Origin of the sequence: Streptomyces sp. NBC_01591 (assembly GCF_035918155.1) — a bacterium.
GTDB lineage: Bacteria > Actinomycetota > Actinomycetes > Streptomycetales > Streptomycetaceae > Streptomyces.
This window is the reverse complement of the sequence record NZ_CP109327.1, coordinates 2643267-2870185: the sequence shown is the minus strand read 5'-3', so window position 1 is coordinate 2870185 and position 226919 is coordinate 2643267. Positions and strand designations below refer to the sequence as shown.

At 70.3% G+C, this 226919-nt stretch carries 219 protein-coding genes, 1 tRNA gene, 1 other RNA gene, 8 pseudogenes and 1 riboswitch (2 of these 230 cut by a window edge); of the genes and pseudogenes, 93 read left to right on the top strand and 136 right to left on the bottom strand.

The features are described from left to right. Together OG978_RS13425 and OG978_RS13420 are read right to left on the bottom strand one after the other, a co-directional pair. Nucleotides 1-561 carry the 5' portion of a GNAT family N-acetyltransferase gene (locus tag OG978_RS13425; RefSeq protein WP_326765453.1) on the bottom strand. 39 nt of this gene lie to the left of the window's left edge, so the window shows 561 of its 600 coding nt (coding positions 1-561); its start codon is at nt 559-561; its stop codon lies off the left edge, out of view. A gap of 239 nt (nt 562-800) precedes the next feature. Continuing rightward, nucleotides 801-992 carry a hypothetical protein gene (locus OG978_RS13420; protein WP_326765452.1) on the bottom strand — a complete coding sequence of 64 codons (192 nt, stop codon included), beginning with the start codon at nt 990-992 and terminating at the stop codon, nt 801-803. A gap of 36 nt (nt 993-1028) precedes the next feature. Here OG978_RS13420 and OG978_RS13415 point away from each other — a divergent pair, with 36 nt between their 5' ends. Next, nucleotides 1029-1229 (top strand): hypothetical protein, encoded by a 201-nt coding sequence (locus OG978_RS13415; protein ID WP_326765451.1) that lies wholly within the window; start codon nt 1029-1031, stop codon nt 1227-1229. Nucleotides 1230-1449: 220 nt separating this feature from the next. Here OG978_RS13415 and OG978_RS13410 read toward each other — a convergent pair whose 3' ends face one another. From OG978_RS13410 to OG978_RS13395, 4 genes are all read right to left on the bottom strand, one after another. Continuing rightward, complete coding sequence (locus OG978_RS13410; protein WP_326765450.1) at nt 1450-3492, bottom strand: SPFH domain-containing protein; 2043 nt, start codon at nt 3490-3492, stop codon at nt 1450-1452. Continuing rightward, nucleotides 3489-4925: a TIR domain-containing protein gene (locus OG978_RS13405; RefSeq protein WP_326770019.1), complete on the bottom strand. Its 1437-nt coding sequence runs from the start codon at nt 4923-4925 to the stop codon at nt 3489-3491. The genes OG978_RS13410 and OG978_RS13405 overlap by 4 nt, the downstream gene beginning before the upstream one ends. Next, nucleotides 4925-5476 carry a toll/interleukin-1 receptor domain-containing protein gene (locus OG978_RS13400; RefSeq protein WP_326765449.1) on the bottom strand — a complete coding sequence of 184 codons (552 nt, stop codon included), beginning with the start codon at nt 5474-5476 and terminating at the stop codon, nt 4925-4927. Before OG978_RS13400 ends, OG978_RS13405 begins: the two co-directional genes overlap by 1 nt. A gap of 565 nt (nt 5477-6041) precedes the next feature. Further along, a complete protein-coding gene (locus OG978_RS13395; RefSeq protein ID WP_326765448.1) occupies nt 6042-6863 on the bottom strand; it encodes a serine hydrolase domain-containing protein in 822 nt (273 codons plus the stop codon). A 117-nt stretch (nt 6864-6980) separates the two neighbouring features. On the opposite strand from OG978_RS13395, the gene OG978_RS13390 reads away from it, so the two are divergent. The 3 genes from OG978_RS13390 to OG978_RS13380 all read left to right on the top strand — a co-directional run bounded on the left by OG978_RS13390 (nt 6981) and on the right by OG978_RS13380 (nt 9136). Next, a complete protein-coding gene (locus OG978_RS13390) occupies nt 6981-7454 on the top strand; it encodes a MerR family transcriptional regulator (protein WP_326765447.1) in 474 nt (157 codons plus the stop codon). Beyond that, on the top strand, nt 7454-8470 hold the full coding sequence (locus tag OG978_RS13385; RefSeq protein ID WP_326765446.1) for an aldo/keto reductase: 1017 nt from the start codon (nt 7454-7456) through the stop codon (nt 8468-8470). Before OG978_RS13390 ends, OG978_RS13385 begins: the two co-directional genes overlap by 1 nt. Before the next feature lie 87 nt (nt 8471-8557). Further along, entirely contained in the window at nt 8558-9136 is a 579-nt protein-coding gene (locus OG978_RS13380; protein ID WP_326765445.1) for a hypothetical protein, read from the top strand. 97 nt (nt 9137-9233) lie between these two features. On the opposite strand, the gene OG978_RS13375 is transcribed toward OG978_RS13380, so the two are convergent. From OG978_RS13375 to OG978_RS13355, 5 genes are all read right to left on the bottom strand, one after another. Further along, nucleotides 9234-9917 (bottom strand): response regulator transcription factor, encoded by a 684-nt coding sequence (locus OG978_RS13375; protein WP_326765444.1) that lies wholly within the window; start codon nt 9915-9917, stop codon nt 9234-9236. Continuing rightward, nucleotides 9914-11260 carry a sensor histidine kinase gene (locus OG978_RS13370; protein WP_326765443.1) on the bottom strand — a complete coding sequence of 449 codons (1347 nt, stop codon included), beginning with the start codon at nt 11258-11260 and terminating at the stop codon, nt 9914-9916. The genes OG978_RS13375 and OG978_RS13370 overlap by 4 nt, the downstream gene beginning before the upstream one ends. A 111-nt stretch (nt 11261-11371) precedes the next feature. Continuing rightward, nucleotides 11372-12340, bottom strand: coding sequence for a DUF4429 domain-containing protein (locus tag OG978_RS13365; RefSeq protein ID WP_326765442.1), 969 nt, complete (start codon nt 12338-12340; stop codon nt 11372-11374). An 84-nt stretch (nt 12341-12424) separates the two neighbouring features. Beyond that, nucleotides 12425-13636 carry an alpha/beta hydrolase gene (locus OG978_RS13360; RefSeq protein WP_326765441.1) on the bottom strand — a complete coding sequence of 404 codons (1212 nt, stop codon included), beginning with the start codon at nt 13634-13636 and terminating at the stop codon, nt 12425-12427. A gap of 276 nt (nt 13637-13912) precedes the next feature. After that, the gene (locus OG978_RS13355) at nt 13913-14578 is read right to left on the bottom strand and encodes a TetR family transcriptional regulator (RefSeq protein ID WP_326765440.1); all 666 of its coding nucleotides are present in this window, start codon (nt 14576-14578) and stop codon (nt 13913-13915) included. A gap of 117 nt (nt 14579-14695) precedes the next feature. On the opposite strand from OG978_RS13355, the gene OG978_RS13350 reads away from it, so the two are divergent. Together OG978_RS13350 and OG978_RS13345 are read left to right on the top strand one after the other, a co-directional pair. Next, nucleotides 14696-16306: an MFS transporter gene (locus OG978_RS13350; protein ID WP_326765439.1), complete on the top strand. Its 1611-nt coding sequence runs from the start codon at nt 14696-14698 to the stop codon at nt 16304-16306. A gap of 188 nt (nt 16307-16494) precedes the next feature. Beyond that, the gene (locus OG978_RS13345) at nt 16495-16872 is read left to right on the top strand and encodes a peptidase inhibitor family I36 protein (protein WP_326765438.1); all 378 of its coding nucleotides are present in this window, start codon (nt 16495-16497) and stop codon (nt 16870-16872) included. 92 nt (nt 16873-16964) lie between these two features. Here the strand turns inward: OG978_RS13345 and aceE are convergent, their stop codons facing one another. Then, complete coding sequence (aceE, locus tag OG978_RS13340) at nt 16965-19706, bottom strand: pyruvate dehydrogenase (acetyl-transferring), homodimeric type (RefSeq protein ID WP_326765437.1); 2742 nt, start codon at nt 19704-19706, stop codon at nt 16965-16967. Between the two features lie 470 nt (nt 19707-20176). Here aceE and OG978_RS13335 point away from each other — a divergent pair, with 470 nt between their 5' ends. The 6 genes from OG978_RS13335 (at nt 20177) to OG978_RS13310 (ending at nt 24902) form a co-directional block, all read left to right on the top strand. Then, the gene (locus OG978_RS13335) at nt 20177-20614 is read left to right on the top strand and encodes a DUF3052 domain-containing protein (protein ID WP_326765436.1); all 438 of its coding nucleotides are present in this window, start codon (nt 20177-20179) and stop codon (nt 20612-20614) included. A 207-nt stretch (nt 20615-20821) separates the two neighbouring features. Beyond that, complete coding sequence (locus OG978_RS13330; RefSeq protein ID WP_326765435.1) at nt 20822-21280, top strand: peroxiredoxin; 459 nt, start codon at nt 20822-20824, stop codon at nt 21278-21280. Between the two features lie 146 nt (nt 21281-21426). Continuing rightward, nucleotides 21427-22002: a TerD family protein gene (locus OG978_RS13325; RefSeq protein WP_326770018.1), complete on the top strand. Its 576-nt coding sequence runs from the start codon at nt 21427-21429 to the stop codon at nt 22000-22002. A 200-nt stretch (nt 22003-22202) separates the two neighbouring features. After that, entirely contained in the window at nt 22203-22778 is a 576-nt protein-coding gene (locus tag OG978_RS13320; RefSeq protein ID WP_114244350.1) for a TerD family protein, read from the top strand. A 70-nt stretch (nt 22779-22848) separates the two neighbouring features. Beyond that, complete coding sequence (locus OG978_RS13315) at nt 22849-23991, top strand: DUF475 domain-containing protein (RefSeq protein WP_326765434.1); 1143 nt, start codon at nt 22849-22851, stop codon at nt 23989-23991. Nucleotides 23992-24167: 176 nt separating this feature from the next. Next, entirely contained in the window at nt 24168-24902 is a 735-nt protein-coding gene (locus OG978_RS13310; protein ID WP_326765433.1) for a TerD family protein, read from the top strand. 21 nt (nt 24903-24923) lie between these two features. On the opposite strand, the gene OG978_RS13305 is transcribed toward OG978_RS13310, so the two are convergent. Next, nucleotides 24924-25796 carry a TerD family protein gene (locus tag OG978_RS13305; protein WP_326765432.1) on the bottom strand — a complete coding sequence of 291 codons (873 nt, stop codon included), beginning with the start codon at nt 25794-25796 and terminating at the stop codon, nt 24924-24926. Nucleotides 25797-26016: 220 nt separating this feature from the next. Here OG978_RS13305 and OG978_RS13300 point away from each other — a divergent pair, with 220 nt between their 5' ends. The 4 genes from OG978_RS13300 (at nt 26017) to OG978_RS13285 (ending at nt 31388) form a co-directional block, all read left to right on the top strand. Next, nucleotides 26017-27180: an HpcH/HpaI aldolase/citrate lyase family protein gene (locus OG978_RS13300; RefSeq protein ID WP_326765431.1), complete on the top strand. Its 1164-nt coding sequence runs from the start codon at nt 26017-26019 to the stop codon at nt 27178-27180. Next, entirely contained in the window at nt 27177-29786 is a 2610-nt protein-coding gene (locus OG978_RS13295; protein ID WP_326765430.1) for a phosphoribosyltransferase, read from the top strand. Before OG978_RS13300 ends, OG978_RS13295 begins: the two co-directional genes overlap by 4 nt. A gap of 80 nt (nt 29787-29866) precedes the next feature. Next, on the top strand, nt 29867-30682 hold the full coding sequence (locus tag OG978_RS13290) for an HAD family hydrolase (RefSeq protein WP_326770017.1): 816 nt from the start codon (nt 29867-29869) through the stop codon (nt 30680-30682). Nucleotides 30683-30728: 46 nt separating this feature from the next. After that, nucleotides 30729-31388 carry an O-methyltransferase gene (locus tag OG978_RS13285; protein ID WP_326765429.1) on the top strand — a complete coding sequence of 220 codons (660 nt, stop codon included), beginning with the start codon at nt 30729-30731 and terminating at the stop codon, nt 31386-31388. Between the two features lie 31 nt (nt 31389-31419). On the opposite strand, the gene OG978_RS13280 is transcribed toward OG978_RS13285, so the two are convergent. The 4 genes from OG978_RS13280 to OG978_RS13265 all read right to left on the bottom strand — a co-directional run bounded on the left by OG978_RS13280 (nt 31420) and on the right by OG978_RS13265 (nt 34618). Continuing rightward, complete coding sequence (locus OG978_RS13280) at nt 31420-31644, bottom strand: FmdB family zinc ribbon protein (RefSeq protein ID WP_326765428.1); 225 nt, start codon at nt 31642-31644, stop codon at nt 31420-31422. A 75-nt stretch (nt 31645-31719) separates the two neighbouring features. After that, complete coding sequence (locus tag OG978_RS13275) at nt 31720-32310, bottom strand: DUF4383 domain-containing protein (RefSeq protein WP_326765427.1); 591 nt, start codon at nt 32308-32310, stop codon at nt 31720-31722. Nucleotides 32311-32408: 98 nt separating this feature from the next. Further along, nucleotides 32409-33782 carry a hypothetical protein gene (locus OG978_RS13270; RefSeq protein ID WP_326765426.1) on the bottom strand — a complete coding sequence of 458 codons (1374 nt, stop codon included), beginning with the start codon at nt 33780-33782 and terminating at the stop codon, nt 32409-32411. Nucleotides 33783-33853: 71 nt separating this feature from the next. Then, nucleotides 33854-34618, bottom strand: coding sequence for a DUF4097 family beta strand repeat-containing protein (locus OG978_RS13265; protein WP_442817681.1), 765 nt, complete (start codon nt 34616-34618; stop codon nt 33854-33856). Nucleotides 34619-34862: 244 nt separating this feature from the next. On the opposite strand from OG978_RS13265, the gene OG978_RS13260 reads away from it, so the two are divergent. Together OG978_RS13260 and OG978_RS13255 are read left to right on the top strand one after the other, a co-directional pair. Next, nucleotides 34863-34934: transfer RNA gene (locus OG978_RS13260), tRNA-Val, on the top strand. An 84-nt stretch (nt 34935-35018) separates the two neighbouring features. After that, the gene (locus tag OG978_RS13255) at nt 35019-35297 is read left to right on the top strand and encodes a helix-turn-helix domain-containing protein (protein ID WP_326765425.1); all 279 of its coding nucleotides are present in this window, start codon (nt 35019-35021) and stop codon (nt 35295-35297) included. Between the two features lie 672 nt (nt 35298-35969). Here the strand turns inward: OG978_RS13255 and OG978_RS13250 are convergent. Continuing rightward, nucleotides 35970-36185: a hypothetical protein gene (locus OG978_RS13250; protein WP_326765424.1), complete on the bottom strand. Its 216-nt coding sequence runs from the start codon at nt 36183-36185 to the stop codon at nt 35970-35972. A 216-nt stretch (nt 36186-36401) separates the two neighbouring features. Here OG978_RS13250 and OG978_RS13245 point away from each other — a divergent pair. Then, nucleotides 36402-36587 (top strand): annotated as a pseudogene (locus OG978_RS13245) (transcriptional regulator); the annotation flags it as partial. A gap of 621 nt (nt 36588-37208) precedes the next feature. Here OG978_RS13245 and OG978_RS13240 read toward each other — a convergent pair. The 3 genes from OG978_RS13240 to OG978_RS13235 form a co-directional block, all read right to left on the bottom strand. Further along, nucleotides 37209-37505, bottom strand: coding sequence for a GYD domain-containing protein (locus OG978_RS13240; protein ID WP_326765423.1), 297 nt, complete (start codon nt 37503-37505; stop codon nt 37209-37211). Between the two features lie 197 nt (nt 37506-37702). Next, nucleotides 37703-37777: a 50S ribosomal protein bL37 gene (locus OG978_RS48275; protein ID WP_015034725.1), complete on the bottom strand. Its 75-nt coding sequence runs from the start codon at nt 37775-37777 to the stop codon at nt 37703-37705. Nucleotides 37778-37819: 42 nt separating this feature from the next. Further along, nucleotides 37820-38734, bottom strand: coding sequence for a MerR family transcriptional regulator (locus tag OG978_RS13235; RefSeq protein WP_326765422.1), 915 nt, complete (start codon nt 38732-38734; stop codon nt 37820-37822). A 94-nt stretch (nt 38735-38828) separates the two neighbouring features. Here OG978_RS13235 and OG978_RS13230 point away from each other — a divergent pair, with 94 nt between their 5' ends. The 4 genes from OG978_RS13230 to OG978_RS13215 all read left to right on the top strand — a co-directional run bounded on the left by OG978_RS13230 (nt 38829) and on the right by OG978_RS13215 (nt 41735). Further along, nucleotides 38829-39470, top strand: a complete 642-nt coding sequence (locus tag OG978_RS13230) for a hypothetical protein (RefSeq protein ID WP_326765421.1) — start codon at nt 38829-38831, stop codon at nt 39468-39470. A 164-nt stretch (nt 39471-39634) separates the two neighbouring features. Continuing rightward, complete coding sequence (locus tag OG978_RS13225; RefSeq protein WP_326765420.1) at nt 39635-40069, top strand: DUF7144 family membrane protein; 435 nt, start codon at nt 39635-39637, stop codon at nt 40067-40069. A 29-nt stretch (nt 40070-40098) separates the two neighbouring features. Continuing rightward, on the top strand, nt 40099-41436 hold the full coding sequence (locus OG978_RS13220) for a DUF1254 domain-containing protein (RefSeq protein WP_326765419.1): 1338 nt from the start codon (nt 40099-40101) through the stop codon (nt 41434-41436). A gap of 74 nt (nt 41437-41510) precedes the next feature. Next, a complete protein-coding gene (locus OG978_RS13215) occupies nt 41511-41735 on the top strand; it encodes a DUF2277 domain-containing protein (RefSeq protein WP_072483455.1) in 225 nt (74 codons plus the stop codon). On the opposite strand, the gene OG978_RS13210 is transcribed toward OG978_RS13215, so the two are convergent. From OG978_RS13210 to OG978_RS13195, 3 genes are all read right to left on the bottom strand, one after another. Beyond that, on the bottom strand, nt 41722-42387 hold the full coding sequence (locus tag OG978_RS13210) for a DedA family protein (RefSeq protein WP_326765418.1): 666 nt from the start codon (nt 42385-42387) through the stop codon (nt 41722-41724). The genes OG978_RS13215 and OG978_RS13210 overlap by 14 nt on opposite strands. Nucleotides 42388-42647: 260 nt before the next feature. Then, nucleotides 42648-43103 carry a DoxX family protein gene (locus OG978_RS13205; RefSeq protein WP_326765417.1) on the bottom strand — a complete coding sequence of 152 codons (456 nt, stop codon included), beginning with the start codon at nt 43101-43103 and terminating at the stop codon, nt 42648-42650. A gap of 597 nt (nt 43104-43700) precedes the next feature. Then, nucleotides 43701-44345 (bottom strand): HNH endonuclease family protein, encoded by a 645-nt coding sequence (locus OG978_RS13195; protein WP_326765416.1) that lies wholly within the window; start codon nt 44343-44345, stop codon nt 43701-43703. A gap of 267 nt (nt 44346-44612) precedes the next feature. Between OG978_RS13195 and OG978_RS13190 the strand changes: the two genes are divergently transcribed. Continuing rightward, complete coding sequence (locus OG978_RS13190; protein WP_326765415.1) at nt 44613-45347, top strand: ABC transporter permease; 735 nt, start codon at nt 44613-44615, stop codon at nt 45345-45347. Between the two features lie 90 nt (nt 45348-45437). On the opposite strand, the gene OG978_RS13185 is transcribed toward OG978_RS13190, so the two are convergent. Together OG978_RS13185 and OG978_RS13180 are read right to left on the bottom strand one after the other, a co-directional pair. Next, nucleotides 45438-46100 (bottom strand): HAD-IA family hydrolase, encoded by a 663-nt coding sequence (locus OG978_RS13185; protein WP_326765414.1) that lies wholly within the window; start codon nt 46098-46100, stop codon nt 45438-45440. A gap of 199 nt (nt 46101-46299) precedes the next feature. Beyond that, the gene (locus OG978_RS13180) at nt 46300-46608 is read right to left on the bottom strand and encodes a hypothetical protein (RefSeq protein WP_326765413.1); all 309 of its coding nucleotides are present in this window, start codon (nt 46606-46608) and stop codon (nt 46300-46302) included. A 198-nt stretch (nt 46609-46806) separates the two neighbouring features. On the opposite strand from OG978_RS13180, the gene OG978_RS13175 reads away from it, so the two are divergent. Next, nucleotides 46807-48849, top strand: coding sequence for an MFS transporter (locus tag OG978_RS13175; protein ID WP_326765412.1), 2043 nt, complete (start codon nt 46807-46809; stop codon nt 48847-48849). 12 nt (nt 48850-48861) lie between these two features. On the opposite strand, the gene OG978_RS13170 is transcribed toward OG978_RS13175, so the two are convergent. Both OG978_RS13170 and OG978_RS13165 read right to left on the bottom strand, forming a co-directional pair. Next, nucleotides 48862-49386, bottom strand: a complete 525-nt coding sequence (locus tag OG978_RS13170) for a GNAT family N-acetyltransferase (RefSeq protein ID WP_326765411.1) — start codon at nt 49384-49386, stop codon at nt 48862-48864. A gap of 118 nt (nt 49387-49504) precedes the next feature. Then, the gene (locus tag OG978_RS13165; protein ID WP_326765410.1) at nt 49505-50626 is read right to left on the bottom strand and encodes a DUF2330 domain-containing protein; all 1122 of its coding nucleotides are present in this window, start codon (nt 50624-50626) and stop codon (nt 49505-49507) included. 354 nt (nt 50627-50980) lie between these two features. Between OG978_RS13165 and OG978_RS13160 the strand changes: the two genes are divergently transcribed. Beyond that, a complete protein-coding gene (locus OG978_RS13160) occupies nt 50981-52972 on the top strand; it encodes a bifunctional glycosyltransferase 87/phosphatase PAP2 family protein (RefSeq protein ID WP_326770015.1) in 1992 nt (663 codons plus the stop codon). A 116-nt stretch (nt 52973-53088) separates the two neighbouring features. Here OG978_RS13160 and OG978_RS13155 read toward each other — a convergent pair whose 3' ends face one another. After that, nucleotides 53089-54150: an AEC family transporter gene (locus OG978_RS13155; protein ID WP_326765409.1), complete on the bottom strand. Its 1062-nt coding sequence runs from the start codon at nt 54148-54150 to the stop codon at nt 53089-53091. 120 nt (nt 54151-54270) lie between these two features. Beyond that, nucleotides 54271-55551, bottom strand: a complete 1281-nt coding sequence (locus OG978_RS13150; protein WP_326765408.1) for a cytochrome P450 — start codon at nt 55549-55551, stop codon at nt 54271-54273. 282 nt (nt 55552-55833) lie between these two features. On the opposite strand from OG978_RS13150, the gene OG978_RS13145 reads away from it, so the two are divergent. Next, complete coding sequence (locus OG978_RS13145) at nt 55834-57003, top strand: steroid 3-ketoacyl-CoA thiolase (RefSeq protein ID WP_326765407.1); 1170 nt, start codon at nt 55834-55836, stop codon at nt 57001-57003. A gap of 136 nt (nt 57004-57139) precedes the next feature. Here OG978_RS13145 and OG978_RS13140 read toward each other — a convergent pair whose 3' ends face one another. From OG978_RS13140 to OG978_RS13115, 6 genes are all read right to left on the bottom strand, one after another. After that, nucleotides 57140-57880 carry a hypothetical protein gene (locus OG978_RS13140; protein WP_326765406.1) on the bottom strand — a complete coding sequence of 247 codons (741 nt, stop codon included), beginning with the start codon at nt 57878-57880 and terminating at the stop codon, nt 57140-57142. Nucleotides 57881-58147: 267 nt separating this feature from the next. After that, nucleotides 58148-59011, bottom strand: a complete 864-nt coding sequence (locus OG978_RS13135) for an ECF transporter S component (protein WP_442817680.1) — start codon at nt 59009-59011, stop codon at nt 58148-58150. Beyond that, the gene (locus tag OG978_RS13130; protein WP_326765404.1) at nt 58963-60678 is read right to left on the bottom strand and encodes an ABC transporter ATP-binding protein; all 1716 of its coding nucleotides are present in this window, start codon (nt 60676-60678) and stop codon (nt 58963-58965) included. Before OG978_RS13130 ends, OG978_RS13135 begins: the two co-directional genes overlap by 49 nt. Next, nucleotides 60675-61832 carry an energy-coupling factor transporter transmembrane component T gene (locus tag OG978_RS13125; RefSeq protein WP_326765403.1) on the bottom strand — a complete coding sequence of 386 codons (1158 nt, stop codon included), beginning with the start codon at nt 61830-61832 and terminating at the stop codon, nt 60675-60677. Before OG978_RS13125 ends, OG978_RS13130 begins: the two co-directional genes overlap by 4 nt. Then, complete coding sequence (locus OG978_RS13120; protein ID WP_326765402.1) at nt 61829-62506, bottom strand: SCO2322 family protein; 678 nt, start codon at nt 62504-62506, stop codon at nt 61829-61831. Before OG978_RS13120 ends, OG978_RS13125 begins: the two co-directional genes overlap by 4 nt. After that, the gene (locus OG978_RS13115) at nt 62503-63777 is read right to left on the bottom strand and encodes a prenyltransferase/squalene oxidase repeat-containing protein (protein WP_326765401.1); all 1275 of its coding nucleotides are present in this window, start codon (nt 63775-63777) and stop codon (nt 62503-62505) included. The genes OG978_RS13120 and OG978_RS13115 overlap by 4 nt, the downstream gene beginning before the upstream one ends. A 109-nt stretch (nt 63778-63886) precedes the next feature. Continuing rightward, nucleotides 63887-64021, bottom strand: a riboswitch (cobalamin riboswitch). Between the two features lie 81 nt (nt 64022-64102). Between OG978_RS13115 and OG978_RS13110 the strand changes: the two genes are divergently transcribed. Next, on the top strand, nt 64103-64672 hold the full coding sequence (locus OG978_RS13110) for a DinB family protein (RefSeq protein ID WP_326765400.1): 570 nt from the start codon (nt 64103-64105) through the stop codon (nt 64670-64672). Nucleotides 64673-64733: 61 nt separating this feature from the next. On the opposite strand, the gene OG978_RS13105 is transcribed toward OG978_RS13110, so the two are convergent. Beyond that, entirely contained in the window at nt 64734-65774 is a 1041-nt protein-coding gene (locus OG978_RS13105) for an MBL fold metallo-hydrolase (protein ID WP_326765399.1), read from the bottom strand. 225 nt (nt 65775-65999) lie between these two features. Between OG978_RS13105 and OG978_RS13100 the strand changes: the two genes are divergently transcribed. Together OG978_RS13100 and OG978_RS13095 are read left to right on the top strand one after the other, a co-directional pair. Beyond that, complete coding sequence (locus OG978_RS13100) at nt 66000-67460, top strand: aldehyde dehydrogenase (protein WP_326765398.1); 1461 nt, start codon at nt 66000-66002, stop codon at nt 67458-67460. Next, complete coding sequence (locus tag OG978_RS13095; protein ID WP_326765397.1) at nt 67460-67693, top strand: ferredoxin; 234 nt, start codon at nt 67460-67462, stop codon at nt 67691-67693. Before OG978_RS13100 ends, OG978_RS13095 begins: the two co-directional genes overlap by 1 nt. A gap of 30 nt (nt 67694-67723) precedes the next feature. Here OG978_RS13095 and OG978_RS13090 read toward each other — a convergent pair whose 3' ends face one another. Next, on the bottom strand, nt 67724-69190 hold the full coding sequence (locus tag OG978_RS13090; RefSeq protein ID WP_326765396.1) for an extracellular catalytic domain type 1 short-chain-length polyhydroxyalkanoate depolymerase: 1467 nt from the start codon (nt 69188-69190) through the stop codon (nt 67724-67726). A 355-nt stretch (nt 69191-69545) separates the two neighbouring features. On the opposite strand from OG978_RS13090, the pseudogene OG978_RS13085 reads away from it, so the two are divergent. The 3 genes and pseudogenes from OG978_RS13085 to OG978_RS13075 form a co-directional block, all read left to right on the top strand. Next, nucleotides 69546-69761: pseudogene (locus tag OG978_RS13085) on the top strand (aldo/keto reductase); the annotation flags it as partial. Between the two features lie 107 nt (nt 69762-69868). Beyond that, nucleotides 69869-70675 carry a 3-hydroxybutyrate dehydrogenase gene (locus tag OG978_RS13080; RefSeq protein ID WP_326765395.1) on the top strand — a complete coding sequence of 269 codons (807 nt, stop codon included), beginning with the start codon at nt 69869-69871 and terminating at the stop codon, nt 70673-70675. A gap of 29 nt (nt 70676-70704) precedes the next feature. Continuing rightward, nucleotides 70705-72681, top strand: a complete 1977-nt coding sequence (locus OG978_RS13075) for a helix-turn-helix domain-containing protein (protein ID WP_326765394.1) — start codon at nt 70705-70707, stop codon at nt 72679-72681. Between the two features lie 34 nt (nt 72682-72715). On the opposite strand, the gene OG978_RS13070 is transcribed toward OG978_RS13075, so the two are convergent. From OG978_RS13070 to OG978_RS13035, 8 genes are all read right to left on the bottom strand, one after another. Continuing rightward, entirely contained in the window at nt 72716-73600 is an 885-nt protein-coding gene (locus tag OG978_RS13070; protein ID WP_326765393.1) for an alpha/beta hydrolase, read from the bottom strand. Beyond that, nucleotides 73597-74751: a branched-chain amino acid ABC transporter permease gene (locus OG978_RS13065; protein WP_442817679.1), complete on the bottom strand. Its 1155-nt coding sequence runs from the start codon at nt 74749-74751 to the stop codon at nt 73597-73599. Before OG978_RS13065 ends, OG978_RS13070 begins: the two co-directional genes overlap by 4 nt. After that, nucleotides 74748-75635, bottom strand: a complete 888-nt coding sequence (locus tag OG978_RS13060; RefSeq protein ID WP_326765392.1) for a branched-chain amino acid ABC transporter permease — start codon at nt 75633-75635, stop codon at nt 74748-74750. Before OG978_RS13060 ends, OG978_RS13065 begins: the two co-directional genes overlap by 4 nt. After that, a complete protein-coding gene (locus tag OG978_RS13055; protein WP_326765391.1) occupies nt 75635-76381 on the bottom strand; it encodes an ABC transporter ATP-binding protein in 747 nt (248 codons plus the stop codon). Before OG978_RS13055 ends, OG978_RS13060 begins: the two co-directional genes overlap by 1 nt. Then, nucleotides 76378-77169, bottom strand: coding sequence for an ABC transporter ATP-binding protein (locus tag OG978_RS13050; protein WP_326765390.1), 792 nt, complete (start codon nt 77167-77169; stop codon nt 76378-76380). The genes OG978_RS13055 and OG978_RS13050 overlap by 4 nt, the downstream gene beginning before the upstream one ends. 3 nt (nt 77170-77172) lie before the next feature. Then, entirely contained in the window at nt 77173-78417 is a 1245-nt protein-coding gene (locus OG978_RS13045; RefSeq protein ID WP_326765389.1) for a substrate-binding domain-containing protein, read from the bottom strand. Nucleotides 78418-78627: 210 nt separating this feature from the next. Continuing rightward, nucleotides 78628-78978, bottom strand: coding sequence for a DUF4190 domain-containing protein (locus OG978_RS13040; RefSeq protein WP_326765388.1), 351 nt, complete (start codon nt 78976-78978; stop codon nt 78628-78630). Between the two features lie 131 nt (nt 78979-79109). Beyond that, nucleotides 79110-79721, bottom strand: a complete 612-nt coding sequence (locus OG978_RS13035; RefSeq protein WP_326765387.1) for a TetR family transcriptional regulator — start codon at nt 79719-79721, stop codon at nt 79110-79112. 231 nt (nt 79722-79952) lie between these two features. On the opposite strand from OG978_RS13035, the gene OG978_RS13030 reads away from it, so the two are divergent. The 7 genes from OG978_RS13030 to OG978_RS13000 all read left to right on the top strand — a co-directional run bounded on the left by OG978_RS13030 (nt 79953) and on the right by OG978_RS13000 (nt 86538). Then, a complete protein-coding gene (locus OG978_RS13030; protein ID WP_326765386.1) occupies nt 79953-81284 on the top strand; it encodes a glycosyltransferase family 4 protein in 1332 nt (443 codons plus the stop codon). A gap of 62 nt (nt 81285-81346) precedes the next feature. Further along, nucleotides 81347-82111 (top strand): class I SAM-dependent methyltransferase, encoded by a 765-nt coding sequence (locus tag OG978_RS13025; RefSeq protein ID WP_326765385.1) that lies wholly within the window; start codon nt 81347-81349, stop codon nt 82109-82111. After that, entirely contained in the window at nt 82108-83181 is a 1074-nt protein-coding gene (locus tag OG978_RS13020; protein ID WP_326765384.1) for a prenyltransferase/squalene oxidase repeat-containing protein, read from the top strand. The genes OG978_RS13025 and OG978_RS13020 overlap by 4 nt, the downstream gene beginning before the upstream one ends. Before the next feature lie 180 nt (nt 83182-83361). Further along, nucleotides 83362-83922 carry a hypothetical protein gene (locus OG978_RS13015; RefSeq protein WP_326765383.1) on the top strand — a complete coding sequence of 187 codons (561 nt, stop codon included), beginning with the start codon at nt 83362-83364 and terminating at the stop codon, nt 83920-83922. A 41-nt stretch (nt 83923-83963) separates the two neighbouring features. Continuing rightward, a complete protein-coding gene (locus tag OG978_RS13010; RefSeq protein WP_326765382.1) occupies nt 83964-84740 on the top strand; it encodes a maleylpyruvate isomerase family mycothiol-dependent enzyme in 777 nt (258 codons plus the stop codon). Nucleotides 84741-84866: 126 nt separating this feature from the next. Continuing rightward, the gene (locus OG978_RS13005; protein ID WP_326765381.1) at nt 84867-85943 is read left to right on the top strand and encodes a PHP domain-containing protein; all 1077 of its coding nucleotides are present in this window, start codon (nt 84867-84869) and stop codon (nt 85941-85943) included. Between the two features lie 4 nt (nt 85944-85947). Further along, a complete protein-coding gene (locus OG978_RS13000) occupies nt 85948-86538 on the top strand; it encodes a VOC family protein (protein WP_326765380.1) in 591 nt (196 codons plus the stop codon). Here OG978_RS13000 and OG978_RS12995 read toward each other — a convergent pair. The 6 genes from OG978_RS12995 to OG978_RS12970 all read right to left on the bottom strand — a co-directional run bounded on the left by OG978_RS12995 (nt 86531) and on the right by OG978_RS12970 (nt 91105). Then, nucleotides 86531-87538, bottom strand: coding sequence for an LLM class F420-dependent oxidoreductase (locus tag OG978_RS12995; protein ID WP_326765379.1), 1008 nt, complete (start codon nt 87536-87538; stop codon nt 86531-86533). The two genes, OG978_RS13000 and OG978_RS12995, sit on opposite strands and share 8 nt — an antisense overlap. A gap of 119 nt (nt 87539-87657) precedes the next feature. Further along, nucleotides 87658-88488: a DUF5336 domain-containing protein gene (locus OG978_RS12990; protein ID WP_326765378.1), complete on the bottom strand. Its 831-nt coding sequence runs from the start codon at nt 88486-88488 to the stop codon at nt 87658-87660. Nucleotides 88489-88680: 192 nt separating this feature from the next. Beyond that, nucleotides 88681-89613, bottom strand: a complete 933-nt coding sequence (locus OG978_RS12985) for an N-acetylmuramoyl-L-alanine amidase (RefSeq protein ID WP_326765377.1) — start codon at nt 89611-89613, stop codon at nt 88681-88683. 35 nt (nt 89614-89648) lie between these two features. Continuing rightward, complete coding sequence (locus tag OG978_RS12980; RefSeq protein ID WP_442817678.1) at nt 89649-90311, bottom strand: class I SAM-dependent methyltransferase; 663 nt, start codon at nt 90309-90311, stop codon at nt 89649-89651. A gap of 108 nt (nt 90312-90419) precedes the next feature. Beyond that, nucleotides 90420-90662 (bottom strand): hypothetical protein, encoded by a 243-nt coding sequence (locus OG978_RS12975; RefSeq protein WP_326765376.1) that lies wholly within the window; start codon nt 90660-90662, stop codon nt 90420-90422. Then, on the bottom strand, nt 90659-91105 hold the full coding sequence (locus OG978_RS12970; RefSeq protein WP_326765375.1) for a hypothetical protein: 447 nt from the start codon (nt 91103-91105) through the stop codon (nt 90659-90661). Before OG978_RS12970 ends, OG978_RS12975 begins: the two co-directional genes overlap by 4 nt. Before the next feature lie 272 nt (nt 91106-91377). Between OG978_RS12970 and OG978_RS12965 the strand changes: the two genes are divergently transcribed. The 3 genes from OG978_RS12965 (at nt 91378) to OG978_RS12955 (ending at nt 93065) form a co-directional block, all read left to right on the top strand. Then, nucleotides 91378-92250 carry a helix-turn-helix domain-containing protein gene (locus tag OG978_RS12965; protein ID WP_326770012.1) on the top strand — a complete coding sequence of 291 codons (873 nt, stop codon included), beginning with the start codon at nt 91378-91380 and terminating at the stop codon, nt 92248-92250. A 5-nt stretch (nt 92251-92255) separates the two neighbouring features. Continuing rightward, entirely contained in the window at nt 92256-92465 is a 210-nt protein-coding gene (locus tag OG978_RS12960; protein WP_326765374.1) for a DUF397 domain-containing protein, read from the top strand. A gap of 165 nt (nt 92466-92630) precedes the next feature. Further along, nucleotides 92631-93065, top strand: coding sequence for a VOC family protein (locus tag OG978_RS12955; protein WP_326765373.1), 435 nt, complete (start codon nt 92631-92633; stop codon nt 93063-93065). A gap of 119 nt (nt 93066-93184) precedes the next feature. Here the strand turns inward: OG978_RS12955 and OG978_RS12950 are convergent, their stop codons facing one another. From OG978_RS12950 to OG978_RS12940, 3 genes are read right to left on the bottom strand one after another with little or no spacing between them, the layout of a single operon-like run. Beyond that, nucleotides 93185-94513, bottom strand: coding sequence for a M20/M25/M40 family metallo-hydrolase (locus tag OG978_RS12950; protein ID WP_326765372.1), 1329 nt, complete (start codon nt 94511-94513; stop codon nt 93185-93187). Beyond that, the gene (locus OG978_RS12945; protein WP_326765371.1) at nt 94510-95895 is read right to left on the bottom strand and encodes a cytosine permease; all 1386 of its coding nucleotides are present in this window, start codon (nt 95893-95895) and stop codon (nt 94510-94512) included. Before OG978_RS12945 ends, OG978_RS12950 begins: the two co-directional genes overlap by 4 nt. Further along, nucleotides 95895-96848 carry a DUF1177 domain-containing protein gene (locus OG978_RS12940; RefSeq protein WP_326765370.1) on the bottom strand — a complete coding sequence of 318 codons (954 nt, stop codon included), beginning with the start codon at nt 96846-96848 and terminating at the stop codon, nt 95895-95897. The genes OG978_RS12945 and OG978_RS12940 overlap by 1 nt, the downstream gene beginning before the upstream one ends. A gap of 175 nt (nt 96849-97023) precedes the next feature. Here OG978_RS12940 and OG978_RS12935 point away from each other — a divergent pair, with 175 nt between their 5' ends. Together OG978_RS12935 and pepE are read left to right on the top strand one after the other, a co-directional pair. Beyond that, nucleotides 97024-97854, top strand: a complete 831-nt coding sequence (locus tag OG978_RS12935) for an IclR family transcriptional regulator (protein WP_326765369.1) — start codon at nt 97024-97026, stop codon at nt 97852-97854. Nucleotides 97855-97880: 26 nt separating this feature from the next. Beyond that, nucleotides 97881-98609: a dipeptidase PepE gene (gene pepE, locus OG978_RS12930; RefSeq protein WP_326765368.1), complete on the top strand. Its 729-nt coding sequence runs from the start codon at nt 97881-97883 to the stop codon at nt 98607-98609. On the opposite strand, the gene OG978_RS12925 is transcribed toward pepE, so the two are convergent. Continuing rightward, the gene (locus tag OG978_RS12925; protein ID WP_326765367.1) at nt 98572-100368 is read right to left on the bottom strand and encodes an MFS transporter; all 1797 of its coding nucleotides are present in this window, start codon (nt 100366-100368) and stop codon (nt 98572-98574) included. The genes pepE and OG978_RS12925 overlap by 38 nt on opposite strands. A gap of 261 nt (nt 100369-100629) precedes the next feature. Here OG978_RS12925 and OG978_RS12920 point away from each other — a divergent pair, with 261 nt between their 5' ends. The 3 genes from OG978_RS12920 (at nt 100630) to OG978_RS12910 (ending at nt 105606) form a co-directional block, all read left to right on the top strand. After that, nucleotides 100630-102810 (top strand): acyl-CoA dehydrogenase, encoded by a 2181-nt coding sequence (locus tag OG978_RS12920; protein WP_326765365.1) that lies wholly within the window; start codon nt 100630-100632, stop codon nt 102808-102810. Between the two features lie 98 nt (nt 102811-102908). Then, complete coding sequence (locus tag OG978_RS12915; protein WP_326770011.1) at nt 102909-104105, top strand: lipid-transfer protein; 1197 nt, start codon at nt 102909-102911, stop codon at nt 104103-104105. 70 nt (nt 104106-104175) lie between these two features. After that, nucleotides 104176-105606, top strand: coding sequence for an MFS transporter (locus OG978_RS12910; protein WP_326765364.1), 1431 nt, complete (start codon nt 104176-104178; stop codon nt 105604-105606). 19 nt (nt 105607-105625) lie between these two features. On the opposite strand, the pseudogene OG978_RS12905 reads toward OG978_RS12910, so the two are convergent. Further along, nucleotides 105626-105889: pseudogene (locus tag OG978_RS12905) on the bottom strand (response regulator transcription factor); the annotation flags it as partial. A 331-nt stretch (nt 105890-106220) separates the two neighbouring features. On the opposite strand from OG978_RS12905, the gene OG978_RS12900 reads away from it, so the two are divergent. The 3 genes from OG978_RS12900 (at nt 106221) to OG978_RS12890 (ending at nt 109235) form a co-directional block, all read left to right on the top strand. Then, nucleotides 106221-107093 (top strand): MaoC/PaaZ C-terminal domain-containing protein, encoded by an 873-nt coding sequence (locus OG978_RS12900; RefSeq protein ID WP_326765363.1) that lies wholly within the window; start codon nt 106221-106223, stop codon nt 107091-107093. Nucleotides 107094-107175: 82 nt separating this feature from the next. Beyond that, nucleotides 107176-108252, top strand: coding sequence for a Zn-dependent alcohol dehydrogenase (locus tag OG978_RS12895; RefSeq protein WP_326765362.1), 1077 nt, complete (start codon nt 107176-107178; stop codon nt 108250-108252). A gap of 41 nt (nt 108253-108293) precedes the next feature. Continuing rightward, the gene (locus OG978_RS12890; RefSeq protein WP_326765361.1) at nt 108294-109235 is read left to right on the top strand and encodes a 3-oxoacyl-ACP reductase; all 942 of its coding nucleotides are present in this window, start codon (nt 108294-108296) and stop codon (nt 109233-109235) included. Nucleotides 109236-109319: 84 nt separating this feature from the next. Here the strand turns inward: OG978_RS12890 and OG978_RS12885 are convergent, their stop codons facing one another. Both OG978_RS12885 and OG978_RS12880 read right to left on the bottom strand, forming a co-directional pair. Continuing rightward, on the bottom strand, nt 109320-109487 hold the full coding sequence (locus OG978_RS12885) for a hypothetical protein (protein ID WP_326765360.1): 168 nt from the start codon (nt 109485-109487) through the stop codon (nt 109320-109322). Between the two features lie 123 nt (nt 109488-109610). Beyond that, nucleotides 109611-110933, bottom strand: a complete 1323-nt coding sequence (locus OG978_RS12880; protein WP_326765359.1) for a hypothetical protein — start codon at nt 110931-110933, stop codon at nt 109611-109613. 201 nt (nt 110934-111134) lie between these two features. Between OG978_RS12880 and OG978_RS12875 the strand changes: the two genes are divergently transcribed. The 4 genes from OG978_RS12875 (at nt 111135) to OG978_RS12860 (ending at nt 115101) form a co-directional block, all read left to right on the top strand. Then, nucleotides 111135-112175 carry an ABC transporter substrate-binding protein gene (locus OG978_RS12875; RefSeq protein WP_326765358.1) on the top strand — a complete coding sequence of 347 codons (1041 nt, stop codon included), beginning with the start codon at nt 111135-111137 and terminating at the stop codon, nt 112173-112175. Nucleotides 112176-112259: 84 nt separating this feature from the next. Continuing rightward, nucleotides 112260-113102 carry a Nif3-like dinuclear metal center hexameric protein gene (locus OG978_RS12870; RefSeq protein WP_326765357.1) on the top strand — a complete coding sequence of 281 codons (843 nt, stop codon included), beginning with the start codon at nt 112260-112262 and terminating at the stop codon, nt 113100-113102. After that, a complete protein-coding gene (locus OG978_RS12865; RefSeq protein ID WP_326770010.1) occupies nt 113099-113842 on the top strand; it encodes a zinc ribbon domain-containing protein in 744 nt (247 codons plus the stop codon). The genes OG978_RS12870 and OG978_RS12865 overlap by 4 nt, the downstream gene beginning before the upstream one ends. Next, nucleotides 113842-115101, top strand: coding sequence for a bifunctional RNase H/acid phosphatase (locus OG978_RS12860; protein ID WP_326765356.1), 1260 nt, complete (start codon nt 113842-113844; stop codon nt 115099-115101). The genes OG978_RS12865 and OG978_RS12860 overlap by 1 nt, the downstream gene beginning before the upstream one ends. 77 nt (nt 115102-115178) lie before the next feature. Here the strand turns inward: OG978_RS12860 and eda are convergent, their stop codons facing one another. Further along, nucleotides 115179-115799, bottom strand: coding sequence for a bifunctional 4-hydroxy-2-oxoglutarate aldolase/2-dehydro-3-deoxy-phosphogluconate aldolase (gene eda, locus OG978_RS12855; RefSeq protein ID WP_326765355.1), 621 nt, complete (start codon nt 115797-115799; stop codon nt 115179-115181). A gap of 95 nt (nt 115800-115894) precedes the next feature. After that, nucleotides 115895-116695 (bottom strand): peroxide stress protein YaaA, encoded by an 801-nt coding sequence (gene yaaA / locus OG978_RS12850; RefSeq protein WP_326765354.1) that lies wholly within the window; start codon nt 116693-116695, stop codon nt 115895-115897. 128 nt (nt 116696-116823) lie between these two features. On the opposite strand from yaaA, the gene OG978_RS12845 reads away from it, so the two are divergent. Continuing rightward, on the top strand, nt 116824-118266 hold the full coding sequence (locus OG978_RS12845; RefSeq protein ID WP_326765353.1) for an RNB domain-containing ribonuclease: 1443 nt from the start codon (nt 116824-116826) through the stop codon (nt 118264-118266). Here the strand turns inward: OG978_RS12845 and OG978_RS12840 are convergent. Further along, nucleotides 118211-118834 carry a hypothetical protein gene (locus tag OG978_RS12840; RefSeq protein WP_326765352.1) on the bottom strand — a complete coding sequence of 208 codons (624 nt, stop codon included), beginning with the start codon at nt 118832-118834 and terminating at the stop codon, nt 118211-118213. The two genes, OG978_RS12845 and OG978_RS12840, sit on opposite strands and share 56 nt — an antisense overlap. Further along, complete coding sequence (locus OG978_RS12835; RefSeq protein WP_326765351.1) at nt 118831-119574, bottom strand: MerR family transcriptional regulator; 744 nt, start codon at nt 119572-119574, stop codon at nt 118831-118833. Before OG978_RS12835 ends, OG978_RS12840 begins: the two co-directional genes overlap by 4 nt. A gap of 180 nt (nt 119575-119754) precedes the next feature. Here OG978_RS12835 and OG978_RS12830 point away from each other — a divergent pair, with 180 nt between their 5' ends. After that, nucleotides 119755-120324 carry a Uma2 family endonuclease gene (locus tag OG978_RS12830; protein WP_326770009.1) on the top strand — a complete coding sequence of 190 codons (570 nt, stop codon included), beginning with the start codon at nt 119755-119757 and terminating at the stop codon, nt 120322-120324. A gap of 55 nt (nt 120325-120379) precedes the next feature. After that, nucleotides 120380-120781: RNase P RNA component class A (gene rnpB, locus OG978_RS12825), an RNA gene on the top strand. A gap of 415 nt (nt 120782-121196) precedes the next feature. Here rnpB and tyrS read toward each other — a convergent pair. The 9 genes from tyrS to OG978_RS12780 form a co-directional block, all read right to left on the bottom strand. After that, nucleotides 121197-122600, bottom strand: a complete 1404-nt coding sequence (gene tyrS / locus OG978_RS12820) for a tyrosine--tRNA ligase (RefSeq protein ID WP_326765350.1) — start codon at nt 122598-122600, stop codon at nt 121197-121199. A gap of 99 nt (nt 122601-122699) precedes the next feature. Next, on the bottom strand, nt 122700-123617 hold the full coding sequence (locus OG978_RS12815) for a glycosyltransferase family 2 protein (RefSeq protein WP_326765349.1): 918 nt from the start codon (nt 123615-123617) through the stop codon (nt 122700-122702). Next, nucleotides 123614-124675 (bottom strand): hypothetical protein, encoded by a 1062-nt coding sequence (locus OG978_RS12810; protein WP_326765348.1) that lies wholly within the window; start codon nt 124673-124675, stop codon nt 123614-123616. Before OG978_RS12810 ends, OG978_RS12815 begins: the two co-directional genes overlap by 4 nt. 23 nt (nt 124676-124698) lie before the next feature. Next, nucleotides 124699-125409 carry a methyltransferase domain-containing protein gene (locus OG978_RS12805; protein WP_326765347.1) on the bottom strand — a complete coding sequence of 237 codons (711 nt, stop codon included), beginning with the start codon at nt 125407-125409 and terminating at the stop codon, nt 124699-124701. A gap of 14 nt (nt 125410-125423) precedes the next feature. Continuing rightward, nucleotides 125424-126440, bottom strand: coding sequence for a hypothetical protein (locus tag OG978_RS12800; protein ID WP_326765346.1), 1017 nt, complete (start codon nt 126438-126440; stop codon nt 125424-125426). Then, on the bottom strand, nt 126437-127333 hold the full coding sequence (locus OG978_RS12795; RefSeq protein ID WP_326765345.1) for a radical SAM protein: 897 nt from the start codon (nt 127331-127333) through the stop codon (nt 126437-126439). Before OG978_RS12795 ends, OG978_RS12800 begins: the two co-directional genes overlap by 4 nt. Further along, complete coding sequence (locus tag OG978_RS12790; protein WP_326765344.1) at nt 127327-128478, bottom strand: hypothetical protein; 1152 nt, start codon at nt 128476-128478, stop codon at nt 127327-127329. The genes OG978_RS12795 and OG978_RS12790 overlap by 7 nt, the downstream gene beginning before the upstream one ends. A 17-nt stretch (nt 128479-128495) precedes the next feature. Next, a complete protein-coding gene (locus tag OG978_RS12785; protein WP_326765343.1) occupies nt 128496-129497 on the bottom strand; it encodes an alcohol dehydrogenase catalytic domain-containing protein in 1002 nt (333 codons plus the stop codon). Then, on the bottom strand, nt 129490-130170 hold the full coding sequence (locus tag OG978_RS12780) for an HAD family hydrolase (protein ID WP_326765342.1): 681 nt from the start codon (nt 130168-130170) through the stop codon (nt 129490-129492). The genes OG978_RS12785 and OG978_RS12780 overlap by 8 nt, the downstream gene beginning before the upstream one ends. Nucleotides 130171-130753: 583 nt before the next feature. Here OG978_RS12780 and OG978_RS12775 point away from each other — a divergent pair. From OG978_RS12775 to OG978_RS12760, 4 genes are all read left to right on the top strand, one after another. Then, on the top strand, nt 130754-131992 hold the full coding sequence (locus OG978_RS12775; RefSeq protein WP_326765341.1) for a helix-turn-helix domain-containing protein: 1239 nt from the start codon (nt 130754-130756) through the stop codon (nt 131990-131992). A gap of 548 nt (nt 131993-132540) precedes the next feature. Continuing rightward, complete coding sequence (locus OG978_RS12770) at nt 132541-132735, top strand: hypothetical protein (RefSeq protein WP_326765340.1); 195 nt, start codon at nt 132541-132543, stop codon at nt 132733-132735. Nucleotides 132736-133039: 304 nt separating this feature from the next. Continuing rightward, nucleotides 133040-133279, top strand: a complete 240-nt coding sequence (locus OG978_RS12765) for a hypothetical protein (protein ID WP_326765339.1) — start codon at nt 133040-133042, stop codon at nt 133277-133279. Nucleotides 133280-133348: 69 nt separating this feature from the next. Further along, the gene (locus OG978_RS12760; RefSeq protein ID WP_326765338.1) at nt 133349-134569 is read left to right on the top strand and encodes a damage-control phosphatase ARMT1 family protein; all 1221 of its coding nucleotides are present in this window, start codon (nt 133349-133351) and stop codon (nt 134567-134569) included. A 179-nt stretch (nt 134570-134748) separates the two neighbouring features. On the opposite strand, the gene OG978_RS12755 is transcribed toward OG978_RS12760, so the two are convergent. The 4 genes from OG978_RS12755 to OG978_RS12740 form a co-directional block, all read right to left on the bottom strand. Beyond that, entirely contained in the window at nt 134749-135366 is a 618-nt protein-coding gene (locus OG978_RS12755) for a hypothetical protein (protein WP_326765337.1), read from the bottom strand. Further along, on the bottom strand, nt 135363-136544 hold the full coding sequence (locus OG978_RS12750) for an MAB_1171c family putative transporter (protein WP_326765336.1): 1182 nt from the start codon (nt 136542-136544) through the stop codon (nt 135363-135365). Before OG978_RS12750 ends, OG978_RS12755 begins: the two co-directional genes overlap by 4 nt. A gap of 13 nt (nt 136545-136557) precedes the next feature. Continuing rightward, complete coding sequence (locus OG978_RS12745; RefSeq protein ID WP_326765335.1) at nt 136558-137067, bottom strand: hypothetical protein; 510 nt, start codon at nt 137065-137067, stop codon at nt 136558-136560. A gap of 164 nt (nt 137068-137231) precedes the next feature. After that, nucleotides 137232-137732: a helix-turn-helix domain-containing protein gene (locus OG978_RS12740; RefSeq protein WP_326765334.1), complete on the bottom strand. Its 501-nt coding sequence runs from the start codon at nt 137730-137732 to the stop codon at nt 137232-137234. 372 nt (nt 137733-138104) lie between these two features. On the opposite strand from OG978_RS12740, the gene OG978_RS12735 reads away from it, so the two are divergent. From OG978_RS12735 to OG978_RS12680, 12 genes are all read left to right on the top strand, one after another. Beyond that, complete coding sequence (locus tag OG978_RS12735; RefSeq protein ID WP_326765333.1) at nt 138105-139106, top strand: hypothetical protein; 1002 nt, start codon at nt 138105-138107, stop codon at nt 139104-139106. Further along, nucleotides 139106-139801, top strand: a complete 696-nt coding sequence (locus OG978_RS12730) for an ATP-binding protein (RefSeq protein WP_326765332.1) — start codon at nt 139106-139108, stop codon at nt 139799-139801. Before OG978_RS12735 ends, OG978_RS12730 begins: the two co-directional genes overlap by 1 nt. Nucleotides 139802-139919: 118 nt before the next feature. After that, a complete protein-coding gene (locus tag OG978_RS12725; protein ID WP_326765331.1) occupies nt 139920-140486 on the top strand; it encodes a WhiB family transcriptional regulator in 567 nt (188 codons plus the stop codon). Beyond that, entirely contained in the window at nt 140483-141460 is a 978-nt protein-coding gene (locus OG978_RS12720) for a DUF2637 domain-containing protein (protein ID WP_326765330.1), read from the top strand. Before OG978_RS12725 ends, OG978_RS12720 begins: the two co-directional genes overlap by 4 nt. Nucleotides 141461-141561: 101 nt before the next feature. Beyond that, a complete protein-coding gene (locus OG978_RS12715) occupies nt 141562-141786 on the top strand; it encodes a hypothetical protein (RefSeq protein WP_326765329.1) in 225 nt (74 codons plus the stop codon). Next, nucleotides 141783-142448: a plasmid mobilization protein gene (locus tag OG978_RS12710; protein ID WP_326765328.1), complete on the top strand. Its 666-nt coding sequence runs from the start codon at nt 141783-141785 to the stop codon at nt 142446-142448. Before OG978_RS12715 ends, OG978_RS12710 begins: the two co-directional genes overlap by 4 nt. Further along, nucleotides 142448-144217, top strand: a complete 1770-nt coding sequence (locus OG978_RS12705) for a relaxase/mobilization nuclease domain-containing protein (protein WP_326765327.1) — start codon at nt 142448-142450, stop codon at nt 144215-144217. Before OG978_RS12710 ends, OG978_RS12705 begins: the two co-directional genes overlap by 1 nt. A 107-nt stretch (nt 144218-144324) precedes the next feature. Further along, the gene (locus OG978_RS12700; RefSeq protein WP_326765326.1) at nt 144325-144729 is read left to right on the top strand and encodes a hypothetical protein; all 405 of its coding nucleotides are present in this window, start codon (nt 144325-144327) and stop codon (nt 144727-144729) included. 441 nt (nt 144730-145170) lie between these two features. After that, nucleotides 145171-145575, top strand: coding sequence for an SseB family protein (locus tag OG978_RS12695; protein WP_442817832.1), 405 nt, complete (start codon nt 145171-145173; stop codon nt 145573-145575). Next, on the top strand, nt 145565-146230 hold the full coding sequence (locus tag OG978_RS12690; protein ID WP_326765324.1) for a hypothetical protein: 666 nt from the start codon (nt 145565-145567) through the stop codon (nt 146228-146230). The genes OG978_RS12695 and OG978_RS12690 overlap by 11 nt, the downstream gene beginning before the upstream one ends. 2 nt (nt 146231-146232) lie before the next feature. Next, entirely contained in the window at nt 146233-151020 is a 4788-nt protein-coding gene (locus OG978_RS12685) for a putative T7SS-secreted protein (protein WP_326765323.1), read from the top strand. Then, nucleotides 151011-151493, top strand: a complete 483-nt coding sequence (locus tag OG978_RS12680) for a hypothetical protein (RefSeq protein ID WP_326765322.1) — start codon at nt 151011-151013, stop codon at nt 151491-151493. Before OG978_RS12685 ends, OG978_RS12680 begins: the two co-directional genes overlap by 10 nt. Nucleotides 151494-151927: 434 nt before the next feature. Here the strand turns inward: OG978_RS12680 and OG978_RS12675 are convergent, their stop codons facing one another. The 4 genes from OG978_RS12675 to OG978_RS12660 all read right to left on the bottom strand — a co-directional run bounded on the left by OG978_RS12675 (nt 151928) and on the right by OG978_RS12660 (nt 153647). Next, on the bottom strand, nt 151928-152179 hold the full coding sequence (locus tag OG978_RS12675) for a MarR family transcriptional regulator (RefSeq protein ID WP_326765321.1): 252 nt from the start codon (nt 152177-152179) through the stop codon (nt 151928-151930). Nucleotides 152180-152245: 66 nt separating this feature from the next. Then, nucleotides 152246-152575 (bottom strand): esterase, encoded by a 330-nt coding sequence (locus tag OG978_RS12670; RefSeq protein WP_326765320.1) that lies wholly within the window; start codon nt 152573-152575, stop codon nt 152246-152248. A gap of 92 nt (nt 152576-152667) precedes the next feature. Then, nucleotides 152668-153021, bottom strand: a complete 354-nt coding sequence (locus OG978_RS48270; protein ID WP_442817677.1) for a hypothetical protein — start codon at nt 153019-153021, stop codon at nt 152668-152670. Between the two features lie 278 nt (nt 153022-153299). Next, the gene (locus OG978_RS12660) at nt 153300-153647 is read right to left on the bottom strand and encodes a DUF317 domain-containing protein (RefSeq protein ID WP_326765319.1); all 348 of its coding nucleotides are present in this window, start codon (nt 153645-153647) and stop codon (nt 153300-153302) included. Between the two features lie 218 nt (nt 153648-153865). Between OG978_RS12660 and OG978_RS12655 the strand changes: the two genes are divergently transcribed. After that, nucleotides 153866-154132, top strand: coding sequence for a hypothetical protein (locus OG978_RS12655; RefSeq protein ID WP_326765318.1), 267 nt, complete (start codon nt 153866-153868; stop codon nt 154130-154132). Between the two features lie 125 nt (nt 154133-154257). On the opposite strand, the gene OG978_RS12650 is transcribed toward OG978_RS12655, so the two are convergent. The 26 genes and pseudogenes from OG978_RS12650 to OG978_RS12525 all read right to left on the bottom strand — a co-directional run bounded on the left by OG978_RS12650 (nt 154258) and on the right by OG978_RS12525 (nt 175952). Further along, a complete protein-coding gene (locus tag OG978_RS12650; RefSeq protein WP_326765317.1) occupies nt 154258-155205 on the bottom strand; it encodes a DUF317 domain-containing protein in 948 nt (315 codons plus the stop codon). 116 nt (nt 155206-155321) lie between these two features. Then, nucleotides 155322-156164, bottom strand: coding sequence for a winged helix-turn-helix transcriptional regulator (locus OG978_RS12645; RefSeq protein ID WP_326765316.1), 843 nt, complete (start codon nt 156162-156164; stop codon nt 155322-155324). Nucleotides 156165-156188: 24 nt separating this feature from the next. Beyond that, on the bottom strand, nt 156189-157022 hold the full coding sequence (locus OG978_RS12640; protein WP_326765315.1) for a large ATP-binding protein: 834 nt from the start codon (nt 157020-157022) through the stop codon (nt 156189-156191). Then, on the bottom strand, nt 157019-157675 hold the full coding sequence (locus OG978_RS12635) for a hypothetical protein (protein ID WP_326765314.1): 657 nt from the start codon (nt 157673-157675) through the stop codon (nt 157019-157021). Before OG978_RS12635 ends, OG978_RS12640 begins: the two co-directional genes overlap by 4 nt. Beyond that, nucleotides 157672-158148, bottom strand: a complete 477-nt coding sequence (locus OG978_RS12630; protein ID WP_326765313.1) for a hypothetical protein — start codon at nt 158146-158148, stop codon at nt 157672-157674. The genes OG978_RS12635 and OG978_RS12630 overlap by 4 nt, the downstream gene beginning before the upstream one ends. Further along, nucleotides 158145-158942, bottom strand: coding sequence for a glycosyl hydrolase (locus OG978_RS12625; protein WP_326765312.1), 798 nt, complete (start codon nt 158940-158942; stop codon nt 158145-158147). The genes OG978_RS12630 and OG978_RS12625 overlap by 4 nt, the downstream gene beginning before the upstream one ends. After that, a complete protein-coding gene (locus tag OG978_RS12620) occupies nt 158939-159550 on the bottom strand; it encodes a DUF4913 domain-containing protein (protein ID WP_326765311.1) in 612 nt (203 codons plus the stop codon). Before OG978_RS12620 ends, OG978_RS12625 begins: the two co-directional genes overlap by 4 nt. Nucleotides 159551-160251: 701 nt before the next feature. Continuing rightward, nucleotides 160252-160617 (bottom strand): annotated as a pseudogene (locus OG978_RS12615) (DNA cytosine methyltransferase); the annotation flags it as partial. A 49-nt stretch (nt 160618-160666) separates the two neighbouring features. Then, a pseudogene (locus tag OG978_RS12610) lies at nt 160667-160768 on the bottom strand (DNA cytosine methyltransferase); the annotation flags it as partial. A gap of 169 nt (nt 160769-160937) precedes the next feature. Further along, the gene (locus tag OG978_RS12605) at nt 160938-162110 is read right to left on the bottom strand and encodes a DnaB-like helicase N-terminal domain-containing protein (protein WP_326765310.1); all 1173 of its coding nucleotides are present in this window, start codon (nt 162108-162110) and stop codon (nt 160938-160940) included. Further along, entirely contained in the window at nt 162107-162337 is a 231-nt protein-coding gene (locus tag OG978_RS12600) for a hypothetical protein (RefSeq protein ID WP_326765309.1), read from the bottom strand. The genes OG978_RS12605 and OG978_RS12600 overlap by 4 nt, the downstream gene beginning before the upstream one ends. Beyond that, nucleotides 162334-164119, bottom strand: a pseudogene (locus tag OG978_RS12595) (type IV secretory system conjugative DNA transfer family protein). Before OG978_RS12595 ends, OG978_RS12600 begins: the two are co-directional and overlap by 4 nt. A gap of 95 nt (nt 164120-164214) precedes the next feature. Next, nucleotides 164215-164754, bottom strand: coding sequence for a hypothetical protein (locus tag OG978_RS12590; protein ID WP_326765308.1), 540 nt, complete (start codon nt 164752-164754; stop codon nt 164215-164217). Then, nucleotides 164751-164909, bottom strand: a complete 159-nt coding sequence (locus OG978_RS12585; protein WP_326765307.1) for a hypothetical protein — start codon at nt 164907-164909, stop codon at nt 164751-164753. The genes OG978_RS12590 and OG978_RS12585 overlap by 4 nt, the downstream gene beginning before the upstream one ends. 57 nt (nt 164910-164966) lie before the next feature. Beyond that, entirely contained in the window at nt 164967-165707 is a 741-nt protein-coding gene (locus tag OG978_RS12580; RefSeq protein ID WP_326765306.1) for a hypothetical protein, read from the bottom strand. 172 nt (nt 165708-165879) lie between these two features. Beyond that, the gene (locus tag OG978_RS12575) at nt 165880-166377 is read right to left on the bottom strand and encodes a hypothetical protein (protein ID WP_326765305.1); all 498 of its coding nucleotides are present in this window, start codon (nt 166375-166377) and stop codon (nt 165880-165882) included. A gap of 26 nt (nt 166378-166403) precedes the next feature. Next, nucleotides 166404-167168 (bottom strand): hypothetical protein, encoded by a 765-nt coding sequence (locus tag OG978_RS12570; RefSeq protein WP_326765304.1) that lies wholly within the window; start codon nt 167166-167168, stop codon nt 166404-166406. Between the two features lie 96 nt (nt 167169-167264). Continuing rightward, on the bottom strand, nt 167265-167873 hold the full coding sequence (locus OG978_RS12565) for a hypothetical protein (protein WP_326765303.1): 609 nt from the start codon (nt 167871-167873) through the stop codon (nt 167265-167267). Between the two features lie 133 nt (nt 167874-168006). Then, a complete protein-coding gene (locus OG978_RS12560) occupies nt 168007-168687 on the bottom strand; it encodes a hypothetical protein (RefSeq protein ID WP_326765302.1) in 681 nt (226 codons plus the stop codon). Between the two features lie 34 nt (nt 168688-168721). After that, nucleotides 168722-170227 carry an ATP-binding protein gene (locus OG978_RS12555; RefSeq protein WP_326765301.1) on the bottom strand — a complete coding sequence of 502 codons (1506 nt, stop codon included), beginning with the start codon at nt 170225-170227 and terminating at the stop codon, nt 168722-168724. Between the two features lie 23 nt (nt 170228-170250). Further along, nucleotides 170251-170703 (bottom strand): DUF6238 family protein, encoded by a 453-nt coding sequence (locus OG978_RS12550; protein WP_326765300.1) that lies wholly within the window; start codon nt 170701-170703, stop codon nt 170251-170253. Nucleotides 170704-170739: 36 nt separating this feature from the next. Then, a complete protein-coding gene (locus tag OG978_RS12545; protein WP_326765299.1) occupies nt 170740-172206 on the bottom strand; it encodes an SCO6880 family protein in 1467 nt (488 codons plus the stop codon). 137 nt (nt 172207-172343) lie between these two features. Beyond that, on the bottom strand, nt 172344-173708 hold the full coding sequence (locus OG978_RS12540; protein WP_326765298.1) for an SCO6881 family protein: 1365 nt from the start codon (nt 173706-173708) through the stop codon (nt 172344-172346). Nucleotides 173709-173735: 27 nt separating this feature from the next. Beyond that, nucleotides 173736-174416 (bottom strand): hypothetical protein, encoded by a 681-nt coding sequence (locus OG978_RS12535; RefSeq protein ID WP_326765297.1) that lies wholly within the window; start codon nt 174414-174416, stop codon nt 173736-173738. Continuing rightward, nucleotides 174416-174724: a DUF6112 family protein gene (locus OG978_RS12530; protein WP_326765296.1), complete on the bottom strand. Its 309-nt coding sequence runs from the start codon at nt 174722-174724 to the stop codon at nt 174416-174418. The genes OG978_RS12535 and OG978_RS12530 overlap by 1 nt, the downstream gene beginning before the upstream one ends. 82 nt (nt 174725-174806) lie before the next feature. Further along, nucleotides 174807-175952 (bottom strand): C40 family peptidase, encoded by a 1146-nt coding sequence (locus OG978_RS12525; RefSeq protein ID WP_326765295.1) that lies wholly within the window; start codon nt 175950-175952, stop codon nt 174807-174809. 578 nt (nt 175953-176530) lie between these two features. Here OG978_RS12525 and OG978_RS12520 point away from each other — a divergent pair. Beyond that, nucleotides 176531-177277: a DNA-methyltransferase gene (locus OG978_RS12520; protein ID WP_326765294.1), complete on the top strand. Its 747-nt coding sequence runs from the start codon at nt 176531-176533 to the stop codon at nt 177275-177277. Between the two features lie 97 nt (nt 177278-177374). Here OG978_RS12520 and OG978_RS12515 read toward each other — a convergent pair whose 3' ends face one another. Together OG978_RS12515 and OG978_RS12510 are read right to left on the bottom strand one after the other, a co-directional pair. Continuing rightward, nucleotides 177375-178310, bottom strand: coding sequence for a DUF5655 domain-containing protein (locus OG978_RS12515; protein WP_326765293.1), 936 nt, complete (start codon nt 178308-178310; stop codon nt 177375-177377). 394 nt (nt 178311-178704) lie between these two features. Beyond that, a complete protein-coding gene (locus OG978_RS12510) occupies nt 178705-181155 on the bottom strand; it encodes a WD40 repeat domain-containing protein (protein ID WP_326765292.1) in 2451 nt (816 codons plus the stop codon). A gap of 201 nt (nt 181156-181356) precedes the next feature. Here OG978_RS12510 and OG978_RS12505 point away from each other — a divergent pair, with 201 nt between their 5' ends. From OG978_RS12505 to OG978_RS12495, 3 genes are all read left to right on the top strand, one after another. Beyond that, a complete protein-coding gene (locus tag OG978_RS12505) occupies nt 181357-181590 on the top strand; it encodes a hypothetical protein (RefSeq protein WP_326765291.1) in 234 nt (77 codons plus the stop codon). A 404-nt stretch (nt 181591-181994) separates the two neighbouring features. Next, nucleotides 181995-183320 (top strand): DNA cytosine methyltransferase, encoded by a 1326-nt coding sequence (locus tag OG978_RS12500; protein WP_326765290.1) that lies wholly within the window; start codon nt 181995-181997, stop codon nt 183318-183320. Between the two features lie 161 nt (nt 183321-183481). Then, nucleotides 183482-184093: a very short patch repair endonuclease gene (locus OG978_RS12495; protein ID WP_326765289.1), complete on the top strand. Its 612-nt coding sequence runs from the start codon at nt 183482-183484 to the stop codon at nt 184091-184093. Nucleotides 184094-184099: 6 nt separating this feature from the next. On the opposite strand, the gene OG978_RS12490 is transcribed toward OG978_RS12495, so the two are convergent. Then, complete coding sequence (locus OG978_RS12490) at nt 184100-184288, bottom strand: AbrB/MazE/SpoVT family DNA-binding domain-containing protein (protein ID WP_326765288.1); 189 nt, start codon at nt 184286-184288, stop codon at nt 184100-184102. A 234-nt stretch (nt 184289-184522) separates the two neighbouring features. On the opposite strand from OG978_RS12490, the gene OG978_RS12485 reads away from it, so the two are divergent. The 5 genes from OG978_RS12485 to OG978_RS12465 all read left to right on the top strand — a co-directional run bounded on the left by OG978_RS12485 (nt 184523) and on the right by OG978_RS12465 (nt 191476). Then, entirely contained in the window at nt 184523-186871 is a 2349-nt protein-coding gene (locus OG978_RS12485; protein WP_326765287.1) for an ATP-binding protein, read from the top strand. Nucleotides 186872-186881: 10 nt separating this feature from the next. Continuing rightward, nucleotides 186882-188540, top strand: coding sequence for a DEAD/DEAH box helicase family protein (locus tag OG978_RS12480; RefSeq protein WP_326765286.1), 1659 nt, complete (start codon nt 186882-186884; stop codon nt 188538-188540). 5 nt (nt 188541-188545) lie between these two features. Next, nucleotides 188546-189202 carry a hypothetical protein gene (locus tag OG978_RS12475; protein ID WP_326765285.1) on the top strand — a complete coding sequence of 219 codons (657 nt, stop codon included), beginning with the start codon at nt 188546-188548 and terminating at the stop codon, nt 189200-189202. 614 nt (nt 189203-189816) lie between these two features. Next, the gene (locus OG978_RS12470; protein WP_326765284.1) at nt 189817-190095 is read left to right on the top strand and encodes a helix-turn-helix domain-containing protein; all 279 of its coding nucleotides are present in this window, start codon (nt 189817-189819) and stop codon (nt 190093-190095) included. Between the two features lie 127 nt (nt 190096-190222). After that, nucleotides 190223-191476 carry a tyrosine-type recombinase/integrase gene (locus OG978_RS12465; RefSeq protein ID WP_326765283.1) on the top strand — a complete coding sequence of 418 codons (1254 nt, stop codon included), beginning with the start codon at nt 190223-190225 and terminating at the stop codon, nt 191474-191476. 185 nt (nt 191477-191661) lie between these two features. Here the strand turns inward: OG978_RS12465 and OG978_RS12460 are convergent, their stop codons facing one another. The 8 genes from OG978_RS12460 to OG978_RS12425 all read right to left on the bottom strand — a co-directional run bounded on the left by OG978_RS12460 (nt 191662) and on the right by OG978_RS12425 (nt 197346). Next, nucleotides 191662-192024 carry an ArsR/SmtB family transcription factor gene (locus OG978_RS12460; RefSeq protein WP_326770007.1) on the bottom strand — a complete coding sequence of 121 codons (363 nt, stop codon included), beginning with the start codon at nt 192022-192024 and terminating at the stop codon, nt 191662-191664. Between the two features lie 200 nt (nt 192025-192224). After that, the gene (locus OG978_RS12455) at nt 192225-192578 is read right to left on the bottom strand and encodes a zinc ribbon domain-containing protein YjdM (protein ID WP_326770006.1); all 354 of its coding nucleotides are present in this window, start codon (nt 192576-192578) and stop codon (nt 192225-192227) included. Between the two features lie 99 nt (nt 192579-192677). Further along, the gene (locus tag OG978_RS12450; protein WP_442817831.1) at nt 192678-193064 is read right to left on the bottom strand and encodes an ATP-binding protein; all 387 of its coding nucleotides are present in this window, start codon (nt 193062-193064) and stop codon (nt 192678-192680) included. 50 nt (nt 193065-193114) lie between these two features. After that, the gene (locus tag OG978_RS12445) at nt 193115-194830 is read right to left on the bottom strand and encodes a SulP family inorganic anion transporter (RefSeq protein WP_326765281.1); all 1716 of its coding nucleotides are present in this window, start codon (nt 194828-194830) and stop codon (nt 193115-193117) included. Then, on the bottom strand, nt 194827-195168 hold the full coding sequence (locus tag OG978_RS12440; protein WP_326765280.1) for an ArsR/SmtB family transcription factor: 342 nt from the start codon (nt 195166-195168) through the stop codon (nt 194827-194829). The genes OG978_RS12445 and OG978_RS12440 overlap by 4 nt, the downstream gene beginning before the upstream one ends. Nucleotides 195169-195325: 157 nt before the next feature. Then, nucleotides 195326-195688, bottom strand: coding sequence for a DUF6256 family protein (locus tag OG978_RS12435; RefSeq protein WP_326765279.1), 363 nt, complete (start codon nt 195686-195688; stop codon nt 195326-195328). Nucleotides 195689-195708: 20 nt separating this feature from the next. Beyond that, nucleotides 195709-195945, bottom strand: a complete 237-nt coding sequence (locus tag OG978_RS12430) for a DUF6186 family protein (RefSeq protein ID WP_326765278.1) — start codon at nt 195943-195945, stop codon at nt 195709-195711. Nucleotides 195946-196419: 474 nt separating this feature from the next. Then, entirely contained in the window at nt 196420-197346 is a 927-nt protein-coding gene (locus OG978_RS12425; RefSeq protein ID WP_326765277.1) for an NADP-dependent oxidoreductase, read from the bottom strand. Between the two features lie 216 nt (nt 197347-197562). Between OG978_RS12425 and OG978_RS12420 the strand changes: the two genes are divergently transcribed. Then, a complete protein-coding gene (locus OG978_RS12420) occupies nt 197563-199017 on the top strand; it encodes an MFS transporter (RefSeq protein ID WP_326765276.1) in 1455 nt (484 codons plus the stop codon). A 130-nt stretch (nt 199018-199147) separates the two neighbouring features. Here OG978_RS12420 and OG978_RS12415 read toward each other — a convergent pair whose 3' ends face one another. Beyond that, a complete protein-coding gene (locus tag OG978_RS12415; protein WP_326765275.1) occupies nt 199148-199993 on the bottom strand; it encodes a class I SAM-dependent methyltransferase in 846 nt (281 codons plus the stop codon). 117 nt (nt 199994-200110) lie between these two features. Between OG978_RS12415 and OG978_RS12410 the strand changes: the two genes are divergently transcribed. Beyond that, on the top strand, nt 200111-200725 hold the full coding sequence (locus OG978_RS12410) for a TetR/AcrR family transcriptional regulator (protein WP_326765274.1): 615 nt from the start codon (nt 200111-200113) through the stop codon (nt 200723-200725). 59 nt (nt 200726-200784) lie between these two features. Here OG978_RS12410 and OG978_RS12405 read toward each other — a convergent pair whose 3' ends face one another. The 4 genes and pseudogenes from OG978_RS12405 to OG978_RS12390 all read right to left on the bottom strand — a co-directional run bounded on the left by OG978_RS12405 (nt 200785) and on the right by OG978_RS12390 (nt 207269). Then, a complete protein-coding gene (locus OG978_RS12405; protein WP_326765273.1) occupies nt 200785-201546 on the bottom strand; it encodes a MerR family transcriptional regulator in 762 nt (253 codons plus the stop codon). Nucleotides 201547-201709: 163 nt separating this feature from the next. Beyond that, nucleotides 201710-204160 carry a polysaccharide lyase 8 family protein gene (locus OG978_RS12400; RefSeq protein ID WP_326765272.1) on the bottom strand — a complete coding sequence of 817 codons (2451 nt, stop codon included), beginning with the start codon at nt 204158-204160 and terminating at the stop codon, nt 201710-201712. Between the two features lie 162 nt (nt 204161-204322). After that, nucleotides 204323-204683, bottom strand: a pseudogene (locus OG978_RS12395) (nuclear transport factor 2 family protein). 126 nt (nt 204684-204809) lie between these two features. Further along, nucleotides 204810-207269 carry a SpoIIE family protein phosphatase gene (locus tag OG978_RS12390; RefSeq protein ID WP_326765271.1) on the bottom strand — a complete coding sequence of 820 codons (2460 nt, stop codon included), beginning with the start codon at nt 207267-207269 and terminating at the stop codon, nt 204810-204812. Nucleotides 207270-207463: 194 nt separating this feature from the next. Between OG978_RS12390 and OG978_RS12385 the strand changes: the two genes are divergently transcribed. Then, a complete protein-coding gene (locus OG978_RS12385) occupies nt 207464-208387 on the top strand; it encodes a metallophosphoesterase family protein (protein WP_326765270.1) in 924 nt (307 codons plus the stop codon). Here OG978_RS12385 and OG978_RS12380 read toward each other — a convergent pair. From OG978_RS12380 to OG978_RS12365, 4 genes are all read right to left on the bottom strand, one after another. After that, nucleotides 208365-208745: a VOC family protein gene (locus tag OG978_RS12380; RefSeq protein WP_326765269.1), complete on the bottom strand. Its 381-nt coding sequence runs from the start codon at nt 208743-208745 to the stop codon at nt 208365-208367. The genes OG978_RS12385 and OG978_RS12380 overlap by 23 nt on opposite strands. 60 nt (nt 208746-208805) lie before the next feature. Then, on the bottom strand, nt 208806-209708 hold the full coding sequence (locus tag OG978_RS12375) for a glycosyltransferase family 2 protein (RefSeq protein ID WP_326765268.1): 903 nt from the start codon (nt 209706-209708) through the stop codon (nt 208806-208808). Between the two features lie 65 nt (nt 209709-209773). Further along, the gene (locus OG978_RS12370; RefSeq protein ID WP_326765267.1) at nt 209774-210202 is read right to left on the bottom strand and encodes a MazG-like family protein; all 429 of its coding nucleotides are present in this window, start codon (nt 210200-210202) and stop codon (nt 209774-209776) included. Between the two features lie 114 nt (nt 210203-210316). Further along, nucleotides 210317-211090 (bottom strand): SDR family oxidoreductase, encoded by a 774-nt coding sequence (locus tag OG978_RS12365; protein WP_326765266.1) that lies wholly within the window; start codon nt 211088-211090, stop codon nt 210317-210319. A gap of 264 nt (nt 211091-211354) precedes the next feature. Between OG978_RS12365 and OG978_RS12360 the strand changes: the two genes are divergently transcribed. After that, a complete protein-coding gene (locus OG978_RS12360; protein WP_326765265.1) occupies nt 211355-212983 on the top strand; it encodes an alkaline phosphatase D family protein in 1629 nt (542 codons plus the stop codon). Nucleotides 212984-213013: 30 nt separating this feature from the next. Here OG978_RS12360 and OG978_RS12355 read toward each other — a convergent pair whose 3' ends face one another. After that, nucleotides 213014-214051 carry a Gfo/Idh/MocA family protein gene (locus tag OG978_RS12355; RefSeq protein ID WP_326770005.1) on the bottom strand — a complete coding sequence of 346 codons (1038 nt, stop codon included), beginning with the start codon at nt 214049-214051 and terminating at the stop codon, nt 213014-213016. 86 nt (nt 214052-214137) lie between these two features. On the opposite strand from OG978_RS12355, the gene OG978_RS12350 reads away from it, so the two are divergent. Continuing rightward, a complete protein-coding gene (locus tag OG978_RS12350; RefSeq protein WP_326765264.1) occupies nt 214138-215460 on the top strand; it encodes a multidrug effflux MFS transporter in 1323 nt (440 codons plus the stop codon). A gap of 26 nt (nt 215461-215486) precedes the next feature. Here OG978_RS12350 and OG978_RS12345 read toward each other — a convergent pair whose 3' ends face one another. Further along, nucleotides 215487-215609, bottom strand: a complete 123-nt coding sequence (locus OG978_RS12345) for a hypothetical protein (RefSeq protein WP_326765263.1) — start codon at nt 215607-215609, stop codon at nt 215487-215489. A 144-nt stretch (nt 215610-215753) separates the two neighbouring features. Further along, nucleotides 215754-217061, bottom strand: coding sequence for a hypothetical protein (locus OG978_RS12340; protein ID WP_326765262.1), 1308 nt, complete (start codon nt 217059-217061; stop codon nt 215754-215756). A 141-nt stretch (nt 217062-217202) separates the two neighbouring features. On the opposite strand from OG978_RS12340, the gene OG978_RS12335 reads away from it, so the two are divergent. Then, a complete protein-coding gene (locus OG978_RS12335; protein ID WP_326765261.1) occupies nt 217203-218198 on the top strand; it encodes a small ribosomal subunit Rsm22 family protein in 996 nt (331 codons plus the stop codon). Between the two features lie 25 nt (nt 218199-218223). Here OG978_RS12335 and ddaH read toward each other — a convergent pair whose 3' ends face one another. Then, complete coding sequence (ddaH, locus tag OG978_RS12330) at nt 218224-219108, bottom strand: dimethylargininase (RefSeq protein ID WP_442817676.1); 885 nt, start codon at nt 219106-219108, stop codon at nt 218224-218226. Nucleotides 219109-219209: 101 nt separating this feature from the next. Between ddaH and OG978_RS12325 the strand changes: the two genes are divergently transcribed. Both OG978_RS12325 and OG978_RS12320 read left to right on the top strand, forming a co-directional pair. Further along, nucleotides 219210-219824, top strand: coding sequence for a TetR/AcrR family transcriptional regulator (locus tag OG978_RS12325; RefSeq protein WP_326770004.1), 615 nt, complete (start codon nt 219210-219212; stop codon nt 219822-219824). Between the two features lie 143 nt (nt 219825-219967). Then, nucleotides 219968-220714, top strand: coding sequence for a bifunctional DNA primase/polymerase (locus tag OG978_RS12320; protein WP_326765259.1), 747 nt, complete (start codon nt 219968-219970; stop codon nt 220712-220714). 63 nt (nt 220715-220777) lie between these two features. Here the strand turns inward: OG978_RS12320 and OG978_RS12315 are convergent, their stop codons facing one another. From OG978_RS12315 to OG978_RS12295, 5 genes and pseudogenes are all read right to left on the bottom strand, one after another. After that, the gene (locus OG978_RS12315; RefSeq protein ID WP_326765258.1) at nt 220778-221716 is read right to left on the bottom strand and encodes a hypothetical protein; all 939 of its coding nucleotides are present in this window, start codon (nt 221714-221716) and stop codon (nt 220778-220780) included. Next, the gene (gene efeU / locus OG978_RS12310) at nt 221649-222620 is read right to left on the bottom strand and encodes an iron uptake transporter permease EfeU (protein ID WP_326765257.1); all 972 of its coding nucleotides are present in this window, start codon (nt 222618-222620) and stop codon (nt 221649-221651) included. The genes OG978_RS12315 and efeU overlap by 68 nt, the downstream gene beginning before the upstream one ends. Nucleotides 222621-222649: 29 nt before the next feature. Continuing rightward, the gene (efeB, locus tag OG978_RS12305) at nt 222650-223924 is read right to left on the bottom strand and encodes an iron uptake transporter deferrochelatase/peroxidase subunit (protein ID WP_326765256.1); all 1275 of its coding nucleotides are present in this window, start codon (nt 223922-223924) and stop codon (nt 222650-222652) included. 20 nt (nt 223925-223944) lie between these two features. After that, nucleotides 223945-225081 (bottom strand): iron uptake system protein EfeO, encoded by a 1137-nt coding sequence (gene efeO / locus OG978_RS12300; RefSeq protein WP_326765255.1) that lies wholly within the window; start codon nt 225079-225081, stop codon nt 223945-223947. A 191-nt stretch (nt 225082-225272) separates the two neighbouring features. Continuing rightward, nucleotides 225273-225531 (bottom strand): annotated as a pseudogene (locus OG978_RS12295) (hemin ABC transporter ATP-binding protein); the annotation flags it as partial. Nucleotides 225532-225661: 130 nt separating this feature from the next. Between OG978_RS12295 and OG978_RS12290 the strand changes: the two are divergent. Continuing rightward, complete coding sequence (locus OG978_RS12290) at nt 225662-226348, top strand: PhzF family phenazine biosynthesis protein (RefSeq protein WP_326765254.1); 687 nt, start codon at nt 225662-225664, stop codon at nt 226346-226348. 53 nt (nt 226349-226401) lie between these two features. On the opposite strand, the gene OG978_RS12285 is transcribed toward OG978_RS12290, so the two are convergent. Next, nucleotides 226402-226919, bottom strand: the 3' portion of a protein-coding gene (locus tag OG978_RS12285) for a biliverdin-producing heme oxygenase (RefSeq protein ID WP_326765253.1). The gene runs 148 nt beyond the window's last position; only the last 518 of its 666 coding nucleotides appear in the window; its start codon lies off the right edge, out of view; the stop codon is at nt 226402-226404.

The following is a 226919-nucleotide window of genomic DNA, read 5'->3' as shown; positions in this document are numbered from 1 at the left end:
CCACATCGGCGGCCCGGCACGGAACGTCATCTCCTCGTGCACGGCGAATCCGTGCCGCCGGTAGAAGGTGAGGTTGCGGCGGTTGCTGGACTCCAGGAACACCGGCCGCCCGTCCGCGTCCGCCCGCTCCAGCAGCCCACCCAGCACCCGCGCCCCGCGCCCCGTGCCGCGCGCGTCCGCGTGGGTGCCGATGTACTCGACGTACCAGTGCTCGGGACCGGCCGGGTGGCGGTGCTCCATGGTGAACAACCGGCCAGCGGTACGCGGGAGTTGAGCCCTTGTCGCGCGTACGAGCGGCCCCGCGTTGCGCAGCAGGTACGTCACCGGCAGCTTCCACTTCCCGGGCTCCGCCCACACCGCCGCGACGGTGCGCTCCGGATCTGTCCACACCCGGCCGGCCGGGACCTGCTGGGCCAGATGCGCGGTGAACAGCAGCCGCAGCCGCCGGTCCCGGTCGCGCGGCATCAGCCAGCTCCAGACGGGATCCTCGGCGTAGGCACTGGCGAGCACGGAGGCGAGCGCGGGGACGTCGGCGGCGGTAGCGCGGACTATGTCGGCCATGGCCGAGGAGAGTAGCGGGTGTCGAGTCGGCCATGCCTCTCTGTCCGGCAGGCCGGCCGATTCTGCCCTCGTGTACCTGGCCCGCACCGGCATGGTCCGCGTAGTGATGGAGGGGCCACCACCCCGTGCACCCTTCCGGAAGGCTTCAGACGCGCGCACGAGACTCCGAACGCGCCCATGGTTCCGGGGACGACGGTCGGTCGTCCCCGGGCCCCTTCGTCGTTCAGTCGGATCCGGGCTCAGCTCACCTGTAGCACCGTCTTGCCACGCAGCCCCGTCACCCCGAACCCCGCGTCGCGGCGCTGCCTGCGGACCACGCCCTCGCGCCCGCCTCCCGGGTCCTGTTCGCCGACCTCGGTGTCACCCCCGAGGAAGTCGACGAACGGGCAGAGCGGGACATCGACGAGCACGGCGTACACGATCTCGCGCAACTGCTCGCCTTCGTCGGCCTCGGCACGACGACGACCGTGCTCCCGAAGTCCGTCGCCGCCCGATATCCCCGGCCGGGGGTGACCTACGTCCTCATCGAGGACTGCCCTTCCGCAGCACTGGTCATCGCCTGGCCGGAGCGCTCCCGCAGCCGCGGTGTGGCCGCGCTGGTGCGCGCGGCGGCGGCCGTCGCCGAGTCACGGGGCATGAGCACGGCTCCGTCGGAGGGTCGCGCATGACCGCCGACGTGGGTGTGCTTTTACGACGTGACAGGTGAGGAGGTAAGTGTCACGTTGAACGGAGAGGGCACGCGGCCAAGCGTGCACAAGCCGAAACTCAGGCCCTGACTCCGCTCGTGGCGGCCCCGGGTCGGTGCGCAGGGGCTCGGCTGCATGGGGATGAGCGAGTTCTGCTGCGCCACGGACGAGCAGGGGCCGCCCGCGAGCGGCACCGCACGCCCTACCCGGCGTCCTCCGGGACATCCCGGACGTCGGCCTGGGCCGGGAGGTCTGCCTGGATGTCCCCCTTGGTCAGCGAAGGCCGGGCGTCACCGGCGATAGCGGCCTCCCCATGCAGGCTCTGCATCTTGTCCAGCAGTTCTTCCAGCCGCGCGATCGGCTGCGTCTCCAGGTAGGCGGAGAGGTCACCGCCTCCGATGAACTGCGGAACGGGCGCCTTGGTGATCTCCGCGAGCATCTCCAGCACCATGACGTTGTTCAGTCCCAGTACGTCGATGCGGGCCTTGAGATCCAGGGCCATGCGTCGGTTCTCGGCCTGTACCCGCACCACGTCGATGGCGTCTTCGCGTTCCGCGTTGGCCAGCTCCAGGTCGAGCAGTTCACTGCGCATCTGCTCGTGGGCCGGCCTCTTGAGGATCTCGTTGAGCATCGGGTCCTCGGCCCTGAACTCACCGAGGGTGGTGTTCCGGACCTCCACGCCCCACGCCTGCAGCGAGGTGTGTACCTGCGAGGCCAGTTCGGTCCGGGTTTCGGCGTACGCCTCCAGGAACTCCTTGACGGTGGCCGCGGCGGCGATCTCGTTGAAGTACGAGGCGACGATGGCGCCCAGCACCCGTTCCACGAATCGCTGGACGGGGAGCGGGTCCGGGTCGAGGCCGCCGAGGCCCGTCGTCTGGCTTCCGCCGTTCTTGCTGACCAGAATGGGCGCGGATTCCGGCGGAATCTGCAGTGTCTGGCTCATTTCCACGAGTAGCCGGTGGCCCTGGACCGTGACCGCGATCCGGCCCAGATGCGCGTCGTAGTTCCGGGACTCCGCCGGGGTCTTGTCGTTCCATTCCAGAATGAGCAGACGCGTCGGGATCAGCACGACACGGACGAAGTACGGATTGAGCGCACAGACCGTGCCCTCGCGGAGGGTTTCCTCCTGCACGCCCCGGTGCCCACCGTTCTGCAGGAACACCCACGGCAGTTGAAAGCCCTGATGTCCGGGAATACGCGGCCCGAGCTGATCGGACGACCCCGGCTCCGCGCCGTCGAGCGTGATCACCACTCCGGTGTAGCCGATGGGAATGGAGATCTCCTGCAGGTGCTGGGCCGTCAGTTCTCCCCCCTTCTTTCGGACATTGTCGACGGTGACAACGTCGAACAGCGCCGGATTGATGTTGTAGTAGGCGCCTCCTTGCAGAATGGCCAACTGCCTGCCCTGTTCACCGCCACCGGCGAGGAACCGGCCGCCGTTCTGGAAGTTGTCGCACTCCACGTGCGGACTGAAGAGACTGCCGGGCGGCCGGATCTCGCCCGCCTTCGCATTCACCAGACCGATCGTGCCCGGGGGGACGTGGACACGGTCCACCTGCTTGACCTTGAAGAGTTTCGTGTTGATGTCGTAGGTCTGGCCGTGGGCCAGGGTGTCGACCTGTTTGCCCTGCTCCCCTCCGTTCAGCAGAAAGGCCTGGCCGTCCTGGAAGTTGTTGCATTCCACGGACAGGGCCACGGAGCGGTTCGTCGGCCGCATCTTCCCCGCCTTGGCCGTGACCAGACCGATCTTGTCCTCGGCCACCCGCGTCCGGGGTACGAACTCGACGTCGTAGAGCGTGGGCATGAGCCAACTGGAACGGTCCGGCAGCAGCGTACGCGCCAGGATTCCCCGGGTGTTGTGCGGTGTGATGTGCCGGAATTCCGGATGACTGGAACCCCGGACCCGGCGCACGATACCGACATGGTCGGCGGGGACGGCGCGGTAGCCGCCCCACGCGACGAGAGCGGCGATCAGCAGCACAATAACCAGGACAACCAGGAAAATGACCAAGGAATCCACCTCCGACAGCTTCTCGCCAGTCAATGAAATCAAGGCCATGATGAGGCCCGCTTCTGCGCATCCGTTGTTTCTCCAGTTCTCACCCTGCTCTTCGCGTCTGCGGTGCTGACGTACGGCACGGCGGGCAAGAACGACGATGCCAAATATGCCCAAAAGTACGTAACCCTCGGGTTTCCCGAAATGCGCGGCGACAAAGAACCCGATCACGAAGACAGTCAGATTCACCTGCTGTTCCTTCCGCTCCGAGGGTGCATTTGGACGGCCAGGACCGTGGCGGTCCACTGGTCGTACCAATTGAGGAAGATTTCGTTCTGCGGATTGCGCAGGGTGGGATAGAACCCGCTGCGGGGACCGGGTCCTGCCAGGTCGGTGAACTCGCGGTAGCGCCGCAGCACGGCGGTCTCCGCGGAACTCCGCCAGCCGCAGGCCACCGACAGTGCGAGGAAGTCCGCGTGCCGCGCACGGCGCACCGGGGCCAGCGCCGCCTGGGCGCGGAATCCTTGCCTCCCGTGCGAATGGTCCGCCCACACCGCGTCGATACCGGCCAGCACCGAGGAGGGAATCGTGCGTAAGTGCCGCGCGCCCACCCACCCCTCGTCGAGCCGGTCCGCCGCCTCCAGGACGACGGCAGTGGTCTGGAGGTCGGCGTGCGCGAACTCCCCATCGCGCAGGTAGGTGTTCAGGCGTTCGAGGGAAACGGCCGGCGGGACCCGTACCGTCCCCACCGCCGGGCGGGCGAGCGGGGCCGGGAACACCGGCGAGGGGGCGCCCGGCTGACCGGCGTCCGGCGCGGCGTCCAGGTCCCGCAGCAGGTCGAGTTCGGCCGGGCTCAGCAGCCGGCCGTCGCGTGCGTCGGCGTACCAGGTGTGCGCCAGGTGGTAATTGCGTTGCCCTTCCAGCAGGACGGGGAAGAAGGGACGCTGGTGCAGCATTCCTTCGAGGATCATGCTGGTGATGTCGTCGGAATCCTGTGAGTGCGGCGACATCAGCACGACAACGGCTGCGGCAAAGGCCAGTTGTCGCCGGATCGTCCAGAACTGGGAATCCCCGGGCCGGAGATCGGCGGCCGACCACACGGGCAGCCCGGCGGATCTCAACTGGCCGGCGAGCGCCAGGCCGTAGGCCGCGTCGGCCGCGGCGTAACAGAGCACGAAAGCGCGCTGGTCCGGCGAGGTGAGAGGGCGGGGCGGCGACGGCAATGCCGCCGCCATGTTCTCCTCCCGCAGCGGTGTACCGGAGTCACCCGGGGCCTCTCGCTCCGTCTCGCCCAGAATGACTGCGAAGAGTTCCTCGATCTTGCCCTCGTATTCCTGTTCGTCCACGTTCCTGAAGTCGCGCCAGACCCGGTTGGCGGCGAAAGGCGGGAGGGCGGTGTCGCCGATCAGTACGGGAATGAACCGCAGGTTCCGCGTCGCTCCGGCCGTGGCCAGGGCCGCGTATTCCTCAAGCGCCCGCGGTGACGTCGTCGAAGCCGGACTGATGACCATGATGGCGCACGCCGTGTCGCTGATCGCCGCGTCGGTTCGGCGCACGACCACATCTCCGGGGAGCACATCCCACTCGTCGAAGAAAACCTTCAGCCCACGCCGGGAGAGGCCGCCGGCCAGCTTTCTCACCCAGGCGGCGTCCTCGGGGGAGTAGGAGAGGAATACGTCGATCAGGTGGCATCGCTCCGGGGCTGCATGGCTCGCACCAGCATGGCGAGGCTGTCGTCGAATGGGGCACTGCCCGGGTCTCGTAGATCCACCGGCCTGCGAATACGGGCGAAGGGTGGCAGCTCCACGTCCTCCACCAGCACGGGGATGAACCGACGGCCGCCTGTGTGCGCACGGTCGAGCAGGGCGGCGTACTCGTCGCGGATCGCGGAGTCGTTCATGGTCGCGGTGCTGAAGACGAGGATTCCGTTGGCCGAGGAACTCAGAGCCGCTTCCTTTTCCAGACTTTCCACAAGACCAGGTCCGATCCACTTGGCCAGAAAAATACGCAGCCCTTCGGCGGAAAGTCGACCGGCGAGTGTCTCCGCCGCTTCGCTGTCCGCTTCGGCGTAGGAAATGAATACGTCATATCTTCCGCCCCGGTTCATGGGAGGAGAGGCAGGGGCGGCAGACCGTCTGCGGGACATTCGGCCACGTACCTCGATACCGGTTGAGACGACCGCAGCAACCGTGCCAACCACGCCCACCACCAGCCCCCACTCCTCAAGACCCATGCCGGAAAGGCTAGTGGCGGACCCGTGCGGTCCGCAGCCCGTTGGCCAGTCAACCGCAAATTCTTGGCGCGTTGCGTGTGGGTGGTCTTCCCCGGCGATGGCCAATGAGACGGTGGCCTGGCCTCGTTGTTCAGGAGTATGGCCGGGTTGATCGTGCGTTCGTGACGTCGTGTCGGTTCCTGCCAGTGGGTGTTTCCGGTCGGGCCAGGCATTGGCTGACGTGCCGGAGTGCGCAGGTTTCCACGGCCCCGAAGTGCCCTCGGCGAGCAACCCGGCGGTGGTCGTGACACAGGTGGGGGGAGTGCCGACGGATACTCCGAAAATTGGCCGAGACGCGAGCGAGGGCGTCGTGCCTGCGCGGGTGCTTCAGGGTGACCAGCGCGTGCTGATGCGGAGGCGGTTCGCACCGCGGGTCACCCTCGCGAGTGACGACGAGCGTGCCGGTCGCCTTGACCAAGGCGTGGGGCGGGGCGAGTGCGGTGGGACCGGGATCACCGGGGCTCTCCTGCGCAGGCCCCGACTCGCCGGTCCGAGTCGGGACGCCGGGTGGCGGCGGCGCCCCGCGTCAGCGGGCGGAGCGGAGCTCCGCGAGCACCGCGTCCGTGAACGGCGGCCATGCCTCCACGGCCCACGGGCCGAAGGGCCGGTCGGTCAGCGCGACGCACGCCGCGCCCGCGACCGGGTCGATCCACAGGAACGTCCCCGACTGCCCGAAGTGGCCGAAGGTCGCGGGCGACGAGGAACTGCCCGTCCAGTGCGGGGACTTGGAGTCGCGGATCTCGAAGCCGAGCCCCCAGTCGTTGGGGTTCTGGTGACCGTAGCCCGGCAGCACGCCCTTCAGGCCGGGGTGTACGACGGTTTGCGCGGCCAGCACGGTGTGCGGGTCGAGCAGTTGGGGCACCTGCACCTCCGCCGCGAACCGTACGAGATCGTCGACGGTCGAGATGCCGTCCTTGGCGGGCGAGCCGTCCACCGTGGTCGCCGTCATGCCCAGCGGTTCCAGCACCGCCTGGCGCACGTACTCCGGGAACGGGATGTCGGTGGCCTTGGCGATGTGGTCGCCGAGCACCTCGAAGCCCGCGTTGGAGTAGAGCCGGCGGGTGCCGGGCGCGGCCGTCGTACGGTGCTCGTCGAAGGCGAGCCCGCTGGTGTGCGCGAGCAGGTGCCGGATGGTGGACCCCTGCGGCCCCGCCGGCTCGTCGAGCTCGATCGCGCCCTCCTCGTATGCCACCAGCGCCGCGTAGGCCGCGATCGGCTTGGTGACGGAGGCGAGCGGGAAGCGGTGCGCGGTCGGGCCGTGCGTACCGAGAACGGTGCCGTCCGCTCGTACGACGGCAGCCGCCGCGGTGGGGACGGGCCAGTTGTCGATCATCGCCAGGCTCTGCATGCGTACGAGCCTAAGGGGCGCCGTGGAGCGGCGAGGAGGCGGTGGCCGGTGGTCTGCCGGAGCCCGTCCCCGATTGCGCTTGCTTCGAGTGCACTCCAAGGTTCTAGCGTGGAGGGCATGACGGTGATGGAGAGCGCTTCAGCGAACACTTCCGTGAAGGTGGACGCCTGCGCCACGGCCCCGCAGGCGCATCCGCGTCCCGAGGGTCAGGACCGGTACACCATCAGTGAGGTCGCGGCCTTCACCGGGCTCACCGCGCACACCCTGCGCTGGTACGAGCGGATCGGGCTGATGCCGCACGTCGACCGGTCCCACACCGGCCAGCGCCGCTTCACCAACCGAGACCTGGACTGGCTGGCCTTCGTCGGCAAGCTGCGGCTGACCGGGATGCCGGTCGCCGACATGGTCCGGTACGCGGAGCTGCTGCGCGAGGGCGAGCACACCTTCGAGGAACGGCAGGAGCTGCTGGAGGCGACCCGCCGCGATGTGATCACGCGGATCGCGGAGCTCCAGGACACCCTCGCCGTGCTCGACTACAAGATCGACTTCTATGCGGGCGCCCGACGGGCGCCGGAGAGGCCCAGTGCCTGATGAATGGCGACAAGATCACCACCGTGGAGCTCGGCAACGGCGGCCCGCAGGTCGGCGTGCAGGGACTCGGCTGCATGGGCATGAGCGAGTTCTACGGCGACACCGACGAGTCCGCAGCCCGCGAGACGCTGGAGACGGCGCGGGCGGCCGGCGTCACCCTCTTCGACACCGCGGACATCTACGGCAGCGGCGCCAACGAGACCTTCCTCGCCCCGTTCGTCGGGGCGCACCGGGACGAGATCACGCTGGCCACGAAGTTCGCCATCGAGCGCAAGGACGACGACCCGCACTACCGGGGGGTGCGCAACGACCCCGCGTACATCCGCCGGGCCGTCGAGGACAGCCTGCGACGGCTGAACACCGAGGTCATCGACCTCTACTACATGCACCGCCGCGACCCGGCCGTCCCGCTGGCCGAGTCCGTCGGCGCGATGGCCGAGCTGGTCCAGCAGGGCAAGGTCAAGCAGCTCGGGCTGAGCGAGGTGACCGGCGCGGAGCTGCGCGAGGCGCACGCGGTGCACCCGATCGCGGCCCTGCAGTCCGAGTGGTCGCTCTTCAGCCGGGACGTCGAGCGCAGCGCCGTACCGGCCGCCGTCGAGCTCGGGGTGACCCTCGTGCCGTACTCGCCGCTCGGCCGGGGCTTCCTGACCGGGGCGTTCACGGACGCGGCAAAGGACCTGTCGGAGGGCGACTTCCGCAAGTACCAGCCCCGCTTCACCGGCGAGAACGCGAAGACGAACGCAGCCCTGCTGGAGCCCGTCCACAAGATCGCGGCGGCGCACGGGGCGTCGGCCGCGCAGGTGGCGCTCGCCTGGGTGCAGCAGCGGGCCCAGGTGCACGGGCTGACCGTGGTGCCGATCCCGGGCACCCGCAAGAGCAGCCGGCTGCTGGAGAACGTGGCCGCCACCCGGCTCACGCTGACGGCCGAGGAGCTGGCACAGCTGGAGCCGATCGCGGGGCTGGTGGCGGGGGACCGTTACCCGGACATGAGCTCGACGTCCGCGGCGCGCGAGTAACCGGCCGCTCGGGGCTCACCGCGCCTTCCCCTCGGTGATCGTGGCGAAGGCGCGGAGCCAGTCCGTGCCTGGGGCGAAGCTGGGGCAATGGGGTACGGCGCGTCGCCGGTACCGGTCTGCGAACGGGGTGTGGAAAGAATGTGGGTCGAGCGAATCGCTGAGGCCACGAACTGGGAGCCCCTGCGGCTGGAACTCCCCTGGAACAGCATTGAGGAAGATCTCGGTACGGCGCTGCCCGAGGATTACAAGAAACTTGCCGAAACGTTCGGCAAGGGAGAATTCTCGCAGTTCATGCATGTTCTGTGCGTCGACGCCACGAGACAGTTCGACCTGACCCGCATCTGGCGCACGTACCTCGACAGCAGCCCCGAGGATGGGCCCGATCCCGTCTTCAAGCCGTACCAGATCTACCGGCCCGGTCGCCGAGGCATCATTCCGTGGGCCTTCGGAGAGATGGAGTGCAGCTACTTCTGGCTGGCAACCGCGGAGGAGGACCCGGCTACCTGGCCAATCGTCACGCAGGGCGACCCCTACCCCTGGCACGAGGTGAACATGTCCACCTCTGAGTTCGTCCACCGTGTTCTGACGGACCCGGATTTCGAGCCCTTCTCCATCGCGCGGCTGTTCCCGCAACCGGACTTCTACCCGATGGGTCCGGTGGCGTGACAGGCTTCGTCAAGAACCCGGAGGACCAGGGTCCGAAGCAATGCCGTCTCTACGCCGTGAGCCTCGCGGATCTGAAATGAGATCGGACCCTCGCCCCTCACCCCTCGCCCGGCACCACCACCCCCGCCTCGTACGCGAAGATCACCGCCTGCGCCCGGTCCCGCAGGTCCAGCTTGGCCAGTACCCGCCCGATGTGCGTCTTCACCGTCTGCTCGGCCAGCACCAGCTTCCCCGCGATCTCCTGGTTGGACAGGCCCCGCGCGATCAGTTCGAGTACCTCCGTCTCGCGCGGAGTCAGCCCGTTCAGCCGCAGTGACTGGCCGCTCCGGGTGGCCCCGGTCGGACCCTGCCGGGCGAAGTCCGCGATCAGGCGGCGCGTCACGGACGGCGCGAGCAGCGCCTCGCCCGCCGCGACCACCCGCACCGCCGCGATCAGGTCCGCGGGCGGCGCGTCCTTCAGCAGGAAGCCGGAGGCCCCGGCGCGCAGCGCCTCGTACACGTAGTCGTCCACGTCGAACGTGGTGAGCATCAGCACCTTTGGCCGGTGCACCACCCCCGGCGGCGGGTTCAGCAGCTCGCGGGCCGCCGCCAGGCCGTCCATCTCGGGCATCCGGACATCCATCAGGACCACGTCCGGGTGGACGTTCCGGCTGACGTCGATGCCCTGGCGCCCGTCCGGCGCCTCACCGACCACGTCGATGTCGCTCTGTGCCGAGAGCAGCGCCGCGAACCCCGCCCGCACCATGGCCTGGTCGTCGACGATGATCACGCGGATGGTCAAGAGTCCTCCGAGGCCGTGGGTGTGACAGGGGTCAGGGGCAGTCGGGCGGCCACCCGGAAGCCGCCGTCGGGCAGCGGTCCGGTGTCCAGCGTGCCGCCGGTCAACCGTACGCGTTCGCGCATACCGACCAGGCCGTGCCCGGTCCCGGCCGTCTCCAACGGCGAATCGGGCTGCTCCGCCCGGTCGTTGACCACCAGGACGGTCAGATGCGCGCCGTCGGACGTGATCGATATCCGGGTCCGCGCACCGGGGGCGTGGCGGAGCACGTTGGCCAGGGCCTCCTGCACGATCCGGTACGCCGACAGGTCCACCGCCTGCGGTACGTCGGGCAGTTGGGCGGACAGCGACAGTTCGGCCGGCAGCCCCGCCCGCACCGTCGCCTCCACCAGCTGCTGCACCCGGTCGAGCCCCGGCTGCGGCGCCCGCTCGCCCTGCGTGCCGTCGCTGCGCAGCACCGCCAGCAGCCGCCGCATCTCCGTCAGCGACTCCCGGGCGCTCGCCGCGATCGCCGCGAACTCCTCGTGCGCCTCCTCGGGCAGCCCGCTGATCCGGTAGGGCGCGGAGTCGGCCTGGACCGTGATCACGGACATGTGGTGCGCGACCACGTCGTGCAGCTCGCGGGCGATCCTGGTGCGCTCCTCCAGCAGTGTCCGCTGCGCCCGCTCGGCCTCGCTGATGGTCTCCTGCTCGGCGAGCCGGCGCTGCGCGTCGCCCCGTTCCCGGATCACCGCACCGATCACCATGAACACCACGCCGAGCGCCGGAAGCAGTCCCGCGGTGCCGTTGCTGCGGTCCGTGCCGCCCAGGTGCAGGACCAGGCTCGCCACGGAGGTCAGCGCCCAGACGGAGACCACGGTCCGGCGGGTCTCGCGCAGGGCCACCGCCAGCATCACGAAGAGGTAGCCGATCAGTATCGGCGGCGGCCACGGCCAGATGCCCATCTGCGGTTCCGGGTACTGCAGCAGTACCAGCGCCCCCACGATGTCGGCGGGGAAGATGATCCACCACGCCTGCAACGGGCGGTGCGCCAGCATCAGCAGCGGCGCCGTCTGGGCGACGGTCAGCAGGCCCGCCAGCCCCTCGGCCATGCCGTATTCGTTGGTCAGCACATTGAGCGTGACCGGAACGAAGATCGCCGCGAGGATGAGGACGGCCATGTACGGCAGCAGCCTCCGCCCCCGTTTGGACGCGTTCGCGAGCGGCGGGACCGGGGGATGGGACGGGTGGGCGAGACCGTGGGTGATCTCGCGCAGATTGCGGCGGGCGGCGCTCACCAGCCCGTCGGCGGCGGGCTGCGGGCGCGGCGGCGCCTCGGGCGCAGCTTGGGGCGGGGAAGTGGTCATTGCGGCATCAGCGTAGGCAGCGGACCTGCCCGGTGGCGTCATACCGGGGTTTCGGTTCGCCGCCGGGCTTCTCGTACGGGAGTACTACCGGCACGATCCGCCGGACAGGCCCTACAACTCGGCGAGCAGCTGGGCCTTCTTGGCGCTGAACTCGTCGTCCGTCACCAGACCGGCCTGGTGCAGCTCCCCGAGGTGCCGGATTCGCTCCGCGATGTCCGCGGGGTCGCGCCGTCCGGCGCCCGCCAGGACGGCGGCGGGCGTGGCGGCAGAGGAATGGTTCCTGCGCACCGATTCCAGCACGGCCGCGGCGAACGGCAGCGACTCGTGCACCGGGCCGTAACCGAGGCCGAACACCACCGCGGCCGGGTCCTGGTCGGCCCGGGTGGGGCGGGGCACCATCGGCTGCGGGCCGTGCACCGTACCCGGATCCGCGACCAGGCCCGAACCACTGTTCCGGTCGGGGCCCGCGCCCGGGCCCGGACCCGGGACCGCGGTCTCCAGGCCCCTCGGCAGCAGCCGCAGGTAGCCCTCGAACGCCTCCGGCGAGCGCCACTCGACACCGCTCAGTTCCGTCACCGGGAACGTCTGGTCGCCGGCCTTCCACTTCGCCGTGGAGGCGCCCGTCCAGAACCAGCGGAAGGAGACCCGTTGCCCGTCGAAGCCGGCCCGGCCGTCGTACGCCTTGAACTGCATCGGTGCCTCGGGCGCCGCGACCAGGAACCGGTCGGCGGGCTCCGCCGCGTCGGGGCCGAGCCGGGCGCGCAGTTCGTCCGCGTAGTACTCGGCCAGCGTCTCGCGCTCGGCGGGGAGCACCAGCCGGTACGGATCGCAGCCGTCCTTCAGCTGCCCGGCCGCAGCCTCGACCAACGGGTCGGCACCCCGTCTCGGCACGGCACGCAGGACCACCGTGCCCCGCTTGCCCGGGGTCAGCGTCACCGACGACAGCGCCGCGTGCGGTACGCGTCGTTCACGCAGGCTCTGGAAGAGCTTCGGCGTGCGGATCCCCCGTTCGAAGCGGATGAGCACGGAGTCGGTGTCGAACTCCCAGGTGGCATGAATTCCGGCCAGCACATCACCCATGTACCTCATCGTATGCGGCACTTGCCCCACACGTCCCCCCTGCGCAAGCTGCGATTCGATGGCCTGCCAAGGCCCCTGCGCCCGTCAGATGGCCCGGCTTCCGGTGATTCGTTCGCGGCAGGCGCTGTCGGAGACTGCGCAGCTCACCGATTCGTAGGCGCCCACGCCGATGGCGGCGAAGTTGCCGAGGCTCTCGGTCCCCGGCTCGAAATAGCCGCTGTGGCCGACCGCGTCGCCCGCCGAGACGATACGCGCGCCGAAGCCCGGGTCGACCGGGTCGGCCCCGTGGCCCAGGCCGCCGAGCTCCAGGTTCGGTACGTCCTCGATCCAGTCGTCGCGATCGCGCATCGCCCACACCCTGGCCCCGGTGCGCAGCTGCGCGGCGTTCTCCACCCGCATGCCGGGGCTGCCGGCCACCGCGATGTCACCGACCCTGGAGGGCAGTTCATGTGCGGCGACCCCGCAGAGCACCGAGCCGTAGCTGTGGCAGAACAGCGAGACCGGGGCGTCCCCGGGCAGCGCTTCCACCAGCGCGTTCAGCCGCACCGCCCCGCGCTCGGCGAGGTTGCCCAGGGCCGCGTCCATGCCGATACCGGCGGGCGTGGTGTAGTCGGCCCAGGCGATGACGGCGGTACGGGTGGCGGGGCGCGCGGCGCGCTCCGCCGCGTACAGCGACTTCGCCATCCCCACCGGGGCGGCGTTCACCTTGGGCTCGGACCGCTCCAGCGTCAGCAGACTGGTGTCGACGCCGGGGACGATCACGGAGACCCGATCGGCCCGGTCGAGACTGCCGAACACCTCCGCGGCGCGGCCCTTCCCGGACGGGTCGAAGGCGAGGAAGTGGCGGCCGCGGGCGAGCATCGATTCGAAGCGGCGCATCCGGCGGACGGCCTCGGCGCGGCCGTCGGGGGAGAGCCGCACATCGTGCATGCGTTGCTGCTCGACCTTCCGCGCCTGCACCACGGCCCGCCGATTGGCGCGGTAGCGCAGGGTGACCGGCGCACCGTTCAGGTTGCCCACGACCAAGGGGTACTTGTCGGCCAGTCCGGTGCGCTGCGCGGCCGTGAGCGTGGCGAAGAAATGGGCCAGCCGGTGCGGCGGCGCGTCGGTGTTCGGCAGCGTATGACCCGCCACCCGGCCCCGCGCCCAGGCGGCCAGTGCGAGGCTGCGTGGCTCGTCGGAGTGCTGGTGACGTACGGCGGTCCAACCAGTGGTCGCCAGCATCACGAACACGACCGCGACGGCGAGCAGCGCGCGCCATGCGGTGAGTGTGGGGGAGGAGTCGAAGGAAGTCACTTCGGCCCACATTAGGAGACGCGGGACGGCAGCCGTGAAGAGGGTGACGCACATCACTCGGCTGCGGGGAATTCGGCGTCATGCTTTTCACGCTGTGTGGTTGTCGTACGTACGCTCAGGCGCGCGGAGTGCCTCCCGGATGCCACATGTGGGCGCCTGGGTACGGCTGTTGTGAAGTCGGTCATGCCGCGGAAGTGAGGCGTGCGGCACACCGGGCGGGGAGTCCTGTCGTCACGCCGGGCGGGGCCTGTCGTCACACCGGAGAGGTCCCTGCCGTCACGCCGGTCCGGCGTCCGCCCGCCAGTTGTCGGCCAGTGCCGGCCCGAGCTGGTCCAGGTATGCCTCGGTCAGGGCGCGCAGCGAATCCACGCCGCCGTCCCGGCCCCGCCCCCAGAGCTGGCCGGTCACCCGCATCACCCCGCAGAACGCGGCCACGGCGACCCTCGGCCGTGGGTCCTTGTCCACGTCGAGCCCCTCGCGCCCGGCGATCAGCAGCGCGATCTGGTTCTCCATGACCGCGCACCGGCGCAGATGGGCGGCGAGCAGCGAGGGTGTCGACTCGATCATCCGGTACGTACGCATGTGGAGTTCGACCGTGATGATCTCCTCGATCACCTCGCCGAGGCTGTTCCAGGCACAGAGGACCGCGTTGCGCAGTGCCTCGAACGGGGCCTCGGCAGCGGGGCGTCGGCGCAGCTGCGAGAGGAAGTGCGACTCCACCATCTCCTGGATGGCGAAGGCGGCCTCCTCCTTGGAGGCGAAGTAACGGAAGAAGGTGCGCTGGGAGACCTCCACGGCGTCGACGATCTCGTCGACGGTGGTCTCGTCGTACCCCTGGGTGGTGAAAAGATCGAGGGCGGCGTGCAGCAGGGCGTCCCGGGTGCGTCGCTTCTTCCGTTCGCGCAGTCCGGTCGGATACGCGGCCCGCTGCCCATCGGTCACTTAACTGGCCTTCTTTCTCCTGCTTTGTCCAGCTCAGCGTACCTGTGAGCTACGTGACAGTTACCGACTTGTGAAATGGTTTGTCAACTGTCAGAGGCTGACACTAATCTCCCGAGCATGACTAGTCAGACCACCGTCGACAAGGCGTCGCGGGAGCCGCAGGAAGCCGCCGCTCCCGCACCTGCCAAGGGGCTGCGCGGCCACCCCTGGCTGACGCTCTTCTCCGTGGCCATCGGCGTGATGATGGTCGCGCTCGACGGCACGATCGTCGCGATCGCCAACCCCGCCATCCAGCAGGACCTGAACGCCTCGCTCGCAGACGTCCAGTGGATCACCAACGGCTACATGCTCGCCCTCGCGGTCTCCCTGATCACCGCGGGCAAGCTCGGTGACCGGTTCGGTCACCGCCAGACCTTCCTCATAGGTGTCGTGGGCTTCGCCGCGGCATCCGGGGCCATCGGCCTCTCCGACAGCGTTGCCCTGGTGATCGTGTTCCGGGTGCTCCAGGGCCTCTTCGGCGCCCTGCTGATGCCCGCCGCGCTCGGCCTGCTGCGCGCCACCTTCCCGGCCGAGAAGCTGAACATGGCGATCGGCATCTGGGGCATGGTGATCGGCGCCTCGACCGCTGGTGGTCCGATCCTCGGCGGCGTGCTCGTCGAGCACGTCAGCTGGCAGTCCGTCTTCTTCATCAATGTGCCGGTCGGCGTGATCGCGCTGGTGCTGGGCCTGGTGATCCTCAAGGACCACCGCGCCGAGAACGCGCCGCGCTCCTTCGACATCGGCGGCATCGTGCTGCTGTCGCAGGCGATGTTCTGTCTGATCTGGGCGCTCATCAAGGGCGCCGAGTGGGGCTGGGGCGACTACAAGACGCTCGGCTTCCTGGGCGCCGCCGTGGCCCTGTTCGTGGTCTTCGCCCTCTCCCAGAAGAACGTCAGGGAACCGCTGATCCCGCTCGCGATGTTCCGGTCGGTGCCGCTGTCCGCGGGCACGGTCCTGATGGTGCTGATGGCCTTCGCCTTCATGGGCGGGCTGTTCTTCGTGACCTTCTATCTCCAGAACGTGCACGGTCTGAGCCCCGTCGACAGCGGACTGCACCTGCTGCCGCTGACCGGCATGATGATCGTCGCCTCGCCGCTCGCGGGCGTCATGATCACCAAGTTCGGCCCGCGGGTCCCGCTGGTCGGCGGCATGGTGTGCACGGCGGTCGCCATGTTCGGCATGTCCCAGCTGGACATCGGCACCGGCACCCTGACCATGTCGATCTGGTTCGGTCTGCTCGGCCTCGGCCTCGCCCCGGTGATGGTCGGCGCCACCGAGGTCATCGTCGGCAACGCCCCGATGGAGCTCTCCGGCGTCGCGGGCGGTCTGCAGCAGGCCGCCATGCAGGTCGGCGGCAGCCTCGGTACGGCGGTGCTCGGCGCCGTCATGGCGTCCCAGGTCGACTCCAAGCTGGGCGACAACTGGAAGGCGGCGGAGCTTCCGCCGCTGAGCCCGCAGCAGCTGGACCAGGCGTCCTCGGCCGTCGAGGTCGGCATCCCGCCGGTGGGCGGGAACGTCCCGCCGGAGGTCGCGGGCAAGATCGCGGGCGTCGCCCATGACACCTTCGTGTCAGGGATGAGCACGGCGTTCATGGTCGCCGGCGTCGTCGCGGTGGTCGCCGCGCTGGTCGCCACGCTCACCAAGCGCGGTGCGAATGCCGAGGCGGGCGCGGGCGCCGGTCACATCTGACCGGTCGCCACGACGACGCCCCGGGCTCGCGCCCTCGCGTCAACACAGTGCGTACAACAGCCCCGCCGGACCGTTCCGGCGGGGCTGTCGCCTATCAGGGTGGTGTGGCCCGCGATCCCTTCCCCGGGCCTTGCTCCGCAGGTCAGGGTGCGTGCAACTGATTCGCACCACCACGGGGGTCGATTTCCATGCGTACGACCGTTCTTGCCACCGCCCTGGCCGCCACTTCGCTGGCCGCCACCGCCCTGATCCCGCAGACCGAGGCCCACTCCGCGCCCGTCCGGCTCGGATCCTGCGCCGCCGGCCAGCTCTGCCTCTGGGACGCGCCGGACTTCACCGGCACCCGCCGGACCCATGAGCTGTCCACGACCGACATCGAGAGCTGCGTCCCGCTGCCGAAGGGCAGCAAGGTCCAGGCGCTCGCCAACCGCACCGGCCGCCCCGTCACCACGTACCAGTCGGCGGAATGCGCCGAGACCGGTGAGTTCGAGACCTATCCGGGCGGCGGTACCTGGGTGCCCCGGTCCCCGTACCAGGTCAGGGCCTTCAAGATCTGGGAGAACTGACCGGAGGACGGAGAACCGGCCGCGGACGCCGAAGGGCGGCGGGACCACGAGGTCCCGCCGCCCTTCGTACGTACTCCGTCGAGCCTGCGGCCCTACGCGTCGCCGCCGGCCGCGCCCGGGTCGGCCGCGGTCACGTCCAGCAGCTCGTACCGGTCGATGGCCTGCTTCAGCAGCGAACGGTCGATCCGGTTCTCCTTCGCGAGCTCGGTGAGCACCGCGAGGACGATCGACTGCGCGTCGATGTGGAAGAACCGGCGGGCCGCGCCACGGGTGTCGGCGAAGCCGAAGCCGTCCGCACCCAGCGACTGGTACGCACCGGGCACCCAGCGCGCGATCTGGTCCGGCACGGAACGCATCCAGTCCGAGACCGCCACGAACGGGCCCTCGGAGCCGGAGAGCTTCCGCGTGACGTACGGGACGCGCTGCTCCTCCTCCGGGTGCAGCAGGTTGTACTGCTCCACGTCCACGGCCTCACGGCGCAGCTCGTTCCAGGAGGTCGCCGACCAGACGTCCGCCCGGACGTTCCACTCCTCGGCGAGGATCCGCTGCGCCTCGACCGCCCACGGGACCGCCACACCGGACGCCATGATCTGGGCCGGGATCTCGCCCCGCTCGGCGGCCTTGAAGCGGTACACGCCCTTGAGGATGCCCTCGACGTCCACGTTCTCGGGCTCGGCCGGGTGCTGGATCGGCTCGTTGTAGACGGTGAGGTAGTAGAAGACGTCCTCGTTCTCTTCGGGGGTCCCGCCGTACATCCGGCGCAGACCGTCCTTGACGATGTGCGCGATCTCGTACCCGAACGCCGGGTCGTACGCGACACAGCCCGGGTTGGTCGAGGCGAGCAGCTGAGAGTGGCCGTCCGCGTGCTGGAGACCCTCACCGGTCAGCGTCGTACGGCCGGCGGTCGCACCCAGCACGAAGCCGCGCGCGAGCTGGTCGGCCATCTGCCAGAACTGGTCACCGGTGCGCTGGAAACCGAACATCGAGTAGAAGACGTACACCGGGATCAGCGGCTCGCCGTGCGTGGCGTACGCCGAACCGGCGGCGATCAGCGATGCCGTGCAGCCGGCCTCCGAGATGCCGTCGTGCAGCATCTGACCGGTCGGCGACTCCTTGTACGCGAGCAGAAGATCGCGGTCCACCGCCTCGTACTGCTGGCCCAGCGGGTTGTAGATCTTCGCGCTCGGGAAGAAGGCATCCATACCGAAGGTGCGGTACTCGTCGGGCGCGATCAGCACGAAACGCTTGCCGATCTCCTTGTCCCGCATGAGGTCCTTCAGGATGCGGACGAACGCCATGGTGGTGGCGATCGACTGCTGACCGGAACCCTTCTTCGCGGTCGCGTACGTCTTGTCCTCGGGCAGGACCAGCGGCTTCGCACGCACCACACGGGTCGGGACGTAACCGCCCAGACCCTTGCGGCGGTCGTGCATGTACTGGATCTCCTCCGAGTCGCGGCCCGGGTGGTAGTAGGGCGGGTAGCCCTCGTCCAGCTGCTTGTCCGTGATCGGGATGTGCAGCCGGTCGCGGAACCGCTTGAGGTCCTCGACCGTGAGCTTCTTCATCTGGTGGGTCGCGTTGCGGCCCTCGAAGTTCGGCCCCAGGGTCCAGCCCTTGACCGTCTGCGCCAGGATCACCGTCGGCTGGCCCTTGTGGGCCTTGGCCGCCGCGTAGGCCGCGTAGACCTTCTTGTGGTCGTGACCGCCGCGGCCCAGGTGCAGGATCTGGTCGTCGGTCATGTCCTTGACCATGTCGCGCAGCCGCGGGTCGTCCCCGAAGAAGTGGTCACGGATGTATGCGCCCGACTCGGTGGCGTACGTCTGGAACTGGCCGTCCGGCGTGGTGTTCAGCTTGTTGACCAGGATGCCCGTGCGGTCCTGCGCGAGCAGCGGGTCCCAGGAGCGGTCCCAGACCAGCTTGATGACGTTCCATCCGGCGCCGCGGAACTGCGACTCCAGCTCCTGGATGATCTTGCCGTTGCCACGCACCGGGCCGTCGAGCCGCTGCAGGTTGCAGTTGACCACGAAGGTGAGGTTGTCCAGGCCCTCACGGGCGGCGATGGAGAGCTGGCCGAGCGACTCGGGCTCGTCCATCTCGCCGTCGCCCAGGTACGCCCAGACATGGGACCTGGAGGTGTCGGCGATGCCGCGCGCCTCCATGTAGCGGTTCATCCGGGCCTGGTAGATCGCGCCGAGGGGGCCGAGGCCCATCGAGACGGTCGGGAACTCCCAGAAGTCCGGCATCAGCCGCGGGTGCGGGTAGCTGGACAGGCCGTTGGGCGCCTTCGACTTCTCCTGGCGGAAGGCGTCGAGCTGCGCCTCGCTCAGCCGGTCGAGCAGGAAGGCGCGGGCGTAGATGCCCGGGGACGCGTGCCCCTGGAAGAAGATCTGGTCGCCGCCCAGACCGTCGTCCTTGCCCCGGAAGAAGTGGTTGAAGCCCACGTCGTACAGCGAGGCCGAGGAGGCGAAGGTGGCGATGTGGCCGCCGACACCGATGCCCGGACGCTGGGCGCGCGACACCATCACGGCCGCGTTCCAGCGGGTCGCGTTGAGGACCTTGCGCTCGATCTCCTCGTCGCCGGGGAAGAACGGCTCGTCCTTCGTGGCGATCGTGTTCACGTAGTCCGTACTGCGCATTTCCGGCACGGCGACGCGCTTCTCGCGCGCACGCTCGATGAGCCGGAGCATCAGATAACGGGCCCGCTCACGACCTCGCTCGTCGACCGCGGCGTCGAGCGAGTCGAGCCATTCCTGGGTCTCTTCGGGATCGAAGTCCGGGACCTGGCTCGGCAGGCCGCCAATGATGATCGGGTTGCGATCGGATCCGGAAGCCACGCTGTTCCTTCGCTGTTCGGTGGTGCTCTACGGGGCCTGAAAGAGGGAGGACATGCCCCCGGGATGTATGCAGGTACGCCAACACCATCGTGTACCGCGAGGGCGCAAACGTCATCTCTACCGAGGGGTAACCGCCGTGTTGTGAGACATCGCGTCCGGTGCGCGGGGATGGGTCGGGCCAAACCGCAACCATACGCCCAACCCGTCCAAGCGTTCCCAAAGGATGTTCGACTCCGAATGGCGGACCGAAACGGCATAAGCTGTGGAAGGACGTAAAGGGTGTGGACGGTAGCGCCGGGCCCCGGAGGGGGTCTGCCGACAGTGCGGCGACGTGGCAGGGAACGTCACCGTTTAGGCGGTCTCGCACGCTGGGTACTTGCGCGATCCGCCGCTCCCGTGTGGACTACGGCCAACGCCCCGCGCACGCGCGTGGCTGAAGCATTTTCCGAAACATGATCAGGAGGCAACCCGTGAGCGCGACCGCGGACCACGCGGAGGAGCGGACCAACCCGGCAGCACGCCTGGGGTTCGAGCCCGGACAGGTGGTCCAGGAGATCGGCTACGACGACGACGTCGAGCAGGAGCTCCGTGAGGGCATTGAGGCCACAATCGGCCAGGATCTCGTCGATGAGGACTACGACGACGTCGCAGACGTCGTCCTGCTGTGGTTCCGCGACGAGGACGGCGACCTTACGGACGCGCTGGTGGATGCCATTGGTCTGATCGAGGACGGCGGTACGGTCTGGCTGATGACGCCGAAGACCGGCCGTGATGGGTACGTCGAACCGAGCGACATCAACGAGGCCGCACAGACGGCCGGTCTCTCCCAGACCAAGAGCATCAACGCCGGCAAGGACTGGACGGGCAGCCGTCTGGTCACGCCGAAGGCGGCCAAGGCCAAGCGCTGAACCACGCTCGCCACGCATGCGACCTGAAGGCCCCCGACGGCATCGAGCCGGCGGGGGCCTTCGTACAGCCGCTTCCGTGGGGCCGTGGGGCGGCCCGGGTGCCCGGTTGCCCCCGTGCGGGCGCTGCGTGGCCCGCTGCGGGCTCTGCGTAGGGTGGGAGTCACCCGGACGGTCCAGCCCGGTTTACGTAGCGAAGGGACGCTTCTCATGGCGATCGAGGTCGGCACCAAGGCCCCGGATTTCGAGCTGAAGGACAACCACGGCCGGACCGTGAAGCTCTCCGACTTCCGCGGCGAGAAGAACGTCGTGCTGCTGTTCTACCCGTTCGCCTTCACGGGCGTCTGCACGGGTGAGCTCTGCGCGCTCCGCGACGAGCTGCCGAAGTTCGAGAACGACGACACCCAGCTGCTCGCCGTCTCCAACGACTCCATCCACACCCTGCGCGTCTTCGCCGAGCAGGAGGGCCTCGAATACCCGCTGGTCTCGGACTTCTGGCCGCACGGCGAGACCTCGCGGGCCTACGGCGTCTTCGACGAGGAGAAGGGCTGCGCGGTGCGCGGCACCTTCATCATCGACAAGGAGGGCGTGGTGCGCTGGACCGTCGTCAACGGTCTGCCCGACGCACGCGACCTCAACGACTACATCAAGGCGCTCGACACGCTCTGATCCGGCACCGGCTGATCCGTGGACGACCTGGCGAAAAGCCTGCTTCGCCGGGAACCGGTCACTAGGATCCAGTCGTTGATTCTGATGCCAACGCAAGTGGAGGCGCCGGCGCCTGCCGGCCCCCAAGGAAACCAATGGGAGGACTCGTGGGAGTCAGCCTCAGCAAGGGCGGCAACGTCTCGCTGACCAAGGCCGCGCCCAACCTGACCGCGGTCGTCGTCGGTCTCGGCTGGGACGCTCGCACCACCACCGGTGGTGACTTCGACCTCGACGCCAGCGCCCTGCTGACGAATGCCGAGGGCAAGGTCGGCAGCGACGGAAACTTCGTCTTCTTCAACAACCTCAAGAGCCCCGACGGCTCCGTCGAGCACACCGGTGACAACCTCACCGGTGAGGGCGAGGGCGACGACGAGGTCATCAAGGTGAACCTGGCCGGCGTCCCGGCCGATGTCGACAAGATCGTCTTCCCGGTCTCGATCTACGAGGCCGAGAGCCGGCAGCAGAGCTTCGGTCAGGTGCGCAACGCGTACATCCGCGTGGTCAACCAGGCCGACAACAGCGAGCTGGCCCGCTACGACCTGAGCGAGGACGCCTCGACGGAGACCGCCATGGTCTTCGGCGAGCTGTACCGCAACGGGGCGGAGTGGAAGTTCCGTGCCATCGGTCAGGGGTACGCCTCGGGGCTGCGCGGCATCGCGCAGGACTTCGGCGTCAACGTCTGAGAGAGCGCGACCGGGCCGGGCGGATGAGGCGCGGCCCGGTTCACGCCAGTAAGACCGACCGGCAATTGCCGGTCGGTCTAAGTACCCCGTCCGGCGCCGCACCCTTGTGCGGCGCCGGACGCGCTCAACAAGACGGCTCGGGGGCTCTGCGGCTCAACGGGCCCAGCAGACGGTTCAACGACTCGGGGAGGACACACACCATGGGCGTCACGCTCGCCAAGGGAGGCAATGTCTCCCTCTCCAAGGCCGCACCCAACCTCACCCAGGTGCTGGTCGGGCTCGGCTGGGACGCACGATCCACCACGGGCGCCGACTTCGACCTCGACGCCAGCGCGCTGCTGTGCCAGTCGGGCCGGGTGCTCGGCGACGAATGGTTCGTGTTCTACAACAACCTCACGAGCCCCGACGGCTCCGTGGAGCACACCGGCGACAACCTCACGGGTGAGGGCGAGGGCGACGACGAATCGGTCATCGTGAATCTCACCCAGGTGCCGGCCCACTGCGACAAGATCATTTTCCCGGTCTCGATCCATGAGGCCGACAACAGGGGACAGACCTTCGGCCAGGTCAGCAATGCGTTCATCCGCGTGGTGAACCAGGCGGACGGTCAGGAACTCGCGCGTTACGACCTCAGCGAAGACGCCTCGACGGAAACCGCGATGATCTTCGGCGAGCTCTACCGGTACAACGGCGAGTGGAAGTTCCGTGCAGTGGGACAGGGGTACGCGTCCGGTCTGCGCGGCATCGCTCTAGACTTCGGGGTCAACGTTTCGTAAAGCCGCGCACGGCGCGGGGGAGCCCCGTACACCTCGGGGGAGACCCGTTACATACACGATGGGGTAGCCAGTGCTTCTGAAAACCTTCGGCTGGTCGTTCGCGGTTACCGCGCTCGGCCTGGTCGCAGCTGTGATCTACGGGGGGTGGCAAGCCTTCGGGATCGTAGCGATTCTTTCCGTCCTGGAGATTTCGCTGTCCTTCGACAATGCGGTGGTCAACGCCGGAATCCTGAAGAAGATGAATGCCTTCTGGCAGAAGATCTTCCTCACGATCGGTGTGCTCATCGCGGTCTTCGGTATGCGGCTGGTGTTCCCCGTCGTGATCGTGGCCATCACCGCCAAGATCGGTCCGATCGAGGCGGTCGATCTCTCCTTCAACCAGCCCGATCGCTATCAGGAACTCGTCACCGACGCCCACCCGGCGATTGCCGCCTTCGGTGGCATGTTCCTGCTGATGATCTTCCTCGATTTCATTTTCGAGGACCGTGACATCCAGTGGCTGCGCTGGATCGAGCGTCCGCTCGCCAAGCTCGGCAAGGTCGACATGCTGTCGGTCTGCATCGCGCTGATCGTGCTGCTGGTCGCGGCCATGACCGTCGCGACCAACGCGCACCAGCACGGCGGCGGTCACGCGGACAAGGCGGAAACGGTCCTGCTCTCAGGTGTCGCCGGTCTGATCACGTATCTCATCGTCGGCGGCCTCTCCGGCTTCTTCGAGAACAAGCTGGAGGAGGAGGAAGAGCGCGAGCACGAGGAGGAGGAAGAGGCCAAGCGGACCGGCAAGAAGATCTCCGCCGTCGCGCTCTCCGGCAAGGCCGCGTTCTTCATGTTCCTCTACCTGGAAGTGCTCGACGCGTCCTTCTCGTTCGACGGTGTCATCGGCGCCTTCGCCGTCACCAACGAGATCGTGCTGATGGCCCTCGGCCTCGGTATCGGCGCCATGTACGTCCGTTCACTCACGGTCTACCTGGTCCGCCAGGGCACGCTCGACGACTACGTCTACCTGGAGCACGGCGCCCACTACGCGATCGGTGCGCTGGCCGTGCTCCTGCTCGTCACCATCCAGTACCAGATCAACGAGCTCATCACCGGCCTGACCGGCGTCGTGCTGATCGGCTGGTCCTTCTGGTCCTCGGTCCGGCGCAACAAGGCGCTGGAAGCCGAAGGCGGCGACGGCGAGGGTTCCAAGGCGGAAGTCCCGTCCGGGGTGTGACCCGGTAGGGATTGAGGAACGCTCTCAAGCGGGGCGGTCCGTGAGGCAACGGTTCTCCGGAGACATCCGGAACCGGCCCCGCGGCCGCCCCGCAGTCATGCGGGCGTCCCCGGCGAGGGACGCCGGGCGGCCGCGGGGCCGGGGCACTTTTCTTCCGATACGTGTGGGGGTTGGGGATGGCGTTCTGGGACAGCCTGTGGCCGGGGCGGGAGGCACAATTCGAGTCGGGCAGCGCGGCGACCAGCTCCATCGTGCTATCCCGGCGCAACGCCACGGTCTCGCTCACCAAACAGGGGGCGCTGACCGGCAATCTGCGGGTCAATCTCTCCTGGCAGATGCGTACGTCGGACATCATGGGCCGGTCGCGGCAGAGCGGCCGGCTGCTGCGGCCGATGAAGCTCTTCCAGCCCGACGTGGTCCAGGCCCACACCCAGGGCATGGTCAACGTCGACCTGGACCTGGGCTGCATGTACGAGCTGAAGGACGGCACCAAGGGCGTCGTCCAGCCGCTGGGCAACCTCATCGGCGACCTGAACGGGCCGCCGTACATCCGGCTCAGCGGGGACGACCGCTTCGGGGCGCCGTCGGGTGAGACGGTCTACGTCAATCTCGACCAGCGCGACCAGATCAAACGGCTGCTGTTCTTCGTCTACATCTACGACCAGACGCCGGCCTTCGACCGTACGCACGCCAAGGTGACGCTCTACCCGGGCAACGGCCCGCGGATCGAGATCGAACTCGACGAGCGGGCCCCGCAGGCCCGCTCCTGTGCCGTGTTCACTGTGGAGAACATCAAGGACGAGCTGATCGTGCGGCGCGAGGTGAAGTTCGTCTACGGATTCCAGTCGGAACTGGACCGGCTGTACGGCTTCGGCATGCAGTGGGGGCGCGGCTACAAGTCCCGGACCTGAGCGACGCCCCGGACCCGTCCCTCAGGACCGTACGAACTGCGGCCCCTGCGGCGGCAGCACGAAATTCGGGTCCGGGGCGGGCGCCGCGGCCGCGGCGGGCTGCGGGTAGCCGTAGGCCGGCTGAGCGGCTGCGGGCTGCGGGTACCCGTACGCGGGCTGGGGAGCGTGCTGGGCCGCCGCCGCGGGCTGCGGATAGCCGTACGCGGGCTGCTGGTGCTGGACCGTGGCCTGCGAGTCGGGGCCGGGCGCGGCGGCCGGAGGGAAGTCGGGCGCGGGCGGGAACCCGGGCGCCGTCACCGGTACGGGCGAGGGAGCTGCGACGGGTGACGGGGCCGACTCGGGCTCGGCCGCGGTCTCGTCGACCGAGATGCCGAAGGCGGTCGCCAGACCGACCAGCCCGGTCGGATAGCCCTGCCCCACGGCTCGGAATTTCCAGCCATCGCCGCGCCGGTAGAGCTCGCCGCAGATGATCGCCGTCTCCTCGCCGGTCTCCGGGCGCACGTCGAAGACCGCGAGCGGCTCCCCGTCGGCCGAGGCCGAGTCGTACAGCAGGATGCGCAGATCGCGCACCTGAGCGAATGCGGCGCCGTCGGAGGACGCGGCGACGACCACCTGCTCGACCGAGGCGTCCAGCCCGCCCAGGTCGGCCTCGATGGTGTCCGTGAGTCCCTCGGGGACACTGCGCTTCGGTAGCCGTCGTACCAGGCCGGAGGGGTGGCGGGGCTGGTTGTAGAAGACGAAGTCCTCGTCCGAGCGCACGCGGCCACCGGCTCCGAGCAGCAGGGCCGAGGCGTCCACATCCGGAATTCCGGCGCCCGGGGTCCAGCGCAGCACGGCCCGTACGGCCATGGCATCCAGAGGGACGTTCGAGCCTTTCACCATCGCGTGCGTCATGCCCGTCATCCTGCCTGCTGGCAGCCTGCGCGGACAACGTGGGGGTCGTGCCAGGTGTCCCGGCGGTAGTCCGGAAGCACACCGTCCACGGCGCTCCGACCCGTCGGGAAATGGACGAGTTACCCGGAATTCATGCACGTGGGGAACTGTTGACACCCGTCCGTACGTACTATTACCGGCCATGCATTGTCCGGCCGGTCCGGCAGTTCGGGGGAGTTACATGCGTCATTTCGGGCATATTGCGCCCGCTTCGAGGGAGGGCCTGTTCTTCCAGGAGCCGTGCGAGTTCGGTCCGGACTCGTCGGCCCGCGTGCTTTCGGCGGCCCTGGGAGCGACCCTGTACAGCCCCGCCACCCGGCCGAGACTTGCTGACGACGTCATCAAGCAGGTCGGCCGCGGCGTTGTCTCGATGGTGCTGTGCCTGGAGGATTCGATCGACGACTCCGAGGTCGCCGGTGCCGAGGAGAACCTGGTCAGGCAGTTCGCCGACCTCGGCGCGCGCGGCGCCGAGCTGCCGCTGCTCTTCATCCGGGTCCGGGAGCCGGGCCAGATAGCCGACCTGGTGCACCGGCTCGGCGATACCGTCCGAATGTTGTCTGGTTTTGTACTTCCGAAGTTCACCGAAGAGTGTGGCGTGCCCTTCATGGAAGCGCTCACCAGCGCCGAGAAGGAGTGCGGGCGGCGCCTGTTCGCGATGCCCGTTCTCGAATCGCCCGAGCTGCTGCACCTGGAGACCCGCGGTGAAACGCTCAAGGGAATAGCCTGCACCGTCGACAAGTACCGCGAGCGGGTGCTCGCCCTGCGGCTCGGCGTCACCGACTTCTGCTCGGCGTACGGACTGCGCAGGGCGCCCGACATGACGGCGTACGACGTGCAGATCGTCGGCGCAGTGATCGCCGACGTGGTCAATGTGCTGGGCCGCGCGGACGGCACCGGCTTCACGATCACCGGACCGGTGTGGGAGTACTTCCGGCTCCAGGAACGCATGTTCAAGCCCCAGCTGCGCCGCAGCCCCTTCCTGGAGGGCCGGGCCGAGGAGCTGCGCACGGCACTGATCGAGCACGATCTGGACGGCCTGCTGCGCGAGATCGAGCTCGACCGGGCCAACGGCCTGCTCGGCAAGACCTGCATCCACCCGTCGCACGTCGCACCCGTGCACGCGCTGTCCGTGGTCAGCCACGAGGAGTTCAGCGACGCGCAGGACATCCTGCGGCCGGAGCGCGGCGGCGGTGGCGTCATGCGCTCCGCGTACACGAACAAGATGAACGAAGTGAAGCCGCACCGCGCCTGGGCCGAGCGGACCCTGCTGCGGGCCGAGGTCTTCGGTGTGGCGAGGCAGGACATCGGCTTCGTGGAGCTGCTGGCCGCGGGCCTCGCCGAATGAGCGAGTACTCGGCAAGGACAGAGAAGGAGACGGCGAACGTGGTGTGGTCGGGCAGCTGGGTGGCGGAGCGGCTGGGCGTCGAGCTCGTCGGCGACGGGAGGCCCGACGGTGACAGGGAGCTGAGAGACCTGCTGGGCCTCGCCCTGCGCCGCAACCCCAAGCGGGCCCATCTCCTCGTGTCGAACGTGCTCGGCAAGCACGTGCCGCAGAAGCCCTCCGTGGTGTACGGCACCGGATTCGAGCTCGGCCGGCGGGTGCGCGAACTCCTCGGTGACGCCGAGGCGCGCCGGGCCGTCGTACTCGGTTACGCGGAGACGGCCACCGGCCTCGGCCACGCGGTCGCCGACGGGCTGGGCGTGGCACCGTACCTCCACTCGACACGCCGCCCCGTCGAGGGCGTGGCGCGGGCGGGCGGCTTCGAGGAGTCCCACTCGCACGCGACCTCGCACCTGCTGCTCCCGGAGGACCCGGATCTGCTGGCGGGCGAGTGCGTCCTGACGGACGCGGGCGCGGACATGGACATGGGTGCGCGCACAGGCGCGCCGCTGGTGCTGGTGGACGACGAGTTCTCCACGGGCAACACCGTGCTCAACACCATCCGCGCACTGCACGAGCGGTACCCGCGGAGCCGTTACGTCATCGTCGCCCTGGTGGACATGAGGTCGCCGGCCGACCGGGGAAGGCTGACCGAGTTCGCCGAGGAGATCGGCGCACGCGTCGACCTGGTGACGAGGAGCTCGGGCACGGTCACCCTCCCGGAGGGCGTCCTGGAGAAGGGCCAGGCACTGGTCGCCGCGCATGACGGGGCCGGTTCCGCCGTTCCCCGAGCGGCCACCGCCACCGCCACCGCCTCCGGCCCCGGCCCCGCCGCCACCGCTGCTGCCACTGCCCCCGGCCCCCGGCCCTGCACCCGAGTGGATCTCCGGTGGCCCGCCGGTGTGCCCGACGGCGGACGGCACGGCTTCACCCCTGTCCACCGGGCAGCCCTGGAACCCGCACTCCCCGCCATGGCCGCCCGCATCGCCGGAGCCCTGGGCGACGCCCGCCGCGTACTGGTCCTCGGCTTCGAGGAGCTGATGTACGCCCCCCTGCGTCTGGGCACGGCCCTGGAGGACCACACCGACGCCGAGGTGCGCTACTCCACCACCACGCGTTCCCCCGTCCTCGCCGTGGACGACCCGGGCTACGCGATACGGACCCGGCTGGTCTTCCCGGCCCACGACAACCCGGCCGACGGGCCCGGTGACCGGTACGCGTACAACGTCGCGGGCGCCGGATTCGACGCCGTGGTGCTCGCCGTCGACTCCGCCGCCGACACTCCCGAACTCCACGCCCCCGACGGCCTGTTGGCGCAGCTCGCCGCACACACCGACCACGTCCTGCTCGCGGTCGTCCCCTCGTACATCCCTGCGTACGCCCCGTCGGGCCCCGACACGTACGTCTCCGAACGGCAGGAACCCCCCATGCTGCCCGAGCCCCTCCGCGGCCCCGCCTTCTCCTCCTACGCGCCGGACGAGGTCGGCTGGCTGCTCCAGGACCTCTCGGACACCGAGCTGGAGGCGCCCACCGAGGAGCGCGAGGAGGCGATACAGAGCGGTGGCGCGCACTACGCCGAGTCGCTGCCCGTCGAGTACCAGCCGTCCGCCCAGTACCAGGACCTGTTCAAGGCGGCCCTGGAGCTGTCGGCCGCCCGCGTCGCCCGCGCCGTCGGCACCGTCACCGAGACGGTCCTCGCCGAGCGCACCCCCCGCCCGGTGCTGGTCTCGCTCGCCAGGGCCGGCACGCCCGTCGGCGTACTGATGCGCCGCTGGGCCCGGCACCGGCACGGCATCGACCTGCCGCACTACGCCGTCTCCATCGTGCGGGGCCGCGGCATCGACGCCAACGCCCTGCGCTGGCTGGCCGCCCACCACGACCCGGCGGATGTCGTCTTCGTCGACGGCTGGACCGGCAAGGGCGCGATCACCCGTGAACTGTCCGCGGCGCTCGCCGAGTTCGAGGTCTTCGACCCCGAGATCGCGGTACTGGCCGACCCGGGCGGCTGCGTCCGTACGTATGGCACCCGCGAGGACTTCCTCATCCCGTCCGCCTGCCTCAACTCCACCGTTTCCGGGCTGATCTCGCGGACCGTCCTCCGTTCCGACCTGGTGGGGCCCGAGGACTTCCACGGGGCGAAGTTCTACCGGGAGCTCGCGGAGACCGATGTGTCCGGCCATTTCCTCGACACCGTCGCCGCGCAGTTCGACGAGGTCGTCGACGCCGTGGACGCCGAGGTCAAGGAGCTGCTCGCGGCCGACCGCGCACCCACCTGGGAGGGCTGGGCCGCCGTGGAGCGCATCAGCGAGGAGTACGGCATCCACGATGTGAACCTCGTCAAGCCGGGCGTCGGCGAGACGACCCGGGTACTGCTGCGCCGCGTCCCGTGGAAGATTCTCGCCAAGCGCGGCGCGGGCGCGGATCTCGAACACATCCGCCTGCTCGCCGAGCAGCGGGGCGTACCGGTGGAGGAGGTCGACGGACTCCCGTACACCTGCGTCGGTTTGATCCACCCGAAGTACACCAGGGGTGCGACGGGCGCGGACGGCAAGGCGGTGGAGTCGAAGTGACCACCCCGACGACCCCGACGACCCCGGCCACCTCGAACACCCCGGCTGCCGCGTCCGCCCCGACGGCCGTCGCCGCCCCCGTGACGCTCGTGGCCAGCGACCTCGACCGCACCCTGATCTACTCCGCGGCAGCGCTCCAGCTCGCCATGCCGGACGCCGAGGCCCCCCGGCTGCTCTGCGTGGAGGTGTACGACCACAAGCCGCTCTCCTACCTGACGGAGACGGCCGCGGCGCTGCTCGACGAACTGGCCCGCACCACGGTCTTCGTCCCGACGACCACCCGCACCCGCGAACAGTACGGACGCATTCACCTGCCCGGCCCCGCACCACGGTTCGCGATCTGCGCCAACGGCGGACACCTCCTCGTGGACGGAGAGTCCGACCCCGACTGGCAGCGGCAGGTGGCCCGCAGGCTCGCCGAGGAATGCGCCTCCCTCGCCGAGGTCCGCGCCCACCTCCTGGCCGCGGCCGACCCCGCCTGGCTGCTCAAGGAACGGGTCGCCGAGGACCTCTTCGCCTACCTCGTCGTGGAGCGCCCGCTACTGCCCGAGGGCTGGGTCAAGGAACTGGGGGAGTGGGCACGGACGCGTGGCTGGACGGTCTCCCTCCAGGGCCGCAAGATCTACGCAGTCCCGGGCCCGCTCACCAAGAGCGCCGCCGTGGACGAGGTGGCCCGACGCACCGGCGCCACGCTGACCCTCGCCGCCGGTGACAGCCTCCTGGACGCCGATCTGCTCCTCGCCGCCGACCGCGCCTGGCGCCCGGCCCACGGTGAACTGGCCGATACCGGCTGGAGCGCCCCGCACGCCGAGGTGACGGCCGTGCACGGTGTGGCGGCGGGTGAGGAGATCCTTCGGCACTTCCTCCGGGCCGCGGGCGAGGGAAGATCGTCCTGACGCCGGGCGCAGGCGTACCGGCCGATCGACGCACCAGGAGCGCACGATGACCAAGGGCAACGAAACCAAGATCACGGACGAGCTGTACGCGTACATGCTGGCGCACAATCCACCGCTCGACGCGGTGCAGCGCGAGCTCGTCGAGACCACGTACGCCCGCCTGCCCGAGCAGGCCGGCATGCAGTCGGCCGAGGAACAGGGACCGCTGCTCGCCTTTCTCGTCCGGCTGACCGGGGCCCGGCACATCGTGGAGGTCGGGACGTTCACCGGGTTCTCCGCCCTGTCGATGGCGCAGGCACTGCCCGCCGACGGGCGGCTGATCGCCTGCGACATCTCGGAGGAGTGGACCGCCTACGGCCGGGAGGCCTGGGAGAAGGCGGGCGTCGCGGACCGGATCGAGCTCCGGATCGCCCCCGCGCTCGACACACTGCGGGCGATGCCGGCCGAGCCGCACATCGATCTCGCCTACCTGGACGCGGACAAGGGCAACTACATCCCGTACTGGGAGCAACTGGTGCCCCGGATGCGGCAGGGCGGCCTGATCGTCACGGACAACGTGCTCTTCCACGGCGGGGTGACCGACCCGCAGGCGACCGGCGGAGCGGCGGCGATCAAGGAGTTCAACAACCATGTGGCCGCCGATCCGCGAATGGACAGCGTGCTGCTGACCGTGTCCGACGGCCTGACGCTCTCCCGCAAGCGGTAACGGCCCCGGGACGCCCGGGGCCCGCCCGCTCTCAGCCGCAGCAACCCCCACCGCAGCAACCGCTCCCGCCGCCACCGGCCGCCGGGGCGGCGGGCGCGGACTTGGCGGACGACCCGCCGACGGCCACGGTGGAGAGCAGCTTCACGGTGTCGGCGTGCCCGGCGGGGCAGGAGGCCGGGTCGGAGGACTGAGCCATCGGGCGGCTGAGTTCGAACGTGTCTCCGCAGGAGCGGCAGCGGAATTCGTAACGAGGCATGGCCCCAGGCTAACCGTCACCGGTTCGTCGGTGAGGGTGGTGAGGGTGGTGAGGGTGGTGCCCCGGGGCGCGGGCTCAGGGATTGCGCCGGACGACCGGCATCGGCGATGTGGTCGCCTTCCGGCTGAGCCGCATTTCCCGCTCCGCTTCCTCGGGGTGGCGGGCCCGCCAGTACGGGTTGTCGTGCGGAAGGCCGCCGCTGACCCGTCCGTACATCCCGAAGACCATCAGCATCAGGCCGACCACAAAGCTGAACAGCACGTTCTGGATACGGAAGGCGAGGAAGTTGTAGTCGGTCTCCAGCAGTGCGAGATTGACGAAGCCGCTGAGGATGAAGGCGACGCCCAGAATCATGTTGAGAGTCGAGGCGAAGTTGCCGCCGATCACCATCCCGATGAACAGGAGCAGGCCGACGCAGATGGACAGGACGCTCAGTGCCCCGTTGGTGTTGAGGCCCGCGACGGTGGCTCCGCCGGTGCTGAAGAATCCGATCCTGTCGATCAGCCCCAGGACACCGAAGGCGAGCAGCACCAGCCCCATCAGCCCTGCCCCGACCCGGTAGACGCGGCTGAGCCGGTGATCGACCGGCAGATGCTTGTCGAGCTGGGTGGCCTTGCGGCGGCGGGGGGCCCGTCGCCCCGTGGTGTGCAGCACATGGGTGGCCATGTCGGTCGTCTCCTTCGGGCGTACTACCAGGATCCGCCCAAGGTGTTGTCACCGCACACCAGACAACCCGAGAGGCCGTGGCGCGCAGCCGGCACCGCTCAGGCGCCCGCCCCACGCTCCTCACGGATCTCGGAGACCACCCGCGCAGCCGTCCGCCGCACCGCTTCGGTCTCGGTCAGAAAATGCCAGTAGTCGGGGTGACGTCCGTCGAGTCCGACGACGGCGCGATCCAGCCGGGCCACGGCATCGTCCAGCGGACGGGCATGGCGCGGATCGGGCGTACTGCGACCGTCCATGGCCAGGCGCTGGGCGTCCCGGACCGCGAACCGCGTCCGCTGGATCTCCTGCTGCGGATCCTTGGCCACTCCATCCAACTGGTGCAGCCGGTCGCCGGCCGCGGACACCGCCTCGTCCGTGGCGTTCAGCAAGGCGCGGACCGTGCTCAGCCGGGACGTCGCATCGGCCCACCGCTGCTCGTCCCGCGCCTGGGCGGCCTCCTTCAGCTTCTCCTCGGCCTGCCGCACATTGACGGCCGCCTGCTCGGGCACGGGCTGGAGATCCTGCCAGCACGCCGCAGAGAAGCGCCGCCGCAACTCGCTCAGCACCGGCTCCACCGAGCCCGCCCGGGTCGTCAACGCCTGGGCGCGCGTACGCAACGACACCAGCCGGTGGTCGATCTCGGCGGCGCGCTCGGGCAGCTGGGCCGCCTCGGCCCGCACCGCCTCGGCGTCGCGCAGCACCCGGTCGGCGCGCTGCAAGGTCTCCGGAACGCCGTGCCGGCCGGCGCCCTGGTTGAGCTTGGTCAGCTCGGGAGCGAGGGCCGCCAGCCGGGCGGCGAGATCATCCGCCCGCAGCCCGGACGCGCGCACCGTATCGAGAGCGTTGCTCGCACCGAGCAACGCCTGCCGGGCCCGCTCCACGGCGGGTGCGAGCCGCGCGAGCTGCGTCTCCGCGCTGCCCAGCAGCGGACCGAGCCCCTGCGCGAACCGGTCGAGCTCGGCCTTGACCCGTACCAGCTCGTCCTTGGCCGTGGTCAGCTCGCTCCGCGCGCGGGCGGCGACCGCCGGTTCCAGATCGTCCCGGTCCAGGTCGTGGGCATCGACCGCGGTGATGTACGCATGACTGGCCTCGTCGATCCGCCGCCCCAGGGCCGCGAAGTCATCCACGGCCTTGCGCGCGGCGGGTGAGCTGTCCACCGCGGTGATCGTCTCGATCGAGATCCGCAGATCGCGCTGAGCCGTGTCCAGCTCGTAGAAGGCCGACGCGGCGGCATCCTTCGCGGCCTGCGCCTCGGCACGCTGGCTTTCCCCGCGCCCGCCGAACCAGCGCCTCGTACCACCACCGGCGAAGGCGGCCGGCAACGCGGCGGCGAACAACGGCACCGGCAACAGCATCAGCATCAGCACGAAGACATCCCTGACGGCGGAACTCCCACCCGCTCTCGTCCGCGGCTGCGCGTGTGTCGCCGTCACATCCCTCTCCCGTGCCGTTTCGCCCTGCCCGGTACATTCTCCCACCAGGTAAGGACGAACACACGGGCCGGTTAGTTCACGCTTCGGACCGTGACTTCCCCGTTGTCGCTCCGGGCCTTCACCACATGACTGCTGCCGTCGCTGCGCGGCGCGTCCACAGAGGTGCGCCCGTTGTCGGCGACGGCGTCCACCGCGTACTTCACGGAGCCGCCCGGCAAATCGATGGTGATCGCCCCGTTGTCGCTCACGGTGTCCACGAGATCCGGCACGGCCGCGAACCCCAGCCGGATGCTGCCGTTGTCGGACCGCGCCGACACGGACTTGGCCGAGATCCCCTCGGCGACGATGCCACCGTTGTCGCTCCCCAGCTCAAGCGGTCCGGTGGAGTCCCGGACGGTCACCTCGCCGTTGTCGGCGTGGAGCGTGAGGGCAGTACGGAAGCCGGAAGCGACGACCTCCCCGCTGTCCCCCTCGACGACCACCGCCACCCCGCGCGGCACCTTCACCTGATGCTGCGCGGCACAGTCACTGATCAACGCCTCGCACTTCACCTGAAGCGTGAGCGTGTCGTCCCGCATCTCCCACCGCGGATCGGGCCCGTTCCCGAACGCCACCCACCCATCGACCCGACGGGTCACCTCGACCTTCTGCACATCGGCCGGTACGAGCTCCAGCGACGAATGCCCGGCACGGATGGTCAGCGTCTTCCCGCTCAGCGCGAACGACTTGTGCTCGGCAGGCGCGCCGCTGACGTCCGTACCGCCACAACCGGTGAGAGCAAGAGCCATGAGCACGGCGCCACCGGACGTGATGAGAGTGCGGGTACGGATTGCCACGATGATCTTTCCCCCAGGTCGTACGACGGATGCCCCGACGGTGCGGCCTTCACCGTACGTACCTGACCGTCCCCGACAGAATCCGGACGGCTACCGTATGCGGGGTGGGGATATCCCCCGTACGACCCCTGCCGAGCCGGCGCCGCCGCTCTCCGCCATCTCGCCGACGGCCGTCCCATCCGCTGCCGCCGGGGATCGTTTGTGACCACGGGCCGTAGTCCATGTACGCTGTTGCCTCATCCACGGGTGCGTAGCTCAGGGGTAGAGCGCTGCTCTTACAAAGCAGATGTCGGCGGTTCGAAACCGTCCGCGCCCACAGTAGGAAACCGCAGGTGAGAGCCTGTTTCGGCCTCCCGGCCATGATCGGTCGGGGGGCGTTTCCATGATCGATGCCACATGGATGCCACATCCCCACGAAGGCGAGCACCTCTCATCACTCCGTAGCACTGATCCGCTGCCCGACTGGGTATCCGCCCGCCGCCGGGCCATCGGGGACCGCATCCGCGCCGCCCGCACCCACCGAAACCTCACCCAAGAGGGGCTTGCGGAACTGGCCGGGCTCGACAGGAAGACAGTCAACAGGGTCGAGGAGGGAGCACACTCACCCCTCCTCGATCACCTGCTTCTCATCGCCGACGCGCTCGGTGTGCCGCTCGCCGACCTCGTCCGCGAGGAGTAGACCCGCCCGCGGCCGGCCGGGGCGATGCAGCAGCGGCCCGCCCACCTGCCACGGGGCGACAGATGGGCGGGCGGGCAGAGGGGTGATCAGCTGCCGGTGCCGTTACATGCCGGGCAGACGATGTCCCCGATCCATCCGGTCCCGTTGCAGGGCCCGCAATTCCCCCCGGCTTCGGAGATACGGCCCCTCAGACGGCCGACGAGTACGAGTAGCGTCTGCCGTCTGATCCTGATCCGGCTCGACATTGCTGGGCCCTTCCAGATCGGTGTGGGCGGAGGTGCACCGCCCGCAGTGGTCGCACATTCGGCTACGCATCGACCGGTACGTGAACGGGGCCACGCTGTCGAGAAGCCAGGTCTTGCGAGACCCGCACTCGACGCAGTTCTGCCGGTTCACGACGGCCATGGTCAGCAAAACGGGAATGCCAGAGACGTTGAACAACTGATCCACGGTCGTCCTTTCCTGGAAGCCGGGGCGGGGGCTATTGGGCGTCGGCGCAGCAGGGCCCGGCCCATACCTCGATGTCGAGCACGTGGGCTCCCTGTCGGTCGTGGACGATGCCTACGCTGACCGCGCCTGTGGTAAGGGGCTTCTTGCACCAGACGCAGGCGCGGCCCTGCGCCTGTGCCCACGTCAACGTCCCAGGGCCGGGCAGCGGTTGGGTGGGGGTGGTCACGGCTGCTGCGCCTCGCGCTTGGGGCACTGGCAGGGCGGGTACACGAAGTTCTCTTCTTCGACCTCAACCGGGGCGATTTCCGTCGTCGGGCGGCGGATGCGCGTCCGGCCGTACCGGTCCACCTCATGCACCTTGATTGTCATCGTCACGGGTTTCCCCCCGCCGTTGGTCGGTGAATTACCGCTGACCGTAGGGATGATCCGTGCATGCACGCCAGCAGTGTGCACGGGTGTGCACATATAACCCCCCGCAGGGGTAGCCGGTTGAGGCGCCGTATTGACCGAAGGAGCCGCGTCCGTCAGGTTGGTGCACATCAGCGCACCAACCTCACTCCGGAGGCAGCAGTGATCTCAGAGTTCATCGGGATCGACCCCGGAAACAGGGCAAAGCGGCTCTCCCGCCGTGTGGGTAAAACCTGAAACGCGAGACAGGAGATGTTCCACATTTACGACGACACCCTTGTTTCCGTGGAACTCCTGTCCGCACAGGTGAACATCACGCAGTCCAGTGAGATCGGGCTCTACCTCACCGCATTTGAGAAGCTGCGAAGCATGGCCGTTTACGGGGCCGACGCGCGCGCCCTGATCAGTAAGGCCATTGACGCACTTGACTGACCCAGAGGCACAAAACCGCCCCTGTACCGGCCGTAGCCGGGCAGGGGGCGTGGTTCGTGACCGGCGACGATCCGGCGGGGATCCGCCCCCTTCCCCGAGAAGGGAGCGGAGTAAGGGGCGGAGTGCCGCCCAGCTGCGCTGAGCTGGTCACCTGGGTGCAAACCAGGCGGCAGTAGCAGCTAACCAGGTCACACAGCTCCGCCCAAGCGGCCCGGCAAGGCTGATCGATTCTGCTTCGTCTGCACGGGTGACAGCGGGCCTGTGGCGCGTCGACCAGGCCCACCGATACGCAGCAGCATGACGAGAACCCCTGCCAAGCCGAAGCCGGACAGGGGGCGTAGCCGGTCAGGAGCGGCGGCGGTCGGGCGGCAGCCCGAAGACGGTCGGGGACGGCGAGGAGCCAGGGTTGCTCGGTGAGCTGTCGCGGCGGCACACCAGCGCGTCCGGATCGTCCGGCGGCGGCTGGAGCGAGTAGCCGGCGGGGCAGGTCTGGCCGTCCCGACCGTCTTGCCCGGCCGCGCCGTCCTTCCCCGCCGCGCCGTCCGCTCCTGCTGGACCAGGTGGACCCGCAGGCCCGGCCGGTCCGGGCACCGCGCCGGGTGCTCTGGGCGACGTGGGTCGTCAGCCGGCCGCCTTGGCGATGATGCGCTCCATCTCCTCTGGGTCGAAGGACCGCAGAGTCGTGGAGCGGACGTTGCCCACCCCACCGAGCTGCAGGAGTGCTGCCGTGGCAGTTTCGTCGTCGGGCGCCTCGACGATGGCCACCAGGTCGTACGGACCGACGGTCCAGTAGACGTTCAGGAGCTTCGCCCCGAGTTTCTGTACCGCTGACCCGAAGGCCTCGGCGCGCTTTGCGGTGTCCTTGTAGTTTCGGACCCCTTGATCGGTCCAGCTCAGCAAGCTGACGTACGTCGGCATGTTCTTTCACCTTCACGAGGAGACATCGTGAGGCCAAGCCTGGACATCTGGGCCAGAACCTGCACGAGATACGCACCCGTACGAGCAATACGACCGACCACAGGCATCGAGGACCGCGCACTGCTGGTGCCCCGGAAGGCACGTGCTCTTCCCGGGGCACTGCGGCGCAGGGTTCTGGGCTGCCCGTTGGGTTCGGATCAGGCGTTGGGGCGCTTGCCGTGGTTGGCGTTCTTCTTCTTGCGGGCGCGGCGCTTGTTTCCTCGCTTGGCCATGACCTGCCTCCCTCACCTGGTGTTTTCTGGGCCTCCGCCAGTTTAAGTTCGGCCCGTCCCGGCCGCATCAGCGCTGTTGGTGAGGGCCTCGATGAGCCAGGTGAAGGCCGGTGTCGAGTCTTCCGGGGGTGGCCAGGAGTTGATTACGGCGAGCAGTTGGAGGTAGCGCCGGCGGCGGGGGTCGTTCGCACTTTTCAGGAAGGTCAGCAGGTCATGGCCCGTGGTGGGGTGGGCGTATCCGGTCGTGACTGCCTTGATGATCGGGTCGGCCTGCGGTGACGTCGGGGCGATGCCCGCTCGCAGGGCCGGGGTGACGTGGGCGTGGATCGTTGCGGTGAGGTCGGGGCGGGTGAGGTCGGCTGATACGTGGGCGGCCAGGCGGCGTATGAGGGTGGCGAAGTCCGGGGTCTGGGTCAGCTCGGCCAACTCGATCCAGGCACCGACCTGTTCGGAGTCGGGGTTCTCGGGCAGCTCCGGGGTCATCGAGCGCATGATTCCGGCGAATCCGGGGGCGGCGTCCGGGCCGCCGAACGCGGTGGCGAGGAAGTCGTCGATCAGGCGGCGGCGTTCGTTCTCGGACAGCCTGGTCAGTTCGTGCATGGCTTTCAGCTCCTCGGGTGTGGAACCGCGCCCGGCCGCTGCCGTCAGCACCGCGCGCCGCATCCGCAGCGTACGGATCTGCACTGTCAGCGCCTGGGCGTGCGTTGCGGCGACCTCGGGGAGGGAGAGTTCGCGGTCGGCGACCTTGCGGGTCGTGGAAAGGTCGAGTCCCAGCTCGCGCAGGGTCCGGACCAGGCGGAGACGTGCCACGGCGTCGGGGTCGTAGAGGCGGTAGCCGGCGGGACTGCGGGCGGCAGGGGACACGATCCCGCGGTCGGAGTAGAAGCGGACGGTCTTCACCGTCAGCCCGGTCTGCCTGGCCAGATCCCCGATCGGGAGGAGCGCGTCGCCGTTCATGCCCGTAACCCTCAGGCCTCCCCCTGCGGGAGAGTCAAGATCGGGCTCGCCGTAACGTGTCCTGGTCACGTCAGCACCGTCCCAGGGGGGATACATGTCGTACGGCTATCCGCCGCCCCAGCCCGGTCAGGAGCCCCAGCCGGGTCAGCAGCCGCCGTCCTCGTCGCCGTACGAGCATTGGCCGCACCCCGCGCCCACGGCGTACGGCTATCCGCAGCCGCCCAAGAAGTCCCGTACCGGGCTGATCGTCACGCTCTCCGTGGTCGGTGGGGTGGCCGTGCTGCTGGCGCTCGGTGTGCTGATCGCCGTGACCAGCGGTGGCGACTCGTCGTCGGCCAAGTCGAAGCCGTCGGCGGTGGAGGCCACGGAGGGCGGGTCACCTGCTGCGAGTGGTGCGCCCGAGCCTGGTGAGGCCTCCGATGCGCCCACGGAGCTGCCTGCCCTGGAGGGCACGGACGCCGAGGGCGATGTGCGGATCACCCGGTGCCAGGTGGACTCGTTGACCGAGTGGCCGGATGCGGATGTGGAGATCGTGAACCACTCCGATACCCAGGCGTCCTACATCGTGTCCGTGGAGTTCGTGGACGGAGACGGTACCCGCCGGGCCTCGGGGCTGGCGACGGCGACCGATCTGGCGGCGGGGCAGAAGTCGGTGCAGAAGGCCCAGGGGCTGGGGAAGGTCCCGGGCAAGATGACGTGCAAGGTCTCGAAGGTGACGCGGCTTCCTTCGTCGTAGCGATGGCCGGGGAGGCGCGGGGGCGCGGGGCGGCTTCTCGGCTCCGCGCCCCCCGCACCGCGATCCGGGCCGTCACCCGTATGGGTGCGTCGGAGTGGTTGCGCGGGAAGGTGCCGCGCAAGGTCGGTTCTGTCCCGTAGTCCCGATCCGGCCAAGGAGTTTCGATGGCACACTCAGCGCCTACGTCAGGTCCGGTCGGTTCCGCCGGCCAGGGGGAACTCAACCCCTGGGCAGCCAGCGGAATCATTTTTGCCGGTGTTCTGCTGCTTGTCGACGGTGTCCTCGGAGTGATCAAGGGCATCAGTGGTATCGCCACCGACGATGTCTACGCGCACGTCAGGAACTACACGTTCAAGTTCGATGTGAGCTCCTGGGGATGGATCCACCTCGTCCTCGGCATCGTGCTCGGAGTCGTCGGCTGGGGCATCCTCAAGGGCGCCGCCTGGGCCCGTGTCACGGGTGTGGTGCTCGCCGCCATCAGCCTGATCATCAACTTCATCTGGCTGCCGTACCAGCCGCTCTGGGCAATCGTCTCCATCGGCATCGACGTGTTCGTGATCTGGGCCCTGTGCACGGAGCGCTCGAAGGCGGTCATCTGAGGGGAGCGCGGTGCCGGGAGGAGGCAGAGGTGGAACTCGCCGCTCTTGCCGCCGAGGCGTACGTCTACGGGTACCCGCTGGTCCGTGACCTGTCGGTGGTCGAGGGCTTCATGCAGACGGGCTTCGGTTCGCTGCCGCCCGCGCCCTTCAACCACTTCGCGCACGCGGGCCGGTCGGCGTCGCCGGACATGCCCTTCATGTCCGGCGACACGATCGTCGACGACGGCACCGTCCGCTCCGTTGCCCAGCTCGATCTCTCCGGTGGACCGGTGCTGCTGCACCTTCCCGGTGCGGACGGCGCGTACGGCGTGCTGCAGTTCGTCGATGCCTGGACCAACAACTTCGCGTACGTCGGCCGCCGCGCCACCGGCACCCGGGCCGGGGACTGGCTCGTCGTTCCCCCTGGCTGGGCGGGCAGCGTGCCCGACGACGTGCTCGGGGTCATCGACGCACCCACCTCCGTCGTCTCCGTCATCGGGCGCAAGGCCTGCGACGGCTCCGACGACCCTGAGCGGGTTCGCGTGCTCCAGGAGCAGTTGAGCGTCACGTACGCCGAACCGGGTACGCACCGCACGGGGCTGCCCGCGCCCGACCCCGACGTACCGGAGCCGCTGCGGTTCTTCGAGCAGCTCAGGGTGTGGATGGCCGACTTCCCGCCGTCCGCGCCCGACCAGGCGCATCAGGACCGGTTCCAGCCGCTGGGGCTGCTGGAGGAGGGTCCCTCGCCCTACACCTGCGCCGATACCGCCCTCGTACGCGCACTGACCGAGGGCCTGGCCCGGGGCAGGGCGTGGGTGGAGGAGGCGAGCCGGGCCGCGGCGGCGCGCGGGGGATGGGTGATGGATCCGCATCTCTTCGACTACAACCTCGACCACTACGGTGTCGGAACCATCGACTCCCCGGAGTGGCGGATCGCCGACCGGGAGGCGTCCTACCGGACCAGGGCGGTGGCGGCACGGAGCGCGCTGTGGGGCGTCCACGGCTACGAGGCGGTGTGCGCCCACACCCTGAGTGACGACGGGGGCGAACAGCTGAACGGGGCCCACTCCTACGTGCTGCGCTTCGAGGGCCGGCCGTCGGCCGGGGCGTCCTGGTCCCTGGCTGTGTACGAAGTGCCCGGTCATCGCCTCGCCGGGACCCCGGCGGGCCGCCGCTCGGTCGGTCCCCGTACCCCTGGCCTGGTGTACGGGGAGGACGGTTCGCTGACGATCCGCGTGCAGCGGGAGCGGCCGGACGACCCGGTCGCGGCGGCGAACTGGCTGCCCGCGCCCGACGGGGACTTCCGGTCCGTGCTCAGGCTCTGCGCGCCGGGGCCCGGGATCCTCGACGGTACGTACGAGATCCCCGCCGTCGAACGGATCCGGTGAAAGGCAGGGGAACTGGTGAGGGGGACGGCGGCCGGGGCGGGGCGGTTGTCAGTGGTCCGGTTCACACTGGAGACATGTGCCGCAGCATCAAGACCCTTCGCCCGCCCGCCATCCCCGAAGAGGCCACCGAGGAGGAGATCCGGGCCGCCGCCCTGCAGTTCGTACGCAAGGTGTCCGGCTTCCGCGCTCCGGCCGCGCACAACCAGGAGGTGTTCGACCGGGCCGTCGACGAGATCACCGAGGCGACCGTCAGACTGCTGGACGGGCTGGAGATCCGGGGTGCGGTCAGGACGCCGTAGTGGCCGTGGCGGTCGCCGCTGCCGCGGCGGCTGCTTCCGCCGCCGGGCGGCGCATGAAGTAGGCGGCCAGGGCGCCCGCCACGAACAGGGCGAGAACCGAGACGGCCGTGCCCACCCACGTCGCGCCGAGCCACTGGCCGCCGAAATAGCCGAGGCCCACGCTGTAGACGGCCCATGCCACGCCCGCCAGGGCCGACCAGGGCAGGAATTCCTTGACCTTGCGATGCGCGGCGCCCGCGCCCAGGGAGACCACCGACCGTCCGGCCGGGGCGAAGCGGGCGATGATGACGAGGATGCCGCCGCCCCGGGCGAGGGCGGCGCCGAGGCGCTCCTGCGCTGAGGTGAGGCGGCGGGAGCGGGCGATGGCCCGGTCCAGGCGCTCCCCGCCGCGCCAGGCCAGCCGGTACGCGACGAGGTCGCCGAGCACCGAGGCGGTGGCGGCACAGAGGATCAGGGCGAGGAGCGAGGGGACCTCGGGCACCTGCTCGGCGGCGCCCGCGACGGTCGTCGAACCGGCGGCGGCGGCCGTGGCGGCGGTGATCACCAGGACCCCACTGGGCAGCAGGGGCAGAAAGACGTCCAGGAGCACTGAAAGGGCGACCACGACGTAGATCCATGGGCTGCCCATCAGTGCGCCGACACTCTCAAGCACCTACTACTCCCCGATTCGGAACAACGCCGCGACGTCGCAGGGGAGCGGCAGGAGCGGCAGGGTCAGCTGTACAGCGTACGCCTGGCGTTAATCCGTTGATCGACAAATGCCTGCGATGTTGGGAACCTCACGTACACCCGGAAATGGGAAGCCCCGGTTCCGGGTGCACACCCGGATGTACGTGAGGAACGGCCCGCGACGGAACGGGGAGCGGGTGCGGGGAACGGCCCGCGTGGGCGCGAGGACCGGTCCCGCGCGGATCAGACCGTGACGGGCGGGGCCTGCTCGGATGCGCGGTCCTTCTCGCGCTCCGTGCCGCCCCGGCTGAACAGCCGGTCCAGGGCCAGTGCGCCGGGGCCGGTGAAGACCAGCAGCAGGAACGCCCAGCAGAAGACGGCCGAGGGCTCGCCGCCGTTCTGCAGCGGGAACAGGGCCTCGGGCTGGTGGACCTTGAAGTACGCGTACGCCATGGAGCCGGAGCAGATCAGGGCGGCGATACGGGTGCCGAGTCCGAGCGTCACGAGGATGCCGCCGACGAGCTGGATGACCGCCGCGTACCAGCCGGGCCAGGTGCCGGTGGGTATGGAGTTGCCGTTCATGGCGCCGCCGAGGACGCCGAAGAGCGAGGCGGCGCCGTGGCAGGCGAAGAGCAGGCCTATGACGATCCGGAAGAGGCCGAGTGCGTAGGGCTGAGCCTGGTTCAAGCGTGTGTGCATGGGAGGGGAGGGCTCCTTCGGTCTGGTGGGGACGTGAACCGATTGAGTGCCTCAGATTAGGGAAACCTCACCAATGCTTGCAAGTTCAACATTCTGTCGACTGGCCGAAAGCTGCCCCGTGATTCTTGGTCAGGCTCCGGTTCGGCACCGCCTTCGCCTGCGAACCTCCCCTCCGCCGCCTTGGCCTGAACCAATGGCAGCGCAGCTTTCCGGCCATGCGGGGTCAGGGGTATGAGCTGGTTGCCGAACCATGGTCCGCTGGTCCTGTGCCGCTGGACCGGCGATACACCGGTTCGTTCGTGCCGCACGGGGCGCAGTGCTGGTGCGGCTGTTCGTCGGGCTCGCGGGCCGCGTGGGTGTCGGCCAGGAGTGGCCGTACTCGGCCGAAAATACGCCGATGGCCCCAGCGCGTGCGGGCGCGTTCGGGGCCGGATCGGCGGCGAAGTGTGTCCTCCTCGCGTCGTCCCGTGCACACGGATACGGAGCCGTGCGGCATGCACGGCTCCGTACGGTGCGGAACTACGCGAGGAGGGGGGACGGTTCCGATCGGGCCCCTCGATCGGGCCCCTCACCAGGGGCTCGAGTCCGGTGTGGGGATCAGCAGTTGTTCAGGATGGACTGCAGGGTGCTCTTCTCGGCCGAGTCGACGGTCAGGTCGTAGTAGTGCTTCACGTGCACCCAGGCGCGCGCGTACGTGCACGTGTACGCGGTGCGCGAGGGCAGCCACTCGGCCGGGTCCTTGTCGCCCTTGGCCTGGTTGACGTTGTCCGTGACCGCGATGAGCTGCGGACGCGTCAGGTCGTTGGCGTACGCCTGGCGTTCGGCGGTGGTCCAGCTGCTGGCGCCCGACCGCCAGGCCTCGGCGAGCGGGACCATGTGGTCGATGTCCAGATCGGACGCGGCGGTCCAGGTGGCACCGTCGTACTCCGAGTACCAACTGCCGCTGACGGCAGCGCAGGTGGAGCTCTGCTCCACGTTCGTGCCGTCGCGTTCGAGCACGACCTCGCGGGTGTTGCAGGCGCCCGACTGGGTGATCCAGTGCGGGAACTTGTCGCGGCTGTAGCCGGTCGACGAGCCCTCCGCGGAGACGGTCAGCTCGCCCAGGTAGGTGCGGGCGGTCGAAGCGGAGACCGGGGTGGGCATGGCCGCCTGGGCGGTGGGGGCGGTGAGCAGACCGGTGGTTGCAGCGAAGGCGGCGGATGCGGCGACGACGGCGATGCGACGCGCGTAGACACCAGACATGCGAACTCCCTTGATGTGGGGGGACCTTGGACGGGTGACCCGTGGGGCCCGGCCATCGTGGCGGCGCCAGGTTTCCGTGGGGTGGGCACCAGGTAACAGAGTGGCGACATGGGCACGTCACATCAAGAGTTCTGACGAACGGGTCTGGAGCATGGGGGCGTACGTCCGCATCTGCGCGGGCGCAAAGGCTGACGTGGCGACAATTCGACGACGCCTGCGGCCGATTCGCGCGAGGGGCTCGAACCGGCCCGGCCGTAGGGTTGCGGCGTGCTGCTACCGGTCAACATCACGCTCGGGGTCGTCCTCGCCCTGCTGCTCGCGGCGGCGGCCGCGGTCGCCGCGCTGGCCTCGCTCGGCCGGTCGCGCGAGATTCTGGTGGCCGGGCTGCGGGCCGCGGTCCAACTCGCCGCGGTTTCCCTGCTCATCGGCTGGGTGGTGCGTTCGCTGCCGCCGCTGCTCGCGTTCGTGGCGCTGATGTACGCCGTGGCGGTGCGGACCGCGGGCCGCCGTATCACCCGCAATCGCACCTGGTGGTGGGCGGCGCTGCCGATCGGGGCGGGGGTCGCGCCGGTGGTCGCCCTGTTGCTGCTCACCGGGCTCGTCCCGGTCCGGGGCATCGCGCTGATCCCGGTGACCGGCATCCTCATCGGCGGTGCGCTGACCGCGACCGTGCTCGGCGGGAGGCGGGCGCTGGACGAGCTGACGACCCGGCGCGGGGAGGTGGAGGCGGGTATGGCGCTCGGGCTGCTCGACCGTGACGCGCGGCTGGAGATCGCCCGGCCCGCGGCATCGGACGCGCTGCTGCCGGGGCTCGATCAGACCCGGACGGTGGGGCTCGTGACCTTGCCGGGCGCCTTTGTGGGCATGCTGCTGGGCGGCGCCTCACCGGTGCAGGCGGGTGCCGTGCAGTTGTTCGTACTGGTAGCCCTGATGGCCGTGCAGGCGGTGGCCGTCACGACGGTGCTCGAACTGGTGGCGCGGGGGCGGCTGCATCGGGCGTGAGGTCCGCCGCACCGGGCGTGGGGTCGGCCCGGCCGGCGATGTGGGGGTGGGCGCGATGGAGGGAGCGGAGAGCCGGGGGTCGTCGCAGGGCTATCGCGCGCTGATGTGCAGTCGGATCGAGCCGTCCGCTGCCGCTTCCACCCGGACCTGCGTCAGGTCCTCGACGTGCGCGTCGGGGGAGAGCGCTCCGGCGCGCGGGCCGACGCCCACGACGCGCATGCCCGCCGCCCGGCCCGCCGCGATGCCCGCCTCCGAGTCCTCGAAGACGATGCAGTCCGCCGGGGCGAAGCCCAGCTCGGCCGCGCCCTTGAGGAAGCCCTCGGGGTCCGGCTTGCTGGCGCCGACGTTCTCGGCGGTGACGCGGACGGCCGGAATCCGCAGGTCCGACGCGGTCATCCGGGTCCGGGCCAGCGCCTCGTCGGCGGAGGTGACCAGGGCGTGCGGCAGTTCGGCGATCGCGTCCATGAAGGCGGGCGCGCCGCCGATCGGGACGACGCCGTCGATGTCGGCGGTCTCCTCCGCGAGCATGACCCGGTTGTCCGCGTAGTTCTGCTCCATCGGGCGGTCCGGGAGGAGTGCCGCCATGGTGGCGTACCCCTGCCGTCCGTGGACGACCTTGAGCGCGGCCTCCGGGTCAAGCCCCTCGCGCAGCGCCCAGCGCCGCCAGCAGCGCTCCACGACGGCATCGGAGTTCACCAGGGTGCCGTCCATGTCCAGGAGGAGGGCGCGGGCGGTGAGGACGGTGGCCGGCATGGGCGGGCTCCAGAACGCGGGGAAGCGAAGACGCGGGAAAGAGAACAAGCAGCCCCCGCCCGCCGGTCAGGGGGTGGCGGGCGGAGGCTACTTTGTTCCATCACGATACAAAAACCTGTCCGAGAATGCCAATTCCCTCTGTTCCGGGTGGCCGTTCCGGATGGCTGCTCCGGGTGGCCGGCGTGGCGCGTCCCAGGTGTCAGTAGGGCCCCCGGCCCGTGGTGGGTGAGGGTGTGGTGGAGGCCGACTGCGAGGCGGCGGCGGATGCGGAGGGGGACGGCGAGGGCGAGGCCGAGGCCGATGCGGACGGTGACACGGAAGCCGACGCGGTGGGCGAGGGCGAGTCGGAGGCCGGTGTCGACTCCGTTGCGGGGACGCTCGGCTCCGGCACGTCGACCGTCGCGCCGGGCAGGGCCTGTCGCCGGCCCGTGTCCCCGTTGCCGCCCCCGCCGAGCAGCCCGCTCGCGAATGCCGCCGCGCCCACCACAGTGACCAGGGCCGCTCCCACGGCAACGGCCGCGAAGGGGCGGCGACGTCGTGGCCCGCCGGGTTCCTCGGCGGGACCGAAAGCAACGGTGGGATCGCCGGACCCGAAAACATCGGCAGCATCGGCAGGGCCGTCGGCGTCCGGCCCGTTCCTGCTCAGCAGGCCATAACCGTATGAAAAGGCCAGGATGGGGATGTAGCGGACCCGAGGAGATGTTCCATGGCCCAGCACCTGAGCCCCCCGGCCCCGGCCCCCGGCGAATTGCGCTCGACGCGGTCGGTCCTCGTGGCCATCGGGGCGCTGCTCCTCGGCATGCTTCTGGCCGCACTCGATCAGACCATCGTCTCCACCGCACTGCCCACCATCGTCAGCGACCTCGGCGGACTGGAACATCTCTCCTGGGTGGTCACGGCCTATCTGCTGGCGGCGACCGCCGCGACCCCGCTCTGGGGCAAGCTCGGTGACCAGTACGGCCGCAAGAAGCTCTTCCAGGTCGCCATCGTCATCTTCCTCATCGGTTCGGCGCTCTGCGGCATCGCCCAGAACATGCCGCAGCTCATCGGCTTCAGGGCCCTTCAGGGCCTCGGTGGCGGCGGCCTCATGGTGCTCTCGATGGCGATCGTCGGCGATATCGTCGCGCCGCGCGAACGAGGCAAGTACCAGGGCCTGTTCGGGGCGGTCTTCGGTGCGACGAGCGTCCTCGGACCGCTCCTCGGCGGTCTGTTCACCGAACACCTCAGCTGGCGGTGGGTCTTCTACATCAACCTGCCGATCGGTGTCGTGGCACTCCTCGTGATCGCTGCCGCGCTGCACATCCCGGTCCGCCGCACGAAACACACCATCGACTACCTCGGCACCTTCCTCATCGCCTCCGTCGCCACCTGCATGGTCCTCGTCGCCTCGCTCGGCGGCACCACCTGGGCCTGGGACTCGGCGCAGATCATCGGTCTCGCCGTGCTGAGCGTGCTGCTGCTGATCGCCTTCGTGTACGCGGAGCGCCGGGCCGCCGAACCCGTCATCCCGCTGAAGCTCTTCCGGATCAGGACCTTCAGCCTCGTCGCCGTCATCAGCTTCGTCGTCGGCTTCGCGATGTTCGGCGCGATGACCTACCTGCCGACCTTCCTGCAGGTGGTGCACTCCATCTCACCGACGATGTCCGGTGTGCACATGCTCCCGATGGTGCTGGGCATGCTCCTCACCTCGACCGCGTCCGGACAGATCGTCAGCCGCACCGGCCGCTGGAAGGTCTTCCCGATCGCGGGCACCGGCCTCACCGCCATCGGACTCCTGCTGCTGCACCGGCTCACGGAGACCAGCAGTACCTGGGAGATGAGCAGTTACTTCTTCGTCTTCGGCGCCGGGCTCGGCCTGGTGATGCAGGTCCTGGTACTGATCGTGCAGAACGCCGTCACGTACGAGGATCTCGGCGTCGCCACCTCCGGAGCCACCTTCTTCCGCTCCATCGGCGCCTCGTTCGGCGTCGCCGTCTTCGGCACGATCTTCACCAACCGGCTCACCGACAAACTGTCCGCGGCACTCGCCGGCCAGCCGCTGCCCCCCGGGGCCGGTGTGGACGGGCTGGCCTCCGATCCGCGCGCCATCGGGCAACTGCCGCCCGCGCTGCGGCCCGTGGTGCTCCACGCGTACTCGACATCGATCACCGACGTGTTCCTGTACGCGGCACCGGTCGTGCTGATCGCCTTCGTCTTCGCCTGGTTCCTCAAGGAGGACAAGCTGCGCGGCTCGGTGACCGCTCCGGAGGCCAGCGAGACCCTGGCGTCGAACCCGGTCGAGCGGTCCTCGTACGACGAATGCGCCCGCGCGCTCTCGGTGCTCGCCACGCGAGAGGGGCGCCGCGAGGTCTATGTGAAGATCACCAAGAGGGCGGGCTACGACCTGCTGCCCGCGGCCAGCTGGATGCTGCTGCGGATCAGACGGCACGGCACGGTCGAACCGGCCATGCTCGCCGACATCGCCCCGGTGCCGCTGCGGGTGATCAGCGACGCGGCCCGTCAGCTGGAGGAACGCGGACTGGTGCGGCGCGAAGGCGTGCAACTGGTGCTCACCGAGTCCGGCTCGGAAGTGGTGGTGAAGCTCGCGGAGGCCCGTGAGGCGTCCATGGCCGAGCTGCTGGGCGACTGGTGGGGGCCGGACCGCCCGACCGATCTGGTCAGACTCGTGGAGGAACTGACCGCCGAGACGAGCGGGTCGAGCAAGGAACGGCCGCACAGCCCCGAACCGAAACGGGACCATGCGGCCTGAACCCGGTACGCCCTACGAGCCGTATGACGTCGCGGAGGTAGCGGACGTCGCGGAGGTAGCGGACAGCTCCTTCGCGAACCAGTGCTCCGCGTACTGCCGCCGGTGGAACGCCGGGACCTCCCGGTAGCCGTGTTTGGCGTACAGCCCCCGTGCCTCGACCAGGTCATTGCGGGTGTCGAGCCGGAGCGTGCGTATGCCGAAGAGGCGCGCCGCCTCCTCCACGGCCGCCAGGAGCAGTCCGCCGCCGCCCGTGCCCCGGTGTTCGGGGCGTACGAACACCCGGGTCAGCTCCGCGGTGTCCGCGTCCACCACCAGCAGCCCGGCGCAGGCCGCCGGCTTCCCGTCGAACCGGCCGACGACGAACTGGCCGGTGGGCGGGACGAGCCGGTCGGCCCCGTCGTCGGTGAGCCCCTCGTCGATCTCCTCGGCGGTGGCCGGCCGCCCCCAGTAGCGGCTGGCGACCTCGTCGTAGTAGTCGCGGCGCAGCAGCGAGGAGTCGGGGGAGTCGAACGGTTCGGGGGCCGATGTCCAGGTCATGCCGGTCATTCTGACTTGAGCCCGATCAGGGGAGCCAACGATTTGGCGGGCACGGAGCCTCACCCCGTACGCAAGTGTTCGGATCCCCCGGCGCGGTCGACCTCCGCCGGCCCGGCGCTCACCCCAGCGGCGGCGGCACCGTGACCGTCGCCGGAGGCGGCACCGGACGCCACCGCCGGGCCCGCCGCACCAGCAGCACCGCGGCGGCGGCCGCCAGCACCGCCCCGAGCAGCGACAGCACCCAGGCGGGGATGCCGCCCACCGTCAGCAGCCGGTTCCGGTACACCTTGGTCCGGTACGGGGTGTCGGCGTCGGTCGCGCGCAGCTGATGGTCGCCGTCGATCCGCTCCGGGTGCGGGAACGACTGCTCGATCGCGGTGAGGAACACCGGATCCGCTCCCGTCAGCCCCTCGAGCGCGTCCGTGTCGTCCGCCGCCGACCGGGGATCGATCCTGCCCGCGTACGTCACCTCCGGCGCATCGCCGCCGATCGGGCCGCTCGGCTCCATCCGGTGCTCGGCGAGGACGTACAGGCCGAGCTGCTGCGGCGTCGAGGCGAGCTTCGACAACCGCATCGGGTAGACCAGCCGGTCGCTGGCGAAGCGCAACCGCAGCGGTTCGAGAGTGCCGCTGAGCGGATTGCCGCTGCCCCGGGGAGCGAGGCGGATCGCGACGTACTCCCACTTCTGCTCGACATAGGGCTTCAGCGCCGTCGCCAGCCGGTCGGGCAGGTCGAAGCCGTTGTCCTCCAGCCATTTCTGCAGCGCCTCCGGGTCGGTCGCGGCCAGCCGCGCCACATCGAAGGGGCCGAGCCGCTCCCGGCCGACCACCTCGACCGCTGGGGCCCCGGCCGAAGGAGCTCCGGCCCCGTCCCCGACATTGCCGGAGTCGGCGAACGGCCAGTCGTCGGAGCGGGGCCAGAAGTAGTGCCTGGTCACCGGTTCCGGCGCGGTGAGGACGGAGAGCTCGGAGAAGAGACCGGGATCACCGAGCTCCACGCTCGCGCGGTGCGGCACCGGCATGATCCACGCCGCCTCGGGGGCGTTCCCGCGGACCGTGAGCCGCATGACGATCTGCTCGGTCCGGCCGTCCCAGTCGACCACCGACGTCTCCCGGTCGACCGAGACCTGGGACTCCTTGCTCGGGACCATCGCCCCGCAGCCGCAGGCGTACGCCGGGCTGATCAGCGACCCCAGCTGCAGTGACACCAGCATCAGCAGCAGTGCCAGCGCACGCACCATCCACGCGCGCCGCTCATCCCGCACGCCCCGTGCGCCGCGCACACTCCGCTTCACCCCTGTGCACTGCATGTAGCGCCCGCCTCCCCCGTGATCGACAACACGGGGGAGGACGTACGGGCCATGGATCCGGTTCCGGACGAGGTTCCGGTTCCGGTTCGGACGGAAGCGGGATGACAGTCAGGAGGAAAGCGGGTCGATTGGGTCTATCTCGTAGCGTAATGCGAAGGTTTTACGGCACGCCCGACCGAGGGGCGGGCACCGGAACGGCGGGAGGGTCGGCGCAGCGTGGCGAACGCGGAGCAGAGTGTGAGCGCAGACGCGGCGACGGGGGCGAGGACCGGGACTGCCCGGGCTCTGCTCTGGCTGGTCGTGGCCGCACTGGCTGTACGGCAGATGGCGGCGGTGCTGCGGCAGCCGCCGGGCGAGCAGCTCACCGATCCGACGACCTGGATAGGCGAGAACGGCGTCCTGCGTGTGACGGGCTCGCTGTACGACAGCGACCGGTTCACCGGCACCCCGTTCGCCGGGCTGGTGCTGAAACCGCTGACTCGCACCGCGGAACAGAACCTGGGCGTCGTCTGGACCTTCGGCTCGCTGCTGCTCGTCGCCGCGCTGGGTATCGTCGCCGCCCGCGCGCTGCCGGGGCAGATGTCCCGCCGCACCGCGCTGCCGGCAGCGCCTGTCGCGATCAGCCTGCTGATGGTCTCGCTGCCGGTCCGCAGCGCGCTGCACCTGGGGCAGACCAGCATCCTGCCGGTCCTGCTGGTGCTGCTGGGCTGTCTCGCGGTCCGCGGGGAACGCGCCTCGGGCATCCTGATCGGGCTGGCGGCCGCGCTCCAGCCGACCGTGCTGCTCTTCGCCGCACTGCTCTGGCTGACCGGGCGCCGGCAGGCGGCGGTGACCGGCGGCGCGGCCTTCGCCGCCGGTACGGCGCTCGCCTGGGCCGCGATGCCGGGCGACTCGTGGACGTACTGGGTCCACCATGTCGCGGGCACCGGGCTCGGCGGAAAGGCGGACAGCCTCGCCAACCAGTCCCTGCACGGCGCCCTGCTCCGATTCGGCCTCGCGGGCCCGCTGGAGATCGCGCTGTTCGCGGTGCTGGCGGCCGCCGTCTGCTTCTTCGGGCTGCGTCGCGCCGTCCGGTACGCGAGCGACGGGCAGCTGCTTCTCGCCGTCGCCGTGACCGGCTGCGTCGCCGTCGCCGTCTCGCCGACCGCCTGGCAGCACCAGCTGCTGTGGGTGCTGCTCGCCGTGGTCGGCCGGGTCGGGAAGCGGGCCTCCGACCGGCTGGTCTGGCCCGCGGTCGTGGTCCTCGTGCTCACGCTGCCGGGGAAGATGCTGCTGCCGAACATCGAGGCGCTCTTCCCCGTACGCGACAACGTGCTGCTGATCGTCGCGCTCGCCGCGGCCTGCGCCGTGCCGTTCCTGCCACGCACCTCGGAGTACTGGCAGCATCCGATTCCCACGGACTACGCCGCCCCGGCCCCGGCCCGCTGGAGCCGCATCCCGCTGCTGCCGTTCTGGCGGCGGGTGCTGAGCCGGCCCAACCTGTTGCTGGAACTGCTCCTGATCAGGGTGGTCTACTCCGCGTACGCACATGTCAGGCTCGCGGCGACGGCCGGTCGCGCCACCGCCGAACACCACGGACACCAGATCCACTCCATCGAGCAGTGGCTGCACATCGACATCGAGCACCGGGTAAACCACGCGGTCGCCGAGGTCGGCCGGCTGAGGGGCTTCTTCGACTACTACTACTCCACCTTCCACTTCATCGTGCCGCTGGCGATCCTCGGTGTGCTCTACGTACGGCGCCCGGCCGACTACCGCTGGGCCCGCAGCACCATCGGCTTCGCCACGCTGCTCGCGCTGGCCGGCTTCTGGCTCTACCCGCTGGCCCCGCCGCGCCTGATGCCGGGGCTCGGCTTCATCGACACGGTCCACGGCGTCCAGGACTTCGCGAAGCCGGACTACGGGAGCCTGACCGCGATGACCAATCAGTACGCGGCGATGCCTTCGCTGCACTTCGGCTGGTCGCTCTGGTGCGGCGTGGTCATCGTCACGCTGGCCCCGAAGATGTGGATGAAGGCGCTGGGGCTGCTGCATCCGCTGTTCACGGTCTCCGCGATCGTCGCCACGGCCAACCACTGGGTGCTGGACGCGGTCGGCGGAGCGGCCGTGGTCACGCTCGGCTTCGGGCTCACCCACGTGCTGGCGGGGCCGCGGACGCTGCGGCCGGTGGCCGTACCGGAGGCGGCGAAGCCGCAGGGCGACCTGGAGCCGTCGGTGCCGGTACCGGTCCCTGTTCCGAGGGCGACGGGCGAAGCGGTGGACAGCAAGCGGCTCTGAGGGTGCGAAAGGGCCGAAGGGGTGCCGGGACGAACACATCGTCCTGGCACCCCTTCGGCGTGGATCGCCGCCTGACCAGCATCCGCCCTTCGGCCCCGGTTCGCCACTCGAACGGCTCAGGGGCCGGTCGTGCCCAGGGCCCAGGTGGCGAGGGAGAGCGTGGCCATGGAGACCACCGTCGAGGTCACCACGGCATTGCGGGCCACCCGGGTGTCCAGGCCGTACTGCTGGGCGTAGATGAAGGCGTTCTGAGCGGTCGGCAGCGCCGAGCAGAGCACCACGGCGAGAAGTTGGTGCTCCGGCAGATGCAGCAGCGGGCCGCCGACGGCGAAGGCGATCAGGGGCTGGACCAGCGCCTTGAGCGCCACCGCCACGCCCACCTCGGCACGCGCCGTGCGCGCCGTGCTCTTCGTACGCGCCCTGCCCTCCGCGCTCTCCGCACCCGCCACGCGCACCGGATGTGCCGCGTTCCGCGCGGGTTCCGTCGAATCGTCGGCTGCCGGGCGGGCGTTCAGGGACAGGCCCAGCGTGATCAGGGCCGTCGGTACGGCGGCGGCGCCGAGCAGATCGCAGGAGTGGGCGAGGGCGTGCGGCAGCCGCAGTCCGAGCGCGGACACCGCCACCCCGAGCATCGAGGCCATGATGATGGGGTTGCGGACCGGCATGGTCAGCATCCGCCGGAACACGACGGCCCTCCCCGGGCCCGGCTTCGTGCCTGCCCCCGCCCCCGTCCCCGTGTCCAGCAGCGTCAGGATCACCGGGGAGACCAACAGGACCTGGAACAGGATGATCTGGGCGACGAACGACGCGTCACCGAGCACCTGGACGGCCACCGGGATGCCGAGATTGGCGGAGTTGACGTACCCCGACGCCATGCTGCCGATCGCCCGGTCGGCCGTGCCCCGGCCGAAGAGCCGGCCGGCCGCCAGGAACCCGAGGCCGCAGACCAGCGCGGTACCCGCGGCGAAGGCCACCATCGAGGAGTTGGCGAAGGTGCTCAGCCGCGCCCCGGAGACCATGGTGAACAGGGCGGCGGGCATGGCCACATGGAAGACGAACCGGCCGAGCACGGCCTCCGCCCGCTCACCGAGCAGACCGCTGCGGCCGACCGCGTAACCGATCGCGGTGAGCATCCAGATGGGCGCGAAGGCGGAGAGCAGGGCGTGCATGCCCGTCATGATCCTCGCGCAGTTGTGCGCATCCCGCGCGGGGGTTCAGCAGGGGCGCGGTCCGGTACGGACGGCGGGGGCCGGGGCGTGAGGGATGGAACCCCCGCCGTCCGGAACCGACGGCAGCTGTCAGCTCCCGGCGGCGGTACCGGCACCGGCGGCGCTCGGGCCGGTGCTGACCTGAAGCTGCTTGATCCCGTTGAGCCACGCCGAGCGCAGCCGCCGCGGATCGCCGACCGGCCGCAGGTCGGGCAGGACGTCCGCGATCGCGTTGAAGATCAGGTTGATCTCCATCACGGCCAGGGACTTGCCGAGGCAGAAGTGCGGACCGCCGCCGCCGAAGCCGAGATGGGGGTTGGGGTCGCGGGTGATGTCGAAGGTCTCCGGGTTCTCGAAGACCTCGGGGTCGTTGTTGGCCGACGAGTAGAACAGCCCGACCCGGTCGCCCTTCTTGATCCGCTGTCCGCCCAGTTCGGTGTCCTGGGTGGCGGTCCGCTGGAAGGAGACCACGGGGGTGGCCCAGCGGACGATCTCCTCGGCGGTCGTCTCCGGGCGCTCGCGCTTGTAGAGCTCCCACTGGTCGGGGTGGGTGAGGAAGGCGTGCATGCCGTGGCTGATGGCGTTACGGGTGGTCTCGTTCCCGGCGACGGCGAGCAGGATCACGAAGAAGCCGAACTCGTCGGAGGAGAGGTTCCCTTCGCCCTCCGCGGCTACCAGCTGGGAGACGATGTCCTTGGCCGGGCACTCCTTGCGGGCGGCCGCCAGATTCATCGAGTACGAGACGATCTCCATGGCCGCCTCGGTGCCGACCTCCTCGGTGATCGCGTACTCCGGATCGTCGTACGCGGCCATCTTGTTGGACCAGTCGAAGAGCTTGGACCGGTCCTCCTGCGGTACGCCGATGAGTTCCGCGATGGCCTGGAGCGGCAGCTCGACGGCGATGTTGGTGACGAAGTCGAACGATCCGGCCTCGTCGGCGGAGGCGAGCGCGGTCTCGACGATCGAGCGGGCGCGGCTGCGCAGCGCCTGCTCCAGGGAGCGCACCGCCCGGGGCGTGAAGCCCCGCTGGACGATCTGACGGACCCGGGTGTGCTCGGGCGGGTCCATGTTCAGCATGATCAGCTTCTGGACCTCGATCTGGTCCCGGCTGATCGATTCGTTGAAGCGGATGACCGCGGTGTTGGTGTTCGAGGAGAACAGTTCGGGGTGGGTGGAGACGTACTTGACGTCCGCGTGCCGGGTGACGACCCAGTAGCCCTCGTCGTCGAAACCGGAGATGCCGGCCGGCTGGGTGCACCACCAGACCGGTGCGGTCTGCCGCATCTGTGCGAACTCCGGGTGCGGAATGCGGGCTTGGAGCAGATCGGGATCGGTGAAGTCGAACCCTTCGGGCAGATGGGGGCAGGACATCGGCAACTCCAGGTCGGTCCGAGGCCGCCCGGGACATTGCCTGACGACCCATCAGAAGTTGACCGCAAGGTAGTAACGGGTTCTACAACTGGCAAGAGAGGCGGCCCGATCTGTTGCGTGAAGACTGGGTGAGGCCGGTATGAAGTGGGCGGCAAGGTGCGTGCACGACCCTTGCGTACCGGGGGTAAGCCTCATAAGACTGCTTGCATAACTAGAACGCGTACTAGTTCCTTCCGTGGGCGCCGGGACGCCCCTGCGGAAGTGCGAGGAGAGGACGAGCTCATGGCCGCGGAACCCGTCATCGTCGAAGCCGTACGCACCCCCATCGGCAAGCGTGGAGGCGCGCTCGCCAATCTGCATCCCGGCTATCTGCTGGGCGAGACCTACCGAGAACTCCTCGGTCGCACCGGCATCCACGCCGACTGCGTCGAACAGATCGTCGGCGGTACCGTCACCCACGCCGGCGAACAGTCCATGAACCCGGCCCGCAACGCCTGGCTCGCCGTGGGCCTTCCGTACGAGACCGCCGCCACCACCGTGGACTGCCAGTGCGGTTCCTCGCAGCAGGCCTCCCACATGGTGGCCAACATGGTCGCGGCCGGAGTCATCGACGTCGGCATCAGCTGCGGCGTCGAGGCCATGTCGCGCGTGCCGCTGGGCAGCGGCTCCAAGCACGGACCGGGCAAGCCCTGGCCCGACGAGTGGAACGTCGACCTGCCCAACCAGTTCGAGGCCGCCGAACGCATCGCCCGCAAGCGCGGACTGACCCGGGAGAACGTCGACTCGCTCGGGCTGATCTCGCAGGAGCGGGCAGCGGTGGCCTGGGCGGAGGAGCGGTTCAAGCGGGAGACCTACGCCGTCCAGGTGCCGACCACCGAGGAGGAGCAGGCGGCCGGACAGGGCATGTGGCGCCTGGTCGACCGGGACGAAGGGCTGCGCGACACCACCATGGAGGGGCTCGGCCGGCTCAAACCGGTCATGCCCACCGCCATCCACACCGCGGGCAACTCCTCGCAGATATCCGACGGCGCCTGCGCGATCATGTGGGCCTCCAAGCGGATGGCGCGCGCGCTCAAGCTCAAACCGCGCGCCCGGATCGTCGCCCAGGCCCTGGTCGGTTCGGACCCGCACTTCCACCTCGACGGGCCGATCGACGCGACCCGTGCGGTGCTCGGCAAGGCAGGGATGTCGCTCAAGGACATCGACATCGTGGAGATCAACGAGGCGTTCGCGTCCGTGGTGCTGAGCTGGACCCAGGTCTTCGGACAGGACCTCGAAAAGGTCAACGTCAACGGCGGGGCCATCGCGCTCGGCCACCCGGTGGGCGCCACCGGGGCCCGGCTGATCACCACGGCGCTGCATGAACTGGAGCGCCGTGACAAGGAGTTCGCGCTCATCACGATGTGCGCGGGCGGCGCGCTGGCGACGGGGACGATCATCCAGCGGCTCTGACGCGGGCATCGCCCCGCGGCTCCGCGGAGGGTGGCCGCGCGGCGCTGAGCGGCGGGCCCGTGGGGCGGGACGGTGGGGGAGCCCCGGCCGGTCGTCCGGCCGGGGCCGCGTCGCCGGTGCGACGGGGGGCGCGTGCTCAGTACGGCACATGGGTGGGGAAGGTGGCGGTGGGGCTGAACAGCGCCGCGTATCCCTCTTCGTGGTGGCGGCGGTGCCGCCCGGACCGGCTCACGTCCGCGACCGGGGTCGCGAGCGTGAGCAGCCCGTCGTTGGCGAGTTCCTGTACGCGCATCAGCAGTGCCCGTACCTCCAGGCCGAGTTCGGCGGCAACCGTCTGCAGATCGAGGCCGGATTCCCAGCTCCACAGGAGTACGGAGTCCATGCTCGGCGACCAGACGACGGTGTTCTCCACCTCGGCCGGCGGAGCCGGTGACGGGATCACGACGGGGGCCGGAGTCAGGACCGGAGCCGTACCGCGCCCGGCCGAAGTCGCTGCCGGGGCGGGCCGCGGTGCCTGCGGTGGTGGTGCGGGGATCTCGTCGGCCGGCCGCGGTGCGGGGTTCTCCGGTGCGACGGAGGGGGCGGCCGCCGGCTCGCTCGCCACTGGCGGGGCTTGCTTCAGAAGTTCTTCGGCGAGAGTCCGTGCGTCACTGCGGCCGACGGTGCGTCGCGCTAATCGCACTTCGCGTTCGTTGAGGCCCATCATGTCCGCGATCGATCCGTCGTCACCGACCGTGACGGCGAAGGCGGCCAGCGTTCTGCTCCGCTCCGCCTGCGTCTCGTCCAGCAACGCCTGTGCCCGGCGCATGCGTTCGTCGCTGGCGCAGAAAGCTTCCGCCAGGACGGTGTTCCGCTCCCAGAATTTTCGTGGTTCCACGAGAGTGACAACGCGCCGGTGGCCACTGGGAATGGATGAGCAAGCCAAATGCGCCTAGATGGACTAACAGGTAATTAAGTTGGCCAAGTGATATCAAGTGTCCTATTCGCTCGGGCGGGTGACCAGGGTGATTCGAGTGGACCGGGGTGACCGAATTGGGGCCGGTGCCGGGGCCAGGACCAGGTCGGAGGGGGTGCCGAGTGGGCCGTACGATTCACGGCCGACTACTGCCCCCGACAGTGGTGGACCAAGGTCCTGTGGGAGCCCTCACTCGCGGGGGACGTCAAATGTGACCTGGGCCTCGAAGTTGGCGCGGCGGGTGGCCCGGCGCAGCGCCTTCAGCAGCGCCCCGCCGACGGCCAGGGTGAGTACCGCGGTGAGCACCGCCCGGCCCAGGTCCCAACCGAGCGAGGTGGCCGCGCAGTACGCGAGGAAGCGGACCAGATTGTCGGCCAGCGGATCGCCCGCGTGGAACGAGACCCCCGAGCCGGCCGGGGGCACCATTGTCCAGCCGTACAGGTTCATCACCGTGCCGTACGCGAACGACGCCACGAACCCGTACGCCGACAGCATCAGCAGCTCGGCCCGCCCGCGCAGCCGGTCCGGGCCCGGCAGCAGGCCCGCGCCCATCGCGAACCAGCCCATCGACAGCATCTGGAACGGCATCCACGGCCCCACCCCGCCGGTGAGCAGCGCGGACGCGAACATGGTCACCGAGCCGAGCACGAAGCCGAAGCCGGGCCCGAGCACCCGGCCGCTCAGCACCATCAGGAAGAACATCGGCTCCAGCCCCGCCGTGCCCGCCCCCAGCGGGCGCAGCGCCGCGCCGACCGCGGCCAGCACCCCCAGCATCGCCACCGCCTTCGCGTCGAGACCGGAGTCCGCGATCATCGCGACGACCACCCCGACCAGCAGCGGCAGCAGCGCGGCGAACAGCCACGGCGCGTCCTGGGAGTGCGCCAGCCCGGCGCCGGGGTCGGCCAGCAGCGGCCAGCCGAACGAGCCCACCCCGATCGCGCTGACGAGGACGAGCGCGGCGATCGCGCGCGGCCCGAGCCGTACCGGCCGCGCCCGGCGCCCGCTCACGACGGCTCTCCCAGCGCGGCGCGCACCTGTGACACGGTCAGCCATTCCTGCGGGGCGAGGATCTTCGCGGTCTGCGGGGCGAACGCCGGTGACGACACCACCACCTGCCGGGTCTCCCCGTCCGCGACGGTCTCCCCGTCGGCGAGGATCACCACCCGGTGCGCCAGCTCGGCGGCGAGCTCCACATCGTGCGTGGCCAGGACGATCGCGTGGCCGTCGGCCGCGAGGCCCCGGAGCACCCCGACCAGCCGGGCCTTCGCCGCGTAGTCCAGGCCGCGGGTCGGCTCGTCCAGGAGCAGCAGCGGGGGCCGCGCGGTGAGCACGACGGCCAGGGCGAGCGCGAGGCGCTGGCCCTCGGAGAGATCGCGGGGGTGGGTGTCGTCCGGTACGCCCGGCAGCAGCTCGGAGACCAGGGCCCGGCAGCTGCCGGGGGCGGCGCCCGCGTCGCTGTCGGCCGCGGCGCACTCGGCGGCGACGGTGTCCGCGTACAGCAGATCGCGTGGTTCCTGCGGTACGAGCCCGACCCGGCGCACCATTTCGCGCGGCTGCGTGCGGTGCGGGGTCCGGCCGCCGACGAGGACGGTGCCGGTGGTGGGTTCGACCATCCCGACGAGTGTGGCCAGCAGGGTCGACTTGCCCGCACCGTTGCGGCCCATCAGGGCGACGGTCTCGCCGGGGGCGACGGTGAGCGTCACCCGGCGCAGCGCCTCGACGCGCCCGCGCCGTACACCGAGCCGCTCGACCCGGGCCGTGGCGTCGGCGACGGGCTCCGGGGCGGCGGGTGCGGCCTGCGCACCGCGGCCCAGCAGCCGGGCCAGGGCGCCGCGCCGTACGGGGGAGGGGGCGAGGGGCGACAGGGCGGGAGCGGCCACCGGCTCCGGAGCGGGCGGCCGCACCGACGCGAGCCGTTCGCGCAGGCCGGCCGCCCGGCGCCGGGCATCGCGGACCGAGAGCGGCAGGGGCTCCCACCCCGCGAGCCGGCCCAGCGCGACAACCGGCGGGTGGACCGGGGAGACCGCCATGACGTCCGCCGGCGCGCCCATGACCGGGGCGGCGCCCGGCGACGGCAGCAGGACGACCTGGTCCGCGTACTGCACCACCCGCTCCAGCCGGTGCTCCGCCATCAGGACCGTCGTACCCAGGTCGTGCACCAGTCGTTGCAGCACGGCGAGGACCTCCTCGGCCGCTGCCGGGTCCAGCGCGGACGTCGGCTCGTCCAGGACCAGGACCTTCGGGTGCGGGGTGAGGACGGAACCGATCGCGACCCGCTGCTGCTGGCCGCCGGAGAGCGTGGCGATCGGCCGGTCGCGCAGCCCGGCGAGACCCAGCAGGTCCAGGGTCTCCTCGACCCGCCGCCGCATCACGTCGGGGGCCAGGCCCAGCGATTCCATGCCGTACGCCAGCTCGTCCTCGACCGTGTCGGTGACGAAGTGGGAGAGCGGGTCCTGGCCCACCGTGCCGACCAGATCGGCGAGTTCACGCGGTTTGTGGGTACGGGTGTCGCGCCCGTCGACCGTGACCCGGCCGCTCAGCGTGCCGCCGGTGAAGTGCGGCACCAGACCGGAAACGGCACCCAGCAGCGTCGACTTGCCGACCCCGGACGGACCGACGAGCAGCACCAACTCGCCCTCGGGGACGGTCAGATCGACCCCGGAGAGGGTGGCGCGCTCCGCCCCCTCGTACCGCACCGAGACCTGCTCGAACCGGATCACTGGATCTCCTTGGAATTCGGGGCGCCCGCCGACGGCGGCATGGGCGCCACCACCGCGGGCAGCAGCCCGATCAGCACCGCGGCCGCGGGCCACAGCGGAAGCACCGGGGCGACCAGCGGCACGACCCCGGGGTGCAGCGCCGCCCCGTCGACACCGCCCGCCCAGATCATCGCCACCGCCACCGCGACACCCGAGCCGGCCACCAGCCAGGCCCGCGCACCCCACCGGTCGGGCCGGTAGCGGGTACGGACCGAACGGGCGCCGCCGAGCCGCAGCCCGGCCATCGCGGCGACGAGCCCGGCGATCAGCAGCGGCAGCCCGTACACCCCGCCCTGCGCGGCCAGCAGACCGTACGTACCGGCGCACACCCCGAGCAGCCCGCCGAGCGTGAGGACGTTCGTGGTGTGCCGGACGGCGGGCGGGACCTGGGCGGTACGCCCGTAGCCGCGCGCGTCCATCGACGCCGCCACCGCGACCGACCGCTCCAACGCGCCCTCCAGGACCGGCAGTCCGATCTGGAGGACCGCTTTGATGCCGCCGGTCGGACGGCCCCGCAGCCGTCGTGCGGTGCGCAGCCGCATCACATCGGCGACCATGTTCGGCGCGAACGTCATCGCGACGACGACGGCGACCCCCGCCTCGTACAGCGCACCCGGCAGCGACTTCAGCAGCCGGGCCGGGTTGGCGAGCGAGTTCGCCGCACCGACGCAGATCAGCAGGGTGGCCAGCTTCGCCCCGTCGTACAGCGCGAAGAGCAGTTGCTCGGCGGTGACCCGGCCACCGATCCTGACCCCCTTCGCCCAGTCGGGCAGCGGCACTTCCGGGAGCGTGAACACCAGGTGTGTACCGGGGATCGGCGAACCGAGAAAGACGGAGAAGACCAGCCGCACACCGATGACGAACAGCCCGATCCTGATGAACGCCCCGTACGAACGGGCCCACGGCGCGTCCGTGCGGCGCGCCGCCACGACGTAACCGGCCACCCCCACCAGCAGTCCGAGCAGCAGTGGGTTGGTGGTCCGGGACGCGGCGGTGGCGAGGCCGAGCGCCCACAGCCACCAGGCCCCGGCGGGCAGGGCGTTGCTCCGGGTCGCCTCGGGGGCGCGCAGCGGACGGCGGCGCGCCAGGACCGTGGAGCTGGTCGGGGCGGTCATCCGCGGCGGCGGCGGGCCTGCACGACTGCGGCGATGCCGAGGAGGAGAACGGCGCCGACACCGACGAGCACCCCGGCGGAGGGGCCGCCGGAGCCGGAGGAGGCGGCGGACTCGGCGGGTGCCGCGGAGGCGGACTCGGACGCGGCAGGTGTGCCGTGTCCGTCGCCGGAGACCTGTTCGCCGCAGCCCGAGTCCGGGTAGCCGGTGATCGCGCAGAGCATTGCGTCGCTGCTGTACCGCAAGGGTTTGGCCACCGCGGCGAGCGCCTCCGCGGCGCTCGCGTCGGGGCCGACCTGCGCGCACGCGGTGCGCAGGGCGGGCGGAGTCTCACCCACGGGGGCGTCCGAGGCCGTGCCCGGGTCGATGACGAGCGCGATCCGCTTGGTGCCGTCCTTGGCCGGGGTGTCCGCGCAGATCTTCGTGAATTCGGGGGCGCGGCGGGGCTTCGCCGAGTCCTGGGAGTCCTCGCTCACCGAGAACCGGAAGCCCTGCACCGCCCCGTCGTCCGGCCGGACCAGGGACGGGCCCTGGGTGGCGTACGTCCAGTCGGAGCCCGAGCTCTCCCAGAACGACCAGTACCGGTACCCGGCCGCCTGGGCCGGTCCCGCGCCGAGCACGGCCAGGACGGCGCCCAGGACCACCAGCAGCGCGGTGGCCCTTCCCGCGCGCCTCACGGCTGCCTGTTCTTCCGGCGGCCGCTGATCAGGAAGAACGCGATCGCAGCTAGGACGAGGCCGATGCCTATGTACCACCACACGCCCCCGATCACGTCGTCGCCGCTGTGGACCTGGTCCTTCTCCGTGGCCTCGTACCCGGTGTCGGCGGACGGGTCGGGCGTCACGACGGCGGCGGGCGCGGGGCCGGCCGCGTTCAGCCGGGCGACCAGGTCGTCGCCGCCGAAGTCCCGGGCGTTGTTGCCGGTGGCGTGGGCGGCCAGGATCAGCTGGGCGTAGGCGGCGGGACCGCTCTGGGCGGCCCACTCCGCGGAGTTCTTCTTCAGCCAGTCGATCGCCCCGGCCGCCTTGTCCTGGTGGCCGGCCGCGGACAGCGCGACGACCGCGTCCGCGGTGTTGCCGAAGTCGGGCTGCGGGCTCGTGTCGGTGGCACCCGGCATCGGCGCCAGGTTCAGGTGGCCGCTCCCCGCGAGGGCGCCGGTGAGGTAGTGGGCGCCGTTCTGGGCGGCCTGCTCGGGCGTGAGACCGGAGCCGGTCCGGCAGCGGGGCGCCTTGCCCGCGGCGTTGTTCCCGACGGCGATCGCCTTGCCCATCGTGCCGAGCACGGCGGCCGCGGTGGCGTCCCCGTTCGCGGCGAGCTTCCCCTTCTTGTCCGGCTGGTAGGCGAAGGCGCCGCCGTCCTTGCCGCCGCACGGGATCGCGAGCGCGAGCAGCGGGTCGTACGGGGTCTTGCCGCCGGGGGTCGTGATGTCCGCGAGCCGCTGCCCCTGCCGGGCGAGGGCGCCGATCACCAGGGAGGTGGAGTTGGCATCGCTGGGCGCGCCCGCGGTGTAGCCCCAGCCGCCGTCCTCGTTCTGCACGGACTTCAGCCAGCGCACCGAGTTGTTCACGATCTCCCGGTGCCCGCCGACCTCGACCAGCGCCTGGGTGGCGGCCGCGGTGGCATTGGTGTCCAGCACCGTCTTCGCGTCGCACGGCTTGGAGGCATCGGCCCGGAACGCGGCGTAGGCGCCGTTGGCGCACTGCTGGGAGATCAGCCAGTCCACCGACTTCGTGGCCGGTGTGACCCCTTCGAGCCGCTGGGCGAGGAAGGACAGCGACTGCCGCCACACCCCGTCGTAGGTGGGGTCCTTCGTGCCGTACAGCCCGGCAGGCAGTGCGACGGACGGCGAGGGCGAGGGGGACGGCGCTGCGACCGCGACCGGCGCAGCGGTCGCGCAGAGCACGGCGGCGGTGGCGGCGAGCGTTGCTGCGCTGCGACGTACGGTCATGGCTGGCGGGGCCTCTCCTGCGGGGTGAACCGGGCACAGGCACGCTCAGGCACCAGGCTCCGGCTCCGTATACCTCGACGGTGCCGACCACCGGGGGTCCGGTGGTCCGAGCCGGTCACGACCGCGGACAGGGCATTCCGACTCACCGTCTGCGACGACGGCTCACGGCTGCGTGGTCAGTGCCGGATTCGCACCGGCTTCCCCCTGAACGGGCATGATGACGACCCGCACACTCTACCGGGCGGGCCCGGCCGGGCCCTGGGCGGCTTCGGCTCGCCGACAACTCGGGAAACCCACTGGCGAGTCCGGCCCCGAACGGGCGACCATGTCCCGCATGAGTGATCAACCCGCACGCTGGAGCCAGGCGACCGTCTACCCCGACATGTGGGCGGACCCGGACGACGACCCCCGCAACAAGGACGGTGACAGTCCGGACGGTGAGCTCCCGACGCTCCAGGACTTCCTGACCGACTACCGGCTGACCCTGCGGATGAAGTGCGACGGCCTGGACGCGGAGCAGCTGGCCCGCCGGTCGGTCCCGCCGTCGACGATGTCGCTGCTCGGCCTCCTCCGCCACCTCGCCGAGGTGGAACGGGACTGGCGCAACTGGATCACCGACGGTGAACCGCTGCCGAAGCTGTACGGCAAGCGTGACGGGGACTTCGACGGAGCCGTCGCCGATCAGGCCGTGGTCGACGCCGCGTACGCCGATCTGGAGCGCGAGCAGGCCGCGACCGACGCCGCGCTGGCCGGGCACCTGGACCTGGGCGAGCGGCTGGGGAAGGACAAGATCTCCGTCCGGGAGCTGCTGGTGCACAGGATCGAGGAGTACGCCCGTCACTGCGGGCAGGCCGACCTGCTGCGCGAGTGCATCGACGGACGGGTGGGCCAGTGAGGCCCGGCCGGTGAGGTGAACAGTGCGAGGTGGGGCGGCCCGCCCCACCTCGTACTCGCACTCACACCGCGATGTACGTCACCGGCTCGCTTCCCGTCACCGCCTCCGCGCGCCCGAGCTTCACCAGCCGCCGCAGATGCGCCTCCGCCTCCGAGACGGCGATGTTCCGGGAACCGTGCGGGATCTGTTCCCAGGGCCGGTTCCACTCCATCCGCTCGGCCAGCTCCCACGGCGTCAGCGGCTGGGCCAGCAGCCCCAGCAGCCCGGTCAGCCGCTCCTCGTGATGGCCGAGGAGTTCCCGTACGCGTCCCGCCGCATCGGTGAAGGCGTACTGATGGGCGGGCAGCACCTCGGCGGCCCCGAGCCGGCCGATGCGCTCCAGCGAGTCGAGGTAGTCGCCGAGCGGATCGGTGACCGTCGCATCGTCCGGGCCCTCGTACAGCCCGATGTGCGGACTGATCCCCGGCAGCAGGTGATCCCCCGAGAAGAGCCGGCCCCGGCCCGGCAGATTCCCCGGATGCTCCTCCTCCAGGTGCAGGCACACATGCCCCGGCGTGTGCCCCGGCGTCCAGATCGCACGCAGCCTGCGCCCCGCCAGACCGAGCAGCTCACCGGGCACGATCTCCCGGTCCGGAAGCGCGGCCCGCAACCCCGGCAGGGTCCGCGTCCGCCCCCCGCCGGCCGCGGCGGCCCGCAACGGCGCGAGGTGCTCCTCGGGCGCGCCGACCGCGGTGAGCTTGGCCGCGAGATACGTCAGCCAGGTGCCGGGCCGGGACTCCCGGGTACGTCGCACGATCGCGGTGTCCGCCGCATGCATGGCGATCCAGGCCCCCGAGGCCTCGCGTACCTGCCCGGAGAGCCCGTGGTGGTCGGGGTGGTGGTGGGTGATGACCACCCCGTGGATGTCGGCCATCTCCGTACCGACAGCGGCGAGCCCGGACCCGAGCGTGTCCCACGCCTCGGGATCGTCCCACCCGGTGTCGATCAGGACCGGCCCCCGGTCGGTGTCCAGGACGTGCACGAGGGTATGGCCGAGCGGATTGTCCGGGATGGGCACCTTGATGCTGTGCACGCCCCCGCCGTGGTCGGTCACCTGCGTCATGAGGTCCCCATCTCTCTCGGCGACGTGCGGCTGCGATCCGTCGCGCCCGCTGTGGGTGCATCGCGCCCACTGTAACGAGAACTTGTTCCAGTAGTAGCCCTGGTCGACCATCTCGTCAGGGGTGCCGTCGTGGCCGTGGACTCCTGGAACTGGAACTGGTATCAGTTCTGACACAGAGTCAGATACCGAGTCGGGTAACGCACCGGGCCGCGGGAGGCAGCAGCCATGACCGAGCTTGTCGAACACGGAAAACTGTTCATCGGCGGGGAGTTGGTCGATCCGCTGGGCCGGGACACGATCGAGGTCGTCTCGCCGCACACCGAACAGGTCATCGGCCGGGTGCCGCACGCCTGCGAGGCGGATGTGGACCGGGCCGTCGCCGCCGGGCGGCGGGCGTTCGACGAGGGGCCCTGGGCGCGGACGAGCCTGGACGAGCGGATCGCGGTGGTCACCCGGATCAAGGACGGGTTCGCCGTGCGGTACGAGGAGATCGCCCGGGTCATCAGCTCGGAGAACGGCACCCCGTACACATCGAGCGTCATGGTGCAGGCGCTCGCCGCGATGATGGTGTGGGACGCGGCGATCACCGTCGCCCGCGAATTCCCGTACGAGGAACGGCGGGCCGGGGCGCTCGGGCCATTGCTGGTGCGCCGGGAGCCGGTCGGGGTGGTCGCGGCCGTGGTGCCGTGGAACGTTCCGCAGTTCACCGCCGCCGCCAAGCTCGCGCCCGCGCTGCTGGCCGGCTGCTCCGCCGTGCTCAAGGTCTCGCCCGAATCCCCGCTGGACGCCTACATCCTGGCCGAGATCGCCGCCGAGGCCGGACTGCCGGAGGGAGTGCTGTCGATCCTTCCGGCCGACCGCGAGGTCAGCGAGTACCTGGTCGGGCATCCCGGCGTCGACAAGGTCTCTTTCACCGGGTCCGTGGCCGCCGGGCGCCGGGTGATGGAGGTCGCATCCCGCAACCTCACCCGCGTCACCCTGGAGTTGGGCGGAAAGTCCGCCGCCGTGATCCTGCCCGACGCCGATCTGGACGCCGCCGTCGCGGGCATCGTCCCCTTCGCCTGGATGATCAACGGCCAGGCATGCGTGGCCCAGACCCGCATCCTCGTCCCGCGCTCCCGCTACGACGAGACGGCCGAGGCGTTCGCCGCCGCGGCGGGTGCGCTGAAGGTCGGCGACCCGCTCGACCCCGCCACCGAACTCGGTCCCCTCGTCGCGCAGCGCCAGCAGCGGCGCTCGCTCGACTACATCCGGATCGGGCAGGACGAAGGCGCCAAGATCCTCACCGGCGGCGGCCGTCCGGCGTCCCAGGAACGGGGCTGGTACGTCGAGCCGACCCTCTTCGGGGACGTCGACAACTCCATGCGCATCGCCCGCGAGGAGATCTTCGGCCCCGTCATCTGCCTTCTGCCGTACGGCGACGAGGACGAGGCCGTACGGATCGCCAACGACTCGGACTACGGGCTCAGCGGCAGCGTCTGGACCGCCGACACCGAACGCGGCATCGACATCGCCCGCCGGGTCAGGACCGGCACGTACAGCGTGAACACCTTCAGCCTCGACATGCTCGGCCCGTTCGGCGGGTACAAGAACTCCGGCCTGGGCCGGGAGTTCGGGCCCGAGGGGTACGGCGAGTACTTCGAGCACAAGATGATCCACCTGCCGGCCGGATACGAGGGGGCGTGATGGGGGACCGCTGGGCCGTCGAGGTCGACCGGCGCATCTGCATCGGCTCCGGGATGTGCCTGAACCACGCGCCGGGACGATTCGCGCTGGACTCCGCCCGGCAGTCCCGCCCGTCGGCCCCGGAGACCGACGCCGACGAGAAGGTCCTCGCGGCCGCTGAGGGGTGCCCGGTCGAGGCGATCACGATCACGCTGACCGACTCGGGGGAGGTCGTCTTCCCGCCCGAGGAGTAGGCGGGAAGACCCGACCGCGCCGGACACTGCTCAGGCCGTGCAGCCGCTGTCCGCGATCACGAAGTACCCCGCAGGTGACTCCTTCAGGGTGTGGGTGACGAAGACGTTGTACAGGCCCATGTTCTCGTTCGAGCCGTTGGCGTACACGGAACCGCCCGCGGTGCGGGCCCGGCCCGCCGTCACGTGCGCGTAGTTGGTCGCGGTGAAGCACTGCGCCGGTGTGCCGCCGGTCGTGGTCGCCGTCACCTGGGGCGAGGCGGTGCCGGGCGTGCCCGATCCGTCGATCGCCGCCACCGTGTAGCGGTACGCCGTGCCGGCGGTGAGACCCGGGTCCGTGTACGTCGTGGAGGCGGTGGCGGCGACCTTCGTACCGTTGCGGTGCACCGCGTACGAGGCCGCGCCCGGGACCGCGTCCCAGGACAGCGAGGCACTGTCCGCCGTGACGCCCGTGACGTGCAGGCCGGAAGGGGCGGGGAGTTGGTCGCCGCCGGGAACGTCCCGGTCCAGGCCCCAGAAGACGCCCGTGTAGTACGTCGAGCAGATCGCGTTCAGGAAGTACGCGGCCGTGCTCCCGCACTGCTCGGTGCCCGAGCCGGGGCTCACGGCGAGGCCGTGGCCCATGCCGGCGACGGAGTACGTGGCCACCGCGGGATTTCCCGAGGTGTCGTCGTACACGCTGCGGGTCGTGTTGCCGGGGAGGGTGTCCGTGGCCGACGGGGTCTGGCCGATGCCCCAGACGTCCGTCCACTGGTCGCGCAGGGCCGTGGCGTTGGCGGGGTACACGGTGTAGTCGGAGGTGCCCTGCCAGATCGCCACCCGGGGCCAGGGCCCCGAGTACCCGGGATGGGCGCCGCGCACCTTGTCGCCCCACTGCGCGGGCGTCAGCTTCTGCGGGCCCGTCTGGCAGCCGGACGCGCCCGCCTGGCTCGTCGCGCACTGGGCGGGCAGGCCCGAGGCCACGGAGCCGCCCGCGAACACGTCCGGGTACGCGGCCAGCAGGTCGGCCGTCATGCCGCCGCCCGCCGAGAGGCCGGTGACGTACACCCGGCGGCCGTCCGAGCCGTACTGCTGCTTCGCGTACTCCACCATCTGCACGATCGAGGCGGCCTCGCCCCTGCCCCTGGTGTCCTCGGCCGGGTCGAACCAGCCGAAGCAGGACAGGGCGTTGTTGGCTGACGTGGTCTGCGGGAAGACCACGGCGAAGCCCCACAGATCGGCGTACTTCGGCCAGCCCGAGGCCGTGTAGTAGTCGTTCGCGGTCTGCGTACAGCCGTGCAGGGCGATGACCAGCGGCGCGTTCGCGGGCAGGGCGGCGGGGGCGTACTCGTACATCTGCAGGTTGCCGGGGTTCGAGCCGAAGCCGGTGACCTGTTGCAGACCACCGGCAGCGGCGGCCGGCTGTACGGCTCCGGTCGTGCTGAGCGTCGCCGCGACGAGGGCGAGAGCGGCCGTGGAGGCGACGCGCCGCAGCAGTCGTCGCAGGATCGATGGGCGCACGGGTGCCTCCTGGGTGGGGGGTGGGGCCGTTCCGGCTCTTCGGGCAGTGCGGGCATGAGCTGTGGGGCGGACCCTAGGAGGCGGGGGCGGTCGCGCCCATGGGCCCGGCGGACACTCCCCGTTCCCGGCTGTGTGCGGCGCCGCCGTTGCGCGTCCGAAGGCCCTTGCCCCGGAGCGCACTCCAACATGCAGACTCCCGGTCAACGCCCGCACGGAGACGGGCTGCTGGGAAAGGACCCGCCATGCGCTACCGCACCATCGGCACGGACCCCGCCACCCGCCGGGAGGTGAGTGTGCTCAGCCTCGGCGCCATGTTGATGGGCACGCTCACCGACGAGGCGACCTCGTTCGCGACCCGGGCACCCGCGCCCGGCAGGCCGCGCTGCGGGCGGTGGCCGAGGAGACCGGGGCGACCGTCAACCAGGTGGTCCTGGCCTGGCTCATCGGCGGCGAGATCCCCTTCGTCCCGCTGGTCGGCGCCTCCTCGGTGGCACAGCTGGACGAGAGCCTGGCCGCGGTGGACCTGGAGCTGACCGCGGAGCAGCGGGCGGCACTCGACGCGGCGCACTGACGGCCCGCCGCCGGACCGTCCCATGTACGCCGCCACCATGCCGGCGTACGACGGTGTGTGCACCGACCCCGTGTGACATGGGCCCCGGCCTCCTTACGGTGACGGCCATGGAGACTCCTCAGCGCCCGGACCCCGGGCCCGCCCCGCTCACCGTCCCGCCGCCCGCGGACCCACCGCTCGCCGGCCGCACCGCGCTGGTGACCGGTGCCGCCAGCGGGATCGGGCGGGCCTGCGCCCAGGCCCTGGCGGCCGCCGGCGCCCGTGTGCACGTGGTGGACAAGGCCGCCGACGCCGCGAAGAGCCTGGCGGAAGCGATCGGCGGGACGGCGTGGGTGGTCGACCTCTCCGTCCCCGACACGGTGGACACCCTGCCCGCCGACGCGGACATCGTGGTCAACAACGCCGGGCTCCAACACGTCGCGCCCGTGCACGAATTCCCGCCGGACCGCTTCGCGCTGATCCAGCGCGTCATGGTGGAGACCCCGTTCCGCATCTTGCGCCGGACCCTGCCGGGCATGTACGAACGCGGCTGGGGGCGCGTGGTCAACATCTCGTCCGTGCACGGCCTGCGGGCCAGCCCCTACAAATCGGCCTATGTGACGGCCAAACACGCACTGGAGGGACTCAGCAAGGTGGTCGCGCTCGAAGCGGCGGAGCACGGGGTGACGAGCAACTGCGTCTGCCCCGGGTACGTACGCACCCCTCTGGTCGAGAACCAGATCGCGGACCAGGCCCGTACCCACGGCATCTCCGAGGAGGAAGTGGTGGGCCGGGTCATGCTGGAACGCAGCGCGATCAAGCGGCTGATCGAACCCGACGACGTCGCCGAGGCCGTGCTGTGGCTCTGCGGGCCGCGTACCGGGCACATCACCGGAACCTCGCTCTCCATGGACGGCGGCTGGACCGCCAACTGACCCCCGCCCCCTACGAATGCCGGCCGCCCATGTCTGAACCGTCCACCTCCGCCGCGCCCCATCTGCGACGCCTGCTCGACCTGCTGGCCGACGACGCCCCCGCCGAGGCGCTGGGCGCCGTCTCCTCGCAGGCGCGTGCCGCCGGGATACCCGCCGGCGATCTGGCGGAGGTGGAGCGGGCCACCGCCACCGCCCTGCGGATCAGGGACGCCCTGCGCCAGCACCGTCGCCGAGAGCTCCAGCTCACCGCGCTCTTCGACACCGCGGGCGACCTGGCCGCCTCCCGCGACCTGGACGAGGTGCTGAACGCGATCGTCCGCCGGGCCAGGATGCTGCTCGGCACGGACACCGCGTATCTCACCCTCCCCGACGAGGAGGCGGGGGACACCTACATGCGGGTCACCGACGGGTCGGTGTCGGTGCCCTTCCAGCGTCTCCGGCTGGAGCTGGGCGAAGGGCTCGGCGGGCTGGTGGCGCAGACCGCGAGCCCGTACGCCACCCACGACTACCGCACCGACGACCGCTTCCACCACACCCGCAACATCGACTCCGCGGTGCTGGACGACGGGCTCGTCGCCATCCTGGGCGTGCCGCTGCTCCTCGGCTCCAGCCGCGGCGGGACCGGAAAGGTCATCGGCGTCCTCTTCGCCGCCGACCGGGCGCCCCGCGTCTTCAGCCCCGACGAGGTCGCCCTGCTCTGCTCGCTCGCCGCGCATGCCGCGATCGCCATCGACACCGCCCGCGCCCTCGCCGACACCCGGTCCGCGCTGGACGAACTGGCCGGTGCGAACGCAGAGTTGGCGGAGGCCAACGCGGCGGTACGGGCGCACTCGGCGGCCATGCGGCGGGCCGAGGAGTCCCACGACCGGCTGACCGACCTGGTGCTGCGCGGCCGGGACGTCAAGGATGTCGCGGCGGCGGTCGCGGGGCTGCTGGACTCCCGGCTGACCATCCACGACCCGGGCGGGCGGCCCCTGGCGGCCGTCCGGCCCGACGGCGCGGACTTCGCCGCCGACGGCATGGACGCCGGATGGCTGGCCGAGACCGCCGAGGAATCCCGTACCGGTGCCCGCGCCGTGCACCGCGACGGCCGGTGGATCTGCGCGGTCCTCGCCGGGCGGGAACTCCTGGCCGGACTGGTCCTGCACCGGCGCGGGCAGCTCGACGACTCCGACCGGCGGCTGTTCGAGCGGGCCGCGGTGGTCACCGGACTGCTTCTGCTGCTGCGGCGCACCGTCGCCGAGACCGAGAACCGGATACGCGGTGAGCTGATCACCGACCTGCTGACCGACACGGACCGCGACCCGGCCGGACTCACCGAACGCGGCCGGCGCCTGGGCATCGACCTCGACCGTCCGCATCTGCTGCTGGTGGCCGAGGGCGGGGCCCGGGAGAGGCTGGCCCCCGCCGCGATGCGCTATCTGTTCGGCGGCGGCATCCACGGGGTGAGCGCGGAACACGCCGGGGCCGTGGTGCTGCTGGTGGAGGCCGATGGCCCCGGACCGGCCGCGGGCGCCGCGGCACGCGCGGCGGCCGCCCAGCTCGGTCAGCTCGCCCAGACCCCCGTCACCGTCGCCGCCACCGGCCCGGCGCGCGGCGCCAGGGAGCTGGCCGCCGCGTACGGGGAGGCCGCCCGCTGCCTGCGCGCGATGCGGGTCCTCGGGCGCACGGGGGAAGGGGCCTGCGTCGAGGAACTCGGCTTCCTGGGCGTGGTGCTGGGCAACGCGCAGGACGTCGACGGCTTCGTATCGGCGACGCTCGGGCCACTGCTGGAGTACGACGCGCAGCGCGGCACGCACCTGGTGCGCACCCTCGACGCCTACTTCGGATCCGGGGGCAGTCTCGTCCGCGCCAAGGACGAACTCCACGTGCACGTCAACACGGTGGTGCAGCGGCTGGACCGGGTGCAGGTGCTGCTGGGGCGCGACTGGAACGAGCCGGGGCGAGCCCTGGAGCTCCAACTCGCCCTGCGGCTGCATCTGTTGACGGGCGGCCGGGAGCGGTAGGCGCTGCCCCGGCCGCCCTGGGCGGTGGGTGTCCTCAGGCGCCGGACAGGTCCAACAGGCGGCGTGCGATCTCCTTGCCGCCCGCGTCCCCCGTCAGCACCGTGTAGTGGTTGACGTCCCGGACCGGCACCGGCGTCACCCGCGTACCCCCGAGGTCCGCCGCCGCCAGCCGGGTCTCGTCGTACAGGCCCTGCTCCTCGTCCATCAGGCCGCGCTGCGCCCACAGCAGCGTCGCCGGAACGGGCAGCTTCCGTACCGCCGTCAGCACCTCCTCGTCGAAGAGGCCGATGCCGTCGGTGCGCACCGCCTCGATCCGGCAGGTGGAGCGCATGGCGGGTTCGTCCCCGCTCAGATCGCGCTGGATGTACGCGTCCACCTCGTCCGACCAGGCATCCGCGAACGCGGGGTGCGCCTGCCAGAACGAGCGGTACGCGGCCCGGTCGGGGAAGGTCATCGACAGCCGGTCCATGGCCGGGCCGATCACGGCGGTCATCAGCTCGTCCGGGGAGAGGTGCGTGGGGGCGGGGAAACCGATGCCGCCGTCGACCAGCAGCAGTGGCCCGAACCGCTCGGGGTGCCGTACGGCGGCCAGCGCCGCCACGAACGCGCCCATCGAATGGCCCGCCAGCACCACCCGGCCCGTGCCCAGCGCCGCGGCCACGGCGGCCGCGTCGTCGGCGTGCGCGGCGATCCCGTACGGACCCGGCAGCGCCGAACTCCCGGCCCGGCCGCGCAGATCCGGCGCGACCAGGGTGACGCGTCCGTCCAGCAGCCTCGCCACCGGACCCCAGGACAGCGCGTTGGCCGTGATGCCGTGCAGGGCGACGACGACCGGCGCGCCGGGCTTCCGGGCCGGCCACCGCAGTACCGCCAACTCACCCCCGGCCACGGGTACTCGTACCTCTTCGTAAGCGATCACGGGCGCACGTTCTCCTTCCGGGACTTCCTGTCCGTGGGTGTTTCGGTGCCGGCGGGCCCGCGGCGTACCGCGGCCAGCCGGGACGGCAGCCGGGCCAGGCCGCCGGGCAGCAGGTGTACCACGGCCACGAACAGCACACCGAGCAGGAACAGTGGCTGGGAGAGCGGCACCCGCAGCACTGCGGGCAGATCGGCGACCGCGCCCGATCCGGCCAGGTCGCCGAGCCGGTGATCGGCCCAGGTGTAGAGGATGCCGCCGGCCATCGGGCCCCACCGGGTGCCGGATCCGCCCAGCACCACCATCACGAGCAGGGACAGGGTGAAGTCGGAGGTGGTCGTCTGAGGGGTCGAGCCGCCGGTGAGCAGCAGGTGCACCAGACCGCCGAGCGCGGCCAGGGCGCCCGCCAGGACGAAGGCCGTGAGCTTGAACCCGTACGGCTTCAACCCCAGCACCTCCACCCGGCGTTCGTTCTCCTTGATGCCCTCCCAGACGCGCCCGGTGGGGGAGTTGACCGCCCGGTGGACGACGGCGAGCGTCAGGACGAGGTAGGCGAGGGCCAGCCAGTAGAGGTTCGCGGTGTTCTCGATGCCGACCAGCCCGGACGGCAGCAGGTCGGCGGGGGCGGCCCGGCCCTCCTCGCCGCCGGTCAGACCGCCGGGGTTGCGGGAGACCAGGATCGATCCGGCCTGGGCGAACGCCAGCGTCACCATGGAGAAGCCGATGCCGGTGACCCGCAGGCTCACCGACCCCAGGACCAGTGCGAGCACGATCCCGCAGCAGACGCCGAGGAGGGCGGACACGGCGAACGGGAGGCCCGCCTCCAGCAGGAACATGTTCGTGGCGTAGCTGCCCGCCGCGAAGTAGAGCGCATGCCCGAAGGAGAGCAGCCCGGTACGGCCGAGCAGCAGGTCGTATCCGGTCGCCAGCGCGCCGAACAGCAGGCAGGTGGCGAGGAGTTGGAGACTTCCCGGGCTGCCCAGCGGACCGTCCAGGAGCCCCGGCAGCGGCAGCGCGCTGAAGGGGGCGAGGGCCAGGGCCAGCAGTGCGGCGGCGGGCCACCAGCGGCGCAGCAGCCGGGCGGTGTTCCCGGGGGCCTGCGCGGCCGGGTGTTCCTCGCCGGCGCGGTGGTGTGTCTCGGTGGCGGTGCTCACGCGAGCCTCCCGGTCAGTCCGCGCGGCCGTACGAGCAGCAGCGCGGCGAGCAGGACGACGACGGCCAGGTCGCCGAGGCCCGCTGCGGTGTAGTAGTTGGCGAACTGCTGGACCAGGCCGATGACGACGGACGCCACGGCGGCGCCGCTCACCGACCCCATGCCCCCGGTGACCACCACGACGAACGCGAAGATCAGCAGCGAGGTGCCCTGACGCGGGTCGACCGAGCCGAAGTACAGGCCGCCGAGCGCCCCGCCGAGTGCGGCCACGCAGCCGCCGATCGCGAAGACGAGGGTGAACGCCTTCCGCACATCGATGCCGAGTGCGGTGACCATCGCCCGGTCCTCGACCCCGGCCCGTACGACCAGACCGTGCCGGGTGCGGCCGAGGAAGAGCCGCAGCGCCACGAGCACGACGACCGCGGCCGCGACCAGCACCAGCCGGTTGACCGGCACCTGGGCGCCGAACAGTCCGAAGGTGCCGGACAGCGCCTTCGGACCCGGGAAGGTACGGGCGTCCGAACCCCAGATGCCCGACAGCAGGGCCGGGACGGCGAGCCCCACCCCGACCGTGGCGAGCACCTGCTCGCGCGGCCGGGTGTACAGCGGCCGGACGACGGCGAGTTCCAGCAGCACGGCGGCCGCGGTGCCCACCGCCGTACCGAACAGGACCGCGAGGGCGAAGCCCGCCCCGCCCGGACCGGCGCCGGGCAGATTGCCGGAGGCCGCCCACCAGGTGCCGTACGCGCCGATGGACAGCAGCGCCCCGTGCGCGAAGTTGAGCACGTCCATCAGGCCGAAGATCAGTGAGAGTCCCGATGCGATCAGGAAGTAAAGGGCTCCCAGACCGAGTCCGGTCATGGTGAGCAGAACGACGGTGGACATCAGGAATCCGCCTCCACGGAAGGTGCTTCGGTGGCCGGGCCGTGTCCGACGCCCAGCAGCCGGCGTGCCGTCTCCGCGTCGCCCAGCAGTTCGGCGGCCGGCCCCTGGTGGGCCGTCCGGCCGTCGGCGAGCACCGCACAGTGCCGGGCCAGGCGCCGCACGACGGCGAGGTTCTGCTCCACGAGCAGCACCGGCACCGCCTCGGCGGCCCGCTCCAGCACCTGGGCGACCTCGGTGACCACCTTGGGCGCCAGGCCCTTGGTGGGTTCGTCGGCGATGATCAGCCGGTTGCCGTTGAGCAGGGTGCGGCCGATCGCCACCATCTGCTGCTGCCCGCCGGACAGCGTTCCGGCCAACTGCCGCTCCCGGCGCTTCAGTTCGGGGAACAGCTCATGGACGAGTCCGTACGCGGGCTCGCCCGCGCCGCGCCGCTCGGCCAGCCGCAGGTTCTCCGCGACGGTCAGCCCGGCGAAGATGCCGCGGTCCTCGGGCGCGTACCCGATGCCCAGCCGCACCACGGTGTGGGTGGGCATCGACACGGTCTCCTCGCCGTCCAGCCGTACGCTGCCGGTGCGCGGGACGAGGCCGAGCACGCCGCGTACGGTCGTGGTCTTCCCGGCACCGTTGCGGCCGAGGAGCGCGGTCACTCCGTGCCGGGCGACGTCCAGGTCGACGCCGTGCAGGATGTGCCGCCCGCCGATCAGGACCCGCAGGTCCCGTACGGCGAGCAGGGTCCCGGTGGTCACAGCCCCTCCCCGAGATAGGCCTGCTGGACGGTCGGGTCGGCGGTCACTGCCTCGGGGGTGTCCAGCGCCAGCAGCCTTCCGTGGTGCATCACGGCGAGCCGGTCGGCCAGCCCCAGCAGGACGTCCATGTGGTGCTCGACCATCAGCACGGTGCGGCCCTCGTCCCGGTGCAGGGTGCGGATCAGTTCGGTCAGCGCGGGGACCTCCTCCGCACTCACCCCGGCCATCGGCTCGTCGAGCAGCATGAGGCGCGGCTCGCCCACCAGCAGCACCGCGAGCTCCAGCTTCCGCTTCTCGCCGTGCGACAGTTCGGCCGCCGTCGCCCGTGCCCGGTGGCCGAGACCGGTGCGTTCCAGTACGCCGTCCACCTCGGCGGTGTACCGGGGCGCCCGCCGCCACAGCCGGTAGGAGCCGCCCCGGGCCGCCTGGGCGGCCAGCCGGACGTGGTCGGCCACGCTCATGGCCGGCCAGAGGCTGGACGTCTGGAAGGTGCGGCCGATGCCGCGCCGTGCCCGCGCGTGCGCGGGGCTGGCCGTCATGTCCGTGCCGTCCAGTGCGATGGTGCCGGACGTGGCCGTGGTCAGCCCGCTGATCAGGTTGAACAGGGAGGTCTTGCCCGCCCCGTTGGGGCCGATGAAGGCCAGGAACTCGCCCTCGTGGACGCTCAGTGTGACGTCCTCGACGATCGTCGCCCCGCCGACGCCCCAGCCGAGCCCGGTCAGTCGGAGCACCGGGGTGGTGCTCCGCGCCCCGGCCGCGCGCCCCGCGGTGATGTCCGGTACGGCCATCGGTCAGCCCGCCGAGGGCTTCGCGGGCGGCGCCACCTCGTCCATCGGCGCGGTGCTCACCAGCTCCGGCCGGGCACTGGCGCCCTTCCCCTTGAGCTTCGCGACGAACATCGGCTGCACCAGGGCGTGGTCCTCGGCCCGGACCTGCTCCTTGCCCTTCACCCCGTCGAAGCTCCAGCCCTCCAGGGCCTTCACCATGGCGGTGGTGTCGGTGGCGCCGCCCTTCTCGATCGCGCGCACCACCATCTGCGCGGCGGTGAAGCCGTCGGGGGTGAACAGGTCCGGGGTACCGCCTGCCTTGGTGACCGAGTCGAGCATGGACTTCTCCACGGTGTTGCCGCCGCCCGCGCCGGGGAAGTAGTGCGCCAGGAACGACACCTTGGAACCGGCGTCGCCGAAGACCGGGTACGAGGCCGTTCCGGCGAGGCCCGTGACGACCTTGCCCGCCTCCAGCACGCCTTGCTGGTCCAGCGCGGTCCACAGCGCCGGTGCGGTCGAACCGGCCCAGGCGACGAAGACCAGATCGGGCCCGCCCGCCTTCACCTGCCGGGCGAACGGGGTCAGGTCCGTGGCGCTGGGCGGAGCCAGTACGGAGCCGACCTTTGCGCCCTTGGAGCCGAGGACGGCCTTCACGGCGGTGACATTGGCCTGGCCGAACGTGGAGTCCTGGGCCAGCACCGTGACCTTCTTGCCCTTGGCCTCGCCGAGCATCGTCCCGGCGGTGAGGATGTCCTGGTAGGACTGCCGGCCCGAACGGAAGGTGTAGTCGTTGATGCCGGTCACGGCGTCGGTGGCGGCCGGGCCGCTGATGTACAGCACCTTGTTCTGGGCGGCGAGCGGTGCCATCTGGAGGGCCACGCCGGAATCGGTGGTGCCGGCCAGCACCTTGTAGCCCTTGCCGATCAGGTTCTTGGCCGCGGAGACCGCCTTGCCCGGATCGCCCGCGTCGTCCTGCTCGGTGACCTCGATGCGGTGCCCGGCGACCTTCCCGGTGCCCTTCGTGGCGTGGTCCAGGCCCGCCATGAACCCGTCGCGGTACTGCTTCCCGTAGTCCGCGAGGAGCCCGGTCCGGGAGTACACCAGGCCCACCTTGACGGTCCCGTCCTTCGCGCCCCCGCCGGAAGAGCCGCTCTCGCCCGCCTTTCCGGCGGCGGTGCAGCCGGCCAGCACGAGACCGGCGGAGGTCAGCGCGACGACGGTGGAGAGGGATCTGCGGTGACGGACGGTGCCTATGGCTCTGCGACGCATGGTGACCGGCTCCTCGGCGTGTTCATGTGATGTCGCCGAACCGTATGAACACCCTGCCGCCGTCGACATGGTGCAGGGCCCCCCACCTGACGCGGTGCGCATGTGGGGGCCGCACATGCGCCGAAACCGCGGGCCGCGCCGGGGAACCGGATCGTACGGTTCCTCCGGCGCGGCCCGGTACTCGGTGTGCGCGTCGCGGGCGGTGGCCCGTCACATCGCGCTGATGCCCTGGATCGTGGCCACGGTCACGCCGAGCAGGGCGAAGGCGATGCCGACGCTGCCCATCACGATGCCGGCGACCGCCTGGCCGCGGCCGCCGCCCTCGCCCCGGTCCGCCATGCGCCTGGCCGAGATGCCGAGGCACAGCGCGATGATCGGCAGGATGATCGGGATGAGCACCAGGCCGAGGATGCCGAGCACCATCGAGGCAGTCGCCTTGCCGCTGGGCAGCGTGGCACCGCCGGGGTACCCGTAGCCGGCCGGGGGCTGGGCGCCGTATCCCGGTCCGCCCGGGGCCTGCGTCCCCGTCGCTCCGCCTGCAATGCCTGACTGGTCAGCCATGTCTTCCTCTCCGTCGGTGCTGGTCATGACCATGATCTGGTCATGACCATGGTAAGGAGCGGCTTGTGGCCCTTTCGGTCAGAACGGTGAGGGGAGTGTGATGAAAACGCCGCGAAACGGGGCCCTGTGTGCTATGGGGCTTCCGTGGGTTTCGTCACGTCGATCAGCCGGCACACGGTATCGATGTCTATCTTCACCTGGGCGATCGACGCCCGCCCCGACAGCCAGGTGATCAGCGCCGAGTGCCAGGTGTGTTCGATGACCCGGACCGCGGACAGCTGTTCCGGCGTCGGATGCTCCAGGCCCATCGCGTCCAGGATGATCGCCGTCGTGATCCGCGAGACGGTGTCCACCTCCGGGCTGACGCTGCGGTCCGCGAAGGTCAGCGCCCGCACCATCGCGTCCGCCAGATGCGGCTCGCGCTGGAGTGCGCGGAAGGCCCGCATCAGGGTGTCGGCGACCCGCTGCGCCGGGTCCTGGCCGGCCGGGGGGCGTTTGTGCAGGGTCGCGTGCATGTGCTGGAGCTGGTCCTGCATGGTGGCGACCAGCAGATGGATCTTGGACGGGAAGTAGCGGTACAGCGTGCCCAGGGCGACCCCGGCCTCCTCCGCGACCTCACGCATCTGCACCGCCTCGAAGCCGCCCCGGCCGGCGAGCTGGGCGCTGGCGTGCAGGATGCGGCGGCGGCGGGCCTCCTGCCGTTCGGTCAGGGGCGGCGATGCCGGCTTGGCTTCCGCTGTCATGTGTCCCCATCCATGGCTTCTGTCCGCGACCGGAGGGAGGCGCTCGGTCTCCCGGGGGCGCACAGCATGCCAGCGTGCCCGGTGGTGGCGCGAATCACCTGATCCGGCACGTTGCACCGACGCTACCTGCCGGTAGATTCGTAGCTCATTGAACGATCCAGTCTGAAACTTGTTCTAGATTAGCGTGAGCGGTTACGCTCCGGCGAACACGCAGTGAGAAGGGGGCCGAGTGTGACCGCTGAGGCCATAGAGTCGGGCCCCCGCACGGGCAGCGACACGTCCGGCACCGCCGACGAACGTCCGTTGCGCATCGCACTCCTCACCTACAAGGGCAACCCCTTCTGCGGCGGCCAGGGTGTCTACGTACGCCACCTCGCCCGCGAGCTCGCCCGCCTCGGCCACAGCGTCGAGGTGATCGGCGCCCAGCCCTATCCGGTGCTCGACGAGGGCGTCCCGCTCACCGAGCTGCCGAGCCTGGACCTCTACCGCCAGCCCGACCCGTTCCGCACCCCCAAGCGCGGCGAGTACCGGGACTGGATCGACGCCGCCGAGGTCGCCACCATGTGGACCGGCGGCTTCCCGGAACCGCTCACCTTCAGCCTGCGCGCCCGACGCCATCTCGCCGCCCGCCGCGGCGAGTTCGACGTCATCCACGACAACCAGACCCTCGGCTACGGGCTGCTCGCGGACCTCGGCGCCCCGCTCGTCACCACGATCCACCACCCCATCACCGTCGACCGGCAGCTGGACCTGGACGCCGCCGAGAGCCGCCGCCGGCGCGCCTCCGTACGCCGCTGGTACGGCTTCACCCGCATGCAGAAGCGGGTCGCGCGCCGGCTGCCGTCGGTGCTCACCGTCTCCGGCTCCTCCAAGCAGGAGATAGTCGACCACCTCGGGGTGCGCCAGGACCGCATCCACGTCGTGCACATCGGCGCGGACACCGATCTCTGGTCGCCCGACCCCTCGGTCGCCGAGGTGCCCGGCAGGATCGTCACCACCTCCAGCGCCGACGTTCCGCTGAAGGGCCTCGTCCACCTCGTCGAGGCGCTCGCCAAGCTCCGTACCGGGAACCCGAAGGCGCACCTCGTGGTCGTCGGCAAGCGGGCCGAGGACGGACCGGTCGCCCAGGCCATCGAGCGGCACGGACTCCAGGACGCCGTCGAGTTCGTCAAGGGCATCAGCGACGCCGAACTCGTCGACCTGGTGCGCGGCGCCCAGATCGCCTGCGTCCCCTCGCTGTACGAAGGCTTCTCGCTGCCCGCCGCCGAGGCCATGGCCACCGGCACCCCCCTGGTCGCCACCACCGGTGGCGCGATCCCCGAGGTCGCGGGCCCGGACGGCGAGACCTGCCTGGCCGTCCCGCCCGCCGACGCCGGGGCACTGGCCGACGCGCTCGCCCGGCTGCTCGCCGACCCGGAGCTGCGGGCCCGGCTCGGTGCCGCGGGCCGTGACCGGGTGCTCTCCCGCTTCACCTGGAAGCAGGCCGCCATCGGCACCGCCGCGCTCTACCGCGAGGCGATCGCCGCCCGGTCCGGCGCCACGCGCCCCGGCGGCCGTCGTTGACACCGCCGCCCTTTGCCGTCGTACCCGCCCCCTGACCCCCTCGACCGCGAAAGCAGGCATTCGTGCTGACCGTGGACTTCACCCGCTTCCCGCTCGCCGCAGGTGACCGAGTGCTCGACCTGGGCTGCGGCGCCGGACGCCACGCCTTCGAGTGCTACCGGCGCGGCGCCCAGGTCGTGGCCCTCGACCAGAACGGCGAGGAGATCCGCGAGGTCGCGAAGTGGTTCGCCGCGATGAAGGAGGCCGGTGAGGCCCCGGAGGGCGCCACGGCCACCGCGATGGAGGGCGACGCGCTCAACCTGCCGTTCCCCGACGAGTCCTTCGACGTCGTGATCATCTCCGAGGTCATGGAGCACATCCCCGACGACAAGGGCGTCCTCGCCGAGATGGTCCGGGTCCTCAGGCCCGGCGGCCGGATCGCGATCACCGTGCCGCGGTACGGCCCCGAGAAGGTCTGCTGGACGCTCTCCGACGCCTACCACGAGGTCGAGGGCGGCCACATCCGCATCTACAAGGCCGACGAACTGCTCGGCAAGATCCGCGGCGCCGGCCTCAAGCCGTACGGCACCCACCACGCCCACGCCCTGCACTCGCCGTACTGGTGGCTCAAGTGCGCATTCGGAGTGGGCCGCGACGGCAAGGACGCAGCGCTGCCGGTCCGCGCGTACCACAAGCTGCTGGTCTGGGACATCATGAAGAAGCCGATGGCGACCCGGGTCGCCGAGCAGCTGCTCAACCCGGTCGTCGGCAAGAGCTTCGTGGCGTACGCGACCAAGCCGCACCTGCCCGTGGCCGCCGCCGAGGACCTCACCGAGGCCGAGGCGTGACCGTTCCCGAGCAGACCGAGCACCTCGTACTGCCCGGAGTCCTCACCGCCGAGCAGGCCGCCGAGACCGTCGCCGCACTCCTCGCCGTGCAGCGCGAGGACGGCGCCCTGCCCTGGTTCCGCGGCCACCACCTCGACCCCTGGGACCACACCGAGGCCGCCATGGCCCTCGACGCGGCGGGCGAGCACGCCGCCGCGGAGCGCGCGTACGACTGGCTGGCCCGGCATCAGAACGAGGACGGCTCCTGGTACGCCGCGTACCACGACGGGGACCCGGACCGGCCGACCGACCGCTCGCTGGAGACCAACTTCTGCGCGTACGTGGCCGTCGGCGTCTGGCACCACTACCTCGCCACCGGCGACGACGCCTTCGTCGACCGGATGTGGCCGACCGTCTTCGCCGCCGTCGAATTCGTCCTGCGGCTCCAGCAGCCCGGCGGTCAGATCGGCTGGAAGCGCGAAGCCGACGGAACCCCCGTCGACGACGCGCTGCTGACCGGCTGCTCCTCCATCCACCAGGCGCTGCGCTGCGCGCTCGCCATCGCCGAACGGCGCGAAGAGCCGCAGCCCGACTGGGAGTTGGCGACGGGTGCGCTGAGCCATGCGATCCGCAACCACCCGGAACGCTTCCTGGACAAGAGCCGCTACTCGATGGACTGGTACTACCCGGTCCTCGGTGGCGCGCTGACCGGAGCGGCCGCCAAGGAGCGGATGGAGGAGAGCTGGGACCGCTTCGTGGTCCCCGGCCTCGGGGTGCGCTGCGTGCTGCCCAACCCGTGGGTGACCGGCGGCGAGAGCTGCGAACTCGCCCTGGCGCTCTGGGTGATGGGCGAGTCCGACCGGGCGCTGGAGATCCTCCAGTCCATCCAGCATCTGCGCGCCGAGGGCGGCATGTACTGGACGGGGTACGTCTTCGAGGGCGACCGGGCCTTCTGGCCCCAGGAGCTCACCACCTGGACGGCCGGATCGCTGCTGCTCGCCGTGGCCGCGCTCGGCGGCGACGAGGCGACCACGGCGGTCTTCGGCGGCGAACACCTGCCGCGCGGACTGGAGCCGGACTGCTGTAGCTAGTGCCGTGACGGGGCAAAGCCTGCCGGGAGGGGCACCAGGACTGACCGGGGGGCGGGGGAGACCCGGACGGCGTTTCCCGGGTGGCACACCGTTCCGGGCCGGGCGAACCTTACCGAGAGTGGCCGAAGTCGTCACTCACCGTAGAGATCGCCCTGATGCGCCCGGCCAGGGAGGCCCGCTGTGCCCAGTTCCGCCGCGACCGGCTCCGTACCGCTCCGCCGTCTGCTCGTCTCGTTGCTGCTGTCCTGCGCCCTGGTCGTGGGCGCCACCGCGTGCGGCGACGGCGACAGCGCGAGCAGCTCCGTGTCCCCGAGCGGTACGTCATCGGCCGAGGCGCAGAAGTTCGCCAAGACGCGGTTCGTCGCCAACGCGGGGCTCGCGGCCGGTGCGACGTACCAGTGGATCGTGAAGCCGTACCGGGCGGGCAAGTTCAAGAAGGGCGCCGACGGGCGGACGTTCGCTCTGGTCAAGGCCGGGCTCGCGGGCGGCTTCGCCTACAACCGGCTGAAGGCGGCGGTGGTCAACGCCAAGGGGGATCCGCTGCTGTCCAAGGCGGTCGCGCCGCTGACGGCGGGCATCGAATCGCTCAAGGGGCTCGGCGACAAGCTCCGCAAGGGCGAGGCGGGCGCGGGCGACATCGGCGCCTTCGAGAGCGTGATCAACAACATCAAGGCCGCGGGCAGCAGCGCGGGCGCCGAGGTGAAGGACAAGGTGCCCAGCGCCTCGCAACTCGGCGGGTGACTCGGTTGGGTTCGACATGTGATCGAACTAGGGTGCGCGGCATGAGCCGACTTCCGCATGACCTCTACTGTGACGAAATCATCGCCCGCACCGACGCGTTGAGGAACACGATCCGCGGCGCCGACCTCGGCGCGACCGTCCCGACCTGCCCCGACTGGACCCTGCGCGAGCTCGCCGTCCACATCGGCGGAGCCCATCGCTGGGTCGGCGAGATCGTACGCACCCGGGCCACCGAGGAGGTCCCGGACGAGCGGGTACCGGAGTTCACTCCCGGGAGCGACGACCCCGCCGTGCTCGACGCCTGGCTGGCGGAGGGCGCGGCCCGGACCGTCGAGGCGCTGCGGGCCGAGGGCCCGGACGAGAAGGTGTGGTCCTGGGCCTGGGAGCGGAGCACGGGCTTCTGGGCGCGCCGGATGGCGCACGAGACGATCGTCCACCACGCCGACGCGGCGCTCACCGCGCGGACCGGGTACGAGGTGGCGCCGGAGCTGGCCGCCGACACGATCGAGGAGTGGCTGGAGATCGTCGCCTTCGTGCGGGCCGCGGGCGACAAGGAGGCCGCCGGGCTGACCGGGGCCGGGCGCTCCATCCATCTGCACGCCACGGACGTGCCCGGCGCCGAATGGCTGATCGAGTTCGGCGAGGACGGCTTCGCCTGGCGACGCGCCCACGAGAAGGCCACCGTCGCACTGCGCGGCCCGCTCACCGACGTCATGCTGGTCTTCAACCGGCGCCTGGCGGCGGACAGCGACCGGGTCGAGGTGCTCGGTGACGCGGAGCTGCTGGACTTCTGGCTGGAGCGCGCCGCGTTCGGCTGATGCGCCCACCCGGTGGCGCCCGGCCGCGGCCCGCCGCGGCCTCCGTGCCCGTTGTGCGGGCCGGCCCGGGCTGAGCGAAGCTGGATGGGACAGTACGTAGTGTCCGGCGGCCCCGTGGAGGTGCCGATGGAGCCAGTCCGCGCCCTGAAACGGATCGCCTTCCTGCTGGAACGCGGCAGGGCCGACACCTACCGCGTGCGGGCCTTCCGTGCTGCCGCCGACGCGGTGGCCGCGATGGCGGACGGTGAGGCCGGGCGGCGGGCGGCGGCCGGTTCGCTGGAGTCGGTCCAGGGCATCGGGCCGAAGACCGCGCAGGTGATCCGGGAGGCGCTGGCCGGGGAGGTGCCCGGCTATCTGGAACGGCTGGAGGAGGAGGCCGCGGCCCGGCCCGCCGAGGGCGGCGAGGAGCTCCTCGCGCTCCAGCGCGGCGACTGCCATCTGCACTCCGACTGGTCGGACGGCGGCAGCCCGATCGAGGAGATGGGCCGCACCGCGGCGGAGCTCGGCCACGAATGGGCGGCCCTCACCGACCACTCGCCCCGGCTGACCGTCGCGAACGGGCTCTCCCCGGACCGGCTGCGCCGGCAGCTGGCGGAGGTCGCCGAGCTCAACGCCCGGTGGGCGCCGTTCCGGCTGCTCACCGGCATCGAGTGCGACATCCTCCCCGACGGCTCCCTCGACCAGGAGGAGGAGCTGCTGGAACAGCTGGACGTCGTGGTGGTCTCCGCCCATTCCGAGCTGCGGATGGACCCGGCCCCGATGACCAGACGCCTGATCGCGGCCGTCCGCCATCCCCGGGCGAACATCCTCGGGCACTGCACGGGGCGGCTGCTCGCGGACCGGAATCGTCCGGAGTCCCGGTTCGACGCGGACGAGGTCTTCGCCGCGTGCGCGGAGGCCGGTACCGCGGTGGAGATCAACAGCCGGCCGGAACGGCTCGACCCGCCCCGCCGGCTGCTGAGCCGCGCCGTCGCGGCGGGCACCCTCTTCGCCATCGACACCGACGCCCACGCGCCCGGACAGCTGGACTGGCAGATCAACGGCTGCGCCCGCGCCGAGGAGTGCCGGGTCCCGGCGGAACGCGTCGTCACCACGTGGCCGGCCGAGGATCTCCTGGCCTGGTCGCGCGAGGGCACGACCCCGGAGCGGGCCCGCTTCGGGGTGGACGGGGCCGTCGGCGCAGCCCCGGGACAGGAGCGGTGAAGCCATGACGGCGACAAGCGTGCGAGGCATCGACCACATCGGGGTCACGGTCCCCGATCTGGAGACCGCGACCTTCTTCCTCGTGAGGGCCTTCGGCGCCGAGGTGCTCTACGACGCCCTGCGCCGCCAGGACGGGCCGAACGGCGGACGGGACGTCGAGCGGCGGCTCGGCGTTCCGGCGGGCACCCAGCAGCTGGCGATCAGGATGCTGGCGCTCCCCGGCGGCGGTCCGGGCATCGAGCTGTGCGAGTTCGAGGGCCCCCGCCGTGAACCCCCGGCGCTGCCCTGCGACTTCGGCTGGCAGCATGTGGCGCTGTACGCCGACGACCTGGACGCGGCCGTACGGGACTGCGTGGCCGCGGGCGCCTCGCTGCTCGCCGAGCCGCAGCCGTTGCCGGGCCCGGAGGCGGGGGAGCACAACCGGTTCGCGTATCTGCGCACCCCATGGGGCAGCACCCTGCAACTCCTGACCTACCCCGACCCCCAGCCCTGGCAGCGCACCACGCCACGACGGAGCGCCCGCCCCGCGCAGGGCGGCACCGATACCTGGCCGACCGACCCGGCCCGGCCAGGGACCCGGCCAGGCCCTAGTTGAGCTCCGCGAGCACCCGCAGGGTGTGCGGGTCCGGTGCCGTCACCAGCAGATCGGTGACCGGTCCCTTGCGCCACAACTCCAGCCGCTCCGCGATGCGTTCGCGCGGACCGACGAGCGAGATCTCGTCCGCGAACGCGTCCGGCACCGCCAGCACCGCCTCCTCCTTGCGCCCTTCGAGGAACAGCCGCTGGATCCGCCGCGCCTCCTCCTCGAAACCCATCCGCGCCATCAGATCGGCGTGGAAGTTACGGGCCGCGTGGCCCATCCCCCCGATGTAGAAGCCGAGCATCGCCTTCACCGGCAGCAGCCCCTCGGCGACATCGTCACAGACCCGCGCACGGGCCATCGGCGCGATCATGAATCCGCCGGGGAGGCCGGTGAGCGAGGCCTCGTACACATCGGTGCGCATCGGCGACCAGTACAGCGGCAGCCAGCCGTCGGCGATCCGTGTCGTCTGCGCGATGTTCTTCGGCCCCTCCGCCCCGAGCAGCACGGGCAGCCGCGACCGCAGCGGATGGGTGATCGGCTTCAGCGGCTTGCCCAGACCGGTGGCGTCCGGACCGTTGTACGGGTGGGAGTGGAACCGGCCGTCCAGCTCGACAGGCGCCTCGCGGCGGAGCACTTGGCGGATGACGTCGACGTACTCCCGGGTCGCGGTCAGCGGGCTCCGCGGGAACGGCCGCCCGTACCAGCCCTCCACCACCTGCGGCCCGGAGAGCCCGAGGCCGAGCATCATCCGGCCGCCGGAGAGATGGTCGAGGGTGAGGGCGTGCATGGCGGTCGCGGTCGGGGTGCGCGCCGCCATCTGCGCGATGCCGGTGCCCAGCCGGATCCGGGAGGTGTGCGCGGCGATCCAGGTCAGCGGGGTGAACGCGTCCGACCCCCAGGCCTCCGCCGTCCACACCGACGCGTACCCCAGCGCCTCGGCCTCCCCGGCCAGCTCCAGATGGGCGGGATTCGGGCCGCGGCCCCAGTATCCGAGCGCGAGTCCGAGCCGCATCTCCGCCGCCTCCCAGTAGTTCTGACATGGCGTCAGATGAATGAGTACGGACGGAGGGTACGGCAGCGGCCCCCCGCCCGGAAGGGGCGGAGGGCCGCTGTCGTACTGCCGATGTGGGCTCAGCCGCGCTGGATGCCCGTGGTGTCCTGGAGCACACCGCGACGGCCGTCCTGGGTCTGGGCGACCAGGCTTGGACCGCGCTGCTCCACCGCGAGGTACCAGGTGCCGGGCGCCAGTTCGGCGATCGGCGACGGCGAACCGTCCTCCCCGTACAGCGGGCGGGCCACCGGCACCGCGAACCAGAACGGCGTGAAGTCACCGGCCGGCGCACCTGCGGCGGGAGCCTGCTGGGTCTGCGCCTGGGGCTGCGGCTCCGGCTGACCGGGCTGCGGCTGTGCACCGTACGGCTGCTGCTGACCCGGCTGGCCGCCGTACGACGGCTGCTGGGCGCCCGGGTAGCCGTATCCCTGGCCGGGCTGCGGCTGACCGCCGTACGGCGGCTGCACGGCCTGCGGACGCGGGGCGCTCACCAGCGGGGCCTTGAGTGCGGGGACCAGCGGGGTGGCGACCGCGCCGCCCGCGAGCACGATCGAGGCGAGCAGGCCGAGGATCATTCCGGCGCCCGTGTCGTTGGCGTCGATGGTCGTCCAGAAGGCCGCCCACAGTGCGAAGACGCAGAAGGCGGCTCCGAATTGACCGAGGTCGAAACCGACGACCTTGCGGGCCGGCATGGCGCGGCCGACAACGACCAGCGCCGCACCGATGATTCCGGCGAGGAAGATGCTCATCAGAACACCGAGCGCGTCCCAGGCGTTCGGGGCGTCGTAGTTGGAGCAGTTGATGCCCGCGGGGCAGTCGAAGCCGAAGAGGTCGAGGAAAGAGGCGATGAACAGCACGACCGCTGCTCCGATCACCACGCCGTCGCCTCGAGTGAGGGAGCGGATATTCACGTGAAGGTCCTTAGTCGGTCGTCTCGTCGGGGCGGTCGTCGCTGCCGCCTGCACGGGTACGGCGGGCACGGCAAGAAGCTCGGGGGGCGGCCCCCATAGTACGGATGAATCTATCGTCTGCCCGGGCGGGTTGTGTCCCTGCCCGGACAGCGGACGCACATCCCCCCAATTTCGCCTCAGAACTACCTCTTGCTACCCGTTGAGGAAGCTGCTGATGCCATCGGCAATGCCCTGCGCCGCCTTCTGGCGCCAGCCCGCGCTGGTGAGCAGGGCGGCGTCCTTCGGATCACGCATATTGCCGCATTCGATGAACACTTTGGGCACGGTCGACAAATTCAGTCCGCCCAGGTCCTTGCGGATGTCCAATCCGGTATTGCCACCGACGTAATTGGAAGGCGCACTTCCGGTAGCGCGGACGAAAAGCCCCGCGATCCGGGTGCCGAGGTCGCGCGACGGCTCGACGATCTTCGAGGTGTCCGCCGCCCCGCCCCGTACCGGCCCGGGGAGGATCACATGGAAACCGCGGTTGCCGACCGCGGAGCCGTCCGCGTGCACCGAAACCACCGCGTCGGCCCGCGCCTCGTTGCCGATCCGGGCCCGCTCGTCCACGCACGGCCCGAACGGGCGGTCGTTGTCGTACGTCAGCACGACCTTCGCGCCCTGTGCCTGGAGGAGCGTGCGCAGCCGGTGCGACACATCGAGGGTGAACCGGGCCTCGGCGTATCCGGCATTGGTCGAGGTCCCGGTGGTGTCGCACTCCTTGTGCGTGGTGCCGATGTCCACCTGGCGGTTGATCTCGCGGGTGTGCAGGTGGTTGTTCGGGTTGTGCCCGGGGTCGATGACGACGGTCTTCCCGGACAGTGGGCCGGAGTTGCCGCCCGCGGGCTTGGAGCGGGAGGCGGACGGGGTGGGGGAGGCGGACGGCTTCTTCGGCGCCGGAGCGCTCTTCGAAGGCGACGGTGACGTGGCGGCGGCACTGCCGCTCGGGCCGGGCCGGGCCGGTGCGCCGGCACTGTCGTCGCCGGCGCCGCAGCCCGCGGCGGTCAGGCACACGGCGACGAACACGGTGGCGGCGAGCAGGGACCGGCGGCGCCGGGTGGGGGGAACACTCTCGTCGTACGGCACCACGCGATGCTATCCGGGCACCCGGACGGCCCGCCTCAGATCTCCGTCCCCGCCCCCGTCCGCCGCAGCACCCGCAGCGAATCCGTCACCGAGACCTCGGTGAACGCACCGGACTCCAACGCCCGCAGACAGACGCGGTACGGGGCCTGGCCGCCGTGCGCGGGGTCCGGGAACACATCGTGGATCACCAGCAGCCCGCCCTCGGCGACATGCGGCGCCCAGCCCTCGTAGTCACCGTTCGCGTGCTCGTCGGTGTGACCGCCGTCGATGAAGACGAAGCCGAGCTGCCCGCCCCAGACCGCCGCGACCTGCGGCGACCGTCCGACCAGCGCCACGACGTGGTCCTCCAGGCCCGCCGCGTGCAGGGTCCTGCGGAAGGTCGGCAGCGTGTCCATCCGGCCGACCTCCGGGTCCACCACGGTCGGGTCGTGGTACTCCCAGCCCGGCTGCTGCTCCTCGCTGCCCCGGTGGTGGTCGACGGTGAGGGCCGTCACGCCGGCCGCCCGCGCCACGTCGGCGAGCAGGATCGTGGACCGCCCGCAGTAAGTGCCGACCTCCAGGATCGGCAGCCCCAGCGCGGCGGCCTCGGCGGCGGCCGCGTACAGCGCGAGTCCTTCGCCCACCGGCATGAAGCCCTTGGCGGCCTGGAAGGCGGCGAGAATCTCGGGCGACGGCTCGACGGCGGACTCGGCGGGCACGGGTTCCTCCTGGTGGGGACGGTGGTCGGGGGTGCGCGTTTCGACGGCGCCCCATCGTGCCGTACGCCCCCGCCGAAGGTGTCGGCGGGGGCGCGGCGGGTCAGCCTGTCATCGGCGGGGCCGTCTTCTGAGCCCCTGCGGGTTCTCGCAGTCGACGTGCCGGTAGAACGTGACCGGGCTTCCGGGCGTGCGCTCGATCTCACCGCGCCGGCAGCGCTCAAGGGGCTCGATCGGCTTCAGGCACGCGGGACAGGTTTCCCCCGAGGGAGCGAACGTCGTGTACTCCCACCGTCGCGCGTCCGTGCGGGAGGTCTTGCCCGGCTCGGGCACGGGTGGAGGGATCTCGGTCATGTCCCGTTCCCGTTCCCGCTCGTCGCCGACATGGTCAGGTGCTCCGGTGCGGAGCCGACGAGGGCTGTTTCCGTCCGCGCTTGGTGCTCGGCGACCAGCCGGCGCAGCATCCGGGCGAGGTCGCAGAGGTGCTGGTAGGAGCTGAAGACGAGGACGTCGTCCTTCGGCGCGGAGGCGAGCAGGTGGTCAACGTCCCAGCGGGCGGTACGTGTTGCGGTGGTCTGCGGGAGGTCGAGCACCTCTTCGGCGAAGAGGCTGATACGTCCTCGCAGTTCGGCCGTCCACGTGTCGATCTCTCGGCGGGTGGTGGTGCCGAGCCGGAGCCGCAGGGCGTCGTCGGCGGCTTGTGCCGCGGCTTCGACGTCCAGGGGGAGGTCGGCGGTGCGGGGGATGTCGGCTTTCGCGGCCGGTTCCGATGGCCGGGTCGGCGTGGGGTCTGTCATGGGGGACTCCTGGCCCTGGGGTGCAGGCGGAAGGGCTGTGTCTCGGTGTTGGACTGCACACCGTTTTGGCAACCTTGGGTAATCGTGTCAGCGCGGGCGGTAGCGTGGAACTGTCGCAGCGGTTTTCTGCGAGCGGGTTTCCGCGCGAGGATCTGCGTCACGGCAGTGCGCTCATGCCTGCGGATGGAACCTTCTGCTGCGACGCAGAATGTGCCTTGCGGCAGCGGGACATTCTCAGTCACACTGGGTAACAGGCCCTGGGAGGCATGAAGATGATCACGGATGTGGAGTCGGCGACGCCCGCACTCTGCCGTCTTCAGTTAGGTCGCGAACTCCGACAGCTCCGGCAGGCAGCCGGGCTCACTTCGACCCAGGTCGTCCGCACCTTGATCTGTAGCCCGTCGAAGCTGACGCGGCTGGAGACAGGCGAGAACGCGGTGGTGGAGACCGCAGACGTGATGGCGCTCTGCGAGATCTACGGGGCGGCTCCTGAGAAGCGTGCCCTGCTGCTCGGGTACGCCGCTGTCACCAAGACCAAGAAGGACTGGTGGCAGTCGCCCGAGCACAGGCCGGCCATCGCGCCCACGTTCAAGGCGTACTTGGGGCTGGAGGCCACGGCTGCGGCTCTGCACAACTACGAGGGCGAGTTCGTCCCCGGTCTTCTCCAGACCGATGACTACGTGCGCACCATCCACCGGCGCGCACACGAGAGACTTTCCGCCGACGAGATCGATCGACTCGTCGCGGTCCGGATGACGCGACAGGAGGCGCTCCGCCGCGAGCTGGCGCCGCTCAGGTTTGCGGCAGTCATCAACGAGGCGGTTCTCCACCGCCGGGTCGGTGGTCCGGCCGTCATGCGTGCGCAGATAGAGCATCTGGCGGAGGTGGCCGAGCTGCCCTCGGTGCGGGTGCAGATCATCCCCTTCAAGGCGGGCGCACACCCTGGAATGAATGGCGCCTTCACGTTGCTCCGGTTCGACGATGCGCAGTCCATCGCCTACCTGGAGAATCTCGGCGGGGCGTCGGTCACGCGGAGGCGCGCTGATGTGGCCCTGTACGAAGAGGCGTTCAACGACCTCCAGATTCTTGCCGTGGGGCCAGAGGAATCTTTCGGCATGATCAGAGAAGCGATCAAGGAGCATTGATTCACATGACCACTCACGAGCCCGCCGGTGCCCGCTGGTTCAGGTCCAGTTACAGCAACGACCAGGGCGGTCAATGCGTCGAGGGCGCCCGGCTCGACGGGCACCGGATGGCCGTTCGCGACTCCAAGGACCCAGGACAGGGCGCTTGTGTCTTTCCTGCCGTTGCCTGGTCGGCGTTCGTCGATGAGGTCAAGTCCGGCGACACCGTTGCCTGATGTTTCCTGAACGGAGGCCCCTGCCACGTGCGGCAGGGGCCTCCGCGACGATCAGGGTGCCCACATGCAGCGGGTCGGCGACCTGCTCGACGACTGAGGCGCCGGCTTCAGGTCTCTTCGTACGGCCATGACCCGACTGTCAGAGGTGCGCAGTACGGTCGCCCCATGGCAGCCGTGATCGACCTGACGCTTGACTGTGCGGACGCACAACTCCTCGCCGTTTTCTGGAAGACGGCCCTCGGCTACGTCGACGAGCCGCCGCCGGCCCCTTTCAGAACACGCGCGGAGTGGTTCGCGTCCTTCGACCTGCCGGAGGACGACTCCGTGGACGACGGAGCGTGGCTCCGCGATCCCGACGGCGTCGGCCCCCGCCTGTGCATCCTCAAGGTCCCCGAGCCCAAGACGGCGAAGAACCGTCTCCACATCGACGTCCGGGTGCCGGGGCACGGCGGTCCCGACGAGCGATGGGCACGGATCGAGGCCGAGTCCGAACGCCTGGTGCGGGCCGGCGGGACCGTCCTGGAGAAGTTCGACGGGCACCACGTGGTGATGGCGGACCCGGAGGGCAACGAGTTCTGCGTCGGCGCGGCCGCTGCGTGACGGGCCGGTGGCGCCGGGCCCGGCCGCAAGGCCGTACGCCCCCGCCGGGCACAGTGTGTGCTCGGCAGGGGCGTACGAGGGGTGAGCCCGGGTCGGGGCTGGTCGGTGGGGCCGGGACGTCAGCAGCTCTGCCAGAGTCGGGTCATGACACGGACGCCGAAGCGCAGGCCCTCCAGCGGGACGCGCTCGTCCACGCCGTGGAAGAGCCGGCCGTAGTCCAGGTCGTGCGGGAGCTTGAGGCCCTTGAAGCCGAAGCAGCGGATGCCGAGGTGGGTGAAGGCCTTGGCGTCGGTGCCGCCCGGGTTGCAGTACGGGACGGGGTGGCCGTCCGGGTCCTCGGCGCGCACGGCCTCGCACATGGCGTCGACCAGCGGGCCGTCGAAGGTCGTCTCCAGCGCGATGTCGTGGTTGACCCACTCCCGGCTGACCGAGGGGAGCAGCAGCTTGTCGATGGTGTCGATCAGCTCCTGCTCGTGGCCGGGCAGGAAGCGGCCGTCCACCCGGGCGGTCGCCTTTCCGGGGATGACGTTGGTCTGGTAGCCGGCATTGAACATGGTGGGGTTCGCGGAGTTGCGGAGCACCACCTGCATGAAGTCGGAGACCGGGCCCAGCTTCGCGAGGCTGCCCTCGATGTCGTTCTCGTCGAACTCGACACCGTAGAGGCGGGCCGCCTCCTCCAGCAGGGCGCGGACCGGCTCGATCAGCCGGATCGGGAAGGTCTCGCGGCCGATGCGGGTCAACGACTCGGCGAGGTCGGTGACCGCGTTCTCGTCGTTCGGGGACGAGCCGTGGCCGGCCCGGCCGGTCGCGGTGAGCTCCATCCAGGCCATGCCGCGCTGGGCGTTCTCGATCGGGTAGAGGCGGCGGGTGTCGTCGATGGCGAAGGAGAAGCCGCCGCCCTCGCCGATCGCCTCGGTGGCCCCGGCGAACAGCTCCGGGCGGTGCTCGACCAGCCAGTGCGCGCCGAACTTGCCGCCCGCCTCCTCGTCGGCGAGGAAGGCCAGGACCAGATCGCGGGACGGCCTGGTGCCGGTGCGGGCGAAGTGGCGGGCGGTGGCCAGCATGACCGCCACCGTGTCCTTCATGTCGATCGCGCCGCGGCCCCACAGATAGCCGTCGCGGATCTCGCCGGAGAACGGCGGGACCTGCCACTCGGAGGCGTCGGCGGGGACCACGTCCAGATGGCCGTGGACCAGGAGGGCGCCGCGCTCAGGGTCGGCGCCCGCGATCCGGGCGATGACATTGGCGCGGCCCGGTGCGGACTCGACCAGCTCGGACTCGATGCCCACCTCGGCGAGGCGGCCCACCACCCAGTCGGCGCTCGCGCGCTCGTTGCTGGTGGGGTTGGAGGTGTCGAACCTGATCAGCTCGGCGCAGAGTTCGATGACCTCGTCCTGGGCCTCGGCCGAGGCCGGGACGAGCGGGGCGGTGGGGTCGGGGGTGGTCATGCTGCTCCCACAGGGGTTGTCGCGCGGGCGGCGGGGGCGGCGGTGTCGTCCTCGTCGTCCAGGGTGGAGGTGCCGTACGGCTTCACCCAGCCCAGCAGGCCGAGGGCGCTGTACAGGATGAAGGCGGTGGCCAGCGAGTTCAGGGCCGGGATGCCGCCTTCGTAGAACTTGCCGACGCAGAACGCCGCGATCCAGATGGCGATGGACATCGGCACCCAGGTCGGCGAGGTCTTCGGCAGGGTCTCGGACTCGCGGGTCTCGTCCAGCGGCTTGCGCATCTTCTTCACGACCCAGTACTCGGCCACGATGATGCCGCCGATCGGCGGGATCGCGACGCCGAGGATGGAGAGGAACTCGGTGAAGTGGGTCATGATCCCGACCGCGGACAGCACCGTGCCCGCGATGCCGAGGACGATCGTGACCGCGCCGCGGTGGATCCGCTTGCCGAAGACGACCTGGAAGAAGTTGACGACGCCGAGCGAGGAGCCGTACAGGTTCCAGTCGTTGATCTTGGCGGTAGACATCAGGACCACGATGACGCCGAAGGCACCGGAGGTGGAGAGCACGATGTGCGAGACCTCGTTGCTCTTCACCAGGTGGCCGAGGAGCACACCGGTCATGCCGACGATGTACTCGGAGAGGATCATCGACGAGGCGCTCTGCAGGAAGACGTGCGAGCCCTTCCGGTTGTACCGGGTCATCTCCGGGGAAACGATCGCACCGGTCATGTAGCCACCCGCGATGGCGGTGGCGGCGACGGCGAGCGGGATCGTCTGGCCGGGGGGCGGCGAGTGGATCAGCTCGCTGAGCGAGTGGTCCTTCAGCGTCGAGACGATCGACCAGGCGACCATCGCGAAGAACAGCGGCGTCACGATCTTGGCGAAGACGGCCATGTACTTGAAGCCGAAGATCACCAGCGCGGTGATGGCGATACCGGCCAGCACGCACCACATCCAGGACGGGCCGCCGACCAGCGCCGAGACGCTGTTGCCGAAGATCGTGTTCTGGACGCCGAACCAGCCGACCAGGCTGACCGCGATGACGAAGCTGACCAGCGCCGAGCCGTTGCGGCCGAAGCCGACCCAGCGGGTCAGCATCGGCGTCGCCAGGCCCTCGCGCATACCGGCCAGGCCGATCGCGAAGATCACGACCTCCAGGATCACCGCGCCGAGCGTGAAGGCGAGGAAGGCGTCCCCGAAGGTCATGCCGACACCGATGGTGGCGCCGAGGGTGAACTGCGATATCGAGCCGGACTGGGCCAGCCACTGGAGCAGCATCGACCAGAAGCCGAACCGCTTGTCGCGCGGGACGCGGGAGAGCGAGTAGTCGTCGCTGCCGATGCTCTTGGTCTCGTGGGCCTCGGCCTGCGGGGCGGCTGCCATCAGGACTCCTGGGGGGTGCGGCCGGAGGTCTGCAGGTGTGCCAGCGACCCGTAGCGGTTGACGAGGTTGTCGAACTCCACCGCGTCGTGGAAGTCCAGTTGGCCGCCGCCGAAGGCCTTGGCGACCTCCACGGCGTAGCGGGCGGCGGACGCGATGTCCGTCTCGTGGCTCGCGCCCGTACCGCAGCCCGGCACCGCGGCGGCCGAGGTGATGGCCAGACCGACGACCGGGGCGGCCGTCGCGGTGGAGGGCTGCAGGATCGAATTGATGTGGTGTGCCCCATTACCGTACGGGGTGATGTCCTGCGTGGTCACGGGGTACGTGACCAACGGCTCACCGGTCACCACGGCCAGCAGCTCGCCGAGCTGCTCGCTGACCCGGAGCACCCAGCCCTCCTTGACGGTGGGCGAGAGGGCGAGGCCCTTGTGGTTGATGATCCGGTTGCCCTTGGTGGTGTCGATGGAGAGCACGGCCTCCATCTCGCCGGTCACCTCGTGGCGGTTCATGGTGGCGATGTCCACGGGCGAGCCCATGAACGGCACCGGGTCGTGCGGCTCGGTCGGCGCGTTCGGGCAGATGTGGGTGGCGACGATGACATCGCCGGGCAGCACGTCGCCGCGGCGGCGCATGTCGAGCAGCTTGGCGGCGGTGGCGATCGCCGAGACCGCGCCGTCGGCGTCGGAGACCAGACCGGTCACCTCGGGCCGGGCGCCGATGCCGCCGAGCCGGCCCACCACGCCCAGCGTGCGGGCGCTGCCCCCGGACGTACGCCCTCGGGCGCCCGGGATGCGGACCATCACGAAGTCCGTCGAGCCCTGCTCGCCGGCGACCGTGGTGACCTGTGAGGACGAGCCCTCGGCCCCGCTCACCGAGTCGAGGTACTCGACGACCGTCTTGCCATTGACCTGGGGATCGTCCAGAAGATCGACGATGTCCAGCACGTACTTCAACATGGGGGGCCTTTCTCGCTCATCCAGGCACCCGGGCCGGCGCTGGGGCCTGTCCGGCGGATCAGGGCCTCGACGAGGAAGCGCGGGGCGGGGTGCTGAGGCCACATTCGGGATCGGATAGCGTTGAACGCAACTGTTTCCCGTTATTTGCAATTCAGGTCTGAATGGTGAGATGACGATGGCGGAGTTCGATCTGGACCGGCGCACCCCCGCCGGAGCCCTGCAAACCGTCGACCGGGCGCTCCTCGTGCTGCTCGCCTTCGAGCGGACCAGACCCGACTGGGGCGTCACCGAGGTCGCCGAGGAGTTCGGCTGGGACACCTCGGTGGCCCAGCGGCTGCTCGCCACCCTCGCCGGGCGCGGCTTCCTGGTCTCCGACCCGGTCACCCGCCGTTACCGCATCGGCCCGGCCGTGCTGCGCCTGGGCAGGCTCTGGGAGCGCTCCGGATCGCTGGAACTGCTGGCAGGGCCGGTCCTGGAGGAGCTGCGCAGGGTCACCGGCGACACCGTCCTGTTCTGCCTGCCGGACAGCTTCCACATGCGGTGCGTCGCCGCGGAGGAGGGAGAGGCCGGGCCGCTGCGCTACTACCCGCTGGTCGGCGAGCTCTACCCGGCGCACGCCGGGGCGACCAGCAAGTCGTACTACGCGTATCTGCCCGACGAGCAGCGCCACCGGCTCTTCCGGGGCCGCCCGATGGCCCGCTTCACCGACCGGACGGTCACCGACCCGGACCGGCTGGAGGAGGAGTTCCTCAAGATCCGCGCCCAGGGGTACGCCTGGACGGTCGGCGAGTACGACACCGGCATCGCGACCGTCGCCGTACCGGTCTTCCTCGGGCGCGAACCGTACGGCAGCCTCAGCCTCGGCGGCGCCGAGGAGCTTTTCCGGGAGGCGCCGGACGACCGGCTCGACGCGCTGCGCCACGCGGCCCAGCTGCTGGAACGGCGCCTCACCCACCCTCCGCAGCGCCCGAAGCCCCGCACCCGCCGTCCCCGTACCGACCGATGACCCGGAAGAGAACCAAGAGGAACCCCATGAATCTGCTGCTGCTCTCCAACTCCACCCAGTACGGCCGGGGTTATCTGGAACACGCCCTCGACACCGTCACCGCGTTCCTGCCCGCCGGTGCCCGGCTGGCCTTCGTCCCGTACGCGCTCGCCGACTACACCGCCTACACCGCACGCGTCCGCGAGGCCCTCGCGCCGTCCGGCATCAGCGTCCGCGGGGTCCACGAGAACGCCGATCCGGTAGCCGAACTCGCCGCGTCCGACGCCGTGTTCATCGGCGGCGGCAACTCCTTCCGGCTGCTGAGCGCCCTGTACCGGACCGGCCTGCGGGGCGCCGTGACCCAGGCGGTACGGGACGGGCTGCCGTACATGGGGGCCAGCGCGGGGACGAACATGGCGGCGCCCACCCTGCGCACCACCAACGACATGCCCATCGTGCAGCCGCCGTCCTTCGAGACGCTCGGCCTCGTCCCGTTCCAGATCAACCCGCACTATCTGGACCCGGACCCGGCCAGCACCCACAAGGGCGAGACCCGCGAGGAGCGGCTCAGCGAATTCCTGGAGGAGAACGACGTGCCGGTGCTCGGCCTGCGCGAGGGTTCATGGCTGCGGGTCGACGGACGCCAGGCCCGGGTGCAGGGCGCCCGCCCCGCCCGGCTGTTCACCCGCGGCGCGCAGCCGCAGGAGCTTCCGGTGGGGTCGGACGTCTCTCATCTGCTCACGACGACACCGCGGTTCGACGCTCCGGTGCGCTGACGCCCAGCACCAGATCGGCATCGACCGGCAGGCCGTCGCCCGGGTACGCGGCCGGGCGGGCGCTCGGCGCGTACCCGGTGGCCGACCCGGCCAGCACGAAGTTCCCGCCGTGCGGGGCGGCCAGCGTGTAGTGGCCGTCCTCGTCCGCCACGGCGAGACCGGCCTGCCGGCCCCGGTGGTCGATCAGCGTGACATTGGCGCGGGCCACCGGGGCGCCGTCCGCGTCCAGCACCCGGCCGCGGAAGCCGCCCGAACCGGCCACCGGGCGGGAGGCGTTGAGCACCGGGGCCGGGGCGTCCTCGTCGCTGCTCGCCAGCAGCGCCGGGCGCATCGCCTCGCGCTGCGACGGCAGGAACGAGGCCAGCACCAGCCCGATCAGCACCGCACCCGTCGCGATCAGGAACGAGATGCGGAACCCCTCCATCGAGGGCAGCGGCACCCCGCCCGTGCGCACCGAGGTGTTCGCCAGCACCATGCCGATCATGGCGCTCGACACCGACGTGCCGATCGACCGCATCAGGGTGTTCAGGCCGTTGGCCGCACCGGTCTCGGACGGGTCGACGGCCCCGATGATCAGCGCGGGCAGCGAGGAGTACGCGAGCCCGATGCCGGCCCCGAGCACCACCGCGATCACCACGGTCTGCCAGGCGGCGCTCATCAGGCCCAGCCCCGCCCCGTAGCCGATCGCGATGATCAGCATGCCGAGCATCAGGGAGACCTTGGGGCCCCGGCGGGCGGACAGCCGGGCGTACAGCGGGGCGACGAACATCATCGTCAGGCCGAGCGGCGCCACGCACAGCCCCGCGACCACCATCGACTGCCCGAGGCCGTACCCCGTCGACGTCGGCAGCTGGAGCAGCTGCGGCAGGACCAGCGAGACGGCGTAGAAGGCGACCCCGACCATGATCGAGGAGAGGTTGGTGAGCAGCACCTCGCGCCGGGCCGTGGTCCGCAGATCGACCAGCGGGGCCGGGCTGCGCAGCTCGAACAGGCCCCACAGGACGAGGATCACCAGCGCGGCGGCGATCAGTCCGAGCGTGCTGCCCGAGGTCCAGCCCCAGTCGCTGCCCTTGGTGATGGGAAGCAGCAGGCAGACCAGTCCGAGCGAGAGTCCCAGCGCGCCGACGAGGTCGAACCGGCCGGGGGCGCGCAGCGTGGTCTCCGGTACGACCAGGACGGTGAGCGCCATCGACAGCACACCGAGACCGGCCGCGCCGAAGAACAGGGTGTGCCAGTCGGAGTGCTGGGCGATCAGCGCGGCGGCGGGCAGTGCCAGGCCGCCGCCGACCCCGATCGAGGAGCTCATGAGCGCCATCGCCGAGCCGAGCTTCTCGCGCGGCAGCTCGTCGCGCATGATGCCGATGCCCAGCGGGATGGCGCCCATGGCGAAGCCCTGGAGCGCGCGTCCCACGATCATGACCACGAGGTCGTCGGTGAAGGCGCATATCAGTGAGCCGATCACCATCACGGCGAGGCTGGCGAGCAGCATCTTCCGCTTGCCGTAGAGGTCACCGAGCCGCCCCATGATCGGGGTGGCGACGGCGCCCGCGAGCAGCGTCGCGGTCATCACCCAGGTGGCGTTCGACGGGTCGGTGTGCAGAAGGGCGGGCAGGTCCTTGATGACGGGGACGAGCAAGGTCTGCATCACCGCGACGGTGATGCCCGCGAAGGCGAGCACGGGGACGACACCGCCGCCCGCCTTGCGCGGCCTCGGATCGGGGAGTTCCCCGGTGTGCTGTCCGTTCGTCGTCTCTGGCATACGTGCGGCCTCCGGGCGGCGTGATCGAGGTTCTGAAGAGGCGTGCGGGCGGTGCGGGCGGGAAGCGCCCGCACCGCCAAGTGCGTGCAGGGTGAAACCTTCCCGGTGCCCGAGGTATTCCGGTGAACGCGGTGCGAACGGGGCACGACGGCGCGCTCGGCCCGAAGCGTGCGGAGATCCGGCCGTCATCTGACCTTCCGTCAGAATGGAACGTGTTCTACTCTTGCGCCGTTCCAGTGGCTGCGACCGGCGAGGATCCGCATGGGCATCGGAATCACCGAAGAACACAGGGAGTTGGCGCAGGCCGTACGGGGCTGGCTGGCGCGCGCCGTGCCGCCGCAGGAGATCCGCAGGCTGCTCGACGCGGATGCTCCCGGTACCCCCGGCGTGCGCCCCGGGTACTGGGACGGGCTCGCGGAACAGGGCCTGCTCGCCATCCATCTGCCCGAGGAGTACGGGGGCGGGGGCGGCCGGCTCCTCGACCTGGCCGTGGTCCTCGAAGAAGCGGGCCGGGCCGCGCTCCCCGGCCCGTACCTGTCGAGCTCCCTCGCCTCCGCCGTACTGCACACGGCGGGGCCGCACGACCTGGTGCGCGAGCTCGCGGCCGGTACCCGCATCGGCGCCGTCGCCCTCGGCCCCGGCACCCTCACCGCCGTCGAGCACGAGGACGGCCATCTGCTCGACGGCACGGCACCGCCCGTCCTCTCCGGGGCCGACGCCGACCTGCTCCTCCTCCCCGCCGAATCGGCCACCGGCACCCTCTGGTTCGCCGTCGACTCCGCCACCGCGGGCCTGACCGCACGCCCGCACCGCGGCGCCGACCCGACCCGGCCCACCGCCGAGATCCGCGCCGAGGGCGTACTGGTCCCGGCGGAACGCGTCGTACGGACCTCCGCCGCACACGTCCGCGACCTCGCCGCAGCCCTCCTTGCCGCGGAAGCCTGTGGAACCGCGGCCAGAGCGCTGCACACCGCCGCCGAATACGCCAAGGTCCGCGAACAGTTCGGCCGCCCCATCGGGCAGTTCCAGGGCGTCAAGCACCTCTGCGCCGACATGCTCGTACGGGTCGAGCGGGCCCGCGCGCTGGTGTGGGACGCGGCCCGCGCCGCCGACGAGGAGACGGACCCGGACGTACGGTCCATGGTCGCCGCCCTCGCCGCGTCGGACGCCCTCGACGCCGCGTACGGCTGCGCCAAGGACTGCGTCCAGATCCTCGGCGGGATCGGCTTCACCTGGGAGCACGACGCCCATCTGTATCTGCGCCGGGCCCTGGTGGCCCGGCAACTGCTGGGGTCCGGTGACGCCCACCGGCTGCGGGCCGTCCGGCTGGCCGAGGGCGGGGCGCGCCGCGAACTCGCCCTCGAACTCCCCGCCGAGGCGGCCGCTCACCGGGCCGGGGCGCGCGAGGCCGTCGCCGCCGCCCGCGGCCTGGACCCGAAGGCCGCCCGCCGTGCCCTCGCCCCGACCGGCTACGCGGCCCCGTACCTCCCCGCTCCCTACGGCCTGGGCGCCGGTCCCGTACAACAACTGGCCATACAGCAGGAGTTGGTGGAACAGGGGGTGAAGCTGAGCGATCTCGGGATCGCCACCTGGGTGGTGCCCTCGCTCATCGCCCATGGGACGGCCGAGCAGCAGGACCGCTATCTGCTGCCCACCCTGCGCGGCGAACTCCTGTGGTGCCAGCTGTTCTCGGAGCCCGGTGCGGGATCCGACCTCGCCTCGCTCCGTACGAAGGCGGAGCGGACCGACGAGGGCTGGCGGATCAACGGGCAGAAGGTGTGGACGAGCGCCGCCCAATGGGCCGACCACGGGATCCTGCTCGCCAGGACCGACCCGGACGCTCCCAAGCACCAGGGGATCGGCTACTTCCTGGTCGACATGAAGAACACCCCGGGCATCGACATCCGGCCGCTGAAGGAGATCACCGGCGACTCCCTCTTCAACGAGGTGTACTTCGACGACGTGCTGCTGCCCGCCGACGCCGTCGTGGGCGAGGCCGACGGCGGCTGGCGGGTCGCCCGCAACACCCTGGGCAACGAGCGCGTCCACATGGCCGACCAGATGGCCTTCGACACCGGCCTGGAGGCGCTGATCGCCCGCTCCGGCGAACTCGACGGCGCCTGCCGGGCCCGCATCGGAGCGCTCGCCGCCGAGGCCCACGCGCTCGGCTGCATCGGACTGCGGACCACGATGCAGCAGGTCTCCGGGCTCGAACCCGGCGCGGGAGCCTCCATCCGCAAGCTCGTCCAGACCACCCACCAGCAGAAGGTCGCCGAACTCGCCCTCGAACTCCTCGGCCCGGCGGGCGCGGCCGGCGAGGGGCCGGGGGAGCGGGCCCTGCACGGCTTCCTGATGTCCCGCTGCCTGACCATCGCGGGCGGCACCACCCAGGTCCAGCTCAATGTCGTCGCCGAGCGCATCCTCGGCCTCCCGCGCGATTGAAATCGAAGGGACTTGCCATGAAGCCCGCGAAGCCCACGAACCACGCGAAGCCCACGAACCACGCGAAGCCCATGAAGCTCATGAAGCCCATGAAGCTCATGAAGGCGTACGTCGTCGGCGTCGGCATGACGAAGTTCGAGAAACCCGAGACGCGCGACTGGCAGTACTGGGACATGGCGAAGGAGGCCGGGACGGCGGCGCTCGCCGATGCCTCCCTCGCGTACGAGCAGATCCAGCAGGCCGTCGTCGGCTACTGCTTCCAGCCCTCCACCGCCGGTCAGCGCGCGGTGTACGGACTCGGTCTGACCGGAGTCCCCGTCTACAACGTCAACAACAACTGCGCCACCGGCTCCACCGCCCTGATGATGGCCCGGCAGTTCGTCGAGGGCGGCGGCAGCGACTGCGTCCTCGCGCTCGGCTTCGAGAAGATGACGCGCGGCGCACTCGGCGGCGGTGGCGCGGACGGGGGTGCGGACGGCTTCAGGACATCGCCCGTCGCCCGGCACTACGGGATCATGGCCGCTGCCCACGGCTTCGAGATGAGCCCGCCCACCGCCCAGATATTCGGCAACGCGGCCCGCGAGCACATGAAGCGGTACGGGACGACCGAGGCGCAACTCGCCGCCGTGGGCGCCAAGAACCACCGGCACTCGGTGAACAATCCGTACGCCCAGTTCCAGGACCCGTACACGGTCGAGGAGATACTCGCCGCGAAGACCATCCACAGCCCGCTGACCAAGCTCCAGTGCTCACCCACCTCCGACGGCGCGGCCGCCGCCGTCGTCGTGTCGGAACGCTTCGTCGAGAGCCACGGTCTGGGTGACCGGGCGGTGGAGATCGTCGCCCAGGCGATGACCACCGACACCGGCGACTCCTTCGCCTCGGGGACCTGCATCGACGCGGTGGGCCTGCCGATGTCGCGGGCCGCCGCCCGGCAGGTCTACGAGGCCTCGGGGCTCTCGGCCGCCGACCTGGACGTCATCGAACTGCACGACTGCTTCTCCATCAACGAACTCCTCACCTACGAGGCGCTCGGGCTGTGCGGCGAGGGCGAGTCCGGAAAGCTCGTCGAGTCCGGCGCCACCACGTACGGCGGCCGCTGGGTGGTCAACCCGTCCGGCGGGCTGATCTCCAAGGGACACCCGCTCGGCGCCACCGGAATCGCCCAGACCGCCGAACTGACCTGGCAGCTCAGGGGCGAGGCCCAGGGCAGGCAGGTGAAGGACGCCCGGGTCGGCCTGGCCCACAACATCGGGCTCGGCGGGGCGGCGGTGGTGACGCTGCTGCGGCGTTAGCGCCTGTCCGGCGGATCACCGCCCGGGTCGGCCCGAATACCGATGTACGGGGCGATGCGCGGGTGCGAGTATGACGGGCATGGCTGATGTCACGACGCCCGCGCCGCCGCGAGAGCGGACCCGTACCCACAACTGGGCGCCGGTACTCGCCGCCTGCGTCGGCCAGTTCCTCGTCGTGCTCGACGTGTCCGTCGTCAACGTCGCCCTGCCGTCCATGCGTTCCGACCTCGGGATGAGTACGGCCGGACTCCAGTGGGTGCTCAACGCCTACTCGATCGCGTTCGCCGGATTCATGCTCCTCGGCGGACGCGCCGCGGACATCTACGGCCGCAAGCGGATGTTCCTCATAGGCCTCGGCCTGTTCACCGCCGCCTCTCTGGCCGGTGGGCTCGCCCAGGAGGGCTGGCAACTGCTCGCCGCCCGCGCGGCGCAGGGGCTCGGTGCCGCCGTGCTCGCCCCCGCCACCCTGACCCTGCTCACCACCACCGTCCCCGAGGGCCCGGCCCGGACGAAGGCGATCGGCACCTGGATGGCCGTCGGTGCGGGCGGCGGTGCGGCCGGCGGGCTGATCGGCGGGGTGCTCACCGATCTGCTCTCCTGGCGCTGGGTCCTGCTGATCAATGTGCCGGTCGGGGTGCTCGTCCTGGCCGGCGCCGCCGTCCGGCTCGCGGAGGGCAGGGCCGGGGACCGGCGGCGGATCGACCTCCTGGGCGCGGTACTCGTCACGGTGGGCCTCGCCTGCGTCGCGTACGGCATTGTGCAGACCGAGGAGTCGGGGTGGACCGCGACGGCGACCCTGGCGCCGCTGCTCGGCGGAGTGGTCCTGCTGGGCGTCTTCGTGGTGGTGGAGGCCCGGACGGCGGAGCCGCTGATGCCGCTCCGGGTGCTCGGGGCGCGGGCGGTGACGTCGGCCAACGCGGCGACGTTCGTGATCGGTTCGGCGACGTTCTCGATGTGGTACTTCATGACCGTGTACGCCCAGGCCGTGCTGGGCTACACCCCGCTGGAGGCCGGACTCGCCCTGATGCCCACGTCGTTGGCCGTAGTCCTCGGCTCGAAGTGCGCGCCCCGGGTGATGGCCGTGACCGGTGCGAAGAACCTGGCGCTCATCGGCACGGCGATCGCCGCGGCCGGCTTCGGCTGGCAGTCCACGATGGGCGCCGACGGTTCGTACCTCACCTCGGTCTGCCTGCCCGGGGTCCTGATGATGGCAGGTACGGGCCTGGCGGCCACTCCGCTCGCCTCGCTGGCCATCACCGGCGCGGCCCCCGGCGAAGCCGGTCTGGTCTCCGGCCTCGTCGGCACCTCCCGCACGATGGGCGGTGCGCTCGGTCTCGCCGTGCTCTCCACCGTCGCGGCGGCCCGCACCGCGGGCGGCACCGGACCGGAGGAGCTCACGGCCGGGTACGCACTCGCCTTCCGGACGGCCGGAACGGTACTGCTGGGCGGACTGCTGCTCATGGCGCTCTGGCTGCCCCGCCACCGGTCGGACCGGCGCTGAGGCGCAGGGCCCGTAGGCCTTACAACCACCCCTGCTGCCGCGCCGCCCGCACCGCCTCCATCCGGTTGCGGGTACCTGTCTTGCCGATCGCTGCGGACAGATAGTTGCGCACCGTCGACTCGGACAGATGCAGCTTCGCCGCGATGTCGGCGACCGTCGCCCCGTCCACCGAGGCGTTCAGCGCGTCCCGCTCGCTCAGCACCCGGCGGATCGCGGCGGCGAGCTCCTCGACCGGGCCGTCCTTCCCGTCCACGGCCCGCACGCCGCGCCCCGCCCGGCCGAAGGCCTTGACCGCCCCGGTGAGGACCACCGCGGCTCCGCTCCCCGTTGTCTGCGTCATGAATACGACGCTACGGAGGCGGCCCGGGCCCCGGCAGATGTCTGTGTACGGACTTCGCCATGACATATGTCATCGCCGGACGCCGGCCCACGGAGGAATCTGACGCTTCATCAGCAGTGGTCTTCCCAACGGCTGGGCGCTGCGTTATACATGGGTTCATCGGCTAGAACGCGTTCTAGAACAGGCGTGGCGGCCGGTCCCGCGCGACCTCGGTGCGGCCGACGGTGCGGACGGCCGCGCCGAGGTCTTCCCACCATCAAGGAGCAGCTCTCCCATGCCCATTGATGCCGAAAAGGCTCTCGCCGCCGAACCCCGCTCCACCCGGATCAGCTGGGGCCACAAGGACGTCCAGCTCTACCACCTCGGAATCGGTGCCGGCGCCGACCCCGACCGTGCCGACGCCGCGATCGACCCCCACGAGCTGCGCTACACGCTGGAGTCCCGGCTCCATGTGCTGCCCTCCTTCGCCACCGTCGCGGGCGCGGGCATGGGCGTCGTCGGCGGACTCTCCTCGCCCGGCATCGACATCGACCTCGCCGCCGTCCTGCACGGCGGGCAGAGCGTACGGGTGCACCGGCCGATCCCGGTGAGCGGCAGCGCCGTACAGACCTCGAAGGTCGCCGCGGTGTACGACAAGGGCAAGGCCGCCGTGCTGGTGCTGCGCACCGAGGCCGCCGACGACGAGGGCCCGCTGTGGACCAACGACGCCCAGATCTACGTCCGGGGCGAGGGCGGCTTCGGCGGTGAACGCGGCCCGTCCGAGCGGGTCGCCTACCCCGCCATCGCCCCGAACCACATCGTGCGGCGACCCGTCCGGCCGGACCAGGCGCTGCTGTACCGCCTCTCCGGGGACTGGAACCCGCTGCACGCCGACCCCGAATTCGCCGCGCGGGCCGGCTTCGACCGGCCGATCCTGCACGGACTGTGCACCTACGGCATGACGCTCAAGGCCGTCACCGACACGGTCCTCGGCGGCGATGTGACCCGGATCCGCTCCTGCCGCACCCGTTTCGTCGGTGTCGTCTTCCCCGGTGAGACCCTCCGCATCGAGATGTGGACGTCCGGGAACCAGGTGCGGGTCGAGGTGAGGGTCGTGGAGCGGGACAACACCATGGTCCTCGGCGACACCTTCGTCGAACACTCCTGAACCCGAAGCCCAACCCGAGCCCGAACCGACTCCAAGAGGACCACCGGCCCACGTTCCACAGGCCCATGAGGGGAGCCGCACCATGCGCGCAGCCGTACTGCACGAGATAGGCCAGGACAAACTGGAAGTCCTCGACGACATCGAGGCGGTGGGCTTCGGCCCCGGCAAGGTCAGGCTCCGTATCAGGGCCACCGGACTGTGCCACTCCGACGTCTCCGCGATGAGCGGGGTGCTGCCGCAGCCCGCCCCGTTCATCCCGGGCCACGAGGGCGCCGGCGAGGTCATGGACGTCGGTGACGGCGTCACCGGACTGAGTGCGGGGGACCGGGTGCTGGTCTGCTGGCTGCCCGCCTGCGGGGCGTGCCCGTCCTGCAAGCGTGGCCAGACCCAGCTCTGCCTGGCCGGTTTCATGAACGCGGGCACCCCCAACTTCAAGCGCCCCGGCGGCGATGTGTTCGGCTTCGCGGGCACCGGCACCTTCACCGAGGAGGTCGTCGTCGGCGCGGGCTGCGCGGTGCCGATCCCCGACGACGTACCGTTCGAGATCGCCGCGCTGATCGGCTGCGGGGTGACCACCGGGCTCGGCGCGGCCATCAACACCGCACAGGTGGAGGCGGGTTCGTCGGTCGCCGTGATCGGCTGCGGCGGCGTCGGCATCTCCACGATCCAGGGCGCCAGGGTGCAGGGTGCCGCCCAGATCGTGGCCGTGGACCCGGTCGCGTCGCGGCGCGAGGCGGCGCTGCGGTTCGGCGCGACCGAGGCGGTGTCGCCCGACGAGTTCGCCGATGCCAAGCAGCGGATCACCGCGGGCGAGGGCTTCGACTACGTCTTCGAGGTCGTCGGCAAGTCGGCCACCGCACGCACCGCGTACGACCACACCCGGCGCGGCGGCACCCTGTGCATCGTTGGCGCGGGCGCGATGGACGACAACTTCCAGGTCAACATGTTCGAGCTGTTCTTCGACGAGAAGCGGATCCTGCCCTCCATGTACGGGGGAGGCGATGTGCTCCGCTCGTACGAACGGGCCATCGCGCTCTGGCGGGCCGGCCGGATCGACCTCGAATCGATGATCACCCACCGGGTGCGGCTCGACGGGATCAACGACGCACTCGACCAGATGCGGACCGGCGATTCGCTGCGCACCTGCATCGAACTCTGACCCCTGCCCCGCCCCCTCCCGAGAGGACTGGAGAGATTCCGATGTCACTTCCCCTGGACGGCATGTCCGCGATCGTCACGGGCGCGGGCCGCGGCCTCGGGCGCGCCGAAGCGCTGGAACTGGCGGGGCTCGGCGCGTCCGTGATCGTCAACGACTACGGGCAGCCGGGCCGCGACGGCTCCGGCGAGGCGTCCGCGACGCCCGCCGAGGAGGTCGCCGAGGAGATCCGGGCCGCGGGCGGCCGGGCGGTCGCGCACCTCGGCGACGTCTCCGACCACGAGCAGGCCCGCGCCCTGGTGGAGCTGGCCGTCGACACCTACGGAAAGCTCGACATCCTGGTCAACAACGCGGGCATCCTGCGCGACCGGATGATCTTCTCGATGACCGAGGACGAGTGGGACTCGGTCATCAGGGTCCATCTCAAGGGCCACTTCAACACCACGCACTTCGCCGCCGCGCACTGGCGCACCCGCTCCAAGGAGTCCGGCGGCCCGGTCCACGGCCGGATCGTCAACACCTCGTCGGAGGCGTTCCTGGCCGGTTCGGCGGGCCAGCCGAACTACGCGGCGGCCAAGGGCGGCATCGTCGGCCTCACCACCTCCACGGCCCTGGCCCTGGCCAGGTACGGCGTCACCGCCAACGCCATCTGCCCGCGGGCCCGCACCCGGATGACCGAGGACGTCTTCGCGGGCTTCCAGGAACCGACGGACGGCCGGCTCGACGCGCTCGCCCCCGAGCACGTCGCGCCGCTGGTCGGCTATCTGGCCTCCCCGGCCGCCGCCAAGGTCAACGGGCAACTGCTCGTGGTGCACGGCGGGATGGTCGCGATCGTCGAACGCCCCAGGGTGGCGGCGAAGTTCGACTCCTCGAAGGAGACATTCTCCTTCGACGAACTGGACGAGTTGATCTCGCCGTACTACGAGGACCGCCCGCCGAACGAGACCTTCGCCGCGGCGGAGGTGCTCGGTCTGAAACGGGGCTGACAACGACGCCCGGGGGAACGGGTGGGCCCCGGCAGCCGTCCGGCTGCCGGGGCCCACCCGTCCCTCGTTGATGTCTCCGCGCGGTCAGGCCGCCCGGCTGTCCCCTTCGGAGGGGCGGCGGTGGCGGCCGTGCGGCTGTGCAGACGTGTCGTCCATCGACTCACCCCCTCGGTGCTTTCCGTAGCCGTCGGCTTCGGCCCGGTCCGCGTCCGCCGGACGCGTCTGGGGCGTGTCGGTTCGGGCTTCAGACATGTGGGAAGTCACCCCGTTGTGATCGCTTACGTGTGTGTCACCAGGGCCGATCACGCCAACCGCAACACGACGCGGCCACCGTCGGCGACCGGCAGATACGGCTGCGTAGCCCAGGCCCAGATTTTAACCAGGCACCGTGCGCCCCGTGAGAGGCGCCTGCCCCAGCGGAATCGGCTTGCACACGGGTAGAGGCGCGGCGGTGGCGGACGGTTGCATACCGCTTTCCGCACCGGGTTCCGCCGACGGCCGCGCGCCGCGCTCGTCGTCCACCGGTGCCTCCAGCAGGGCCACACCGCACGCCACGTTCCCGTCGGCGTACGGAAGTCTGAGTACGCCGTCCCGGGTCCACACCCCGCGACCGGCCTGCCACCCCTGGGGGGCGGCGAGTTGATGCAGCCGGCGCCCGGCCGGGCGCCACACCCCGACCCAGCTGCCCGCCGCGCCGTCGATCCGCAGCGCCACCGCGCAGCTCTCCGGCATCAGCATCTGGCCCGGCTGCACGGCGAACGGCGTCACCGCGACATCGGCCGGGCGCAGGGACTCCGGGAAGCGCACCGGCAGACAGCTGCCGAGCACGCCCCACCCCAGCCGGTCGTGTCCCGGCGCGTCCGAGCGGATCAGCAGCAGTCCGCTGTCCGGATCGGCGAGCAGCAGCCGGTCATTGCTGTTCGGGGCGATCTGCAGCAGCGGCGTCACCTCGCCGCCCCGCTCCAGGTCCACGGCGACCGCCTTGACCGGGCCGCCGCCCGGCATCTCCCGGTCCAGGGCCAGCATCCGGCCCGCCCGGTCCAGCCAGACACCGCCGGAGCAGTGCCCCGGAACCTCCGCGACCACCTCGGGACCGAAGGCGCCGCCCGCCACCAGCCAGACGGAGGTGGAGTGCGCACCGGACGACAGCGCGTACGCGCTCACGCCGTCCGGCGTGGGCGGCAGCAGGGTCAGATCCGGGCATTCGACGGCGCCGAGCGGGAGTTCACCGGTCCCGGGGCCGGTCGGATAGAGCAGCGACACCGCGTGCCGGTCCGCGACCCGGCGCCGGATCAGCACCCGCCCGTCGGCCAGCGGCAGCACCTCGGAGTCCGGCTCCTCCGGCTGGTCGAGGGGGAGCGGCACGGCGTACGGCTCGGGCCCGTCGAGCGTCCAGCGCTCCACGAACCACGCCCCGCCGGCCTCACCGGACGCCTCCGTCGCCGCTTCCGCCACTTCCGCGAGGGCGAGCCGGGCCGCGTACGAACCGTCCGCGGCGATCGTGAGCGCGGGCGGGGCAGGGACTGCCCCGAGGGGCACCCCCGCTCCACCTGCTCCACCCGCCCCACCCGCTTCGTCCGGCGGGTCGTCCGGCGCACCGGGCGCCTCCGGCTCGCTGTCCTCCAGGACCGCATCCCCGTGGTCCTTGGCGGCCCCGGTCGCGCCTACGGTCTTCTTCTCGATGGCACAGACAGTCATGGATTGGTCACCTCCGGCAATCGAAGCTAGTTTTCGCACTTCCTGCCGAACAACACGAGACCCGCCACTTCACACATAAGGGTGGCGATGCCCGGATTCGCCTGAGAAGGAGGGGGTGGGTGTGCTGGAGGTGAGGCGCGTGAGTAAGGTTAGGCGGCCCTAAGTGATACCTGTGTGACCCTGTTGCAACTGGAGCAAGTGATGTCCCTTCGTCGTCGCGGTACCGCCGCAGTCGGCCTGGCGGTGGCTGCCGCCCTTTCCCTCTCGGCCTGCGGGAGCGACGACGGAGGATCGGGCGGCGCGGCCAAGTCCGAGGGCGGCGACAAGAAGGCGGCCGTCGCGACGGGCGGCAAGGACTTCGGTGACGCCGCGAAGAAGACGGCGGAGTACGGCACGGACGCCAAGGCCGGCCAGTTCCCCCGGACCCTCACCCACGCCATGGGCAAGACCGAGATCAAGTCCGCCCCCAAGCGCGTCGTCGTGCTGGACGTCGGCGAGTTCGACAACGTCGTCTCGCTGGGTGTGAAGCCGGTCGGCTACGCCCCCTCCGAGGGTGACGCGGCCATCCCCTCGTACCTGAAGAAGGACGCGGGCAACCCGAAGAACGTCGGCACGATCAACAACCTCAACCTTGAGGCGATCGCCGGCCTGAAGCCCGACCTGATCCTCGGCAGCCAGCTGCGCGCCGCCGACAAGTACGACGCGCTCTCCAAGATCGCGCCGACCGTGTTCTCCATCCGTCCGGGCTTCACCTGGAAGGAGAACTACCTCCTCAACGCCGCGGCGCTGGACAGGACGGCCAAGGCGGAGAGCGAACTCGGCGCCTACGAGGCGAAGGCCGAGAAGCTCGGCGAGGACATCGGCCCGAACAAGCCGACCATCTCCATGGTCCGCTACCTGCCGGACCGCATCCGCCTCTACGCCAAGGCGTCCTTCATCGGCACCATCCTCGACGACACCGGTCTGCCGCGGCCCAAGAACCAGCAGATCAACGACCTCGCCGCGGAGATCAGCCCGGAGAAGATCGACGAGGCCGACGCCGACTGGATCTTCACCGGCGTCTACGGCGACGTGAAGGCCACCAAGCGCGACACCACCCAGGCCAACCCGCTGTGGAAGAACCTGAAGGCCGTCAAGGAGGGCCGGGCCAAGAACGTCTCCGACGAGACCTGGTACCTCGGCCTCGGTGTCACGGCCGCGAACCTGGTCCTCGACGACCTCCGCGCCGACCTCGTGAAGTAACGACTCCCGAGCAGGCTGTGGCCGGTCCGCACGGACCGCCACAGCCATGGGCGACGGGGCACGGAGGGCAGGTAGCCTTTGCTTGTGCCCCGTCTGTCTGATGTCCTCGCCGAGCTCGACGCTCTCTGGCCGCCCGAGCGAGCCGAAAGCTGGGACGCGGTCGGCACCGTCTGCGGAGACCCCGACGCCGTCGTCGACCGTGTGCTCTTCGCCGTCGACCCCGTACACGAGATCGCCGACGAGGCGATCCGGCTCGGCGCCCAGCTGATCGTCACCCACCACCCGCTCTATCTGCGGGGTACGACGACGGTCGCGGCCGACACCTTCAAGGGCCGGGTCGTGCACACCCTCATCAAGCACGACATCGCGCTGCACGTCGCCCACACCAACGCCGACACCGCCGACCCGGGCGTCTCGGACGCCCTCGCCGGTGCCCTCGACCTGCGCGTCGAGCGGCCGCTCGTACCGGACCCGGCCGACCCCAGGGGCCGACGCGGCCTCGGCCGGATCTGCCTGCTCGACCACCCCGAGACCCTGGCCGAATTCGCCGCCCGCGCGGCCGCCCGGCTGCCCGCCACCGCGCAGGGCATCCGGCTCGCGGGCGACCCGTCGGCGACGGTGCGCACCGTCGCCGTCAGCGGTGGCTCCGGCGACAGCCTCTTCGACGCGGTGCGCGCCGCGGGCGTCGACGCCTTCCTCACCGCCGACCTGCGCCACCACCCGGCCTCCGAGGCCATCCAGCACTCCCCGCTCGGCCTGATCGACGCCGCGCACTGGGCCACCGAGTGGCCCTGGTGCGAGCAGGCCGCGGCGGAGCTCGACGCGATTTCCGACCGCCACGGATGGGACCTGCGGGTCCATGTCTCGAAGCAGGTCACCGACCCCTGGACCACCACCACCCACCACTCTTCTGGAGCCCCCAACTGAACGCCGCGCCCGCCGATCAGATCCGACTTCTCGACGTCCAGGCCCTCGACGTACGCCTGTCGCAGCTCGCGCACCGGCGCAAGTCGCTGCCCGAGCACGCCGAGATCGAGTCGCTCACCAGCGACCTCGCGCAACTGCGTGACCTGCTGGTCGCCTCGCAGACCGAGGAGAGCGACACCGCCCGCGAGCAGACCAAGGCGGAGCAGGACGTCGACCAGGTGCGTCAGCGCGCCGCCCGCGACCAGCAGCGCCTCGACTCCGGCGCGGTCACCTCGCCGAAGGACCTGGAGAGCCTCCAGCGCGAGATCACCTCGCTGGCCAAGCGCCAGGGCGACCTGGAGGACGTCGTCCTCGAAGTGATGGAGCGCCGCGAGTCCGCCCAGGAGCGCGTCACCGAGCTGTCCGACCGGGTCTCCGCCGTCCAGGCCAAGGCCGACGACGCGACCGCCCGCCGCGACGCCGCGACCAAGGAGCTCGACGAGGAGGCCGCGACCGTCACCAAGGAGCGCGAGCTCGTCGCCGGTTCCGTCCCCGCGGACCTGCTGAAGCTGTACGACAAGCTCCGCGCCCAGCAGGGCGGGGTCGGCGCCGCCCGCCTCTACCAGCGCCGCTGCGAGGGCTGCCGCCTCGAACTGAACATCACCGAGGTCAACGACGTGAAGGCGGCCTCCCCGGACACCGTCCTGCGCTGCGAGAACTGCCACCGCATCCTGGTCCGTACGGCGGAGTCGGGCCTGTAATGACCCAGCCGCGCCAGTTCGTCATCGAGGCCGACGGCGGATCCAGGGGCAACCCGGGGCCCGCCGGTTACGGAGCCGTCGTCATCGACCCGGTGACGGGGGAGACCCTCGCCGAGGCCGCCGAGTACATCGGCGTCGCGACGAACAACGTCGCCGAGTACAAGGGCCTCATCGCGGGCCTGAAGGCGGCGAAGGCGCTGGTACCGGACGCCTCGGCGGACGGCGCGGTCCAGGTGCGGGTCCGGATGGACTCCAAGCTGGTCGTGGAACAGATGTCGGGCCGCTGGAAGATCAAGCACCCCGACATGAAGCCGCTCGCGGCGGAGGCCGCCAGGATCCTGCCGGCCTCCGCCGTCACGTACGAGTGGATCCCGCGCGAGAAGAACAAGCACGCCGACCGGCTCGCCAACGAGGCGATGGACGCGGGCAAGCGCGGCAAGCAGTGGGAGCCGTCCGCGTCGACGGCCGCCCTCGACACCCCCCGGCCCTCGACCACCGCGGACCTGCCCCCCGTGTCCGGTCCGCCCGGTGACGCGGCGGCGGGCGCGGCGAAGGCCCGCGCGGCCCTGGCCTCCAGGCCGACCGCGGTCGCCCCGGCGGCCCCCCAGGTCGGCTGGGGCGCGGCACCCGACCTCGGGGCGCCTGCCACCTTCGTACTGCTCCGGCACGGCGAGACGGCCCTCACCCCCGAGAAGCGGTTCTCGGGCAGCGGCGGCGGCGACCCCGAACTCTCGGCGGCCGGCCGCCACCAGGCCGAACGCATCGCCCAGTCGCTGGCCGCCCGCGGCACGATCGAGGAGATCGTCAGCTCACCGCTGCGCCGCTGCCGCGAGACGGCGGCCGCGGTGGCGGCCCGGCTCGGCCTGGAGGTCCGGATCGAGGACGGCCTGCGCGAGACGGACTTCGGCGCCTGGGAGGGCCTGACCTTCACCGAGGTACGTGAGCGTTACGGCCCCGACCTGGACGCATGGCTCGCCTCCGCGAAGGCGGCCCCCACGGGCGGCGGCGAGAGCTTCGCCGAGGTCGCCCGCCGCGTAGCGGCCACGCGCGACCGCCTCACCACCCGCTACGCGGGCCGCACGGTCCTCCTGGTCACCCATGTGACGCCGATCAAGACCCTGGTCCGACTGGCACTCGGCGCCCCGCCGGAAGCCATGTTCCGGATGGAACTCTCGGCGGCCTCGGTCTCGGCGGTGGCGTACTACGCGGACGGGAACGTGTCGGTTCGACTGCTCAATGACACGTCGCATCTGAGGTGAGCCGGTGAGCCGGGGGAGCCAGTGCTCCCGGGTGGGTGCGGGGGTGCTCCTGGTGGGAAGGGGCGGGTAGAGGAAAGTCAGCCGCGCAGTCCCGCCGCCTCGCTCGCCAGCCGCTCCACCCGCGCCCAGTCCTTCGCCGCGACCGCGTCCGCCGGAACCATCCAACTGCCGCCCACACAGCCGACGTTGGGCAGCGCAAGATAGGACGGCGCGGAGCCGAGCGAGATGCCGCCGGTCGGGCAGAACCGAGCCTGCGGCAGCGGTGCGGAGAGCGCCTTCAGGTACGCCGTGCCGCCGGCCGCCTCGGCCGGGAAGAACTTCATCTCCGTGACCCCGCGCTCCAGCAGCGCGACCACCTCGGACGTCGTGGAGACACCCGGCAGGAACGGCACCCCCGACGCCTTCATCGCGTCCAGCAACTGGTCCGTCCAGCCGGGGCTGACCAGGAACCGGGCCCCCGCAGCGACGGTGTCGGCGACGTTCTGCCCGGAGATCACCGTGCCGGCACCGACCACCGCGTCCGGCACCTCGGCCGCGATCGCCCTGATCGCGTCCAGCGCCGCGGCGGTGCGCAGCGTCACCTCGATGGCCGGGAGCCCGCCCGCGACCAGGGCCCGGGCGAGCGGCACCGCGTCGGCGGCGTCCTCCAGGACGACTACGGGCACGACGGGGGCAAGGTCCAGCACAGAGGAGGTCATGGGCTCATCTTGCGCGACAGCCACACCGTACGCAACGAGCGTTGCGCATGATGCAACGTGCAACGCTCGGCGACGTCACCTGGCCGACCGTGGGCTCAGTGAATCTCCGTCACCACGACATCGATCGACCACGCCCGCCCGGCCCGCGCCGGAGCCTCGGCCTCCACCACGTACCCGAGCCCGCGCAAGGTCTCCACCAGCTCCGCGGGCCCCTTCGGCCGCGCACCGGAGACCAGCAGATCGCGGACCATCCGCCCCTTCGTCGCCTTGTTGAAGTGGCTGACCACCGACCGCTTCTCGACCCCGTCCACCAGCTGGGAGTGCAGCACCCGCACGCTCGCCGTGCGCTCAGCCACCTCGCCCTTCGGCTTCCAGGCCGCGGTGTAGGCGGAGGACCGAAGGTCCAGGACGAGCCCGTCCCCGGCCGCTTCCGGCATCACCTGGGCCATCGGGTCGCGCCAGTACGCCCCGAGCGCACCCAGACCCGGCAGCTTCACACCCATCGAGCAGCGGTACGACGGAATCCGGTCGCCCACCCGCACGGCGCCCCACAGCCCGGAGAAGACCAGCAGCGACTTCCCGGCCCGCCGTTTGGCCGCCGCGTCCAGGGAGGCCAGGTCCAGTGCGTCGTACAGCACGCCCGTGTAGATCTCCCCGGCCGGACGCGTCCCGGCCGCCCGCAGCTCCACGTTCTTCGCGATCTCGCCGCGCAGCCCCTCGCTCAGCCCGAGCACCTCACGGGCCTTCTCCTCGTCCGCCGTACACAGCTCGACCAGCTCGTCGAGCACCGCCGCCCGCGCCTCGGCCAGGCCCGGCAGCGACAGCGACTCCGGCTTCAGGGGAGCACCGCGCCCCGAGGCGGCCTTTCCTTCGGAGGGCGGCAACAGCACGAGCACGGCGGTTCTCCTTCGTACGCACGGTCAGGGGGCGGGACCGATTCCCCGCGCCAGCGTACGGGGACGGCGGGGCCGTCCGGGCCGCCGTCCGGGATGCCGCCCGCCCCGCCCCGGCCTACGCTCGGTCCATGCCCCGCCGCCATCTCCGCATGACCGGGCCGGCCGACACCCCGCTGGGGGCGTCCCTGCGCAAACTGCGCACCGAGCTCGACCTCCCCGACGACTTCCCGGCCGAGGTCCTCGCCGAAGCGGCACAGGCGGCGAAGGACCCGGCGGTATCGGCCCACGAGGACGCGACGGACCTGCCGTTCCTCACCATCGACCCGCCCACCTCGACCGACCTGGACCAGGCCATGTACCTCGAACGCCGCCGACGCGGCTACCGGGTGCACTACGCCATCGCCGATGTCGCCGCCTTCGTACGCCCCGGCGGCGCACTCGACACCGAGGCCCACCGCCGGGCGACGACCCTCTACTTCCCCGACGGCAAGGTGCCGCTCCACCCCACCCTGCTCTCCGAAGGTGCCGCGAGCCTCCTGCCGGGACGGACCCGCCCCGCCGCGCTCTGGCGGATCGACCTCGACACCGAGGGCGGGGTCGTCGCCACCTCGGTGCGCCGGGCCCTCGTCCGCAGCCGCGCCAAGCTCGACTACGCGGGCGTCCAGCGGCAGATCGACACCGGCACCGCCGAAGAACCCCTGGCCCTGCTCCGAGACATCGGACGGCTCCGCGAGGAGCAGGAGGTCGCCCGCGGCGGCATCTCCCTCAACGTGCCCGAGCAGGAGATCGTCGAGCGCGACGGCGGCTACAGCCTCGAATACCGCGCCCCGCTGCCCGCCGACGGCTGGAACGCCCAGATCTCCCTGCTGACCGGCATGGCCGCCGCCCACCTCATGGCCGAGACCGGCACCGGCATCCTGCGCACCCTGCCGGTCGCCCCGGACGGCGCCGTGGCCCGGCTCCGCCGCTCCGCCGAGGCGCTGCACATCGACTGGCCGCACCATGTCCCGTACGCCGAGGTCGTCCGCTCCCTGGACCCGCGGAAGTCCAGCCATGCCGCGTTCCTCCAGGAGTGCACCACTCTCCTGCGAGGCGCCGGCTACTCCGTCTTCGACCACGGCGAACTCCCCACCCCCGCCGTCCACGCCGCCGTCGCCGACCTCTACACGCACTGCACCGCCCCGCTGCGCCGCCTCGTCGACCGGTACGCGGCCGAGCTGTGCCTCGCCGCCGTCGCGGAACAGGACCCGCCCGAGTGGGTCCGTGCCGCGCAGCCCGGTCTGCCGAAGGAGATGGCGGACGGAACCAGGCGCGCCAACACCGTCGAGCGCGAGTGCGTCGACCTGGTCGAGGCCGCGCTGCTCAAGGACCGGGTCGGCGAGATCTTCGACGCGTACGTGGTCGACGTGTCGGAGCAGGAACCCACCACCGGCACCGTCCACATCGACGACCCGGCCGTCGTCGCCCGGATCGAGAGCGGCGACGCGAAGCTCCCGCTGGGGGAGCGGCTGCGGGTCAGGCTGGCCCGGGCGGATCCTGGTTCGGCGAAGGTGCTCTTCGCCCCCGCGTGAGCGCGGCCACGGCGGCCCCCGGTTCATCCGCGTGGAACCGGACCGCCCGCGCCCACCCCCGCTTCCCCATCGGCCGCACGAACTCCACCGGACCGGCCAGCTCCACCGTTACCGTCGTCTGACCGCCCACGACCAGGTCGAGCACCCCGTCCGCGCCCAGCAGCACCGGCCCGCCCTCGGGAAAGCGTCGCTCGACCCGCGCCCCGACGACCGCATCGGCGGGAATCCGCAGGTCGAACCGCCCGCCGTAGCGAATCCGCAGCGCGCCGTCGGCGTCCACCACATGCGGCCGGGTCACGCAGGAGGCATGCAGCGCCAGGACGAACACCACCCCGTACACATCGAGCACGAGCAGAATCCCGTGCACGACCGGCCACGGGACCAGCAGAGCCAGCATCACCGTCTCGACCACGGAGACGAAGAGCAGGCCGTACATCATCGCCGTCTGCGGCCCGGTGTACGGGACGGCGAGAGCGCCCCCGGGAACGGCGTGGCGCCGTCGCAGCACCCACAGCCCGAGACTGCGCAGGGCGCGCATCTCGTGCCCGACGAGCCGGCGCACGCTCATCCCGCCGCCCTCCCCGCCACGCGCGCCGTCAGGGCCGCCATCATCCGGCGCACCACCTCGGCCTGCGCGGGCGCGTAGTCGTCGAGCAGCGCCTCACCGAACCCCGTCATGACCGGCCCGTCGGAGGGGATCGCCGCCAGCACCCCGTCCGGCACGACGGCCGCCAGATCGGCGGCGAGCGGAGGGATCCGCGGATCATCCACGGGCGCCCCGTCCAGCGCGTCCAGCCGCTCGTACAGCGCGTGCACGGCCGGGTCCTCGGCCAGCGGCGCCAGCGCGGCGTAGAGCTCACTGCCGCCGCCCGTGGTGTCCAGCAGTACGAGATGCTCGCGGTCCTTGGCGGCCGTGGGGGAGCCGGTCGCCGGGACCGTACCGAGCAATTCGGCAAGGGCCGGCGACACGGGCTCCTCGGCGGAGACCGGCCCGTCCAGCAGCCGGGCCAGCCGACGCCGCCGCTCCCGGATCCCGCTCTCCTGCCGGGCCAGATCCGCGTCCAGCTCGGCGAGCACTTCCATGAGCTCGCGCCCCTCCGCGTCGGCGAGCACGTCCCGCACCTCGTCCAGCCCGAGCCCGATCTCGGTGAGCCGCCGGATCCGGGCCAGCACCACGGCGTCCCGCACGCCGTAGACGCGGTAGCCGTTGGCCCGGCGTCCGGGCTCGGGAAGCAGCCCGATGTGGTGGTAGTGCCGGATCGCCCGCGAGGTGACCCCGACGAGTTCGGCTATCTCTCCGATGCGCATGGAGCCAGTAGAAACCTTGACGCTGCGGCAGGGTCAAGCGCTCACTGCACCCTCTCCGTATCCGACAACTCCGGGCCCGCCTGTGCCACGATCGGAGGACGTACTCCCATCTCACGGACGGCGGGCCCATCGATGTCCCAATCTGGCGAGCGACCGAGGAAGGGGCGTGACATGACTGCCATGCCGCATGAACTGCTCACGCAGGCCGACGTCCTGCTGGAGGGCTTCCTGGCGCTGAATACGCCGGAAGGCTTCCGGGCCGAGCTGATCGAGGGGGAAATCGTCGTGACACCGCCGCCGGACGGGGACCACGAGGACTACATCAGCCTGATCATGAAGCAGGTGATCAGGCTGGCTCAGACCGATATGGATTTTTCCGGGAACAAAGGACTGAAGCTGACGAGCGGCGGACGCTGTCCCAAGAACCACGTCATTCCCGACGGCACCTTCGCCCCCACCGAACTGCGTCTGTACCGGGGAGCCGACCCTTGGATGCCGTGCGAGGGAGTAGCCCTCGTCGTCGAGGTCACCTCGACCAAGCCCCGGGCGGACCGCACGGACAAGCGTCACTGTTACGCCCGCGGACCCATCCCGCTCTACCTCCTGGTCGACCGGGAGCAGTCCTCGCTGACGCTGTTCAGCGACCCGGAGGGCGACGACTACCGCCAGCACTGCACGATCCCGTTCGGCAAGCGGCTCACTCTCCCGGCGCCGTTCGCCTTCGATCTGGAGACCGAGGAACTCATCTGAACCCGGCCCCGGTCGGCGGCTCTCGCCGGACGGGTAGCATGGTCGGCACGGCAGACGAGCCGGGCGGACGGCCGCGTGGGGATCTTCGGATCTCCCCGAGGAACGTCCGGGCTCCACAGGGCAGGGTGATGGCTAACGGCCACCCGGGGTGACCCGCGGGACAGTGCCACAGAAAACAGACCGCCGGGGACTTCGGTCCTCGGTAAGGGTGAAACGGTGGTGTAAGAGACCACCAGCGCCTGAGGTGACTCAGGCGGCTAGGTAAACCCCACCCGGAGCAAGGTCAAGAGGGGCCGCCGCAAGGCAGCCCTGCGCGAATGATCGAGGGCGGCCCGCCCGAGTTCGCGGGTAGACCGCACGAGACCGGCAGCAATGCCGGTCCTAGATGGATGGCCGTCTCCCCGGCCGCCGCGAGGCGACCGGGCGACAGAACCCGGCGTACAGCCCGACTCGTCTGCCGCCATCTGCGGTTTTGCCTGAGAAAGGGCCTCTGACCTGCGTCGGAGGCCCTTTCCGGTCTTTCGGGGGCTTGCCGCGTTACGCGGCGGAAAGTCCCTCGGAAGTCCCTCAGACAGTGTTGAAAGTCCCTGAAAAGTCCCAGGAGTGTGGGGTCGACGGACGCCGCCGAGCTGGGTCGGAGCGATCAGACATAGTGCTGTTGGCGTTCGCGTGCCGTTCTGCAACTGCCGTGAGGCAAGGGCGTGCCCAGCGGTCGGGTCGGGCATCCAGAACTGGTTGCGTCAGAGGCCAGGCGGCAGAAACTCGACCCATGTATGCGTCAGCTTCCAACTACGCCATGTGATCCCTCGATCGTCGGAGGAGGCAACAGAACGGCGCCGACTCACGCAGGTGAGTCGGCGCCGCACATGACCTCAGAGGTTGATGCGGGCGACCTTGCGGCCCACCTTGAGGTACAGCTCGGCACCATCGAGTGCCCCGACCTCGCTCACGACCGCGCTGAGCACCTGCTGGACAGAAGCCTCCGTGAGCTGCGTGGTCTGCTGCTCTCCGTCCGACTCGAGGATGAGGCGGAGGCCGTTCTGCTGGGCCACGCGGCGCACGGCGGAGATGCTGGGAGCGAAGTCCAGCGTGTGACGGATCAGTGCCCCGAGCGTGTCCTCGGAGTGGTCCTTCAGGGAGATGACGGGGAGGTTCTGAGTGTCGCCGAAGGAGCGCTTGGAGAAGCGCGCCGTGAACTCCGCGCGTGCGGCGGCAGCGGCGTCCAGGCCGTGGAGAGCTGCCACCACTTCCCCGGCGAGGATCCGCTTGATCGCCATCGGGTGCGCGGTTCCCTCCTCCAGGCGCTTGGTGAGCACGCGGATCTCGTCGTCCGTCCACTCGGTGAGCAGCTGGAGGTACGGCTCGGTGAGGTGGTCGGGGATGGACATCAGCCGGCCGTAGACGTCATCAGGCGATGCCGTCAGGCCCACGTAGTTGCCCTTGCTCTTGCTCATCTTGGCGCCCGTACCGTCGGTACCCTCGATGAGCGAGGTGGTGATGACGACCTCGGGGGTCTGGTCCGAGATCTCCATGACCTTGCGGCACATCTGGAGGTTCAGCAGCTGGTCCATGCCGCCGAGTTCGACATCGGCGTCGATAGCCACCGAGTCCCAGGCCATGACGACGGAGTAGACGAGCTCGGCGATGGACAGCCCGTGGCCCTCGGCGAGCCGGGTGCGGAAGTCCTCGCGCTGGAGCGACATGGAGACCGGGACCCGGGCCAGGACCCCGACGAGCTCCGGCAGGGTGACCTTGTTCAGCCACTCGCCGTTGAAGCGCAGGTCGGCCCGCTCGAAGTCGATGAACGGTGTGACCTGCTGCTGGTAGCCACTCAGGTTGCGAGCGATGTCCTCGTCGGTGAGGGGCGGTCGCTCCGAGGAGCGTCCCGACGGATCGCCGATCTTGGCCGTGACGTCGCCGATGATGAAGACGACGTGGTGGCCCATCCGCTGGAACCGGCTGGCGATGATGATCGGCACCGCGTGGCCGAGGTGGACATCGGGCGAGGTCGGGTCGATGCCGTACTTGACGACGAACGGTCGTCCCGCCGCCTGCGCGGCCTCGATCTTCTCGGCGAGTGCCGCGGCCGAGGGGATCAGGTGGTTCGCGCGCCCCTCGACCAGGGCCGCCTGCTCGCGGGGGGAGAGGTCGGAGAGGTCGAGGGAGCGCCGTGCTGTTGTCTCGCCGAGCAGCTGCGCGGCCGTATAGTCCGCGCCCAGGTCCGCTCCATCGAGGATGTGCATGACACGGGTGACGGACTCGCTCAAACGGCTCATGGCGCCTATACGCTCCTGCGTCGGACAACTGGCCTGACCAGTAGTGGGATTGGAAGCGGCAATTTTATCATCGCCAACTTCATTACATCGTCGGATTGATCATGAATGACCCGGTTGTCCCGGGCCTGCAGTCAGCCGCACCAGCGGCCGTCCCGCGACCGTACTGGAAAGCGACCGGAGCCACGGCTTTATCGGGTCACGGGAACGGAGCGTGCCCATGAGCATTCCTGGAATCAGGAGCACCGCGGACAGGCGCTTCTCCCGCTGCATGGCGGATTCCACCCGGTGGCCGAAGGCCAGCGTGCGGAAATGCCAGGAGCTCCTTCGTAGCCGGCGACTGTCCGCCCACGCGGGAGGATTCCCGTCCATCGCACGGAGACGGTCCGAGAGCGTGACGCAGACCTCGGCCCGGTAGTCCTGTGAGACGCCGGGCGTACCGCGGTCGGTCATGCTGCGGGGGTGGACCCGGTAGAAGGTCAACGGATCCCGGAGGGCGATGCCTCGGCCGGCCTCGCGCAACGCGTGGAAGAAGATCTCGTTGCTCACCGGAAGGAGGCTCAGGGCGGCATCGCGGTGGACCACCAGCGTGCTCGTGTTCCCGCCCGGGTGCGGCTCCTTCAACATCGGGTTCCCGTCGGAGTCGACCACGTGCTCCCAGTGCTCGATGAACAGCGTCCCACCTGTCATCGCCTCGGCGCAGGTACGCAGCTTCGACGGGTGGAACCAGTCGTCGGCGTCGAGCGGAGCCACCCAGTCACCGGTGCTGACGAGAAAGGCGTCGGTCAGGGTCTGTCCGAAACCCTGCTGGTTCCTCCGAAGGATCTTGACCTTGTCGTTTCCCGCGTGGCGCAGGCACACGTCTTCGGTCTCGTCGATGGAACCGTCGTCGATGACGATCACCTCGTGCAGGACGAAGTCTCCGGGTTCCTGTTCCAGGCAGCTCGTTATGGCCCGGTCGAGATACCGGCCGTAGTTGTGGCACAGGATCACGCACGAAATACGAGGCGGGCCGTTCATCGGTCACCTCCGTACACGCGGGCGTACTGCCGCAGAATCGCTTGATGTTCCTGAGCCCTGTGGTCGAGGAACTCACGATCCAGACGGCGTGGCCTGGAGTCGAGCCGAGCCGCCGCGTTCTCCAGGGCGGTCAGGAACCTCTCTCCGAAGAGATTGGGGTGCCCCTGCGACCAGTCGAACCACTCAGGCTCCTCGACCAGCCCCTTGTGCTGCTCGTACTGCTCGGTCAGGTGTCCCGTGAGGGAGCAGACCGGGAGCAGGTTCAGGTCGAAGGCCAGCTCCAGCTGGCCGGAGTGGCTGCCCCAGAGGTAGGGGAGCAGCAGCGCGTCCGATGCCAGGCCGGCTTCGACCACTTCCTCGTCCGTGGGATACGGGCGCATGGTCAGACGGATACGGGGATCGCGCCGGGCCGTCTCCAGTAGCAGCGGAGCGCGGCCTCCGTCGGCGAAGTCGGCAGGACTGAAGGCGCGCAGAAGGACGTGGAGGGTGCTGTCGGGGTTCGTGATCCCCAGACTCCAGTTGGCCAGGGTGGATAACTGGTCCCGGCTGGCCCGTGAGGCCCCGAACATGAGGTACCGGGGCGAGGCGCTGGGCTCGCGCTCCAGGCCGGCCAGTTCCTCCGGGGCCGCGACGTACCCGTGGGGGACGACGGCCGCGTCGGGACGCTTGCTGAGGACCTCGGTCAGTTTGGTGACAGAGCCTTCGGTGAGGCAGACCCAGCTCACCTCGGCCGAGTGGAGCAACCGCAGCCGTGTGGTGAAGTCCTCGGCGCTGCCGACCATGGGCCGAGTGTCGTGGGCGGTGAAGACCACCTTCACTCCGTCGCCCACGCACGCGTCGAGCAGGCGCTCCAGAGTGGCGGGGTCCTCGAAGTCGATGTGGTGCAGGTGCAGGACATCGAGCCAGGTGAGAGGGGCATGTTCGAGGAGCCAGGTGGCGTTGACCGCCGTCGGCACCGTGTCGCCGCCGGGGATCTCGGTTCCGTTCAGGATGTGGAAGTCGTGGCTCCGTAGTTTCCACGCGTACGGTGTACGAGCCGGGAGGTGAACGACACGCATGCCCTCGGACCGGGGAACCGCTGTCACCGCTGTTCTACCTCCGCCTCTTCCGCGCCGACGAGGAGCAGCTGGGTGGAGAGGCCGTTGGAGGCGTCGTCGCTTCGCGTGAGCTCGGCGTGGTGGATCGCGAAGCCCGAAGCCTTCAGCAGCGCCTGGAATTCGTCGCTCGCCCACTCCCGCACATGACTGGGATTGCGGGGCGGTCCGGGAGTGTCGTAACCGCTGCGGCACTCGCGGGCAGGCGTGGAAAGTACGGCGGCGGCGCTTCCCTCCAGGAGGAGGCCACGGATCAGGGACAGGGCCGGAACCGGATTCACCAGGTGCTCGATCACGTCGGAGCAGACCACGATGGACCGGCGTACCAGGGCGGGGTCGATGGGCAGACGCTCGGCCGATTCGAGATCGACCTCGATCCACTCGCCGAAGGGGTGGTTGTCGCGGCACCACACGAGGTTGTCCCCGAAGTCCACGCCGATGAAGGACCAGGCCGGGTACTCGTAGGCCAGCGACGCCAGTTTGCCCGCCCGGCCGCAGCCGATGTCGATCACGACATCGCGGCCGAGCTCCCTGGCCCGAGCGGCGGCGTAGGGATAGACGTCGGGCTGCCAAGTCACGGCCTCGTCCGTCTCGTCGAGGAAGTACTCCACCCGGTCCCGGCTGCGGTAGCCGCTCCTGATGAAGTAGGACTCGGCGTCGCCGAGGGGTCGGCGGGCGGTCGTGGTGTCTGTGTGCACGAGATGCTCCTTGCTTACTTCGGCCAGTGGGAGAACAGCGAGAGCATCCGCTCGACCAACTGTTTGCGAACGGTGTGCCATTCGGTGCCGCCGGCACGGCGCGCGGTCGAGGCCCGGGCGTACTCCCGGCCGTCGACCTCGGGCAGGCACGCGTACATCTGAAGGAGTGCCGAGCCGTCGTCGGTGGGGGAGGTGTCGGTGTCCGCCCTGAGCAGGGCCCGGATGTCCTCGGCGCACATGGAGGCGTCGATGCCGGAGCCGGGGATGCTCTTGCTCATCTTGGGGAGGCCACCGAAGCCCGGGATCATCTTGGTGTAGATGCCGGACAGCCGTTCCGCGGGCAGGCCCCAGCGCTTCGCCCCGCGCCGGGCGAGGGCGACGTACTTGTGCTCGTCGACCCCGAGGGAGACCAGGACGTGACGCCCTTCGCCGAGGAGATGGACGAAGTCCGCGGCCATGAGCAGGGTTGCCTGCTTCATCCCGTAGTTGAGGTGGTCGAAGACCCCGTGGTTGCGGTAGAGACCGGCGAGGTCCTCCTCCGCCCACTGGAAGTCGTCGTCGTCCAGGTGGCGTGACAGCAGGAACGCGGTGGCCAGGACCTCGGTCTCGCCCTCCTGCCTGCGCAGCACACCCCGCACGGCGTCGAACCCGAGACGCAGGACGAACTCCTCGTACTGGTCGGCGAGTCTCCGTACCGAGTCCAGGGGCGTGCGGCGGGCGTTGTAGGAGTCGAGATCGCCCAGCACGATCTGCACGTCGAGCCCGCACTGCTGCAGCTTGACGGCGCGCAGCAGCTGAAAGAGGGTGCCGGCGTGGGGCGGCCCCCCGAGCCCGACCCCGGTGGTGACGATCGTGGGCTGACCGTCCGCGACCGCCTCCGCGAACTGGCGCGCTCCGGTATGGCACACCCATTTCGTGTGCAGGTCGTCGGGGCTCATCCCCGCGAGGCCGAAGTCGATGGCGCCGAGCCCCAGACGTTCGTAACTGTGCTGGTCGATGACGCTCTCGTAGTACGCGGTGTCGAACTTCATGCGATTCCTTCCAGCTGAGTCTGATCACGGAGGGCGAAGGCCCGACGGACCAGCGGTTCGAAGCCGTCGGTCAGGAGATCGCCGAGCTCCGTGTTGCGAGGCGCCGCGACGCTGCCGAGGTCCGCTGTGACTGTTCCGTCGGCGAGGACCCAGACGCGGAACGGGTACGGGTCCTCCGGCGCGCGCGTCGGCTGGGCGTAGACCGTCACGCCATTGACGTCGCCGCGCACGTTGTCCACGGCCCGTACGAAGTCGTCCCGCTCGAAGCCGTAGATCTCCGCCTTACGCGTGCTGGCGCGGCCGATGGGGCGGTACTGGGAGATCAGCCAGTACTCGACGTCCGTCCGCTGGGTCACTCCGGAGATGAGCCGCGCGAGGCTCGGCAGCTCCTTCACGGAGCCGGCCGTGGTGAACGTATTGAAGGCGAGCCGCCGCTGGTCGGAGGCGAGGAACTCGACGTTGGAGAGGAAGCGTGCGAAGTACCCCTGCCCGCGGAACCAGTCAGCCGACTCGGAGTTCGGTCCGTCGACCGCCAAGGAGTACACGGTCACGTGGTCGCGGACGCCGGCATAGCGATCGCTGAGGAGCAGCCCGTTGGTGTGGAGGTTCGTCTCGAAGCCGACCTCGGTGGCGTGCTGGAGGGCGACCTCCAGGTGGTTGTCGTACGGCATCACGGGGTCGCCGCCGGTGAAGACGCACCGATGGGCCTCGGATTCGGAACGGACCCGGTCGATGACACGGCGGACCGTGTCCGCGTCGGTCCGGACCCGGTTGCGCTCGCGATAGCAGAAGCGGCACACGCCTGGTGAGGCGCTGGTCGGAGCCAGATCCCAGGCATTGCAGTCGGTGTTGAGCACCAGGTGGACGATCCCGAGCTCGTCGTGCGTCAGCATGATGCCTTCTCCCTACTCCCGGAGCTGACCAGGAGGGCCGTCGAGGAGGCGGGACGCAGGAGCGAGCGAAGCTTGTCCGGGGCACCGCCCGTGAGACGTACGAACTGCTGGAGTGTGTCCAGACCCGCGCCCGCGTCGATGATCGTGAGTGCCCGGTCAATACCGGACTGAATGGTGGGAACCACCTCGGAGGTCAGCATGAGCAGGCCCGCGTTGAGGGCGACCGCGTTCCGCGCCCGACTGACGTCCTGCCCTGCCAGCACGCGTATCGCGGCGGCGACGTTCTCCCGCGGGTCCTCGTACTGGGTGACGGACATCAGGTCCTGCGGCATCGAGGCTGCGCCTTTGCGCACCTCGTTGTTGAACGCCAGATCCTCGTGGCCGGCGTTGATCCGGCAGGCCCGCACCGTGCTTCCGGGGATCAGTTCGTCGACCTGGACCGCCTGGCCGAGGCTGGAGTTGATGACCGTCACATCTGGCAGGCCGAGCCTGGAGAGCAGCCGAGCGGAAGCGCCGACTGCGGGGTGCGAGAGGCCGTACACGTAGGCGGGGCAGGCGACCGGGCTGAGGAGGGCGGGAAACGCCAGACTGAGGGCGTGTACGGCCTGGAACCTGCCTCCGTAGCGACGGTCGAACTCGGGCACCCGGTTCTCGATGGAGAAGAATCCGAAGCCGGTCTCCGCCGTGATGTCGACCATCTCCTGATGCGGCACCGTGTCGCTCGTCGCGCCCACCTGGTCGATGAAGTCGCGGGACCCGGTCTTTGACGACGCGCTGCGCGATCCGAGTTTCGCGACGTGTGCTCCCCCTGTGGCCGCCACCAGCGCGGCGGCGGTACTGAGGTTGATCGTCTTGAAGGTCTTCTTCCCGCTGCCCGTGTAGCCGACGAACCGCATGCCCTCTGGTGGATGGTGGAAGTCCCAGCCGTTTCGGTCCAGGGCCGTCGCGGCCCGGACTGCGGCCTCGACCTCCTCCAGTCTCGGCCCCCGCAGGAGCAGGCCCGTCAGGACGCTTCCCAGCATCACGTCGCGCGTGTGGCCTTCGGGTAACCCGAGGATGCTTGTGATTCCTTCGTGCACGTCGTGGGGTGCGATATCGGCCGACGCGTTGATCTTGTGGGCCAGCAATGGCGTTGTGACCGCCACAGCGGGGGCTCCTTCCCTCATGTGTCGCATGTGAGCAGGACCTTGAACGGACGATGACGGGCTTGGCTGCCGAGGGCCGCCAGCCCTTGTGGCAGCTCGATGAGGGGGAATCGGTCCCGAGTCATCAGGGCAGCCCAGTCGCCGCCCCTGGCGATGACGTCGATGGCGTCTCGGAAGTCGTCGTGACCATCGGCGCGGCAGTACGAGAAGGAGCCGCGCAGGGTGATCGAGCGACGGAAGATGTCCCGCAAGGGGATGGAGAGCGTGACGCGGGGCGCGTAGGCGTTCTGCACGAGCACCGTTCCGCCATCACGAACAGCCTTCAGCGCCTGGCGTATCGGGGCGTCACTGAGACCGGACGCGGCGTCCACGACGACATCGCACGGTGGCATGTCGGCGGAGTGGAGGGTGATGTGCGAGTCGAGGACGTATCTCAGTTGATGCGACCGCGAAGGTTCCCTGACCATCATGTGGACGTCCCACCCCGCCTCTGCCGCGCAGATGGCCGTGCAAACTCCGAGGACGCCGCCCCCGATGATGCCGAGCCGCCCAAGAGGCGTCCGGAGTCCGCAACGGACTCCGTGCAAGGCCACCGCTACAGGGTCGGCGAGGACCCCGTGCGCGGGATCGTGCAGATGAGGCAGCGGGACGACGTTGTCGCGGGGCACCCTCACGGCGTCGGCGAGGCCACCGGGGAGATCCCATCCGATCCGTCGGAGCCTCGGGCAGAGGTGAACATGGCCGCGGTCGCAGTAGTGGCACGAGAAACAGGGGACCAGCGGGTCGACTGCGGCCCAGTCCCCCGTCTCTGCGTCAACCCCGACGATTTCGTGCCCGGGGTGCCACGGTTCCGGTAATCGCCCCTGCCAGGGATGATTGAGCTTCGCGACATCGCTTCCGCACAATCCCGTGTAGCGGGTCTCGATGATCATCGTCTCGCGCTCGGAGGACACGTCGAGCGGAGCCGGAAGCTGACAGAGGATGCCGCCCTCAACGGCCCAGGCAAGCGGGTTAGTCATTGATTCCCCACCTGTCCAGCAGGGAGGGGAGGGCCTCCACGTCGGGTATGGCAGTGCCATGCCAGACGATCTCGCCGAACGCCAGGCCGGTCATCCCGCCCCGGCGGGCCACGCGCAGAGCACGTATCCCGGCTCGTTCCGCGCCGGCCAGCTCGTCACCGCCACCATCGCCGCAGTAGAGGGTCTGAATCGGCGCGACACGGAGCTCTCCGAGGGCCGCGACAAAGAGCTGACGGTCGGGCTTCACCGCACCCGCCCGGCAGCTGAACACGACGGCGTCGAAGTGCGGTGCGAGTTCACTGCGGCGCCACACCTCGGCGATGTCAGGGGAAGCGTCACTGAGGAGGCCCAACCTGACTCCGCGGTCGCGGAGTTCATCCAGTGCGTGCAACAGGGTCTCATCGGTCCGCAACCGATTGTGGGCGAGCCGTGCCAGGAGCGCTTCGAGCTCGTCCGTGCAGGCGGTGGAAGCGTTGCAGCGGGCGGCAAGGCGAATCGCGACTTCGGTCGTGGACCTCAGCTGCCCGTCGTGCCGCGCCCGCCAACTGCCGGACAGAGCCGACTCGACGACCTCCGCGGATACGCGCATGACCTCGGCGAACTCGGCGGCTGCGGCGCTCCGTTCGACTGCGCTCGGGGCCGGGACGAGCGTGCCGAAGAGATCGAGTATCACCGCTGTCGGGCGTGGAGTCGGAGCCACGGAACTCCGCTGGAGGGAAGTGCCAAGCGGTACGTCACCTATTGGGTGTGTGCTGATCGCGAGCGGGCTCGTCGACGGGTGGGTACTCGTCGGCGGATAGCGCATGTTGGGGCTCCATCAGTAGATCGGTGGTCGTGTGCAGAACCGAACTCTCCGGCCGGCTGGGTATCTACGGCCCGACGACGTCTTGGTCGCTGGGGCGAAGGAAGGGGAATGCTCTCTGGGGAACCGGGCCCTGGCGGTGTGCGTTGTGTACAGAACGATTCCACCGGGGAAGGCGCGCGAGCGGACAGATTGTCCGCGCCTTCTTCGCCTGTATCTATTGACTGATCCACCAACTATCGATATGGAGCCGATCGCTTTTGGCATCGCATTCACAGGGGCGAATCGCGCAATTTGTGCCGTTTTCTTCACTCTTGTGCGCGAGGCGTGCTTGATGATCGAGCCTGCACCTGCGGGCGACCATGCTGTTAACACTTGGCGAGCACATCTGTGAGGGCTGGACATTGTCCGTACGCTGAGCGCAGTGCTCCGTCGCGAAGGGAACGATCCACCGATGAGTGAAAACCTGACGCTGGGAGACCGTCTCCGTATAGCCCGCCGAACACGGAAGCTGTCTGCCGCTCAACTGGCACAGAAGGTCGCGATATCGCCCAGCTACGTCCAGAAGCTCGAATCCGGCGCGCGCAAGGCTTCGCCGTCTCTGGTCCTGGCGCTCGCCAAGGCGCTCCACTTCGGTCCCGAGGTTCTGACCGGCCAGCCGTACTACGGTGAGCCGGAGGCTGAGGACGGAGTACACGCAGTGGTCCCCGAGCTCCGGAGGATCATGTTGTGCTACGACACCCCGGACGAACTCGAGATCGCGCCAAGAGCACTGCCGGTTCTCGCGTCCGAGGTCGACCAGGTGGCGGCTCTGCGACGGGATGCGCGCTACGCCCCCATGGGGCCGCTCCTGCCGCCCATTCTCACGGAGCTGACGCATCTCGCTCTCGACGGTCGCAACGGTGACCAGGCCAGGGCGTTCTGGCACCTCGCCCGCGCCTACCGGGCAGTGAACTCCCTCGCGCACAAGATGGGGCATCACGACCTGTCCAACACGGCGCTGGAACGGGTGCGGTGGGCGGCGGACCGGTCCGGCGATCCGCTGATGAAGTTCACCGCTGGTTACCTGGTCGCTGGGGCAATGCTTCGCCAGGGGGCTTACTCATCGGCTCGTCGCAAGCTCCAGGCGCTGCGCCAGGAACTGGAGCGCCTGCAGCCGGAGCGTTCATTCACCGACGACGCGCTCGCGGTGGACGGGGCCCTGCTGCTGAAGTTGGCCGTGCTGGAAGCCAGGGAGAACAACCCGGACCGCGCAGACGACTACCTGCGCGAAGCCGAGACCGTGGCCAGGATGGCCGGCAACCGTGACTCCCTCGCCTACGAGATGTCCTTCGGGCCGACGAACATCCGAATTCACGAAGTGCACGCCATGATCGACCTGGGCGACACGGAGCAAGCCCTGGCGCGACTCACGGAGTGGTCCGACATGCCGGGTGAGGAGTGGGCGCCTCCAACGTCAACGGTGGGTGAGCGGTCAAGCCACCACTTCATCGACGTGGCTTCAGCGAAGCTGGCCGCGGGGGACAGGGCGGGCGCATTTGTGGACCTTCGACGTGCGCGGAAGGTCGCTCCGAACCACACGCGATTCCACCCTTCAGCTCGCGAGACGACCGCGGCGCTTCTGCGGATGGACGCACACCCCTCCAACGAACTTTCTGCGTTTGGTAGTTGGTCGGGAGTTATCACAACCTGAGGAGCAGTCAAAGGACTTCGCGAAGGAAGTCCACGGACAATCTGTCCGCGCACGGAGCCAGCAGGGTGGAATGGTCTTCTCATAGATGGTTGTGAGGAGGCCGTTTCCGTGTCCGATGTCAGTCCACGTGTTCCCGCTCTGCCGCCCCGGTGGATGCCGATAGGCGACGATCCCGAACTGTGCTCAGCGGGCCAATGGTGGGACGCCATCCGCGCAGTAGAGATCACTGGCCGGCGGGCGATAGAGCTCCTCCGGGAGGGCGGCACAGAGGTCGGCCCGGTCATTCTTGACCCCGGGGGGCCGGAGCCTCGTCTGTACTTCCTCGTGCCACCCGGCACTGCCACTGACTGGGAAGAGCCGGGAACGGTGCCCCTCGGACAGAAGTGCCACGTCGTCGTGCCGCCCGCCGGAACCACGGAGCCGCCCGGACTGCACTGGCATGTCCTCCCGCATGGCCCGAGGTCGCTGACGCAGCCCGGCCCGCTGCGCAGAGCACTCCGCCGGGCGCGCAAGGAGCGGCGCGGGCCAGCGGAAGCCGCAGATTCCTGATGACCCTGAACATCTCCCTCGTTCTGCTACTCGGCATCGTCCTGGTCGTGCTGATCCGAGGCGGCACTTTGAAGGCTGGGCCCGCGATCGTGAGCGTGCTCTTCGGATTCTTTCTGGCCAGCACATCGATGGCGCCGGATATCAATCGGTTCGTATCTGGTGTTACGGACATGATCGGCCAGATTCAGTTCTAGCCGACTGCCCGGTCACGCCGTCGCTCCTGCCTGCTGCGGATCAGTCGACCCAGAGGTGTCAATCGCTCTCGATTGACACGAGGACCTTCCGTGATGTCTTTCCCTCATGCTCCGGGCGCACCCGCGTCAACTCTGTGTTTGCTCTCCTGCGGGCCACTGACAGCGGCTCATCGCTTGCTGCGGGATCCAGAGCCACGTTGCCGCTCACGCAGTCGCGGACCGTGCCTGACCGGTTCTCGTCGATGCGTCCCTGAGTGAGACCCAGCTCCCGCCAGGCGTGGGCTGGGTGCGCTCACTCGCCAGGATGAGCGGCGGCACCGTGATCGCTGGATGCGAGGACGGCGCCGTTCGCGTCTGGACCTTGAGGGAGAGCAGGCTCAGGACTCTGGCCAGCGGCTCGAACACCGTGTGGTCCACACAGTTCGCGGCCGGTGGACGCACTGCCGTGGTCGGCGACGGCGCTGGCGGCGTCGGCGTCATCGACACCACGACCGCGACAGTCAGCTGCGCGGCCTTCGAACCCGCGACGGCGAGGTGCTCGTAGGCAGTGCGGCCGACGTTGTGGCCCTGGGGATCATGGACTCGTGAGCGAGAACCGAAGGATTTGGACACCATGACAGAGAAGACTTCCCGAACCTCGGGCGGCGAGGCCGTTCGCGCCGCCGGCCCCATGGGTGCTCCGGTCATCCTGAGCAACGAACCTGGCTCGTTCGCCTGGGATGTGCTGGCCAAGCGCCACCCTGCCCTCATCCAGCAGGTGCGAGACGCCTTCCCGTACTGTCGCCGGCAGCACGAGGCCCTTGACGCCCTGCTGGACGAGATCACCAACGGCGTCATCGAAACGCTTGCCCCCGCGGAACACGACCACGTCCGCTGGGCGTACTGGGGGCAGGAGCACTTCGGGCACTCGTGGTACGACGCTCCGTTCCTGTGGGCGGAGAGCTACTTCTACCGCAGGCTCCTCGCCGCCATCGAGTACTTCGGCACCGGCCCATGGCAGGGAGTTGATCCGTTCGCGCCATTCAAGCAGGCCGAACTGCGCGGCGAGGCGGTGGAGGAGGAGCTGCGAGCCCTTGACGCGCTCGCGGACGCGCCGACCGACGAGCGGTCCACGGCCCTGCTCCACGCCTCACTCTGGGGCAACCGCGCGGACCTTGGCTTCCGCATTGCAGCGGGGGAGCCGGCGGTCGGTGACGCCGCTACCTCCACGCTGGTCGCCGACGACAGCGCCTTGCTGTGGCAGCTTCTGCCCGCCGGAGCGTCCTCCACCGTCGCCGTGGTGGCGGACAACGCGGGACGAGAGCTCATCCCGGACCTGATCCTCATCGACCACCTCCTCGAACAGCAGCATGTCGAACAGGTCCTGCTTCACGTCAAGCCCCACCCCTACTACGTCTCCGACGCGATGACGACTGACGTCGTCGACTGCCTCCGCCGCCTCACCGAGGCTCCCAGCGAAGCCAGCCGGATCGGCAGCCGACTGTGGAAGGCCATGGCGGCAGGAAGCCTGGAGGTCCACACCCACCCGTTCTTCTGCGCTCCGCTGCCGTACGAGGAAATGCCCGAGGACCTTCGAGACGAGTTCGAGAGCGCCACGCTCACCATCCTGAAGGGCGACCTCAACTACCGTCGCCTGGTGGGCGACCAGCTGTGGGACGCCACGGCGCCCTTCGCAGATCTCACCGCCTACTTCCCGGGGGCCGTCGCGGCGCTCCGGACCCTGAAGTCCGATGTCATCGTCGGCCTGGAGCAGGGGACGCTGGACGCTCTCGAACGGTCCGGGGCTGCCTGGCGTACGAGTGGAACTCACGCGCTGATTCAGGTGCGACAGTAGAACCCGGGCGGAGTGACCTCCCGCGCATCAGGTCTCATACCTGGAATGGTGCCCGATGTCTGCGACCCCAGCTCGTGCCAAGGTGATCCGGACGACGGCGCCAAGCGACACTGTCCAACCGCTGCCTGACCCGGCGGACATTTCTCGGTCCGCTGATGCGGCGAACCTGTGCGGACGGGTCAGCGCAGCCCCACGAACACCACAGCTGCCGCCGTGCCGCCCAGGATGGCGCCAGCGATCACCTGTGCCGTCGTGTGGTCGCGCAGCGAGACCCGGGACCAGCCGACGGCGGCGACGCCGAGGAAGAGGAGGGCGGCCCACCAGCCGTAGGCGACGGTGATGACGACGGCGACGCCGGAGGCGACGGCGGTGTGGACGCTGACCTTCCACCAGACGGTGACTGCCATGGTCAGCAGCAGGCCAGCGATCATGGCGGCGACCAGGGCGACGACCTCGCGCGGCGCGTCGAGAGCCAGGAGCAGGCCCGTGCCGACGAGGACGGAACTCAGGGTGACGAAGAGCGGTATCCACCGCTGGGAGCGGACCTTGAGGTGCTTGTCGCTCCAGCGGCCCCGGCGGACTCCGGCGACGATGTAGGCGATCGGCAGGCCGCCGCAGAAGGCGCCGGCCAGCAGGCCCCAGCCCGCACCCGCAGGGGAGTTGGTGGAGTGCCAGCCGATGACCAGCAGGACGCCGATGACCAGGTTGGCGGGCGCCAGGACCTCGGTGATGAGGCGGGCGGAGCGCCGCTCGGGAGGAGCGGCAGCAGTGGGTGGAAGCTGCGTGGTGGTGGTCATGCCGGTGTCTCCTCAAGGTGGGCGCGGAGGAAGTCCTGCGTGGCGCGGGAGCGGTAGGCGGTGTTGAGGGTGGTAAGGGCGCGGATCTCGGTGGCGAGGTCGCGGCCTCCGCTGGCAGGAGGCATGGGCTCGCCGGAGCCGGTGACCGCGCCGCGGAGCCGTTCCTCGCGGGCGACGGCGAGCCAGCAGGCCTCGGCGGTGATGTCGGCGTGGGCGCCGATGAAGCCGAGGGAGGTGGCGTGGTCGTAGGCGCGTCCGCGCAGTTCCGCCGGTGCGTGGTCGGCGAGAGTGAGGATCGAGTCGCGGATCTCGATGGTGCGCCGGTACAGCCGGTCATGCGTACGCAGTGGGTTGGTGGCGTCGACGGCGCGGCTTGGCGGGGTGTCGAGCCGGGTCTCCGGGACGGCGTCGGTGAGGGCGCGCCACAGGGGGTAGAGGCTGACAAGCTGCCAGTGGGACCGGACGCGGGCGAGGGCGCGTGGGGCGGCGGGGAGGGTGCTGCCCAGCACGATCAGTAGGAGGGCCAGGAAGAGCAGGCCCGTGCTGAGCGCGTGGTTGACGTGTTCGCCGAGGGGACTGCTGCCGACGTAGTCGATGAACAGCACGGCGACGCGGTGGAGGGCGTATATGAGACCGACGGCGGTGCCGGTGCCGGTGAGGATCAGCCCTCGGCCGACGAGTCCGCTGTCGGGGCGGCGCCCCCAGCGGAAGCAGAGCAGCGTGGCGCTCAGCAGGGCGGCGCCGAGGTAGGAGGTCCATACGACGCCGTACGCGAGGATCGTGGCGTGGTCGGCGTAGTCCGCCAGGAGATCCTCCGCCTCGTGAGGTTGGGGCGTGGCGAAGAAGCAGGCAGCCAGAAGGACGACCGTGACGGTAGGCACGGCCTTGTGCAGCCTGGATACACGCATCCCGGTCTTCGACTCGGCCATGTCGGCGACGAAGGTGAGGACCGATGCCGCCGCGACGGTCCCGCAGATGTGCTTGATCAGGAACGACAGGTTGGTGACGTGCAGGTGATCGTCGACCGCCGCCGCGATAGCGACCGGCCGAACCGTCATGGCCAGAGCGAGTGCCGCGAAGGCCAGCCAGAGACTGAGTCGTTCGGGTCTCCGGAAGGCGGAGCGGGCACGCCAGAGGGTGACGGCCCAGAGCAGGACGGCGGGTATTGCGTCAATCATCTGTCAGGGAGTCTCAGGAGTCGCTGAGCGCGGCATTGAGCCGGCGCAAGGTGCTGGGGGTAGTCCGGTCGCGGTTTCCACGCAGAGCGGCACGGGTCGCGATGAGGCCGGCCAGCGTCTCCGCGCTCCGCTCCTCTTCGGTCTCGTAGCTTGTGCGGCCAAGGACACCCGTCACGAGATCGGTGTCGAGGTGGTGGAAGGCGCGGCCGAGGGTTTGGCGAGGCGTGTGTCCGAGGAGCATGTGGCTGATCTCGTGCAGCACGATGTGGTCCCGGTGGAGAGGGCTGGTGGCGTCCTCCACGAGGATGTGGTCCGCCTTCTCCGTGGCGAGCCAGGCTCCGCAGGGCAGTTCGTCACCGGTGATTGCTGGGAACGTGTGCAGGTGGATAGGCCGGCCGCGCTTCTTGGACACGCGGGCGAGTAGTTCCTCGATCTTGAAGGGGTCGGGAAGGTCGAGATCGTCCAGGACGGATTTGAGTTGGATTTCCTGATCTTGGGAGGGCCCCGAACGACCGGACTTCATCTGCCCTCCGACTCCGATACTTCTCGAACGTGCGGCTTACTGCCGCGATGCCGTGGCGAGTATATGAATCATTTCCGGTCGCACATCTGGAGGGTTGTCGATTGCGCCGGGAAAATGCGGACAATCAGGTGTAAGTAGGGTGGTGAATCCTTACCGATGGGGCGTTACTTCATGTCGTCGTGATGTTTGCCACTGGAATTCATATTGATGGTCGAATCGTCGTCGGGGGCCCCGAGGCCTTCGAGTTCGCGGGCGCGTTCGATGAATTCGGTAATGATCTTGAGGCTCTTGTCAGAGAGTCCGGATGCACGTAGAGCCACTGATCTCACGCCCGCATCGCGCATGGCGGCGAGCGCGTCGAGTTCGGCGGCGATCTTCTCCGATTCGTCGTCGTCGAAGAAGTAGGCGGGCTTCACGCCGAAGAAGGCGGAGAGGGCCTCGAGGTGGCGCTTGGTCGGATTGTCCTTGGCGCCGGTCCTCAGTTGCCAGATGTAGCTCGCGGAGATGGTCGGGCCGCCCTGCCGGCGGATGCCTGACGCCGCTTCCTCGTAGCTGTACGGGCCGCGACCCTTCGGGTGGACGGTGGTGAACAGTCGGTCCAGGCGGCCGGCAAGCGTGGCCCCGTCACCCGCCTGTGTCGCAGGTGGGTTGTTCTGGTGGTCCATCGTGGCCGTCCTCCGGTCGCGTTGCCTTCACAGGGGTGGATGGTGGCCCTGTCTTCATTTTCGCCAGTTGACATCGGCGCCCCATCTCAGTCTAGTGTGATCATCGTGCCATCCACCCATGAAAACGGTCCATGCCGGGGTGGGGCTAAACGACGATGCCCGGGAGCGGTAACTCCCGGGCATCCGTCGGCTGCCCTCGCCGAGGGCACCCAATGATCCGGGGCCGCGTGGCCAGCTTGCAGGCGACAACCGCGCAGCCCCGTCCACGAGGACGGAGTATCACATGCACCCACCCAGCAAGGGAATCCCGGCAGCCTCGACGCGGGGCCGGTGCCAACGGCTCCAGCGTCGTCGAGCTCGTCGGGAGGGCTGATGGCCCGCATCCGGACAGTCAAGCCCGACCTGTTCGTCAACGAAAGGGTCGCGGCCTGCTCGGTCTCCGCTGTCGTCACCTACATCGGCCTGTTCACCCAGTCCGACGACCACGGGAGGCACCGGGACAACCCGGCGATCATCGCTGGCCTCCTGTGGCCGCTGCGCGCCGAGCACACTCCCGTACATGTGGAGGAGGACCTCCAGCAGCTCGCCGACGCCGGATTGATCTGCCGGTACACCGGCTGCGACGGCAAGCGCTATCTCCACATCACCGGCTGGTACGAGCACCAGAAGATCGACCGGCCCAGCCAGTCCCGTCACCCGGTCTGCGTCGCCCACAGCAGCGACAAGAGGTGCGGCCCGTGCAAGGGAGTCTGCGTCGAGGCCGAGGCGAACACCCGGGGAGCACTCGACGAGCCATCGACGAATCCCCACCGAGCCGTCGACCCGCACCCCGAACAGCTCGCGCGTCCGCACGGCGACCGCACCACGGCGCCGGGCACCAGCGACAACACCCATCCCGACACCGGCGGGACGGTCTCCCCAACGGGAGGGGAACCCGCAGGTCAAGGCCGGTTCGCGGAGGCTTCGACGAACCCTCCGCGAACCCTCGCCGGAGCCTCGACGTCCGGATCCAGGATCATGGATCCTGGATCGTCTTCACCTACGGGACGCGCAGCGTCCGACGGCACGGTCACAGCCGGGAGCCTCCTCGCCGAGTACGTGGGATCCTGCACCGAGCGCCCGCCCGGTGACGTCCTCGGACACCTCGGGCGCCTGCTGAAGAAGCTGCTCGCCGAAGGCATCGACGTGGACCACATCCGCGCCGGCCTCGCCCGCTACGCCGAGATCCAGGGCCATCCCTCCCGGCTGCCGAGCCTGGTGAACGACGCCATGAATGCCCGCGTCCCCGCCCAGACTGCATCCCGGCCCGGCCCGACGCACCGAGCGTGGACCAACCCGGTCGACGCGGCCGCCGCCTACTCGGAGGAGCTGTGATGAGCCGCGAGCCCGAACTCCTCGGCGCGGGAGCCCTCCAGCGACTGCAGCGGATCCTCACCGCCCGGGGCATGAACCCAAAGCACCTCCCCGACGCCCCGGACGAGGACCAGCCCTACACCCCGCTGGGCCTGCTGGACGCCCGGATGCCGCCGCGCTACCGGACCGCCCGCGCCGACCACCCCGAGGTACTGACCTGGACCCGCGGTGTGATCGCCCAGGCCGAGGCACCCAACCCCGGCGCGCGACGGCAGATCACCGCCGGCCCCAGCCTGCTCCTGGCCGGCGTCACCGGCGCGGGCAAGACCCACCAGGTGTACGGCGCGGTTCGAACCCTCGTCGAGACGGGCATCGTCGTCCGGTGGCGGGCCACCACAGCCGCCGACCTCTACGCCGACCTGCGCCCACGCCCCGGACGCGACACCGAACGCGAACTCGAGATGGTCAGCCGCTACCCGCTGCTGATCCTGGACGACCTCGGTGCGGCCAAGGCCTCCGAGTGGGTCGAGGAGATCACCTACCGACTGATCAACCGCCGCTACAACCTGATGCTCCCCACGCTGATCACCACCAACCTCGCCATGCGCGACCTTCGCGAACACCTCGGGGACCGCGTTGCCTCCCGGCTCGCCGAGATGACCACCCGCGTCACCTTCGAGCCCATCGACCGCAGACGCCAGCCCCACGCCGCCTGACCTGCCGCAGGCCGCCACGCCGAGCCGCGCACCCAGCGCGCTGCCCCACGTACTTCCCGACCCAGCAACACCTCTCCGCCGATACTCACCACGCGCGGAGAGCGATCGGAGCAACCGCATGACCCCCACGACGATCAGCCCTGCCCGCCACCGGTCGCTCGGCGACCACACCTGGCAGGACCAGGCCGTCTGCCAGAGCACCGAGTACAACCCGGTGGACCCTGACATCTTCTTCCCGGAGCCCGACGAGACTGGCAAGATCACCGCGGCGAAGGCGCTGTGCGGCCAGTGCCCGGTCCGCCGCACCTGCCTGGATGCCGCGCTGGAAGGCGGCAACACCGACGGCATCCGGGGCGGGCTGACCGAGGAAGAACGCAGGCCCCTGCACGAGAAGATCGCCCACCGCCTCGACTACAGCCGTGTCAACGACACGATCGCGGGGCGCGACGTCCACCTCACCAAGGCCGAGCGCCGCGCGGTCGTCTACGCCGCCTACCGCCACGGGGCGACCGAGCAGCGTCTGGCCTGGCTTCTGAAGATCTCCGAGGAGCATGCCCAGAAGTTGTACCGCGAGACCCGCCGCGCCCTCGTGCACCGTGACCTGGAGCCGGCCACGAACACCACCGCGCCTTCAGAAACCGGCGGTGGGCGCCTGGGCTGCGACGACTTCGGGACGGCGGCGTGAGTACCGCGAGCATGCCGAAGGCGGCACACATAACCGGCTGGGACCGTGCGGTCGTCATCGCCCTGGGCGGCGCGGGATGCGCGCTGTCGTACGACGCACTCCAGCAGATGGCCGTCGCCGTCCACGTCCGCGGTTTCCTTACCTACCTCTTCCCCCTGGTGATCGACGGGTTCATCGCCTACGGCATCCGGGCACTCCTGGTCCTCCGCGACGCGCCCCTGCGCGCCCGGCTTTACGTCTGGACCCTCTTCGGCACGGCCACCGCTGCCAGCATCTGGGCCAACGCTCTCCACGCGGTCCGGCTCAATGAGGATGCGGCCGCCGACACCGGACTCCGGCTTGGAGACATGGTGGTCGCGGTGCTGTCCACCATCGCTCCGCTCGCGCTGGCCGGAGCGGTCCACCTCTACATCCTCATCGCCCGGGGCCCGGCCAAGGACAGTGACCGTGAGGGCCTCGGTCAGGCCAATCACGTCGGTGAGGCTGACCAGTTCGAGGACATCGCGGTCACCCGGACTGACCGGATCGGTCAGCAGCAGCCGCAGGCCGGTCAGGTCTGCGCCGGGCAGCCGGTCACCGCCCTGACCGACCGGCCGCGACTGTTCCTGGACAAGCAGCCCCCGAGTCCTCGGTCACTGACCGGGGACAGCGCTCCGGCGGACAGCAGTAATCCGGTCACCGGTCACTACGAGCAGCCGCCCCAGACCGCTGACCTGCCCGGACAGTCGGACACTCCGCCGCCGGTCACCGGCCGGGACACCAGGACACCCAGCGACCGGCAGTCCGACCCGGACACCGAGGAGCTGCTGAAGATCGCCCGGTCAGCGGTCAGGGCCGAGGACAAGCTGACCCGCAAGGTGGTCGCCCAGGCGATCCGAGGCCAGCAGATCCCCCTGTCCAACGACACGCTGACCGCCCTGATGGCCCAGCTCCGCAAGCAGCACGGACAGCCGGTCACCTCCGCCCGGAACTGACCGGACAGCCCGAAGCGGGTGACCGAGCCGGACACCTTGGCCGGTCACCCGCCCCGGACACGCACCTTCACAGACTCCCGAAGCGGAGCGGAGAGCACCTCATGCGCACCCACCCGGCCACACCTGTCGAGGTCGATTCCTGGCTGACCGTCCTGCACCAGCACGGCCACCTCCATCGCGCCCAATCCGGCCCCGGCAACACCTGGACCGTGCAACGAACCCCGCATACTCGCCCCTGGACCCTGCACCATCCGGTCCTGGCCATGGACTGGATCGAGGAACTCGTCCGCGAAATCCGGCAACAGAACCCGGAGGCTAGCCGGTGACCGCCAACGACCCGACGGTCACCACGCCCGGACCAGAGCGTGACCCCACGACGGCTCCTGGCGGAGCAAGCTATCGCGTACGACGGTCCTACGGCCCGTCGCACGCACTTGCCCCCGCCCAGGAGGGCGGGGGAAGCCCGGCTGGTCCCCGAGCGAGGGCGCACGGGGACCAGCCGGGCAACCGGCACCAGGGGGCGCCGGTCACCGGGGGAGAAGCAAACCGCGCCGAGCAGCGCGAGCAGCCGAGCCCGAGCACGCCCGCCTTCCCCGACCGCACACCGCGCCGCCGCACCCGTAATCCGAGCGAGCGCACCCGCAAGACGACCACCCGCCTGTCCGACGCCGAGAAAGCCGAGATCATTGCCGCCGCCGCGCAGCGCGGCGTCACCGTCGCCCGCTTCCTCGCCACCGCCGGCCTGACCGCCGCCCGCGGGCGCGCCGTCATGCACACCAACGAACGACTCGACACGGCCATCGACGAACTCGCCGCTCTACGCACCGCGCTGGCCCGCATCGGTAACAACATCAACCAGATCGCCTTCGTCCTCAACAGCGGCGGCCACCCGCGCGCCGGCGAACTCGAACACGCGCTGGGCACGCTCACCCAACTTCTCGCCCGCGTCGACGACGCGGCGAACGACCTGGTGACCAGGCGGCTGTGATGGTTCCCGACATCGGACGCGGTTCCCGCACCCACGGCCTGCTCGTCTACCTGTACGGCCCCGGCAGGCGCGAGGAGCACACCGACGCCCACCTCGTCGGCTCCTGGGACGGCTTCGCCCCCGACCCCGGCCGCGACCCCAGCCCCGACCCCGACCCGAAGGTCACCCTCGCCCGGCTCACCGCCGCCCTCGACCTCCGGGTCAAGCAGGCAGGCGACCGCGCGCCCGCCAAGCACGTCTGGCACTGCTCGGTCCGCACCGCCCCCGGTGACCGGCGACTCTCCGACGAGGAGTGGAACGCCGTCGCCCAGCGCATCCTCCACGCCACCAACATTGCCCCGGAAGGTGATCCCGACAGCTGTCGGTGGATCGCAGTCCGCCACGCGGAAGACCACATCCACATCGTCGCCACCCTGGTCCGAGGCGACCTGCGCAATCCCCGCCTGAACTACGACTTCAACAAGGCCCAGGCCGAATGCCGCCGCATCGAGAAGGAGATGAGCCTGCGCCGCCTGAACGCAGGCGACGGCACCGCAGCGAAGAACCCCACCAGCGCAGAGAAGTTCAAGGCCGAACGGACCGGCCGCCCCGAGACCTCCCGCGAGACGCTCCGCGAAGCCGTCCGCCAGGCCATCGCGGGCGCCGCCACCGAAGCGGAGTTCTTCACCCGACTCCACGAGGCGGGCCTGCGCGTGAAGGTGCGCCACGCCCCGTCCGGTGACGCGCTCGGCTACAACGTAGCCCTGCCCGGCGACCGCAACCGCCACGGCGAACCGGTCTGGTACCCCGGCTCCAAACTGGCCCCCGACCTCTCCCTCCCGAAGATCCGCCTCCGGCTGACCGACAGCCCCGCCGAACGTGCCACGCAGCCAGAAGCCGTCAGCACAGCGAACTGGTCGCCGCCCGCCCGAGCACGACGCAGCGCCACCGGCATCGCCGAACGTGCCGTCGTCCTCCTGGACCACGACGACGGCGAAGCCGCAGCCCAGCTCGTCGGCGCCGGAGAACTCCTGGACGCCCTCGCCCAGACCTCCCCGGCCGCCACCCGTACCGAACTGGCTGCTGCCGCACGCTCCTTCGAGAGGGCGACCCGCAGCCACGTCCGAGCAGAACACGCAGAATCCCGAGCGCTCCACTCGGCCGCCCGAGGAATCATCCAGGCCGGCGGCGCCCTCGGACGCGGCGAGGACGGCGGCACCACCGCCATGCTCGTCTCCACCCTGGTCCTGGTCACCCTCGCCGCCGCCCGCTGGCACTCCGCCCGCGGCCACGCCCAGCAGGCCCACGCCTCCCGACAAGCCGCCGAGCACCTCCGCACCGCCTACCGCCAAGCCGCCGTCACACCCATGCGAAAACTTCACGACCAAGGCCTCGCCCTCCCCGAAGCCCAACGCCGGGCGCACGAGGCCACCCTCAGCGCCGTTCTGCCAGAGCACGGCGTACGAGCGAACGGCACGCCGACGAAGACCGACGCACTGATCGCCACCCTCGCCCAGGCCGAACAGGAGGGCCACGACCCCGAAACCCTCCTACGACAGGCCATCAACCTGCGCGAACTCGACACCGCCGAAGACGTCAACGACGTCCTGGTCTGGCGCCTGCGCCGCCTCGCCCAACTCCCCGCCCACCCGGGCGCAGCTCCCCGTCGCCCGCAGGCCGGCACCCGCCCGGCCAAGACCTCGACCAACCGCACCAGCGAACGGAACGCCCCCGCAGCGGCTGCACGCCCTGCCGTGTCCGATCCGCCCAGCCGCCCACTACGTCGCTGATCAGCTCGTCGGGCAGGCCGGCCACTGGCCGACCGGACTCCACGAAATGCCTGGACAGCCGGTTCCACCTGCTGTTACGGATGGAAACAGAAAGCCCAGACCGGGAGATGACACTCGTGCTCAGAACCACCGACCGCACCAGGGAGCCGGCACCCCGGCTGCCCGTCCTCCCCGCCGGCACCGACCCCCTGCTGCAACTCCAGTACGAGACGCACCCAGTCGACGGCCCCGGCGCGATCCGCTGCGTCGGCCACCCACGCGAACTGACCTTCGGCGGCATCCCCGCGAGGTGCTCGGCCTGCCGGGCCCGGCGCGACTGGCTGCTCATCAACCACAGGCGCAACGTCTGGATCCGCTGCCGATGCGGCAACCAGTGGCTCGAACCCGAGATCAGCCGCGCCGCCTTCGACGCCCTGATCGGAGGCCCGGACGGGACGAGCTATCCGAGCGTCGAAGCGGCCGTGATCGCGCTCGGTTTCGACGGCGTCTTCGTCGGCATCTACCTGGAGTAGGCGAACAACACACCAAACGCCGAGGAGCGCTACCGATACGTCGGTGGCGCTCCTCGGCGTTGTGGCCGTGGCCAGCCGCGTGTGCTGTCCTTCGGTAGTCCGCCCCGGAAGTCGCACCCGGGGCACTCGTCCTCACCCTGGACGGCCGCGTACACGATCGCGTCCTCCACTGAGGCTTCGCCGGTGTAGACGGATGAGATGGCGTTGCCGAGCGTGGACCCCGGCCCGAACCCCTTCCGTACTCAAGAGGACGGGACGTTTCGTCGTCGGACGCCGGTAACGCCCCGCCTCGGCGGGGATATCAGCAGGTGCTCATGCCCATGAGGCTGAGGGGATGGGGTGCGTGGACGTGCGAGAACCGTCACACCCACATACTCGTTCTAATCTGCGGTGCCGTCAGCCGACCAGGACAAGGGAGAACCTGTGGGACAGCCGAGGACGATGCTCGCCCAACGAATATCTGAGCAACGGGCGGGAATTGGTGATCCGCGGGCGCTGGTGGGTGAGATGCGGCGCACGGTTCTTCTGGTCCCGTCGACCGACGCTGGTCTGTGGAGCGCTCGTTCCGGCGGTGTTCGGTGGGTCTGCGCGTTCACGGACGAGACGGCACTGGCTCACTTCGCCGTTCGCCGTGCCCCGGGCGACCGTTTGACGGACTACGTCGCGCTGCTCGGGGCGCGGATCGTGGACGAGATCCTGCCAGCCTTGGACGAGCCCGCGGGCCTTGCCGTGGACATCGCGAGCGAGGGCGGGGCAATGTTCTTCCCGCCAGTCACCGGAATCGTCCCGGAGAGTGCATCGGTCGACTCCGGTGCGGCACTGGCAGGGGGCGGCTATGAGCGGTGACGGGGCGGACCTCGCCTTCGACAAGGCGTCGGTGGCGAAGTTCACACAGGGTATGGGTTCGATCATTGATCAACTCGGCGAGCTTGGCGGTGCCACCGGCTCGGTGATGGGCAAGGGGTTCTCGGGGCTGGCCATGACAGGGATGGAAACCGGGCACCGCGGACTGTCGGTGGATTTCGAGGATCTCTGCGAACGGTGGGAGTGGGGGGTGCGCGCCCTGGTGAGTGACGCGAGCGCGCTTGCGGACCGTCTTGGGCTGGCGGCGGGCACGCAGTGGGAGGTTGACCAGTATGTCGAGGGCACGCTGAAGGTCGGAGCCAATGCCCTGATGAACGGCAACCCGCATGCCAGCGAGGAGGACATCGTCCAGCAGGACTGGGGCGACGTCTTCACTCCTGACTACCTGGACCCGGACTGGAGCGCCGAGTCGTTCGTGCAGGCTGGCCAAGACGTGGAGCAGACCTGGAAGGACACCGGCCGCACCGTCCTCACCGAGGGGCAGGGGGAGCGGATGTCGGAGGAGCTCAACACCAGGCTCGGCATCAGTGACGCCCAGTGGGACCGAGCCCTGGACGACACATTCGGGCCGTCGCCCGAGGAACGTGCTCAGCAGGGGCAGGAACAGGGCGGATCGACCACGGGCGGGGACAACTGAACATGGGCATCGGGGATTTCGTCAGCGACATCACGCCGGACTCGGTCGAGAACGCCATCGAGGGCGGTGTCGAGTGGGTCGGCAACCGGGTCGAGGACGCCGGGAGCTGGACAGCGGACCGGCTGGACGACTGGGATTCCGCATCGGACTGGGTCCGGGAGCAGTCGCGTTCGGTGGCGAACCGGATGGGCGCCGAGGTCGAAGAGATGGACCTCGGCCAGACCGAGGACAACACCAAGCTGGTGTATGGCAGCCCCGGGAAGATTCGCTCCACCGCGAAGCAACTCCGGTCGTTTCAGAAGGCGTTCGACGACACTGGCAGCGGGTTGAAGGGTCTCGATTCCTCGCGGCTGAAGGGCGAGACGGCCGATGCGCTGCGCACTGCGGTGAGTACCCAGCCGCCGAAGTGGTTCACCGGTGCCGATGCCTGCGAGAAGGCGGCTGCCGCGCTGGAGTCGTTCGCCGACACCGTCACCTGGGCGCAGAACCAGGCGCAGACGGCGATCGACGTGTGGAAGGAAGGCGTCAAAGCCTCCCAGAACGCGGCCGAGGGGCACCGCAAGCGGATCGACGACTACAACAAGGCCATCGACCGATACAACGCACAGGCCCCCGAGGAGCGCAACCCGAGTTCTCTGCCGCCCTGCCCCGCGCCGACGTTCGACGACCCGGGCAAATCGCTCATGCAGGACGCGCAGGAACTCCTTGCCCAGGCCCGTAAGCAGCGGAACACCGCCGCGGAGATCGCCCGCGCCTCCGTTCGCGCCGTCCGCGACATGGCTCCGGAAAAGCCGTCGTACGCACAGCAGATGGTCAGTGGCCTGAAGGAGTCACAGATCATCAACCAGCACGTCGGCGGCGGCGTCATCAAGGGTGCCGCCGGGCTGGTGAACTTCGCCCGGGCAGTCAATCCGCTGGACCCGTACAACCTCACCCATCCCGCCGACTACGCCACCAGCCTCAACAGTCTTGCCGCCGGCCTAGTCGTTACCGCCAACGACCCGGTCGGCGCCGGCAAGCTGATGATCAGTGACTTCATGAAGGACCCGGCCGAAGGGTTCGGCCGGTTGCTGCCCGACACGGCACTGTCCATAGCCACCGGCGGAGGCGGGGCCGTCGCCAAGGGTGTCCGCCTTGCCGAGGACATGGCCAAGGCAATCCGGGCCCGCAGGCTGCTCGACAAAGCTCCCCACGGCACTCACAGCCGCCCCGATGGGCGCCGCGTCGTCACTGGCACCGACCCGGTGGACCTCGCCTCGGGCCGGATGTTCCTGCCCCAGACCGATCTGGTGCTGCCGGGCACCCTGCCTCTGGTCTTCACCCGCCGCACCGAGTCCGGCCTGCTGGCAGGCCGGTTCCTCGGCCCGTCCTGGACCTCCACCGTTGACGAGCGCCTGGAGATCGACGCGGTCGGCGTCGTCCACGTCACCGCCGACGGCCTCCTGATCCCCTATCCGCACCCCGTCCCAGGCATCCCGACCCGTCCGGAGTCCGGGACCGCCCGCACACTGCTGGCCCGTGACACGGACGGCGACTACACCATCACGGATCCCAGCACCGGCCTGGTCCGGCACTTCACCGCCCCGACCGGCAGCGAACCCGGCGGCGACGGCGATGCCTGGCTGGACCAGGTCGAAGACCGCCACGGCAACTGGTGGGCCGTGGAACGCACCGGGAACGGCACCCCGCTCGCCCTGGCCTGTTCGGCGAACCGGCGGGTGGTCGTCACCCTGAACGACGGCCTGATCACCGTCCTGTCCCTGGCCGGCGCTGGAGAGGACGGGGCGGACCTGCCCCTGATGTACTACGGCTACGAGGGCGGCAACCTCAGCTCCGTCGTCAAACCGTCCGGCGCCACCACCCGGTACGTCCACGACGACCGTCGCCGCGTCACCGCCTGGATCGACTCCAACAACAGCCGCTACGACTACACCTACGACGACCGCGACCGCGTCATCGCCGAAGGCGGTCAGGCAGGCCACGTCCAGATCACCCTCACCTACACCGAACCCGACCCGCAGACCGGCCTTCGCACCACGACCCTCACCACGGCCGGCGGTCACACCACCCGGCATCAGATCGATCACCGCTGCCAGGTAGTGGCCACCACCGATCCGCTCGGTCACACCACCCGCTTCACTTACGACCACCGCGGCAACACCCTGACCCGCACCGATCCGCTGGGCCGCACCACCGCCTTCGTCCACGACGAGGAAGGCCGCCTGCTCGCTGTCACCCGCCCGGACGGGAGCGAACTACGCACCGCGCGAGGCCCATCGGGGCTGTCCACGGAATTCCGCGGGCCGGACGGAGCCCGCTGGCTCCAGGAATTCGACGAGTACGGCAGCCGCACCGCCGTCACCGACCCGGCCGGCACCACCACCCGCTACGCGTATGACAGCCGGGGCAGTCTGACCACCGTAACCGATGCCCTCGGCGCCACCACCACCGTGCGCTGCGACGCCGCGGGCCTGCCGGTGGCAGTGACCGATCCGGTCGGAGGCACCACCCGCCTGGAACGTGATGCCCTGGGCCGGGTCATGTGCACCACCGACCCCGTGGGCAACGTCACCCGGGTCGTGCGGGACCCGGACGGCAATCTCGCCCGCCGCGTCGCACCGGACGGGTCCACCGAGTCATGGACATACGACGGCGAAGGGAACTCCCTCAGTCACACCGGTCCGGCCGACGCCACATCCCGCTTCGAGTACACCCACTTCGACCTGCTCACCACCCGCACCGGACCCGACGGCACCCGCCACACGTTCGAGCACGACGCGGAGCTGCGGCTGACCCGGGTCACCGGCCCGCACGGCACCTGGTCCTACACGTACGACGCCGCCGGGCAGCTCACCTCCGAGACGGACTTCGACGGCCGCACCCTCACCTACCAGTACGACGCGGCCGGGCAGCTCACCGCCCGGACCGACGCACTCGGCCGGACCGTGTCCTACACCTACGACCAGCTCGGCCAGACGGTCCGCAAGGACGTGGCGGGCCAGGTGACCACCTACGCCTACGACCGGGCCGGACGTCTGCTGCACGCGGCTGGACCGGACAGCGAGATCCGCTACGTGTACGACCGGCGTGGCCGGACCAAGACCGAACTCGTCGACGGCCACGCCATGAACTACGCCTACGACACTCTGGGCCGCCGGGCCCGCCGCATCACCCCCACCGGCGCGATCACCGAGTACGGCTACGACGCTGCCGGCCGTACCGCCCGCATGACCAGCGGCGGCCGCGAGATCGCCTTCACCCACGACGCGGCAGGCCGGGAACTTGAACGCGTCTTCGGCAGCTCCCTCGCCCTGGCCTCCGCCTGGGACGAGGCCGGAAGAATCTGCGCCCAGCACCTGACGGTCGGAGGCCGTTCCCTCAACCACCGTCACTACGCCCACCGCGCCGACGGATATCTCACCTCCGTGACCGACGAACTGTCAGGCTCCCGCAACTTCGATCTGGACGCGGCCGGGCGGGTCACCGCCGTCCACGCCGAGGCCTGGACCGAGCGCTACGCCTACGACGCCGCCGGAAATCAGACGGCGGCCTCCTGGCCCGGCTCCCAACCCGGCCACGACGCCACCGGCCCCCGCTCCTACACCGGAACCTCCCTCACCAGAGCCGGCAACGTCCGCTTCGAACACGACGCCCTCGGCCGCGTGACCCTGCGCCAGAGAACCCGCCTCTCGCGCAAACCCGACACCTGGCGCTACGAGTGGGACGCAGAGGACCGTCTCGCCGCCGTTGTCACCCCCGACCGCACCCGATGGCGCTACCGCTACGACCCCCTGGGCCGCCGCACCGCGAAGCAACGCCTCACCGACGACGGCGAGAGCGTCGCCGAGGAGGTCCGTTTCTCCTGGGACGGCACGACCCTGTGCGAACAGACGATCCACACACCAGGTCTTCCACACGTGGTCGCCCTCACCTGGGACCACCGCGGCCTTGTACCGCTGTCCCAGACCGAACGCCTCCTCACCCCGGACACTCGCCAGGAAGAGATCGACCGCCGGTTCTTCGCCATAGCCACCGACCTCGTGGGAACCCCCACCGAACTGGTCGACGAGTCCGGCGAGATCGCCTGGCACGCCCGGAGCACCCTCTGGGGTACCACCGCATGGGCCCGCTCCAGCACGGCCTACACCCCGCTGCGCTATCCCGGCCAGTACTACGACCCCGAGACCGGCCTCCACTACAACCTTTTCCGCCACTACGACCCGCAGATCGGCCGCTACACCTCCCCGGACCCACTCGGCCTCGGCCCCGCGCCGAATCCGGTCGCCTACGTGCACAACCCGTTCACCATCTGCGACCCCCTCGGCCTGTCGCCGTACTCACGGTTCAAAGGTTTGGGCTGGCTGACGGACAAACAGCTCGAACGCGCATCGTTCCGGTACCAGCGGGCCGTCACCGACCAGAGCTACGAGCAGCAGTGGATCCTGCCGGACGGCCGGGAAGTCCACGTCGACGGCGGCCCGCGGGACGGCTGGATCACGGAGGCCAAGTGGACCGGAGGAGACAACCTTGGTGAATGGGAAAAATCCCCGTACAACCCCAATTTCAAGTACTACAACGAGCCCAAGCTCACCGATCAGACCGAAAAGCTGCTCGCCCTCAACGAGGATCTCGGAGGCAAGGGAGTCCGCTATATGGTGTCCAACGAATGGGGTGCCGCGCATGTGAACGACGTGCTGTCCAAGGCCTTCCCCGAGGCCTACGCCAGCGGGCAGCTGAAGGCGTATCACGTGCCCGGCAACGGAATGAGTGGAATGAGTTCATGGCTGTAGTGATCGCAATGCTGGAAGAGCTCCGGGATGTCGCCCCGCTGACCGCCGAAGGCGCGGCAGCGCGGTTCTCAGCCCAGGAGTGGACGCCCGGGGGCAAGCCCCGCGACGGCGTGGAGACGTCGTGGGACAAGGACGGCGTCGGGGGCTGGATCCAGACGTTCAGCAGTGGGGCTGTCAGCGTCAATTTCTACGTCTGGATCCGCGACGTCGACGAGTCGGGCTACTTCGACGACCTGGATGCCGTCTACGAGGAGGGGGAGCAGGCGTTGGCCCGCTTCCTGCCCGAGATCGAGAAATCCGCTCTCGCCCGCCACCTCGACGAGGCCGAACAGACCGCGGCGGACAAGGACGAATTCATCGCGTTGAAGAAGTGGACCCTCGACGGCCGGATCCTGACCGCCGGTGTGATCCAGCAGGACACCGATCTTCCGGTGATGGTCGTGGTGGCGCTGGAGGAGCCCGGCACCGCCTGACTCACCCCACGCCAGGAAGCCCGCGCCACCGGGCGGCTTCCTGGCGTGCACGACTGATGGTGGAGGGACCGCGCATCCAAAGACGAGCCGTACGGTGCCTTTCGAGCTCTGCCTAGAAGGCGGACCACCACTGCTCGTGCGGTCGCAAGTTCCTCAGACGCAATGCTCCTGCTCAGCTGCGATTGCTGCGCTTGGATAGCTCTCCCCGGAAGCCGCACCCGGGGCACTCGTCCTCACCTGGAATATGGCCCTCGTACCAGCCATGGACTGCCAGTGCAGGATCGCCTCCTCCGCCGTGGCCTCGCCGTTGCGGACCGAAACGATGGCGTCGGCGACGACCACCCCGAACACAGCGTTGTCGGGCGAGGGGAATGGAGACCGTTGCATCGACGAGTGCATGTCATGGCCGCAGCGTACGGGCGGGTACGTGCCAGTCAGTCAGACCGACTGGCCTCCCGCTGGGAGGAGCCGTGCAGGTCGCTGTGCAACCCTCGGCCGACCGGCTTCCAGCGGGGCCGGTCCGGCACGCTGTTGTCGTCGGGCGCGGGCAGGCTGCTCCGGCTCTTTCGGCTGCGGGCGGCGCCGACACTGATGCCCAGGTGGGCGACGACCTCCGGGTACCCCCAGAGCTGCTGGTCGTCGGCCATCGCTTCCTCCTCGTTCGTCGAGATGAGCGTACGTAACACGCGGCTGGGCGCACGGCAAGGCCGCCCCTGCCTGATCGGCGCGGGGCGGCCTTCTGCGGCTCTCGGTCAGACCTCGGCGAGGCGATTAGAGAGGTTGAGGGCGTCGGTCGCGAACGCGAGAGCGGCGCACAGGCCGATCACCTCGTGGACGGTCGGACGGACCAGGCGCGGCCAGTCGTCCGGGGCTGCGGGCCAGGAGGCGAGGTGCACCTCGGCGGTGGCCAGGCCCAGGCGGGCGGTGACGTCCCAGCCCGCATGTGGGGCGGGTTCCCAGTGGAGGAGGATGCGGCCGAGGGGAAGTCTGGGAGTTCCGGCGGTGAGCCATGTGACGTCGAGTGGGCCGTCGGGCCGGGCGGAGACGCGCCGGACCAGCGCGCCTCGCACGCCGTCCGGCATGGGACGTACGGCCAGGCCGGTCAGCGGAAGGACGGACGAAGGGCGGGATTGCGGCGACGAGATGGAATCCTCCGTGGCGTTGAGGGAGCGGGTCAGGCCCAGGCGAGGGCGACGCGCGCGCCCATGGAGAGGTAGTCCTCCTGGCCGTCGTCGGCGATGAACGCCACGCCGTCCCGGACGACGATGTCCGCCCCCACGTAGTGCGCGAAGGGGAAGTCGGGGTTGACGGCGAGGCGGACCGGCAGGCCGGGGTCCAGCTCCTGGAGCTGACGGAGCAGGTGACCGACGGTCAGGTACTGGGGCAAGAGAACCTCCAAGTGCAGCAGGGGAAGACAGGGGGACGGGCTGGCGGTGGCGAGGCGGAAGGCGTTGAGGAGGCGGAGCAGGTCGCGAAGGACCTTCTGCCCCTCGCCAGCGTCCGCGTCGCCGGGTGTCCGGAGCACCATGCTCAGTCAGCGAGGTCGCGCTGCCACTGGCGTGTTTCGGCTCGGCGTGCGGCGCGGCGACGGATGGTCTTGGCACGGCGGCCGTACTGATCGGGCAGGTAGTAGCAGGTGCAGCGCGCCGGGCGTACGAGCACTTGCGGCGATAGCTGGGCCGGGTGGCCAGGAGCATGCGCACTGGGAGGACCTTCTTGTCGGACAGCGTGAGGAGCGGGCGCTCCTCGCGAAGTGGATGAGGGAACAGAGCCGGTCGGCCTCGGCCTGCCCCGGTGGTTCGGCGGTCAGCGCGAGGAGTGGGCGACGAGGGCGGCGAGGAATCCGGCAACGGCTTCGGCGGGGGTGTCGAGGCCGAACTCCTGGACCCATGCGTCGCTGTCGGCGGGCTGCACCCGGACGTGCCAGACGATGTTCCGCTTCCAGGCGGCCGGGTCTTCGGGGAGCCAGCCGACGTAGACGCGGCCGTCCGGGCTGGTCGCGTGGACGTTGGCCTCCGGGGTGTCGACGATCGCCCAGCCGAGGGCGCTCAGGAGGCCGAGCACCGGACCCGCGCAGTGGTCGGAGGAGAGCCAGTGGGGGGCTTCCACGGCGGGGCGCACGACGGCGGGCAGGAGGGTGGCAGAGGTGGTCACGGTTCGACGATCCCTTCGTTGACCTGCGGTTTTCCCAACACCCGTACGTTGGCATGCGGCACGCCGAAGTACGTAGTCGTTTCCAGGGGAGGGCCGTCTGCCGTGGGCGAACTGGAGGCCGCCAGCAGGTGGTCGGTGGCGCGGGAATGGATCGGAGAACGCGGTTGTCGTACGTGGGTCGCGGCGACAGGCCGCGCAGCAGCGAAGGGGGAGCAGGGATGGTCGAGGCGAGCAGACACTGGGACGGAGCCGGGCTGGAGCGCAAGATCCGCGCTGCCGGTCGGCCGTGGACGGTGGGCGACATTGCGATGGTCGCCGACGGTCAGTGGGGCGTCGGAGCACAGCCGAGCAGGTGGCCGGACGGGGAGAGGGGCGTGGAGCACCGTGCGGCGGAAAAACTCCGGGTCGAGTTGACGGTGGAGGAGCTGGCCCGCGTGGTGGGCACCCACATCGAGGATGCCCACCATGACGGAGGTCTGGACTGACTGCTCAGCGTCGTGGCGCCGAGGCAGGCGCTGACGGTCCGGCCCCGGCCGAAGGAGTCGGCGGGGCGGGCACTTGGCCCGCGGTGTGCGGTATGTGCCCGGAGCGGGCGACGGCGGCCTGGGGATCAGCGGCTGCGTCGCGGAGCCGACGCGCTGATCGGCGGTGTGGCTGAGGCGGGAGCGAAGGTGCTCGGCCGGCCGTGTACCGCGTCCGTGGTGCGGCTCTGGGCTGCCATCACCCGGAGGTCGGCTGCGGTGCGCGGGGCGCGCGTGGCGCGGTGGACGGCCTGGGTGACCGCCGTACGGCGCACGTCGAGCGGAGTCGGAGCGCGGGAGCCCAAGGTCTCGGAGGTCTCGGCGGCTGGGGCGACCGGGGACAGCGTGACCAGGTGCTCCATCCGCCGGTCGATCTGGTGCCGTTCACGGATCACCGGGGCCGAATCCGCCATCACGGCCGCGGTCGCGGCGATCAGGTGGGACGGGGTGCGTTCGGTGAACACCGCCTCCGCCCGTGTGCTCCAGCCTGGTGGACCGGCCCAGAGTGTGACGGTCTCGTCGTCCCAGCCGGAGAGGCGGTTGTCGATCAGGACGCCCGCCTGTCCGTCGGGGGCGACGATCTCGACGGTGTCACGCTGGGCGCCGCCGTCGAGCGTCCAGCCAGCATCGGTCAGTGGTCGGACGGCGTCGGCCCAGCGATACGACGGGTTGGCCAGGAAGCAGCCGTTGCCGTCGTACGCGTCGGCCTCGGCGTAGTCGTGGGCCAGCGCAGTGGTGAGGCCGGCGACGATCTCGGCCGGGGTGACGTGGTTGAAGGTGGCCGTCCAGCGGGGCGTGGCAACCGCATCCGTGGCTGCGGTGATCTTCCACAGTTCGAAGTCGTCGCCGAACCAGCCGATTCGAATCCGCTGGTCGGGCGAGGTGACGACGAGCTGGCAGGGGCCCTCGTCGAGGTAGTGGTGCGGCCAGTGAGCGACGGGGGCGAAACCGGCGTCTCCGGTCCCGTTGGAGCCGGCCAGGTACATGGGGCTGACCAGCACCTCCTCGTAGAGGTGCGCGTCATCAGGGGTGGGCATGATCGAGGCTCCGGGGCGTGTGGGTGGGGAACGCGCCCGCGTGCGCAGTCGGGCGAGCGGCTGGTGCGCACGCGGACGCCGTGGCGGAGGGGCGGCTCTGGTTCTCCCCACGCGGGTCACCGGGACCGGCCCGGGGCCGACTGGGCGGTCACGGCCGCCGGCACTCGCGGTTGCGGCTGCGGAGCATGGCTGAACAGCGAAGTCGGCGCGACAGCGCTGCGGCGAAGAGCTGCAGCCGTACGGGCGCCGTCCACCTCCAGCGGGACACCGGTGTGGGTGCGTGTGGCAGCCGGGATGGGGCGCGGCGCAGGCGAGGTCCGCCGCTCGGTGAGAGGGTTGCTCCAGTGCTCGACGCTCGCGTACACGGCTCCCAGCGCCTGACCGGCGTCGGTCAGTATGTAAGGGTCGCCGTGGCGCGGCCCCGTGCGGGTAACCAGTCCGTCGGCTTGGAGCCGGACGAGCCGCACCCGAGCGAACTGGTTGCCGAGGTCGGCCCTCTCGGCGATGTGGCCGAGCCGCATCGGACCGCCTTCGTCGAGGACCTGGATCACGGCGGTCGAATGCCGAAGATGCAGACGGCTCAGGGCGTCCTCGACGCGTTCGGCTTCGGGCATCCGGCCCAGCGGCAGATAGGCGTGGGACCAGTCCGACACGGTGCGATGCACGGGATGCAGGGACTCGCCAAGCATGCTGAGCCGGTACGGAGCCCCGCGACGGGCATCCTCCCGGGTGACCAGCCCGGCGGTGCGCATCGTGGCCAGCCTCTTGCCGACGAATTGCTCGCTGATGAAGGGGAGTTGGGCGGCGACGTCGTAAACGCGCATGGGGCGGTTCCCCTGGGCCAGAATCATCGCCGTCCAGGTGGTCCACCTCGGCTCCAGCAGAGACAGCGCGCCCTCGACACGCTGAGCATCGACCGAGCCGATGGAGAAGACGGGAGGCTGTACGGGGGCGGACATGAAATGCCCTTTCTTCGGAAGGAGTCAGCGGGAACGCGAGGGCTTGCCGACCGACGCGGTAACGGGCCGGACGGCCGAGTCGGCGAGGGGGCCGTGGGGTGTGGAGGTGCGGCTGCGGTCGAGCGCGGCAGACACCCGTGGCGTTGCCGCACGCGCTGCGAGAAGGGAGGCTTCACCCTGCGGCGTGAGCGAGAGAAGTTGTCCGGGCCGGTAGAGGCTCTCGCTGGTGTCGTGGTGCAGCAGCCCGTCGGCGACCAGCCGTTGCACGGTCCGGGGCCAGATCGCCGGGTCCTGCCGCTGGGCCTTCTCCCACACCACGTAGGGGTCGTCGCCGATCCCCGTGAGGCGGAACCGGACGCCGCCGGCCTCGACGGCTTCGAGTGCCCTGAGCCTGCGATCACCCGCGACAGCCCAGTCGTCGTCCCGACCGGAATTCTGTTCCTGGTGCAGCTCGTGGGCTGCCGTATTCGAATGGCGAATCACGTTTGCCGCAGGCACAAGACGGCGGTACGCGGAGATAGATTCGTAAAGACGTTCGTACGTCTCGTTCTGCTTCGAGACGAGGTGGTCGACGTGCCGGAGTTCGGCCCGAAGCGAGAAGAGCGAGATGGGCGAGCGCGATGCGTCGAACTTGCCTTGCGCGACGGGGGTGAGTGCGTCGCGCGTGGCCTGGGCCGCGCGCTGCACTCGGCCGTGCAGCTCGTCAAGCTCGTACGCGGCCTTGATCACCTGTGTCGCAGCGTCGTACTGCGGCTCGCCAGGGCGGTACGTGACGCGGAGCGTGCTGGGTTGTGAGACGCCGAGCTTCTCGGCGACGAGGCGTGTACCGGGGTACCGGTTCGCGTTGTGGGGGTTCACTCCGCCGCCTCCATCCGGGCGAGGAGGGAGCGGACCAGGGTGGGCAGACTGCCGGGGCCGTCGCCGGCCGAGATGTGGTCGGTGGCCTCGTCGAGGACATACACGGCGTCTTCGAGCAGGCTGCTGGAGATCTCGATGCAGGCGTCGGTGACCCGGGAGGCGGCGAGCAGTGACTCGGCGAGGACCGCGACGTAGTCGTCCGGCGCGAGGCCGGCGGCCTCGGCCGCGGTACGGATCGCCGCGAGCTCCAGCGCGTTGAACGAGAAGTCGAACTCGTTGTCGTCGGGCGTGGTGACGGCCGGATCGCGGGGCTCGGTGGGGATGCCTGCGCGGGTGCAGATCCGGTCGACTGCGGTGGTCAGCTCGGCGAGGGACTCGGTGAGCCAGCCCAGGGTGGCGGCGTAGGAGGCCAGGGTGAATAGGCCCGCCGGGGTGGTGGGTCGCGGCTCGGCGGCCACGAACTCTTCGAGGCGGTCGTTCAGTTCGCCGACCACCCGGGGTCCGGCTGCGAGCATGCCCAGGACGGGGTGCAGGTAGGAGCGGCTGGGGGCCGTCGGGTATTCGGCGGTGAGGATGGCGGAGACGCTCTGCGCGGCCTCGGTGAGGAGGCCAGCCAGGTCGGTACGGGACAGTGGAGTGCGGTCGGCGGTCATCGCTGGGGGGCCTTTCGGGAAGCGGCACCCGTGGAGTGGGCCGCTGTGGGTGGAGCTGTGGGGGAGGCCGTCGGGCGACCGGTGGTGAGGGAGGAGCGGGACCGGGCGGCGCGTACGCGGGCCTCGGTGGCGGAGGCCGTCTTGGTGTCCTGCTGGGGGCCGGTGCGCAGGTGGGCCGAGCGGTAGACCGCGTAGTCCTTCCGGCTTCCGGCGGCGACGAGATAGACCTCGTGTTTGTGGGTCGAGGTCGGTGGGGCGGGGCGGAACTGGATGACCATCCGGTAGGCGACGGAAGGGTCGACGTAGACCTTGTGGAAGCCGGCGAGGCGGCCCTTCAACGGCAGGCAGTCGTCACTTCCGTGGACCAGGTTCTGCAGTTCCAGCAGCGCCAAGTCCCGGACCTCGTCGGGAAGTTCACGCAGGTCGGCGATGGCGTCGGGGTGCGCGGCGAACGCGAAGCGGGCGCGGCTCACAGCAGCCTCTCCTGCCCCGGACGCTGGACCGCCCCCGCCGTCGGCGGCGTGCGGGTGGCGTCGAGGCCGGACTTCGGCGTCGTGGACGCGGCGGCCGACCGGGCGAGGGCGGTACGGGCGATGCGGGCACGCAGGACGGCGCCGTTGCGGCTGCTGTACTCCGGCGGTTCCGGCAGCGGGCCGCTGCGGTCGTTTAGCCAGGAGTCTGCGGCACCCATGTCGGCGAAGGCGCCCTCACGCATCGTGTATGTGCCGGCGTCATGGTTCCACTCTTCGTGGAAGACGCGAATCGGTGCCTGACTCGCACTGGAGTCGCGGGTCAGCACCCAGGTCTCGCTCGGGTCATGGTCCGAGGTGTGGGTGTCGAGGACTTCGTAGCGAGTGCCGGACTCCCGGATCTGCTGTTCCACCTGGAGAGTGAGGTCGTCGTCAGGTTTGGGGTAGTCGCTGCCGGCCACGCCGATTTGCTCGGGCGGGCAGCCGCGTTCGACGAGCCAGTTCTGGGCGAAGGATGCCGTGGCGTGGTGGCTCGTCTCCAGAGTGAACGTGGAAAGGCTGAGATCCCGCGCGACCACGATTGCGACGAGTTGCGGCGTGCTGGGTATCCCCCACGTGGCCGACTGGTCGTGGGCGAGGACGAAGCTGTGCGAGCGGTTGGGAGCGGAATGGTGCTGGGGCAGGACCTTCAGGTCACCGGGCCAGAGCCCGTCCGGCTCCTCCTCCTCGGAGGAGGCATCCGCGGGCGCGAGCTTGTCGAGGTCAAAATCGAAGGCGAAGTCGAGGTCGTCGTTCACGCCGCCACCTGCGACTGCTCGGGCGCCGGGGCGGCCAGCAAGCGGTGGTTGGGCCGGGTTGCGCTTGTCGTGCACGCCGCGAAGGGCCCGTCGGGGGCGCGCAGGTGTACCAGCGCCTGGTCCAGGTGGTCGCGGTGCCACGTCGAGGGACCGGACAGACCGGCCTCCGTGTCGGTGAACTGCTGCCACGCGAGCCAGAGAGCGTGGAGCCGGGCGACGGCCTCGGGGTGCTCGTGCCACTGCGCACACCACGGGCGGTTGGTACTGATCTCCCGGCCGTAGACCGGGAGAAAGAGGTGGTGCACCCAGTTGCTGAGGGCGGTGAGTTCGGCGGCGTACGCCTTGCCGCCCAGGGCGACGATGAACACCGAGGCGGGGCCGTCGGCCTGCTTGGTATCGGCCGCCTCGGCTGCCGAAGCGCCGTCTTCCTGCTGGTGGTCAGTCGGATCGGGCGTGGGTTCGGGTTCGGAGCCGAGGCGGTCGAGGATGACGCCGTGCTGCCTGACCTCGGCCATGGTCTTGGCGAGGGTGCTGGCGAGGTCGTCGAGGTTCCCCTCCGGGACGCGGAACGGCTCGGGGGCGGGGGAGGTCGGGCTGGTGTCGGGCATGGGGGCGTGCTCCATCTGTGAGACGGCGACATGCCCGAGAGGATCCGGAGAAACCGCGGTTTGGCCGGGCCGGGAAAACCCGGTAGTAGAGCGCTACCCGCCCGCGCAATGCGAGCAGCGCGGGAAGGGCGGTGCCAGCAACTGACGGCGCGCGCCGCCTGTTGGGGTACGACGCCGTTGCCGAGCGCGGTGAGCTGCGCCGGCCGTCCGAGCCCCGGGGTGGCGGTGACCCAGCCGGAGTCCAGGCCCTGCATCCACTCGACGAAGTCGGCCCGGAGCCGCCCGCCCGCGTCCGTGGGGTCCGGCGCGGGACGGGTGAGCATCTCCCATCGGGTGATAGCGGCTGCGTACGCTCCCCACCGCCGGTCCGGTCCTCGGCCTCCGGCGACTCCTGCGTCCAGAGCGGCAGGACTACCGCCGACACGTGAGGACGCCACCCCTTCCCGGGGCGACGGCCCGGTGCGCCCGTGTCGCTGGTCCTGAGTGTGGGCAGCAGCGACGCCGCTGCGCTGGGCAGGGTCATGTCGCCATTGCCGTGCCGCTGGTTGGGCGAGCCTTTGATCCCGTCCGATGCCTTCGGGGTTGGCAGCAGCCACTCGACCTCGTCGGCCAGATTCGGACCGTGCCCGCCGCTCTTCCGCTTCGCGGGGTGCTGGGAGCCGCCGTTCTTGCCGATGTTGCTGGTCGGCGTCTTGAGCAGGGTCTCCGGCGGGCCAGGCGGCGAGGAAGGTCCGCTCGCGGCGGTGCGGGGCCCCGACGTCGGAGGCACGAAGCACGATCCACTTCGCGTCGTACCGGAGGTCGGCCAGGGATCCGAGTACGGCACCGAGTGCCCGCAAAGGAGGCTGACCTGGGGTGTCTCCCAGACACCACGGGCAGGGTTCCACGTCGCCAGGGGAACCGGCGGGGGAGGTGAGGAGGCCGCGCACATTCTCGATCACAACCAGGCAGGGTCGGAGGGCCTCGACCGCACGGGCGACGTGCAGCCAGAGCCCGGAGCGGGTCTGGGCGTTGAGTCCGGCCCGGCGGCCGGCGACCGAGACGTCTTTGACAGGGGAAGCCCGCAGTCAGGACGCACACCCGGGGGACGGGGGACCAGTCGACGGCAGTGATGTCGCCCAGGTTGGGGACGCCCGGCCAGTGGCGGGCCAGGATGCGCGAGGCGTTCGGATCGACCTCCGCGTGCCAGGCCAGGGTGCCGCCGAGGGCGGACTGCACGCCCAGGTCGAGGCCGCCGTACCCGGAGCAGAGCGACCCGATCAGCGGAGGACCCGCGGAGGCGGCGCGCAGGTCGCCGCTGCGCAGGGCCAGAGCGTCGGAGGAAAGGGAGTCGATCAAGGCGAAGTCCAAGGAAGGTACGGGGAGATGGGCTGGGCGGTAAACGGTGTCAGGGGCGGGCGCGCGAGGGCGGCCGGGAAGGGGCCGCTGCGGGCACGGGACTGGGCTGGACCGGAGGCGACGGAGTCGGCCGAGGAGCGCTGCGGGCGCGAGCGGCCTGCACCCGGGCCGGAGGCGGTCCGCCCGCCGATGGAGCGGAGGCCGTCGGCTTCGGAGCCGGACTGCCCTTCGCGGTCGCCCAGCGGGCACGCACCTCGTCGAGCGGGCCGAGGGCGTGCAGGGCGTGGTTGATCAGCCGGCCGGGTCCCAGGGCCTCGTCCTCGGCCAGGGCCCGGACGGCGCGTGCGGAGGCGGCTGCGGTGCGGGTGAGGGAGGAGCGCATCACCCGGTGCCCGAACCATTCGGCGCTGCCGGGGAGCATGCCGTCGCCGATGGCGATCAGTTGCTCGCCCGACAGGGTGCCGTCGGCCAGGAGACCGCGCCGCTGGGCCTCCCAGAGCAGGGTGATCCGGTCGATGGGCTCGCCCCGATGATGCAGCGCGCCCAGGCACCGGTAGACCTGCCCGTGGGCCGGGTCGGCGAAGTCGACCGGCCGCAGCCAGTCCACCACTTCATCCATGGCCCTCGGCTGCTCGGTGAGGACGGCAAGGAGGAACCGCTCGTCCTCGGCGACCTGGTCGGACTGGACCGGCGGCGAGACGGTGGTCACGGCGGCGGGTGCAGTGGTGGGCGCGACCGGGCGTGGATCGGTTCCCCAGCGGCGCGCGAGATCGGTGAGCACTCCTGTCAGGACGTCCGCTGTGCGCAGCGCTCCCTCGACCTCGCCCTGGACGGCGTCGGCCCGAGCCGCCTGGTGAAGGCGGATCGCGTGCTGGGCGATGGTGCGGTGGATCGCCCCCTCCAGGACCATGCGGCCGTACACCGGAGCGTGTTCGAAGCGAGGGCAGGCCGAGATCAGGGTGTGGGCGTACGACGTGGTCAGCCCCCGGACGTGGAGGCCGGCCTCGTCGACCGCGTTGTTCACCCACGACAGCGGTACCGGACCGTCGTCCGAGAGCGCGGAGTGGCCGTCGTCTCGGAGCGTGCGGAGCGCGCCGAACAGCGCCTGGTGGACGGGCCGGTAGAAGTGATCCGGCGCGAGCCAGTCCAGGCGTGTGAGCTGGCCCGGGTCGATCAGCACCGCGCCGAGGACCGCCTGCTCGGCGCGCAGCAGCGGGTTCATCGACGGTCTCCCGGATCAGGTGCGGAGGACCCGCTCTGCCGGATGACGAGGCAGGCGACTGCCCGGTCGGCAGCGGCCATAGCCTGGGCGAAGTCGTCCAGGACGGTAGTGAAGGCGGAATCAGAAGCGGGAATCGAGCCGGCCCTGCCGACCAGCCACCACTGGCCGTCGCGCAGAACGACCGGCGCGTGGGCCAGGGGCCGGGGACGCGACGTGGGCGCACTCATGCCGACAGCCCGAAGTCGTCGTGGCCGATGTTCTTCGCGAGGGCCCGCTCGGTGATGGCCTTCGTGGCACGGGCGGAGGCGGGCCCGACGACCTTGGCAGCGGGCTCCTTGTACCAGGGCTTCAGGTTGAGCATGGCGACCCGGATGCCGGTGGCCAGCAGCAGCGCCTTGCCCTTGGGCAGAGCACGGATCGCGTCGGGCGGCAGGATCCGCTCGGTGCGCATGCTCACCGAGGTGGACTTGCCGCCTTCGCTGGTCGACACCGAGGTGGTCTGGACGTCGTGGTCACCGACCTGCCTGCTGAGACGGTCGGCGAAGTCGGCGTCATCGATACCCGACCCGATGATCTTGACGGTGGCTGCGGACCACAGGGCGTCCATCCCGGCCTCGCCCCAGCACCGCTGCCCCTGCCGGTAGGACTGCAAGATCGTCATCGGGATGACGCCCCGGCTGCCCAAATGGCTGTACAGGTCGGGGAGGTCGGAGATTTTGCATACGTTGGCGGCCTCGTCGAGGACGCACAGGGCGGGCGGGTCGAGCCGTCCGCCGGAGCGCTCCGCGACGACGACGGCCGCGCGCATCACGGCGTCGGCCGCCGCCGCGATGATCGCGCTCGCGCTGCCGCCGCCGTCCTTGCTGAGCAGGTACAGCGTGTCGCGGGAAGTGGCGAACGCGAAGGGCTTGAACTCGGGGAGGTCCTCGTTCGGCGTGACCCACGCGGCGACGTCCGGGTCGAGCAGGCAACTCGCGTACTGCCTCGCGGTCTCGTAGATGCCGTCGCGGGTCTCGGTCGCGCCGGAGACGGTGCCCTGGAGCTGGGCGGCGACCGCGTGATGGCCCGCGTCGGTGAGCAGGTCCACCGGGGTCCGGTCGGCCGGCATCGCGAGCCAGGCCAGGACGTCGGTGACTGGCCGCCGGTGGCTGGCGGCGGCCAGGAACAGGGCGCCGAGCGTGTTGGACGCAGCGGTCGACCAGAAGTCGGAGCCGCTGGACTCGTCCACGCTCGCGGCCACGAAGTGCCCGGCGAGCCGCTTCGCGCCGGCCAGATCGCGGGCGTCGGCCAGGATGTCCCACCACATCTCGCGCGGATGGTGAGCGATCTGCTGGGGATCGAGGGTCCAGACCGTGCCGACGCCGGCGCGGGCGTCCACGGTGGCGGTGAACGCGTCGTTCGCGGCCTTGTTACTGGTCAGCAGGACCGGGCCGGGCGCCGAGAGGATCGCGGGGATCGCCAGACCGGACGTTTTGCCGGAACGTGGGGCCATGATCGCGACGATCACGTCCTCCCAGGACGCGCGGACATCGGCACGCCCGGGGTCGAGGGTGCCGAGCAGGATGCCGCGGTCGGAGGGAGCGACCTCTTTTACCCTCCCGGCCGCTCAGGGACGGCCGCAGGCTCTTCGCCTTGGTGGTGATCTCCTTGTCCAGCAGCGACGCCACGTCGCTTTTGCGGGCCAGGCCGGACTTCGCACCGGAGCGCCAGCGCATCCACAACACCAGGCCGGTGGTGAGCAGGGTCAGGGTGAGCAGGCCGGGGATGATGCGGGTGCCGACCAGCAGCGCGGTGCTGCTCAGGGCCGGCCACAGCACCTCGGGGTGCAGCAGGGCGTCGGCGCGGAGCGGGGTCCACGGACCGCTGCCGACCAGGGAGTTGGTGAGGTTGCCGGTCAGCCAGGCGAGGGAGGCGAAGGCGAGGGCGGCTCCGACGGCGCCGATCAGGAAGAAGAGGAGCGCGTCCGACCTGGTGGTGGTCGAGGGCGCGCTGGTGCGCGGGGAGGGCAAGGTGGTTCCTTGGCGGTGCGAGCGGGCGGGGGGCGGGGCACGCTCGGCTCTCGTGCAGTTCACGGGCTCACTCCTTGAGGATCGAAGAGAAAGGTTCAGCGGAGGCGGGTGACGGGGCGGGCGGCAGGAGGTGACGGCGCGGCGGGCGATGCGGTGCTGGTGGCAATGCCGGCGGTGGTCGTGACCGGCGAGACCTGGCGGGCGGCGGCCAGACGCCGGCTTTCGGGATCGACGACCTCGCCGACGAAGCCCGGATCTGGGGCGGAAGGCGCTGCGGCGACCGGGCCCGCGCCGAGGACGTCGTCGAGCAGTTCCCGGGTCCGCAGAACGTTGACCATCTCGTGCAACCGGGGATCGGTCCGTTCGGCAGGACATGCGGCGAACCCGTCCTCGGCGACCTCCAACTGTTCCCGGACGTCCTGAAGCATCCCGAGGGCGGCGGCCAGCCGTGTCCAGGTCTCGAAGGCGGGGTTGTGGTGCGGGTCGTCGAATGACAGGCGGACACGGGTCCAGTCAGCCGCAGCGGCGACGAGTTCGGTCAGCTGAGGCAGCGCGCCGACCAGCGCACCGTTGACCCCCTCCAGAATTTCCGCGACTTCGGCGGGCGATGCGTCCTCGGCGAGACAGGCGATCATCCCGAGGACGGAGTACGGGCGTCGGAAGCACTGGGCAGGTGCCGGACCTGCAGCGGCTCGTCGGAGCCGGGCGCCACACCGCGGTGGGCGAGCCGGATGTTGTGCTGCATCGCGGCACCGACGGCCTCGCCGATGCTGGAGTAGTACTCAGGCACGCAGCCCTCCTCAGAGGTTGTCCCAGGCGGCCGGGAAAAGGGCGAAGACGGCCTGGGTCACCGCCGGGGGCCCGAGACACGCGACGGGTGCACGGTCGCGTTGGATGGCGCCGTTTCGAAGCCGGGCGCCGAGGAGACCTTGGCCTTGGCCGCTGCGGGCGACGTGGCCAGCGCGGCGCCCCGATGGTTGGGTACCGCCGAGGACCGCGTTGGTTCCTCGGTGCGGGACTCGGAGGCGGTGCCGACGCGGCGCAACTCGGCTTCAGAGCTGATGAGTTCGGCCTGTGCCGAGCTGACGAACTCTGCGGCGAAGTCGAACCGGTCGGCGAGTTTGTACGCCTCGTCGTCGAGGTCGTAGATCTGCTGGCCTGCAGCCTCCAGTGCTTCTCGGAGGCGCTCCAGGGCGCCGTGTTTAGGGTGAAGGAGGTGGTCGACCGCCCGCTGAAGGTCGGCCCCGTCCTCGGCTGCCTTGATCCGGTCGGTGATCTGAAGGAGTTCCGCTCCGGCGGGATGGGGCCCGAGGACAGGCACCGGGGGGCTCATTCGGGCCGTGTCCAGGGAGGGCGGCAGAGTGACGTCGTAGCGGGCGGCGCGGAGCATCTCGGCCGCGTGGGTGGAGATGGCGACCTGGTCGACGATCGGCATGGTGCTGGGCAGGCGATGGCGCCGACCGTGCCAGTCGTCGATCTGCTTGAAGCCGGCGTGCTTGAGGAGCTGGGCGGACAGGTCGTCGGTGGCGCCCTTGGCGACGACGCTGCCGCTGAACTCGGACGTGATGATGATCGAGGGGGCAGGCACATGGGCCTCCTGAGTATGGGGGCAGATTTCCCAGTTCGGCGGCGCGGCGCCGTACTCGGGCTGGCAGGGAGAGAATCCGCCGGATTCGGGGTTTGGCCCGGCCGGGGATCGCTGGTAGAGGCCCCGGCGCGGAAGGAGACGGGTGCCCCGCCGCAGCGGGGCACCCGGGCGGTCAGAAGTAGGGGTTCTCGGTCGGCCGGTCGGCCTCGGTGGCGGCCTGGAGCAGCTCGGCGAGGTCGTCCGGCTCGGAGGAGCGCTGGTCGATCCACCACCCGGCACGGGTGACGGTACGAGCGGTGTCCTCGATCCCCTCCCACTCGGTCGCGCTGGTTGCGCCTTCGAGGACCAGAGCGGTGTGGGCGGCGGCCAGGACCTGGTGGCGACAGCGCACACCCCAGGCGACGGCCCGCTCAGTCCCCTCCAGAGGGGGCATCCGGTACTGCTCGGACCAGGCTTCGGACTCGGCCTGCTCCTCGGCGCGCTTGGCCTTGAGCCAGGCGGCCTTGTCCTGCTCGTCACCATCCTTGGAGGCACGCCAGCAGTCGGTGCACTCCTGCTTGGCGAGCCACTCGGCGAAGCCCGCCCGGCGGTCGGCCGCCCGGTCGGACAGATCACGGTCGGCCTGGTGACCGCAGGTGTGGTTGATCGACCAGATGGTCTTCACGGCCATGAGGCAATCTCCTTAAGGAAGTTGGATCAGCGAGTGCGGGAGAACGCGATGCGCGGGTCGACCGGACGGGACGCCGCAGCCGGGTCGGCGGGCGCGGGGACCGGCGCCTTGCCCGGGAAACCGGCGCGGGCGGGGCTGGCAGCGAGCGCGGCGGCGCTGATCGGAGACGCACGCGGGGCGCCCTGGCCGCGTTCACGGGACGCGGCCGGTAGGGGAGCAGGGCGCGGGCGTACTGCTACGTCCTGAGCGAGGCGGGGCTGCACCGCGACCTGGACACCGGATTGGTGCAGCGTCAGCGTGGCGTCGGCGACCTTCCCCAGCGCCGCGTCCCGCCCCGTGGTGGCGGGCAACGTGTAGATGTCCAGGCCCGGGTTGTGCCGCCAGCCGTGCTCCGCCAGCGCGAGTGCGGTGAGCCCGGAGACGCGGTTGTCGACGGCCGCGACGATGCCGAGGCGTGGATGCTCGGCGAACGCGACATCGGGCTCGCCGAGCGGAACCCGGTCGCGGACGGGCGCCGCATCGCGGACCGGCGAGGGATCGAGCGCGGCGTCGACGTCCACCCGGTAGCCGGACTTGCGCAGCAGTTCGACGGCTCGGGCCGTACGGCCCTGCCCGTCACGTTCCTGGTCGGCCAGCGAGTACAGCGTCGGCTGGCCGGGAACGGGGTGGAAGTCGAACCGCTTCAGCATCCACGCGCTCGCGGCGAGGTTCTTCGGGTTCGCGGCAACGATGCCGTGGACGGGGTGGTGGCCGAAGGCGAGATCGGGCAGTACGTCGTAGTGGCTGGGCATGGCGGATCCATCCGGGGTGGGCTCGGTCGCAGTGGTAGTCGCGGGACGGATCGCTTCTGCCGATGCGGTACACGAAGAACTCCAAGACGGCGGGGGTCAGCGCCCGAGGGCGGACGAAGGGCGCGCGGGCGGCAGCGCGGTGTGCGCGGACGACGCCGTCGGCGGGCCGGCCGGGACCGCGTGCTGTCCGGCCGACGGCGAAGGAGAGAGAGCGGCGCTCACCCGTGACGGGTCAGGGACGAAGCCCGCGCGGTGCGGCGCCGCGTCGGCGGCGCGCTCCTCGACGGATCGTTCCTGTTCCGGGCGTGGCGGCACGCCAAGCCGGTCCAGGTGCGCGTCGACGGCGGTGAGCAGGTCCGGGACGCTGCCGCCGTGCCGGGCATCGGGGCCGTCGGGCTCGGAGTCGTAGACCACTTCGTACACCGCGGGCTCGGCGGACCGGTGACGGGTCACCGTCCAGCTCTCGGGCGACTCGGGGTGCTCGGACGACGGCTCCTGCGGCGGCGAGATGATCAGCGAGCTGCCGTCCGGTAGCTCGGCGTGGACGATGTAGTCGCTGAGGCCGTACTCGACGGTGCACTCCAGGCCGCGCTGCCGGAGGGCAGTGATGAGGGCGGCGTACCGGTGGGCCTGTTCGGAAGCCGCAGGCCGGGAAGACGGCGCACTGATCCGCGCGAAGGTGGTGAGGACGTTGTCGGGGTGCATGGGTTTCTCCGTTGCCGGACGCCACGCGCCCACGGCATGAGCCGCAGGAGCGTGGCGCTGGAAGAGGTGCGGTGGGCCACGAGGGTCCGGAGAACGGCCGGTTTGGCGCTGCCGTAACTCGGTGCTAGGAGCGTCAGCGGGCACGGCCGGGGGCCTGCGGATTTGGCGCCGGGGCGACAGGAGGCGAAGCGGGCAGGGAGGCGCGGGCGCTGGGAGCGGACCGGGCGAGGGCTACTCGTGCCCGGTCGGTGTGCGCGGGCCGTTCGAGGTCCGTCCGGTCGGCCAGGTACTCGGCGGCCCGGACGAGCGCAGGGCCCTGGTAGGACAGCTCGTCTGCGTAGTGCCAGCCCTCGGAGTTGCGCTGCTCCTCCGCGCTCTCCTGGTAGAGCTCTCGCGAGCCCGGTTGCGAGGCGTCCATGAGCGCCAAGATGTGGTCCCATTCGTGGCGGATCTGGCCTGCTCGTTCCAGCGTGGTGTCGATCCCGCGCAGACGGCGAAGGTCGTCGCTGACCGGCCCCTCGACGTAGTCGGTACCGTCGGCGGCGGCGCGGACGCCGACCAGCACCTCGGGGCCGTGGTCAAGGAATACCTCGGTGTGCTTCCACGCCTCGGCGTCGCGTTTCACCTTGCCGTCTGCGTAGCCCTTCTCGTCGATGGGCCAGCCGTCCGGATCGCAGAAGGAGTCCGAGATGGCGTCCCAGGCGTCGGACGCCCGCCTGATGCCGGCGGCGGCCGAGGCCAGGGCCGGGAGGTGCCGCCGCCACGCCAGGGGATCGGTGGCCGTCGTGAGCGGGCTCTTGGGAGATGTAGACATGATCGATCCTTGTTCCTGCGCCGGTCGTTGGGGGTTATGTCGCCATGCGGGCGTCGGTGTCGAACAGCTCGCGTTCCGCCGGGTGCAGGATGTGCTGCGTGATGAAGGAGCGGCCCGCGACCTTCCACAGGCCCCGGCCCTTGGTCAGGGCGGACACCGCCTGGGTCTCGACGCCGGTCAGGCCGAGCAACGACGCGGCGGCGGCGAGCTGGTCGGGTTCCTGGCGGTAGATGATGCGGGTGGAGCAGTCGGCCAGGAGGCCTTCGGCCAGCACCCGGCCGCGCGAGCCGGCATCGCCCGCCGAGAGCAGGTCCGACAGCCGGTGGATCACCATCAAGTTCGCGATGCCGAGCCCACGGCTCAGCTTCCACTGGCTCTGCATTCGCTCCAGCAGACCGACGTGCCTCATCAGGCGCCACGCCTCGTCGTAGATCACCCAGCGCCGTCCGCCGTCGGGGTCGGCGAGGGCGGACTCCATCCACGCGCTCGCGCAGGTCATGGCAAGGACCAGCGCGGTGTCGTCTCCGGCGCCGCCGAGGCGGGAGAGGTCGATGGACAGCATCGGCGCGGTCGGGTCGAACGCCACCGTCGAGGGAGCGTCGAACATGCCGCTGAGGTCGCCGTGGACCAAACGGCGCAGGGCGTGCGCGAGGTCCTGGGCAGCGGAGCCCAGCTGCCCGCTCTGGTGGCCGAGGGCCTGGTCGAGGCGTTTGGGAGAGCCGAGGGCGTGCGCGATCTCGCCGAGTAGCGGCACCGTGTCCCGGGCGGCGGCCTCGGCGACGACCAGGTCGAGGGCGAGGTCCAGGGCGGTGTGCTCCATCGGCAGCAGATCGCGCTTCAGTACGGTGCGCGCCAGGCCAGCCAGCAGCAGAAGGCGTCGCTTCCGTACCTCGGTCGCCCAGTCGTCCTCGCTGACCGAGGCGGGCCGGGCCGGGGCGTCCAGCGGGTTCAACCGGCCCGGGAGGCCGGGGCCGAGCGCGATGCTGTAGCCGCCGAGGGCCTGCGCGACGCCGGTCCACTCGCCCTTCGGGTCGCAGGGAATGTAGATGCGGTAGCCGTGGGCGATCGACCGGGTCGCGATGGACTTCGCCAGCGCCGACTTGCCCATGCCGATGATCCCGGCGAGGACCACGTTCGGGTTCGTGAAGCCCTCGATCCGGCCGCTGTTGTACAGAGAGAAAGGATCGAAACAGAAAGCGGCTTCGGCGTGGACGTCACGGCCGATGAAGACGCCCTCGGCCCCCAGGCCGCCCTCGGCCACGAACGGGTAGGCCCCGCTGGCCGTGGCGGTGGTCATCCGGTGGGCGGGCAGGTTGAGCTTGCCGCCGCGGGCCGAGGCCGGGCCGGGACGACCGGCCACCGGGTAGGTCGGCTGGAGTTCCGGGTCGCGGGTCTTCTCGGCGTGGTGCTTTGGGTGCGTTTCGGCGAGCCGGGCCTGACGGCGGGCCTCGGCGAAACCGGCTCGGGCGGCCCTCTGTTCGGCACGCGACGCCTTGTGGGGCACGTAGAGAGGGGAGGCGCTGGCGCGGGGGCGGGACATGGTCGTAGCTCCAGACGGGGAGGTCAGCGGCGGACGAGGCCGGTGAACGGCGTGTGCAGGTCGGCCGGTGTGGTGCGTCGGCGCACCAGGTGCGCGGTGCGCTGGTGGCGCTGGCAGATGGTCAGCTCCGGAGCCCCCTCGGGCAGGCCCGCCCGGCACGCCTCACGCTCGGGCACCTCGCCCGAGTCCGGCCGGGGCGCCGCGTGGTACGCGGAGTGGAGGTGCTCGGCGGCCTGCCAGATGCGGGTGCGGGCGGCACGGAGCGGGTCGCCCTCGGCCGGAACGATCTGACCGGTGCGGACGGCGTGGGCATCGAGCAATCCGTGCACCGCGACGAGGTGGGCGTGCAGGGCGTCGAGCTCGGCGCGGGTGGTGACGAGAGGGCCGCCGGGGATGTTGAGCGCGCGGTGGAAGTCGAGCGCGGCGGTGGCGAAGGGCACGAAGTCCTGCGCGGTCGGGCTGGCGGTGCGGGACATGAGGGTGCTCTTTCGGAAGGTGAGGAAAGGCCGGCGTCAGGCGGCGCGCGCGAGCGGCAGGGCGGCGGCGGTGAATGCCTCGGCCTGCTGCCAGGTCAGTGGCCGAACGTCGAGCTGGGCACCGACGGCAGCGGTCTCCACGACCGCGCACGCGGTTCGGAGTTCGTCCTCGGAGTCGGCCGAGACGGTCAGCAGCCCGGTCAGCGCGACATCGGCATGGCCCGCGATGAGCTGACGTTCGCGCGACTTGATGTCCTGGTACTCGACCGAGTCGGCCTCGGAGTCGACCTGGCCGCGCCGGGCCCGCTCGGCGGCATCGGCGATCACGCTGGCCTTCTTGCGCTGGACATCGCGCAGCGCGGCGTCCAGGCCCTTCGGCTCATAGGAGAGCGACAACGTGCGCCGGACCCCGCCGGTGAACAGGAGCTGATGCAGGAACCCGGCCGACGTCTCGGTCCGCGGCCAGTTCTCCACCCAGTACGTGGCGTGGACGGCCGAGTCGGTCACGATGTGATCCGCCTTCTCGACAACCACGACGGGCCCGGCGGCGGCCGGATCGGCCTCGGGACGCCCGTCTGCCGACCAACGGTCCAGCGGCGCAAGGGCCTTGGGGTCGTACGCGGTGCGCACGACGGCCGCGATCTCCCGGGCGGTGAGCCAGCCGGTCGGATTGAGCCCGGCGGTCCGCGCGGCCTGATCGAAGGTGGACGTAAGCTGCGCCAGGACGCTGAAGGCGCCGGTCAGCCCACCGCCAGTCTGATTGATCAGGCGCCGCGCTGCCTTGGTGTCCAGCGACACCGCGACGTACGCCTCGTGCGGTGCGGCGGCCGGGCCCGCGCTCTGGATCAGCTCGCTGTAGATCGGACCCGCCGTGGTGGCGTGCGGCTGCCCGTGCTCTTCCCAGTAACGGCGCAGGGCGTCGCCGGAGTCCGGGACCGTTCGCTCGATCACCTGGATGCGGGCGACCTGCCCGGTACGGGCGAGAGCGGCCAGCGCGCGTCCCCAGCCGCCGACGTTGGCCTGCTGGGTCCCCGGGTCGAGCAGCGCGTAGGCGCGGGAGGACACCTTGACGACGGCGGTCAGCGTGCCGCTGTGAGGGTCGTTGACCGCACTGTAGCGGCCGTCCGGCGCGGTGACCACGCGCAGGCTCGCGGCGGTACCGGGCAGGTGGAGGAGTCCTTCGCGGGTCGGTCGGCGGGAGGGGCGGGTGAGCCAGACGAGCTGGCCTCGCATCCGGCGCAGAACGTACCGGGTGGCGATCGGGGCCCAGTCGGCCAGGGCACGGCTGCGGTGGCGGACGAAGACGAGGAGGGCGATGACGGCCCACAGCGGGATGAGCTGGAGAGCGCCGACCACGCCGCGGGTCAGGACCACGGCGAGAAGGAGAAGGCCGGTGAGGCCGGTGACGGTCAGCTGCGGGGCGGTCAGGCCGAGCAGGATGCCCCGCCTGCTGCGGTGGGGGAACTTCACGGTGGCCGAGGGGGCCTGGTGCTTGCCGGACAAGGTGGTTCCAGACGGTGAGAACGGGCGGGGGACGGGGCGCGCGGTGATCTTCTGGATGTCATGGCGGAACCTTCCTGCTGGTCGGGTGAGGCGGGGGCGGGCCGTGCGATACGGCCCGCCCCCTGGGGTGTGGTGGGTCAGGAACCCCTGGGCGGCTGGGTGGGGAACACCCAGGTCGTCGGCGTCGGAGAACCGGCGGCCGAGGGTCCGGGTGCGACAGGCGGTACGGGGGCTGGCCTGCTGCCCGGTGTCGACGTGCCCGCCAGATGGCCGGAGCCGTCCTGGACGGTGACCTCGGACTCCTCCGCTTCGCCTTCGCCGGGGCGCGTGATGAGCGGTGGGATCCCGGGCCGCTGGATCAGGGCCTGGCCCTTGTCGCCGGTGGCGTTCGGGTCCTCGCCGTACCGGAAGCGGGTCTGCGGCTTGGGCGGCCCGGCGTCGATGCCCTCCTTGCTGAGGGTGCCGCCGGAGGGGTTGATACCGGAGGCGACGCCGTCGGCACCGGCACCGGGAACCGTGTTCGGGCCCTGCGGTGCGGGAGTTCCCGTGCTGGCCTGCATCGCCAGGGAGCCTGCGGTCTTCGCCGCTCCGGCCGCGACCGCCATGCCGGCGACGCCGGTGCGGTGCAGGTCGTCGTGGCCGCCGCCGTCGCTGGCCCAGTGGACGAACTTGTAGGTCGCGTAGGGGCAGAGCAGCACCAGGACCATCACAACGATCCCGGCCATCGCGTCGGAGAGTGCGGTCATGCCGTCGGTGGTCTCCGTCTTGCCGAGAGCGGAGACACCGATCAGGAAGACGACGGTCATCAGCAGTTTGGAGACGATCAGGGTGGCGGTGGCCTCGATCCAGCCGCGCCGCCACTTCTTCGCGACCTCCCAGCCTCCGCCGGCTCCGGCGAAGACGGCGAGCGTGACGAGAATGAGGATGCCGACCTTGCGGGCGACCATGACCCCCCAGTAGAGGAAGGCGCCCACCGCGCAGCCGACAGCGATCAGGACTGGGACGGCCCAGCCCATCGGGTACAGCGCACCGAGCATGTTGACCTTGACGATGCGGCGGACCGCATCATCCACGGAACTGTTCGCTGCCTGGAACAAGCCGTCCGACAACGCGTCGACGACTGTGATGGCGACGGACGTGAAAGCGATGGCACAGAAGCTGAAGAGGACACCGATCATGGTGCCGATCGCGGCCTGGGCGAGGGCGCGTTCGTCCCGCCTCCACGCCGCGGTCATCAGCTGAATGCAGAAGGCCCCCACGGTCAGGGCGAGCCCGATGGGAAGCAGCAGCTCGTAGTTGTCCCGGAACCACTTGGCGTCGAGGTCGATGGCAGTGGTCATATTGACAGCATCGGAAGCGAGATCCGTAGCGGTCGCCGCCAGCTCACCCGCTGACTTCGCGAGCCATGCGCCGATGCCGTCGGTCACGGCTCCGGACGGGTTGCTGACGAAATCAACGGTGCCGCAGACCTTGTCCATCAGGGGGAAGTCGCAAACTCCCATGGCAGTACCTCCTTTCTGCGGAAGGGGTCAGGGGGCGACAGCCGGCAGAACGCCGGCCAGGGCGCAGGGCTGAGAGGGACGGCACTGGACCGCGAGGGTGGTGACACGGCTCTCCGCACCTCCCGCGGACGAGCCGTTCCACGCGATCGACTGCTTGCCGGAGACCGTGACGGCATAGACGTACGTCTGCGTGATCGCCCCGGGATCCTCCTGCAGGGCCCGGCTGAATGACTCGGGGAAGTGCCCCTCGTTCGCCGTGGCGGAGGCGAACTGCCCGTTGGCCGCCATCTCCTTCCACAGGACGGGTGAAGGGACGAGAGCTTCGACCGAAGCCTTGTCGGCGTACTTGCTCTCGCGCGTCAGCCACCCGTGCAGGGCGTCCAGCAACTCACGCTGGGAGTAGGCCCGTGTGTCGTAGGACCACAGCGCAGCAGCGGCTGCCTTCCCGTACTTGATCGGATCGTGGGTCTTCGGCGGGACAGGAAGAGCACGGGGCCGGGTGTGTGGGCCGGACGGTGCCGCAGGCGAGGAGGAGGCCACGGGCGAACTCGGCGGTGGAGCCGGGGTTTTCGAGGGGCTCCTGCCGTCGCGGGTGAGGTAGGCGGCCAGGCCGGCGAGGGCGACGAGCACCACCAGAACGACGGTGCCGAGCAGCGCCCGGCGGCGCACGCGCGATGCGCCGCTGGGATGAGGGGAGTGCTGAGCCATCAGCGGACCTGCGTCCCGAGCGTGCTGAAGAACGCCACCACACCGTTCGCCGCGCCCAGCAGAAGGGCCGCGCCGGCGCTGACCAGCACGCCCTTCTTCCCGTTTGCCTCCGCCTGGTGGCCGCCGGAGTGGTGGCCCCAGGCCCACACGCCCGCGCTCACGGCGAGGGCGCCGACCACGGCGACGAGGCCGAAGAGGTTGATGGAACCCATCACCTGCTTGAGGACGGACAGACCCGGCAGGCCGCCCTCGTTCGGCTTGATCCCGGGATCGTAGGCGAGCTGTATGACCTGCTCGGCGAGAAACATGGAACTCCAGTTCGATTTATGGCACGCCGAAGCCCGCACGGGCGAAACGGCAGTGCGAAGAGAGAGGAAGGGGAGGCGCCGGTCAGACGACTCGGCGAGCTGCGAGAATCCGCGGTTTCCAGGAGGCGAGGGTCGCGATGCGGACCACGTCGCCGGTGTGCGGGGCGTGGACGATCAGGCCCTGCCCGATGACCATCCCGACGTGCTCGGGCACGGCGGCCGTCCCCTCCGTGAACAGGAGGTCACCCGGCCGAAGGGCGTCGACGGACACGGCTTTGCCGTCCTTGACCTGCGTGTACGTGGTCCGCGTCAGGGACACCCCGGCTGCCTTGTACGCCTGCTCCACCAGGGAGGAGCAGTCGCACCGGCCCATCGCGTCCTTCCCGTGGGCGTTCGTGCAGGTCCCGCCCCACTGATACGGCGTGCCGAGCTGTCCGAGCGCCCAGCGGATCGCCGTCTGCACCTTCGGTGACGCGTTGGCGGGGATCTTGTACTCGTCGGGCAGAGCGCCGGCGGGGATGGTGCCGAAGTCCGTCCCGTCACCGTCCGCCGAACAGCCGTCCCCGGCGCTGGGTGAAGGACTACTGGCGTCGGCCGAGCCGGACGGCGAAGGATTCGGCGACGGGTTGCCATCCTTCAGCAGCAGGGGCTCGATGGCCCTTTGCAGGGCGGTGGCCAGCGGCTCCCACTTGGCGTATGCCTCGGGGAAGCCGGACCGCTGCACCGCCTGGGCGGCCTGGGTGATGGACAGGGACTGCCAGCCGGAGACCTTCTTGAGCCCCTCGTAGAACTTGGTGCTGGCGTGCACCGGGTCGAGGATCTGGTTCGCCGTGCCCCAGCCCTGCGACGGCCGCTGCTGGAACAGGCCCAAGCTGTCGCGGTCGCCGTAGGTCAGATTCCGAAGTCCGCTCTCCTGCAGGGCGGTTGCCAGGGCCACGACCTGCCCGCGGGCCGGGATGTTCATCGCGACGCCGGTGGCCTGGATCGTCTTGGCGTTGGGCACCTGCTCGACAGGGTCGTCCAGGCCCGGCACGGAGACCTTGCCCTTGTCGCCGCCGTGCAGGATGGCCTTCACCTGCTTGGCGACGGCCCCGGCATTCACCGTCTGTGCGCCGCCGGTCGAGCAGGAGGCCGAGGCGGTTCCGGCCCCGATGGCGAGGATCGGAACGGCCAGCAGCAGCGGGCCGGTTGCGCAGAGACTGACGAGGGCTCCGGTGGTCTTCTTCATCGCCGCCGCCGTTCACCGAGAAGGCGGTGCTGGCCGGGTGAAAGCGGTGGGCCGGGGCGCGGGTGTATCAGGGCATGCTGCATCGCAGCGGCTCCTCGGGGTTCGTAGGAGGCGCGGTGCCGACTTCTCGTGCAAAGCCGTCGGCACCGCGCCGATGTGCATCCGCCGCTCGGGCGGGCCCGGGGCAGGGGAGTTGGTAGCTCCCGGACGCCGGTCTCAGGTCACGCGCGGCAGCCAGCCGCGCTCGTAATCTCAGGCAGTACACCGGGGCCTCCGGACGGCGCTCGGAAATGCATGGGCAACGCGCCTCCGACGCTGCCCGGTTGGACGAGACAGCACGGATAAGCACAGGTCAGCGGGGGTGGAGTGAGGCTCCTGCCCGGCGACAGGGCGAGACAGTAGACCGGGATTCCGGCCGCACCAAACGACTCTCCAGACCGTGCTGCCAGAGCGGCCCACCTCGCTGGGCCCGGCCGGAAATCACCGCTAACCTCGGCGCAACCCCGCCCCGGAAGAGCGCCGTTGAAGCTGCCCGGAGCGAGGAGTAGTCCCACCACGCGCTGAGAGAGGCCCTTCCCGTGAGCTACACCCTGCACCGAGGCGACGCCCTGACCGTCCTGAAATCCCTCCCGGACGAGAGCGTCGACGCGGTGATCACCGACCCCCCGTACAACTCCGGTGGACGCACCAGCTCGGAACGCACCGGACGCACCGCACGCGCCAAGTACGTCACCGGCAACTCGGCCCACGACCTCGCCAACTTCCCCGGAGAGAACCGCGATCAGCGCTCATACCGCTCCTGGCTGACCGAGCTGCTCACCGAGTCGTACCGGGCCGCCACCGAGCACGCGGTGGTCATGGTCTTCTCCGACTGGCGCCAGGAACCGACCACGACCGACGCCCTGCAGATGGCCGGCTGGACCTGGAGCGGCACCATCCCGTGGATCAAGCCCGCCAGCCGGCCCCGCAAGGGCGGGCCGAAGCAGGACTCCGAGTTCATCCTGTGGGGCGTCAAGGGATCCCTCGACAACACCCGCGACCTCTACCTGCCCGGCCACTACATTGCCTCTCAGCCTCGCAAGGGCAGGGTCCACATCACGCAGAAGCCCGTCGAGATCATGCAGCAGCTCGTCCAGGTCTGCCCCGAGGGCGGCACCGTCCTCGACCCGTTCACCGGCAGCGGCTCCACCGGTGTCGCGGCCCTGCGAGAAGGCAGGAACTTCGTCGGCGTCGAGCTGTCCCGGCACTATGCCGATGTCGCCGAGCGGCGGCTGCGCGCCGAGCTGACCAAGGACGACTTCGACCTGGCGGGACCGGAGGACTGATCATGAGAGCGGAGAGAGCCGGGGCCGACGGCTGGCCGACGCCGAAGGGCGGCTGGTGCATCGAGTAACCGATGCACCAGCCGCCCTTATCGTTGCGTCAGGCAGCTTCGAACGCCCGCCGGATGAGCGGGGCCGCCTTCTCCAGGCCGGCCGCCGAGACGAGACGCACCTCCAGGTCCCCGGTCCCCAGGTGCCCGATGCCGCGCATGTCCCGGGTGAAGCTCTCCTCCAGCACGACCGAATCCGGGCCGAGTCTGAGGTACACCAGGATCGCCTCGTGCTTCGGACGGAAGATCACCGACGCGATGTTCACCAGCCGCCGGTAGGCGATGTAGTGCCGCAGGACTGCGACCTCGACCTCGCCCCACGCCGTCAGCGCCTCGTCCAGCTCCGCGTACAGGTCACGCAAGGACTCCGGCACGAGGCCGACACCCGTCGGCGCAGGAGTCGCCGGTGCCGTCGGCGCGCTGCTGACCGCAGCGTCCCGCCCCCGGATCCGCCGAGACGAAGCGGCGCTCGGAGAGCCGGGCGAGGAATCGACGAGCAGCAGACTCAGCAGGCCGCCATCGAAGACCCGGTAGCGCACCAGATCGATCCGCTCGGGCAGCCACTGCACGGCCACACGGTCGTGGTGGGAGAAACCAGCCGCGATGCAGACCATCCGCGGACGGCGCCAGTTGATCGACTCGGCGGCCTCCGCGCCCAGCACCTTCCGGACGAGCGCCTCGAACTCGTGGCGCGCCGAGTCCAGCCAGGACAGGTAGGAGACGGCCTGCGACAGCACCCCGCTGTCGGAGCCCTTCTTGAACTCGATCACGACCGGGCTGCCGTTCTCGTCAAGCCCCAGCGTGTCGATCCGCCCCCGGTGCCACGGACCGGTCGCGTACTCCGACGCCACGAACCGGATACCGAGCATCTGCTCCAGCCCGGCCTCGACCCGCCGCTGCAGCTCCACCTCCAGCGCCACCGTCGAACCGGACAGCTCGACATCCCGACCGTCCGCGTCCTGCCGGAACAGCATCAGCTCGGCCACCAGCGCCCCCTCCCGTGATCTCTGCAAAGACCAATCAACGGGAGGCTCTGGGTATTCCGCTTAGGCAGAGGGAGGGCGGCTTGCCTCGAAATCCGGCCAGTACGCTCGTGCCCGCGGCGGGCGCCAGCCGGTGGCACGAATCCCCTGGCTCGCGTCAGCGTTCGTAGTCCTCCGGCTCTTCCCCGAACGTTTAGGGGCCCTCCAGTTCGACCATGGAATTGGCCAACTGCAGGAAGCCGGCATCCCTCCACCCCCAAGGCCGCCCTGGCACCTCGTTGCCTGACCGCCTCTCACCTTGAAGACCTTCAGGATGCTCATGAGCCTCCCCACCCAACCTTGATCACCGGCACGACCGAACAATCGAGGCCGGGTGACATCTGTTCCGTCTAGCGGATCAACCCCGAGATCCGACGAGACTGCTCACCAACGGAGGCACCCACAATCGAACGGTGCGATCGACGCTCGCGGTGGCGAGCACGGAACTGTCCGGGGAGAAAGTGACTGCCGTCACGGCGTCATGATGGCCGGTGAGAGGCTCTCCCACGGGTTGGTGGGTGGACGGGTCCCAGAGGCGCACAGTGCGATCGTTGCTGGCCGTGGCGACCAGGCTGCCGTCGGGGGAGAAGGCCACCGCCGCGACGGCGTCATCGTGGCCGGTCAGGGGCTTTCCAACTGGCTGGTGGGTGGTCGCATCCCATAGCTGTATCGAGTGATCATCGCCGGCGGTGGCGATCAGGTTGCCGTCGGGGGAAAAGGCCACGGAGCTGATAGAGCCGGTGTGGCCGCCAAGGAGCTCGCCTGTTGACTTGCGACTGGCTGCGTCCCATAGCGGCACTGTGCCAGCATCGGTGGCAGTGGCGATCAACTTGCCATCAGGGGAGAAAGCGACCCCCGTTACGAGCCCGTGGTGGCTGGTCAGTGGGCTACCTGAAGCCTGTTGGGTAGTTGGTGACCACAGTCGCACGACGCCACCGTCATTGGCGACGGCGAGTAGGGTGCCGGTGGGGGAGAAGAGCACCGATGTGATGGGGCCGAGGTGGTCGGCCAATGGGCTACCTGCCGGCACCCGGGTGGCCGCGTCCCACAGGCGTACCGCGCCGCCGCGGTCCGCCGTTGCGATCAGAGCACCGTCGGGGGAGTAAGCCACAGCCATCACCGAGTCACGGTGATTCGTCAGGGGTCTGCCGACTGATCGCCGGTTGGCCGGGTCCCAGAACCGCACCGTGTCGTCGGCACTGGCTGTAGCGAGTTGGGTTCCGTCGGGGGAGAACACCACCGACCAGACCGCGTCGCGGTGGCCGATCAGAGGGGCCAGAGAGATACCTTCACCGTTCTTGAGCGCGGTGAGGACACTTCTGCTGGCGAGGCCCCGCGCGGTCAGAAGGTCGAGTCGAGTGCGCAGTTCGGTGTTCTCAGCGATCAGGCTCTCGTGCGAGTCCTCGCCGTGACACGCACGCTGCGCCGGGACAGGCACAGGCGGGGCCTCCTCGGCTTTCGATAGCCGCACTGTGTGATCGTAACCAGCGGTGGCGAGCAGGCTGCCGTCGGGGGAGAACGTGACGGCCGTGGCGGAGCCGGTGTGGCCGGTGAGGGGTGCTCCGACGGTCTGGTGGGTGGCCGGGTCCCAAAGGCGCACGATGCCGTCGACGTCGGCGGTGGCGAGCAGGCTGCCGTCGGGGGAGAACGTGACGGCCGTGGCGGAGCCGGTGTGGCCGGTGAGGGGTGCTCCGACGGCCTGGTGGGTGGCCGGGTCCCAAAGGCGCACCAGGCCGTCGTCGCTCGCGGTGGCGAGCAGGTTGCCGTTGGGGGAGAAAGCCACTGACCTGACGGGGCAGGAATGGCCCATCAAGGGCTTGCCGACTTTCTGGCGAGTTGTCGGGTCCCAAAGGCGCACCATGCCGTCAAAGCTGGCGGTGGCGAGCAGGCCGCCGTCGGGGGAGAACCTCACCGCTGTGACGGCTCCGGTGTGGCCAGTCAGCGGCTGACCTACGGCTGCGTGGGTGTGCCCATCCCAAAGGCGCACCGTGCAATCGAAGCTGGCGGCGGCCAGCAGGCTGCCGTCAGGGGAGAACGCCACCTCTGTGACCGCGATGTTTTTCGTGGTCGGGAGTACGTTGACCTCATCGTGGGTGGCGGGGTCCCAAAGCCGCACATTGCCATCATCGCTGGCGGCGGCGAGCAGGCCGCCGTCGGGGGAGAACACGACTGACCTCATAGTGCTCTCGCCACCGATCATGGGCTCACCGGCAGTTAGGCGGGTGGTGGGGTCCCAGAGGGCCACCACTCCGGCGGCGCTGGCGGCGGCGATCAGCTTGCCATCGGGGGAGAACGCCACTGACCATACGAAGCCGGAGTGGGGCAGTACCGGCAGCACGGGACGAAATCTCAGGCGTCGGCTGTTCTCCATCGGCGCGGGCGGGTTTGTCGGAAGGACCGGCGTATCGAGAGCCGGCGCGGTCGGTGAGGAGTCAACCGGGACAGGCGTCCGCACCGGCTCGGATGCCGAGGGCGCGTAGCGGGCCTCGGTACGCAGCTGTTCGAGCCGGGTCCACTCCGTACGCCATGACTCGACTGCCGGATCATCGCGGCTCACTGGAGACCGGCGGTCGCTGGAGAGACTCAGCATTGCCCGGACGAGGGCGATGAGGAAGTCGATCTTGGGCAGGCGCTTTCCACGGAGGGTGTCACTGATCGTGGTGACTGGCAACGACTGCCCACGGGGCGCGGCCCGGCTGATGTCGCGCTGGGAGGGGCGGCCGCAATCGGCCTGCAACTTCCGGAGGTTGGCGGCGAAGCCCGCGAGTTCGCGGTCAAACGCGCCGCCGGAAGCGTCCTCGTGCGCCACGTAACGTCCCCCCGATGGTCTGTGGGGCTCAGCGTAGGACGCTGGTTGCCGAACAGGACCGAATTTCGCCGAACACCACCGTACAGAGTGCGTGTTCGCTCGTTGTGCCACGCCGTACGGCGATGGCCTGCGGCGATCGAGTCTAACCGGGTTCGTTCGCGCTGTATGAGGTATGGCGGGTGGGGCTGGTGTGCTGGGCGCATGGATGAAATCGAAAAGACCACTCCGTCCCCGGCTCAGCAGACTGCCCTCACGCACGACTCGGCGGAGGTGGCATCCCCCCGGGATCGAGTTCTCGACCTCGTCGCGCTGCTTGTCCTGATCACGCTCTCGGCGGGTGTCTTTATGCTCGCTGGCCCCGAGGCGTTCACTGCGGTGACGAGCGTCGGTTTGGGCTTGTTCGCGGCCTGGCGTGGCAGGCCGCCGCGTTCGTGACCGCCCGGCCGTGGGGACGGCCGCTCGGCCCGCGGCCACGGAGTGCTATCGCGGTGATCGGCTGATGGGATATCGGGAGGTGGCCGTCCGGCCGCCTCCCGTGTCCGTTGACCAGCACGCTCGCACGGGCCTGGCAGGGCGGACGGGACGTGTCGACTCCGTTACCCGGCAGCGTGCTCGGTGCCCCAGGGACCTGACGGCCGAGTCGATGCCCGCGCGGGGCCGCGATCTGGGCCCTCCTTTCCGGTCTCGGACGCCCGAGCGGCCTGCGGCTGAGCCCGGTGAGGGCTCGGCCGGCGGATGGCTGGGAGTGCCTGACCGAAGCATCTTCGGCCACTTGCGAAAGTGAGGTGAACCTCTCGACAACGGTCACAGGTGTCATATTTCCGCGGTATGCTTTCGCAATGGTTGAACTGCAAGAAGAGTCGAAGCGTGATCGCACCGGGGTCGAGCTGTTCGCGGGCGCGGGGGGCCTCGCCATGGCGGTCCACGGGGCGGGCTTCCGGCCATTGCTGTTCAACGAGTTCGCCCCGCGAGCGTGTCAGACCCTGGAGGCGAACGGGGCGAAGCCTCGGGGGGACGAGGAGCGCATCCCCGAGCCCGGGGAGCCGTGGCCGCTGGTGGCGGGCGATGTCCAGGATCTGGATATGGGCTATCTACTTGGTCGTGTCGACGTCCTCGCTGGCGGTCCGCCGTGCCAGCCGTTTAGCCTGGGCGGGATCGCCAAGGGGGACGAGGACAGGCGCAACATGTTCCCTCAGATGTTCAAGGCGATGCGCCAGATCCGGCCCAAGGCCGTCATCTGCGAGAACGTCGTGGGATTGCTCAGGCCATCGTTCAAGCCCTACCTCGACTACATCTTGCGCGAGATGGAGATGCCCTTCGAGCTACGAGATCCCAAGATCCCTTGGCAGAAGCACGATCAGGCCCTCATCGAGGCCAGGCGCAGGACTGCCGACGATCCGTCGGAGCGCTACAAGGTGGTGATGACGCGCGTTAACGCCGCCGATTACGGGGTCCCCCAGATCAGGCACCGCATCATCATCGTCGCCTTCCGGGAGGACCTCGGCGTCGACATCGACCAGTTCAATGAGGACGTGCTTCCCCGGTACTCCGAGCAGGCGCTATTCCGGTCGATGCTTGACGATTCCGACGACTCCTACTGGAAGCGCCATCCCGAAGTTCCCGATCACGTGCGCGCCCTGGCCATAGCCAGGGCCAGGGCCGGGATCCGTAAGGACGTTTCACTCACTCCGGACGAATCGAAGCCCTGGCGCACCTTCCGGGACGCCATCGCCGGCATCGATGAGAACGAGGGCAAGCCCCTGCCGAAGATCGACTGGGACAGGCTCGACCGCAATGAGTATCGAGCTGATGGGTTCACCGACCACATCGGGTGGCCCGGCGCTCGGATCTACAAGGGCCACACGCCCAATGAGTTGGACCGTCCCGCCAAGACCGTGAAGGCCGGCGTGCACGGCGTCCCGGGCGGGGAGTCCGTGATGCTGACCGATGATCTGGAGACCCCCGGAGGCACTACCTATAGGCACAGGTACATGACTGTGCGTGAGACGGCCCGCGTCATGACTTTTCCCGACGACTGGAAGCTCGAAGGACCCCGCGGGGAGAAGATGCGGCAGCTGGGCAACGCGGTCCCGGTGAAGCTTGGCGCGGTATTCGCCAATGCGGTGGCGAAGGCTCTCGATACGGCATCGGGGCCAAGGGCGTGAGTGATGTGGCGAAGCCACCTCAGAGCCGCTGGAACGACAGGTTGCCCCCCGATCGCGCCTGGAAAGGGCGGTCGGGAAGGACTCGGAAGGCCCTGTCCGTCGAACAGGACAAAGCGGCGGGCGGTCGCCATCGGCGTGAGGTTGACCTGGGTGACGGCCGTGTGGCTCACGCCTCGGTCTCATTGAGGGTCCTGCCCAAGACGCGGCGCATCCGTGCGTCACTGCGGTGGGGCGACGGGAGGAAGTCCCCGGAGCGCTATCTGGGTGAGGTCGAACACGACAGCCGTGAGGCCAACCTCGCTGAGGGATGGCGGCTGGCCTGGGCTAAGGGCCTCTTGAAGGAGGAGACGTTGCCCGAGGGCTCGACAGCCTCGACGCCGACGGTCCGTGCCTCAATGCAAGGCAACCGTGGAAGGGACACGAAGCCCGAGAAGGCCCTCAGATCCCTCCTCTTCAAGGAAGGGCTTCGCTACCGGGTCAACGCACCGCCGATCCGGGGCCTTCGGCGTAGCGCGGATGTGCTGTTCCCGAAGGCACGAGTCGCGGTTTTCGTCGACGGCTGCTTCTGGCATGTCTGCCCGGAGCATCATCGACCAGCGACGAAGAACAAGGACTTCTGGGCGGAGAAGTTTGCCGAGAACCAGCGGCGGGACGCCGAGACCAACCGGATCCTGGAGGAAGCGGGCTGGACGGTCATCCGGGCTTGGGAGCACGAGGCACCGGAGGAGGTGGCACGACGGGTCATCTCAGCGGTCCGCCGTGCGACCGGCTAGCTGCGGTTACAGCTCCTCGCCATGCAGTAGGTCGTCGATGGCGTCGGTCAACCTGCGCAGCACGATGCGGCCGCCACCATCGCTGTACGCGAGGACGACACTCCCCGTGTCGAGACCTGCCTCGGCGAGAATCCCCAAGGGGATCTCCACCCGGCCGCTCGAGTCGATGGTGACTTGCGCTGGTTCCCGGATCATGACGCGAGTCTCGCACGCGGTGCAATGCCGGGGCACTCCCCGTGGCGGGGTGCGGAGTGGTTCCAGCAGGGGTTTCGAGATCTACGTCCCGCAGGTACCGGTGCTGCCCATTAGGGTTGACGCCATGTTGGTGGATGCCCCGGGACCGGGGCCGGCGGGGGCGCCTAGACGCTGGTGGGCGCGCTTCGCGTCCGCCGGCCACGCATCTGTTCACGACGAAGACGGGGGCCGACTGTGACCGAGAACCAGTACATCAACGTCACGCCACACCCGCGCATCTTGGGTGTGCTTGGCGACATCGAGTTCTCTCACTGGCAGTGCCTGGCCGAGTTGATCGACAACTCCTTCGACGAGTTCCAGGCGGCTGGCGGAACGGTCGACCGGCCCTCGGTCGCGGTCTCGCTCCCCCCGGCCAACTCGCAGCGTGCGACAGCTGAGATCAAGGTGCAGGACAACGGGCGGGGCATGAGCCTGGAGGCCGTCACCAACGCCATCAGCGCGGGCTGGACGAGTAACGGTCGACATGGTTCCCTCGGCCTGTTCGGCATGGGCTTCAATATCAGTACCGCTCGGCTCGGTCGGCGTACCACTGTGCGTACCAGTCGGGCCGGCGACCTGGACTGGATAGAGGTGACTCTGGACCTCGCGCAGATTGCCAACTCTGCCAAATATCAAGCGCCGTACCGCACGGTGCCCAAGGTTAATCGTGAAGAGCACGGCACCTCAGTCACCATTAGTGACCTCAAACAGGAGCAGTACGCCACGCTCTGTCGTCCCAAGACGCAGAGCGTGATCCGGGAGAAGCTCGGGGATGTCTACAGCTACCTTCTGTCGGAGAAGGGCTTCCTGCTCACGCTCAACGGCAAAAAGGTCAGGCCGCGTCTGCCCTGCGTCTGGGATGAGAAGCGGACCGTCACCCGCCAAGGAGTGGAGATCCACGCTGTCCAGGAGATCAACCAGGAGTTGACCCCCAAGAACGCTTGCATGGCCTGCGGATACTGGAGCTCCGTCGACGCTGAGAACTGTGAGGAATGCGGTCAGGGCCATCTGGAACTGAGAGAGCGCAAGATCTGGGGTTGGATCGGAATCCAGCGATACCTCCACCGTACCGACTACGGGCTGGACTTCCTCCGCAACGGTCGCAAGATCCTTCTCAAGGACAAACGGGTCTTCGATTGGGAGGACGAGGAGGGCCTCGCTGAGCCGGATCCCGAGTACCCCATTGACTCCGGGGCCGTGAAAATGGGTCGCATCGTCGGTGAGATCCATTGCGATCACGTCGCTCCGAACTATCAGAAGACCGCCTTTGAGTTCGAGACGGCCGAGTGGCGGCAAGTCCTGCGCGAGGTCCGTGGAACAAGCCCGTTGCGACCAAAGATCGCGAAGAGCCTTGGGCTGCCAGAGAACCGCAGTCCCCTGGCCTTGCTCTATGCGGGCTTCCGCCGCCAAGACCCGGGACTCAACTACTTGATCCCCGGCGACGGAGGCAAAAACGCTCTTCACGAGACGGCCTCGAAGTGGGCCGCGCTGATGCGGAAGGGTGTTTCCGAGTACCAGACCGACGAGGTCTGGTACCGCGCCGCCTACCAGCACGACAACCCGATAGCGGTGGACCCGCAACCGGAGAATGACGACATCCTCCCCGGGTTCGGGGCTGGACTCCTCGACCCGGATGACAAGCCGGAAGGCGGTGCGGCGCCGGGCACGCCGGGCACGAGCACAGCTGGTCAAGAACCACCCGAGGACGAGGCCGCACCGGCGGAGACGCTGGATCAGCGGCTCCAGCGATACCGAGACAACGCCGACCCCATCGTGGACCTGACAGGCCCGTACTACCTTGAAGAATTGGGCCGTGTGGATCTGACGGCCTGGGCGGTCCGCGGACATAACCTCGTCACCAAGGATGAGCGGCCCGCACCTGTGATCGTCTCGATGGTCCGAGCCCCGCACCTGGACGTATTCGTCGACACCGGCCACTCGCTCTTCCGTGAACATGGCGCGGACATGCGTGACCTGGCGCTCGTCGAGGTCGCGGAGTTCATGCGGGTACGGGCGAATATCGTGGCGATGCCCTTGAGCGAGATCGTGGCACAACTCAAGAGCCACACCTCCAGTCCTCGGCTGACGCCGGCGGCGACTGCGGAGGAATCCGAGAGGCTTCTGGAACAGGTGCGCGTGGCGATGGTGGCGCCCGTTTCGGCGAACCCAGCGGTGCACTGGCTGCTGCTCACGAAGGATGAACGAGCCGATGCCGAGCGCCGATTCGCGGTAGAGGCCGGCGGAGCATCCCCCTGGAACGACGCGATCTCCAGTGGTGAGTTCATCCGCTATGTCCCGGCCAGCGCCGTTATCCGTATCATCCAGGACTCCCCGGAGACCTTCCTCGACGGGTGCGTCTTCAAGCGCGGGTACATCGCTCTGAGCGATCCCGGCGCTCGAGCGCTCGTCGTGGAACGACTGATCAACCCCCTGGGGGACCTCGCGCTCCTGGAACAGCACCGTCCACGCCTAGATGTGGAGGAGCTGGCCCGGATCAGGATCAGCTGCAGACTCATCGCGCGCGACCTCGCCGACAACACGTAGGGAGAGCGGAATGCGATTCCTTGACGCCGCCTCCCTGCTGGACTCGGGCCCCCTGCAGTTCCCTCGCCGCATTGAACGACTCCTGTGGCACCTGGGCTTCTCCGATGTGACCAACATCGACGGCTCCGGTGACGAGGGGGGCGACATCCTCGCCCTCCACAGGGGCGAGACCTGGGTGATCCAGTGCAAGTGGAAGCGACACGGAGCCGTAGGGGCCGACGCGGTGGATGAGGTCGCTCGCGCTCGGGATCACTATCGCGCCCACAAAGCCGTCGTCGTCACCAACACTCGCTTCAGCCCTGAGGCTCGGAAGCGGGTGGCGACTCTGGCGCGCCTAGGTCCTGGGATCCTTCTGTGGGGCGGAACGGACCTGACGACCAGTTTCGACCGGGTGCCGCCCCGCTTTGGGCGAGTGACGCCACGGCCGTACCAGACCGAGGCGCTCCAGGCACTGACCGCCGATCTCGATGCCTCGGGTCGTGCGCTCCTTGTGCTGGCCACCGGCCTGGGTAAAACGGTCGTCGGAGGCGAGGTGGTCGCGGCGCACCTGCGACGCGCCCCCCAGGATCAGGTCCTGGTCGTCGCGCACGCGAAAGACCTTGTCCAGCAACTAGAACGGGCGCTCTGGCGGCACCTACCCAAAGATGTCCCGACGCGGATCCTCACGGGCGACACCCGCCCCGACGATCTCTCCGGCCTCACCTGCGCGACGGTCGGCTCGGCGCTGTCGGCCGCGCGATTCGGATACCGCCCAGGCCTCGTCATGATCGACGAAGCCCACCATGTGGGTGAAGAAGGTCAATACGACGAGCTCCTGGAACTTCTCAACTCGGCAAGGCACCTGGGCGTCACGGCGACCCCATGGCGCGGTGACAAGCACGACATCACCCATCAGCTCGGCGCCCCCAGCTTCAGCCTGGGGATCGAGGAGGGCATGCGGCGCGGCTACCTCGCTCAGGTCCACTACCGCCTGTTCGTTGACGACATCGACTGGGACATCGTCCGTGAGGCCAGCAGCCACTCGTACGGACTGGCCGAACTCAACGCCAAGCTCTTCCTGCCGCAGCGGGATGAAGCCATCCGCGACGAGCTGGCCACTGCATGGGCCGGCACGCGTAATCCCCGAGCCATCGTCTTCTGCCGCACCATCGAACACGCCGAGCGACTCGCTGACATGCTGCGGCGCACCCCCCTTTGGTCAGGTGCCCTCGCCATCCACGCGGGACTCGCCAAGAGGGAGCGGCAGAACCGCCTACTCGCCTTCCGGGCCGGCGAGGTGCCCATTTTGACGGCGATCGACATCCTCAACGAGGGCGTCGATGTGCCGGACGTGAATATTCTCTGCTTCGCGCGAGTCACTCACTCCCGCCGCATCTTCGTTCAGCAGCTTGGGCGAGGGCTCCGCCTGCGCGAGGGAAAGGAGCGAGTCACGGTGCTGGACTTCGTCAGCGACCTCCGCCGCATCGCTGCCGCGCTCAGGCTCAAACGCGCGCTTGATGGGGATGGTGAAATCGAGACCCTGGCGAAGATCACCCCGTCGAACTTCGACTTCAGCGATCAGAAGGTGGCCACCCTCATGGATGAGTGGATCAAGGACGCGGCCAGCCTTGAGACCGCGTACGACGAGCACCGACTCCAGTTCCCCGCCACCCGCGCCCCCCAGGAGTAATCACCGTGGCCTTGCAGCAGCTGCCCGCCCCCATTCGCGAGCGCCTTCTTATCGAGATCTATCAGCAGGCCAACGACATGGACTGGGAGTTCTTGAGCAACACCGAGAAGACGAACCAGTACCGGCGATGGATCGAGGACCCCAAGGTCGGCGGAGTCCTGCTCGCCTACGGGCCGGAGAAGGACGCCCGGGTCTGGATCAAGGATGTCCCCATGAAGGAGTACGCCCGAGCACAGGAGGGGATCGGGAACTATGTCCGCTACGCGGTAAATCGGTTCCAAGGTCCGGAGGAAATCGTTCGTGCGGCATGTGGCAGCGGCTGGGTGATGAAGCCCGATTCGGTTGGGGAGAAGCCGAACCACTGCTACGCCATTGCTGGCGACGCCACGCGATACATCTGCTGGGGCCGTGTTGGGAACTTTCGTGACCTCGTCTGGGCCGCGTTGAACGAGGCCATCGACTCGACGGAGCGGCCCGCGATCGTCATCACGACCCGCAACGGCGAGACTGTCTCCACGGCTGAGCACACGCGCCAGGAACGACTCGCACTGCGTTGCGGCGCCGACCTACGGCATCTCCACCGCGAGATGGTGCCTAACCCCGACTACCTTGGGGCGACGGGCGATGGCCGTGGCCCGTTGCAACCTACTCTCATCGACTAATGCAGGGAATCAGTAGTTTCTCAGGGGCCACCACTGATCGGTCACCGCGAACGAGAACAGTGGAGATCGGGTGGCCGACGAGGACGGGGCTGTCCGTGCTGCCCCTCCGCTCGCCTGGCGCTGAGCGGAGCGGCGGCAGAGGGTAACCACCGGGTTGAACCAGATGCTAAGTCGTGGCCTGCGCCTGCTTGTCCGCAGGCCGCGCCGCCCCGGCCATGGGTAGATGAGCGTCCGGTCCGGCAGGTGTAATCGGGGAGGGGTTCTTGGTGTCCGGGCGGACGTGCGGTCTCAGTAGAACGTGGTCTTCGGCGAAATGCCGGCGATGCACGACACGGTGCGTGACCTCAGCCGGCCGAATCGTCAGATGTGGGTGAGAGTCCCAACCAGTGCACTGTCGGCAACGGCTGAAATTGGGTTCACCTGCCGACAACAGTACGACGCTGGATGAACGTCTCCGTGCTTTATCACGCTGGGACAGCTGCGCCAAATCACCGATTCTCCGGATTCTGATCCTGCTTGCCAGCCCCCTGCCGCACGGTGAACGTCTCCACGGTGCGGCAGCCGGGAGGACGGAACGCCCGCTGCTTCGGCAGCGCTTACACCGGAGACACACGATGCGTAACCAGTCCAAGCCCGCCGTTGAGGCTGCCTTCCTGAACGTTCAGAACGCGGCGAAGTACATGGGCATCTCGGTGAACACGCTTTACGTCTGGCGCCACCGCCGGCAAGGGCCGCCCAGCTTTCGGATGGGTCCTGGCGGAAGGGTCATGTACCGCCGGGATCTGCTCGATGCGTGGCTCAGTGAGCAGCAGAAGGCGGACTCGCGGTCGAACCCGGCCCTCAACCCGCTGAACAGGGCCTCGCGGCAGCGTGAGCGTCGCCGGGCTGCCTGACTTGGGAATACAGGTCTGAGGAGTTCAGCAGCACTCGGAATTTCATGCGCACGGAGATCGTCTGTGTGTCTGATCGTGACGCAGATCGCGCCAAGAGAAGCAAGGCGAAGCCGAGGGTAAGACGAGTATGGCTGGTTACATCGAAGACCGGTGGCTCAAGAAGCGACCGAACAAGGAGACGGGCAAGCGCGAACGCACTGCGCTATGGGGCAAGTGCACGCGCTACCGCGTCAAGGGAATACCGGGGGTCCGCGACCGGTCTTTCGACACGGTCGCGGACGCCAAGGCGTGGCTGGCCGAGGCACAGACCGATGCACGGCGAGGGGATTTCGTCGACGCGCGAGACGGTGCGATCAGCCTTCGTGAGTACGTCGAGAAGCACTGGTGGCCGTCTCAGGTGCATCCCGCCCAGACGCTGGAAAGCATGAGGCACCGGATCTGGGGGCAGGTGCTGCCGCAGCTCGGAGACCTGGCGCTCAGGGACATCGGTGTCGCGGAGCTGCGCAAGTGGTCGGCCGACGTGCAGAGGGCGGTGGCGTCGAGCACGGCTTATGTCGCGTGGGTGTACCTCAAGGCGATCATGCAGGCCGCGGTCGAGGACAAGCGGCTCTACCGCAACCCGTGCAAGGGCAACAGCTCGATCAAGCCGCCGAAGAAACCGGAGCGCAAGGCTCGCGCCTGGGAGCAGGATCGTGTCGACGCCGTACGGGAGGCGCTCGCCGACCGCTACCAGATCGCGCTCGACCTCGGAGTCGGATGCGGACTGCGACAGGGCGAGGTGTTCGGCTTCAGCCCGGGCGACGTCCACGGCGACTTCGTGCACGTGGAGCGCCAGATCCTCATGTACAAGTCGCGGCTGTACTTCGGCCCGCCCAAGGGTGGCAAGGAGCGCGACGTGCCTCTGCCGAAGGTGCTCGCGAAGCGGCTCCTCACGCACCAGGAACGCTTCGAGCCGATCGACGTCACCCTGCCGTGGCTGGACCCCGAGGAGCCCGACCTCGCGCGCGAGGATCGGCGCAAGGTTACCGTCCCGTTGCTCGTGTACACCGGGCGGCGCGGCGCGATCAACCGCACCACCTGGAACACCAAGGCGTGGAAGCCGGCGCTCGCCGAGGTGGGAGTCATCCCGCCGCTGCCCGAGCGGCAGCCGGGCGAGAAGCCGTCGCGCGTATGGGAGCCGAGCCGTGAGCACGGCTTCCACGTCCTGCGCCACACGTACGCCTCGGTGATGCTCGAAGCCGGTGAGTCGATCGTCTCGCTCGCGAAGTGGCTGGGGCACTCCGATCCGGCGTTCACGCTCCGGACGTACACTCACTTCATGCCGCAGGCCGGCGCGCGGGGACTGTCCGCGATCGAGACGTGGCTCACGGATCTCGGCTGAAAGTCCCTGAGAAGTCCCAGAGGGCTGGACCAGCCGCCGGATTCCCGTAAACATGCAGGTCAGAGCGTGATCGCTCCCTGAGCGGAACAGAACCCGGCGTACAGCCCGACTCGTCTGCCGCCTCCCGCCGGAGCGCCGGATGGTTTCCGCCGAGAGACGGCACACCGCAGGGCGGCGCGGGTCGTCTAGGACGGCTTGCGGTGCCTGGGGGCGGTGCCGGATTCGGCGGCCTTGAGGTCTGCCAGCAGTTCGGCCTGCCCGGCCAGTACGCCGGACAGGATGCTCCGCGCGACCCGCAGCAGCTCCGCCACCTGCGGATTGGCCAGCGAGTAGTAGACGGCCGAGCCCTCCCGACGGGGGACGACGAGGTTGGCCCGGCGCAGGACAGCCAGCTGCTGGGAGAGGTGAGCCGCCTCCACGCCGATCTCGGTCAGCATTTCGGAGACCGCGTGCTCCCGCTCGCTCAGGAGCTCGAGCACCCTGATCCGCACCGGGTGACCCAGTGTCTTGAAGAACTCGGCCTTCAGCTGGTACAGCGGAGTGCTCACCGCACCCGCCCCGCGCCCGTAGGGGCCGCCGGGATGCCGGACGGCCGCTGTCGTGCGTGCGCCGTGCATCGCATCCACCCAAGACTCTTCACCATGAGGACATCCTCGCGCCCTCACACCGACGTGATGACTTCGGGAGTTGCCAAGATTATCAACGCGCGAGCCGTCTTCGTCAGCCTGTGGCAGGCCGAAAGCGCGGGTCAGGCCTTCTTGACCACGCTGGACTTGAGCTGCATGGGGCCGAACCCGTCGATCCTGCAGTCGATGTCGTGGCCGTCCACACCGTCGACGAGGCGGATGTTGCGCACCTTGGTGCCGGCCTTGATGCCGCTCGGGCTGCCCTTGACCTTCAGGGTCTTGATCACGGTGACGGTGTCGCCGTCGGCGAGCACGTTGCCGACCGCATCCCTGATTCCCCCGTCCGTGCCCTCGCCCGCGGGCTCGGCGGAGGTGGGCGACCACTCATGGCCGCACTCGGGACAGATCAGGAGTGCGCCCATCTCGTACGTGTACACGCCGGAGCACTCGGGGCACGGCGGCAGCGCCTCGGTCACATCGCTCATGGTCTTTCCTTGCCTCGTTTGTTCGTTCGTTCCTGTGCATCATCTACATCAGGCTTCATGTTGCCGCGGTGCGGCGGCCGCCCCGGTCCTTCACACGGGGGCCTTCCGCAGGGGAAGGGTGATCCAGATGCTTTTGCCTCCGCCGTCCGCGTCGCCCCGGACGACCGCGGTACCGCCCAGGCCGAGGGTGAGTTCCATGACGGTGCCCAGTCCGCTGCCGCCGGTCCCGGTGGCTGCCGAGGTGAGCGGGGGCCGGTACGGGTGGCGGTCGTGGACGGCGAACGCGAGCGTGTCCTGGCCCGCCGCGTAGATCACGGTGACGTTCGGGGACAGCGGGGCCGCGTGCCGGATGCTGTTGGCGACCAGCTCGGACAGGATCAGCAGTGCCGGATCGACGGCGGGATGGCTCCGGCTGATGCCCCACTCCGCAAGGACCTGCTCGGTGGTCTCGCGGGCGATCCGCACGGCCGAGCCCATCGCGGGCAGGGTCAGGACGTGCCGCAGGGGAAGGGAGTCGAGCTGAGCGCTCACCGGACGGCCTCGGCGGTATCGGGGGCGGCGGGCAGGACTCCGGCCCGGTGCAGGTGGGCGCGGGCTCCGGCGATGGCCTCGGGCGTGGTGGCGTACTCCCGGCCCTCCCGCCGGAGCAGGTCCAGCGCGCCGACCGATTCCAGTGCCTGGCGCTGGCCGGGGCGTACCCCTGAGGTCATCACGGCGATGCCGCGCCGGTTCAGCTTCTCCACGGCGTCCTTGAGGACCAGGGCGCCGGTGGCGTCCATCGTCGACACCCGCGACATGCGCAGGATCACCACCCGGACGTCGGCGACCTCGCTCAGCTCCAGAAGGAAGCGGTGGGCGCCGGCGAAGAACAGCGGCCCGTCGATCCGGTACGCGACGATGTGCTCGGCCAGCAGCGCGTGCTCCTCCTCGCTGTGCTCGCCGGGCAGGTCCGCTTTGAAATCGACCTGATCCATCCGGGCCTGACCGGCGACCGCCCGCAGCGCCAGGGCGCCCGCCACGACCAGGCCGATGATCACCGCGTAGACCAGGTCGAGCACGAGCGTGGCGACGGCGGTCAGCACCAGCACGATCGCGTCCGAGCGGGTCGCGCGGGCCATCGCCCGCAGCGCACCGACCTCCACCATCCGGATCGCGGTCGCCAGCAGCACCCCGGCGAGCGCGGACAGCGGGATCCTGGAGACGAGCGGGGCGGCGGCGAAGACGATCACGGCCAGGACGGCGGCGTGGGTGAGGGCGGCGAGCCGCGAGCCCGCGCCGGTCCGGACGTTGACGGCGGTACGGGCGATCGCCGCGGTGGCGGGGACTCCGCCGAACAGCGGGGCCGCCAGGTTCGCGATGCCCTGCCCGAACAGCTCCTTGTCCGGGTCGTGCTGCTGGCCGACCGTCATGCCGTCCGCGACAGTCGCCGACAGCAGCGACTCCAACGCGGCCAGCGCCGCGACCGCGACGGCCGGGGCGAGCAGCGACCCCAGCGCGGACAGGTCGAGGAAGCCGAGGGAGGGCGCGGGCAGCCCGGAGGGCAGGTCGCCGATCGGAGCGGCCGCGTCCAGGTGGAAGAGCTGAGCCGCGAGGGTGGCGGCGATCACCGCGACGATGGAGAACGGGACGGTGGGGCGCCACCGGGCACCCAGCAGCATCACGGTCGCCACGCCCACCGCGAGGGCGACGGCGGTCCAGTTCGGGGTCCGTACGAACTCCTCGACCGCGCGCCAGGTCACCACCAGGACCTTGTCGCCCTCCGGCTTGGCCACGCCCAGCGCGTTCGGTACCTGCTGGAGACCGATGACGCACGCGATGCCGAGCGTGAAGCCCTCCACCACCGGTGCCGGGATGTAGCGCATGTAGCGGCCGGCCTTCAGCAGCGCGAGCACGATCAGCAGCACACCGGCCATCAGCCCGACCGTCAGCACCCCGCCCGGCCCGTACTGGGCCACGATCGGCACCAGCACCACCGTCATCGCCCCGGTCGGCCCGGACACCTGGAGGTTGGAACCACCGAACAGCGCCGCCAGCGCGCCCGCCACCACGGCGGTCGCCAGCCCCGCCTCGGCACCGAGCCCGGAGGAGACGCCGAAGCCCAGCGCGAGCGGCAGCGCGACGATCGCCACGGTCAGACCGGCGAGCAGATCGCGACGGGGGTTGCGGCCCATGACCGTGAAGTCGGCACGGGCGGGCAACAGGGAAGCGACCCGGCCCCAGGACCGGGCAAGGACGGTACTCACCCCGCCGCTACCTCGGCTTCCCGCAGCTCGGCCAGCAGTTCGTTCCGCCCGGCCAGCATCTCGGTCAGGATCCGACGCGCGGCCCGCATCAGCTCCGCCACATCCCCGCCGGACAGCTCGTACACCACGGTCGAGCCCTCCCTCGCCGAGGTCACGATGCCGGAGCGGCGCAGCACGGCCAGCTGCTGGGAGAGCGCCGACGGTTCCACCTCGATCGCGGTCAGCAGATCCCGTACCGGCAACGGCCCGTCCTGCAGCAGCTCCAGTACGCGTATACGGACCGGGTGCCCGAGCATCCGGAAGAACTCGGCCTTGGCCTGGTACAGCGGAACCGGCACGGTCTTCGGACTCCCTTCACCACCCCGATGCCCCGAGGTGCCTTCTTGGCCGTGCCCACGACTACCTGCGGACACAGCCAACACAGCATGTAGTCAATTGCAGAATTTCGCAATTCGTTGATTCGTGCGGCAAGGGCCGAGGCTGATGTCGCTCGCCTCAAGCGCGTCGGCGGGTTGCGGCCCACGAAGCGAGCAGAAACACGGGCAGGGCGATGCCGAGCAGGAGCGCGGTGCCGGTGACCGCACTCATGAGGAAGCCGGCTCCCAGGTGCGCGACGCCTTGGTAGTAGCCGACCGTCACGGTCGTGAGCGTCACGTAGCCGCCGAGCGCGGTGCCGGCGACCTGGCGGACGAACGCGGGCCGGCCTCGGCCGACGGTCGGGGCCGGAGCGAGCCGTCGCGCCGTGGTCCAGGCCCTGGGCGGGCGGCGCCGGGTGATGAACAGGCCCGTTCCGAGGAGGCCCATGACCAGGAGGTAGCCGGTCACCATGAGTGTGACGTTGAGGGACACGGGAAGCATGACCGGCTCCTGGCGGGGCCTCAGGAGGGGGTCTGGAGCAGGAAGTGCCAGCCCCGGACGAAGGTGTGCCAGCCGAACCACAGCCATAGGGCGAACAGTGCCCAGCGGCCTGCCGGGTAGCTCATGACGGCCCTGGTGGCGTCGCTGAGCGTGGGAAAGCCGTCGTTCGGCCGCAGCAGGCCGATGCCCTCCCAGGCAAAAATGGCCCCGAAGAGCACTGCCCAGACGAGGTAGCCGATCACCGGATGCTCTGCCACTGCAGCCTCTCCCGCGCTCTCGTGAACACAGCTGTCGGGTCGATCATCGGTCACGATGCGCTCGGGATTCCGGACGCGCCCGGCGAGTCGCGCCCCGGAAGGTGCCCCGCGGGGTGCCCCGGGAGGTGGGTGACTCCCCGGACCCGTCCGTGTCAGGTGTCCTGGTGTTCGGGTCGCTCCGGGGCCTCCAGGTATTCAGGGCATTCGGGGTTGTGACAGGGGCCGGGGTGCCACACGGGCACGAAGATTCCGAGACTCTTGTGCCGTCTCTTCACAACCGCGGTCACGGGCTGCTTGCAGACCGGGCAGACAAGCACCCCTTGGGGACCGGTCTCATGCTCGGCTTTGCTCATCTTTTAACCATAGGCTCGATGGCCGCAGAAGGAGACAGGAGACGCGCACGCGCTCGCATCCTCCGGCTTCGACCAGCCTGCCGGTGGGGGCGGAGCCTTCCTGGTGCGTGACGTACCGGTGTCAGTTCGGCACGATGATCAGCTTGCCGCGCACATGGCCGCCCGCGCTCTCCCGGTGGGCGTCGGCCGCCTGGGAGAGTGAGTACGTCCGGGCCACGGACAGGTCGAGTTCGCCGCTCTCGACCAGCGCGGCTGCCTGCTCAAGGCGTTCACGGATCGCGTCGGGGCCGGCGAACACGAAGCGCACACCGTGCTCCGCCGCCCGGTGATCGGCGATGGTGACCACGCGATCCGGCCCGCCGGCCAGTTCGACGAGGGCGGGCAGCGACCCCTTTCCGGCGGCGTCGAATGCCGCGTCCACGCCCTTCACGGCGACGGCACGGATCCGCCCGGCGAACCCCTCGCCATACATCACGGGTTCGGCGCCGAGCGAGCGCAGGTACGCGTGATTGCGTTCGCCGGCCGTACCGATCACGGTCGCGCCGAGATGCCTGGCGATCTGTACGGCCACGGACCCGACGCCACCGGCGGCCCCGTCCACGACCAGGGTCTCCCCGGCCTTCACCCCGAGGTCCGTGAGCGCCTGGTACGCCGTGTTGACGGCCACCGGCAGCCCGGCCGCGACCTCCCAGGACACGGCTTCGGGCTTCCGTGCGAGCTGCGCCGCGGGCGCCAGTGCGAACTCGGCGTAGCCGCCGGAGCCGATCGAACCGAAGACCTCGTCACCCGCGGCGAAGTCGGTCACGTCCGCACCGACGTCCGCGACGACACCGGCGACGTCTCCGCCGGGCACCGAGGGGAACTCCACCGGCATCATCGCCGCGACGGCCCCGCTGCGCAGCTGCCAGTCCAGTGGATTCACCCCGGCGGCGCGGACCTCCACCAGCACCTGCCCGGGACCCGGGCGAGGCACCTCGCGGTCCACCACGCGTAAGACCTCGGGACCTCCGTACTCCGAGAACTCCACAGCGCGATACGTCTCTGTCATTTTTGCCCTTTTCGATATGGGTTTCATCTGGTTGATCAGGATCTCTGACGATCTGTCAGCTCCCGTGCCCAAGCTATCGAACGAAGGGGCGGCAGGTCATCCGGCTCCGGGTGGATCCCGTCGGTCCTCTCGCGTCGCCGGGCACTGGCCATAGATACCCCTAGGGGGTATATTCGCGACGCGTAGATACCCCCCTCCCGTATAGGAGTGCTTGCAATGACCGTGTCAGCCTCACCAACCGCGTCAACCGATTCGCGGAGATGGTCCGCGCTCGCCCTGATCGCCCTGGCTCAGTTCATCGTCATCATGGATACGTCGATCATCGGCGTGGCCCTGCCCAAGATGCAGGCCGACCTGGGCTTCTCCCAGGAGAACCTGTCGTGGGTGTTCAACGCCTACGTCGTCGCCTTCGGGGGGCTGCTGCTGCTCGGCGGACGGCTCTCGGACCTGCTCGGTGCCAGGCGCCTGTTCAGCGCCGGATGGGTCGTCCTCGCCGCAGGCTCCCTGACCGCGGGCCTCGCGGGTGAGGTCTGGGTCGAGCTGACCGGGCGGGCCCTGCAGGGCGTGGGTGCCGCGCTGATCGCCCCGTCCGCCCTCACCCTGCTGATGACCCTGTTCGGCTCACGTCCCCAGGAGCTGGGGAAGGCCTTCGCGCTGTACGGCGCGGCCGCCCCGGCCGGAGGTACCGCCGGAGTCTTCCTCGGTGGGGTCATCACCCAGTACGCCAGCTGGCCCTGGGTGTTCTACATCAACATCCCCGTCGCCCTCGTCGTCCTGGCCGTCACGCCTGCCGTCATGCCTTCGGGCACGGGGCGACGCGGCTCGATCGACCTCGCCGGCGCGGTCACCGTCACGGCGGGTCTCGCCGCCGCCGTCTACGCCATCGTCCGGGCCCCCGAGACCGGTTGGGATTCCGCCGAGACCTGGCTGGTCCTCCTGGCCGGCGCGGCACTGATCGCCGCGTTCGTCGCGATCCAGTCCAAGCGGCGCGAACCGCTGATGCGGCTGGGGATCTGGCGGGCACCCAACCTGGCCGGTGCCAACATCGCCCAGCTGCTCATGGCCGCCGCGTGGATACCCATGTGGTTCTTCCTCAACCTCTACCTGCAGCAGGTCCTGGGGCTCGACGCCTTCGCCTCCGGCTCCGCGCTGCTGCCCATGACGGTCGCCATCATGATCATGATGATCGTCCTGGCGCCGCGCCTGATCTCGCGGTTCGGGCCCAAGCCCCTCATCGTCCTGGGGCTGTTCGCGCTCGGCGCGGGCATGTTCTGGCTCTCGCTGGCCCGCCCGGACGGAAACTTCCTCGTCGACGTCCTGCCCGCCTCCCTGCTCTCGGCGGTGGGCATGTCGCTGGCGTTCATCCCGTCGCTCGGCACCGCGCTGTCCAGTGCCCGCCCGGAGGAGGGCGGCCTCGCCTCGGGGATCGTCAACACCAGCTACCAGGTCGGCTCCGCCCTCGGCCTCGCCGCCATGACGGCACTCGCCGCCGCACACGGCGCCCGCGAACCCGGGGACCCGGTGGCCCTCACCAACGGCTTCTCCGCCGCCTTCCTCGGTGCCGCGGCCCTCGCGGTGGTCGGCGCCCTCGCCGCCCTGCTGACCCTGCGCACCGCACCGGCCGCCGAGGGTGCGGGCAGCGGTGACCAGCCGGAAAAGGCCACGGCCTGAAAGGGCCACGGCCTGAAAGGGCGACCGTTCTCCGACGACTGCGGCCGGGCGGCGCCCGCTGCCGAGGGCGGGTGTCCGCCGCCCCGGCAGCGGACACCGCCCCGCGGTCACCGGGGACACCGTCCCTCGGTCACCGCGGCCGACGGGCGGTGACCAGCAGGGCGGCACTGCGCAGTTGGAGCACTCCTCCCCGCTCGCGGGGTCGCAGCAGATCGACGAGCCTCTGCTGGGCCTGATCCCGGACGTCCTCCCGCACCTGGCTCATCAGGTGTCGGCCGGGACCGGAGTCCAACAGGAATGCGGCGGCATCGGCGGCGTCCCGGCCCCATGTCCCGTACGCCTCGACCTGTGCGGTGCCGATGGCCTCGTAACCGGCGCGGGACAGTACGTCGCGCATGGTCCCCGGGGCCGCCAGCGAGAACATGCCGGGGCCTCCAGGGGCTCCCAGGCCACCGAAGGGCAGGATGTCGCTCAGCCCCTGGATGGCCTGCAGCCACTCGGTCCGGCCGGGCTCCGCGGGGCAGACGAAGGCGATACGGCCGCCAGGGCGCAGAGCTCGCCCGATGTTGGTGAAGGCGGCGACGGGATCGTCGAAGAACATCACCCCGAAGCGGCTGATCGCGACGTCGAAGGTCCCGGGACCGAACGGATGGACCTGGACGTCCGCCCGCTCGAACGTCACATTGCCGAGCGCTTCGTGCCGCGCGGACTCCCGCGCACGGTCGAGCATGGGGACCGACAGGTCAAGTCCCAGCACCTGCCCGCCGCTTGCCTGCCGTGCGGCGAGACGGGTGGTGCGCCCCGCCCCGCAGCCGATGTCGAGGACGCGGTCCCGTTCCGTGATCGCTGCGGCGGTGAGGAGCGGTTCGTTGAATCCCTCGTTCACGCCGTCCCAGCGGTCCTGGTTGTCGGCCCAGTACGTTCCCTCGTAACCGTTCCATGCCTGTTCCTGGTCCTTGTTGGCAATGCGTCGCATGCGGTGCTCCCGGTGGATGCGGGCGCCCGGAGGTATGGGGACATCTAGTATGGGCGGGCGCCCATTCAAGGTATGGGCAATCGCCCATACTGTAAACACGTGAGAGGGAGGGGCCCCATGTCACCACGCGGTGTGACGACTCCGGACGTCCGTGAGCGGCTGTTCACCGCTGCGGAGCGGGTGCTGGAGCGGGAGGGGCCGGGAGCCCTGACGAGCAGAGCGATCACCGGTGAGGCCGGCTGCGCCAAGGGACTGCTGCACGCCCACTTCTCCGGACTCGACCAGTTCGTCGCGGAGTTGGTCCTGGACCGTTTCGCGCGAGTGGCCGGGCACGCCGAGGAACTCCGGGGGCGGGTGGGGCGGGGCACCGTCGCGGAGAACCTTCTCGGCATCGCTCTCGCGTTGCTGTCCTCGGCCGGCCCCACCGTCGCCGGCCTGGCGCTCACCCGCCCCGCGGCGTCCTTGCGGATCCGCGAGGCCCTGGAGGGCGGTGCGCCGGGCTTCGACACGGTCCAGGACGCGATCGCCGACTACCTGGACGCGGAACGGCGGGCCGGCCGCATCGCGGAACGGGCCGACACCGCCGCCGCGGCCCTCGCCCTGGTCGGGACCCTCCACCACCTGCTCATGACCGGCGGACATGACGGGCGGAACGCACAGGAGCGTGCCGGGCGACTGGTGGCCCTGCTCGAAACCACCCTCAGGCGCGGGCCCGACGACGTCACCGAGTGAGCCGGCGCGAGGAACGGGGTGCCGCCGCGGACTTTCCCGCGATGGCACCCCCGTCCGGCTCAGCTCAGCCGGGTCGTGACGTACGCCTCGATGGCGTCCCGCTGGTACGCGGCCAGGCCCGGCGTGATCGCCTCGTACGCCGCGCGCCACTGCTCGTTCTCCACGCAGGAACGCCCGATCGCGCGGTACTCCTCGGCGGAGACCGCCCGGAGGGCGGTCAGGGCCCGGTGCTGGGCCTCGATCTCGGCCTGCACCGGATCGGCCTCGGCGGGCACACCCGCGGCCAGCAGCTCGGCCAGCCGGATCATCTGCGCCGTGCGCTCCCGGTGTCCGGCCTCGATCTGCGCCTCGCTCATCGACGAGGTGTGCCGGTCGATCTCCCCGGCCAGCTCCGGGAAGTCGCGCAGGCTCTCCTGGTACTGGGCGGGCCGAACGCCCTCGAAGAGGTTCTCCGGTCGGTTGATGGCGGTCATGGGGTTACCGTCCTTCCTGGACTCCTCCAGTTCGGTGATCGTGCGGGAGACGGTGCCGGCCAGCGCGTCGATCCGGTCGCGCTCGGCGAGAAGCCGGCGGTGGTGACCGCGCAGGGCCTCCACCTCATCGACCTGCGAGGCCAGGATCCGCCCGATCTCGGGCAGACCCAGGCCCAGCGCCCGCAGTACGAGGATCTGCTGCAGCCGGAGCAACTCGCCCTCCCCGTAGCAGCGGTGGCCGTTGGAACCGATCCCCGCGGGCGGCAGCAGGCCGATCTCGTCGTAGTGCCGCAGCGTCCGAGCCGTCACACCGGACATCCGGGCGACCTCCGCGATCGGCCAGACCATCGCCGCCTCCCCTCACGAACACCTCACCTGGCCGGTCTCTCCGGCCCTGGTCAGGACGGTAGAAGCTGCCGCTGCGGCAACCGCAACCCCGGCACCCAGGATCTCCCGGCGACGCCCGGAGGGCGCGCGGGCCCGGCGCGCGGTCACCGCAAGCGGCATGCCGTCACCGGACGCGTACGCGCACGGTGTGCGTGGCGCCCCGGCTCTTGCTCAGGTCGCCGTAGGTCACGGTCGCCGACGAGCCGGTCCGGATGTCGCTGACGGTCTCCGCCTTGGACAGGACGGACTTGACGGGCCGCTGCCAGGTGAGGGTGAGGCCGGTGACGGTGCGGGACGGGTCGGAGACGCAGATCGTGGCGGTGCCGTCGCGCTTCTCGTGGATCTGCACGCAGACCGGCGCACTCGCCGTGACCTTGCCCGCCGTGCCCGCCGCCCAGAAGTTGACGCCGGTGAAGCCGAGGGAGGGGACACGGATACCGGTGCGCCGGGCGTCATTGGCGAGGATCTCCAGCCAGCCGGTGTCCTCGGCGCGGGCGGCGGTGCGCTTGCTGCTCGCGCCCGGCAGCAGGATGTACGCGTAGGCGCTGTCCGCCGGATCGGTGCCGTGGTCCTGCCAAAGGGTCACGTACCGGCGGGTGTTGGGCGTGGTGGTGCCGCCGTCGTTGATGTCCTTCCAGGCGCCGGTGCGCTCCTCGCGCAGCGCGTGCAGTCCGGTGCCGCCGGGGAAGACGTATCCGGCGTGCCCGTCGAGGTGGGCCCAGGTGGTGGTGCGGGTGGTGGACCAGCCCTGGGTGGCGGGCTGGGCCTCGCCGTCGAGCAGCAGCCGCTGCGTGCCGCTCGTGCCGAGGCAGCGGTTGTCGACGACCGTCTCGACGCCGGCGCCGTCCGTGGAGGTGATGCCGGAGCCGAGGCAGACCACGCAGTCGTCGAGCCAGAACCATGACTTGCGGGCGCGCATCGTGCTCGCCAGGCCCTGGAGGTGCTGGCCGGTGGTGCCGAACTCGCCGTCGCCGGTGCCGCCGACCCACCGCGTGCCCGGCTTCGGGTTGGCCCAGGCGCCGCCCTGTCCGTCGGCGAGCTTCTTCCGGGAGACGGTGATGCCGGGCAGCCGGTACGGGTCGACGGTCGGCCAGTACGCGTCCGAGTACTGATCGAGACCCGCGCCGTCGCCCCACCACTGCAGCCAGCCCGCGCCGGTGTGCCAGCCGCGCTTGTTCTCCCCGTTGCCGAACTCGTAGTGGGCGATCCGCTCGGAGGCCATGGAGAGACCGGCGCCCCAGCCGCGGCGGCGGTGGGTGACCCGGTCCATGTTGTGGAAGGCGCGGTGCGCGGACGGTTCCGGGGACGCGGTGACGGTCGTGTCGTCCAACAGGACCTGCAGCCGGGCGGTGTTGACCAGGCTCAGGGAGCCGGCCTTGAGCGCCGGGGCGTAGTGGTCGCGCTGCAGCCAGCCCTTGACCATGGCGCGCCAGCGGGCGTTCTCCTCGGGGCCGGCGCCCATGCCGAGCAGCACGATGGAGGCCATGACGCCGTGGGCGCGGGTGTGGTCGCTGGAGCCGACGCGGGTGATGCCGCGACCCGAGACGTTGTCCATCATCAGGCCGTCGTAGATGAACGGGGCGATGGCCGCGTCGATGGTGTCGAGGAACTGCCGGCTGCCCGGATCGGTGATCTCCCAGGTCGAGCCGCGCAGCAGGGCGAAGAGCCGGCCGAGACCGTCGTTGAGGACCGCGCCGTAGCCACCGATGTACGGGATCGAGGTGTGCTGGACGAAGGAGCCGTCCGGGTAGAAGCCGTCGCCGGTCGTGACGTACGGGAAGACCGGCGAGAGCGCGTCGACCGCCAGCGCGATCTTGGCGGCATTGGCGCCGACGATGCCGCGCAGGATCATGCCGCGGCACAGGTCGACACGGTTGGCGCCGGTGCTGGTACCGGTGTACGAGCCGACGGCCGAGTCGGGCAGGAACTTGTCGACGGCCTTGCAGTAGTCGGCCCGCTGGGCGTCCGACAGGGCGTCATGGAGCAGCACACAGGTGTCCATGAGGGCCTGGGGCGCGCCGATCTGCCAGTTCCACCAGTTCCCGTATCGGGTGGTCGTCTCGTTGAAGACGTCGGCGTGGAGGTGGTCGAGGCCGGTGATGACCGCGTCCCTGAGGCCGGTGTCGCCGGTGACCCCGGTGCCGGGCTGGGAGTACGCCTCCGCCATGGTGCGCAGCCGGTTGTAGCCGGTGTTCATGTTGGCGGAGAAGCCGAACGATTCGGTGTCGGTGTCCGGTTCGGGGTCGAGATGGACGAGGTCCGGCCAGAGGGAGCCGCGCGCGGGGGCCATCGTGGAGCGGTAAGCGGTTGCCTGGGCGCCGAGGTCGGCGAGCTTGGACTTGAAGGGCTCGGCGGTCGGACTGAAACCGGTTCCCAGGTACAGATCGCGCCACTTCGCACGCAGGGCGGCGAATTCGTCGGCGGCGTCGGCAGCGGCGGTGGAAAGCGAGGCCGTCGGGGAGAAGGCGGAGTCGGACACGGACGCGGACGCGGACGCGGCGGTCGGCAGGCCGAGGGCGAGCGCCGCACCGCCGCCCGTGGCCAGCAGGGCACGACGGGACCAGGCAGTTGTCATCGAAGCTCCGGAGGAAGAGTGAGCCAGTGCGGGAATGCCAGCGTGGTAAGCGTTTTCTAGCATGGGGGAGTTGGGGGGCTCAAGAGGCTGCTCGGGCCGCTGCTCGTTCCTCCGGCGGGCGACGCCCTGGACGAGGGCGCCGCCCGGCCCTCTCCGTACCCCCTATTGACGACCGGGTACGAGCCCGTCTGCGACCAAGCCGGTGAGTACGGCGTCGCCGAGGGCCCGGACGGCGGACTGGGGTCGGACCGTGACCGTGAACTCCTTGATCCGCCCGTCGTCGTCGAAGTGCAGCAGGTCGATGCCGTGGATCTCCTTGCCGCCCGCCCTGGCGCGGAACAGCAGGACCGCCGACGGGGCGGATGTGCCGTCGCCGCTGGTCTGTGCGGTGCCGGTGTGGTCGCCGATGTAGCGGAAGTCCTCGAATGTGCGCAGGAGGACCCCGAAGAGGCCCAGCACCATCGGCTTGCCCTCGAACGGCGTGAACTTCACCGGGCTGTAGAAGCGTGCCCTCGGCGAACAGGTCGTCGAGGGCCGCGAGGTCGCGGTTGTCGACGGCGGCGGGAGGGCAACCGCGACTGGTGCGAGCGTGCGGCCGAGGTCCTGCGGGAGAGGGAGCGGGCTCGCGCCCGGTGAAGGTGCGGAGGGATCAGCTGCTCTGGGCCTGCGGGTCGTCCGGGATCGGCTGCTCGGCCCAGATCGTCTTGCCGTACCGGGTGTAACGGCTGCCCCAGCGCGTGGTGAGCTGGGCGACCAGATACAGGCCGCGGCCTCCTTCGTCGGTCAACAGGGCCCGGCGCATGCGGGGTTGCGTGGCGCTGGGGTCGGAGACCTCGCAGGTCAGCGCTCCCGCGCGGATCAGCCGCACCTCGACCGGGCCGCCGGCGTGACGGATGGCGTTGGTGACCAGCTCGCTCAGCACCAGTTCGGTGGTGAAGGCCAGCTCCTCCAGTCCCCAGGCGTGCAGCTGCCGCACCGCGTCCTGCCGGACCCGGGCGACGGCGGCCGGGTCGGCCGCCACGGGCCAGACGGCCGTGTTCCCGGGCGGCACCGCATGGGTGCGGGCGAGCAACAGGGTGACGTCGTCGGCGAGTTGGTGCGCGGGCCGACCGGAGATGATCTCCTGGCCCAGCTCCCGCAGCGGTGCGGCGGCGGCGCCGGGGCGGGCCAGTCGGCGGCGCAGTTCGGCCATGCCCTCGTCGAGGTCGGTGTCGCGTCCCTCGATCAGTCCGTCGGTGTAGAGCGCGAGAAGGCTGCCGGGTGCCAGTTCGATCTCCGTCACCTCGAAGGGCAGACCGTTGACGCCCAGCGGCGGCCCGGGGTTCAGGGGTACGTACGCGACGGTCCCGTCCGGACCCGCCACGGCGGGCGGTGGGTGCCCGGCGGAGACCATCGCGCAGCGCCGGGAGACCGGGTCGTAGACCGCGTACAGGCAGGTGGCGCCGATCGGGTCGGCCCGTTGGTCACCGTGTGCCCCGCCTTCGTCCGGTCGGGTGAACCGGCTGGGCCGATCGAGGCCGTCGGGCCGGCCGGGTCCGCCGGGTCCGTCCGGTCCGTCGGGCCCCGTGGGTTCCTCCGGCTCGCTGGGCTCGTCGCGGAGCTGGGAGACCAGGTCGTCGAGGTGCACCATCAGCTCGTCCGGTTCCAGATCGAGGTCGGCGAGGGTGCGGACGGCGGTACGGAGCCGTCCCATGGTGGCGGTGGCCCCCAGCCCATGGCCGACCACGTCCCCGGCGACCAGGGCGACCCGGGCGGAGGACAGCGGGATCACGTCGAACCAGTCGCCGCCGACGCCGGTGGCGGTATCGGCCGGCAGGTAGAAGCCGGAGGTGGTCACGGCGACGGTCTCGGCCTGCGAGGGCGGCAGCAGACTGCGCTGCAGGCCGACGGCGGCCCGGTGTTCCCGGGTGTAGCGGCGGGCGTTGTCCAGGGCGAGGGCCGCGCGGGCGGCGATCTCGCACAGCAGGTCCAGGTCGGCCGGCGCGTAGCCGGGCCGGCCGGGGCCGCGCCGGACGGTCACCCGGCCGAGGAAGATGCCCCGGGCCCGCAGCGGTGCGGTCATCGACGCCGGGGAGGCGTCGAGGGCCGGGGCGCAGTCGGCATCGGCCGGGACCACGGTGCCGGTCGGCACCTCCGCGGCCCGTTCCCCGGCCACTGCGGTCCGGCGGAGCGGCAGCAGCCCGTCCTCGCCGGGAGCCGGTTCCTCGCCCGTGAACACCGCCTCCGCGATCTCCACCACGGCGAGGTCGGCCAGTCCGGGCACCAGCACGGCGGCCAGCTCCTCGCCGGTGCCGGTGACGGACAGCGATCTGCCGACGGCCGCGGTGGCGTGGTGCAGAATCGCCAGGCGCTCGTCGGAGCGGCGCTGCTCGGTGACGTCCGTGAACAGCGCGGTGACGCCGAAGACCTGCCCGTCCGGTGCCTGGAGCCGGAACGCCGAGACGGCCATCACCACCCCGTCGCCGGGATCCTCGATGGTCCGTACGGTCTCCTCCGCCAGGATCAGCGGCTGTCCGGTCCGCAGCACCTCGCGCAGCCGTCGCTCGATCGCCGCGGCGTCCGGCGCCTGGAGGAAGTCCCCCAGTCGCCGGTTGCGCAGATCCGGCAGGAGGCCGGTGTACGGCAGCAGATGGGTGTTGGTCCTGACCAGCCGCAGTTCCGCGTCGAACACGGCGAGACCCAGCCGGTCCTGCAGGAAGAGCTCCCGGGTGAACGCCTGGTCCTGCTGCCACCGGGCGACCGTCCCGGCGGGTGCCCACAGCACGAAGAACCGGGCCGGGCCCGCGGACGTCCCGGCGCCGGTGCCCGTCAGCGGGAGCACCTGGAAGGCGATGCCCAGTTCCTCGCCCCGGCCGGTACGCACCACCGTCTCGCCGTACCAGGCGCTCATCCGGTACTCGCCAGGCGGTCCGGGCCAGCCGGCCGGATCCGCGAGCAGCTCCCGGGCGGGACGGCCGCAGACGCTCTCGGCGGGAAGCGCGAACAGCTCCTCCGCCGCGGGCGTCCAGCCGATGATCAGCCCGTCCGTATCGAGCAGGGCCCCGGCCGCGCTGTCCGCGAACGGGAGCCCGTTGTGCCCGGGGGCGCCCGGGAGGGTCTTGCCGTCCACCTGGTTCTCAGCTCCCTCTCACGGCCCTGCCGACGTTCCCGCGCCGCGTCCACGGACGCCTCCATCATCTCTCTGCTCGTTCCGGTCGCCAGTTCCGGCGATCCGGTTCGGGCGGTCCGGTTCCGGCCGTCACCGACCGGGTCGGTCCGCGGTGGGGCACTATTTCGTTCAGTCACTCCGCGGAAAGGTTCTGCATGCCCGATCGCACCGATGGAAGCCGTGGCTCTCTGCTGGCGGTGAGCGACCTGCACGTGGGGATGGCGGACAATCGCCCCATCGCCGAGTCCCTGCGGCCCGATTCGGACGAGGACTGGCTGATCGTCGCCGGTGACGTCGCGGAGCGGATGGCGGATGTGGAGTGGGCGCTACGGCTGCTCGCGGGCCGGTTCAAGCGGGTGATCTGGGCCCCGGGGAACCACGAGCTGTGGACGCCCGAGCGCGATCCGGTCCAACTGCGGGGCCAGGAGCGGTACGAGCACCTGGTCGGGCTGTGCCGGAGCCTCGGGGTGGTCACTCCGGAGGACCCGTACCCGTTGTGGCCCGGCCCCGACGGGCCGGTGGCCGTCGCGCCGGTGTTCGTGCTGTACGACTACAGCTTCCGGGCGCCGGGCACGACGACCAAGGAGGAGTCCCTGGCGTACGCGCGCCGGACGGGGGTGGTGTGCACCGACGAGTTCCTGCTGCACCCGGACCCGTACCCGAGCCGCGACGCCTGGTGCCGGGCGCGGGTGGCGGAGACGGAACGGCGGCTCGCGGCACATGATCCAAAGATCCCGCTGGTCATCGCCGGCCACTGGCCACTGGTGCGCGAACCGATGGACGTCCTGTGGTACCCAGAGTTCGCCCAGTGGTGCGGTACGCGGCTCACCGCCGACTGGCACCGGCGCTTCAACGTGGCGGCGATGGTCTACGGCCATCTGCACATACCTCGCACGACCTGGTACGACGGAGTGCGCTTCGAAGAGGTCTCCATCGGATACCCGAGGGAATGGCGCAAACGGGGCCACCCCCGGGGCCTGTTGCGGCAGATCCTTCCGTACGACGGCGACGGCGACAGCGACAGCGACGGTGACGGTGACGGAGGGCAGGGGCCCGTCAGCGGTGGCCCAGTACGTTGACGACCCGGCCGTTCGGGTCGCGGACGAAGAAGCGGCGTACACCCCACTCCTCGTCGGACAACGGGTACACGATCTCTGCGCCGCTCTCCCGCATGGCCGTGTGGGCCGCGTCCACGTCCTCCACCTCGATGCTCAGGTCCGGTGTGACCGGGGCGGTCGCGTCGGCCCCCATGATGCTGAGCTGGGCCGTGGGGTGGGACGCGGAGGCGAGCGTCATGATCCAGCCGTGGTTCATGACCTCCTGGAGGCCCAGCCGACCGTAGAACTCCGCGCTCCGCTCCATCCCTTCGCCGACGGGGCCTTCGCCGGCGGGGCCTTCGGCGGTCCGGATGTTGGGGACGATTCTGCGGACGGACATCGGCAACTCCTGTCGCGGGACTGACTCCGTGCCGCCCGCCGACGGCGGACCCGACGCGGATCAGATGACCGGCGGCCGTCCCAGTTTCGTCATCTGCCACACCGTGCGCCACCGCATCGGCTGCCTTCGTCCGCACGGGGTACGGACACCTTCGGCGAAGCCGCCGGCCCAGGCGCGCAGACCCGTCGCCGACCGGGTGCGGGCCACGGTGAGGAGGGTCCAGGTGCCCAGGTAGGCCGGAACCAGGGGGAGGGGCAGGTTCCGGCGGGCCAGCCAGACCCGGTTGCGGGCCGTCATCCGGTAGTAGACGGAGTGACGGGCGGGGGAGGTCTTGGGGTGCTGGAGCAGCAGATCGGGCTCGTAGAGGATCTTCCAGCCCGCGTCGAGCGCCCGCCAGGACAGGTCCGTCTCCTCGTGCGTGAAGAAGAACTCCGCCGGCCAGGGCCCCGTCCGGGCGAGCATCTCCATGGAGAGGGCGTGGCCGCCGCCCAGGAACGCGGTGACCGGTCCGCGCCGCATCGGATCGGCGGCGCGCAGGCGCGGTACGTGACGGCGCTGGGTCTCGCCGTGCTCGTCGGCGATCCGGAAGCCGACGATGCCGAGCCGCGGATCGGCGGCGAACAGCTCCTGGACCTTGCGGAACACCCCGTTGTCGACCAGGAGTCCGTCGTCGTCGAGCTCGATGACGACATCCACGTCGCCGAACTCCGCCAGCTTGCTCAGGGCGACGTTGCGGCCCCCGGGACAGCCCAGGTTCTCGTCCAGCTCGATCGTCGTCACACCGCCGGACAGATCGGACAGTCCGGGAAACGCGCCGAAGTCCGGGAGGGGCGATCCGTTGCCCACGACGACGAGGCGGGCCGGACGGACGTCCTGCCCGGCCACCGAGGCCAGCAGGGCCTCGACCTGCTGCGGGCGGTCGCCCATGGTGACGATGGATACGGCGATGCGCGGTTGGGACACGGTCGGCACTCCTGGTCTCGCTGCGGTGCCCGCGATCGTAGCCCCAGGAGATGGTCGCCCGTTGTTCAGCCACCTGTTGCCGCCCCGCCACGCCCCGGGATTCTTCGTCGGGGCGTGGCGCCGGGGGTCTGCCGCGACGGGCCGAGCGGGGACCGCGGACGTGCCGCGACGCGGCGCACATGCCTGTCGAAGACGGCAGCGGCGTCGGGGGTGAGGGTGCGGAGGGCGACCATCGCCGTCACGATGACGTCGCAGAGTTCGGCCTCCACGTCCTGCCAGGAATGGGTGGCACCCTTGCGCGGGTTCTGGCCGGTGGCCCCGATGACGGCCTGGGCGACCTCGCCCACCTCCTCCGACAGCTTCAGCATCCGCAGCAGCAGATCCTGCTCGGGCGGGATGCCGGTCTCCGCTTCGAGCCAGTTGTGCAACTCGTCGATCGTCGTCCAGGTGTCGTGGTCCTGGTCCTCGTGGCCGTGGGCGCTCTGCTGGTCCATGGTGCTCAGCCTGCCAGCCACCGCCTGTCTCCCGGCCGCCCCGGCCGGGCGCGTCGGCCCGCCCGCGGCCCGGGACATTTCCGTTCCGGCGGGCGGCTCGTCGGGATCGCTCCGTCAGCCGCGCCCCACGTACGGCATCGCCGTGGCCAGGACCGTCGCGAACTGCATGTTCGCCTCCAGCGGCAGCTCCGCCATGTGCAGTACGGTCCGGGCCACGTCCGCCGCTGCCATCACCGGCTCGACCGCGAGTTCGCCGTTGGCCTGGAGGACGCCGGTCCGCATCTGTTCGGTCATGTCCGTGGCCGCGTTGCCGATGTCGATCTGCCCGCAGGCGATCCGGTACGGACGCCCGTCCAGCGAAAGCGACTTCGTCAGTCCCGTCATGGCGTGCTTGGTCGTGGTGTAGGCGACCGAGTGGGGGCGCGGCGCATGGGCGGAGATCGAGCCGTTGTTGATGATCCGGCCGCCCTGCGGGTCCTGTTCCTTCATCAGCCGGTACGCCGCCTGCGCGCACAGGAACGCGCCCGTCACGTTCACGTCCACCACCGAGCGCCAGTCCGCCACCGAGAGGTCCTCCACGGGGACGGAACGCGGGCCGAACGTACCGGCGTTGTTGAAGAGCAGATCGAGGCGGCCGAAGCACTCCCGTACCGAGGAGAAGAGCGCGGCCACGTCATCGGGGCGTGACACATCGGCGGGGACGGTGATCACCCGGGCGTTCTCCCCGGCCAGCACGGCCGTTTCGGCGAGGGGTTCGGGCCGTCGGCCCGCGAGCACCACCGACCAGCCGGCGCCGGTCAGGGCGAGCGCCACCGCGCGGCCGATCCCGGAGCCCGCGCCCGTCACGACCGCCGTCTTCGCATCGGAATTCAACAGTTTGTTGCTCATGACGCCGCAGCGTACGCCCTGCCGCCCCGGGGCGTGTGGGGCTGTCCGGGGTCAAGGCGCCGCGTGGGGCGGCGGGTTCGTACTCCGGCCGACCGGCCGCCGAAGATGATCACTGCCCGCTCCCGGGCGGGCGCTTTGTCCCCGTGGACCCATTGCCGTCGCATTCCTCATCCGTACGACGCCCGATCGACGCGAACACGACAGCCGCCCGATGCGCTGGGCCGGTGAACTGCCCGGGTACACCACCAGCCAGGGGAGGGACAGATGTCACACTCATCGCACCAGCAGGAGATGCGCGACGCCGCCAAGCAGGTCGGGCGCCGCCGATTCCTCACCGTCACCGGCGCCGCCGCCGCGCTCGCCTTCTCGGCCAACCTGCCCGCCGCGGGCACCGCGAGCGCCGCCGAGCTGGACGCCAGGAAGATCGGCGAGGACCCGTTCACCCTCGGCGTCGCCTCCGGAGACCCGCTTCCCGACTCGGTCCTGCTGTGGACGAGACTCGCACCGCGCCCGTACGAGTCCGGCAGCGGACTGCCCCGGGCCCGTGTGCAGGTGCGCTGGGAACTCGCCCGCGACGAGCGCTTCTCCCGCGTCGTGCGGCGCGGGTCGGCCACCGCCCACCCGGAGTTCGACCACAGCGTCCACGTCGAGGTCAAGGGCCTCGACGCCGACCGCGCCTTCTACTACCGCTTCCGCACCGGAACGTGGACCAGCCCCGTCGGCCGGACCCGCACCGCGCCCGCCCACGGTGCCCGCAACAGCGCGCTGAGCCTGGCCGCCGTCTCCTGCCAGGCGTACCACGACGGCTACTTCACCGCGTACAAGCACCTCGCGCAGGAGGACGTCGACGTCGTCTTCCACCTCGGCGACTACCTCTACGAGTACGCCGTCAACGCGACCGGCGGCGCCCGCAACTACACCGACCGCAGGCTCCCCGCCCACTACAACCGGGAGACGGTCACGCTGGAGGACTACCGGCTGCGGTACGGCCTCTACAAGTCCGACCCCGATCTGCGCGCCGCCCACGCCGCGCACCCCTTCGTCGTCACCTGGGACGACCACGAGACCGAGAACAACTACGCGGGCGGCACCCCCGAGAACGACGTACCGCCGGAGGAGTTCCTGCTGCGCCGCGCCGCCGCGTACCGCGCCTACTGGGAGAACCAGCCGCTGCGCGCCCCGCAGCGCCCCACCGGCCCGGACATGAGGCTCTACCGGCGCCTGCAGTTCGGCCGGCTCGCCCAGTTCGACATCCTCGACACCCGCCAGTACCGCAGCGACCAGGCGTACGGCGATGGCTGGCAGACGCCCGGACCGGAGTCCCAGGACCCGTCGCGCACCATGACCGGCGCCACCCAGGAGCGCTGGCTGCTCGACGGCTGGCACGCCTCGCGGGCCACCTGGAACGTCGTGCCGCAGCAGGTCACCTTCGCCCAGCGGCGCGACGTCCCCACCGACGCCTTCAAGGTGTCCATGGACGCGTGGGACGGCTACCCCGCCTCCCGGGGCCGCATCCTGAAGGGCGCCGAGGCCGCCGGGGTCGACAACCTGATGGTGCTGACCGGCGATGTGCACGTCGGCTACGGCTTCGACCTGAAGAAGGACTTCGACGACCCCTCGTCCCGCACCGTCGGCACGGAGATCGTCGCCACCTCCATCACCAGCGGCAAGGACGGCTCGGACCGGCCCGGCAGCTGGAACAACCAGATGCAGGCCAACCCGCACATGAAGTTCTTCAACGGCCGGCGCGGATACGCCGTCGTCACGCTGGGCCGGGAGCAGGCGCGCGCCGACTACCGCACGGTCTCCGCCGTCACCACGCCCGGTGCGCCCCTCACGACGGCCGCGTCGTTCGTCACCGAGGTGGGCAACCAGGGCCTCACGCCCGCGTAAGGCCCTGCGCGCAGCGTTCCCCGGCCCCGGTCAGCCGAGGTCGTCGGCCGGGTAGTCGTCCGCCGCATAGCGGACGCCGATGCGGTCACGCACCGCGTCGAGCGTCCGCATCACGGCGAGCGACCCGTCCAACGGCACCAGCGGCGACTCTGTCTCGCCCGCCCGCAGCGCCCGTACCACCTCGGCCTGCTCGAACTGCAACCTGCGCAGCCCCTCGCCCGCAGACCCGGCGGCTCCGGCGGCTCCGGCCGTGAACTCCTCGGGCTCGTGTCCGGGCCGGTGCAGCACGAACCGCTCCGGGTAGAAGAAGCCGCGCGGGAACTCGATCCGGCCCTTCGTGCCGGTGACCGCGGCGGTCTGCGGAGTGTCCGCGACGAGCGAGCAGTTCAGCAGCGCCGAGGCGCCCGCCTCCGACCAGCCCAGCAGCATCGCGGTGTGCAGGTCGACGCCCTCGGGGGAGAGCACCGCGTCGGCCTGCACCCGGTCCGGCTCGCCCAGCAGCAGCTGCGCGAACGACACCGGATAGACCCCGAGATCCAGCAGCGCGCCGCCGCCCAGCGCCCAATCGCGCAGCCGGTGCTCGGGCCCGAACGGGCCCGCGAGCCCGAAGTCGGCCTGCACGGTGCGGATATCGCCGATGGCGCCGTCCCGCACCAGCGCCGTCATGCGCCGGACGACCGGGTTGCAGTACGTCCACATGGCCTCCATCAGGAAGAGGCCCCGGTCCCGGGCGAGCTTCACCAGCTCGTCCGCCTCCCGGGCGTTGAGCGTGAACGCCTTCTCGCACAGCACGTGCTTCCCGGCCTCCAGGCAGAGCGCGGCCGCCTCCCGGTGCGCCGAGTGCGGCGTCGCGACGTACACCACATCGACCTCGTCGTCAGCGGCGAGAGCGGCCCAGCTGCCGTATGCCCGGGGTATCCCGAACCGCTGCGCGAACGCCTGCGCCGAGGCATCTGTCCGAGATGCGACGGCCACCACTTCCGTGTCCGGCATCGACCGGAGATCCTCGGTGAACGCCGCGGCGATACCGCCGGTCGCCAGCACACCCCACCGCACAGTGCCGCTCATGCCTGTCATGTCTGCTCCCCAAGAGGTCTCGACCAGTCCGGCTGAGCTGAGAGCATAGATGCGGATTCAACGACATGGAGATGAGAATGCCGGAGAGCGGCATGAGCCGGGCCCAGCAGGAACGCGCACACATAACGACCGCCGGAACCGGGGCCGCAGAGCCCGGAGCCACCGGCACAACCCCCGGAAAGCCAGCCGCTGCCGAAGCGGCCAGGCGTACCGGACTTCTCGTCACCCTCGTCCTCGGCGGTCTCACCGCGGTTCCGCCGCTCTCCATGGACATGTACCTCCCCGCCCTGCCCGCGGTCACCGAGTCCCTGCACTCTCCTGCCGCCACCGTCCAGCTCACCCTCACCGCCTGCCTGACCGGCCTGGCGCTCGGGCAGGTTGTCGTCGGGCCGTTGAGCGACCGGTGGGGGAGGCGCAGGCCACTGCTCCTCGGCATGATCATCTACGTCGTCGCCACCGCGATGTGCGTCTTCGCGCCCACCACCGGACTGCTCATCGGCTTCCGCCTGCTCCAGGGGCTGGCCGGTGCGGCGGGCATCGTCATCGCCCGTGCCGTGGTGCGCGACATGTACGACGGCGTGGAGATGGCCAGGTTCTTCTCCACCCTGATGCTCATCTCCGGCGTCGCGCCGATCGTCGCCCCGCTGATCGGCGGACAGGTGCTGCGGTTCACCGACTGGCGCGGAATCTTCGCCGTCCTCACCTTCGTCGGCCTGGCGCTCACCCTCGTCGTCTGGAAGTGGCTGGTTGAGACCCTGCCGCCGCAGGACCGGCACACCGGCGGCCTCGGCGACGCGCTGCGCACCATGCGCGGACTGCTCGCCGACCGGGTCTTCACCGGCTACATGATCGCGGGCAGCCTCGCCTTCGCCACCCTCTTCTCGTACGTGAGCGCATCGCCGTTCGTCGTGCAGGAGATCTACGGCGCCTCGCCGCAGACGTTCAGCCTGCTCTTCGGCATCAACTCGGTCGGCCTGATCATCGTGGGCCAGATCAACGGCAAGATCCTGGTCGGCCGGGTCAGCCTGGACAAGGCGCTCGCCTTCGGGCTCTCCGTCATCACGCTCGCCGCGGTCGCCCTGCTGCTGATGACGACCGGGGTCTTCGGAGAGGTGGGCCTGGTCCCGGTCGCCGCCGGGCTGTTCGTGCTGATGTCGGCGATGGGGATGGCGATGCCGAACACGAACGCGCAGGCGCTGATGCGTACGAAGCACGCGGCCGGGTCCGCCTCGGCGCTGCTCGGCACCTCGTCCTTCCTGATCGGCGCCATCGCGTCGCCGCTCGTCGGGATCGCGGGCGAGGACACGGCCGTGCCGATGGCTGTCGTGCAGGTGGTGTGCGCGGTGGGTGCGATGGTCTGCTTCCTCGGGCTGTGCCGGCCCTGGCGGCGGGTGGCGTAGCGGGGCGGCGGGACCCGGTCCGTGGTTCAGCCCCAGGTCTTGCCGCTGATCAGGTCCGGCCCGAAGCAGCGGGAGACGACGGAGGCGAGCGCCGGCACCGCGCCCTCTCCCGACGCGTGCTTGAAGGTGTGGACCACGCAGGTCCGCACCGGATGCATTGGCCCACCGGGTTCGTCGCAGTCGTCGGCGTACAGCGGGCGGGGGCCGGTCCCAGCGGGCCTGCCCGCCCTCTTGCAACAACGGGGTCCGGAGCGCGGCGAATGAATTTCCGCCGTGCTCCGGACCCCGCGACGCTACGACGACCTCGGGTAGCCGATCAGGTGCGGGCGGTCCTTCTCGTCCGTCCAGCGGAACAGACCGACACCGTCCGCCGTCTCCATGCCCGGAACCCGCACGTTCGAGGGCAGGACGCCCGTCGAACCGCTCCTGACGGCGACCGCGACCGGGGCGCCGCCGCCGGCCAGCACGTCCGCCGCGTTGCGCGCGCTCGCAGCGCCGTACGCGGTGCCCTCGTCGTTCACGGAGGCCAGCGTCAGTGGCTTCGTGCCGTCCGCGCCCTCGAAGCAGAACCCCCGCTTCGTGGCCAGGTCGAACGCGAGCGGTCCGGCCACCAGGTAGGAGCCCGAGGGCGCGGAGACGAGCTGCGGGTACTGGCCCGGCTTTATCGCGGGCTTGCTGCACTCCACCGAAGCCAGGGTCTTGCCCGTCTCCTGGTCGTGCACCGCCCACATGTCGTGGGTGGTGGCGCGCTTGGCGCCCTTCGCGAGCTGCCACTTCGCCAGGATCAGACCCGGGACCACCGACGTCGGGATTCCGCTGAGCTTGTCCGTGCCCTTGGGGGCGACATTGCGGCTGAACCAGCCGCCCTGCACCCAGAACTCCTTGGACCCGCTGACCAGCAGGCCCTTCTGCGTCAGCCCGCGCACCTCGGTGAGCTGCTTGCAGGTCTTGCAGCCCTTCGGGTACTTGAGCGCGGCGGCCGCGACGTTCGACACCCGGCCGGTCACCGGGTCGACCACCGCGCTGTTCGTCCGGCCGTCGCTGATGAGGATGCCGGGGCCGGTGGTGGAGACCGTCGGAACGGAGTTCCACGGCACCTCGACGCGCCGCCGGGAGCCGTCCTCCACGTCGTAGACATCCAGCGAGACGATCGTGTCGGCGGGGGTCAGCGCGTTCTCGCCGACCTTCCCGTACGCCCATGTCACGAAGTACTCGTGGTCGTCGACGGTGACCGGGAGGAGCCTCGGGAACTGGTGCGGCGACGGGGGCCGCCAGCTCTCGCCGTGCCAGCCGGCCTGACCCGTCTTGGAGTCGATGGTCCGCAGCTGGTACTTGGTCTCCGACTCCCGCACCAGGTAAGCGAGACGGCCCGTCGTCCGGGAGATCGCATAGTCGGGCGAGGTCCCGATGAGCTCCCAGCCGTGCTCCGTCGCGTACGCGGAGGGAACGGTGAGCTGCGTCACCTTCGTCGAGCTCTTCTTGCTCTGCTTCTCCGGCTTGTCCGTACTCTTCTCACCGCTGCCGCATGTGGCGAGCAGAAGAAGCATGGCAAGCACGAGCACTCCGCCGACCAGAGCCAGGCGCACGATCTTCTGTCTCATGGTTCCCCTCGATGGGCAATCCCGACCTCGCGGCGGCCAGCGTAGCAACTTGCGCAGGTCTCGCGGCAGTTCGGATCCGTTGCTGTTCGGTGCCGAAGCCGGGGCGGAAGCAGGTGGTCCGGCTTTGCCTACAATTCGTCGGTGAACGCCACCCTCCCCACCGCGGAAGTCCTGCGCGCGACGCTGGCCGGACTGCTCGACGGGCTGCCGCCCAAGCAGGCCGCCCAGGCCGTCGAACGGCTCATCGCCAACTACCGCGGGACCACCCCGACCGACGCGCCGGTGCTCCGCGACCGCTCCGACGTCGCCGCGTACGCCGCGTACCGGATGCCCGCCACCTTCGAGGCGGTACGGTCCGCCCTCGCCGCGCTCCAGGAGGCCGCCCCCGACTGGGCGCCCGCCACGCACACCGACATCGGCGGCGGCACCGGAGCGGCGAGCTGGGCCGTGGCAGGGGCCTGGGAGGGGCCCCGGACGATCGTGCTGGACTGGGCCGAGCCCGCACTCGCCCTCGGCCGTGAACTCGCCGGGCTCTCCGGCGTCCCCGCCCTGCGCGACGCCGAGTGGCGCCGGGCCCGGATCGGCGCGGGCCTCGAACTCGCCCCCACGGACCTGATCACCGTCTCCTACGTACTCAAGGAGCTGACCGCGGACGTCCGCGCCGCCCTCGTCGACACGGCCGCCGCGGCGGCACAGGCGGTCGTGGTCGTCGAACCGGGCACCCCCGACGGCTACGCCCGGATCATCGAGGCCCGCGAGCGGCTGATCGCCGCCGGGCTGACGGTCGCCGCGCCCTGCCCGCACAGCGAGGCCTGCCCGATCGAGCCGGGCACGGACTGGTGCCACTTCTCGGCCCGGGTCAGCCGCTCCTCGCTGCACCGGCAGGTCAAGGGCGGCTCGCTGCCGTACGAGGACGAGAAGTTCAGCTATGTCGTGGCGACCCGCTTCGGGACGGAGCCCGTCCGGGCGCGGGTCACCCGCAAACCGCAGATCCGCAAGGGACAGGTGCTGCTGGACCTCTGCACCCGCGACGAGGCCCTGCGGCGGGCCACGGTCACCAAGCGGCACGGCGAGCTGTACCGCGCCGCCCGGGACATCGCGTGGGGCGACGAGTGGCCGCCCGGCGAGGACGACTGAAGTCCGCCGCCCGGCGGCCGCGCGGCTACCCCCGCAGCTCCTGCGTGCAGCACTTCACGCTGCCGCCGCCCTTGAGCAGCTCGCCCAGGTCCATCGGCACCGGTTCGAAGCCCCGCGCCCGCAGCGGATCGAAGAGCCCCGTCGCGGCCTGCGGCAGCAGCACATGGAGCCCGTCGCTCACCGCGTTCAGCCCGAGCGCCGCGGCGTCCGCCTCCTCGGCGATCAGCGCGTCGGGGAAGAGCCGGGCCAGCACCGACCGGCTGCCCGGCGAGAAGGCGCCCGGGTAGTACATGATCTCGTCGCCCGCGTCGTCGAGCACGGACAGCGCCGTGTCCAGGTGGTAATAGCGCGGGTCGACCAGATCGAGCCCGATCACCGGGCGCCCGAAGAACTCCTGCGCCTCGCCGTGCGAGAGGGGACTGGACCGGAAGCCCCGCCCGGCCAGGACGTACGACGCGGTGACCGCGAAGTCGCCCTCGCCCTCGTTGACGTGGTCCGGTTCATGGATCTCGGTGAAGCCGTTGGCCAGGAACCACTCGCGGTGGGCCCCGGCCTCCTCGTACCGCTCCCGGTACGCGAAGCGGGCGCCCAGCACCCGGCCGTCGACGACGGTGGCGCCGTTGGCGGCGAACACCATGTCGGGCAGATCGGGGCGGGGGGCGAGCAGCTCCACGGTGTGCCCGAGGGCGCGGTACCGGTCGCGCAGGTCCTCCCACTGGGTCTGGGCCAGGGAGAGATCCACGGGCTTGCTGGGGTCCATCCAGGGGTTGATGGAGTACGTCACCCTGAAGTGCGTGGGGGCGCACATCAGGTAGCGGCGGGGTGTGGCTTCACGAGGCAATGAAGGCTCCTCACGAAAGGCAGGGGTTGCCTGCCGGGGGACATCGCACGGGTGTGTGCGTGAGCCCATGGTCCGCTCTCCGGGGCCCCGCGCGCAGTGATCCGATCGGGTGGTTCCGCGCGATCGGGAGACGATACGTATCGCCTCGTCCCGCTGTTAGATTGACCGGCATGGTAGAGAACCGGTTGCCCGACGCCAGCCGCCGCAGCGAGCGCTCGCGCCGCGCGATCCACGACGCGGCGCTCGCCCTGGTCGCGGAGGTCGGCTATCCGAGGACCACCATCGAGGCCATCGCCGCGCGGGCCGGCGTCGGGAAGCAGACGATCTACCGCTGGTGGCCCTCCAAGGCGGCCGTCCTCCTGGAGGCCTTCGTGGGCCTGGGCGAGCGGGCCGCCGGGCAGAGCGGCGCGGACCAGGCGCAGGGGATCCCGGACACCGGCGATCTCGCGGCCGACCTCAAGGCCGTCCTGCGGGCCACCGTCGACGAGCTGAACGACCCCGCCTTCGAGGCGCCGACCAGGGCGCTCGCGGCCGAGGGGATCGTGGATCCGCAGGTCGGCGCCGAATTCGTCCAGAAGCTGCTCGACCCCGGGCTCCAGCTGTACGTCGCACGGCTGCGCGCCGCCCAGGAGGCGGGCCAGGTCCGCGCCGACGTCGACCCGCGGATCGCCCTGGAGCTCCTCGTCGGCCCGCTCACCCACCGTTGGCTGCTGCGTACCCTCCCGCTCACCCATGAGTACGCGGACGCGATCGTCGACCACGCCCTGCGCGGTCTGGCGCCCTGAGACGCACCCGTCTTTTCGTGACAAGAAGTGGCATAGTGCCCAGCTCACGGCATCGTCGCCCGTACCCCGCTTCGGGAGTCCGGCCACCCGAGGCGCAGGATGGTGGGACCATGGGCAGGGGCAACGCTGAGGTAAGGGGATAGATGGGCGCCGATTTCGGCCGTTATCGCGGCTCAGAGAGCAAATTTTCCCAATGGCTTCGCCGCCGACCCAAACCGCACCAGAGCGAGGTCGACGACACCGCCCGGGAGGCGCTGCTCCTGGCCGTCGCCGAGGCCGGAATGCCGATCGCGCCGGCCGCCCATCCGGTCGGATACCGATGTTCGTGCGAACGCATCGGCTGTCCCACCCCCGCCCGGCACCCGATCTCCTTCGCCTGGCAGACGCAGTCCACCACCGACCGGGCGCAGATCGAGCGCTGGGCCCGCAGCCAGCCGCAGGCCAACTTCATCACCGCGACCGGCATGATCCACGACGTGCTCGACGTGCCGCTGACCGCGGGCACCCAGGCACTGGAGCGGCTCCTCGCCGCGGGCATCGACGTCGGCCCCGTCGCCCGGTCCGGCGACGACCGGATGCTCTTCTTCACCGCCACCCGCGGTACGCCCGAGGACGAGGACGAATGGTGGCCGTGCGAGCTCGACTGCCACCCCGAGACCATGGACGAACACCCTGGGCTGCGCTGGCACTGCCGCGGCAGCTATGTGCTCCTGCCGCCGGCCCGGCTCCCCGGTGAACTGGACGTGCGGTGGGTGCGCGGGCCGGAGAACCCGCTGCCCGACCCGCTGACCCTGCTGGAGACGCTCACCGACGCGTGCGCGCAGTACGCGGACGCGGCGGACCAGAGCGATCTCGACCATGACTCGGTGGCGTGGCCGCTGAGCCGTTAGACCGTGTCCGCAGGACACCGTCCGGCGGACGACCGGGGCCGCCCAGCGGCGGCCCCGGTTCCGTCACGAGCCCTTCGCCGCCGTCAGGCCCGGCAGCCTGTTCAGCATGACCACCTTGCCGCCGTCCTTCGTCGAGCCCTTCTTCGGGACGTACACCAGCTGGCTGGAGACCCGCTCCTTGGTGAGGGTGGACTCCACCTCACCGGTCAGCAGCGCCTCCACGTCCTGGTTGAGCGGCGGGCGCAGCCCCTTCGCCGCGGTCTGCCGCTCGAAGTGCTTGCTGCTGAAGAAGACCAGCGCCCCGCCGTCGTCCGTCTCCAGGCCGAGCGGGCCGAACGTACCGCTGTCCAGCGGCCGGTCGATGTACTGGTACGAGAAACCCGCCCGCCGGGTGGTCCGGCGCGCCTCCCGCCAGCCCGAGGTGGCGGAGCCGGGGGCGAAGACGTCCGGGGTGCCCTTCTCCAGGTACTGCGTGTACTGGGTGCTCAAGTCCTCCGGCGCCACGGCCAGTTCGGTGCTGTCCGCGGCCACCGGCCTGGCCCGGCCCTCGCCGTCCTTCGCGAAGGCGGGCAGCCGGGAGGGGGCGACGACCGACAGATAGGCGGCCTTCCACCCGGCGCCGGGCCCGGACTTGACGAAGACGACCAGCCAGCGGGTGTCCAGCTTCCCGCTGTCCTGGTCGCGGTTGGAGTCGGCGTCCGCGACGAACCACCGCGGCCAGCCGGCCTTCTTCGGGATGAGGTAGGTGGCGTCGGTCAGCTCCAGCGGCGAGTGGTTCGGGTTGCCGTCCGGATGGTTCTTCTGCCGCGCCTTCAGCCCGGCCTGGTTGATCGCACCGAGTGGCCCGGTGACCCGGTCCGCGTCCAGGGCCGGGTCGTAGGCCTTGTCCGCCGCGTTGTACGCGGTGGTGAATGCCTTCAGGGCCTGCGCGGCCTCAGACCTGGTTGCCGCCGGCACCACTTCCAGCTCGCCGTGCACCGTCACGCAACCGCTCGCCGTCATCGACAGCACCGTCGCCGTCGCGAGCCCCGTCGCCAGCCGAACCGGCCTCAGGCTTCTCATCCGCTGCTTTCCGCGCCTTCCGATCCGTCGCCCCCACTGACCGTCCGAACCCTACCGGGGCGAGGAACAGCGCGAGTGTGGGGATCAGATACAGCGCCCACACCGTGACCTGGAGAACGGTCGGGTCGGGCTGGAAGTTGAACGTGCCCTTCAGCAGCGTGCCGTACCAGCTGTCCGGCGGAATCGTGGCGCTGATGTCGAACGCCTGGTTGTGCAGACCGCCGATGAACTCCGCTTCCTGCAGGTCGTGGACGCCGTACGCGAGCACGCCCGCCGCGACGATCACCAGCATGCCGCCGGTCCAGGTGAAGAACTTCGACAGGTTGATCCTCAGCGCGCCCCGGTAGAACAGCCAGCCCAGTACGACGGCGGCCGCGATCCCGAGGAGCGCGCCGATCATCGGGTGCCAGCCGTCGTCCGCCGCGTGCACCGCACGCCACACGAACAGCGAGGTCTCCAGGCCCTCCCGGCCCACCGCGAGGAGCGCCGTGGCGACCAGCGCCCCGGTGCCCATCGCGAGCGCCGCGTCGAGCTTGCCGTGCAGCTCCGTCTTCAGGTGCCGCGCGGTGCGCCGCATCCAGAAGACCATCCAGGTGACCAGGCCGACGGAGACGATCGACAGCGAACCGCCGAGCGCCTCCTGGGCCTTGAACGTCATCTCCTGCGAACCGAATTCGAGCGCGGCACCGAACGCCAGGCTGATCACGACCGCGATCCCGACACCGGTCCAGATCGGCACCAGCTTGTTCCTGTTGCCGGTCTTCACCAGATAGGCGATGAGGATGCAGACGACCAGGCTGGCCTCCAGGCCCTCGCGCAGGCCGATCAGGAAGTTGCTGAACACGATTCGTTCTCCTTTTCTGCTTCGGCCCGCTACGAGAACAGCGCCCGGCCCCACCAGTCGTCCTTGTCGCGGACGCCCGGCGGGACGGCGAAGTGCGCCGAACCCACGTGCTGGATGTACTCGTTGAGTGCGTCGTGCGCCGCGAGGCGCCGCTGCAGCGGAATGAACGCCTTGCGCACGTCGCGCTGGTAGGCGATGAAGAACAGCCCGGCGTCGAGCCGGCCGAGGCCGTCCGTGCCGTCGGTGAAGGAGTAGCCGCGGCGCAGGATCGTCGCACCGTCGTTGCTGTCCGGGTGGGCGAGCCGCACATGCGCGGTCGGCAGCATCGCCTTCAGGAACGGCTCGTCGCGCTCCTTGGACTTGCCGACCGGGGCGCCCTCGCCCTTGTCGCGGCCGAAGATGTCCTCCTGCTCCTGGAGCGGGGCGCGGTCCCAGGTCTCGATGTGCATCCGGATGCGCCGGGCCACCAGGTACGAACCCCCGGTCATCCAGCCCGCGTCGTCCTTCCCGCCGACCCACACATGCTTGTCCAGGGCGGCGGTGTCGGCGCCGGAGATGTTCCGGGTGCCGTCCTTGAAGCCCATCATGTTGCGCGGGGTCTGGGCGTCCGGCGTCGTCGAGGACGTCTTGCCGAAGCCCAGCTGGGACCAGCGGATCGCGGTGCGGCCCATGCCGATCCTGGCGAGGTTGCGGATGGCGTGCACCGCGACCTGCGGGTCGTCCGCACACGCCTGGACGCAGAGATCGCCGCCGCTGCGGGCCGCGTCGAGGTTGTCGCCGGGGAACTTCGGCAGGTCGACGAGCGCCTCGGGGCGCTTGTCCTCCAGGCCGAACCGGCCCTTGGCGAAGAGCGAGGGGCCGAAGCCGATGGTGAGCGTGAGCCGGGACGGCTTGAGCCCCAGCGCCTCGCCCGTGTCGTCCGGCGGGGCCTCGGCGAGCCCGCCGTACGCCCCGTCGCCGACCGCATGACCGGCCGTCATCCGCTCCGCCGCCCGCGTCCACTCCTTGAGCAGCGCGATCAGCTCGGCGCGGTCCTTCGTCGTCACGTCGAACGCGGCGAAGTGCAGCCTGTCCTGTACGGCGGTGGCGATACCGGCCTGGTGCGCACCATGGAACGGCACGGCCGCACCGCTGTCCGCGGCCGGCACCGCGTCGCTCTCCGTGCGCACCGCGGCGACCGCACCGCCGGCCGCGACGGCGCCCAGCGCGAGACCCGCGCCGCCCCAGCCGAGCAGCGCCCGGCGGGACGGGGCGGGAGCAGAGGGTTCCTTCGGGGTTTCGCCGGCCTGTGCCTGATCGGACATGACTGGAGCCTTCCCGCTCGTTACTTCGTCACCGCGGCGGCGAGCCGGGACAGCGGCTCGGCCAGCGCGTTGACCGCGTCCGAAAGCTCCTTGCGGTCCGCCTTGCCGACCTTCTCGTACGAGGTGAACTCGTAGGAGCTCTTGTCCTTGCGGTACTTGTCCAGCAGCGTGTCGAGCTCCGCGAACCGCTTGTCCAGGGTGGTGGTCAGCGCCGCGTCGTTCTTCGAGGCGATCGGCTTCAGCAGCTCGTAGGACTTCTCGGCGCCCTCGACGTTGCCCTTGAAGTCGACCAGGTCGGTGTGGCTGTAGCGCTCCTCCTCACCGGTGACCTTGCCGGTGGCGACCTCGTCGAGGAGCTCCTTGGCGCCGTTGGCCATCGAGGTCGGGGTGATCTCCGCCGTGCCGACCCGCTTCTGCCAGTCGACCAGGTCCTTGTAGAGAACCGGGGCGAGGGCCTTCTCCTCGGCGCCCAGCTTCTTGTCCTGCCACAGCGCCTTCTCCAGACGGTGCCAGCCGGTCCACTCCTGGCCGTCCTCCAGGCCGTCCTCGCGGATGTCGACCTTCGGGTCGATGTCACCGAAGGACTCGGCGACCGGCTCGGTGCGCTCCCAGCCGAGCCGGGAGTCGGCGTAGATCTTCTTGGCGGCCTCGATGTCACCGGCCGCGACGGCGTCCGTGAACTTCTTGGCCTTCGGCAGCGTCTCGTCGGCCTGGGCCTGGACGTAGGTGCGGTACTCCGCGACGGCCTTGTCCATCTCGGGGCTGCGCTTGGCCGCCTTGCCGCCGGTGACCTCCAGCTTCTGCCGGATGCCGTGGCCCTTCATGCCGGGCTTGCAGGCGATCTCGTACGAACCGGCCTTGATCTCGGCCGTGATGTTGGCCTTGGTGCCGGGGCCGATGTTCTCGCGCTCGGCGACGATGCGGTCGTCCGGGAAGAGGACATAGACCTCGGTGACCTTGGAGCCCTTGTTCTGCACGGCCAGTTCGATATGACCGGCCGGAAGCTTCTTCTTCGACACCTCGCAGGAGTCGTCCTTCGCGACGACCTGCAGGGCGCCGTCGCCCTTGCCGTCGCTCTTCTCTGCGCAGCCCGTGACGGCGGTCAGAGCGGCCACCGTGGCGGCAGCGGTGACGACGGAGAAACGAACGGCTCGCATACGGGCTCCACATGAGGACGAAGGAGAAGCCGGAGAAGATCCGGACAAAGCCTGGTGAGGCGGACCTAACTTAACCGAGGCTTACCTGACCGGTACCCACCCGTGCAGTGATTCAGCTCTCATCCCGGCGCTGCGGGAACGAGGTGATCACGGGAACCCCATGGGCGCCTCAAGGAAGGGTCAAGTGGTGGTCAAGCGCCTCTTGTCGGCGCGACGAGCGGCGCCCCGGTCCGCGGATGCGGGAACACCTCGACCGGCTGCCCGGTGGACCTCGCCGAGCAGCTCGCCCGCGAACACCTCGGCGGGCGGCCCCGCGACCGCGATCCGCCCGCCGTGCAGCCCGGCCGCCCGGTCCGCGTACGCCGCCGCGAGACCCGGATCGTGCAGCACCACGACGACCGCGTCCCCGGCGGCGGCCCGCTCCCGGCAGATCCGCAGCACCAGTTCCCTCGCCGCCGCCGGAGTCGTGATCGCGGCCCGCCGTCGCCGTACCGTCCGACCCGTCCGCGTCGTCCCGTGACAGCACCGCCCGGGTGGACCGGCCGAACGGCCGCCACCCGGGCGGTGCTTGAATGCCCATGTGAGCGACATCGACTTCGACGTACCCGCGGGCATCGACGTGCTACGCGTGTTCTGCGGCCCCGACGGCCGGCACGGCAACGCCCTGGGTGTGGTGCGTGACGGCCGCGCCTACCCGGACCAGGCGTCCCGGCAGGCACTGGCCGGCCGGCTCGGCTTCAGCGAGACGGTGTTCGTCGACGACCCCGAGCGCGGACAGGTCGACATCTACACCCCGGGGCTCCGCCTCCCGTTCGCCGGGCACCCGCTCGTCGGTGCGGCCTGGCTGCTCGATCTGGAGATCCTGGAGCTTCCGGTCGGGGAGATCTTCGCCCGCCAGGACGGCGAGTTCACCTGGATCACCGCCCGCCCCGAGTGGGCGCCCCCGCGCACGCTGGAGCGGTACGGGTCCGTCGCCGAGGTCGAGGCGCTCACCGGGCCGCCGCCGGGGGAGGGCTGGCTGTACGTATGGGCCTGGGAGGACGAGGCGGCCGGCCGGGTCAGGGCGCGGGCGTTCCCCCGGCGCGACGACAACATCGTGGAGGACGAGGCGACCGGGGCGGCGGCGCTGCTGCTCAGCGCGGAGCTGGGGCGCGCCCTCAACATCACGCAAGGACGCGGCTCCCAGATCCTCACCGCTCCCGCGCCCGACGGCACGGTGGAGGTCGGGGGCCGCGTGGCACTCGCCGCCGTCCGGGCCCGGCGCTGAAAACGGGGTGAGTGACCGGCGAACCCCGGTCACCCACCCTGCCGGGCAAGGCATTACGCGCTGAGCGGGAACTCCTCGCCCAGCTCCCGGAACACCGCCGTGTTCAGCGTGAACGCGCGCTTGCACTCGTCGATGATCCGCTGCTTCTCCAGGTCGTCCGCGTCCACCGCGTCCAGCAGCTCGCGGTAACCCCGCTTGAACGAGGCGGGGTTGGATATCTCCTCGAAGACGTAGAACCGGACCCCGTCGCCCTTGCGCGCGAAGCCCCAGGCCTTCTCCGCCCTGTCGCGGATGATCTGGCCGCCGGAGAGGTCACCGAGGTAGCGGGTGTAGTGGTGTGCGACGTAACCGGCCGGCCAGCTGCGGGCGCACTCGGTGACCCGGGCGGCGTACGCGGCCGTGGCAGGCAGCGGCTCCAGGCCCTCGTGCCAGCCCGCGCCCCGCAGGTGGGTCAGATCGCGCTCCAGCTCGGCGGTGCGCATCAGCTCGGGCCATATGAACGGACCGGCGACCGGATCGGCGTGCAACGCCTGTGCCCCCTCCTCCAGTGCCCGGTACACGAACCACAGCT

Bases quoted from the DNA above. Each gene is read 5' to 3' on its own strand.
- OG978_RS13075 (WP_326765394.1), top strand. From the start codon at position 70,705: ATGTCTGAACCGTCCACCTCCGCCGCGCCCCATCTGCGACGCCTGCTC.
- OG978_RS48270 (WP_442817677.1), bottom strand. From the start codon at position 153,021: ATGGTGCTCCGGACACCCGGCGACGCGGACGCTGGCGAGGGGCAGAAG.
- OG978_RS12745 (WP_326765335.1), bottom strand. From the start codon at position 137,067: ATGAAGTCCGGTCGTTCGGGGCCCTCCCAAGATCAGGAAATCCAACTC.
- OG978_RS12685 (WP_326765323.1), top strand. From the start codon at position 146,233: ATGGGCATCGGGGATTTCGTCAGCGACATCACGCCGGACTCGGTCGAG.
- OG978_RS12420 (WP_326765276.1), top strand. From the start codon at position 197,563: ATGACCGTGTCAGCCTCACCAACCGCGTCAACCGATTCGCGGAGATGG.
- OG978_RS12500 (WP_326765290.1), top strand. From the start codon at position 181,995: ATGGTTGAACTGCAAGAAGAGTCGAAGCGTGATCGCACCGGGGTCGAG.
- OG978_RS12315 (WP_326765258.1), bottom strand. From the start codon at position 221,716: ATGACGGCGAGCGGTTGCGTGACGGTGCACGGCGAGCTGGAAGTGGTG.
- OG978_RS13115 (WP_326765401.1), bottom strand. From the start codon at position 63,777: ATGACCGTACGTCGCAGCGCAGCAACGCTCGCCGCCACCGCCGCCGTG.
- OG978_RS12875 (WP_326765358.1), top strand. From the start codon at position 111,135: ATGTCCCTTCGTCGTCGCGGTACCGCCGCAGTCGGCCTGGCGGTGGCT.
- OG978_RS13280 (WP_326765428.1), bottom strand. From the start codon at position 31,644: ATGCCTCGTTACGAATTCCGCTGCCGCTCCTGCGGAGACACGTTCGAA.
- OG978_RS12765 (WP_326765339.1), top strand. From the start codon at position 133,040: ATGAGCGGCGGCACCGTGATCGCTGGATGCGAGGACGGCGCCGTTCGC.
- OG978_RS12570 (WP_326765304.1), bottom strand. From the start codon at position 167,168: ATGCCCAGCCACTACGACGTACTGCCCGATCTCGCCTTCGGCCACCAC.
- OG978_RS12565 (WP_326765303.1), bottom strand. From the start codon at position 167,873: ATGCACCCCGACAACGTCCTCACCACCTTCGCGCGGATCAGTGCGCCG.
- OG978_RS12535 (WP_326765297.1), bottom strand. From the start codon at position 174,416: ATGGCTCAGCACTCCCCTCATCCCAGCGGCGCATCGCGCGTGCGCCGC.
- OG978_RS12575 (WP_326765305.1), bottom strand. From the start codon at position 166,377: ATGGCCGTGAAGACCATCTGGTCGATCAACCACACCTGCGGTCACCAG.
- OG978_RS13150 (WP_326765408.1), bottom strand. From the start codon at position 55,551: ATGTCCTGCCCCCATCTGCCCGAAGGGTTCGACTTCACCGATCCCGAT.
- OG978_RS13230 (WP_326765421.1), top strand. From the start codon at position 38,829: ATGTCGTACGGCTATCCGCCGCCCCAGCCCGGTCAGGAGCCCCAGCCG.
- OG978_RS13300 (WP_326765431.1), top strand. From the start codon at position 26,017: ATGCGTCATTTCGGGCATATTGCGCCCGCTTCGAGGGAGGGCCTGTTC.
- OG978_RS12355 (WP_326770005.1), bottom strand. From the start codon at position 214,051: ATGAGCGGCACTGTGCGGTGGGGTGTGCTGGCGACCGGCGGTATCGCC.
- OG978_RS13040 (WP_326765388.1), bottom strand. From the start codon at position 78,978: ATGGCTGACCAGTCAGGCATTGCAGGCGGAGCGACGGGGACGCAGGCC.
- OG978_RS12540 (WP_326765298.1), bottom strand. From the start codon at position 173,708: ATGGGAGTTTGCGACTTCCCCCTGATGGACAAGGTCTGCGGCACCGTT.
- OG978_RS12415 (WP_326765275.1), bottom strand. From the start codon at position 199,993: ATGCGACGCATTGCCAACAAGGACCAGGAACAGGCATGGAACGGTTAC.
- OG978_RS12340 (WP_326765262.1), bottom strand. From the start codon at position 217,061: ATGAGACAGAAGATCGTGCGCCTGGCTCTGGTCGGCGGAGTGCTCGTG.
- OG978_RS12775 (WP_326765341.1), top strand. From the start codon at position 130,754: ATGAGTGAAAACCTGACGCTGGGAGACCGTCTCCGTATAGCCCGCCGA.
- OG978_RS12555 (WP_326765301.1), bottom strand. From the start codon at position 170,227: ATGTCCCGCCCCCGCGCCAGCGCCTCCCCTCTCTACGTGCCCCACAAG.
- OG978_RS12380 (WP_326765269.1), bottom strand. From the start codon at position 208,745: ATGTCCGTCCGCAGAATCGTCCCCAACATCCGGACCGCCGAAGGCCCC.
- OG978_RS12350 (WP_326765264.1), top strand. From the start codon at position 214,138: ATGCCGGAGAGCGGCATGAGCCGGGCCCAGCAGGAACGCGCACACATA.
- OG978_RS13350 (WP_326765439.1), top strand. From the start codon at position 14,696: ATGACTAGTCAGACCACCGTCGACAAGGCGTCGCGGGAGCCGCAGGAA.
- OG978_RS13165 (WP_326765410.1), bottom strand. From the start codon at position 50,626: ATGGTGCGTGCGCTGGCACTGCTGCTGATGCTGGTGTCACTGCAGCTG.
- OG978_RS13000 (WP_326765380.1), top strand. From the start codon at position 85,948: ATGACGGCGACAAGCGTGCGAGGCATCGACCACATCGGGGTCACGGTC.
- efeO (WP_326765255.1), bottom strand. From the start codon at position 225,081: ATGCGAGCCGTTCGTTTCTCCGTCGTCACCGCTGCCGCCACGGTGGCC.
- OG978_RS12470 (WP_326765284.1), top strand. From the start codon at position 189,817: ATGCGTAACCAGTCCAAGCCCGCCGTTGAGGCTGCCTTCCTGAACGTT.
- OG978_RS12705 (WP_326765327.1), top strand. From the start codon at position 142,448: ATGGTTCCCGACATCGGACGCGGTTCCCGCACCCACGGCCTGCTCGTC.
- OG978_RS12760 (WP_326765338.1), top strand. From the start codon at position 133,349: ATGACAGAGAAGACTTCCCGAACCTCGGGCGGCGAGGCCGTTCGCGCC.
- OG978_RS12800 (WP_326765346.1), bottom strand. From the start codon at position 126,440: ATGAAGTTCGACACCGCGTACTACGAGAGCGTCATCGACCAGCACAGT.
- OG978_RS13105 (WP_326765399.1), bottom strand. From the start codon at position 65,774: ATGACGCAGGTGACCGACCACGGCGGGGGCGTGCACAGCATCAAGGTG.
- OG978_RS13400 (WP_326765449.1), bottom strand. From the start codon at position 5,476: ATGGGTCTTGAGGAGTGGGGGCTGGTGGTGGGCGTGGTTGGCACGGTT.
- OG978_RS12525 (WP_326765295.1), bottom strand. From the start codon at position 175,952: ATGAAGAAGACCACCGGAGCCCTCGTCAGTCTCTGCGCAACCGGCCCG.
- OG978_RS13240 (WP_326765423.1), bottom strand. From the start codon at position 37,505: ATGCCGACGTACGTCAGCTTGCTGAGCTGGACCGATCAAGGGGTCCGA.
- OG978_RS12620 (WP_326765311.1), bottom strand. From the start codon at position 159,550: ATGCCCGACACCAGCCCGACCTCCCCCGCCCCCGAGCCGTTCCGCGTC.
- OG978_RS12885 (WP_326765360.1), bottom strand. From the start codon at position 109,487: ATGTCTGAAGCCCGAACCGACACGCCCCAGACGCGTCCGGCGGACGCG.
- OG978_RS12655 (WP_326765318.1), top strand. From the start codon at position 153,866: ATGGTCGAGGCGAGCAGACACTGGGACGGAGCCGGGCTGGAGCGCAAG.
- OG978_RS12605 (WP_326765310.1), bottom strand. From the start codon at position 162,110: ATGAACCCGCTGCTGCGCGCCGAGCAGGCGGTCCTCGGCGCGGTGCTG.
- OG978_RS12945 (WP_326765371.1), bottom strand. From the start codon at position 95,895: ATGGCAGCCGCCCCGCAGGCCGAGGCCCACGAGACCAAGAGCATCGGC.
- OG978_RS12465 (WP_326765283.1), top strand. From the start codon at position 190,223: ATGGCTGGTTACATCGAAGACCGGTGGCTCAAGAAGCGACCGAACAAG.
- OG978_RS12815 (WP_326765349.1), bottom strand. From the start codon at position 123,617: ATGAACGGCCCGCCTCGTATTTCGTGCGTGATCCTGTGCCACAACTAC.
- OG978_RS13345 (WP_326765438.1), top strand. From the start codon at position 16,495: ATGCGTACGACCGTTCTTGCCACCGCCCTGGCCGCCACTTCGCTGGCC.
- OG978_RS12410 (WP_326765274.1), top strand. From the start codon at position 200,111: ATGTCACCACGCGGTGTGACGACTCCGGACGTCCGTGAGCGGCTGTTC.
- OG978_RS12910 (WP_326765364.1), top strand. From the start codon at position 104,176: ATGACGGGCATGGCTGATGTCACGACGCCCGCGCCGCCGCGAGAGCGG.
- OG978_RS12530 (WP_326765296.1), bottom strand. From the start codon at position 174,724: ATGTTTCTCGCCGAGCAGGTCATACAGCTCGCCTACGATCCCGGGATC.
- OG978_RS12740 (WP_326765334.1), bottom strand. From the start codon at position 137,732: ATGGACCACCAGAACAACCCACCTGCGACACAGGCGGGTGACGGGGCC.
- OG978_RS13045 (WP_326765389.1), bottom strand. From the start codon at position 78,417: ATGCGTCGCAGAGCCATAGGCACCGTCCGTCACCGCAGATCCCTCTCC.
- OG978_RS13095 (WP_326765397.1), top strand. From the start codon at position 67,460: ATGGGGGACCGCTGGGCCGTCGAGGTCGACCGGCGCATCTGCATCGGC.
- OG978_RS12860 (WP_326765356.1), top strand. From the start codon at position 113,842: ATGACCCAGCCGCGCCAGTTCGTCATCGAGGCCGACGGCGGATCCAGG.
- OG978_RS13285 (WP_326765429.1), top strand. From the start codon at position 30,729: ATGACCAAGGGCAACGAAACCAAGATCACGGACGAGCTGTACGCGTAC.
- OG978_RS13125 (WP_326765403.1), bottom strand. From the start codon at position 61,832: ATGACCGCCCCGACCAGCTCCACGGTCCTGGCGCGCCGCCGTCCGCTG.
- OG978_RS13225 (WP_326765420.1), top strand. From the start codon at position 39,635: ATGGCACACTCAGCGCCTACGTCAGGTCCGGTCGGTTCCGCCGGCCAG.
- OG978_RS12490 (WP_326765288.1), bottom strand. From the start codon at position 184,288: ATGATCCGGGAACCAGCGCAAGTCACCATCGACTCGAGCGGCCGGGTG.
- OG978_RS13050 (WP_326765390.1), bottom strand. From the start codon at position 77,169: ATGGCCGTACCGGACATCACCGCGGGGCGCGCGGCCGGGGCGCGGAGC.
- OG978_RS13370 (WP_326765443.1), bottom strand. From the start codon at position 11,260: ATGACCACTTCCCCGCCCCAAGCTGCGCCCGAGGCGCCGCCGCGCCCG.
- OG978_RS12700 (WP_326765326.1), top strand. From the start codon at position 144,325: ATGACACTCGTGCTCAGAACCACCGACCGCACCAGGGAGCCGGCACCC.
- OG978_RS12975 (WP_326765376.1), bottom strand. From the start codon at position 90,662: ATGACCGAGATCCCTCCACCCGTGCCCGAGCCGGGCAAGACCTCCCGC.
- OG978_RS13170 (WP_326765411.1), bottom strand. From the start codon at position 49,386: ATGACCTGGACATCGGCCCCCGAACCGTTCGACTCCCCCGACTCCTCG.
- OG978_RS13005 (WP_326765381.1), top strand. From the start codon at position 84,867: ATGGAGCCAGTCCGCGCCCTGAAACGGATCGCCTTCCTGCTGGAACGC.
- eda (WP_326765355.1), bottom strand. From the start codon at position 115,799: ATGACCTCCTCTGTGCTGGACCTTGCCCCCGTCGTGCCCGTAGTCGTC.
- OG978_RS12955 (WP_326765373.1), top strand. From the start codon at position 92,631: ATGGCAGCCGTGATCGACCTGACGCTTGACTGTGCGGACGCACAACTC.
- OG978_RS12730 (WP_326765332.1), top strand. From the start codon at position 139,106: ATGAGCCGCGAGCCCGAACTCCTCGGCGCGGGAGCCCTCCAGCGACTG.
- OG978_RS13275 (WP_326765427.1), bottom strand. From the start codon at position 32,310: ATGGCCACCCATGTGCTGCACACCACGGGGCGACGGGCCCCCCGCCGC.
- OG978_RS12920 (WP_326765365.1), top strand. From the start codon at position 100,630: ATGGGCATCGGAATCACCGAAGAACACAGGGAGTTGGCGCAGGCCGTA.
- OG978_RS13320 (WP_114244350.1), top strand. From the start codon at position 22,203: ATGGGCGTCACGCTCGCCAAGGGAGGCAATGTCTCCCTCTCCAAGGCC.
- OG978_RS13135 (WP_442817680.1), bottom strand. From the start codon at position 59,011: ATGGCTGACCGTGTCACAGGTGCGCGCCGCGCTGGGAGAGCCGTCGTG.
- OG978_RS12830 (WP_326770009.1), top strand. From the start codon at position 119,755: ATGCCGCATGAACTGCTCACGCAGGCCGACGTCCTGCTGGAGGGCTTC.
- OG978_RS13385 (WP_326765446.1), top strand. From the start codon at position 7,454: ATGAATGGCGACAAGATCACCACCGTGGAGCTCGGCAACGGCGGCCCG.
- OG978_RS13365 (WP_326765442.1), bottom strand. From the start codon at position 12,340: ATGGGTGATGTGCTGGCCGGAATTCATGCCACCTGGGAGTTCGACACC.
- OG978_RS13035 (WP_326765387.1), bottom strand. From the start codon at position 79,721: ATGACAGCGGAAGCCAAGCCGGCATCGCCGCCCCTGACCGAACGGCAG.
- OG978_RS12385 (WP_326765270.1), top strand. From the start codon at position 207,464: ATGCCCGATCGCACCGATGGAAGCCGTGGCTCTCTGCTGGCGGTGAGC.
- OG978_RS12680 (WP_326765322.1), top strand. From the start codon at position 151,011: ATGGCTGTAGTGATCGCAATGCTGGAAGAGCTCCGGGATGTCGCCCCG.
- OG978_RS12600 (WP_326765309.1), bottom strand. From the start codon at position 162,337: ATGAGTGCGCCCACGTCGCGTCCCCGGCCCCTGGCCCACGCGCCGGTC.
- OG978_RS12360 (WP_326765265.1), top strand. From the start codon at position 211,355: ATGTCACACTCATCGCACCAGCAGGAGATGCGCGACGCCGCCAAGCAG.
- OG978_RS12950 (WP_326765372.1), bottom strand. From the start codon at position 94,513: ATGACCACCCCCGACCCCACCGCCCCGCTCGTCCCGGCCTCGGCCGAG.
- OG978_RS12770 (WP_326765340.1), top strand. From the start codon at position 132,541: ATGACCCTGAACATCTCCCTCGTTCTGCTACTCGGCATCGTCCTGGTC.
- OG978_RS12450 (WP_442817831.1), bottom strand. From the start codon at position 193,064: ATGGGCTCGGCCGTGCGGATCGCCCGCGAGACCACCGAGCAGGTCCTT.
- OG978_RS12635 (WP_326765314.1), bottom strand. From the start codon at position 157,675: ATGACCGCCGACCGCACTCCACTGTCCCGTACCGACCTGGCTGGCCTC.
- OG978_RS12735 (WP_326765333.1), top strand. From the start codon at position 138,105: ATGGCCCGCATCCGGACAGTCAAGCCCGACCTGTTCGTCAACGAAAGG.
- OG978_RS12425 (WP_326765277.1), bottom strand. From the start codon at position 197,346: ATGACAGAGACGTATCGCGCTGTGGAGTTCTCGGAGTACGGAGGTCCC.
- OG978_RS13395 (WP_326765448.1), bottom strand. From the start codon at position 6,863: ATGCAGAGCCTGGCGATGATCGACAACTGGCCCGTCCCCACCGCGGCG.
- OG978_RS13310 (WP_326765433.1), top strand. From the start codon at position 24,168: ATGGCGTTCTGGGACAGCCTGTGGCCGGGGCGGGAGGCACAATTCGAG.
- tyrS (WP_326765350.1), bottom strand. From the start codon at position 122,600: ATGAGCCGTTTGAGCGAGTCCGTCACCCGTGTCATGCACATCCTCGAT.
- OG978_RS12435 (WP_326765279.1), bottom strand. From the start codon at position 195,688: ATGCTTCCCGTGTCCCTCAACGTCACACTCATGGTGACCGGCTACCTC.
- OG978_RS13080 (WP_326765395.1), top strand. From the start codon at position 69,869: ATGGAGACTCCTCAGCGCCCGGACCCCGGGCCCGCCCCGCTCACCGTC.
- OG978_RS13155 (WP_326765409.1), bottom strand. From the start codon at position 54,150: ATGACGGGCATGCACGCCCTGCTCTCCGCCTTCGCGCCCATCTGGATG.
- OG978_RS12695 (WP_442817832.1), top strand. From the start codon at position 145,171: ATGCTCGCCCAACGAATATCTGAGCAACGGGCGGGAATTGGTGATCCG.
- OG978_RS12370 (WP_326765267.1), bottom strand. From the start codon at position 210,202: ATGGACCAGCAGAGCGCCCACGGCCACGAGGACCAGGACCACGACACC.
- OG978_RS12895 (WP_326765362.1), top strand. From the start codon at position 107,176: ATGCGCGCAGCCGTACTGCACGAGATAGGCCAGGACAAACTGGAAGTC.
- OG978_RS12965 (WP_326770012.1), top strand. From the start codon at position 91,378: ATGATCACGGATGTGGAGTCGGCGACGCCCGCACTCTGCCGTCTTCAG.
- OG978_RS12845 (WP_326765353.1), top strand. From the start codon at position 116,824: ATGCCCCGCCGCCATCTCCGCATGACCGGGCCGGCCGACACCCCGCTG.
- OG978_RS13100 (WP_326765398.1), top strand. From the start codon at position 66,000: ATGACCGAGCTTGTCGAACACGGAAAACTGTTCATCGGCGGGGAGTTG.
- OG978_RS12650 (WP_326765317.1), bottom strand. From the start codon at position 155,205: ATGCCCACCCCTGATGACGCGCACCTCTACGAGGAGGTGCTGGTCAGC.
- OG978_RS13195 (WP_326765416.1), bottom strand. From the start codon at position 44,345: ATGTCTGGTGTCTACGCGCGTCGCATCGCCGTCGTCGCCGCATCCGCC.
- OG978_RS13110 (WP_326765400.1), top strand. From the start codon at position 64,103: ATGTCCCGCATGAGTGATCAACCCGCACGCTGGAGCCAGGCGACCGTC.
- OG978_RS12960 (WP_326765374.1), top strand. From the start codon at position 92,256: ATGACCACTCACGAGCCCGCCGGTGCCCGCTGGTTCAGGTCCAGTTAC.
- OG978_RS13380 (WP_326765445.1), top strand. From the start codon at position 8,558: ATGGGGTACGGCGCGTCGCCGGTACCGGTCTGCGAACGGGGTGTGGAA.
- OG978_RS12590 (WP_326765308.1), bottom strand. From the start codon at position 164,754: ATGATCGCCTGTCTCGCCGAGGACGCATCGCCCGCCGAAGTCGCGGAA.
- OG978_RS12970 (WP_326765375.1), bottom strand. From the start codon at position 91,105: ATGACAGACCCCACGCCGACCCGGCCATCGGAACCGGCCGCGAAAGCC.
- OG978_RS12560 (WP_326765302.1), bottom strand. From the start codon at position 168,687: ATGTCTACATCTCCCAAGAGCCCGCTCACGACGGCCACCGATCCCCTG.
- OG978_RS13255 (WP_326765425.1), top strand. From the start codon at position 35,019: ATGCCACATCCCCACGAAGGCGAGCACCTCTCATCACTCCGTAGCACT.
- OG978_RS12405 (WP_326765273.1), bottom strand. From the start codon at position 201,546: ATGGTCTGGCCGATCGCGGAGGTCGCCCGGATGTCCGGTGTGACGGCT.
- OG978_RS12880 (WP_326765359.1), bottom strand. From the start codon at position 110,933: ATGACTGTCTGTGCCATCGAGAAGAAGACCGTAGGCGCGACCGGGGCC.
- OG978_RS12400 (WP_326765272.1), bottom strand. From the start codon at position 204,160: ATGACAACTGCCTGGTCCCGTCGTGCCCTGCTGGCCACGGGCGGCGGT.
- OG978_RS12785 (WP_326765343.1), bottom strand. From the start codon at position 129,497: ATGACTAACCCGCTTGCCTGGGCCGTTGAGGGCGGCATCCTCTGTCAG.
- OG978_RS13145 (WP_326765407.1), top strand. From the start codon at position 55,834: ATGGCCGCGGAACCCGTCATCGTCGAAGCCGTACGCACCCCCATCGGC.
- OG978_RS12715 (WP_326765329.1), top strand. From the start codon at position 141,562: ATGCGCACCCACCCGGCCACACCTGTCGAGGTCGATTCCTGGCTGACC.
- OG978_RS12795 (WP_326765345.1), bottom strand. From the start codon at position 127,333: ATGCTGACGCACGACGAGCTCGGGATCGTCCACCTGGTGCTCAACACC.
- OG978_RS12995 (WP_326765379.1), bottom strand. From the start codon at position 87,538: ATGCGGCTCGGACTCGCGCTCGGATACTGGGGCCGCGGCCCGAATCCC.
- OG978_RS12755 (WP_326765337.1), bottom strand. From the start codon at position 135,366: ATGACCACCACCACGCAGCTTCCACCCACTGCTGCCGCTCCTCCCGAG.
- OG978_RS12480 (WP_326765286.1), top strand. From the start codon at position 186,882: ATGCGATTCCTTGACGCCGCCTCCCTGCTGGACTCGGGCCCCCTGCAG.
- OG978_RS13215 (WP_072483455.1), top strand. From the start codon at position 41,511: ATGTGCCGCAGCATCAAGACCCTTCGCCCGCCCGCCATCCCCGAAGAG.
- OG978_RS12840 (WP_326765352.1), bottom strand. From the start codon at position 118,834: ATGAGCGTGCGCCGGCTCGTCGGGCACGAGATGCGCGCCCTGCGCAGT.
- OG978_RS12690 (WP_326765324.1), top strand. From the start codon at position 145,565: ATGAGCGGTGACGGGGCGGACCTCGCCTTCGACAAGGCGTCGGTGGCG.
- OG978_RS12325 (WP_326770004.1), top strand. From the start codon at position 219,210: ATGGTAGAGAACCGGTTGCCCGACGCCAGCCGCCGCAGCGAGCGCTCG.
- OG978_RS12935 (WP_326765369.1), top strand. From the start codon at position 97,024: ATGGCGGAGTTCGATCTGGACCGGCGCACCCCCGCCGGAGCCCTGCAA.
- OG978_RS12915 (WP_326770011.1), top strand. From the start codon at position 102,909: ATGAAGGCGTACGTCGTCGGCGTCGGCATGACGAAGTTCGAGAAACCC.
- ddaH (WP_442817676.1), bottom strand. From the start codon at position 219,108: ATGGGCTCACGCACACACCCGTGCGATGTCCCCCGGCAGGCAACCCCT.
- OG978_RS12810 (WP_326765348.1), bottom strand. From the start codon at position 124,675: ATGCGTGTCGTTCACCTCCCGGCTCGTACACCGTACGCGTGGAAACTA.
- OG978_RS13330 (WP_326765435.1), top strand. From the start codon at position 20,822: ATGGCGATCGAGGTCGGCACCAAGGCCCCGGATTTCGAGCTGAAGGAC.
- OG978_RS12890 (WP_326765361.1), top strand. From the start codon at position 108,294: ATGTCACTTCCCCTGGACGGCATGTCCGCGATCGTCACGGGCGCGGGC.
- OG978_RS12750 (WP_326765336.1), bottom strand. From the start codon at position 136,544: ATGATTGACGCAATACCCGCCGTCCTGCTCTGGGCCGTCACCCTCTGG.
- OG978_RS13185 (WP_326765414.1), bottom strand. From the start codon at position 46,100: ATGCCGGCCACCGTCCTCACCGCCCGCGCCCTCCTCCTGGACATGGAC.
- OG978_RS13235 (WP_326765422.1), bottom strand. From the start codon at position 38,734: ATGAACGGCGACGCGCTCCTCCCGATCGGGGATCTGGCCAGGCAGACC.
- pepE (WP_326765368.1), top strand. From the start codon at position 97,881: ATGAATCTGCTGCTGCTCTCCAACTCCACCCAGTACGGCCGGGGTTAT.
- OG978_RS12900 (WP_326765363.1), top strand. From the start codon at position 106,221: ATGCCCATTGATGCCGAAAAGGCTCTCGCCGCCGAACCCCGCTCCACC.
- OG978_RS13060 (WP_326765392.1), bottom strand. From the start codon at position 75,635: ATGTCCACCGTCGTTCTGCTCACCATGACCGGACTCGGTCTGGGAGCC.
- OG978_RS13295 (WP_326765430.1), top strand. From the start codon at position 27,177: ATGAGCGAGTACTCGGCAAGGACAGAGAAGGAGACGGCGAACGTGGTG.
- OG978_RS12550 (WP_326765300.1), bottom strand. From the start codon at position 170,703: ATGTCCCGCACCGCCAGCCCGACCGCGCAGGACTTCGTGCCCTTCGCC.
- OG978_RS13010 (WP_326765382.1), top strand. From the start codon at position 83,964: ATGAGCCGACTTCCGCATGACCTCTACTGTGACGAAATCATCGCCCGC.
- OG978_RS13390 (WP_326765447.1), top strand. From the start codon at position 6,981: ATGACGGTGATGGAGAGCGCTTCAGCGAACACTTCCGTGAAGGTGGAC.
- OG978_RS12320 (WP_326765259.1), top strand. From the start codon at position 219,968: ATGGGCGCCGATTTCGGCCGTTATCGCGGCTCAGAGAGCAAATTTTCC.
- OG978_RS12925 (WP_326765367.1), bottom strand. From the start codon at position 100,368: ATGCCAGAGACGACGAACGGACAGCACACCGGGGAACTCCCCGATCCG.
- efeB (WP_326765256.1), bottom strand. From the start codon at position 223,924: ATGTCCGATCAGGCACAGGCCGGCGAAACCCCGAAGGAACCCTCTGCT.
- OG978_RS12725 (WP_326765331.1), top strand. From the start codon at position 139,920: ATGACCCCCACGACGATCAGCCCTGCCCGCCACCGGTCGCTCGGCGAC.
- OG978_RS12940 (WP_326765370.1), bottom strand. From the start codon at position 96,848: ATGTTGAAGTACGTGCTGGACATCGTCGATCTTCTGGACGATCCCCAG.
- OG978_RS12670 (WP_326765320.1), bottom strand. From the start codon at position 152,575: ATGCCGGACGGCGTGCGAGGCGCGCTGGTCCGGCGCGTCTCCGCCCGG.
- OG978_RS13305 (WP_326765432.1), bottom strand. From the start codon at position 25,796: ATGACGCACGCGATGGTGAAAGGCTCGAACGTCCCTCTGGATGCCATG.
- OG978_RS13205 (WP_326765417.1), bottom strand. From the start codon at position 43,103: ATGCACACACGCTTGAACCAGGCTCAGCCCTACGCACTCGGCCTCTTC.
- OG978_RS13175 (WP_326765412.1), top strand. From the start codon at position 46,807: ATGGCCCAGCACCTGAGCCCCCCGGCCCCGGCCCCCGGCGAATTGCGC.
- OG978_RS12365 (WP_326765266.1), bottom strand. From the start codon at position 211,090: ATGAGCAACAAACTGTTGAATTCCGATGCGAAGACGGCGGTCGTGACG.
- OG978_RS12505 (WP_326765291.1), top strand. From the start codon at position 181,357: ATGGATGAAATCGAAAAGACCACTCCGTCCCCGGCTCAGCAGACTGCC.
- OG978_RS12645 (WP_326765316.1), bottom strand. From the start codon at position 156,164: ATGTCCGCCCCCGTACAGCCTCCCGTCTTCTCCATCGGCTCGGTCGAT.
- OG978_RS12835 (WP_326765351.1), bottom strand. From the start codon at position 119,574: ATGCGCATCGGAGAGATAGCCGAACTCGTCGGGGTCACCTCGCGGGCG.